This is a genomic window from Ferruginibacter sp. (assembly GCF_049840995.1).
Classification (GTDB): domain Bacteria; phylum Bacteroidota; class Bacteroidia; order Chitinophagales; family Chitinophagaceae; genus Ferruginibacter.
The window spans coordinates 173,015-403,700 of the sequence record NZ_JASGIP010000007.1 but is presented as its reverse complement, the minus strand read 5'-3'; the positions used below and the strand labels follow the sequence as shown (position 1 = coordinate 403,700).

The following is a 230,686-nucleotide window of genomic DNA, read 5'->3' as shown; positions in this document are numbered from 1 at the left end:
TTTTATTGCATGGCTTACCACCCGTATTAAATATAAACACGACAGCAGGAGGGCCAGCGAACAACAGCATGCAAAAGACGTTGCTGCTGCACAAGGCAATGCACCGGCACCGGCGCCGCCTGCAGCAAGGCCGCCAGAGAACACCAGGGGGCCGCATGCATAAACAGCTTTTTACTGAATCTGTTTTACCTTTGCGTAAATACAACAGATGAGCTATCAATCGCTGGAACAATGCCTGCTGGAACTGGAACAAAACAAACAACTGGTCCGCATAAAAGAAACGGTGGACCCTTACCTGGAAATGGCAGCCATTCACCTGCGGGTACATGAGGCGGGCGGGCCTGCACTGTTGTTTGAAAATGTAAAAGGCAGCAATTTCAGGGCAGCTTCCAATATTTTTGGCACACTCGAAAGAAGCAAATTCATATTCCGGCACAGCCTGCAAACCGTGCAGCAACTGATCGCTTTAAAGAACGATCCTGTAAATGCCATTAAACATCCCATTAAAAATTTTAGTACCGGTATGGCGGCCTTAAAGGCATTGCCTTTGAAGAACCCTTTGCAAAAGCCCGTATTGTTCAGCGAAATAAAACTCTCCGAAATTCCGCCAATACAACATTGGAAAATGGATGGCGGCGCTTTTGTAACACTGCCGCAAGTGTATACCGAAGATATTGACAAGCCCGGCATCATGAATGCCAACCTGGGCATGTACCGTATACAACTATCCGGCAATGATTATGAAAAAGACAGGGAAGTGGGATTGCATTACCAGCTGCACCGCGGTATTGGTGTGCACCAAAGCAAGGCCAATAAAAAAGGGCAACCCTTGAAAGTAAGTGTATTTGTGGGCGGCCCGCCATCGCACAGCGTGGCGGCAGTAATGCCCTTACCCGAAGGCATAAGCGAAATGACCTTTGCAGGAGTACTGGGCAACCGCCGTTTCCGCTATATGTACAAAGATGGTTTTTGCATCAGTACCGATGCTGATTTTGTGATCACCGGTGAAGTGTATCCCGGGCAGAACAAACCAGAAGGCCCTTTTGGCGATCACCTGGGCTATTACAGCCTTACACACGATTTTCCTTTAATGAAAGTACATAAAGTGTACGCCAGGCAAAATGCCATCTGGCCCTTTACTGTGGTGGGCCGTCCGCCGCAGGAAGATACCAGCTTCGGGCAATTGATACATGAAATTGCCGGCAGCGCTTTGCAGGAAGAGATACCGGGACTGAAAGAAGTACATGCTGTGGATGCTGCCGGGGTACATCCTTTGTTGCTGGCCATTGGCAGCGAACGCTATACACCTTATGCACCTGCCAAACAACCTGCGGAAATATTGACCATTGCCAATCATATCCTCGGAACGGGGCAATTAAGTCTTGCCAAATTTCTCTTCATCACAGCTGATGATGAGAATAAATTATCGGCACATAACGTTGACGGATACCTGCAATTTATTTTTGAACGTATCAACCTGCAAAGGGATATTCATTTTTACACCAATACTACCATCGATACATTGGATTACAGCGGCACCGGCCTCAATAGCGGCAGTAAAGTGGTACTGGCAGCTTATGGGGAAAAGATAAGAACACTGGCTACAACTGTGCCGGATTGCCTTAATAATTTACAGGGATTTGAAAATGCTCGGCTTGTAATGCCGGGAGTAGTTGTGTTGCAAGCAAAAAGGTTCAGCGATTACAGTACAGCTCAAGCAGAAATGCAAATGCTCAATACTCAATGTTCAATTTTCAATGCTCAATTGCAGAACACGCCGGTAATAATCATTGCTGACGACGCCGGCTTTGTGAGCGAAAAGCTGAACAACTTTTTATGGGTAACCTTTACCCGCTGCAATCCATCGCATGATATGTATGGCATTGACAGCTTTACAATCAATAAACATTGGGGCTGTAACGGGCCGATGGTATTTGATGCAAGGATAAAGCCACACCATGCGCCGGTGTTGGAAAAAGATCCTGCGGTGGAGAAAAATATCGACCGGTTATTTGAAAAAGGGGGCAGCCTGTACGGCCTGTTATAGTTTTTTTATCACGATCTTTTCGCTGTATTCTCCCAGCACATCATTAAAGAATTTTTTGGCTGCCAGGAATTTTGCCGCCGGTATCTTGTATTCATCCAGCTCCAGCCTGGCCGTGGTGATGATGCGTTTATTCGCCTCATCGTATTGGTAAGTGCTGCTGAAATTACCGAATTCAAAATTTATCTGTTTGGGCTTGGGCAAGGTTTCCAGACCATAGCCAGCAGGCAAATTGTAAATAGTGGTATCGGTCTTTACGAATGGATGACGAAAATAAAAATCCTGCGTACGGTTCTCGGCCCTGGGCAATGCGTAGCGCCATAAGCTGTACACACGGGGATTTAAGAATTGTTTATTGCCCGCAGTGAATTCCGGTATCTTTTCAATATTCATCTGCAGCTTTACAGGTACCGTTCTGTTTGTTTTATCATAGTCCAGCACAAATTCATCGGGTTGTAAAAAACCCAGGTCTTCTACCAGGAATTTTTTCTGGTCGTCTTTTTTCTGTTCAAAAAAATCGTGTAAAAATTCCTGCCGGTATTCGCCGGTGGCAAACAGTTTTGTTTCGGTGCTCCCGGAACCATCTTCGTTCAGCGTAATAGAAGAGCTGGCGCTGAAACAATTCTCAGATGCATGGCTTTTAGGTGTAGGCACCAGTTTGCCGCCATCTTCGGTTATGAGCAGTGCATTGCGGTTCTCGGTAAAATTACCCAGTACACCAAAATCGGTAGTAGTGCTGGTGCACTCCAGCCATACCGAATCGGTTGCGCCGGGCACACAAACTATTACGTGGTTAAAACTGTTGTTGGGAAAATCAGGGTCAACAGGCGCTTTATTATACGAAGCATTGATCAAAGCCTGGTAACTTTTTATACCTACTGCTGCAAGGCATGCCTGCACATAATTGCTCAACGCTTTGCAATCGCCATACTTTTTCTTATCTACAAAATCGGCTGCAAAGGGTTTAAAGCCGCCAATACCCAACTGTATACTTACATACCTGAAATTATTCTGCAGGTACGTATAAATGGTTTTTATCTTTTCTTTATCACCAGGAATATCCTTCACCATGTTTTTAAAGAACTGCTTTCTTTCTTCGGTAAGATTCACCGCATCTTTTGCAAGCGAGCCATACCATTTGCCGAAATTCTGCCAGCTGGTCATATCGCCTTCATAATCATCCAGGGCAAATTTATTGGGCGATATCAATACTTTCGGGTAACGGCTTTCGCGGCTTACGCTGCCTTCTTCGTATTCAAGCGCCGGTAAATTATCAGCGGTCCATTTGTACACTTTGTATTTATCCTCGCTGCTGATAACGGGTGTAATGGTACTGTTCTTTGCTTTAAAACGCAGGTCCATTTCAGGAGGGATCTTTGCAATGAACTCAGCATGCTCCACCGATTGTTCCGGCAGCTGCACTTCAAAATCAGGATAATCCAGCAGGCCATTGTATTTTAATTCATAGTCTATCTGTATTGTAACGGGGTAGGATGGGGCAGGCGTGTTGAGGTAATACACTTTACCATCGGGCACCAAACCCTCGCCGGTGGCCTGCTTGGTAAGATCGGAGGAATTGTATTTGCGGATCGATTTGCCATTGGCATCAAATAAATGTATGGCAAAAGCATTCAACGATTGAAACTGGTCGGAGAATTCGTAAAAGAAAAGTTCTTCTTTACCAGCCTCATTTAAAACGGTCACCACTTTGTGTACCCGGTAATAAGCCTTGTCAATTGCCTTTACTTCAAACTCAATATGCTCTTCTCTTTTTACAGAGTAGGCATTCTTCTTCATCGCATCGCTGATGTTTGCCGCGGTATAAACGGGTTGCTGGGCAAAGGCGCCGGTCATTATAAAAAATAACAGCAGGGTATAGAAGCTTTTTATCATTGGGCGGGTTTCTTTTTGATCACTACCTGTTCGTTCAATTTTGCAAACAGTTTTTTATAAAATTCCCTGAACTCAGGGTAATAGGCTGCGGGGTAAAATGTATGCTTAAATTCCACCGACATCCTTACATTCAGCAGGTTTTCATCGGCCTGCAGGGTGCGGGTAAAAATAATACTTGTATCCGGCATTATCATGGATATATTTTCTGGCAGCACATCATAAGTATAATCCTGCGGAATAGTGTAATTACCAAAAATGGTATAGTCCTGCAAAAAACCAAAATCAACATCACTGATGCGTTCATCGGCAACAAAGGGGTTTTTATCCAGGTCCGAAAAAAGATTGAGTGCAAAATATTTATATTCACCCGAACTGTTGAGCGCCGCACTGAATTTTACCTTTTGTTCCAGGGGCAACGAATCGGCCTCCACATTATTAACGGAAAGCTCGTCTATTTTTAAAGCCACACCGGGCTGTGTAAAATATTCTTCCTTGAATGCATCTTTGTTTTTCAGCCAGCTGTCGCAGCGTTGTTTGCGTGCATAATCATTACAGTTCACCAGGCAATCGCCTTTCATGATACCATTGGCATCTATCTCGCCATGCACCGCCGTCATCACTTTATATTTATGCTTCAGATCAAACAACTCTACCCATTCGCCCGATGCGGTATGAATGATAAGGCCCTGTGTATTCACCACCCGTTCCGGCAGCAGTTTGTAAGAGGATGTTTTATCCGTGGCATCCAGTATAAAATAACTGTTGCCCACTTTTACATGCGCCATTACTGTATTGAACTGGTTGATGAATGGATAGAATTTATTCACCAGCCCATTGTCCCTGGTGCTTAGAAGGATGGGAGAGGCCAGCACATCCGCTTTATTGAGCATACATACCAGCATCAGGTTGATATCGGCGCTGCTGCCCGTTTTTTTATTGAAGGCCGAATTGATGCCATTGTAACTATAAATATCATCATCGCCATTCCAGCTCATGTTCCTGCGCACATAATTAAAGATATAATTCAACCGGCTAACAGTATCGGGTAGTCGCTTTGCCTGTTCAATTACCGCTTCTGCCGAAGTAGGCGCCCATTCCAGCTGTTTGCCAAAATCCTCGTCTTCGTTCAGCAGCTTCACCACATCGTCCCAGGTCTTGCGCAGGTCGGCTATCCTGTTGTCGCCATAGTCTATCTGCGACAGCTGAAACTCCAGCCTTTGCTGGTAATCCCTGGCGGAGCCCATAAAAGGTTCATCCCGCAGGCCAATAAGATTGCGCATGATGAAGTTCTTTTTCAACACTTTTGCCGTGAGTATGCCTTCGTTGGTGGAGATCAAACCGTCCTTTACACTTTCCTTTACTTCAATACTGTCTACCACGGTGGGCCTTACAGAAAAACGGTAAAAGGCCGGTACATTGATCTGGTATTCGCTGTAGCGGGTGGGTATCCTTTCCTGGAACTGCCAGTCCTTTAAATTATGATCGGTCTGCCTTTCCATGGTGAACTTATATTCTATCACACTGCCCACTTTTGCTTCGGGAAATGCAATGATCATCTTGCTGTAATAGCGGTTGATCCTTTTTGAATAGATAGAACTTTTATTTACTTCCGTAACTTTTACATTACCCGATTCATCCAGGTTGTAAGTAAGGGCATCGATCTTTACGATCCTTTCTTCCGCATTATTATCGTAGTAGGGAATGGCCACATTGGCATAATTCAACCCGTCGTTCTTCAATATTTTTATGCGTTCCCTTTTTTCAAAAATGGTATTTAAAAAAGTAATGCCGGGCACACCGCGGTCGTAATAAAAATTACCCCAGTCCAGCAGTATCATGGCTTCGGCGCCTTTATCAAAATCGCAGTCCTTCATTAAAAGATCCGCTTTATCGATCTTGCCAAAGCCCGGGATATCTTTTTGTGCATGTGCGTGTATGCATACCTGTAAGGTAAGCAGTACAAAGAACAGTTGTTGTTTTATATGCGTGGTATTTACAGGCATCAACTCTTTTTATATACGAATTGTTCATTTAAAAAATCGAACAGCTTTTTATAGAACTCTTTAAAATAGCCGTATTGCTGGTTCATGTAATAAGGCTGCCTGAATTCCAGCACGATCCTGGAGGAAAGCGTATCGTTGCTGATACTGGAATTGCGGGTGAAAACGATACTGGTATCCGGCATGATCATCTTTAAATTTTTGGGCAATGCATCGAAGGTATATCCCTTGGGGATAGTTACATTGGCCGTGATGGTATAGCTTTGATTGGCGCCAAAGAACACATCCGAAAATCTTTCATCCGCCACAAAAGGATTTCTTTCCAGGCCTGAAAAAAGATTGATGGAGAAATAATTGTAATCGCCGGAAGCATTCACTTTCTTTTCAAAGTTGAATTCCTGCACCAACGGTAAGCTGTTATCATTTTCATTGATGATATTCAGGCTGTCGATGGTAATGTTCTGTTTCATGGGGTTGAGCCATGCCTCGGTGAATTTCTGTTTGCCTTCTTTTAATTTATCCAGCCTTATAAAGCGGCTGTAATCAACCGAAGTTACATTGGCGATACCTTTGATAGTGCCTTTATCATCAATGGTGGCTTCCATGATGGTGGAATTATCAAAGAGCTGGTCCTCGTTCCACAACACCCGCCAGCCCCAGTCGTAGGTATCTATCTTATTTATGACCAATCCTTCGGAATTGACAACAGAAAAAGGCACCAGGTAAGAAGGGGTGTATTTATCCGTAGCATCCAGTACATAATAGCTGCTGTCGATGGTAACATAGGCCATCACTTTATTGAACTGGTCAAAGCCCGCCACACGGGTATTGATCATGCCATTATCCCGGGTGCTTACCAATACGGGGTGGGCATCCAGGTCGGCATCCCGCAGCAGGTTCACGAGTATCAGGTTGATCTCGCCTGCTGTTCCTTTTTTATTTTTCCACGCCGCTTTTACACCATCCAGGGCCCAGATGCCATTCGTTTCATCCCACTGCATGTTCTTTTTTACATACTCATGTATGATGCTCATTTTTTCAAAAGCGTCTTTTTTATTTGCCAGCAAAGCATCCAGGTCGCTGGTACGGGGAATGTTCTTTTTTATCTGCAAACCAAAATCCTCGTCTTCCATCAACTGGCGGATGATGCCCGGCCAGGTACGCAGCAGGCTTTTACGTGGCATGCCGTCAAAATCCACTGCCATCATCTGCGGGCTCAGTTGCTGCAGGTAATCATCATCGCAGGTAATAAAAGCTTCGTCCCTTAAAGCCGGCACTTTTTGCATGGTATAGGTCTTTACGCTCCTGTTGCCACGGTAGCTTTCGTTTTCCCTTACATCCAGGCCGCCCTTGGGTGTGGCAGAAACGATGAGTTCCTTCGGAAAATCCATAGTATAACTGCTGAATGCCACGGGAATGGACCTTTGAAAATACCAGTTCTTAAGACCATAAAGATCCATTGCCACATCTTTGTATTTATACTCAATGATGCTGCCCGGTTTTACGTCGGGAAATGTAAAGATCACTTCCGAGTATCTTTTGTTGATCTGCTTGTGAAAGATGGCATCCTTTTCCACCTTGGTAAAAACAATATTGCCGCCTGCATCCAGGTTAATGGTTTCGGCAGAAAGGTTCTTGATATCCTCCGCATTTTTGTAGGAAAGATAACGGATATGGATATCCGCAGCCTTGGTGCCTTTCGTATTCAATATCTTGATACGTACATGCCTTTCCAGCTGTGTGCTTACAGGGGCGTAGGCATTGTTCAGGTTAAGGTCGCAATAAACTTCGCCTACATCAAACAGCACCAGGGCTTCGGCAGCATTGTCAAAATCGCAGTCCTTCATTTCAAGGTCGGCTTTTTCAACTTTGCCAAAGGCAGGTGTTTTTTGAGCATTGGAGTTTAAAGAAAGGAAAAAACTTAGGGATAATAATACAATTGCTGATTTCATAAACGGGTTAAATTGTATCGTAAAATAAATATTTTTAAACAATTTGAGTCGATCTTATTGTAATTTTATTTTAAATACAGCGCTATGAAGATGATACAACTGTTTACGGCGATCCTTTTACTGGCATCCTGCAATGCACAAAATAATGCTGTTCAGTTAAAGACAAACAATAATGGTAATACGCTGCTGTGGCAGATCAGTGGTAAACAACTGCCTGCACCCAGCTACCTGTTCGGCACTTTTCATCTTATCTGCAAAAGCGATATTCCCTTTGGCGCACAGTTAAAAACAGCGGTAAAAACAGCCCGGGAAATGTATATGGAACTGGATATGGACGATCCCGCTACGGTAATGGGTGGCCTGCTTTTAATGAATATGAAAGGGGATACCACGCTTAAAAGCCTTTATACCAAAGAAGAATATGAAAAAGTATCGGCTTTTTTTAATGATACCCTGCACACACCGGTAAGCATGCTGGGCAGTATGAAGCCCTTTTTTTTAATGGCCATGCTGTATCCAAAAATGTTGCCCTGCAAAACCATGAGCGGGGTGGAAGAGGAGCTGGTAAAACTGGCCAAGGAAAATAAAAAAGAAATAAAGGGGCTGGAAACAATGGCCTTCCAGGCATCCGTATTCGATAGTATCCCTTATAAACAACAGGCCATGGAATTATTAAAGACCATCGATAGCCTGGAATCCTACAAAAAATACTTTGCCAATATGGTGGAGGTATATAAGAACCAGCAGATGGATAAGATGGAAGACCTGATGACCAAGAGTGAATTTGGTATGGAAGATAACCAGGACCTTTTACTGGACAACCGCAACAAAAACTGGGTGCAGCAACTGAATACCATCATGAAAAAAGAAAGCGTGTTTATAGCCGTAGGCGCCGGGCATTTGATGGGGGATATGGGGCTGATCAGTTTATTGAGGAAAGAGGGGTATACAGTGCTGCCGATTGAAAACTAATGCAAAGTACAGAGTGCGGAGTACTGACAACTTTGTACTCTGTACTCGAAACTACTTAATCACCACCTCCCTCACCGCTTTTTCCCCCAGCGCTTCGTTGATGCGTACAATGATATTTTCTTTTTGATACAGTAATTCGTTCTTGAGTGGCGCTACGGATGAAGTGATGTAGAGCGTATGATTAATGATCTGTATCTTATCAGTGTATTTGGCAATGGTTTTGCCCATCAGTTGTTCCCACACTTCTTCAATGCGCACGGCCTGGATGCCGCTTTTTAAACGGCTCTGCTGCAAAAACTGCTGAATGGCATCCTGTAAAGATATTTCGCCCATATTATTTGATATGCATGATGTATGAACCGGTGATAAGGTTGCCGGTAAATTTTTTATCCCACACCCGGAAGGAAACGGTCACAAAATTCTTTTTGTCCTTTATCTCTGTGATCACCGCTTTCAGGTTGATGTATAAAGCATCGTCGGGGCTTACACCTTCGTTATCAAAAGCCGAGAAAAGGTCTTCTGAATCCAGTATCACTTCGCCATTGCTTAATACGATCTTTTCCTTACCTCCGGGAAAAACCTTGCCATTTATTTCTTTGAAGCCTTTGCTGAGCACGATCTTTAAATTCACCTTCTGGTTCAGCATTACAGTATTGCCTTCGGGCACATTGCTGTTATCTTCATCAAATACCAGGTAGGCCTCTTTTACCACAAATCCTTTTACGGTAAGTTTAATACCATTGGCATAAGTAGGCGCAGCTACGGCAGCCGCTTTAGGCTGTATGCTTTTTGCCTTGGGCTTTTGCGCCATAAGCCCGGCCGGCAGCGAGGCAGCCAGCAACAATACCGGTACAATACGTAGTGAATGAAGGTTCATGCGGTGGTTTTTTCCGGCGGTAAAAGTAAACATTCCCGCCCGATTTATTGGGGCAATTCTATCAGCTGGTATTTTACCGCCAGGCTGTTAAATGCCTGCTGCAGCCTTTCGCGGTGGGTATCTGTAATGAATACCTGGCCGGTATTTTCGTTGCAAACCCAGGCCAGCAGGTGCTGCATGCGGTTATCATCCAGTTTTTCAAACACATCATCCAGAAACAAGAGCGGTGCAAAACCTTTGTTGCGTTTCAGCAGTTCAAACTCGGCCAGTTTCAGGGCAAATAATAAGCTTTTGCGCTGGCCCTGCGAGGCCGTATTTTTAAACAACTGCCCGTTCAGCTGCATGGCAATATCATCTTTATGTATACCGCCATTGGTGCGCTGCAGTATAAAATCCTTTTGCCGCCAGTTGTTGAGCACGGCTGCAAGGTCGCTGTTGTTCAGCTGGCTTTCGTATTGCAGCGTTACGGTTTCGTTATTGCCTGCGATCTGGTTGTAGAATTGCTGTACCAGCGGTATCAGGTCGGCTGTAAATTGTTTGCGTTGGTTGTATATAAAATTACCGGGAGCTACCAGTTGTTCATCCAGCACTTCCAGCAGCGGCCAATCTGTTTTACCCTGTTCGGCAAAGCGCTTTAACAGGCTGTTGCGCTGCTGCAGCACTTTGTTGTATTGTATCAGTTGTAAAAGATAACCCGCATCCATCTGGCTGATCACCGTATCCATATAGCGCCTGCGTTCTTCACCGCCGCCTGTTACCAGTTCTATATCATCGGGCGCCACCATTACGGCCGGGAATTTGCCGATATGCTGGCTCATTTTTTCATACGCCACATCATTCAGCAACAGTTCTTTTTTGCCCACACCGCGGTGAATGCACACCAGCTTTTCGGGCACGGCATTATTCTCCAGCATTGCTTCCAGCCTAAAACCGTCTTTACTGAACTGCACCGTCAGCGCATCCGTTTTGGTAAAATAACTTTTGGTAAAACAGCAATAGTAAATGGCATCCAGCAGGTTGGTCTTGCCCATACCATTAAGCCCGCAAATGCCGATCACCCTTTCTGTAAGATCGAAAGCGGCGAAATCGTAATTCTTATATTGGGTGATACTTATTTTATTAACGCGGAGCATTGAGGGTGCAAGATACGGCAGAAGGGGGTAAGGGGAGCAGACACAAGGGGAAAAGACACAAGGGAGAGCTTGTATTTTAAAAGTCAGCGAAAAACTGCACACATTACCAACGTCCAGCTTCTCCCTTGAAGCTTTTCCCTTCTGTCCGTATCAGGGAAAAAATCAATTTACAAACTGTAGGGAGAAAACCTAAATCCCTTATCTTTGCCGCCTAAAATTTATATACCTTGGCAACAAAGTTTTCTAAAGAAACTTATTTATACTGGTACGAACTGATGCTGCTACTCCGCAGGTTCGAAGAAAAGACCGGTCAATTGTATGGAATGCAGAAAATCAGGGGCTTTTGTCACCTGTATATTGGCCAGGAAGCAGTTGCTGCCGGCTGTATGACTGCTACAAATCCCGATGATAAATTTATTACCGCTTACCGTTGCCATGCCTTAGCTATTGCAAAAGGCGTAACGCCTAAAGCCAGCATGGCTGAGCTGTATGGTAAAGCTACCGGTTGCAGTAAAGGAAAGGGTGGCAGTATGCACCTTTTTGGTGTGGACGTAGGTTTCTTTGGCGGTCACGGTATTGTGGGTGCACAGATAGGCACCGGCGCCGGGCTGGCCTTTGCTGAAAAATATAAAGGCACCAACAATGTGGCGCTTTGCTTTTTTGGTGATGGCGCTGCACGCCAGGGTATGCTGCACGAAACTTTTAACATGGCCATGCTGTGGGACCTGCCGGTGGTTTTCATTTGCGAGAACAACCACTACGCAATGGGTACTTCGGTAGCACGTACCAGTAAAACACTGGATATTTATAAACTGGCTGATGCCTACGATATGCCTGCCGATTCAGTAGACGGTATGAGCCCCGAAGATGTACACAACGCTGTACTAAGGGCTGCCAACAGGGCCAGGGAAAAAGGCGGACCTACATTTTTGGAAATAAAGACCTACCGTTACAAAGGGCATAGTATGAGTGACCCTCAGAAATACCGCAGTAAGGAAGAGGTGGAAGAGTATAAAGAAAAAGACCCGATCGATCATGTACTGACCACACTGCAGAAACAATTTAAAGTACCTGATGCAGATATTGAAGTGATCAACGAAAGGGTGAAAAAAGAAGTGGAAGAAGCCGTTCAGTTTGCAGAAGAAAGCCCCTGGCCAAGTGATGATGAACTGCTGAAGGATGTATATGTGCAGGAAGATTATCCTTTTATTGTAGACTAAAAAATTTCATAATTCTTATCTTAATTAAATAAAAAAAATGGCAGAAACGAAAGTTCCGGTTGAAAATGTGGAAACCAATGCAGCGGTGGAAAGAGCAAAGGGTTTTTGGGCAAAATTCAGCAGGCCCATCATGTATATTGGCGGCGCAATAATTGTACTAGCCTGCGCATGGTTTGGTTACAAGTATTTATATAAATTACCGAATGAGGCCAAGGCCAATGATATTGTATTCCCTGCAGAAAAGCTGTTTGATAAAATGGCGCAGGTATCCAGCTTTCCGAAAGATACAGTGGGTATTGTGTTGAACGGCGGTATGGTAGATGGTGAAAAAGTAAATGGGTTATTGACCTTTATCAATAACTATGGCGGTACTGCTGCGGGCAACCGTGCACAGTATATTACCGGCGCCTGCTACCTGCACCTGGGCGAGTTTGACAAAGCGGTGAAATACCTGAAAGAATTTGATGGCAATGGTGCTACGCAGATATCCAGCGCTGCTTACAGGATGCTGGGCGATGCGTATGGCGAATTAAAAAAGAACAGCGAGGCTTTGGCTGCTTATAAAAAAGCAATTGACGCTGCTGCTGATAAAGATGATATCACTAAATTCCTTGCCACTTCAAGGGCTGCATTGTTCTGCGAAGCTACCGGCAATACCAAGGAAGCGATCACATTGTTTCAGCAACTGAAAGATGAGTTCGGCAGGGATTTTTACAGGAATAACAGGATCAGCTTTGACCCTGATAAATACCTTGCAAAACTGGGTGTAACGCCATAATTAACCGGTTGATTGGTTAACTGGTAAAACAGGAACCGTTACAATTTGAAGTGTTCTCACGATTTACGACTCACGATTCACGACTCACGCAATGTCTACCAACTCTTCAAACTTATATAATACTACAGGCATCCAACTACCAAAGGATGCCTGTGTTGTAATTGTACGTACCGAATGGAATGCCGAAACCATCGACAAGCTGGAGGCGGGTTGCATTAAAGTACTGCAGGAAAATAAAGTGCAGTACAGGGTCATCATGGTGCCCGGTGCCTTTGAGATCAGCTTTGCGGTAAAGAATTACTGGGAAGCGCATAAATACAAGGAAGACAAGCCGCATGCCTTTATAGCGCTGGGCTGCGTGCTGCGGGGCGATACGCCACATTTTGATTATGTATGCAAAGCCGTTACCGATGGCGTGGTACAGCTGAACCTGAGCTTACCCGTTCCCACTATTTTTGGTGTGCTTACGGTGGATACCCAGCAGCAGATAGATGAAAGGGTAGGCGGCAAACATGGCCATAAAGGAGAGGAGGCCGGTATTACCGCTTTAAAAATGATGGCGCTCAAAAACTCATTTAAATAACTGGATATGAAAAGCAGGTATACGTTAGGGTTAGCCGTATTATTGTTGATGACAGCCTGCAGCAATAACGACAAAACACCCGCTGCCACTACAGATACGCTGAAAAAAGATACACCTGTTGCGGCACAGCCTTCTATACGGGTGCCCATTGCAAAGGAGAATGACCTTATTGATACACTCAATACTTTATCTTTTGTAAAGGAAAGCAGCAAGTACATTGATTCGATCAGTAATCATAAACACAGCCTGGCCTATATTATTGATACCACCGATACGGAGTACACGGTAACGGCCGGTTACAACGGGGCAGAGCGGTTTGAGACCTACTATAATTTTTCTATTGATAAAAAAACGCGGCAGATAAAAGTGCAGGATGCTATATCCGGCGATATGGTAACGCCGAAGGAATTTGAGCGGATGCGGAAAGCTGCGAATAAACAATAAGACCATTAGCAATGAAAGTTCACATATTTATACCCTGCTTTGTTGACCAGCTTTACCCGCAAACGGCTTTTAATATGGTAAAAGTGCTGGAAAAAGCCACCTGCGAAGTGGTGTACAATGCCAACCAGACCTGTTGCGGCCAGCCGGCTTTTAATGCTGGTTTTTGGGATGAGTCCAGGGCCGTGTGCAGTAAATTCTTAAAGGATTTTGAAGGGGCCGATTATATTGTGGCACCCAGCGCCAGCTGCGTGGGTTTTGTAAGGAATTATTACGCCAAGCTGTTCGAGAACTCCTCGCAGCACAACCAGGTAAAGGACTTAAGCAAACGCATATACGAATTCACCGAATTTTTGACCGACGTACTGCATATTGAAAATTACGGCGCTGAACTAAATGCCAAAGCCACTTACCACGACAGCTGCGCCGCTTTGCGGGAATGCAAGATAAAGGAAGGGCCCCGCAGGTTACTCTCGCACGTAAAAGGCCTGCAGCTTACCGAAATGAACGACGTGGAAACCTGCTGCGGCTTTGGCGGCACGTTTGCTGTAAAATTCGATGCCATCTCCATTGGCATGGCCGACCAAAAGACCCGGAATGCAGCCGATACCGGCGCTGAAGTGATCATCTCCACCGATCTCAGCTGCCTGATGCACATTGATGGCTACATCAAAGGAAAGAACTTACCACTGAAGACCATGCATATTGCCGATGTGCTGGCAAGTGGCTGGGAGTAAAATTCATTGTAATGTTCAAACTGAAAAGTATTGCAATAATCTGTTTGGGTATTTTTTTATTTGCCTGCAATAACAATCAAAGTGCAGTTAAAAACATTCCGGTAATTCCCGATTCAGCTTATTTATCCATCAATTTTCCAAAGTTCAAAAGCATAAAGCTATTGTACCTCGATAGTGCTGTATATCCTAAGTTTGATATAAAAGAAATAGACAGCCTTGTTAAACTGAAAATTTTGGATGGTAATTTTCAATTCTTTACCTTTTTGGATTCCTTAGGCAGGCCATTAAGCAAACACTATGATGCTGTAGTATTAAAACAGGATGAACAAACAGAACTGGTTAGATCTTTAGGTAAATATTATGCTAAAGATGATCCGGGTCCGCCAAAATGCGGTGCTCAGTACCGGGATGCCATCGTATTTTATGACAGTATTGGTAAACCCGTTGCACATATTGAAATATGTTTTGGATGCGGTGTATTTAACTTCAGCAGATCACTGCCAATTGACGAAACAAAATGTAACAGGGACAGCATGATGAAAAAGATCACTTTCTTTTTTAACAGGATGGGGATTCCCCGGAGATATCCACATATATAAATAAAGAGCGCATTTTCTTTGCCTGAAAATGCACTGTATTTTTTAAAAGAACACCGCCAGCTTCAACCTCGCAAACAACGGCGTACCCGGTGTAAAATTCAACTCTGTTACCGCATTGGGTTCATTCATCAGCCTGCTTTCTGTTGCAAACTGCGCTTCATTCCATTTTACATTCAATAGGTTTTCAACAGATAAGCCGATCTCGTATTTAAGCTTCGTATAATTTACTGAAGCATCCAGTAAAAAATAGCCTTTCGCAATTACAGAATTATCTTCATTGGCAGGGCGGCTTTTTATGTACCGGTATTTGATGCCGCCGTTAAAGCCCGTGGGTTTTTTATAAAACAAACCGCCGGTGCTGGTTGCAGTAGGCGCCAATGGAATATAGTCCTGACCCTTGGCTTCATCCCTTGCCCTGGGCCTTGTAAAATTTACATTGGCATTGGCAAATAAATATTTACTGAATTGATAACGGGCAATGATATCAATACCTTCCCTTTTTGTTCTGCCGCTGGGCTCCACATTGCCATCATCACCCACGTACACAAACTCCTGCGCCAGGTATAAATTCCAGGCGGCAATATTCAGCAAAAGATCTTTGGTGGGTTTTAAAATTACGCCCAGGTCCATACCATAAGCAGCAGGTAAAATTTCTTTACCATCATTCGCAACCACTACTCTTGTATCATTGCTGTGAAAGCCCTTACCGGCCTTTACATACAATTGCACTTTTTTGCCTGCATTGTATTGTATATTCAGCTTGGGACTTACAATCGATTTGCTTTGCGACGGTTGCTGCACTGAAGTGAGCCGGTCGAAATATTTAAAATGGAAATAATCAAAACGCAGGCCTGCATCAATGGTCCAGTTACCATTAGTGATTTGCTGTTGCGAAAAAGCCCAGCCATTGGTCTCGTTAATATCACCATACTTTATATAATCCAAAAATTGTCTTTTAACAACATGCGCCAATTTGCTGCCGTCGGTTTGATTATTTCTTACACCAATACCATCCGTGGAATTCAGGATCCATTTACCGAAAAAATATTTTTGTTTCAACTTGGATGAAAAGCCCAGTATATTTCTTGCTTCTGCCTGGTTGATCTCATCACCATTAACAGGATCGTTGAGGTAAAAAGTAAAATCGGAATAAAGGTTGAATTTATACCGGTTGTAAAAAGCCTGGTTCTCCCACACAAAACCATTGTTGAACTGATGGGTGAGCAACAGGTTGGCATTATACCTTTCTGTATTACCACCTTCAGTAGGATCAATACTTCCAAAGCGGCCGATCATACCGCTTTCCACGGCACGTTCAGGAATTTGCCCGCTGGCATCCCATTTACTTTTAAATGCAGAGGCCGAAAAAGTCAAGCCCGTTGCAGCCGATAAAGCAGCATTGTATTTTGCAAACAGGTTGATGCGGTTGAAATTTTGTTTGTGCTCTGTAGGCCCATCCGTATAATTGAATTCTCCTGCAACATAAGCGCTCTGTTTATCCTTGTTCTTTTTCAGCAGGTCTATCATGGCCAGTGTTCTGAAACTGTTGAACCTGCCGCCTTCCAACTGCACCATACTTTTAGGAATATTTTTATAAGTGGAAAAAGCCACATAGCCCGCCGTATTTAAATTACCATGCTGGGTATAATAAGGGCCGGCGCCAAAATCAATATTGCTGATCGTTTCAGGAATAATAAAATGCGAATCGGCATAACCCTGGCCATGTGCATGGCTCACCATATTCACCGGCATACCGTCAACGCTTACCTGCACATCGGTACCATGGTCGCAATCAAATCCTCTTAAAAAAATCTGCTCGGCCTTACCGCCACCGGCATGTTGTGCAATGAATAAACCCGGCACCAGCCGCAATAACTCCTGTGTGTTTTTAACCGGGCTTAAAGCAAGATCGATCTTTGCAAGCGAAGTAAATTTATTCTGCCCGCCCGCCTGCAGTTTAATATCATCCAGCCGGATGGCATCGGGCTGCAGTTCCACTTTTACAACAGTACTGCCGGGGTTCACTAAAAAAGTTTTGTATCCCACATGCGATACCAGCAGCGTGGTACCCGTGCCGTTTGTTTTCAAAAGAAAAAAACCATTGTTATCAGTGATGGCCCTTTCGGTATTATTACCGTTGATCGTAACAGAAGCAGCTTCCAGCGGTTGCCTGCTGCCGGCATCAATTACAATGCCTTTTATAACGGATTGCGCATTACCGGTACAACAAAACAACAATGCTGCAATAACATATAATAGATGGAAACGGGGTTTCCTCATAAAATAAATTTTACAATGAATAAGGTACTGGCTCCCGTATGCAATAGCATAGGGACTGCCATTTTACTGGTCGCCGGTAAATGAAATAAATAAAGAAGTTTGAAAATAGCGTTAAGCTCTTGGGGGAGGATAGAATTTAAGTACACTGCCGCTCACAACAGCAGGTATGGAGGATAAGTTATAGGGAGCAACTATTTGCGGAATGAAAAAAGCATGCGAAAACAGGGAAGCACAGGTGTATTCGCTGGAAAGATCGTCTTTTTTTACAACAACACCTGTAGGTTTATCCTGCTGATCGTCCCTTGTTTCTTTGGCAACATCATAATGCACATGGTATTTACCATGCTCGTAATGCACGGTAGCCATATGATGTGCATAGAACAGCACATGGCTCACAAAATCATTTACATAAGGCAGCACAGGCTTGAACATTACTACGGTGTAGCTCAGTAAAGCGATATGTAGTAATAATTTTTTCATGCAGGTGGCTGAAAATTAAAGATACTGCGTTTTAGATAGCCCATGTTTGTTTTGTGGTAACCGCCTGTATTTTGGGGGTTAACGCACAGGCAGTTTAATACACCTACGCAAAAAAAGCCGCCCCGGTTCTTTTTTGTTTAAAATCAGGCGCTTTTACCGAACTCAAAGTATTGAGTTCTCGTACATGATAAGAAATGTACAACATGAAATGCGTTTTCTTTAACCTTTTAGTGATCACCGCACTGTTTTCCTGTAAGCAAGCTAATAAACCCATTGTATCAAAAGTATTGGTGGATAGCTTAATAACACATTACACTACACCACAAGCTGTAAAAGACAATGCGGCAGATATGCAGTTCTGGAAGAACAGGATCAATCCTAATAGTCCCGACTATTCCAACGCATTAAAATACGCGGCCACACTCATCAGCCGTTTTCATTTATCAGGCGATATACATGATATTAAAACTGCGGACAGTGTATTACTCAAAACAGCTGCCGACTTCAATGGCAAAGAAGCCGGTCCTTATCTTTCACTGGTGGGCCATTATATATTGCAGCACCGTTTTAAGGAAGCCGACTCCATATTTCACCTGGCAACAGCCATCGGTATAAAAAAATACGAAACTGCCGCTACTTCATTTGATATCAATTTTGAATTGGGCAGGATCGCACTTGCAAAGCAAGACCTGTCAACTATTAAAAGCAACAACGATTATGGCTACCAGTTCAGGAAGAGTAAGATGATGCACTTTAGCGGCGATCTTGATTCTTCCATTAGCGCCATGCGGACAGCAGCGCAAAATGCAGGACGGGATGTAACATTAAAAATGGCAGCGCTATCCAATGTAGCAGATCTGTACATACATGCAGGCCAGCTGGATAAAGCCTATGATTGTTATATGCAGTGCATACAAACAAATCCGGCCGACATGCACAGCATCATGGGTATTGGATGGATCGCATTGATGAATGATAAAAATGATTCGCTGGCAGAAAGTATATTTAAATTTGTAACTACCAAAACACAGTCGCCCGACCCGCTTTTTAAACTGGTATCAGTAGCCGAACAAAGAGGGGATAGCGCACTGGCGCTGCAATATGCACATGCATTTGAAGCCAAAGCATCCGATACGATCTACGGCAATATGTACAACAAATACCTGCTGCAGTTATACACCGGCCAGTTGCAGCAACCTGCCAAAGCCGAAGCCATTGGTAAAAAAGAACTCGACAACCGTGCCACGCCACAAACCTACGCCTGGTATGCATGGGCCTTGCTTTGCAATAATAAAAAAGACGAAGCGTATAGCATCTATCAAAAATATGTATCCGGCAAACCCCTGGAAGGATTGGAATTGTACTGGATGGGAAAACTAATGCGCTCCCTCGATAAAGGATACAACGCCAGCCAGTTCTTCAAACAAGCCAACAAAAACTACTACGATCTCGACCCCACCATCCAAAAAGACCTCACAAAAAATCTTGAATAATAAATAACACAGAAGCAAAAAAGAATATTACTTCGATAAAAAGCTGTGACAATAAAATATAAAACCAAGCATAAGTGGCATACACCGTTTGCTGAAAGCAAGACGGCGGCAAAGGGATACAAGAGTTTTTATTTTTTGTACACGTTTAAGAAGCAGCATATTTATGCGTAGTCCTGGACCACCGATCAGGGAACAAATGCACAGTTTACAGTAGTACAAAAGCTCAATCAGGGAACCCACCGGCAAGGGGGATGTAATCCCTTGCCGGGCTCCTTTTTGGTTCTTTTTTGGAGAAGCAAAAAAGAACAATACTTCGACAAGGGAAATGTAACAATCAAATATAAAACCATGATAAAGTGGCATACGCCGTTGGCTGAAAGCAAGACGGCGGCGAAAGGCCCTTAAAACCAATAGTACAAAAAAGTAAAAGTGCATCATCACTGATGCACTTTTTATTTGATTGGGTTAGTAAGTAAAAAAGAAAAAGTTTATGGCGCAGCCGTAAAAAATATCCGCTGCACTAACCAAAACGCTGCAACAACACATATTATTGTGGATAAAGGTATAACAATATACCTCCTGTAATAAGGTTTTTTACCAAACCACCTGCCCAGCAACAAATACGCCGCCAGTATCACCGTGATCTGCCCCAGCTCCACACCCAGGTTAAACATCAGTAAAGAAGTAAAGTAGGCATTCTTCGGCAATCCCAGTTGCCCTAAAGCACTTGCAAATCCCATTCCATGAATTAACCCGAATAAAAAAACAACACCGATACGGGTGGCCTTTAATTTATTGGAAAAGATATTCTCCAGCGCAACATATAAAATGGATAAAGCGATCAGCGGCTCAACAATACTGGAAGGCGGTTTGATGATCTTGTACATCGATAAACCCAGTGTAACAGTATGCGCTACCGTAAAAGCAGTGGCCTGCCATAGCACAGGTTTCAATTGCGGATTCAGTAAAAATAAACTCAGTACAAATAAAATATGATCTAAACCCAGCGGAAGGATATGCTGGTAACCCAGCTGCAGATATAAAACAGCGGCATCTGTTTTACTCATGTTCTCCAGGTCGGTCACACTATCATGCGCAAATACCCTTTGCGAAAACAGGAAGCAAAGCAAAAGACAACCCAGCATTTTCAGGTGCAATTGTTGACGCTCCGGTTTCATGATTGATTGTTTAAGTATTGTAATGTACGAAAGCAAAATTAAAAAGGATTGCGTGAATTGTTATAAAAGCAAAAACCGGAAACAAATTTCCGGTCCCTGCAATTATAACCAAGATCAGTGTATGCTTACCAAGGAGTGGCAAGATAGGGGAAGGCCCCTAAAAAAGCTTTATCATTGGCATCCACATGGTCACTTGTTAAAGTGGGATTGCTGCCACCGGTGGAACCGCCGAATATCAATGTCAATTCATTGTCAATTACATCATCCGCTAAACCCCTGCCGGTTAAATAATCAGTGGTGGAGGTAAAGAATTTAGTGGTACCTGTGGTGGATACATTCAGCACATCTGCTGAAAGAACACCGGTAAATGTTGCGGCATTCAAACCCAGTGCATTGGTGGTATAACCCGGGTTTAAAGCCAGTAATCTTGTTTGGAATTTTGCCTGGAAGGCTGCACTCATTGCCGAAGGGGCAGTAACATTGAATGCATCTTTATCAGCTGCGGCTGTAACAAAAACGGTATTAATGGCGGGCCTTCCAAACTGGTCCTGTTGGTCATAATAAACAGTGGCAGGCATATCATCGCTCTTTTTGCACGAGGTGATCAAAACGCTCCCTGCAAATATGACGGTCAATAATTTTATGATCGATTTCATTGTATGTTGATTTAGTAAGATGATTGATTAGATTTTCTTTTTGGTTTCCAGCCATACATTGATAGTACCGGTAGCACCGATCAATGTTTTAGGTACTTCCAGCACCACGCTCATTACATTGGTACCTGCAAAAGTATCCGTACCTGGGTTGGCAAAACCTGTGGCAGTACCCGCAAGAATGGCTTTGTATTTATTCAGGTCAAAATAGAAAGGATCATCACGTGGCCCTGCAAATACTTTTATACCGGTGCTGCCGGTAGCAGTAACAGCAGCAGAACTGTAAGGGGTAACAGCTACTTCGGCAGTTAGGTTGCCTTCCAGTTTACTCTTGGTGCCGGTGGCAGAAGGCATAACGGGACCGTATACCTGCATTTTATTGCTGGCGGCATCATATTTACATTGTATCACGAGGTCTTCAATATTGTCGCCTGTTTTATCAATATTGAATTCCAGTACGGTGTTCTCGTCAAATTTAGCAGTGGCAGAAGCAGCAGGAGTCAATAAGCCCTGTGTATTAGCTACAAATACCAGGTTGTTGGGGTCAGCAGCCCGGAAAACATACATATCTGTAATATCCGAAGGCTGGTTCGTTACGGCAGGAGTATCAATATGGTCGGCAGCATAGATAATTCCACCAGTAACAATCAAAGCTCCCACTAATGTTGTGAGCAAAAGTTTTTTACGTTTCATTGTTAATAGTTTTTTGATGAATTGATTAAGATAATTGCCGGCAAGGCAACAGTAACACTTACGGGAGAAGAAGCATTCCGGTTTTACTAAAGATTGTTTTTTCCAGTTTTATTTTTCTGTGTACAATTTTCCCCGCTACAACTGCATCTTGATTACACAGTGCTTTAAATATGTTTGCACACATAAAATATATCCCTATTTTTGAAAAACATTTCCACCATTAAGTATCAATTATTCATTATTAATTATTCATTGCAATGTCGTATTGGTTAGTAAAATCAGAACCTTCCGTATACAGCTGGGATCAACTGGTAAAAGAAAAAGAAACCGTTTGGAGCGGCGTACGTAATTATGCAGCACGCATTAATTTAAGGGCCATGAAAAAAGGCGACGAAGTATTATTTTACCACAGCAACGAAGGGGTGGAGATAGTAGCCATTGCAAAAGTTTCAAAAGAAGCCTACCAGGATCCCACCATTGATGACGACCGCTGGGTAGCCGTAGATATAAAACCCGTACGCAAACTAAAAAAGTCCGTACCGCTCGACGTATTGAAAAAAGACAAACGCTTTGCTGATATGGACCTCGTTCGCCTGGGCAGGCTGAGCGTACAGACCGTAAAAGACGACGAGTGGAAAATGATCATGGAACTGGCGGGAGAAAAATAAAAATCACTTTAACAATTTTAACGGGTTACTTATTCATTGTTTTTTGCATTATGCAAAGGATGCATCCTGTATTCTATTAATCAAAATCAAAAAGCAATTTTATGTCGGTCCTAAAACCCTTTTACAGGAGTGTACTCCTGTTGCTCATCCTTGCGTCCTGTCATAACGGTACCCAACAATCATCTGGTGAAGTCGATCACTTAACACGAAAAGTGGATGCCTTAGATTCCCAAAAAAATACTATAGAAGAACAACCAGCCAATACCGAAGATTATAGTACCATAGTGGAGAACGGTTTTTTAAAAGCCAAAGAAAATCCGCTCTCTACATTCTCTATCGATGTGGACCAGGCAGCCTACAGCAATGTGCGGCGCTATATACAAAACGGGGCCATACCACCCAAGGGTGCAGTACGGCTGGAAGAAATGATCAATTATTTTGATTACGGTTATGCGCCGCCGGTAAATGGCGATCCCTTTGCCGTGCATACCGAAACAGCTGTTTGTCCATGGAATGAAAAACACCGCCTGCTGCAGGTAGGATTAAAAGGCAAGGAGATCGATAACACCGAATTGCCACCGGCCAACCTGGTGTTTTTAATTGATGTATCCGGCTCTATGAGCGAACCCAATAAATTACCCCTGGTGCAATCCTCTATGAAATTACTCATCAATCAATTAAGAGAGCATGATAAAGTGGCCATTGTGGTGTATGCAGGTGCAGCAGGATTGGTGTTGCCATCCACCAGCGGCAATAACAAAATAAAGATCAAACAAGCCATCGATAACCTGGAAGCGGGAGGTTCCACCGCAGGCGCAGCAGGTATACAACTGGCTTATGAAATTGCCAAAGAAAATTTTATACCCAACGGCAATAACAGGGTCATACTGGCCACCGATGGCGATTTTAACGTAGGCACCAGCAGCGATGATGAACTGGTAACATTGATAGAAGCAGAAAGAAAAAGCAATATCTTTTTAACCGTACTCGGTTTTGGAATGGGGGATTATAAAGATAACAAAATGCGGCAGCTGGCCGATAAAGGCAACGGCAATCATGCTTATATAGATAATATCAATGAAGCAAAAAAAGTACTCGTGAATGAATTTGGCAGCACACTCTTTACCATTGCAAAAGATGTGAAGATACAGGTGGAATTCAATCCCGCAAAAGTGCAGGCTTACCGGTTGATAGGATACGAAAACCGCATGCTGCAGCAGGAAGATTTTAATGATGATAAAAAAGATGCCGGGGAACTGGGTGCAGGCCATACCGTAACTGCCCTGTACGAAATAATACCGGTGGGCATAAAAGATGAATTCACCACTGCCACCGATAGCCTGAAATACCAGCGGCCGGCAACAGTGGTAAACGATTTCGGTAACGAAATGCTCACGATCAAACTGCGTTATAAAACACCCACCGGCAACGAAAGTAAATTAATGGTAACACCGGTACCCGAAAGCAATACAGCATTTGAAGAAGCTTCAGCCGATTTCCGCTTTGCTGCATCTGTGGCATCATTTGGAATGCTGTTAAGAAACTCCACCTACAAACAAAACAGCAGTTACGAAGATGTGATAGGCTGGGCTTCTATCGCAAAAGGAAAAGACAGCAATGGCTACCGCGATGAATTCATTCAATTGGTGCAGGCAGCAGCTGCATTATCAGTAGCAAAAAAATAACAGGTAAGGCACTGCATCAGCAGGCTGCAACAAACCTGGCTTATGCATTTTATTTCGATCAGCATCTCATAATATTAAACGCATTATATGAAAACAAAACTGACCATTGCAATTTGCATCATCACATTTATTTCCTGCAACAATAAAAAGCCGGAGTCGAAAAATACAACAATGGATATGCAGGAGGCTCAAATGACCACTGTAAAGGACCAGGATGAAAAAAGCAAAAAAGAACCCCAGGTACCCATTGGTACTTTACAAACGGCTACAGATTCCGGAACGGTAGCAACAGCTGCAAAGCCTGCGGCCAATCCCGACTGGGATAAAAAAATAATAAAGACGGCAACGCTGAACCTGGAAGTAAAGGATTTTAAAACCTACAATGATAACATACATAAAACGGTGAAGCAATTCGGCGGTTATATAGCAAGCGAACAACAAAATCTTACTGACGAAAAATCGGAGACGGTTATTGCAATAAAAGTACCCGTAGAACAATTTGAAGCTATGATGAACCAATTGCCGGGCGGCGATATAAAAGTATTGGAAAGAAGGATCAACACCGAAGATGTAACAGGAGAAATGGTGGATACAAAGTCAAGACTGGAAGCAAAAAAACAGGTACGGTTAAAATACCTGGAATTTTTAAAGCAATCCAAAAACATGGAAGAAGTATTACAGGTACAATCCGAAGTGAACAGTATACAGGAAGAAATTGAATCAGCAGCAGGCCGGGTGGAATTCCTGTCGCACCAGGCAGCCTACAGTACCATCAACCTTACTTTCTCTCAACCATTGCCGGGTTATAAACCGGTTGATACAGCACCCTCATTTTTTACAAGGGTAGGCAATGCCTTTAAAGCCGGCGCCGGCTGGATAGCCGACCTCTTTATAGGTCTCATTGCAATATGGCCCTTACTCCTCATCATCATTGCACTGTATTGGGGCTGGAAAAAAATTAAACCTGCCAGGAAACCCGTGATCAATACACCGGCGGGTTAAATTTGTAAAAAATAAAACACTTGGCTCAAAATAAAAAACATATCGTGGTGCTTTCCGGCGCCGGTATCAGTGCCGAAAGCGGGCTAAAAACTTTTCGCGATGGCGATGGCCTGTGGATGGGTTATAATGTAGAAGATGTAGCCACTCCACGGGCCTTTAAAAAAGATCCACAACTGGTACTGGATTTTTATAACCAGCGCAGAAGGGATGTAGCAGCAGCAGTACCCAATGCAGCGCATAAAGGCCTGGCTGAACTGGAAAAAGATTTCAACGTAACCATTGTAACACAAAATATCGACGACCTGCACGAACGCGGCGGCAGCACCAATGTATTGCACCTGCATGGCGAAATATTCACCATGCGCAGTGTTGCAGATACCAGGACGATCTATGAAATAAGGGGCGATATCCAGCTGGGCGACCTGGCACCCGACGGATTTCAATTGCGGCCCAATATAGTATGGTTTGAGGAAGCCGTGCCCATGATGGAAGAAGCAGTGTTGCTGATGGACAGCTGCGATTATTTTGTAGTGGTGGGTACATCCTTACAGGTATATCCTGCGGCATCGCTGCTGCATTATGCACCGGCCCATCTGCCCAAATTCATCATCGATAAAAAAATACCGGCAGTAAACAATTATCCCAACCTGCATTTAATAGAAAAGCCCGCCACAGCAGGAGTGGAGGAGCTGCGGAAAATGCTGGCTGCAATATAACTGTGATTGTGGATTAATTAACAGTTAGCATTTTTTTTGCTTACCTGTAAGCCAATATCTTTGCAGGGAGCAAACCGCCATAATGAAAACTATTTATACACTTATCCTTGCAGCATTACTATTCAGCTGCAAAAAAACGATCAGCATAGATACCAATCCATATTCCAATGCCACCGTGTATGCGGCAGGTACTATTTTTAACGGCAGCAAAAAACTCGCCTGTGTATGGAAGAATGGCGTACCCACTATTATATCCGATGTAAACAATACGGCTTACGTAACCTCCATTGCAGTATCGGGCAATAATGATGTATACGTGGGCGGCAGCGAAGTAAAAGGCGGCAGCGGAGGTTTTAAAGAAGTGGCCACCATCTGGAAAAATGGAATACCGCTTTATCTTACCGATATCAGCAGCAATGCAGATAACACTGTAAGGGCATTATATCTTTCCGGCAATGATGTATACGCCTCAGGTAATTTTGAAAGCCGGGCAGCAGTATGGAAGAACGGCGCAGTGCAAAAATTAACTTCCGATTCATTGGCATCCTACGCCAATGGATTGTTTGTGCAGGGCAATGATGTATATGTAGTGGGTAGCATTATGGAAGTAGATTTTGTAAACGTAAAAATTAAACAAACCGCCGTACTGTGGAAGAATGGTGTAATGACAAAGATCTCCGATAAACAATCCAACGCAGTATCCGTATATGTTTCCGGTAATGATGTATATATCACCGGCCTAGCCATCAACGATAACAAAAAACTGGCGCCCACGCTTTGGAAAAATGGAACCCCAACTTTGCTGGAAAATAATACCACCGATGCAGAAGTAAGGGCATTGGCCGTATCGGGCACCAGCGTATACGTAGCAGGTAATATAGACAATGGAACAGGCCGTTACACCGCACGTGTATGGAAGAACAACACGCTATTCGGTTTCGACAATACAGGATACATCAACAATATTTTTGTTCTCGGGCAGGATATGTACGCCGTAGGTGCCATACCCAACGATTATGGGGGCAATAAAGCGGTACTATGGAAGAATGGGCGCTCCTACGAATATCCCGCAGCAAATGCAGCCCAGCAAAACGAGATCAACGCCTTATATGTAACACAGTAGCTATTGTAATTACTGCCGGCTGCTCTCTGTAAAACTAATGCCTGCCATCCGCAACTCCTGCAGCACCGGTTCATAAATGGCCTTGCTGGTAGGTATCTGCAAACCGGTAAGGGCAATAGTGCCGTTCAAAATTAATTTCGTGGCAATACCCAGCGGCAAACCCACCGTTTTAGCCATCGCCGTCCGCAAACTATCAGTACCGTCTACACGCAGCCAACTTTCAACCTTCAACTTTGAACCTTCAATTGTGTATTCGATCTCATGCAACATCACGATCATATCCTTATCCTGCGGCTGCATCGCCAGTTTGGCTTCGGCAGTAAATTGTAAAATATCAGCCGAGCATTGCGCCGCCTTTGGTAATTTAATATTGGCAGATAAACCCAAAAACTCAAACTGCGTTTTCAGCTCTTCTTCAAACTCTTCCGGCACATATAAAGAAATATATTCTTCCAGCTCCATTTCCCTGTTCTCAACCAGGTACAGTTTTCTTTCCAGCCAGTCGGCATAGGTTTCGCAATCCATAATATTATCATGGTCATCGGTATCGGTCAACCCAAGGTTCACAATATAATCCCAGCCACGGCAAAAAGCAGGGTAGCGCAGCGTGGTGCGTATAAAAGTTTCCGCATCCTGCAATTGGTACAAAGGGATATAGCCCAGCGAATCCCTGTTGGGGTACCAGGCCAGCTCACCCAACCCCGGGAACTGCACCGTTTCAGCATTTTCAAAAACCGTGTAATATTCTTTTTCTAAAACGGCCTCCTGTTCCTTATACACCGCACCGGCGCTGCCCGCCAAAATAATATTACGGGGGTTCCAGCTGATCTTATAATGCCAGGGATTATTATCACTATCCGGCGACACCAGGCCACCACAATGGCTTTTAAACGAAGTAATGGTACCACCCTTGGCCTTAATACCATCGATCATTTCCATAGCGCTCATATGATCGATACCGGGGTCCAGGCCCATTTCGCAGAGGAAAAGAATGTTTTTATTTTCGATTTCAGATTGTAGATTTCGGATCTGGTCATCTACGTACGAAGCAGTTAAAAGACTTTTGCCATAAGCAACGCAATCCTGCGCCACCAAAAAATGCAGGGCAGGGGGCATCATCGAAATTACAATATCAGCCTGCTGCACCAGTTCGGCCCTTTGTTCGCTCTTGGTAATATCCACCTGCACCGCAGTGGCAAAAGGCGAATTGTTGATCTTGGCCAGCACCTGGTTCTTATCCGCATCCGCTATCAGCACCTGCCAGCCCGCTACTGCAGCTTCCTGCAGCAAATAATCGATCAAAACGGTGGCAGATTTTCCCGCACCAAACAATAGTATCTTTTTCAAGCCTGATTTTTTTGCAATTTAGGCTATTTATGCTTGCAGAAAAGCGGTACTTTTTTGCGCCAAAAAAGCCCGGTTTTTCAATTAAAATAGCTTGTCCACAATTGGTTGTTAAATGTGTAAAAATAAGGGCCCTCAACACCGCATTTTACAAGGAAAAACGCCTTAAAATCGTTACTTTCGCCAACCCGTTCAACGGGGCAAAAAATATATGGAAAATAACGAAGAATTAAAAGATGGTAACCTCAACAACAGGGGCAAAATAATCCCTGTAAATATCGAGGAACAAATGAAAACTTCTTACATCGATTACAGCATGAGCGTGATCGTAGGCCGTGCCCTGCCGGATGTAAGAGATGGTTTTAAACCCGTTCACCGCCGCGTACTGTATGGCATGAACGAACTGGGCAACAACAGCAACAAACCTTATAAAAAATCGGCCCGTATCGTGGGTGAGGTAATGGGTAAATACCATCCGCACGGCGATGCGTCCATTTACGATACCATGGTGCGTATGGCGCAGGACTGGAATATGCGCTACACACTGGTGGATGGCCAGGGTAACTTTGGTAGTCCCGATGGCGACCCGCCGGCAGCTATGCGTTACACCGAGGTGCGTATGGAAAAATTTGCCGAAGCCATGCTGGATGATATAGAAAAAGAAACCGTGGATTTCCAGCTCAACTTCGATGATTCCTTACAGGAACCAACGGTGCTGCCTACACGTATACCGCAATTGCTGGTGAACGGCGCCAGCGGTATAGCCGTGGGTATGGCCACTAATATGATGCCGCACAACCTGAGCGAAGTGATCGACGCCTGTACAGCTTATATCGACGATAAAGAAATTTCTATCGAAGATCTTATCAAGCATGTAAAGGCACCCGACTTTCCAACCGGGGGCGTGATCTATGGATTTGAAGGCGTACGTGCAGCCCTGCATACCGGCCGTGGCCGTGTGGTGCTGCGTGGTAAAGTAAATGTGGAAACCGGCAAGAACGGCCGCGAAAAAGTAGTGATCTACGAAACACCTTACCAGGTAAACCGCGATCAGCTGACCGCAAAAATAGGAGAGCTGATCAACGAAAAACTGATAGAAGGCATCAGCGATGTAAACAACGAAAGTAACAAGGAGGGAACCCGTATAGTGGTGGACCTGAAGAAAGATGCAGTGGCACAGGTGGTCATCAACCAGTTGTACAAACAAACAGATCTGCAGACATCTTATGGTATCAACAACGTAGCCATTGTAAGGGGCAGGCCAAGGATACTGAACCTGAAAGACCTGATCAAAGAATTCATCGACTTCCGCCACGAAGTGGTGGTGCGCCGCACCCGCTACGAACTGCGTAAGGCAGAAGAAAGAGCGCATATACTGGAAGGTTATATCATAGCGCTGGACAACCTGGACGCCGTGATCAAACTCATCCGCGAATCATCCACACCGGCCATAGCGCAGGAAGGATTGATCAGCAACTTCGGTATGACGGAGATACAGGCCAAAGCAGTACTGGAACTGCGTTTGCAGCGCCTTACCGGTATGGAGATCGATAAGATCCGCGAAGAACATGCCGAAATAATGAAACTGATAGAAAGGTTGAAAGAGATACTGGCCAACGAAGGCTTGCGTTTCGAGATCATCAAGAACGAACTGGCCGAAGTAAAACAGAAATTCGGCGACGAACGCAAAACAGAGATCACTTACCTGGACGATGAGATCGGTATGCTGGACCTGATAGAAGAAGAAGACGTGGTGGTAACCATCTCTCACTTAGGCTATATCAAGCGCACATCGGCTACGGAGTACCGTCAGCAGCGCCGTGGCGGCCGCGGGGCCAAGGGCAGCAGCACCCGCCAGGAAGATTATATCGAACACCTGTTTGTGGCCAGCACCCACCATACCTTATTATTCTTTACCGAAAAAGGAAGGTGCTTCTGGTTGCCGGTATATCAAATTCCTGAAGGAGATAAGACCAGCAAGGGAAGAGCGATACAGAACCTGGTGCAGATACCGCCGGATGATAAAGTAAGGGCCATCATAGATGTGAAGGACTTTAAAGATGAGACCTACGTAAAAGGCCACTATATAGTATTGTGTACCAAAAAAGGTATCATTAAAAAGACCGACCTGGAAGATTTCAGCCGTCCGCGCCAGAGTGGTATCAATGCAATAACCATCCTGGAAGGCGACCAGTTACTGGCAGCTAGACTAACGGATGGCAACTGCGAAATAATGATGGCGGTAAAAAGTGGCCGGGCCATACGCTTTTCCGAAGAAAAAGTGCGCAGCACCGGCCGTGGTGGTATTGGCGTAGCGGGCATTGAAGTAGACGATGAAAATGATGAAGTGGTTGGGCTGGTATGCGTAAATAGGGAAGATAAAACCAAGACCATACTGGTGGTAAGCGAAAAAGGCTATGGCAAACGCACCCCGCTGGATGATGGCGAGGGCGAAGCCAACTACCGCGTGACCAACCGTGGTGGTAAAGGTGTAAAGACCATTAACGTGACCGATAAAACGGGCGGACTGGTAGGCCTGCTGGATGTAACCGAAAAAGAAGACCTGATGATAACCTGCGTAAGCGGTATCACCATCCGCATGAGTGTGGCCAGCGTAAGCAAGCAGGGACGTGCCACCCAGGGGGTAAAACTGATACGGGTTGACGAGGGCGACGCTATTGCAGCCATCACCCAACTGGACGAACAGGAAGAAGAAACCGGTGAAAATGGTAATGCAGAAGCAGGCACCACAGCACCGGAAGCAGACACTGATGCGCCAGGAACAGATAATACAGACAATACTGAATCAACTGATAACCAGTAAATGACAAGGAATAACTTACATAAAAAGTCAATAATAATCATTATTGGCTTTTTTTGTTTTATAGGGTATGCAAGGGCGCAAACCATTGAAGCCATCAGGGGCTTGTGGCAGCAGAACAGTCTTGCGCATGCCCGGCAGGCAGTGGATAGTTTTTTGCTGCAGCACCGTACCAGTGCCGAAGGCTGGCTGTTAAAAGCCATGATCTGCAACAGCATAGCCCGCTCACCGGAGTACCAATACCTGCTGGCCGATGCCCGTATGGAAGCCTGGCAAAGCCTGCAGCAGGCAGAAAAGCTGGGACCGGCCTATGTAGAAGCGCAGTTAAAGCCCACGGACTATGCCATGCCCAACGACCTGTACTATGGCTACACCAACGAAGCGCTGACCTATTACAACGCCGCCACCGAAAGCAACGACCGGAACCAGTACAGCGAAGCCCTGCAAAGATTTAAAAAAGCCGGCCTGGTAAGCGCCTATATATACGGCAAGGGCTGGGGGATGAATATGCCCGATACCAGCAATATTTATTACACTGCTAAAGCAGCCATATCGGCTGGAAAAGAAGAAGATGCACTGATCTACTCAAAAAAAATTGCAGATGCAGGCGTGTATAAAACCAGCGTGGCAAATGATGTGGAAACCATTTATCACTGGCTGGTATATTACTATAAACAAAAGCAGGAGGGCGCCGCATTTTTTAAATATGTGGAGCAGGGCCGCCAGCATTTTACTAACGATGTGTATTTTACCCTGGTAACCCTTGACTGGTACCGCAAGCAAAAGGATTATCCAAAATTGTTGGCCACCTACCAAACACAACCATCCAAACAATACCAATGGCAATACCTGCAAGATGTATACAATTACCTGTACACAAGCGGCCAAACCGTACCAAATCGGGCGGCCTTGCAAAAGCAATTGCTCGGCGGACTGTTAGATTACTTATTGCTACAGTCATTAGGCACCAACAACAACGCCGCCGAAGCCCGGCTGCTCATTGCCAAAGTGTATATCAACCAGGCCAGGGATAATAAAACCAGCCGGCGAAAATTGCTACAGCTATCAAATAGCCATCTGCAGAAGCTGATAAGCGATTATAGTAAAACCAACAGTAATACTTATAAAGAGGCGTTGAAACTGCTGGCACGTAATAACCGGGTATTGAAAGGATGATCGATGGCTATTTGAATTTATAAGAAGGGTTTGTATATTGGTACAAACTACACCCGTATGGCAGCAACTGTCATAAAATATAAAGACAAGGAAAAAGAAAAAGCCATCAACCTTTTAATGCACTATAATTCGATCGTTCAAAAAGGTCAGGCATTCCAATCAACATTTAATATTGCAGCAGATTACATGCGGCTATTCCTCGGGGAGCATTCAAATATATACCAATCATTTAAACAACTTGATACCAGGGATAAAAGCGAGCCGGAATTACAAAAGGAATTAAGCATGGCCAGCGAATTTCTGCAGGCAGCAGCCCAATATATAGCCGAAAATGGCGTTTACAAAGATCTGCAACTGCAGTTATTGCAACTGCAGATCAAAGATTCCAAAAGGAAATGGATCATCGGGGTCAGCAGTGCTATTGGCGGTGCACTGCTTGCAAATGCAAAAGATATACTCAACTATTTGTTATAACCGGGCCACAAAGCATCGCCCTCAATCAATCTAAAAAACGGTATCAACTTATCCTTACTTATTAAAACACCAGCTATGCCCAAAGACAAAAACGAAAGGACTCCGAGGATGCTCATCATCCTGATCGTATTCTTTGTTTTAATAATCATTTATTACAGCGGGTGTAATTTTCATAGGTTCACCAGATAGGAGTTGATTGTTATTTGTGACAGGCGAGCTGTTTTGAGCCTAATTAAATGGGCAATGAGTTGCTCAATGATTTTTGATCAGAGCTGGCATTGGAGGTAAAGCTTGGTTTCAGGTGCAGCGGCTATTTAACATAATATTAATTATAGGATAAAAGCGCCAATCGCACTAAGGCAATTAGTTGAATATCAATAATGTACATTTTTCAGTCTTTGTCCTATAATTTAATATTATGTCGGCGCTCCTGCGTCGCTTGCCCCGGGTAAATAGAAAGGATGGTTATACAACACATTTTTTCAGGAAAGCAAGCCCTGTAGTCAGATACAAAGGAATATCCAGCAAAAGGGAAAGCACCAGCAAAACAACTATTACCCCCAGCATCACCCATTGCAAATACTGATCACGAAAAGCATACCGTGCTACGTCCTTAGCCGTACCGCTAAATGTTCGTTTGCCATTTTGGTAATAGCAACGCTCTGGTTTTGTTGGCGGCGGCTTGGGAATATGTTTTTTTCGTTTTGCCATGGTAATATGGTGTATGCTTAGCAAACGGGTAAGTTATTGCTGATTGATAAACTGCTTTATAACCTGACGTGACTGTATTAATTGCTGCTCCAGCTCCTCACATGCTTCCCACAATTGCTGCGCTGTTTTTAGTTCCTCTTTTAGTTCCCTTACTTGCTTGTACTGCTCTGGTTGCAGCAGGTATTGGTTCTGCTTAATAATACTGACAGAAGTGCTCCAAATATCCTCATCCGCAGTATTGGTTTTAATCTGATCAATCCATTCGCCCAGTTTGCTTTCTGCATCAAAAAACTGCTTCCCTTTTTGATCAACAGCCGCATCCATAAAATATACTGGCTGATTGTCTTTCCTCGACTTGCTGAAAAACAATATAGCAGAGGCAATTTTAGTATTGGCAAACAAATCGCCGGGTAGTTTTACCACCATATCCAGCAAGTTCATATCCACTATTTCTTTCACCAGTGCTTCCACTACCGTATTGTGCGACGACAGGTATATTACAGGCACTATTACTGCAGCTTTTCCTTTTTTCGAAAGGCTGCTGAGTATATGACAAATAAAACCAACATCCAGCCGGTTAGAGCCTTGGGCCATCCGCAACCAGTTACCGGTTATAACACCTGGTAAAGCAGGATCTGCAGTATTCCTGGTACCAAATGGTGGATTGCTGATGATATAATCAAACTCCTGCGCCCTATCCATTTTAGTTTCGTTATTAACGCAGTCAATTAATAATTCTTCGGCTTTTCCAAGCAATAAAAAACGAAGCAGCATTATTTTCTGCGTAAGCCTCTCTGCAGGAAGCATACCTTTTATCCTTGCACTATTTATTTTTTCGGCAACGGCAGCCAGCATATTACCCGTTCGTGGATAAGGATCGTATACAGATGTGCCATCCTCTACCACGAGGTACTGCACCATAGCGTTCACTACTGCCTTAGGCGTAAGATGCCCGGCTTCACTCCTGGGGTCGGCTACCTGGGTTTCGAGGTAATCAGCCACATCTATCAACACCTGTTTATCTCCATGCCGGTTGCGAAAGTAAATCCATGTATCGGAGGTAAATCGCCATAGTTCATCTGGCAGATTATCCAGGTTTTCTTTATCAGTCAGCATCAACCCTTTTAGCAAAGCTGAATATTGTTTTTCACAGCCTCGCAAAGCTGTTGCTATTGCTTTTGGCGTTACACTGCGACGCATTACGTTCTGGTACGCCATCCCTGGATCCGTGTTTTTTAAACCATTGCCTTTGGCTTCTTCTCTAACCGAAACAAGCTCCCACATCATCAGCGAAAGCAACAGATCATAAAGACTTTCAGGCCTGCGACCATAGCGCTGGTAGTAACCGGTTAACTTATGAAGCAGGTCTTTGATATGCGCTTTCATTGTATGTGATTTTGAATATATTCCTCACAATAGCTGTTGGCAAATTCCGCCCTCGCTTTTATTAAATGCTGCATCAGCTTTTCTTCTGCCGCAATAGCTGCATCAAAGGAGCAAAGATGTTGCTGATCGGCAAGGCTCAGCACCGGCACCGGCAAGCCACCCAGCACTGCTTTGGTAACAGAGGGAATGACACTACCTTTAAGATTGGCCATAAAATAATTACGGGCTACAGGTTGTTTCAAGTACCACTGCATATACTGGGGCAGCAGATACGGTTTCAGGGTCAGCACATAAAAGGCCGAAGTGGCGACCATTGGTCCATACTCAGGCTTATATAGAAACACCGGCAAGCGGGTGCCCTTGTTCATCACTGCCAGCTCCCCATCTTTAAGCAAGTGTTTTTGCAAATGCGGTATTTCCCAATCAGCCAGGTGCAGCATATCTGCTTCCGGAGCTACATTATCGGCATCCGGCAAATCGCGGGGCTGCAACACACCTATTGTTCCTTTAGTATAGCCCTCCATTGCGCCTTTAAAGGTTTGCCCAGTTCTGATATAGCAACAGTCTGACAATAAAATGTAACCTTTATTCATGATGCAAAAATAAAAAGGAGACGCCAACAAACAAAATCTCCATGCAATAATGGAGAAAAATATTTTACCACCTCTAGCGCCACATTTCCTGCCTTGTGATGATATATAAAAACTAAGAATTAAATAAATAGCGACCGCTTAAATTAATGTACATTAGCTGATTAAAGTAATTGATAGGTAATTTGAAGATTGGCGACCATTCACTACCCTTTTACCCACTGAAAAACTTAAATTTGCCACCCTAACAAATTACTACTCTCAACAATATTTTATTATATGCTAAAGCAAAATGACAGGGTTCGTTTTAAGGATGCAGAAAAAGACAGTCAGTATGGAGTGCTCGTTATTTTTTCTATTAAAGGGCAATATGCAACTATAGGCAACGGAAGTTATGAAGCAATGAGCCAAAATATGATGACCGTGCTGTTAGCTGAACTCAAACCCGCTGAATAAATTATTATCCCTTTCACACTCCCCCAATGGCCAAACAAAAAAAATCCCCCACCGAAGAGCCCCTCGAAAAGCAGCTATGGAAAGCCGCCGACAAGCTGCGTAAAAACATAGACGCTGCCGAATACAAACACATCGTACTCGGCCTCATTTTCTTAAAATACATATCCGACGCCTTCGAAGAGCAATACGCCAAACTACAGGCCGAAGCAGCCCAGGGCGCCGACCCCGAAGACCGCGACGAATACAAGGCCGACAACATATTCTTTGTGCCCCCATCCGCCCGCTGGACCTTTCTGCGCAACAGCGCCAAGCAAAGCACCATCGGCAAAATAGTTGACGATGCCATGGACGCCATAGAGCGGGAAAACAACCAGCTAAAAGGCGTACTGCCCAAAGTATTTGCCCGCCAAAACCTCGACCCCACCAGCCTCGGCGAACTCATAGACCTGGTAGGCAACATAGCCCTCGGCGATGTAAAAAGCCGCAGTGCCGACGTGCTGGGCCATGTGTTCGAATACTTCCTCGGCGAGTTTGCCCTGGCCGAAGGCAAAAAGGGCGGACAGTTCTACACCCCACGCAGCGTAGTAGAGCTATTGGTAGAAATGCTGGAGCCCTACAAAGGCCGTGTGTTCGACCCCTGCTGCGGATCGGGCGGCATGTTTGTACAAAGCGAAAAATTTGTAGAAGACCACCGCGGCAAAATCAACGACATATCCATCTACGGGCAAGAGAGCAACCAAACCACCTGGCGCCTCGCCAAAATGAACCTCGCCATCCGCGGCATCGACAGCACACAGGTAAAGTGGAACAGCGAAGGATCCTTCCTCAACGATGCCCACCGCGACCTCAAGGCCGATTATATCATTGCCAACCCACCCTTCAACGTAAGCGACTGGGGCGGCGAGCTGCTGCGTAGCGATGGCCGCTGGCAATACGGCACCCCACCCGTGGGCAATGCCAACTTTGGCTGGCTGCAGCATTTCATCTACCACCTGGCCCCCAGCGGGCAGGCAGGCGTGGTGCTGGCCAAGGGCGCCCTTACCTCCAAAACCAGCGGCGAGGGCGACATACGCAAGGCCCTGGTAGAAGCCGGCCTTATCGACTGCATTGTAAACCTGCCCGCCAAGCTCTTCCTCAATACCCAAATACCCGCCGCCCTGTGGTTTATGGCCCGCAACCGCAAAAATGGCAAGTACCGCAACCGCAGCGGCGAAATACTTTTTATAGATGCCCGCAACCTGGGCCACCTCATCAACCGGCGCACCCGCGAGCTATCCGAAGCCGATATACTGCACATAGCCAACACCTACCACCAGTGGCGCAACCCCGATGGCCACTATGCCGATGTGCCTGGCTTTTGCGCCTCGGCCCCCATCAGCAAGGTGCAGGCGCTCGATTATGTGCTTACCCCCGGCCGCTACGTGGGCCTGCCCGACGAGGAAGACGATTTTAACTTTGCCGAACGCTTTACCGCACTAAAGGCCCAGCTCGATGCACAGCTACAAGAAGAAACACAGCTTAACAAAACCATTGCCGCCAACCTGCTAAAAATTAAGATAGATGCGTAGTGTAGTTGATATCATTATTTGGGCGTGCCCCCATGAAGCGAAAGCCCCGGCGCACATACCCACGCAGCTTTCTGCTTCAAGGGGTCGGGCTATGCAGGGCTTCGCTTCGCTACGGTGCTGCGCACTGCTTCCTTACGTCGCACCCTTACTATCCCTCACGCAGGGCGAAACACTTAAAAATGAATGGCTATGAGTGAATGGAAAGAAACTGAATTTGGGCTCGTTCCTGATAACTGGGAAACTGTAACTGTAGGGGATCTTGTTGAACAAAACATCCTTGAGAAACCTATGGACGGCAATCACGGTAATATCCATCCCAAAGGAAGCGATTTTATTACAACTGGAATTCCATTTGTAATGGCTTCTGATATTAATAATGGTAAACTTGACATAACTAATTGTTCTTTTATTAGTGAAAAGCTAGCCAGAACATTACAAAAGGGGTTTTCTATACAAGGTGATGTTTTATTGACACACAAAGCATCATTAGGAAGAACAGCAATTGTTGGCAAAATTGATACGCCTTTTATTATGCTTACCCCACAGGTAACATATTATCGGATTAAAAAAGAAAATAAGTTAGATCGATACTTTTTAAAGTATTTTTTTGATTGTCCTTCATTTCAAGCTATCCTTGAGAATCATGGAAACAGTGGGTCAACACGTGCATATGTTGGAATAACGGCACAAAGAGAACTTCCAATATTATTGCCACCCATAATAGACCAAAAAACAATAGCCTCTATCCTCAGCAGCCTCGACGATAAAATAGACCTGCTACACCACCAGAATGCTACACTTGAAAAAATGGCAGAAACCTTGTTCCGGCAATCGTTTGTAGAGGAAGCAAAGGAAGAATGGGAAGACGGTAATATTTATAATTTCATTGATGTAGTTTACGGATTTCCGTTTAAATCAAAATATTTCAATGAAGAACAAAAAGGTTTACCTCTAATTAGGATTAGGGATTTAAAAGATGGTTATTCAAACATTTATACTGACGAAGAATGTGATGACAAATTTATCATTCATAACGGTGATTTAGTTGCCGGAATGGATGGCGAATTCAGACTCTATATTTGGTCTGGCGTCAAATCAGTTTTGAATCAGAGGGCTTGTAAATTTGTTCCAAAATATGATTATGTACCTAAGTTCTATGTTTTTTCTATTATGAAACCTCATTTACATTATTATGAAAATACAAAAGTTGGAACAACTGTAATTCATTTAGGAAAATCTGATATTGACGATATTAAGATATCAATTCCACCTAAAGAACTTCTTGTGAAATATGGAAATATTACTGACAAATGGTTCGATAAAATAAAAAATAATAACAACCAAATCCGCACCCTCACCACCCTGCGAGACACACTGCTGCCCAAGCTCATGAGCGGCGAAGTACGGGTAGCGGCCGATTAATTATCGTTCGCTATTGTTGCCATACTTGCGGGTGCCATCCGTGCGGATGATCAGTTGGCGGTGGCGGCATTCAATGGTTATCACCTGCCCGCCTTCAAAGCCCATATCCTGCAGCCACTTGCCGCACAGGTTAATGGTGGGGAACACCACGTGCGAAGATCCGTTATACACCCCCTGCCGGGCAAAGTATTTGTTGCAGATGGTGAGTTGCCTGGTGGGCGTGTGGGTAGGTACGTTTTCAATAGTTGCCATGATGGTAGATTTTGCGTTTTTTTGTTAGCACAAAGCACCCAATTAGGCAAGGCATAAACCAGTTGAGCCCCGTATATTTCAGGCAGTGTAAGCCGGTAAATTATCCTTGCCGGCGGGCATAAAATATTCACAGCAAAACCGTTACATTTGTCATTATTATAATTAATAAGTCATACACTATGCAAAAAATACACGAAGGCCGCAACGTGAAGCGATTCAGGGAAATGCTGGGCATAAAGCAGGAGGCGCTGGCCTTTGAGCTGGGCGACGAGTGGAACCAGAAAAAAATATCCCTGCTCGAAGCCAAAGAAAGCATAGACACACCCCTTTTATCGCAAATATCAGCAGCCTCAAAATACCCGTAGAAGCATTTCAGAATTTTGATGAAGAACAAGCCGTGAATGTGATTGCAAATACAATTGATAATGGAGCAATCGGTTATCAGCGTAACGATTCCTGCACCTTCCACCCCATCGACAAACTGCTACAGCTACACGAAGAAAAGATAGCCCTGTACGAGCGCATGCTCAAAGAAAAGGATGACATGATGGCGAGGTTGGAGGTGCTGGTGAAGGGGAAGTAAAGTAACTTTGTGCCCGATTCGGAAATTTTAAAAAATCACAACATAACCAAAGATGATTACTGAGGCTAAAGTACAGGAATTGATTGCCGATATGGAGAGCGACTGGATAGAGCGAACTGTTTCTATCAGGGAAGATAAACTGGGGCCTGCGGTTTGTGCATACTCCAACGATTTTCCCAATCACAAGCATGCCGGCTATATTCTTTTAGGAGTAAAAGATGATGGTACATTGGCGGGCATGACATGGACAGATGAACAATTGCAGAACATTGGAAATATAAAAAGCAATGGCAACATATTACCCCAGCCTTCCATCGTGGTAAGTCCTGTTTTTAATTTTCCCCAGGGCCAGGTGGTTGTTATACAAGTTAATCCTTCTACATATCCTCCGGTAAGGTTTGATGGACGGTGCTGGATAAGAATAGGCCCGCGAAGAAGTCGTGCAACCTTGGAAGAAGAGCGCATGCTGACCGAGCGGAGAGCTTCGTTTGCCAAAACTTATGATTTGGTACCTGCCTTAGGCGCTAAATTGGATGATTTAAGTATTGAGCATTTTAAATTGAGTTATTTACCCTATGCAATAGATAAAGAAACTTTAGCAGAAAATGGTAGAAGTACTGAAGAACAATTAGCTTCTCTGCGATTTTATGATACAAGGGAAAACTGCCCTACCAATGCAGGTATTCTTGTTTTTGGTCTCAATCCTGAATTTTATCTGCCCGGTGCTTATATTCAGTACATCAAGTTTTCGGATAAAGAAATGACGAGTGATGTGGAATTTGAAAAAAAGTTTTCGGGAGCGCTGATAACAGAATTACAGTCGTTAGACGAGTTTATTAAAAGTAACATCATTAAAGATAGGCCTGTAAAAATTAAAGATTCGTTTCAGGAAGAAACCATCCGCAATTATCCTTATTGGGCTTTAAGAGAACTAGCGATGAATGCTGTAATGCATAGAAATTATGAATCGAATGCGCCCATTTACATCTATGAATTTTCAGATCGTATCGAAATCATAAACCCAGGTGGGTTGTACGGTGAGGCTACGCCGCAAAACTTTCCTAATGCCAGCGACTATAGAAATGTAGTGTTGGCAGAAGCTATGAAAACGCTGGGATACGTTAACCGCTTTAATTATGGGGTGAAAAGAGCAAAAGATGAATTGGTAAGAAGTGGAAATGGAGAACCGGATTTCGATTTATCATTAACTACCAAATTCAAGGTTACGATCCCCATAAACCAGCACTGGCAATGAGAACAATTACTTTTTTTAACAATAAAGGAGGCGTAGGAAAAACAACAACCGTTTATCATGTAGCGTGGATGCTGTCTGAAATGGGAATAAAAACCATTGCAGTTGATTTAGACCCGCAGTCGAACCTGACCTCCATGTTTTTAACTGATGAAAGGTTAGAAGAAGTGTATGAAAGCAGTTCGCCTGTTACTGTTTTAGATGCCATTATTCCTATTGTTAATGGAGATCAGGCTGTTCCCGTTCATATCGAAAACATCAACTCCAGTTTAGGTTTAATATTGGGGAACCTGGCTTTATCTACGTTTGAGGATACATTAAGCGATGCATGGTTAAAATGCCTGAATAGTGAAATCTATTCTTTTAAAGTTACCAGCATTTTTAAAACAATTATTGACGAAGCAGCCCAACGGTTTGATGCAGAGATTGTGCTGATTGATGTTGGCCCAAACCTCGGCGCTATTAACAGAGCTGTTACAATCAGTTCAGACTACATTATTATGCCGGTTGCTTCTGATCTGTTCTCCCTTCAGGGTATTAAAAACTTAGGTACTACCCTCAATCAATGGAAAAGACAATGGAATCAGCGAAAAGATCTGAAGCCACAAAATCTAACCATACAAATACCCGAAAATAATACCAGCGCTGCAGGATATATTGTGATGCAGTATTCTGCTAAAGAAAGTCGCCCTGTAAAAGCATATTTGAAATGGGCAAACAGGATACCTGGTTTCTTTAAAGAGTTTGTGTTAAATGATTCAAATATTGAAACAATATCGGTTGACAGTGATAGTAACTGTATAGCATTACTAAAGCATTTCCGAAGCCTGGCTCCTATGTCGATGGAAGTTCACAAACCCATTTTTCTGTTAAAACCGGGTGACGGAGCAATAGGTGCCCATGTGTATGCCGTGAAGGCAAGCTACGATGAGTTCGCAATTTTGACACTAAAAATGCTCAATAGGTGCCCTTAAATTCTATCGTAACTCTTTTGTTTCATGACCCACATTTCCGAAAATCATATCGAACTCCTCACCATCGAGCGCCTCGAAGCGCTGGGTTACGAATACATCTACGGCCCCGATATAGCCCCCGATAGCGAAACACCCGAGCGCAGCAGCTTTGAGCAGGTATTGTTGATTGATCGCTTACGCCAAGCTGTGCGCAAGATCAATCCGCACATAGATGCCGATGCGCAGGAAGAAGCCATTCGCGAAATACAACGCATAGCCTCGCCCGAGCTCATTGCCAACAACGAAACCTTTCACCGCCTGCTTACCGAAGGCATACCCGTTACCAAACAAAAAGACGGCGAAGAACGTGGCGACCGGGTATGGCTCATCGATTTCAGCAATTCGCACAACAACGAGTTCCTGGTAGTAAACCAGTACACCATTATAGAAAACGGGCACAACAAGCGCCCCGATGTGCTGCTGTTTGTAAACGGCATACCACTGGTGCTGATGGAGCTAAAAAATGCAGCCGATGAAAACGCCAGCATCCGCTCGGCACACAAGCAGGTAGATACTTACAAAAGCATCATCCCAACCCTGTTTACCTACAACAGTTTTGTGGTTATATCCGATGGGCTGGAAGCCCGTACCGGCTCACTATCGGCAGGGCTTAGCCGCTATATGGCCTGGAAAAGCGCCGACGGCAAAGCAGAAGCATCGCACCTCATCAGCCAGTTGGAAACGCTGATACAGGGCATGCTCAATAAAGAAACATTGATAGACCTAATAAGGCACTTTATTGTTTTTGAAAAATCGAAAAAAGAAGATCCTGTAACCGGCGTTACCAGCATAGCTACGGTAAAAAAGCTGGCGGCCTATCACCAGTATTACGCAGTAAATCGTGCCGTAGCTTCCACCATTCGTGCAGCTGGTCTTGACGCAGAAGAAGAATCACTGCCTGTTGTTGAAGAAGATCCTGCACACTATGGTATAGCCAGTGTAAAATCCCAACCCATTGGCGACCGCAAAGGCGGCGTGGTATGGCATACGCAGGGCAGCGGCAAATCGCTGTCTATGGTATTCTACACCGGCAAAATTGTGCTGGCCATGAACAATCCTACCATACTGGTCATCACCGATCGCAACGATCTCGACGATCAGCTCTTCGATACCTTCGCAGCTTCCAAGCAACTGCTGCGACAGGAACCCGTGCAGGCCGAAGACCGCAACCACCTGAAAGAATTGCTGCGTGTAGCCTCGGGCGGTGTAGTGTTTACTACCATTCAAAAGTTTCAGCCCGAAGAAGGCAACGTGTACGAATTGCTTTCGCAACGAAAAAATATAGTGGTAATAGCCGATGAAGCACACCGCACCCAATACGGGCTAAAAGCCAAAACACAGGATGTAAAAGATTATAAAGGCAATGTAACCGGGCAAAAAATTGTGTATGGTTTTGCCAAATACATGCGTGATGCCCTGCCCAATGCCACCTACCTGGGTTTTACGGGTACACCTATTGAGAACACAGATGTAAACACGCCTGCTGTATTCGGCAACTATGTAGATATTTACGACATAGCGCAGGCTGTGGAAGATGGCGCTACCGTGCGCATATTTTACGAAAGCCGCCTGGCCAAAGTAAACCTGAGCGAAGAAGGCAAGCAACTGGTAGAAGAACTGGACGATGAGCTGGACCAGGAAGACCTGACCAATACACAAAAAGCCAAAGCCAAATGGACACAGTTGGAAGCTTTGATAGGCAGCGGCAAGCGCATTGCTAATATTGCCAACGATATAGTAAACCATTTTGAGCAACGCCAGACCGTATTTGAAGGCAAGGGCATGATTGTAGCCATGAGCCGTCGAATAGCGGCTGAGTTATACGAGGCCATCATCAAACTAAGGCCCGAATGGCATTCCAACGAACTCAACAAAGGTGTAATAAAAATAGTGATGACTGCTGCATCTTCGGATGGAGCGGCTATATCAAAACATCATACCACCAAAGAGCAGCGCCGCAAACTGGCCGACCGCATGAAAGACCCAGATGATGAACTGAAGCTCGTGATTGTAAGGGACATGTGGCTGACCGGCTTTGATGCGCCCAGCATGCATACACTCTACATCGATAAACCTATGAAGGGTCACAACCTGATGCAGGCAATCGCAAGAGTAAACCGGGTGTATAAAGACAAACCCGGCGGCCTGATTGTAGACTACCTGGGCATTGCATCCGATCTTAAAAAAGCGCTTTCCTTCTATGCCGATGCAGGTGGTAAAGGTGATCCAACAGTATTGCAGGAGCAGGCTGTACAACTGATGCTGGAAAAAATAGAAGTCATATCTCAGATGTATGAAGGTTTCGCTTACGAAGATTTTTTCGAGGCTGATACATCCCGCAAACTATCACTCATACTCGCCGCCGAAGAGCATATTTTGGGATTGGACGATGGCAAGAAACGCTATATTAATGAAGTAACAGCATTAAGCCAGGCCTTCGCCATAGCCATCCCACACGATCAGGCTATGGATGCCAAAGATGAAGTGGCTTTCTTCCAGGCTGTGAAAGCCCGTCTGGCAAAATTCGACAGCACCGGATCCGGCCGTACGGATGAGGAAATAGAAACCACCATCCGGCAGGTAATTGATAAAGCATTGGTGTCTGAACAGGTGATCGATGTATTCGATGCAGCAGGAATTAAGAAACCAGATATTTCTATCTTATCTGAAGACTTCCTGATGGAACTGAAAGGTATGGAGCACAAGAATGTGGCATTGGAAGTATTGAAAAAACTGCTGAACGATGAAATAAAAGCCTGGGCAAAGAAGAACCTGGTAAAAAGCAAAACATTGATGGAGATGTTGGAACAGTCCATCAAAAAATACCACAACAAAATACTCACAGCCGCCGAAGTAATAGATGAACTCATTAAGCTGAGCAAAGACATTGTACAAATAGACAATGAAGCACAACAAATGAACCTTAGCGATTATGAGTATGCTTTCTACACCGCAGTAGCCAACAACGACAGTGCCCGCCAACTAATGCAGCACGATAAACTACGCGAACTCGCCGTAGTACTCACCGAAACCATCCGTCAAAACGCAACCATCGACTGGACCATCAAGGAAAGTGTAAAAGCTAAGCTGAAAGTTGCTGTAAAGCGCATTCTTCGCCAGTTTGGCTATCCACCTGATATGCAGATGCTGGCTACGGAAACGGTATTGAAGCAGGCGGAAATGATTGCGAATGAGTTGACAACTTTGTAAGTATATTCATTTTAGCACCTGTCTATTTAATTTATATCAGCGAAATTTTCATTAGCTGTTCAACAATTATAAATACTCTACCTCGTAGTCTTTATTCTTATACAACGAGTATTTTTTAAAATAAGACTTACCATTTGCCTCTATTATATATGTTGTAGGTACTCCGATATATTCTGCTATCTCGGAAAATTCTTTTGGTGTAAAATAACGCTTGTTTTTATACCGGTTACCTTTTGCATTAAGCCATAAAGCAAGTGTTTTATAACTAACTCCTATCAAACTTTTAAGTTCTTTCCTTGTAATATACTTCATGTCAAAATCTCCAAGACATTCCTTGATCATGCTAACCTGCTTCGGACTGAAATATACCTGAGAACTATAATGAATTTCTGCAGCAATTGGCTGTAATCTCTTTGCAAGTGTTTTATAACTGATTCCATATATTTTACACAACTTAGACTTTGTAATAGCTCCCATATGCAGATTGTTTAGGAATAATTATCCGATTTGTGCCCTTATTGTCCTTAATTATAACCTATGCTACTATTCATTATTAGCTTTGAATCATAATAAAAACAAAATAAAATGCATATCGAAATTAAAGAAATCAAAGTAACAATATCTGTATGGAAGTTGGCTATTTTAATTTGTGTAATAGCGAAGCTTATATTTAATTAGGATTTTTACCTGGTTAAATAAGTAAGAAAAATTAATTCCGGTTTAGACACAGGTGAAAAGGTAAACTAGGTATAATTTGCTATATTCAAGGCAGCCAGCAAATTATACCTCCACTACCTCCCGTCACTATTAAACAAATCCCTGTAAATCTGCCACCCCTCCTTGGTTTTCTTCCAAAGCTTTAAGTATTTGCCCTTGTCAATAAGTTTGCCATCGGCGCCAAAAACCTGCCAACTGCCTTCTTCGGTCGCATAACCGGCGCCGTTACTATAAACAGCTGAGGTAGTGAAGCTGCCGCTTTTTACAACACCGGCGGCATAAGTATCCTTAAAATCTTTGGCCAGTGCCTCGCTGCCGCAAATGGCGGGAGCATTGGGTGGTAAAAGGCAGGCATCAGCTGTATAAAGATGAAGGATGGAGCCGTCGTTCTTTGCATACAGGTCAAAATAAATGGTATTGGCTTTTGCAATAGCTTTTTTGACAGTTGTAAGGTGTTTGTTGATGTTGTTTTGGGCAATACAGTTGCTGCAAATAAATACAACCAGTAACAGGAAGATATACCGTTTCATGTTTTTAAATTGAATGAATAAAAAAGATTACGGCAACAAAATTACCCGGGTGCAGGACGGTGAAAATTGTAAAAATCGGAACATTAGTTTTGCAGCGAAGCAAGCAGGTCTGTAGAACTTTCCAGCTCAAAAGCAGATGGTTTTGCACCTGTAAAATACCGGAAGTCTTTTATAAAATGCGACTGATCAAAATAGCCGCACTGGTGTGCAACAGCAGTAAGCGATAGTTGTTTTTGAGACACCAGTTGCAGGCTTTTACGAAAGCGGTTTATTTTACTGAACAGGTTGGGTGAAAGTCCCGAATATTGTACAAATAGTTTTTGCAGGTAGCGGCTTGAAATACCGTAACGGTTGGCCACATTATCCAGGTTATCAAAAAAATCATCCTGCCGCAGCTCCTGCATAATATGGTGTACCAGTTGCGCCTTGCCTGCTTTTTTTTCAAAAAGCAAAAGTTGTTGTAGTAAAAATGTTTCCACCAATGCAATGCGCTGAGGAATAAAATTGGTTTCCATTAATTGCTCATGCAGCAGGTTGATCTTTTTACCAGCCACATCAGCCATGTCCAGCAAGCGATCGTTGAACTGATCGATGCGCTCATTCAAAAAACAGGCAGCAGCATGCGGATAAAAACGTATGCCGAACATGGCATGTTTTCCAACGGTGCTTACCTGCAAGGGTTGTACCGTTTGCCCCCACAACTGTATCAACGGTTCCTGCACCTGTTGCTGATCGATCCAGGTCTGTTTGCTGGTATGGCCCAGGTTGAACATAATCTCCACAGAGCCGCTGGCATAAATATTATCTTCCGACAATACCGTCGTTTCTGATTCGCAGGTAAAATAACATTGCACATAACTGCGCAAAATACTCCTCGGTTGGTATTCTTTATACTGCATACTTTTTATTCTCTGCAATAAAATTAATTCATACTGTAAATAAAAAATAGCCAAAATATTTTGCGCAACCAAATGATTGCATGTATATTTGCAACCGAATGGTTTCGTAAATAAAATTTACCAGTAATGAGAAGAGATGTTTTCCAGGCCATTGCCGACCCCACCCGGCGGGCCATATTAGCGTTGATCGCCCTGCAGGCAATGACACCCAATGCACTTGCTGAACATTTTGACAGCAGCAGGCAGGCGGTTTCAAAACATATTAAAGTATTAACGGAATGCCAGCTGGTAAAACAGCAATCCACCGGCAGGGAAATTTATTACCAGTTAAATCCTGTTAAGATGAAAGAGATCTCCGATTGGCTGGAACCCTTCCGCCAAACCTGGGAAGGCAGGTTTGACCGGCTGGATAATGTTTTAAAAGAAATGAAAAAGAAAAACAGCGGAAAATAAAAACTATTGTAAACAGTTTAAACAAATACAAATGAAACAAACGATCTATGAACTGGCTGCCAACAGCGATAAAACTTTACTGGTACAGCGTCAATTTGATGCAACACCCGAAATGGTTTGGAAAGCCTGGACCGACAGTGAAATATTAGCAGAATGGTGGGCCCCCACTCCTTTTAAAGCTATCACCAAATCAATGGACTTTCGCGAAGGCGGCCGCTGGCATTATTATATGCTGGGACCCGATGGCAGCAAATTCTGGTGCATGGTGGATTATCTTACCATCGACTTAATGAAGAAATTTACTGCCCGTGATTTTTTCTGCGACGAAGAAGGCAATAAGAACAATGAATTGCCCGGTATGCATTGGGAAAATGTTTTTACTGCTGTTGATAATGGCACTAAAGTTTCTGTTACGGTAACTTTCAACAGTAAGGAAGACCTTGATAAAATTGTAAGCATGGGCTTTAAAGAAGGTTTTGCCATGGCACACGAAAATCTTGATAAGGTACTAGCAGAGGATTCAAAGTAATAAATTAAAGTGCGTTAATTTTAGTCATTTTTTTGTGATATTGACATAGATTTTCAAAGCTAATCTTATTGTTTTTTTGTAAATTGTGTAGTGAAAAAGAAGATGCTTAATTACCTAGATTTTGAGATTGATAAGCTGACCCGTTCGGTTGAAAATGCTTTTTCAGGTGATAGTTTTCCTACTGAAATAAGTCATTTGACAAAAGATGATATTAAACAAGCAACTAAGAAAAATGGATGGTTGTTTAACTGGAAAAAAGAATTTGAAACAAGTAGCAGAGAGATTTATAAACTTACGATACAGGGTAATCCTACCGTTATTCAGGGATTGCTAAGTATTAGTATTGAAGAAGATCATGTATATATGCACCTCATTGAAAGTGCTCCATTCAATAAGGGAAAAACAAAGATTTACTTAGGAGTTCCAGGGAATCTTGTTGCCTATGCATGTAGATTATCATTTCAAAAAGGTTTTGCTGGCTTTGTTTCTTTTCATTCAAAGACGAAATTGATCGATCATTATATAAAAACTTTAGGAGCTTTTCATTTTGGAGGGCATTTAATGATCATTGAAACATTACCTGCAAAAATGCTGGTAGAAAAATATTTTAAATAGATACCTGATTATGGGACTTATTAAAGAACCTTTAGACGTAGACTTCTATGTAGATCCAAAGCCGTTGACAAAAAAAGAGCGGGAAGCCATCAGTAATCATATACTGCAGTATAAGCAAAAAATGGCTAACCGTAAAAAACGTAGAACAGCTTTGAAGAAAAAAGAACTTATTACCTCAAAATAAGTGGTAATATGAAGCTGACAGCTATACTGTTGCTCTTTTTTATACTTCCCTTCTGCTGCAGCGCACAGCAAAGCCTGGTGGATGTATACAAGGCAAAGGAATTTCCCTGCGATAGTGAAAGCGGTACCATTGCAATTAATTTCTGCACCAGTACAAAAGCTGAATTTGCCGACAGTCTTTTAAATGTGGTCTACCGTAAACTGTTGAGCTCAATCAACAAAGACATTGCTGCAGATAAAAAATCATTGAACCAGGAAACGGCAAAAGGCAAAAAAGCCGATTCACTGCAACTGCAGATGTACCGCAAAAATATCGATCTGAATCAACGGCTTAAAAAGAGCATTATCTACTCGCAGCAGCAATGGATAAAATTGCGGGATGCCAATGTGGATGTTGCCAGTATTGAATGCGAAGGTGGAACCGGTTGCATCGCTATGACCAACCAGGCTTATATTGACGAAACACTGGAGCGTATTCAAAAACTGGAATCATTTTTGTTTTAATGAAATGCCTGGTACAATTGGTTCCACATGTCATTGGCAGGCTGTGTAAAAATAATGCGTATATCCGCAGGCGTTACTAACCAGCTGCCTTCAGCTATTTCGGCATCCAGTTCGCCGGCATCCCAGCCGCAATAACCTATCAATAATTTCAGTTCATTTGTGCTGATGCGGTGTTGCTTCATCAATTCCACTGCTTTTGTAAAATTGCCACCATAGTACAGATCATCTTTTACCTGCACGCCGCCATCAATATCAGCCGGCCTGCTGTGTATGAAATAGAGGCTTTCATTTTCAACCGGGCCGCCATCCAGCAAGGGAAAAGCAGGCGCTTCTTTAAATTCCACCAATTCATTAAAAACCTTGGGGAATATTTTATTGATCACGAACCCTAATGCGCCCTGTTCATTGTATTCCACCAGTAATATCACCGCTTTTTCAAAATGCGGATCGGTTAGTGATGGTGCGCTGATGAGTATGGTGCCGGCTTTTAGCTGCATAATTATTTTGAATAAGAAACCTGCCACAAATGTAGCCTGCATTCAAATAATTTAAATACAAATTTTATCTTTATGTTTTACCGTTATAAAACAATATGTCAACTCCAGTAAGCGCAGCAGTTTTTTTATCGCAATACAATGAAGCAGTGGTAACAACAGCACTGCAATTACAAACACTGGTGTTAAAAGAATTGCCGGGTGTTACAGAACAGGTGGATGTTCCTGCAAAGATGGTAGCTTATTGTTATGGTCAGAAATATGTAGAAATGATCTGTACGATCATCCCCTCTAAAAATGGATTAAAGCTGGGCTTTTATAAAGGCAACGAACTGCCCGACCCGGAGCATTTACTGGAAGGCAATGGTAAGATCAGCCGCTATGTAGTGATCACTCCCGGTAAGCCGTTACCCACTGCTGCATTAAAGCAATTGCTCAAAGCCGCATTGGCTGCCTATAAAACAAGAATGAAAAAATGATCCCGTATCAGGATATTGCATTGCTGCGCTTTGTTACCAGTAATTTATTTACAAAATAAAATACCACCAGCACCCCGAAGAATATGCCCATTGCTTTTACTTCGGCCCTGGTGATGTGCGACAGGAACCACCCGATGGTGATCACCGCAAGTATCGGTACTACGGGTCCGCCCGGTATCCTGAAACCTCCTGTTAAAGCGCCTTCTTTTTTTATTTGAAACCGCAATGTTGCCAGTACAACACCCAGGTAAATAATGAGCACAGAAGAGCTGGCCAGTTCTGTAAGCCTGCTGAAATCGCTTGCAGAAGCAAATGCAAACCCCACTGCACAATACACAATGATGGACCAGTAAGGAGTAAAATATTTTGGATGGATGCGGCTTAAAAAGCCGGGCAGCAGTTTATCTGCCGATGCTGCATATAATACTCGTGGAGAAGAGAGGATATCGCCGCTCAACAAACCAAACATAGAGATGATACCTGTGATCAAAATAAGTGTACCGCCTGCAGGCCCCATTAAGCGGCTGCCTAAAAAAGCCAACGGCGCATCTTTATGTGCAGCCAGCTGATCGCCCAGCACGCCCTGTGCGGTAAGATGTATCAGCAGGTACAGCAACACGATACCTGCCACACCAGACAATATACCTCTTGGAATATTTTTTTGCGGGTCTTTTATTTCACCACTGATGCACAAGGCAGTTTCTGTTCCTAAAAAAGCAAAGAAAAGCCCGAGAGAACCGGCGCCGATGGTTGAAATATTGGGCAATGACTTTACTGCAAGGTTAGCAGGATGAATATGGAACACACCAATGATGATGAGCAAAATAAGCGGTGTCAGTTTAAGAATGGTGGCAGCCACTACAAATCTTGTACCCTGCTTTACACCCCGTATATTGATCATTGCCAGTAATGCAAATACCGCAATAAAAAAAGGGATACGCACATACGCTACAGCAAAAGCAGGAAACCATAGTGTAAGCATATCCGCCATTGCATTGATAGCTGCAGCATCAGAAAGTGAACTGAAACCTACCCAGAAAAGTGTATTGATGAGGAAACCTGCTAACGGCCCGAATGCTTTTTCTACATAGGCATACGAACCACCGGTAGTAGTGATCTTGCTGCCGATCTCTGCATAACAAAGCATGATGAGGATCACCAATACACCGCAGGCGATATAAGCAATAAAACTGGCCCTGCCCAACTGTGATGCAACAAGTGCCGGTAACACAAAAATGCCCGAGCCTACGGTAAGATTGATGGCGCTCAGCGCTAAGCTTGTTGCCCCGATTCTCACGCTTAAGAGCAGGCCCGTTTTGTTTTTGCATCACTAAATATACAATAATTATGCGTCGGGCGGGGTCGGGACGCTACAAGCGGCCTGAACCATAATGTAACTTTCTAAAATATCTATCCTATTATGAAACGCCTCTCAACCCGAACCATAATAACAATGTTTTAAACTACATTTGTTGAAACCAAAAACACATGAAACATTTTCTTGCTATCCTGTTTTGTTTTTTCTCCATCACACTCATTGCACAAACGGTAGATATGCCCAATGCAAAATTCACTACGGGTGATAATCCGCAATTCAGTTCGGCAGATTATGATGATATGCAGTGGATAAACCTGAAGGCGGGTGCCACCTGGGACAGCCAGGGTTACAATAATTATGATGGTTATGCATGGTATCGTTTTCATGTGATGATACCGGATGCATTAAAAACAGATAATCCTTTACGCCTGGTATTGGGCAAAGTGGATGATGCCAGTGAAGTATATTTAAATGGCAAGCTCATTGGTAAATCAGGTGCTTTTCCTTCGGATAAAAGCGGCTATATTTCCACCTGGGATAAAGCGCTGGAATTTCGTGTGGATGCCACCTCCGAACTCATTAAGTGGGATGCGATGAATATCATCAGTGTAAAAGTGTATGATGGTGGCGGCCTGGGTGGTATCTTCAGCGGTATACCTTACCTGCAGGCCATGCAGCTGATAGATGGTATCAGCATCATTACAGCGCCTGTTACCGGCAATAAAAAAAATACGGTTGCATTTTATAACTCTTTTACAAAACCTGTGAGTGGTAAATATATCATTGAATGTATTGATGAAGAAGAGCAGACAGTATTGAATAAAACAGAAAAAGATATCAGTCTTGCCGGTGGCGAAAAAAAGCAGTTTGACCTGCCGGTGATAAAAGATAAAACGCATATCAGCTACGCCTATACTTTTATTGAAAACACTACCCGCAGGAATATCATGGCGAAACAATACCTGCCGTATATTCTTACGCCCAAACCAGGCGATGCGCCTAAAATAAACGGCGCCAAAGTATATGGTGTGCGCCCTAACTCCGATTTTATTTTTAAGATCCCTGCCACAGGAAAAAAACCATTGCAGTATGCCGTAGAAAATTTGCCGCCGGGCTTTGCAGTAAATCCTGCCAACGGCGTTATAACAGGCAAGCTTACACGCAGTGGTAATTATACTGTTACTTTTGTGGTCAAGAATGCGCTGGGTATTGCCAAAAGAGATTTTACCATTAAATGCGGCGACCTGCTGGCGCTTACACCGCCGATGGGCTGGAACAGCTGGAACTGCTGGGGTTTGAGTGTTAGCGATGAACGTTTAAAAGCTTCTGCAAAAGCCATGATGGATAAGGGTTTGATAGATCACGGCTGGGCTTACATGAATATTGATGATGGCTGGGAAGCAGAACAGCGCAGTGCTGCCGGTGAAATAGTGACCAATAAAAAATTCCCCGACATGAAAAAACTGGGCAGCTGGTTGCACAGCAATGGCCTTAAGTTCGGTATCTACTCCTCTCCCGGCCCAAAAACCTGTGGTGGCTACCTGGGCAGTTACCAGCACGAAATGCAGGATGCCACTACATATGCCAACTGGGGCATTGATTATTTAAAATACGACTGGTGCAGTTATGGCGAGATACACGATCCGAAAGACAGCTCATTGGCATCTTATAAAAAACCTTATGAAGTAATGCAGGATGCGTTGCAAAAACAAAACCGGGATATTGTTTACAGCCTTTGCCAGTATGGTATGAAGAATGTGTGGGAATGGGGCGAAACCGTGAACGGCAATTGCTGGAGAACCACAGGTGATATTACCGATACCTGGGAAAGCCTGAGCAGTATTGGTTTTGACCAGACAAAACAATATCCGTATGCTAGGCCGGGCAGGTGGAACGATCCTGATATGATGATCGTTGGACAGGTGGGCTGGGGCGATAATTTACACAGCACCCGCCTGACACCTGATGAACAATACACGCATGTAAGTTTATGGAGTTTGCTGAGCGCCCCTTTGTTGATCGGTTGCGATTTGAGTAAGCTGGATGATTTTACCTTGAACCTGTTAACCAATGATGAAGTGATCGCCATTAACCAGGATGTTGCTGCAAGGCAGGCAAAGCAATTGATCAAAACAGATACTTACCAGGTATGGTTGAAAGAACTGGAAGACGGCAGTAAAGCCATCGGCATTTTTAATTTATCAGGAAGAAATGATGTGTTCCGTTTCTACTGGAATGAACTTGGTTTGGCAACGAAGCAAAGAGTTAGAGATCTGTGGCGACAGAAAGACCTCGGTAATTTTGACCGCATGTTTTCCACCAGGGTTGCTGCACACGGCGTAACTTTGATAAAAATAACGGCTAATTAAGATGACCAAATTATCAGTAAATATCAATAAACTGGCCACGCTGCGGAACAGCCGCGGGGGCAACAACCCGGATATTATTAAAGCTGCAAAAGATATTGAGCGCTTTGGTGCAGATGGCATCACGGTACACCCTCGCCCCGACGAAAGGCATATACGCTATACCGATGTGTATGAGCTGAAAAAGATCGTGACAACAGAATTCAATATTGAAGGCAATTGTACAGAACAAAGTTTTGTTGACCTAGTATTGGCCAACAGGCCCACGCAGGTTACACTTGTACCTGATAGCAAGAATCAACTTACAAGCAATCATGGCTGGAATACGATCGAGCATAAAGATTACCTGGCGGATATGATACAGACCTTTCAACTGGCCGGTATAAGGGTATCTATTTTTGTTGATCCGGATGTTGAAATGGTGGAAGGCGCCAAAGCCACCGGTACCAACCGCATTGAATTGTATACAGAAGGTTTTGCGAGTGAGTATGCCAAAGGCAATAAAGAAAAAGCTATTGCCCCTTACATTGCCGCAGCAAAAAAAGCCAACGAATTAGGTTTGGGCATCAATGCCGGTCATGATCTTGACCTGGACAACTTAAAATATTTTTCAGATAATATTCCCGGCCTGCTCGAAGTATCTATCGGCCACGCATTGATATGCGATGCTGTATATCTAGGATTAGAGAATACAGTGCAGTTATATAAAAGATGCCTGAAATAAGTGGTGCCTTCGGCACGTGGAGAACGGAACGCAGATTTATGTGATGATTATGATGTGTTATGATCTATCCGTGTAAATCCTTTCAATCCGATTAAATCCGTGTTCCCCTTCATCGCCGCAGGCGATTGGAAAAAGGAACGCAGATGTATACGATGATTATGATCAGTTATGATTTATCCTTATTCGTGTAAATCTGTGTAATCCTATAAAATCCGTGTTCCCTGCATCGCCGCAGGCGATGTATCAAAAAATCTATTTCAATATCTTCTCCAGTTTTCTCTCCAGCGCAGCGCCCCTTAAATTTTTGCCTACAATTTTTCCTTCCGGGTCTATCAGGTAATTCTGTGGTATGCTGAAGATCTGGTTCTGTTGCGCTACGGAATTATTCCATCCCTGCAGATCGCTTACATGCGTCCAGGTAAGGCCATCCATGGTGATCGCATCGATCCAGGCTGGCTTGGCTTTATCCAATGAAACACCCAGCACAGTAAAATTCTTATTCTTGAATTTATTATACGCAGTCACCACATTAGGATTTTCCTGGCGGCAGGGTCTGCACCAGCTGGCCCAGAAATCGATCAAAACAAATTTGCCCCGCAATGAAGAAAGGCTTACCGGATTACCTGCAGTATCCGCTTGCGTAAAATCCGCCATCATAGTACCAATGGCATTCTTTTTAGCATCTACAATAAATTGCGATACTGCCAAACCCATCGGGCTTGATTTAACCGGTGCATCTAATTGATTGTATAAGGCTTCTGTTTGAGTAATATTTTCGGATATCTGGTTGTACCGGAAAATCGCCAGTGGATTAATGAAAGAGGCTTTATGTTTTACTGCAAAATCGTAACACAGTGCAGCAGCAGTGGCATAACGGGCAGAATCGTAGGTAGCAGTTTCATTAAAGATATCACCGTAAGGCTGCATTAAATTATTGAAGTCTAAAAAATCCTGGTGAGAAGGTGAGCCGCTGATCACGATCTTATCCAGCGCTTCTTTTGAACCGGTAACTTTTACGGTACTGTTATCCAAAAAGATGGTTGTATAAGGCGGTTGTTTGTAAAAAGTAAGTAGTTTAAAATCGGGTGAGTTCAGCTTGCCTTTTAAAGTAAATTTTTCTTTGTTCACCATGGTCTCGGCTTCCACAGCACCGTTCTGGCTATTGAGCAATGCTACCGCAGCGCCATCCGGCAAACCTTTGATCTCTCCATTGATCGTAAAACCATCCGACTGTACTGCCGCTGTTGGTTTGATAGCGGTTTTTGTTTTTGCAACCGCAGGCTTGGTCTTGGAAGATGTTTTAGAGGTTTGTGCCACTGCAAAAGCCGGCAACAGGAATAAAAGGACAGCGATCCGCTTCATAGTTTCAATTTGAATCTGCAATTTACTGGGTTTTTTACAAATGGCTCAACCGAGTATCCTATTTAGGAATTCTTTTGTGGTTTGGCCAATATGGGTGCTGTTTTCCAGCGCTTTAATATAGGCCGTACCAATGATGGCCCCGTTGGTATATCGGGAAGCAGTCGTAAAACTGGCCTTGTCCTTAATACCAAAACCCACCAGCACCGGGTTCTTCAACTGCATATCCTGCAGTTTTTTAAAATAACTTTCCTGGTCGGCAATAGCCTTATTCTTACCGGTGGTGGATGAAGAAGATACGGCATAGATAAAACCGCTGCACAAACTATCTATCTTCCGGATTCTTTCTTCGCTGGTTTCTGGTGTTACCAAAAAAATAAAGTCCAGCCCGTTCTGTTCAAACAAGGATTTATACATCGTTTCAAATTCGTACATCGGCAGATCGGGTAATATCACACCATCCACGCCCACTGCTTTTGCTGCTGCACAAAATTTTTCTATACCAAATTGCAGTACCGGGTTCATATACCCCATTAATATAATGGGCAGTTGAACTGTGTTGCGGATGTCTTTTAATTGTTCAAATAATGTTGCGATGGACATACCATTTTGCAATGCCACCGTGCTGCTGGCCTGTATCACTTCACCATCCGCCAACGGGTCGCTGTAAGGCATCCCCAGTTCAATAATGTCGGCGCCGCCATCCTGCAATGCTTTTATTACCTCGGTAGTGGAATGTAATTGTGGGTAACCTGCGGTGCAGTAAACGTTCAGTACATTTTTTTGTTTGCGTTTGAATAATTGTTCTATTGCAGACATGCTTGTTTTTACTTTTAATGAATCTCTTTATAATCTTTCTGTTGATACGATCAATACAATTTGGTCACCTAGTTTTATATGATGATACGCAGGCTTGGCATCAATATCCAGTACCAGTTTATATAAAGCCGGTTTTTGCTTAACTGCGGGAAATTTTACGAGTAAACTATCACCGCTTCTTTCCACCGTATAATTTTTTCCATCATAACCATCTTCCAGGCAATACTCAAATTCGTACCGCTCGCCAATGGTGTTAGCGCCTATTTTCACCGGCACTGCTTCATTAGTACAATCACCCAGTTTTGTTACTTCCAGTTTGTGGTTAATAAAAGTATCGGGGCCGCAGGAAGAAAGGAGGAGGATGAGTGATAAGAATAGAAAGTATTTCATGATTGCGAGTTTTTGCCCCCTAAATCCCCCTGAAGGGGGACTTTGAAGGTCTTATGATTTTGTTACTTCTTTTATTGATTGCAATTGTAAATTTTTGATATCGTTGATAGTGATTTTAATATCACTAACTACTTTTGTAATATCACATCTTACTTCATAATTTGTAAACCGGATCACTTTTATACCAAAATCAACCAGGTCATTTTCTCGAATAATATCGTTTGTTTTTACATCGTCCCTGTTATGAACACTCCCGTCTATTTCAACAACTAATTTTAACTCGTGGCAATAAAAATCTGCTATATACATCCATATAGGATGCTGGCGCCGAAACTTACATTCCAATTGGTTATTTGATAAATGCGCCCACACTATTTTCTCTTCATGGGTCATATTCTTTCTTAAGAATTCCGCATTTTCAAATATTGGTTTTATTGCACCAAAATGCATATCCCTTTTCATAGTGTTTTTTCTTAGGGTGCAAAATAGAAAAGATGTTCAAAACAGCAGACTGCTCCAAGTCCCCCTTCAGGGGAATTTAGGGGGCCATATGTTTCATATACGTATCAAGATCCTTATCCCCTCTTCCACTCAAACAAACCACCACCACATCATCTTTCTTAAACTTCATCTTATTCAATGCAAATAAAGCATGAGCACTTTCCAAAGCAGGAATAATGCCTTCCAGCTTACTCAATTCAAAAGCAGCTGATAGAGCTTCTTCATCGGTAGCGCTTAAAAAGGTACCGCGGCCGCTTTCGTATAGGTGTGCATGTAAGGGACCAATGCCGGGATAATCCAAACCGGCTGAAATGCTGTGTGGTTCTATCACCTGGCCGTCTATGGTCTGCATCAACAAACTTTTGCTGCCATGCAGCACACCGGGTTTGCCGAGTTGGGTGGTGGCTGCACTCATGCCGCTGTCAATGCCGCAACCAGCAGCTTCCACTGCAATTAGTTTTACTTTTTCATTCTCTAAAAAATGATAAAAAGCACCAGCTGCATTACTGCCGCCGCCTACACAGGCAAAAACATAATCGGGATTTTCGCTGCCGGTCTTTTCAAGCAACTGTTTTTTTATTTCTTCGCTGATGATGCTCTGAAATCTCGCCACCATATCCGGGTAAGGATGCGGTCCCACCACGCTGCCGATGATATAATGCGTATCTGCAGGATTATTGATCCAGTCGCGGATGGCTTCGTTAGTGGCATCCTTTAAAGTTTTGCTGCCGCTGGTGGCAGGAATAACAGTAGCGCCCAACATTTTCATTCTTGCAACATTCGGGGCCTGGCGTGCAATATCCACTTCGCCCATGTACACAATACATTCCAACCCTTTTAAAGCGCATACAGTTGCCGTGGCAACACCATGCTGACCGGCGCCGGTTTCTGCAATGATCCTTTTCTTGCCCAGTCGTTCTGCCAGTAAAATTTGCCCGATGGTATTATTGATCTTGTGTGCGCCGGTATGACAAAGGTCTTCCCGCTTTAAAAATATTTTTGCGTCATATTTTTCACTCAAGCGTTCTGCTAAAAATAAAGGTGTTGGCCTGCCCACATAATCAGTCAACAGTGCAGTAAAATCTTTTTGAAATTTTTCATCGTAAATGATCTTCAGATAATTCTCCTGTAACTCTTTTACATTCGGGTACAACATCTCGGGAACATACGCTCCGCCGAAATTGCCGTAATAACCGTGTTCGTTTACTGTGTAATTCATTTTTATTTCATCGCCTGTTTAAACTGTAACACTTTCGCCATGTCTTTCACACCTGGTTCTTTTTCAAATTTGCTGTTAACATCCACACCATAATAATCAGGGTGTTTAAAACGCTTTAATTTATCTGCATCTTCCAAACCAATACCACCACTGATAAAAAATGGTTTTTCGATCTTTGCTTTGGATAAAATTTTCCAGTCAAATTGTTTGCCGGTGCCGCCGGTGCCGCCATCTGCCTTGGTATCGAATAAATAATAATCGCATACCGCATCATAATCAGCCACCAGTTCATCAATATCTTTCGTATCGCTGTCGATGCTGAAAACTTTTATCACTTCCACTTCACTGCTCAGGTCTTCGCACATTTCCGGGCTTTCATCACCATGCAGCTGCACCACATCCAGTCCGTAATCATCAATGGCGTCCAGCACATCGATCATTTCAGGATCTTTGAATACGCCCACTTTTTTCAGGTCAAAATCCGCATTCTTCACAGCATTTTTATCCAATGAATCTCCCACATATCTCGGAGAATCTTTTACAAAGATCAATCCCGCAAATTCAATGTTCAGCCCGTCTAACTGCTGCAGTTGTTTCAATTGTGTGATACCACAAACTTTAATATTCATATATCTGTCTTATTTTTTACTTCGTAAATATTTTTTGCCACGGATTACACAGATTTTCACGGATTTAAAAAAGCGAATTGTATTATCTGTGTTAATTCGTGTAATCCGTGGCTAGCTCAATCTTTGCGTAAATTCTTTGATCAAATTAATATCTTTTACTCCTGGCAGCAGTTCAAATTTGGTGCTGATGTCGATAGCAAACAAAGCTTTTGCTTCCGGTTTTTTTACAAAATCATTCAATGCCGGTGCGTCGCCGGGATCGATCATGCCGCTTAAAAAATAAGGCTTGCCTACGATCACATTGTGCAGTTTTTCCAAACTCAGCTTTTTGCCGGTACCGCCATAGCCCACTCCTTCCGTATCAAACATGAACATATCGCAATAATCCATGTACTCCTGAATGCGGTAACCGATATTATCCGATTCACTAAAGCGGAATGCCTTTACCACCGAAATATAATCCGCGATCTTTTCACAGAACTTGGGTGTTTCATCACCATGCAGCTGCACCATGTGCAGGCGGCATTCATCCACCATTTGTAATATCTCATCCACCGAAGCATTTACAAACACGCCCACTTTATTCAGTTTGTTCTCTTTCTTTATCTGGCTCGTGGTCATATGCCGCAACGCATAGCGCGGCGATTTAGGGTAAAAAATAAAACCTGCAAAGGATACACCGGCATCGGGCAACTGGTTCAGCTGCTCTTCCTGTGTAATTCCGCAAACTTTTACTCTCATAATACTTTTGCTTTTAGTTGTTCAACAAAGTCAGCAAAAGCAATCGTTGGTTCGGGTTGTTTCATAAAATTCTCCCCTATTAAAAAACCTTTAAAGCCGGCATTTTTGAAGGTACAAATTGTGTCAATACTATCGATACCGCTTTCAGCGATTTTTATTTTACCGGCCGGAATTTTTTTCCCCAATTCTATCGACCTGTTAATATCTACGGTAAATGTTTTAAGATCGCGATTGTTGATGCCGACAATCTCCGTGGCATCGCAAATATGTTCCAGTTCTTCTTCCGTATGTATCTCCAGTAGTACCTCCAGTTGCAGTTGTTTCGCAAATAGGGCCAGTTCCTGTACTCTTTGCGGGCTGAGGCAGACCGCTATCAGCAATATCACATCGGCGCCCATGGCCCTCGCTTCCGTAATTTGATATTCGTCAATAATAAAATCCTTGCGTAAAATGGGAATATCATTCACCCTCGCTTTTTTTAGATCTGCTGTACTTCCACCAAAAAAATCTTCATCTGTTAAAACCGATAAACAGCTAGCGCCATTAACAGTATAAGCATGGGTCACTTCCACTACATCCGCTTTATCATTAATGACACCTTTAGAAGGCGAACGTCTTTTAAATTCTGCAATGATGCCCGTTTTGTTTTCATCCAGCAAAAATTGCCGGAGTGAAAATACAGGTCTTGTAAAAAAAACACTTTGTTCCAGTTCCGCAACACTTATCTCCAGCCTGCGTTTTGCCACTTCAGTTTTTTTACTTTCTATAATGGTATCGAGTATGGTCATTATTGTAATGCGATTATTTTTTGTAATGATGCGTAGGCTTTACCGCTTTCCAGGCTTTCCACTGCTGCATGATAGCAATCCTCATAAGTTTTATATTGCCCGGTACACTGCAATGCCATCGCCGAATTGGCCAGCACCACAGCATTCTGCGCCCAGCTGCCTTCGCCTTTCAATATCTTCAAAAATATTTTAGCCGCTTCTTCGGGTGTATTACCTCCATAAATATCTTCCGGCACCACCATTCTTTTTCCCAGCACTTCTGCACTCAATATCTTTTCGCCCGCATTGGTAATTACCTTGGTATCGCCTGTCAATGATATTTCGTCGTATCCATCCAGTGAATGAATGATCGTGAATTGGCCACTACCCTGCTGTAAAAGATAATTATAGATCCTCGCCATTTCTAAATTATACACTCCTACCAATTGGTATTTAGGAAATGCAGGATTCACCATTGGTCCCAGCATGTTGAAAAAAGTACGCACCCCTAAATTCTTCCTGATGGCACCCACTGCTTTTAATGCCGGGTGAAACATCGGCGCATGTAAAAAGCAAATACCCGCGGCATCAATTTCTTTTTGCAGGGCCGTTTTATCTGCCTTGAATTTATAGCCCAGTTGTTCCATTACATTGCTGCTGCCGCTTACAGAAGTTGCACCATAGTTACCATGCTTGGCCACTTTGTTGCCGGTACCCGCTACTATAAAGCAACTGAGCGTGGAGATATTAAATGTATTTTTTCCATCGCCGCCCGTGCCTACAATATCGATCACATTGTTATCAGCAAGATCCACCCTTACACAAAGTTCCAGCAATGCATCGCGAAAACCCTGCAGTTCATCAATGGTAATGCTCCGCATCAGGTACACGGTAATAAAAGAAGCGATCTCGCTTTCGTTATACACGTTCCGCGAAATATTGATCAGCACCTCCTTCGCCTGCTCACGGGAAAGTGTTTTATGTTCGAATAGATAATTTAAAATTTTTTTCATACCCCTGTCCCCTAAAGGGGAACTTAGATTTAAAGTTTAAAATAAATTACCAGCTTGTGTGAATATTAAAAGTTGTTTAAATATTCTTAACCCAAGGTCCCCTTTAGGGGATTTAGGGGTGTTTTAGCCAGTTTCTTAGTATAGTTTCCCCATCCGGCGTCAATACACTTTCCGGGTGAAACTGTACTCCCTGTACATCATATTTTTTATGCTGCAATGCCATAATATAACCATTCTCATCCGTTGCAGTTACTTCCAGTTCAGCAGGAAAACCTTTTTCGCTCACGATCCAGCTGTGGTAACGGCCCACTTCAATCGTTGCAGGCAATCCTTTCAATACCGGTGCATTGCTGTTGATGATCTTGATCGGTGTTGCAACACCATGATATACTTTATCAAGATTAACAAGTGTACCGCCAAAAGACTCCCCGATGGCCTGGTGCCCCAAACACACGCCCAGTATGGATTTGGTGGCTGCATACTGTTGGATCAATGGCAACAGCAATCCTGCTTCCGAAGGAATACCCGGGCCGGGTGATAATATGATCTTGTCATACTCATTCACTTTTTCCAGGCTGATCTCATCATTCCTGTACACGTCCACTTTTTCATGCGTGATCTTTTCCACCAGGTGTACCAGGTTGTAAGTAAAAGAATCGTAATTATCAAAAACCAGAATACGCCCCCAACCCCTGAAGGGGCTTTCGACGGTCTCATTATTTTGTAACATCTTTTCTTCTTTCATTCGGTATTATTTTTTCTACTTATTTTCTAAAAGAATTTTAAATTGTCAGGGTGCAAAGTCCCCTTTAGGGGATTTAGGGGTAAATATTTTGCGCCAATACAATCGCCTGTTTCAATGCGTTTAATTTGTTATTCACTTCCTGCAATTCGCTCTCCGGCTTACTTGCTGCCACCACACCGGCACCGGCCTGGTATACCAATGTGTTATTGCGGCTTAAAAATGTACGGATCATAATGGCATGATTGATACTGCCATTGAACCCGATGATGCCGATAGCGCCGCCATAATAACTTCTTGCAGTGGGTTCAAAAGAGTCGATCAGCTGCATGGCCTTGAATTTGGGTGCACCGCTTAAAGTGCCCGCCGGAAAAGTAGCCGCCATCAGTTTGAAAGGGTTCACATCCGGTGTAACCGTTCCCGTTACCTCACTTACCAGGTGTATCACATGACTGTAATAATTGATCTTTTTGTATTGGGTCACTTCCACCTTGCTGCACATCCTGCTCAGGTCGTTCCTGGCAAGGTCTACCAGCATTACGTGTTCTGCATTTTCCTTTTCATCTGCCTGCAGTGCTGTGGCCAGCGATTTATCCGTTTCATCATCCCCTGTTCTTTTAAAAGTGCCGGCGATCGGGTGTACAATGGCTTTGCTGTTCTGTACTATCAGCTGGCTTTCGGGCGAAGAGCCCATCAATTTATAATCTCCGTAGTCAAAATAAAATAAATAAGGCGATGGATTGATACTGCGCAGCGCACGGTAAACATTGAATTCATCGCCGGTGAATTGTTGCTCAAATTTCCTGCTCAATACTATCTGGAACACATCGCCCCTGTGACAGCTGGCAATGCCTTTTTTTACTATTTCAATATAGGCTTCATTCGTAAGATTGGAAGTTTCCTCCGCTACCGTTTTAAAGGGGAATGTAGGCACATCTTTACTCCTGATCAAACTCTCCACCAATGCCATTTCACTTTCCGTTCCCTTGATCACATTTTCACAAAGAAATAATTCGTCTTTAAAATGATTGATGACAATGATGTACTGGTATAACCGGTAACGCATTAGTGGAATAGGTGCTGATCCTTGAGCCGTGAGTGGTGCGTCGTGCGTCGTGAGTTTGACAGAATCGAAGAATTGCACGGCATCATACGTGGTATAACCAAACAGCCCCTGCGCAATATTCACCTGTTTCATTTCCGTAGGCTGCACTTCAAAGCGGCTCATAAAATCCTGCAGGTGCGATGGCACATCTGTTGGATTTTCAATGGCTATTTTCTCGGCTTTTGTTCCCGGTAATTTATATTCTATGAATGCAGCATTGGAAATTTCAATACCCGCAATGGCATTGATACCAATAAAGGAATAACTGTTTTCCCCCGCATGAAAATCGGTGCTTTCCAGCAAAATGGTATCACGGAAACGGTCACGCAGCCGCAGGTAAATACCCACCGGCGTGTACACATCTGCCAATAACTTTTTGAATTCCGTTCTTATTTCGATCTTCTTCATAATGTATAATTAAAAAACCCGGCACTTGTGCCGGGCTTTCATTATTATTTGAATACAATAACAGCAGGTTGGCACAATCAGTTGACTATGCTCCACCACCAGTTATTTGTAATTGTTTTTTTCATTTGTATTGCAAATATGAGGGCAAAATTTTAATTGGGCAAATTTTTTTACCGCATTAACTTTAATGAAAATATGGAGCTATGAATATGATCGTTTTTGGTGCCGGTAGTATCACAGGCAAACAACTGGTGCAGCAGGCTTTGCTGAAAGGCCATACAGTAAAGGCTTTTGGCAGAAATGTTTTCAGCGAATTTGAACAGGATACCAAAAACCTGTTGCTGGTAAAAGGCGCTTTGTTTGACGAAGGCGAAGTAGCCACAGCAATAAAAGGCTGCGATGCAGTGCTCTCTGCTTTGGGCGGCTCAAATGATACCAGCGACAAGACCCGTACACTGGGCATTAAAAATATCATTGCGCAAATGAAAAAGAATGGGGTTGCAAGAATAGTAGCTGTTGCAGATAAAGCGGTTTTAAATGCAGACGAAAATACCCTTATCGTGGATACAGAAGCTTACCCCAAAGAAAATGTTGCGCTGGCCAAAGAACAGGAAAAAGTATATGATTCTTTAAAAGACAGCGGGCTGGACTGGACTTTGCTGTGCCCCCCTGCTATATTACCACAGCCTGCAACCGGCATTTTCAATACCCGTGCAGATTATCCCCCTGAACCCGATAATGATACCATCAATGCCGGTGACCTTGCTTTATGTATGCTGAATGCAGTAAGCAAAAATGAATTTGTGAAACAAAGAGTGGGCATCTCCAATTAATTATTGCCCCGCCGCAGCGGGGCAGATAACTAATTTATTGTTTTACCATGGTGAATGTGAGCTTATCGCCGGGCGTGCTGATACCTGTTGCATAATATACCAGCGTTTTGCAATCATAACTTACAATGGTACCATTTACAGTGCCATCACTATTAATGGTGTTGCCATTTACCTGCCAGGTGCCACTATCATTGCCATTAGGTGTACAGGCCGTACCAGCATCATTGTACACATATTTACCATCACTTTTCAGTGTGAGCAGGTCATCTTTTTCACAATCATCCATAAAGGCCAGGTAATCCACCGGCGCTGCATTGGCATTTAACTTATACTGTAAAGATGTGAGTTTGTACGAACCTGCAAGGCCTGTCATACTGATACTGCAATCCTGCGTTTCGTCTGCTTTTGGTTTTTTACATGATACAGCCAGGCTGCTGCATACCAGGGCTGCTAATGCCCATTTCATTGTTGTGTTCATTTTTTTTTGTTTTAATGGTTATACTGTTGTTTGACAGTAATACCTCCCCTTAAAACGAAAGGTTGGGTAAAAAAGAAAAAAATATTTTTTTTCAAAAACCCAACCTTTAGCGAAAAACAGGGGTATTGAGTACAAAACACAGTCTATACATTATTATAAACAATTAAAACAGTATTGAACATGAACATTAAAAGAACTACAGCAATTTTACTGCTGCTAACCGGGTCAGGATTGACCGGTTGCTTCAAAGATCCCCTCCCAAAAAACAACGGCGATTATTTAAAAGTGAGCAGCGTGGTATTGCCGGTTAAAAATAAACAGGGCGACAAAGGCGGTATCGCCATCCAGTCGAACGTGGCCTGGCAGTTATCTTTTGAAAATGCGGCGCCGGACTGGATGATAACCAACACGATGAGTGGTATTAATAATGATTCGCTGATCGTTACCGCCACTAAGGACAATAATACCGGCGGCTACAAATTCGCCAATATTATTGCCACTCCTGTAAATAATAACAGCCTGTTGCCGGTAAGGGTTACAGTGGTACAATACGATTCTTCATACAAAGGGAAATAAGTAATTTGCAATGATAACAAAGTATAAAATTCTGAAAATGAGATACGCGGCATTATTGATAATAGTTGTAAGCGTAATGAGTTGCCATAATTCAATCAAACTGGCCGTACCGGATGCTTTTAAACAGCAGGCCAGCATGCAGCATGTAAGCGGTGCAAGAGGCAATAAAATGTCTTTTGATAATTTCACCACTTCAAAGATCAGGCGGGGCGTACATGTTAGTTATCCCGGTTGGGGCCGTGGTTTTTTGCTGGAAAATCTTTTGCTGAATGAATTTGGCATCCAGAAGAATGAGATCGTGCAGAAAGAAAAAGCCAAGTTCCGTTATAATTTATCGGATGGTAAAACAGCCATCGAAATATATGCGGATGAAAAACAGGTAACAAAAAAACTGGAATATAAACTTACAGGCGGCAGTGGTATATTCAGCAGCTATGAGCGTACACAGCAATACCAATATGTATTTTCTGCTTCTATCAGTGGCGATACTGCCAATGGCGGCAAAAGCTGGGACCTGCTGATGACGAATATTTACGACCGTAAAAAAGAAAATGATCACAGCATCTTCACCATTTTAAAACAGGAAGACAACGGACTGGCCACTAATGGAAGAGATACGATCTACATTAAAGGCATCACCACCCGTAAAACAGAATTGTCCAATGGTAAGACCGGCCAGATGCCTTTTGCAATGCTGACAGGTTATGAACTAAGTACCAGCGGAGGTGTGATCGGCATCATTGATCTTATCGACAGGAATATCTGGTTCTATAATGAACTGGATGCTGCAGAGAAACTGAATATTGCAGGCATTGCAACGGCTATCCTTGCACGAAAAGTGCACGATGCCAAATGGTAATACTTTAACGATGACCGGGACCGTAGTTAATAAACAAAAGATCACAGTCCCGGTTTGATCATATAGCATAACTACTGGAACAAAACCTGGATGATATCATTGCTGGCTGCCGCAACGGTAACCGTAAAGCGCAGGAACAACTGTACAGGCAGTTGTATGGTTTTGCTATGGCCATTACCATGCGCTATGCAATAGATGAGCACGAAGCAGCCGATATCATGAGCCATGCTTTTGTAAAGATGTTCCGCAGCATACAAACCTTTGATCCGCAAAAAGGTAATTTCCATGGCTGGCTTAAAAAGATCATCATCAACGAAGCCCTCGATCACATTAAACAACGCAGTCGTTTTTCCACGCAGGAACTGGCCACTGCGGAAGAACCTATCATCAACAACAACGTTATTGAAAAAACAGATGCAGCCGACATACTGCAGCATGTAAAACAGTTACCACCGGCAACACATGCGGTATTTGTGCTGTATGCCATTGACGGCTATGCCCACAAGGAAATTGCAGCGCAACTGAACATTAGTGAGGGCACCAGTAAATGGCATTTAAGCGAAGCAAGAAAAATTCTACAACAAAAATTAACTTCTGTAAAAACTTAGTGAACAGTGTAACTACATACGAAACATTGATTGCAGCAAAGCTGGAGCAGTTGCCCATACCGGATATGGCCGACAGCATCTGGGCAAGCATTGAAATGCAGCTGGATGCTCCTGTTGAGGGCAGCAACCAACAAACAAGGCCAAAGCCCGGTGGTAAAACATGGATCGGCTTTACCTGTGTAGTAGTTGTAGTGGCACTGCTATGGATCTACTATCATAAAAAAACCAAAACTCCCGTTAAGAACGAACCCCCTGCTGTAACGCCACAGCCAACTCTTCCCAAACCATTGGACAGTACTTATGTATTGCCTCCGCAACAAAAAACCAATCCACCGCTACCAACACCCGGTGATATTAAAAAGGCAGATTCCATTCCTGAACTTTCGGGTAACCGTGATCGTTTTATTCCTGCTCTAAGCCAGGATAATGACAGGACCATAAAGCCAGATTCTTTACTGCTGGATAAACCCCTATCCCCTGTCCCCGATTCGCTGCCCGTAAACCCGGGCAATAAAAAGCCCAAGGGTGTAAAAGGCATTACCAATGATGATTACCGCATTTACGGCAATAAAAAAGATTCCGGTAAAAAAGGCGGTTAACAGCATTCCGCACCAGGTTAGCTATATGCTGTGCGATGAACTGCCATCTATTGCCCGAAAAGAGCAATTTTCTTTACACAAGTTTCAGTAAATTACAGCTTTACTAAAATGAACTGTTATGAAACAATATTTGCTTGTTGCACTGCTTTTTGCCAGTACACATATAATGGCACAGGAAGCCATCGAATACCAGGTACCTCCCAAAGAAATTTATGATCTTGTAATGGCCAAACCCACACCCGGCGTAAGCTTTGACAGTAAGGGACAAAATATGCTGGTACTCGAGCGCAGCAGTATGCCCACCGTGGAAGACCTGGCCCAACCGGAATTACGCATTGCCGGTTTGCGTATCAATCCCAATAATTTTTCTCCCAGCCGCAGCGCTTATTTCACTGCCATTACCATAAAAGAACTGGCAAGCGGTAAAGAATTTGCAGTGGCAGGATTGCCGGCCAACTTAAAAGCCGGTAACCTGCAATGGAGCCCCGATGAAGATAAAGTGGCGCTGACCAACACCAGCAACAGCACGGTAGATATTTACGTGATCACTATTAAAACACATAAAGCAGTTAAAATAAACAAGGCTGCTGTAAACCTGGTGCTCGGTGCCGCATTCGACTGGATAGACAATAACAGTTTGCTGTATACCGCAGTGAATAAGCCATTAAGTATGGCGCCTAAAAAACCGCTGGCTCCCAAAGGCCCCACCGTGCAGGAAAACCTGGGCAAAGTGGCTGCCAGTGTAACTTACCAGGACCTTATTAAAAATCCTTTTGACGAGAGCCAGTTTGAATTTTATGGCACCACGCAATTGATAAAGAATACCAATGGCGTGGAAACAAAGATCGGCGCACCGGCCATTTACAGTAGCGCCAGCATTTCGCCCGATAAAAAATATTTACTGGTGGAAAGAATTGACAAACCTTTTTCTTACCTGGTTACCGCTGGTGGTTTTAATTCCACCATGTTGATCACTGATATGAACGGAACAACAGTAAAACAACTGGCTAAATTGCCCAGCAGCGAACTGGCGCCTACGGGCAATGATAATGTGCTGAATGCCCCGAGAGGATTTAACTGGCTGGATAATTTTGCCGCCACCGTGCAATGGATAGAACCTTTGGACAGTGGTTTGATAAAAAAGAAAATGGATTATCACGATGCCGCCTACACGCTGGAAGCGCCTTTTACCGGTGCACCTAAAGAACTGGTAAAAACTGCGCAGCGCATGTACAATATAAGCGATGTTAACACCGGCCTATATTTTGTTACAGAAGGCTCCAGGGCAAAACACCGCCAGAAAATGAGCAAACTTACTGCAGATGGTAAAATGGAAGTATTGATCGACCGCAGTACAGATGATGCCTACAATGACCCCGGCAGCCCGCTTACAGAAAAAAATAAGTTTGGCCGCAATACCATCAAACTGGTGAATGGTGCAGAAATATTTATGCGGGGCATCGGCGCTTCATCTAAAGGAGACCTGCCTTTTCTGAATGTATTCAACATCAACACTAAAGAAACAAAACAGCTGTGGCGTTGCGAAGAACCTTATTATGAAACGGTGACCGATGTGCTGGATTTCGATAAACTCATAATTGTTACCAACAAACAAAGTCAGACTGATCCTCCGAATTATTATGTAAGAAATTTAAAGGATAATTCAGCGAAAGCCATCACAGCCTTTGCTGACCCGCAGCCGGGCTTGCGGGGTATCACCAAACAAAAGATCACGTACAAACGTAAGGATGGTGTGGACCTCGCTGCCGATCTCTACTTACCCAAAGGATATGATCCAAAAAAAGACGGGCCGCTACCGGTAATGATGTGGGCTTATCCACGGGAATTTAAAAGCGCTGCCGATGCTGCACAGCTGCGTGGCAGCAAATATACTTTTACCAGGATCGGTTATGGTTCAATAATATTCTGGGCAACACAAGGTTATGCCATCATGGATAATACAGAGTTCCCTATTGTAGGCGAAGGTGATAAACAACCCAATGATAATTTTGTGGACCAACTGGCCTGGAGCGCCGAAGCTGCTATCAATAAAGTAGCCTCCATGGGTGTGGGCGATAGTACAAGAGTGGCAGTGGGCGGTCATAGTTACGGCGCTTTTATGACAGCTAACCTGCTCGCACACACGAATTTGTTCAAAGCAGGTATTGCCCGCAGCGGCGCTTACAATCGCACACTCACTCCTTTCGGGTTTCAAAACGAAGAGCGCACTTACTGGCAGGCGCCGGAAGTATACAATGCCATGAGCCCCTTTATGTTTGCCGATAAAATAAAAACACCGCTGCTGATGATACATGGCGAAGCGGATAATAATCCCGGCACCTTCCCTATTCAGAGCGAACGTTTATACAATGCCATTAAAGGGCATGGCGGCACTGTGCGTTTTGTGCAGCTGCCTTTTGAAGCGCATGGATACGCTGCTAAAGAAAACATCCTGCACATGCTGTGGGAACAAAACCAGTGGCTGGATAAATATGTGAAGCATGCCGGCGGCAATTATGTAAAGTAATGCATAGGTATATTAATTCAACACAAAAAAATTAAATGCCGTTTCTTCTTTGCATCATTGCTGCGCTATATCTTATTGCCGGTTATTTTTATGGTAGCAGTAAGCTAAAAAATTACGATCATCTTAAGCATACCATCAGCGAATTGGGAGAAACCGGCAGCGCTTATGAAAAGCAGGTTGGGTTTGGATTGTTCCTGCCCGCAGGCCTTTTATTCGCTGTCACCGGGTTGCTGGCACTTAGTGATACTTCCGCAATGGGATTGGCATTTTCACTGGCAACAGGCTATATCGTTGCGGCATTTTTTCCCTGCGATGCAGGATCCCCTTCTGCTGGCAGCTGGAAACAGCAATTGCATAACCTCGGCGGCTTTATTGAATATGCAGGCTGTATTATTTTTATCATGAAGGCAGGAGAAAATGATGCCATGTTATGGTTTATTCCGTATAAAGTGATCGGTGGTATTGTGATCGTTTGTATCATTATCACCTCCATTCCTAAAAACCCGGTAAGAGGATTAATGCAGAAGATAGCAGAATTATTATTACTCGCCTGTCTCTTGCGCCTCTTATACTGATCAGCGAACTTATATTTTAAATGCAATTACATACCGTTCAAAAACAAAGAGTCCCGCATAGTGCGGGACTTCTTTGTAATCATGATCTAAAAAAACTACTAATTCAACTCTGCATATCCTATATCCGGGCTGGTACCCAGGAAAGGTAAGCCAATGTTAACACCTGCATTCACCAATGGAGAACCGGAAACCAAAATATAGTTGGCACCGTAAGATGGTGTTACAGTCTGGTTAGCGCTGTAAGTATAACTGGTAGGCGCTGCACCAACAAATGAAGTGATGGCAGAATAATTATAGAAATTATTGTTGGTCACTGTCAAAGTTTTTAAAGGCGAATTACCACCGTGGCGCAGGAAGTAAGCTGCATTACCACAGTTGTTGTTCTTGAATTCAAAGTTGCTGAAAGTACCGCTGCCGCTGTATGGGAAGTCTACTGCATATACCGGCCTGTTAGATGCATTACCGATCATGGTGTTGTTGTAGATCTTGATATTATCAAATACCAGTCCTGCATCACCATTGCTCATGGCAATAAAGTAACCGCCGTTCACATTGCTCATCAGGTTTTTCTGCACTTTAATATTTTTTACCACATCATTCGGGCGTGGGGTAAAGATGATACCATTCCTGTAATTGGTGATGGTATTGTTCTCAACGATCGCATCTTCAGTATGGAATTCCAAAGTGATACCGCTTTCGCCGAAAGAAGATGGCGTGGTAAGGGTGATATTATTATCATGTACCCATACGCTGTAAGCATAGGTTCCTTTGAACTGGTGGTTCAGATCGATACCGCCATCTTTGATGGTATTGTGATCGATCTCCAGTCCCTGTTCGTCAAACAATTCGATACAGAAATCCCAGTTGTAAGCGCCATTGCCATTAGCCAAAGGCTTTTTAGTAAGGGTATTGTTGTAGATCCTTCCACCCCTTATAAAACCATTCAGGTAACCTTTGATAGGCCAGCCATTGTAGCCTTCTGCCCTGCTGTTTTGAGTAATGGTGTTACCATAGATCTGGATGCCCTGCTGGCCGCCGATGTTCAAACAGCCTGCACCATAATCCCTGCTGCGGTCATACTCCGCACAGTTGATAACGGTATTGTTGTAAAAGCTGTTACCGGTAGCATACACAGCAGGCGCCTGGTTGGTATTATCTGTACGGCCGCTGAAAATAACACCACGGTTGATGTAATTGGTGATATAGCAATTATAGATCGCTACATTCTTACGGCCAATTACTTTGATACCCTGGTAGGTCTTCATCTGTCCGTCAAATTTCAGGTTGCTGATGTGCTGGCTGCCATCCGTACCTTCAGTAGCAGAGTACAAAGCAAGTACTTCTGCAAATTCTGTTGTAATAGCTGTAGAGGTGATATAAGAACTTGTACCATCACCTTCAATACTTACGCCGGGTGCTAATGAAGAACGCTGCGTTTCATTATAAGTACCGGCATTTACGTGAATGATAGAACCTTTGGTGGTTACTGCTGTAGTTGCTTTATACAGGGTTTTCCAGGGACTGCTGGCGGTACCTGTATTGGCATCATTACCGGAAGGACTGATGTAATAAGTGCCGGCGGTACCGGTTCCGGTGCCATTGGGCTTGATCCTTAATGCTTCAGCAGAAGCAGAGTCAACTGCTGCCGCAGCTTCGGGCTGAACGAATTCATTTTTTTTGCAGGCAGTAAAACTTGCAGCCGCAAGTGCAATAAGGGCAAGCGGATTTCTGAACTTTAAACATTTCATAGGTGTTTAGTTTATTTGTGTTGATTAATAAATAAAAAACTAGCGTAATCGGTTTCTCCGAAAAAACAAATTGCTACAGATGGATTTGATTGATTAGCTTATTACCGGTGGGAAGATTATTGCATGGAAAACTGGCCTACGGATTCTGAATACTTAGTGCTTATAGCCTGGAAGCAATGTTCAACTTAACGGTTTTTCATAAGTGCCAACACATTTGCACATATCACGCCACGAAACGTTAAGGAATATTTAAAACGAAATATTTGAAAATATTTTACTACTAAGTTCGTGTAGTATCAATACTACGGCAGGTTTCAGCAGGTTGCTGTTATATTATTATAATAAGAGAAGAAGATGTTCAATAGTTATCGAGGCATTCCCGGATCATCTTTTTAAAGTCGGGTGTTTTGAGTGTTTCCTCCGTAATCTTGGAAAGATCAGCAGCATCAGGATATTTCTTTTCGATCTTTACCAGCATACAGCTGCAATAGCTTTTAGCCTTATCAGCCCCCAGGTTATCCTGGGCCGTTTTTACACAATCATTATAAAAATCACTGCGGTCCTTGTTGGTCCAGTTAGAAGTAGAACTAAGGCAGTCATTGATCTCTTTTTTCCATTCCGGTGTTTGCAGGGTCTCTGCGGTAACCTGTTCCAGTTCATCCGGCGAAGGATATTTCTTTTCGATTTTGGATTGCATGCAATAGCAATAATTACGGGCCGTATCTTCTCCAAGATTTGGCTTTGCTGTTTTGATGCAATCATTAATAAAATCCGTGCGGTCCTTGGGCATCCAGCCTTTTTTAGCAGTGGAATCCTGTGCAACAGCAGCAGTATTAAATATGATCAGCGCCAGTATAAAGGCAAAAAGAGGTTTACGCATAATAAGGTTTTACATTGTAATATTACTGCATCCCGCCGAACATTACTATACCCAATGGCACTTATTTTTACCGCAGGTACGGTCATTGGATGATACTGAATGCGTAAATTGCAGTAAAACCATTTTCAATGTATAAAACAGCCGCATTACTTTTTCTTTCTGTAACCGTACTGGTTTCCTGTAACCAAAATACCGGCGCTGCCGATGATGATGGCCTGGCAGCTTTCAGTGCCGACAGCATGAAGGCGCATATCGCCATGCTGGCATCCGATTCCTTTATGGGCCGCAAGCCATTTACCATTGGCGAAACAAGGACCATCGATTACCTGCAGCATGAATTTGCAGCCGCAGGACTGGAGCCTGGCAACGGCACCAGTTTTTTGCAGGATGTACCTATGGCCAACCTGCTGGCCACCGCAGCGCCCTCCATGCAGGTACAAACGCCCAAAGGCAATTTTGATCTGAAGGCGCCGGACGATTATATCATCTGGACCAATAAGACGGATTCGAATATCGTGGTGGACAAAGCTGATCTTGTATTTGCAGGCTATGGCGTAGTGGCGCCTGAATATAACTGGAACGACTATGCGGGAATTGATGTAAAAGGAAAAATCGTGATCGTAATGGTGAACGATCCGGGTTTCTGGGCAGGCGATACTACTTTATTCAAAGGAAAAACAATGACCTATTATGGCCGCTGGACCTATAAATATGAAGAAGCTGCCAGGCAGGGTGCCAAAGGTTGCCTGATTGTGCACAACACTGTTGCAGCAAGCTATCCTTTCAGCGTGCCGCAAAATAATTTTAATACCACCAAGCTGCAGCTCGATAACCGCGGTAAGGATATCAAGAACAGTGATGCCATCGGCTGGATAACGGAACCTGCTGCCAACAGGTTATTCGCTGCTGCAGGATTTGATTCTACATTATTAGTAAAAGCAAACCAGCGTGGATTCAAGCCTGTGCCGTTGAACATCAAAGTATCCACCAGCATGAAAGTAAAAACGGAATACAATAAATCTTACAATATCATTGGCAAGATCACCGGCACCAAACATCCCGATGAAGTGATCATTTATACGGCACACTGGGATCACCTGGGTATAGGCAAACCGGATGAGACCGGCGATTCTATTTACAACGGCGCTTATGATAATGCCACCGGCACAGCAGGATTGCTGGAACTTGCCCGTGCATTTAAAAGCATGAAAACAAAACCTGAAAGAACGATCATTTTTCTTTGTGTAACTGCTGAGGAACAGGGATTGCTGGGTTCTGCTTATTATGCACAAAACCCGATCTATCCTGCAGCAAAAACATTGGCAAACATTAATATGGATGGACTTGGACGTTTTGAAAAAACAAAAGACATCATCGTGGTGGGAGAAGGACAATCGGACCTGGAAGATTATTTAAAAGAAGCAGTGGAAAAAGACAGCGGCTATATTTCTTTTGAGCCGCATCCGGAAGCCGGCAGTTATTACCGCTCCGATCATTTCAATTTTGCAAAAGCGGGTATCCCTGCCCTTTATATTGAAACCGGTATTGACGTAGTAGGTAAAGGAAAAGAATATGGCAAGCAACTGGGCGATACTTATACCTCCAAAAATTATCATCGTCCATCCGATGAATTTGATGCTGCCACCTGGACAATGGAAGGCGGTATCAAAGACCTTAAATTGCTTTTTAAAGTAGGCAAACGCCTGGCCTTCCAGGAAAAATGGCCGGAGTGGAAAAATGGTTCTGAGTTTAAAGCACTTAGAGACAAAAAATAAGGATTTAACGATCTGTATACAACGCCCGGGAAAAGCATCCCGGGCGTTTTTTTATGCCGGTAAGGAAGCTGTTGTATAGTACTTATGCTACAAATTAATAAAACCCGCAACTACACAGCAGTACTACAGGTGCTTTTAACTTTATGTTATAAACATTTAAACAGTTTTCGCATCCAATTATCAGGTTAAAAGAAAAAACCACAATCATGGAAACTTATACAAATCAAAAAGAGATCCTGCTGGTAGCCGACAGTTGCTTTTTTACAAAGAACTGGTTGAAAAAAAGCGAAACAGCAGCCGAAAGGAATTTTTCTTCGAAAGAAAAATTAATTGATGCCTGCTGGAACGGGCTGGTACCGGAAATACTGCCGGAATTTTTTGGAGCAGATACTGACAGATCATTAAGTCTGTGGGAGATCAATGACGCCGGCGCTTTTGTTGACCTGGTGTTTTGCGATTGCGTACAACCAAAAGACAAGGAATTTTCGGTAAACCCCTACCTCTTTATGCAGGTAAAAGAATATAACTAACAGTAACTGCATGGCTCCATGCAGTTACTTTCCTGTTTTATAGGCCACAGCGCCCTGCCGGCTTTTTGTCCCTTTTTTTCTTTTGCTTCCTCTCCTGTTTATTTATATTTGTTACCATAATGATCCGTTTTATGGTAAAGCAGCACACAATAATCCTCTTTCTTTTTTTTATATCACTTACAGCAACACTGCATGCCCAGAAAAAAGTTACCACTACTTATTTCGGTGGCCATGGCTGTATCGATCTTACTTTAGAATTATACAGCGACTCCACCTATCGTTTCGAAAGAAGGAGCGGATTATTTATTCCGTCTAAAGCGGTAACAAAAGGTGCTTATTTAATAGCAGACAGCAGTATTACCCTGTACCGGAAAAAGAAACTGCATTTTCTTTATTTTAAACTGGAGAATAAATACCATGAGGATACTTACAGGATTCGCAATGATAAGATCTTATTGTACTCTCCCGCACGGGAAGCCTCTGCCGACTCGGCAATGATAAAAGACTATAACACTTTATGGCGCAGTAATAACTAACTGAATTTTCTTGAAGAAAAAATATTTTATACCGGTACTTTTCTTTTTTTGCCTTACTGCCTGCAGCAGCGGAAAAATATTTCGCCCGGATATTCCCGATCGTACCGCAGCTGAAATGACAGGCACAGCGTTTTTTAAAACAGTAGCTGCATGGAACTGGCAGCAAAGAGATTCGCTGGCAGTAGAACAAATACTGAGTGGTAATATCCCTTCTTTTCTTAAACAGTTTGTACCTGTAAGTTCAGTTATAAAAGACAGTAATGGCATTGAACACAAAGCTGTATTTTATGTTGCGCCTGATTATATTGCTATCGGTAATGACGAAGACTGGGCAAGGGTTCCGCTTACACCTATGGCGGCACAAAAAATTGCCGACAGCTTCAACTGTTTTTTACCCACCCGAAAAATGGTGGATCTTATTTACCGGCAAGCCGTTGTTAAACTGGAACCGGTGCCCATGTATGCCTTCAGGGACAGCAGCGTGACCATGTGGCAACACCATTTAATAATTGAAGGGCAACGCAAAGGCAGGAAGGGATTGATCGCTGGTATCAAAAAAGACCTGGTGCTTTCTGGCAAGATCACCCGGGATGCAAAACCTAACCGGGAAGCCATCTATGGTTGGCACCAATTGAACGGGCAACCCATACAACCCTTGTACAGCGGCCACGTGAACTGGTGGGTCGATTACAGTCATGGTATACGATTGATCAGTCGCATTATAAAAGTGGACGGCCGCATGATGGATTATGTGGATGTACTAAAAGATCCCGTATTGCAGCAATTACTTTGCGATGAGGAATGGTGCGATTGCTACCGATATTCCTATTGATCTATTTTTTGCAGGTTTATTTAAATTCTATTTTTAAAGAATTATTTTAGCGTCCTGTTTTCCTTATCCAAAAATTACTTTATGAGGACATACTTAAAAAATAGCTTTCTCCCTGTCATACTGTTCGTATGTATCAGCTGTTGCTCCTGCAGTAAATCAAAAGAGGTGCCAGCAGCCGATAATTTTACGTGGACACATAAAACGATAGTGCATACCACAAGCACCGATACTGCCTTCCTCAATGCATCCGGGCTGGCGCTTCCTGCTTTCAGCATTGTGGCTGGTTATCCCCGGTCATCTTATTCCATGCTGGTAAGGGTACAGTTTGTATTGACCTCATTTAATACCGGCACCTACAATATTACAACAACAGCACCCGGCGCTCCCAATGCTGTATATTATATAGATGATGACGGTTTTAACCTGCAAGGCAATTCCGGAACAGTGACCATCACTGCCAATAGTAACAATAAAATTTCAGGGAACTTTTCTGTAACAGTTACAAATGGTTCAGCAAACACAGCGCTTACAGGAAATTTTACAGATATGCCGGTGAAATAATAAAAAATGTATGGCCATTCAAAAGCCGTAACAACTAAACTGCTCATGGATAAGCATTATTTAGAAAACGAAAAATTTGAAGGGATAGATTTTACTGCAAAAGTTTTTGAACAGGGGCATTATGAAAATTGCAGTTTTACCACCTGCAATTTTTCCGGCATCAATCTATCCGGGATCATTTTTGAGAACTGCAGCTTTAATGATTGTAACCTGGGCATGGCCTTGCTGGGCAAAACCGCTTTCAGGGATTGCCGCTTTACCGGCTGCAAATTACTCGGCCTGCATTTTGAACATTGCAACGAGATCGGCCTTGAATTTCACTTTGATCATTGCACACTTGATCTTTCTTCTTTTTACAAACTGAAAATAAAGCAAACAGTGCTTAAACATTGTATCATGCACGAAGTGGATCTTACAGAAACAGATCTTACTGCCGCCATTTTCGATCATTGCGATCTTGCAGGCGCCGTGTTTGATCGCAGCATTTTAGAAAAAGCAGATCTCCGTACTTCATACAACTACACCATCAATCCTGAAATAAATAAAATTAAAAAAGCAAAATTCTCCAAAGAAGGACTGGCCGGACTATTATCCAAATATGATATTGTAATAGAATGATGGTTTGCAGCCTGTTTTATCTTATCAGCAAAAGGCTGCCTTTCATATCGGGGAAGCTGGTGCCGTAAAAATGAATATAATAAACGTACGTGCCGCCCGATTGCGGTTGTCCACCATAATTACCATCCCAATCCACCACCCCACCTTTTACATGGTACACCAGTTGGCCGTAACGGTTGTACACACTTACTTCGGCGCCAAATGCAGGATCGAGGAAAGGTATCTGCCAATGATCATTTTTACCATCGGCATTGGGTGTAAAACTATTGGGCACAAAAATACCCGGCACCACTTTAACGATCATGGTATCCTCACTGCTGCAACCATACGCAGAACTGGCATTCAGTATATAGGTTTTATCCGCAGCAGGATTTGCAACCGGTTCCAGTAAAGAAGCATCACTTAAACTTTCCGGCGGATGCCAATAATAAGTTGGGTTCTCTCCACTCACCTGCCCGAGAATAGTAACACTCGTACCTGCTATCATCACCCTGTCGGGACCTGCACTCACTGTGGGTTTACCATGCACATTTACCGCCACCACATTGGATGCAATGCGGCAGGCAATGATGGTAAGCGAAGTTTTTTCTGTTACCGTATTCCGGTACCAGTAAGACCCGGCACCAGTTGGTTTGCGCAGGTAAGTAAGTGCAGTAGCGCCTGTAATATCCTTCCAGTTCGCTCCCGAATCGGTGCTCACCTGCCATTGGTACACCGGCGAAGTATACCCGGTGGAAATGGTGCCGTTAAAAGTATATTGGGTGGTATTGCCTTCGCAGATATTGACCGTATCAGGATTACCCTGTATGGCCGAAGTGAAGGTAACGGGACTGCATGGACGAAAAGTAATATCGTCGAGTGCAAGATCGTTGCCGCTGCCACCGGGTGCGTTATTGGTCATACGTAGTACGATCACAGGGTTATTTACCGGTGTGATAAAAAAGAAACCGTACTGTTTCCAGGTGGGCGAAGGCGTTTCGGGAATATCGCCGGTGGAATACTGGTTCAGTATAGCGCCGGAAGGTGTTTCGATACTGAAAGTAATATTGGGTTTGATACCAGCCCTGTTCAACACATTCATGATCCAGGATGCAAATTCATACGTGGTATTGGGACAAAGATCTGTTACAGTGGTCACAAAAAAATCGCCCGGGTTATAAGATGCATTCACCAGCATGAACATGCCGCCGTTACCCGTGTGATCGGAATTAACGGTATGCCAGCTGCCGCCAAAACAACCTGAAGTGGCATTGGTAATGGTATAAGATCCATCGTTTGGACAGGTGGAACCGGTATAAGTATAGGCATTTGTGGGCGCATAAGTAGTGGTATTGGTGCCACCGGGGCCAAAGGTAATGTTCACCACCGGGTCGCCCAGGCTGCCGCTGCACAATTGCGCTTTTGCCATTGTTGCCGCAACCAGCATCATAAAGCACAAAAATATCCTGGTAAAATGAGAACGGAGATGATGCAGCAAGCGGTTCATTACGGTGTAAGTATTATCAATTGCTAAATTATCCTTTTTATTTTACACAGAAGGAAAGAATATCGAATTTGCGAATGTACGAATGTCGAATGTAAGGAAGGTTTCAAATTTCCACATCCGACATTCGCAAATTCGACATTCGACATTTTCCCATTCGATATCATTTCTGGGGCATAATACTCACCGCACATCCCCCGCCCGGCGCCAATTTCAGGCTCAACATCGTTTTATTATCCACCACCTGTTTGGTTATTTTATAGGCAGCAGGATTTTTAACATAATCGGCATCATCTGCATCAGCATAAATAATAGCGGTGTATTTTTTTCCGGCATCTAAAAAGTTCAGGTCAACTGTTGCGGTCCTTGCATTTTCATTGGTAATGGCGCCCACAAACCAGTTGTTACTGCCCTTCGCTTTTCTTGCTTCAGTAATGTATTCGCCCGGTTCAGCTTCTAAATATTTACTGTCATCCCAATCCACGGCTACATCTTTAATGAACTGGAAGGCATCCATTTTCTTTTCATATACTTCCGGCAAATCGGCGGCCATTTGCAAAGGACTGCAGATGGTTACATACAAAGCCAGTTGTTTGGCCAGCGTGGTATGTATGGTCTCTGTTTTATTTTTATCCCAGTAATTCAGTTGCAGTTGAAAAATGCCCGGTGTATAATCCATTGGACCGCCCATGAATCTTGTAAATGGGAAAATGGTCTCATGCCTTGGTTTATTGCCTTCGCTCCATGCGTTGAACTCCATGCCCCTCGCTGCTTCGCAGGCTAACCAGTTGGGATAAGTGCGGCACAAACCTGTTGGCCTTACCGGTTCATGAGCATCCAGCATGATCTTATAAGAAGCTGTTTTTTGCGCCACCCGCACATAATGGTTTACCATCCACTGTCCATCGTGGTGTTCTCCCCGTGGAATGATATGGCCTACATAGCCCGTCTTTACTGCATCGTAGCCGTTGGCTTTCATAAATCGGTAAGCCGTATCCATCTGCCTTTCATAATTGGTTGCAGAACCGGATGTTTCATGATGCATGATCAGTTTCACTTTTTTAGAAGCTGCATAACGATGCAGTTCTTTCACATCAAAATCAGGATAAGGTGTTACAAAATCGAAAACATTTTCTTTATACTGACCAAACCAGTCTTCCCAGCCGGTGTTCCAGCCTTCCACCAATACGCAGTCAAAACCATTCTTTGCAGCAAAGTCAATATAACGTTTAACATTAGACGTAGTAGCGCCGTGCTTACCGGTAGGTTTTAAACCTTTCGGATCGAAAGTAGTGGCATTCTGGCTGCCGGCGTAATCCCAGGTTGATTTACCCACATGCATCTCCCACCACACACCCACATACTTGGTAGGTTTTATCCAGCTCACATCTTTTATCACAGATGGATCATTTAAATTAAGGATGGTATGCGATGCCAGTATATCAGTGGCTTTGTCCGAAACGATAATGGTTCTCCACGGCGTTTTTGCAGGTGTTTGCAAATAGGCTTTATTACCCAACGCATCGGGCACCAGCACTGAGTTGAGCGTAAAAGAATTTTTATCAATATGCAGGTTCATGGCAGGATAATTCACCAGCGCCGCCTCATGAATATTGATGTATAAGCCGTCGGCTGATTTCAGCATTAAAGGTGTTTGCACCGCATCTTTATCAAAGAATTGATGGGCAAAAATAGCCGCCGCGTATTTAGGATCATCACCATTAACCTCGCTGAGTTTGGTAACATTCGGGCTGAATTCATTGCTGTCATAATCGCCCGGTATCCAGAATGCTTTATGATCTCCGGTCAAATGAAAGCCCGTCTTTTCATCCGCCACAATAAAATGTTTCAGGTTTTTCTGTTCCGGAAATTCGTAACGGAAACCAACACCATCATCAAATACTTTAAACACAATATTGAATTCGATGGGGTCACTTCCTTTTTGTGTAAGCTTTACTGTCAACTGGCTGTAATTATCCCTGATCTCTTTTACATCGCCCCAAACAGGTTTCCAGGTGCTGTTGGAGCTGCTTTGTACACTGGATACAACAGTAAGATCCTTGGTAAGCGATGGTAAAGCCTTATCGGTCATGGTTTCCTTCAATTCAAGCCCCATCGTGGAACTGAGTACGACCGGTTTATTTTTATACGATACTTCATACATCGGGCTGCCGCTATCCGTAAGCCAGAAGTTGAGTACTATGTTTTTGTTGGGAGAAAAGACGGTGGTCTTTGTTTGTGCAAAACCTGCAAAGCATACCATTGCCGCAATGGCGGCAAACAGCAATCGTTTTAAAAGCATCGTGTATACGTTTAGGCAGTAAATGTATCAATTATTGTGTAAATCGTACACTATTCGGCCGCTTTATTGGATGGGTGGGATGCGTTTATGCCATCTACAACGTTTGCAGTTGATAAAAAAATGAACGAATTACTTCCTTATAGCTAGAAAAAACTATTTTCTGCCGGTGGCGGCCCAAAAAATACCTGCGTATAAATGATTTAAAAATGCTGCATCACTGAAAACAGTTGGCAAATGCCCCAAAGCTGTATAGAAAGAACGGCCGCCATCAAAATTGTGGTACCAGCTTAAAGGATGAAATTTTCCCATGCCCTCTCCTTTCTTTTCACCCCATTGTACCTTTGGATTATAACTGGATTCATCTGCTGCTAAAATATATTTAAGATCGGAAACTTTTTCCGGCCCGAACTCATAGAATCTCGTCGGTCCATAATTTATTGCCGCTAAAACCCTGCAGGCCCGGAAATTTATCATCCACAATATTCAGTGCAAAGGTCTGTATGGGGGGATGTATATAAAACATCCTGCCTACTAACTTCGTGTACCAGTCCCAGTCATACTCGGTATCGGAAGCACTGTGAATGCCTACATAACCCTTGCCCGACTGGATAAAACGCTCCATTACTTTTTGCTGAGCAGAATCAAAAATATCGCCGGTGGTGTTCAGGAAGATCACCACTTTAAACTGTTCCAGGAATTTATCGGTAAAACCTTTAGGGTCTTCCCACAGTACCACATCAAAATTGTTCTTTATACCCAATTGCTGAATAGCCAGCACGCCTGCGTGAAGCGATTCATGATGCCAGCCCCTGGTAGTCGTTACCAGCAGGGCTTTGAATTGTTTTTGTGCCATAGTTGAGGAAAAAATAAATAATTGCATTGACAGCAATACAATAGCAAACTTTACCGCTTTCATTAAAATCAGTTTTTAATTAAGGGTATGAAGATAAAAGAATATTCAATTGAAAATACAATTAAATACCCAGCACCGCTTTCAGTTTAGCATACCCTGCCTTGCTCACCGGCAACTGCGCCCCCGTGGTAAGTATTGCCAGCTGGCTGTCCTTTTCATAAGGTGTAATGCGGGTGATGAGTGCCGCATTTACAATATACGAACGGTGTATACGAATGAATTCCTGCTGCGGCAGGCTGTCTTCAAAATACTGCATGGTCTTCTTCTTTAAAAAGATGCCATCCGCCGTTATGATCTTTATATAATCATCCGCCGCTTCAATATACTGTACCTGCGGCAACGGGATGATCTTTATCTTACCATTATCCTTTACCACAATGCGGTTGCTTTGTGCTGGCGATTGCAACGCTGCTGCTGCCACGGCCTGCGCCATATTATTTTTATGCAACAGCATTTTCTGCATGGCCTTATCAAAACGGTCCTTACTGAAGGGTTTCAATAAATAATCCGCTGCATGGGCGTCAAAGGCTTTAATGGCATATTCTTCAAAGGCAGTGGTAAAGATCACCAGTGGCGGGTTGTCCACCAGTTCCAGCATTTCAAAACCATTGATCTTGGGCATTTGTATATCCAGGAAAATAAGGTCGGGCTGGTGGTGCTGTATGGCTTTCAATCCTTCAAACCCATCATTGCATTCGTCTGCCAATACAATATCTGTATAAGACTGCAGGTATTCTTTTATGATCGATCTTGCCAATGGCTCATCATCAATTATGATCGCTTTCATCATTTGCTGTATTTAAATCAATATCTACTTACTTTATTTAAACATTTGCCTGCGGTACATGCAGCACGGCAATAAATAATTCCCCTTCTTTTTTTATTTCCAGCAGGTCCGGCCGGCCAAACAGCAGGAACAAACGGCGCCGGATAGACGCAATTCCAAATCCCGTACCTTTTACCGGCATGGCCGTTAATTCGTCGTAGGGATTTTGTACCGATACTTCCAGCATGCTGCCATCCATCCGCGCCGAAATTAGTATTTCCACCTCACCAATAGTGTCGTACAAACCAAATTTAATGGCATTCTCCACCAGTGGCTGCAGCAGCATGGCGGGCAATTTAAAAGGCAATGCCGCATCATCACATTGTATCCTCGATTGCAGCCGGTAACCAAAGCGCACTTTTTCAATATCCAGGTATAATTGCAGGTGGTCCAGCTCTTCCTGCAAAGTTGCCCATTGCTGTCCTTCATTACGCAAAGTGCCCCTTAAAAAATCCGACAGCTGCTGTATCATGTGCCGGGCCTTTTCAGGCTGCTGACCGGTTAATGCACTGATGGAATTAAGGCTGTTGAACAAAAAATGCGGCTGCAGTTGCTGGCGCAGTTTGTTCAGTTCCGCCTCACGGGCCAGTTTTTCAGTATCCACCCTGCGCTCATTCTCTTCCTGCTGGTCTTTTTGTGTATACCACAGTAAGCTCAGCAAAGTATTGCAGGCCAGCAGCAGGAATCCCACCGCATATCTTAATACCAATGTATGTTGTAAAAAAAGCAGGTATGCGTCATCGTTACGATAAATGGCTCTTAATATCAACCGGGTTGCGGCCAGGCAGATAGCGCCCAGTGCAAAAGATATAATGAGCACATACAGGTATTTCTCTTTTTTAGGCAGGTAATACCGCATGTTGTTGATCACAAACAAACAAAAAGCGGCCAACAGTAAACAGCTGATCGCTGCGTCTGTGGCCGCCCTGTTCCAGGCTATACCAAAATAAGTGAGTATCGAAGTATGTACACAACCGCACAGCAGCCACCATGCCATAAATCCAAAGACGGTGGACCTTTTATTACCCGTGCTTTTTATCTTTTGTAACAAACCCCTTATTATTTAACTGTTCAATTCGTGTATACCCTGCTGCAACAGGTTATCAGCTTTTAATTTTGTATTGCGAATGTACAATTCAGCATCGGCATCTTCACTGGTACAGGACCATACTTCGGCGCCATCGATGGATTTGTTCACCGGGAAGAGTTCTGTTACATCAATGAATTTCCATTTTATAGGCAAGCCGTTTTCCACCAGGCTCACCGTCTCCCGCTCTCCTATCAATCTTGCTTTGTGAAAAGCATGCAGCGCATCTTCCGCTGCCACCAGGCGCAACTGTTCGTTGAATTGTGGTTGATGCAACCCGCTGCCGCAGGTGAACCTGTACACTAATTTTGCCAGATACCAGTTCATGGCGTTTTGGTTTTGCAGTTAATTAATAGCTTTTGATCTCAACTCCGCCAAACACGACCGGTCCTCTTAATACCAGTACTTTTTCTGTATTGCTGCCGCTTTCGGCGCTGTATTTTCTTTTATCATCCACACCGTGAAACACACCATCCAATTCGTTGTACACCGTCCAGTGCGGGGGCACCACCAGTTTTACGCCGCCAAACACCACTTCAAAACGGATCTCTTTTTTACCATTGATATCGGCTTGCGTAAGATCGATATCCGCACCGCCAAACACACAACTTATGCGGCCTCCCTGGAAATTCTTGCTCACAATATTTCTTTGCACACCACTGAACACAGAAGACACTTTTAAAAAATCACTGCTGTCAGTTGAATAATTGTTGCCGGCGGTACTGCTTTGCCAACTGGTTCCTGAAGTGCCCGTCATATTATTCCACTGCTTTTTTTTTTCGTCTTCCATATTATTGTTTTCCATCCTTCTTCTGCCATCGGGGCGCAGTATAAAAAGTACGCCCAGGGCAATAATGGCTACCGGCCAGAAATAAGGCGCCAGTTTCAGATCGGGAATGAACTTGTCGGCAAGAAAAAATCCACCAACACCTAACAGTATGATCCAGGTATTGTTCCTGAAATTGTTTTTAATACCACTGTAAATACCGACCACGATCAGTATCATGGGCCAGCTGAACAGCCAGTATGGTAAGGGAAAGCCTGAATTACGTAACAATAAAGCTGCGCCCACTGCCACCAGTATCAGGCCGGTCAATATCCTGGTCTCCTGTCTCCTGTTGTCTTTAAAATTGTTTTCCATTGTTGTTGCTTTTGTGATACAAATGTATACCGGCCATGCAGGGCCGCAAAGCTGTAATAGGCTGTTATAGTAAAATAGCAGGTGAACGGGGTTATTTTGTCGGTGAAAATATCCGGGAAAATTCACCGCCGCGGTTTAAAACACGGAATTGAGTTTTGCTTTGGAAATATCCGAGAAAGAAACCACCACCGCGTAAGGGCTGAACTCCCCTTCCCTTATCAGCGCCTGGCTGTTCACAGATAACCATACTGAATCGCCTGCAGGATTTTGGAGGCGCATCTCTACATTCTTTTGTGGAAAACCGGTGAGCAGGCTTACCACCACGGGCAATTCACTGTTGGGAAAAGGCCTTCCATCGGGTCGAAAAACCTTCCAGCCACCGGCGCTTACCGGCACCTGCCCCAGCAATTGCTCCTGGGAAATAGAAAGAATTTCTGTAACACGGCGGTTACTATCCATAATGGCGCCGGTGCCGTCTATCAGTAACACACCTTCATCCAGGGTGTTCATCAGCATCAGCTGTATGGCCTCATGTTCGTTAAGTTTTTGTTCGGCAATTACCTGCCCGGCAATATTGTGATTGGTGATGATGATACTGGCGGGTTTACTGCTGGCGTCCAGTACATAATGTGCCGATGAACGGAAATAAAGATACTCTCCATCGCTGCGGCGGAAACGGATATTACCATTCCAGGTACTGTTTTCGCTGAATTCTTTTTTGATCTGCTCCACCGCAACATCAGAAAGATCCACATGCTCCAGCTCAAAAACATTTTTGCCGATACTGATATCCGGGCTGCAGATCTTTTCTGCAGCAGTGTTCCAGCCAGTAATATTAAAATGGATGTCGGTTTGAATTACAATATCAGGAATGCTGGTAAGTTCACTCAGCAAATTGTTTTTCGTAGCATCGTTAATAGCAAAGGAAGATTTGTCCACAAGTGGAGCATTTTCGTCATGCTGGAGTTTCATAATGTTTTAAGGGGTTGTGCAGGTAAGATATAAAGAGTATTCAGAATTAGGAAGCAGAGCAGTTTATTTTTTTATTACCTGCTTCTAAAAATACGCAAACAGCCGGTTTGTGATGGTAATTTTACTAAGGGAAAACAAATACAGTATACAATACTGGTATTTTGCAATCTGCGCTTACAGGTAAATGATAGTAACAAAAACTGCCAGCATATTTTTCTTTTTTAAAAACAAATGGAGGGTCAAGAACAGGTTTTACCGGCACCCGATTTTTCAAAACGATCTTCCGTTCATCCGGGTTAAAACCAGTTGCTTTTTCACTGCTTTCCGAAACCGGTTTGCTGCCTACCATTTATCACCCACAGGCACCGGACAGCCCTGTCGTTTTTTTACATCACTCCTGTTATAAATTATTATTGCCCTTTATCCCATTTTAAGTTTTTTATGCCTGCTTATTATAACAGTTTCGCACTGCCATATTTACTTAAAGTATACCAAAACAAGTAGTCATGAAAAAACTCATTACCATGCTCACTGCAGTGGTTATTTCCCTAACCCTGTTTGCACAAAACAAAACGGGTGCTATATCGGGCACCGTTACCAACCCGGGTGGACAGCCCGTAAATGCAGCAACCGTACAGCTGCTGAAAGCAACCGACAAATCACTGGTAAAAACCGCCGTGACTGATAAGTCCGGTAATTATAGCTTTGAAAAGATCGCAGACGGACGTTATATTATCAGCATCAGTGCTGTGGGCTTTTCAAAAACAACTTCACAGCCTGTTGAGTTAACGGCAGCCAATGCAGCAATAACAGTGCCCGCTATTCAATTATTACCGCAGGAGAAAGCGCTCACCGGTGTGACCGTGGTTTCCAGCAGGCAGTTCATTGAACAAAAGCCCGACCGCACTGTGGTGAATGTGGAAGCATCTCCATCCAATGCAGGCGCTACCGCACTGGAAGTGCTGGAAAAATCACCAGGTGTTACGGTGGATAATGATGGTAACATCAGCCTGAAAGGCAAACAGGGTGTCATCATCATGATGGATGGAAAGCCTACTTATTTATCGGGTGCCGATCTTGCCAATATACTGCGCAACCTGCCCGCCTCTGCACTGGACCAGATCGAGATCATGACCAATCCTTCCTCTAAATATGACGCATCGGGCAATTCAGGATTGATCAATATCAAAACAAAAAAGAGTAAGATAAAAGGCTCCAACGGTAGCATTGCCATTGGTACCACCAATGCTTTGTTCAGGAAAGATGGTAATGAAGAGATGACCTGGAAACCTTCTGTTTCGGTGAATTATAATTACCGGAAGAATAATATCAACTTTTTTACCAATGCCGTATACAATTACCGCGAAGGCAGGGGCGCACTGGATATTGTAAGCCGTTATTACCGCGATAATAAACAGATCGACAGTATTAATAACGTGAACACTTATTTCCGTTTCCGTAATAATAATTATACTTTAAAAACCGGGCTGGACTTTACCCCCAATAAAAAGAATACCTATGGCATAGTGCTGAATGGTTTTTTATTTGCCGGCAGGCCGACACCGACAACTTTTACCACTTATAGCAATTTAAACGGACAGGTATTTTCAAGATTGAATTCTCATACCATCAATAAACTGAGCTGGAATAATTTTGGCGCCAACTTCAATTACAAACACAGTTTTGATACTGCAGGCACGGAGTTGACATTGGATCTTGATTATGCCCGTTACAACAACACCTCCGACCAGTTATTAAGCACAGGATTCTTCGACGGCAATTATAATAAAACAGCCGACTCGATGTACCTGAAAGGTCACCTGCCTTCCACCATTGATATCTATTCATTGAAATCGGATTTTGTACATAATTATAAAAATGGCATCAGGCTGGAAACGGGTATCAAATCCAGTTATGTAACATCTGATAACCTGGTGGATTATTTAAGGAGCATTGGCGGTGGCACCTGGTCGCCCGATTCCAGGAACAACCATTTTATTTATAAAGAAAATATCAATGCTGCTTATATCAATTTGAACAAACAATTTAAAAAATGGAATGTACAAACCGGTTTAAGGGCAGAGAATACCAACACAAAAGGTGTGCAGGTATCCGATAATTCAACAGTGATAAGAAATTATGTAAGCCTCTTCCCCACTGCTTATGTAAGCTATACCGTGAACGAAAAGAATACACTTACCGCGGCTATTGGAAGAAGATTGCAGCGCCCCAATTACCAGGACCTGAATCCATTCACCTTTTTCCTTGATTCGCTGAGTTACCGCCAGGGTAATCCTTATTTAACACCGCAGTTCTCTTATAATTATGAGTTAACACATACTTATGCCGGTAAATTGACCACTACCATTAATTATACTACTACCACAGACGTGATATCACAGATCATTAAACGCAAACGTGGTAATAATGGTGAAATCATTGGTTTCCTTACATCTGATAATATCGCCAAATACAACAATATGGGTATTGCCATCAGTGCGCCGGTAAAATTTGCCAAATGGTGGAATTCGAACCTGTATACCAATGTGTACCGCAATCATTATATCGGCAGCTATATCAGTAACGAAACAGCACAACCGCAGATGGTGGACCTGAATCTTGCCTTTACTTCATTTACTTTTAATATCAACAATAATTTCACCATTGGTAAAGGATGGAGTGCTGAGCTGAGTGGCTGGTACCGTTACAAGACCATTGAACAATTATCACTTTCTTACCCGATGGGTCAGATGAATATCGGCCTTGCAAAAAATAATTTACTGAAAGGTAAAGGCAGCCTGCGCATCAATGCCCGTGATCCTTTCAACTGGCAGCAATACAAAGGGTTGACCAAATATGGCACCGTGGATATTGATATCCGCAACCGCTGGGATAACCGCCAGTACGGTATCAATTTCACCTATCGCTTTGGTAAACAGCAGGGACAGCAAAGCCGCCGCAGATCATCTACCGAAGAAGAGCAGCAGCGTGTAGGCGCAGGTAATTAATTACGACGTTTGTTTTAGTTTTTTAATGTTGGCTCCGGCAGTCTTGCCGGAGCTTTTATTTAGCATACAGGGAGTTATAAAAGCAGCTTCTTTCATATTAGTTTTTCACATTTTGTGATGATGGCATGGTAGTTGTTTTTCACTGGCTGTACTAACAACATTCTTCACTAAAGAAAGCCATGGAGGTTGCGGGGAATTTTTTACACTAAATAATTTACTTCATTTTTAAAATTTTTACGATCATGAAAAAGATTGCAATATTGATATATACTGCACTCATCATTATCATGAGCATTGTGGTGATGAGCGGGTTTGTTAACCATCCAAAAACAGCCAGCGGTATACATGGCATCATCAGTCCTGCTGATGCAGCCAGCAAAGTATGGGCTGTGAACGGTAAAGATTCTGTCGGCGTTGCACCTTCATCGGGTAATTTCAGCGTAGATGTAAAACCGGGCAACTGGAAGCTGCATGTGGAAGCAGGTAAAGGGTATAAAGATGCTTTTGTAGAAAATGTGGTGGTGGAAGAAGGCAGTTACACCGATGCAGGTGAAATAAAACTGGTAACAAAATAAAAGCTATTATAAACTACTTGAGCTTTGGTTTAAGCCGTGTTTGTTATAATGGTCCCCATTGGTGATGAGAATCAAGGACTATTGAACAAATCACGGCTTTTTAATATCCATTTCAAAATTAGATTTCATTTAACAGCAAAAAATAAATATCCAAACAGAAGTTTTACTTAATTTGAATTTCAAAGACCTTTCAATGTATAAACTTTTAGCAGGGTTGTTATTATTAGTCCAATCCCTTTCCGCACAAAACACCATCAGCTCTACCGGCAGCAATATCAAAAGCAAGGATGCAGAAGCTATCCTGGCGCATCACAATAAAGTAAGGGCCGAAGTGGGCGCCCCGGCGCTTGCCTGGAGCAGATCCTTATCAGCCTATGCACAAAAATGGGCCGACCACCTGGCCGCCCTTGATAATGGCACTTTAGAACACCGCGATGTGAGCGGGGAAAATGGAAAGATATATGGTGAGAACCTTTTCTGGGGCAGTTCCGCTGCCGCCTACCCGCCGGTGCAGGCTTCGTATAACTGGTACGATGAAAAGAAAATGTACAAATACCGCAAACTGAATGGCAGTAACTGGCACAAGACCGGGCATTATACGCAAATGATCTGGAAGACCACGCAGGAAATGGGTGTAGGCGTTGCCGTTAGTGCAAGCGGGGCCGTGATAGTGGTGGCCAATTATTATCCTGCGGGCAATGTTATCAACCAGTATCCGTATTAAGCGCCCAGGGTCTTCAGCAAGTTTTCTTTATAAGTTGCCGAAACTTCAAATTCAGAACCATCCAGCAGCGTCACAAAACCGCCAGCGCTTTTGGAATAGGATTTTATAAAATTAAGATTGACAATGAACGAACGGTGTATGCGTATAAAAGGTTCATCCAGCAGTTCATCAAAATGTTTTAAGAACTTACAGATCATTTTACAGGAACCATCCGCCAGGTAAACATCGGTAAAATTGCCGTTGGCCTGCAGCTTCACGATCGATTCGGTCTTTATAACATCAAAGCCCTGCAGCGTGGGTAATACGATCTGCTGTTTGCCATTTTTGGAGCGCAGATTTTCCAGCAATATCTGTGTACGGTTGAATTCATCGGCTTTTAAAATGGCCATCTGCACTTTATTTACGGCAGCTACCAGCTCAGTAATATCGATCGGTTTAAGGATATAATAAGCAGCGCTGCGGTTCAGCGCTTTTAAAGAGTATTCTGCATAGGCAGTGATAAAGATCGTTTCAAATTGTTGCCCCTCGCAGGCTTCCAGTATATCAAACGCATTACCGAAAGGCATTTCCACATCCATGAACACCAGTTGCGGCTGCAGGGACTGTATCAGTGGCACGGCTTCTTTTATATGCTGCGCCTGTCCCACCACTTCCACCACCGGGCAATATTTTTTCAGGTAATTCTCCAGAACATTTCTCGCAATCAGTTCATCATCTACAATGATGCTTTTAATTTTCATGTTTGATATTTTTTAAAACTGGTACAGTGATCTTTACCCGCACACCGTGATCCGGTGCCGGTTTATCTTCCACCGTGCAGCTGATCTGCAAGTGATACAATTCATTGAGTATTTTGATGCGTTCCTGCGTATTCGTAATACCCCTGCCCTTATGCTGCTGCTGGTTGCTGGTTTTGGCTTTTTTACTTTCTGCAATGCCAATACCATTGTCTTCAATATGAATGCTGATGTTGTTATCGTTCTTTATAAAAGATAATTGCAGCAATCCCATTTCGTCGCCATAGCGCAGGCCATGCCATACGGCATTTTCAAGATAAGGCTGTATCAGCATACCCGGTATGTACAAATGTTCATCGGCATACAATGCATCATCAATCGTTACTTTAAAATTAAATTTATCCGGAAACCTACTCTTCTCCAGCTCCAGGTAATGCTGCAGCAGTTCTGTTTCTTTAGCAAATAAAACAAAATCCTCCTTTGAATTTTCCATCACCCTGCGCATCAATGTAGAGAAGCGTGTTAGGTATTGATTGGCCTCCAGTTCGTTATTATTGGCAATAAATTGATTGATGCTGTTAAGGCTGTTGAAAATAAAATGCGGGTTCATTTCCCTGCGCAGCGATTGCAATGCGATCTTTTTATTTTTTACCTGCAGTTTTTTTAAGATAAATAAAATGATCGCGGTAAAAATGATCAGTGCAATGACCGATCCTATCAGCCAGTAATTAAAAACATTCTTCCTTCGTATCAGGTCATCCTTCAATGCTTTTTCGTTCTCCAGTTTTTTTATCTTGCCTTCTGTTTCCTCAATTATTTTATTATCCACCAGCGAACTGTCTTTATCAATAATATCGGGTAACTGTTGCAGAAAATGCTTGTACAGGTCCAGGCTCATGGCTTTTTTGCCATTCTGCTGGTAAATGCTGTCCAGTCGCTCAATACATTTTTTGGCTTCCATCGTGTGCCCGTTCTGCACCGACAAGGCATAGGATTCCTGCAGCAATTGTATCGCCGTACTATCATCTTTCTTTTGAATATAGATATCCGCAAGCGAAGTGATCTCGCTGGCCTGCAACTGCGTAGAGTTCTTTACAAAGGGTTCTTTTAAAACTTCCTGCTTGGCAGCAATAGCCTTGGTAAAATTCTTATCCTTCACATACAGGTCAGTAATGTTCTGGTTAAAACGCAGCGCCTGTTCAGGATTATTTCTGGAGAATTGGTATGCAGAATAGTAAGAAGATACAGTATTGGATAAAGCATTCTTTTTTAAATTCATCTGCGCCATCCTCGAAAGACTGGCAATGATCTCACTCGTATCTTTATTCTTCCGGCCCAGGTCAAGATTGGCCTGTAAAAAACGTTCGTACATTTTTCCCGTATCGGGCATCGAAAGTCTTTTGATATCATTCCCGTTTAATGCATTGGAATTAAGATCACCACTTTTGAAATTATTTTGTTGCGCAGTATTATAATTAACAATCGCTTCTTTATCCTTGTGCAGGTCTTCCTGTACTTTTGCCAATGCCCTGCTGCTTTTGGCAACACCTTCGGCATCATTCAGTTTTTCGTACAGTTGTTTTGATTTCTGGTAACTGGTCTCACTTTTCTGTAGCTCCCCTTTTTGATAATAGCTTTCTCCCAAATCAAAATATCCCTGCGCCAGTGTATCGGGCCGGTTATCTTCCAGGCCCAGTTCAACTTTTTTAGATGCCTTACGAAATTTACTGCTAGTCTTTTTTTCCTGCGCACGAACGGTTCCTGTACCGCAGCAATACAGTACCAATAAACAGAACAATATTTTGATAACAGGCCTGTGCTTCATTGAACGGAGCAGGTTTGTACTGCAAAATAACAGCATTTTAGCGCTAATCCATTATTCCCCACCAAGTGAAAAGGCCCTTTCACCAAGTAGCCCCTTAAACAGCCTTTTTGCAGGACTACTTTTATTGCATAAACTTTCTAATTATGAAAAAAATCATCCTTTGCCTTATGGTGCTTGCTACAAGTACCGGGTTGGTATCCGCCCAGTTTAAAAAAGATAACCTGTACACGCCTTTTGGTGAGCACCAGGCCACTGCACAAACAGGATTTGTAAGTGAGCACAAAAAGATCAGGCTCTATTATATAAAAGCAAAACCCTCATTGTACAACGAATTTAAAGGCATGGGTAAATACACCACGCTGGAAGAAGCGTTGAAACAATCCAAGATAACTGTGCAGGAAATATCACAGGGCGGCAGCGTGAATTCATTGGTGTTCAGCAATATTTCCAAAGACACTATTTTGATCGGCATGGGTGATATTGTAAAAGGTGGCAAGCAGGACAGGGTGATAGAAAAAGATACATTGATCTATCCGGGCCAGGCACTAACACTGCCGGTATATTGCGTGGAACATGGGCGCTGGTCGGCAAGCAGTAATAGCTACCGTTCTTCAGGCGCCAGCTTTTCCACTTATCACAGTAATATCAATAATGCGGTAAGAAAAAGTATTGTACAGGAAAAAAGCCAGGGCAAAGTGTGGGAAAATGTTGCTAAAATTAACAGCAGCAATGGTACTTCCACCAGCACCGGAACGTACACGGCGGTAACACAATCAGAAAAATACAATACCGAGATAAAAGAATACAAAGACGCTTTCACTAAAGAGATGGCTAAAGATTCTTCCATTGTAGGCATACTGGCTGTTACCGGTGACAGGATCATTGGTTGTGATATTTATGCAACCCCGCAACTGTTCCGTAAGAATGAAGCCAACCTCCTCAACTCCTATATTTCCGAAGCAATTTATGATGGAAAGGAAGTAACCATCAGTGATGCTACGGTGCAGCAATACCTCAATAAATTATTGACGGATGAAGCAGAACAGGACAAGCTGCTGGAAAAGAATGGCCGCAGTTTAAAGGTGAATGGTAAGAAAATAAAGCTCACCGCATTTGATAAATGAGAGCCGCTTTAACTTTTTCTTTTGTGAAATATGCTGTACTGTCGCATCTCAACATCACTAAAACGTTCGCAATGAAAAATAAAAAACTGCTGCCCGCATTACTGCTGCTGGGCGTTATTGGCTTAACAGCCTGGCAAATGAACAGTGATTCATCGCTTACAAAAACCACAAAAAAATACGACGTAGATACCGCAACTGCAGCAATTGATATACTGCCGCAGGTGCTGGAACTGAATGGCGACGATAAATACAAGCCAGTTACGGATTTCAGGCCGGGCAATGTTACCACGGCAAAAATTGATCATTACTATAAAAAAACAGCGGATGGCTATTGCATACAACTGCCTTCTACAACCAATATCCCCACGCCCTCCGTCATTAACGGAACGGTGTATTTAAGCGGAGGATTTGGCAGCAAACAATATTATGCTTTTGATGCAGTGAGTGGTAAAAACAAATGGGCCATTAACCTGGATGATGATGGCCCATCCTCTCCTGCTATAGCAGATGGCATGATCGTTTTTAATACAGAATCCTGTACCATTTTTGCCTGCGATACCGCTAATGGAAGACCGGTATGGTCATACTACTTGGGCGATCCGCTGATGAGCATGCCTTCTATTCATAACGGTATCGTATTTACGTCTTACCCTGCCCGTTATACCGGCAAGGCAAGCACCGGGCAGAATAATAATGCGTTATTCCCCAGTCATGTACTGATCGCTATCGAATTAAAAACAGGAAAGATATTGTGGCAAAAATGGATCGACAGCGACATCATGAGTGCACCGGTTGCCAAAGATGACCTGTTGTATGTAACCACTTTTTCCGGGGCATTATATAAAGTAAAAGAGCAAACCGGTGAGATCATTGAAGCAAAAGCAATAAGGGCAACCTCAGCGCCGGTGTTTTCTTCGGGTAATGAAATAGTGGTGAGCCGCCGGGATGATAATACCGCCAACAATGCCGTGGGCGAGGCAGTGGTGATAGGTTACGGCAGAAAACAAAAATCAGTCTATAAAAAAGAAGCGGCTTACCTGGATATGAAAGTGCAGGACCGTTCCAAACTAAAAGGAACGGCAGCGACCGCCGATGCCGGCAATGGTTTTGCTTCGGGTGCACCCGCCAGCGCCAATTATACCATGGCATACAGTAATATCGGCCAGTCCAATGTTTCTTCACTGCAATCCTTCCAGGGATCGAGAACATTGTATAAGAACGAGCGGCTGTACAATACCATGGGTGATGAGATCATTTGTACCGACAGCAGCGGCACCGTGCAATGGAAACATTCGCTGGGCGGCGATATAAAAAGTGAAGGTGGCTTTATGGGCACGCCGCCGGTGTATGCCAATGGCTATATCATTGTTGCAACATTAAAAGGCGAAGTGCTGCTGTTTGATGAAAAGAAAGGCGAATTGATAAAAACTTACAACATACAGGATCCTGTGCGCTACCAGCCTGTTGCCGATAACGGGTGGATATTTGTGACCACGGTAAACAGTAAGATGTATGCCATTAATACCGGCAACCCTGCTATTACCGGCTGGAACATGTGGGGCGGTAATGCTGCCAGGACCAATGAAAATTAAACCCTATGATGGTGTACTTACACTATTAACGGCCCGCAGTTGCGGGCTGTTTTTATTGATTGCCGGCAGCGATATTTAAATAACTTTGTCTAAAGCAACATATCATGAAGATCATCATCGCATCCGATCACGGGGGATTTCAATACAAGCAGTTACTGGTACCTTTTATACAGGAAAAAGGATATGAAGTAATTGATGGCGGCGTATTCAACGAACAGCCCAGTGATTATCCCGATTGTGCTGCAGTTGTTGCAAAAGCCATTATTGATAAAGAAGTGGAAAGAGGTATCCTCATCTGTGGCAGCGGTGTGGGTGTTTGCGTAGCAGCCAATAAATTCAGGGGCATACGATCAGGCTTATGCCACGATACTTATTCCGCACACCAATGCGTGGAGCATGATGATGTGAATGTATTATGTATTGGTCAGCGGGTGATAGGCATTGAACTCGCCAGGGAGATCATTACCACTTTTCTCGCTGCCAGGTTCACCAATGAAGAAAGGCACCTGCGCAGGCTGAACAAAGTGCTGGCTATTGAAGATAATAATATGAAGTAAGGTTACAGTTTTACTTCCAGCGGCTTATCTTTTTTATCTTCTATCAGTTTAAAATAAGTGGCTTTAAAAATATCACCGTCAATTTCGCCCTGCACTTTTGCTTTCCGCACAGCACGGCAAAGACCAGCTTTTGCATGTGCATCACCAAAATCATCAATGCTGGCGCCTTCTACAAAATAACTTTTGCCCTTGATGCGAACAGCCAGTTTGCAGCTTTCGCTTTTTAAATTAAAATTGCATTTGCCGCAGGATACATCCACGATCTGCACTTTTTTATTGGGATCAGGCGCTGTATTTTTCTGAACATCCCCCTGGCTGAAAGCAGGCAGTACAAAAAAACTCTGCAACAGTCCGAAAATATATCGCTTCATAATTTTTTTTATAAAGTTACTGATAAACAGTTATTCTTAAAAAAGCAACCGGTTGTCAAACTGAAGCACTCATTCGGCCGTATATCTTCTAAACAAATTATTTTTTATAATAATGCCTGTTTTTTTACAAAATATTTACTTATTAACAATCAGAACATATAATACAGGAAGGATACTCGCTTAACTTTAGTATTTTTACAACTAATATTCTTAATAGACTCTTATGAAGGTGCATTCGTTTTTTTATGTGGCAGGATTTGCGGCTATTACAGTGCTGGGCGGTTGTTTTGGTAACGAATCGAAAGCGGGCGACGGAAAAACAGGCACCACAAACTTCAATAAGCCCAACACCAATTATAAACCAGCTTTTAAAGGGCAAACCCGTATCGACACCGTTAAAACCACCACTCCTTATAAAGTAGAAACGATCGCAGAACATTTGGGCAGGCCCTGGGCCATTGTTCCCATTCCCGGTACGCAGCAGTTGCTGATCACCGAGAAATCGGGCTTTATGGATATTCTCACCGCCGACGGTGCTCTAGTAAAAAAGATCACCGGCTTTCCGCAGGTGGATGATGCCGACCAGGGAGGAATGCTGGATGTGGCTTTTGACCCCGACTTTCAAAAGAATCATACGATATACTGGGCTTTTTCCGAACCGCATGGCGCCGGTAACTGCACTTCTGTTGCCAAGGGGCAATTAGCGCCGGGGGATTCTGTCATTAGAAATCCTGCCGTCATATTCCGTGCATTACCTGAATGGAACAGCAAACAGCATTTCGGCTGCAGGCTGGTATTTGATAAGGATGGTTATCTTTTTGTGACCAGTGGCGAAAGAGGCAAACCTGAATCGAGGATGAATGCGCAGGATATCAGCAACGACCTGGGCAAAATATTCAGGCTTACCAAAGATGGTAAACCGGCGCCCGGCAATCCATTTGAAAATAAACCAGGCGCTAAACCTGAAATATATTCTTACGGTCACCGTAATGTGCAAAGCCTGGATATCAATCCTGCTACCGGCGAATTATGGGAAGCAGAATTTGGCCCCATGGGTGGTGATGAACTGAACCTGATAAAACCCGGTAAGAATTATGGCTGGCCGGTGATCACATATGGTATCAATTACGATGGTAAGATATTTGGCGATGGTATCCAGCAGAAAGAAGGCATGGAACAACCGATCTATTACTGGGATCCCGTGATCTCTCCCAGCGGCATGACCTTTTATAACAGCGATTCTATCCCTGAATGGAAAAATAATCTATTCATAGCCGGCCTTACCAGCACCCGTGTGGTACGCCTGGTAATAGAAAATGATAAAGTGGTCGGCGAAGAAAGCCTGATAGCTGATAAAAAAGAACGTGTACGTGATGTTGCCGTACTCAATGGCAAATTATATGCTGTTACCGATTCCGGTATACTATACAGGATCAGCAAACAATAAACAAGGTTTATATCATCGTTCTGTTACAATAAGTAGCTTTTTCAAAATCACTTACATTGATAGATATCACCGGTACAGCAGGAAACATGGCTGTAAGCACCGTGGTGATGCGGCGTGAAAGATCGCTTTTTTGTTCTGTATTTCTCCCCTCCATGATATAGGCGAACACATGAATAAAATCGTTTTTAGTGTTGCCCACATTGTAATACTGGTAAGGATCGATCCGCACTTTAATATCGCCCTGTTTAAATAAGCCGGTGGCATTGGCCGTATCATGCACCGTTCGCATAATATCTTCCGGCGTTTGTAACTGAATTACATTGGGCGAGCAGTGAATTACAAAATGTGGCATGGCGATTATTTAAAATTTTCAAGCGCTTTTATTTTGTTGCTGATCGTTTGCTTATCTGCTGATGTTGATGCAAGTGCTAAAGCCTTTTCAAAATTTATCTTTGCTTTTTGTGCATCGGTATCTTTATACAATTCTCCCAGCAAGGTAAAATAAAAATGATCGTTGTTTAGCTGCAGTTTTTCTGCTTCGGCAATAGCTGCTGTATTGCCATACACTTTACTAAAAGCATACGTGCGGTTGAGCGATGCGGCATGGGAATATTCCATACATAATAATTGATTGTACAGCTGCAATGTTTTCTGCCATTTATCCTCTGTATCTTCTTTTACAGTAAGCCAATAAGCAATGCCTGCTTCAATATGATATTTAGAGATCGTATTACCAACAGATGCATTTTTAAGCAAGAGAATACCTTTACTGATCAATTCCTGGTTCCACAAGCTTTCATCCTGTTCGTTGTAAAGAATGATAGCACCGTTTTCATTTTTACGGGCTTCAAAACGGGAAGCATGAAAACACATCAATGCCATCAGTGCATTTACCTGCGGGAGGTTGGTGGATGGATTTTCGATCAACAAATAAGTAAGCCGCATAGCTTCCAGGCAAAGTTCTTCCCGCAACACTGCTTCACTGCTTTCGGAGTAATAACCTTCGTTGAAGAGCAAGTATAAGGTAGTGAGTACGGTTTGCAACCTTTCGTTAATAGCATCATTGCCGCGAAATTCAATGGCAATATTTGCAGTACGCAGTTTTTCTCTTGCACGTACCAGCCTTTTATTGATGGTTTCTTTATTACTGAGCAATGCATTGGCAATTTCTTCAATGCCAAAACCGCACAGTATACGCAATGCCAAACCAATTTGTGATTCAACAGGTATAGCAGGATGACAAATCGCAAACAGCATCTGCAACTGGCTGTCGCTGATATTTTTTTCTGAAAGATCAATGAATGTTTCTTCTTCCTTTTTTAATTGCGGGGCAATATGCTGTTTAAAATTAGTATGGCGCTGCAGGTAATTCTTTGCTTTGTTCTTTGCAACAAAATATAACCATGCAGTAGGGTTTTGCGGAACACCTTTATACGGCCATGTTTCCAGTGCCGTTAAAAAAGCTTCGCCGGCAATGTCTTCTGCCATTTCAATATGCTCCATACCAAACAGTCGGCACAGCACGGCTGTTATCTTCCTGTATTCGGTGCGAAATAAATGCGGTATCAGTTCCTGCTGTTCCATAATAAAGGCCGTTCCCTATTTACCGGGAACGGCCGAATGTTTTTAATGAACACCATCTCCTTTGGCGATCGTTCTTACCTCTACGGTATTGCCGTCGCCCTGCAACACGGGGCAACCTTTTGCAAATTCCACTGCTTCTTCTACTGAGTCCGCCTTTACAATAATATACCCGCCAATGGTTTCTTTTACCTGGCCAAAAGGTCCGTTGGTAACCACGCCCTTATGCCCTACTACTTTTGCATTATCGAATGGCAGGCCATTGCCCAGTACAAATTTGTTTTGTGCGGCAATACCGCCGATCCAGTCCATGGTTTGCTGCATCCATATCTGCATCTGTTCCGGCGAAGCGATCTTGCTCCCGTCTTCGTGCCTGAAGATCAACATAAATTCTTTCATTGTAAAATGTTTAATTGTTATTGAATGTATACCCCAATAACAAACCAAGCGGGGCAAAAGGGACAATCGTGTAAAATATTTTTAAAGATAAACTGCTTATCGGTCTTATTGAAATGTTATGTGAAAGTTGTTGCTATTTTCTTCTCCATTCCTCTTAAAATTTTATAAACAAAAACGTTTTCAACTTTAACTTTTAAAAAAATTAAACCGGATCTTCTGATTCAATAAATACGTAACTTTAGTATTCATCAAATAAAAAGGAGGTATTCATGCAATCTACAGATCAGTCATGGGCCTCCCGGGTAATTTAAAATTACCGGGGCTCAAAAAATAATCTGGCCGGCGTATGCAGCCGGGATGGCCACCAATGATCATTGGTGGCTTTTTTATTGGACAAAGCAAAATTATCAATGCTCAATAGTCAACGGACAATACTCAAGTAAGACCAGTTTTAGTATATATAACGTTGAAGAGTACACTAAATTTTCAGGCAGGATATGCTTTAAATCACAGATTCACATATAACAAATTTAACATTCGTAAATATCTGTAAAATTTGCAACAATGTTTCTTTATCTAGCTATTTTGCCGCTGATACCACATATTTACCGCCTACCAAACCAATATTTACCACTCATCAGGCGTACTTTACCATTGGTATGAATGCAAGTCCCGTTTGTACCGGATTCCTTTTCACAATCCCTTAACAGGTCATAGCTTTACGTCCACAAATCAAAACAGGAGTACTACTCCATCGAACATGAACAATACATTTCTGGTTAAAAAATTGACCCTTGTAAGATTAAGGGAAAATCCACCCGGGAATATCTCCAGCCTGTAAGCTTCTCCAAACAGTAAAGATCATCGAGTTGAATTGCACCTTAACCTGCAACAGGTAAGCTGTAATCTTTTACAAAATTTCATCGCAAAAAATGAAACTATTTAAACTGGTCGTAACCGGTACTGCTATCACTATGTGCGCAATACTGGTGATCATTAAAAAAACAAAAGGTTTAGTGCAGCAAACAATCACTGCTGTACCGGCAACTGCTGCGGAGCAAGGCGCAGGCAATGATAGCATAACAGACTATCCTTTCAACCTGTTGGTTAACCTGGAATACTAGCGTTTTCGGCAAACAAGACTGTCCTGAAAAAAATGGTTCAAAACCATCCAGGCGGAGCTATGCCCCAACAATAACAAACCCAAGTATTAACAATTAAAAACAACAACACTATGGCAAGTTTTGGTAAAAAGATCCTTTCGGCCTTTGTGGAAGTAACAGAAGAAAAGAAACCTGTTACAACGCCGGAAGCAACGCAACAACATTCCACACCTGTTGCAGCAGCAAAGCCTGCAGCCGTTAACAGCGAAAAATTCAGGCAGTATTTCGACAAACTGTTCAATGATGCTAACCTGCCCGGCCCCGACTACTTTGAATTTGCAAGAATGACACAGGCCATGACGGCCATTGCAGATGAAAAAGCCAGGTACAGTGCAGCTTTTGCAGGCTTGAGTGTACAGGGATTGGATAAAGATAAGTTGCTGCAAACAGCCAATACTTATCTCGGCATACTGGAAACGGATGCAGCCAATTTCAACTCGAGTGTGGATGCAGCGCTGATGGAAAAAGTGCAGGGCAAGCAACAGGAGATCGCTGCCAAACAGCAACGCATGGAACAATTGTCGAGAGAGATCGATGACCTGCAAAAACAAATTCAGTTGCTGCAGCTAGAAGTAAAGGAAAATGAGGAAAAGATAGCAAGTAATACCGGTGGCTACAAAGCAGCGCTGGAAAACATGCGGCAACAGATAGCAAATGATATTATAAAAATAAAACAGCACATAGCGTAAGGTTAACACCCCGCTGATTAATAACCATAAAAACAAAAACAATGATCAACACAATGATTAAACAAACAAAAAAGCCCGGTTGGTTCAGCGAACCAAAGAATGTGGCAACCACCATTATCGGCCTGTCTCTTTTTGCAGGTTTGACCTATGCGTTCCTCACTTTCGTGTTACCATGGCTGGTAACCGTAACCTGGAACCTCGTGAATCTTATCATTGGCGGTACTGTTCTCGGCTTTTTGCTGATGATAGTTACCAACAAAAAATTCTGGCGTGCACTGCGGTATTTCTCTGAGTTCATTGCCAATTATACCGTAGGCCTGGCCATTGAACTGAATCCTTTCAATATCCTGCAACTGAAGATAGAGCAGGGTTATAAGGACAGGAACACATTGTTCCAGCAGTCGGCCAAACTGAAAGGCAAACAAAGTGAACTGATGGACAAGCTGAAGGATAAGGAAAAAGAATTGCAGCTGAATGTGCAGAAAGTAAAGATCCTGCAACAGGAAAATGATAAGTCAAGACAGGTGGACCTGTATGCCAATAATGTATTGCGCTGCAGGGAATACATCGACAATGTAACACCTATTGTTGGCGACCTTAACAAGCTGATCAAGTTCTCGGATACGGCTTATGAAGAGAGCGGTATCATGCTGGAAGATGCGAAGCTGGACCTGGAAGCCAAGAAGGATCTGTACTATTCTGTAACAACAGGTTTATCGGCCGTAACCAGCGCTATGAAGGCGTTCAAGGGCGATGATGAACTGAACCAGGATGCTGAAAAAGCTTTGGCGATACTGAAAGAACAAATCGGTGAAAAGAATCGGGCATATCAAATCTGCCATCGATGTCACTTCGAGGTTCATGGATGACAAGGTACTGGAAGATAAAGCAAAATCTGCACAGGCCATTGAGCTCATCAACAACTTCGACCTGAACAAAGATTTCAATTATACCAATAATGCGCTGGATAGCAACAGCAACAATGGTAAGTTGAAAGATGTGAACATCACGGATAAGTACAGAGGCTTGCTGGATTAAAAACCCTCGTAAAGAGGCATGAAAGCCAGCCCAAAACAATTCGTGTAATTAGTATAATTCGTGTAATAAAATTTAAAAAACAAAAATAAAACATACAACTATGTCAGTTAAATTAAAACCCGCAGGTAAATTATTCATTATAGCAGCCGTGGTAGCTGCCGCAATATTCAGTGTAAGATGGTACCAGAACCGTCCTAAAGATGTAAACCAGTCAGTTGACCTTGGTAAGGTAACGTTGCCCGATGCACCCGATGCATCGTTAAGCGGTAATGCAACATTGTTACCCCTGCCCTCTTCTGATAATGCCGTGAACGGTGGTACAAAGATCACATGGGAACGTATGGCATGGAACAGCCAGTTCAGTGGCATGTACGCTAACGGTGGCGTGCAGACGACAAAAAACTCTTTGTTCGACAAAGCACACCTGGATGTTACTTATGTGCGCCAGGATGACTGTAACAAACAGATGGCCGACCTTGTAAAGTTTGCCAGTGATTATAAAAATAATCCTAACAGTCCTGCCGTGCTGATCACCTTTATGGGCGACGGTATGCCTGCCTTCATGACTTCCTTATCGAAAGAACTGGAACCATTAGGCCCGGAATATCAACCCATCATTATACCCGTTACACACGGTAAATCGTATGGTGAAGACCAGGTGATGGCGCCTGCTTCGTGGAAACAGGATCCAAAGAATGCGATCGGTAAATGTGTGGCTGGTGTGCTGCGTGACGGTGATATCAACATTTTGTTGAAATGGGCTGGTGACAACGGTTTAAAAGTAAACCCGGATGAAACCACTTACGACGGTGATGCCATCAACATCATTGCTGCCAACGACTTCCTGGATGCGCCTAACAAGTACATTACCGGTTACAGCGAAAAAAGAAAGATCGTAAGGAATGGTAAAACAACCGGTGCCGATACTACGGTGAACGTGGATGGCGTAGCCACCTGGACCCCTGGTGACGTGAACGTTGCCACAAAGAAAGGTGGATTGGTAACCATTGCCAATACAAAACAGTATGCTTCGCAGATGCCTAACCAGACCATCGTGATTAAAAAATGGGCGTATGATCACAGGACCGATGTGGAGAATATGATCATTGCTTTGGCACAGGCCGGTGACCAGGTACGTTCTTTCAATGAAGCCAAAGCCTTTGCTGCAAAAGTAAGCGCCCAGGTGTACCAGGAAAAAGATGCTGATTACTGGTTGAAATATTACAATGGTATCGTGGAGAAAGATATCCAGGGGCAGCAGGTAAACCTGGGTGGTAGTATGGTGTTCAACCTGAATGATATGGCCAATACCTATGGCCTGGGTGAAGACAAAGTAGACCGCTACAAAGCTGTGTACAACACGTTCGGTAACCTGATGGTAAAAATGTATCCATCACTGATGCCTACGTTCATGCCTTACGAAAAGGCGGTTGACAAAAGCTTTTTGTTCAGCGTTATTTCCAATCACCCGGACCTGATGCAGGGCAAGGCCATTGAAACAAAATATGCAGACCAGATCACTGCTGCTGTTTCTTCAAAAAGTTACAGCATTGAATTTGAAACTGGTTCTGCCAACATCAAACCCGGCTCTTACAAAATGCTGGATGAGATATTTGAATCTGCTGTTGTGGCGGAAGGTTTAAAGATCGGTGTGTATGGCCACACAGACAACAGTGGTAGCGATGTGACCAATATCCCACTCTCCGAAAAAAGAGCAAATGCTGTAAAGAATTATTTACAGAAGAAAGGTTTGCAGGTGAACCGTATAGAAGCAAAAGGTTTTGGTAGCGTAAAACCAATTGCAGACAACAGTACCGAAGCCGGTAAGAGTAAGAACCGTCGTGTGGAGATCGTGTTGGGTGAATAACATTAACCCGTGTGAGAACTAAAGGTTAAAAACCGGAAGCAGGGAATGCAGTGAAGTATGAGCTGTGTACCAGGTAAGCATTCCCGCTTTCATTTTAACCGATCAAACAATTTTTTAAAAAGGTTCGTGATAAAAGATCATGAACCATTAACAGGAACTAACATGAAAAATATATTTAAGCCATTTGGTATCATCAGCAGGCAAACGTTCCTTATCATGACCGTGCTGCAGCTGGCGGTTACCTTACTTGTTTGGCATACTACATCCTCAGGATTGATACCCAAACCTGCGGCTGTTGCTGCAGCATTTGGTAAACTGGTAACAACAAAACTGTTACTGAATAACCTGGTGGTAAGCCTGGTGCTTACATTAAAGGCAATGTTCTATAGCATACTTATTACTTTGTTCTTTGCGTATGCTTCGGTGATCCCTTTCTTTAAAAGTATAGCGCAGTTCATTGTAAAATGCAGGTATCTTACTTTAACCGGTCTGATCTTCATTTTTACACTACTTACGACTGATGGCAGCCAGTTAAAATTATCATTGCTGGTATTTGGTATCGTGCCTTTTTTTACCACTTCCTTCCTGTCAGTCATCATCAATATTGACAAACAGGAGTATGAATTGTGTAAGACATTGGGCTATAATAACTGGCAAACATTGTATGAAGTGATCATCGTGGGCAAGGCCGACCAGGTGTTCGAGATATTGCGCCAGAACTTTGCCATATCATGGTTAATGATCACGATGGTGGAAGGTTTGAGTATGAGTGAAGGTGGTGTTGGTTCTTTACTGATCAAGTACAATAAGTACAACGATCTTACCAATGTGATCGCATTGCAGTTGCTGATATTCATTATCGGCCTCTGCTTCGACAGTTTATTGGGCGCCACCAGGCATTGGTTATTTCCTCACAGCAAATTAAAACAGGCAACATCATGACAGACTGTATCAAAACAAAAACATTACTGAAGGCTAATAATATACAGCTTTCCTATGCAGGTAAAACGATCCTGCGGGATATCAATTTCTGCATCAAAGATATTGTGCGGCCGGGGATGCAGCAGGGACAGGTGGTTTCGCTAATCGGTAGAAGCGGTATCGGTAAAACGCAGTTATTTAAAATACTATCAGGTTTACAAAAACCTACTGCGGGTGCGGTTACCATCAATGAAGATGAGCCGGTAAAAGCAGGTGATATGGGCGTTATCTTCCAGAACTATTACCTGTTTGAATGGAGAACAGTAGGGCAATCTTTACAGCTGGCAGCTAAACAAAATGCTTCGCTGAAAGGCAAAGAAAAAGAAATGATCGCCCAATATGCGGCTGACTTCCAGTTGACGGATGAACTGCAAAAATACCCGCAGCAATTATCGGGTGGCCAGCGGCAAAGGGCCAGCATCATTCAGCAATTGCTGAAAGGCTCTAATTTTTTGTTGCTCGATGAACCCTTCTCCGGCCTGGATGTATGTGTGCTGGATAAAGTGACCGACCTGTTGCTGCAGGTATCTGTTTCGGATGAATTAAAAACACTGATCATCGTATCACACGATATCAGCACATCCGTGGCAATTTCCGATACAGTATTGATCATGGGCAATGAGAACGGCAAACTAGGCGCCACCATTAAAAAAGAAATTGACCTGGTAGAACGGGACCTGGCATGGCAGAAAGATATTAAAAAAGAAAAAGCCTTTATTGAAACCGTGGAAGAAATAAAAGCCTGTTTGTGATTTGTACATAACATCTCTCCTTTATTTCTATAGAGGGAGATGTTTTTATTTTACATACTCATAAATATTCTTCAACTGCCTTGTATGCCTTTTTGAATGACAAACTAAAAATGTAGCCCATTCAAGCCCCGTCAGTTCTCCTATTTGCGGAAACGGGATATCAGGAAATAAAGTATTGAGGTCAATTGAACCTGCCAATGAAGCAATGGAATCCCTGTTAATTTTTATGGTATCGTATAAAACCGCCTGTTCCTTTGGTTCATCAGTAGGCAGAATAAAACCGGGTGATTGCATTTTAATAGTAAAATCTAAGAATATCGACCTGATAGTGGCTGCTTTTTCATCTGCAGGCCGCCCTGCCGGCACTCCCCTGCTTTGCCAAACCATAGGTATACCGTATTCGGATTTGTAGATATGTTCTGCAACCTGTCCCGCCGTCCAGCTGCCTTCAAAAGGTATCCGGTTAAATTGTTCATCATTGAACAGGGCGATCGTCTGTAACAATTCATTGGTGGTCTCGTCAATTGCAACCAGTATAGCTTTTTCCATGTATGTTCCCGTTTAAACTGTATTTGAATACAAGTAAAGATAAACAGATGCCGGGATTAAGCGGGGTGCTATTGCGACAAGATTGCGGTCAAATCACGACAGTAATATACAATTGTACTTAGTTTTTATTTTTAACTCTTCCAATCAACTTTTGTCCGTGTATCAATATTTTGAATCCCTGTTTTTTTAAAGAAATATGCGCCTGCTTTTTTTGGTGTTCGTCTGCGGTATGTTTATAAGCTGCAAGGATATCTTTATAAGACAGTACACCTGTAATATTGTTGTCTGCAGACACAACCGGCAATACGTCGATGTCTGCTACAGCCATTTTTTGTACCGCAAGTTTAAGGCTGCTGCCTGCATAAATGGAAATATTTTTTTTATTGACCAACGTATCGATCGTTGCAGCGGGATCATGTTGTCCGCTTAAAATAGCGGAGGCAATGACGATACCTTTAAATTGACCCTCACTATCGATAATGATAAAATGATTGCCGTAAAATGACTCGCCGGTTTTCATCCATGCGCTTATTTCTCCAATAGTATTTTCATCGCTTAAAACCATAGCGTTATCATCCAGTACATCTGCCACAGTTTTTCTTTCCAGTATATCTGGCTCATATGAGTCGGGTGTTTTTACCCCTCTTCTTTCTATCTTCTCCGTCATAATTGTATTTTTCATCAGAAAGAATGAAACAAAATAAGATGCCGTGCAAGCTGCCAGTAATGGTAATAATGCATTGAACTGGCCCGTAGTTTCTAATGCAAAAATGATAGAGGTAAGTAAGGCCCTTGATGCACCTGCAAACATTGCAGACATTCCGATAAGGGCGGCAAGGGGAAGTGTTACGCCAGCACCCGGAAAAAAATCCGTTATCACATAACCTGCCAGCATGCCGGTGGCAGCGCCAATGGTAAGCAACGGAGCCAATGTTCCACCTGATGTACCACTACCCAGGGCGATAGCCCAGGAAATGAATTTAAAAATACACTGGGTTAATACCAATTGAACGGGAATGTTGCCGGAAATGATATCGGTGATGTTTTCATAACCAACCCCCAGGGTGCGTGGATAAAAATATCCTGTAACACCTACTGCAATCCCTCCTATCGCAGGCCACCACATCCAGTGGATGGGTATTTTTTCAAACACATCTTCAATAAAGTATACCGTTTTTGTTACCATAATGGCAATCAATCCAATCACGATCCCAATTACACTATATGCAAACAATGCGGTATTGGATGCAGCTGCAATACTTGTTGAAACTGCAAATACCGGTCCCTGCTCAAATAAAAAATAATGCCCGGCAGCACCTGTTATACAGGCCAGTGCCACAGGTATGATGGATCGCGGCGAGAATTCGAATAATAGCAATTCGATCGCCAAAAAAATAGCCGCTACAGGACTGCCGAAAATTGCTGACATACCAGCTGTAGCGCCTGCTGCCAATAAAATCTTTCTTTCATAGTGGGTGATTTTTAATAACTGACCGATAGTAGAACCCAATGCGCCGCCGGTAGCAATGATCGGCCCTTCTGCACCGAATGGCCCGCCTGTTCCAATAGCAATAGCCGAAGAAAGTGGTTTTAGATAGGTGATGGTGGGCTTTATTTTACTTTGGTTGGTAAGCACCTGCTCCATTGCTTCGGGGATACCATGGCCCCGTATTGCTTTTGAGCCGTACAATGCCATGACCCCTACTATGATACCGCCAATGACCGGCAGTACTATTACCCAAAGGCCCAGCGTATGATTCCATGGGCTGGTGTGCGCTACAGAAAAACTGCTATAAAAAGCAATGTTGGTAACCAGGCTGATAAGTGATACCAGTAGCTTTGCAATACAACTTGTAATTACTGCAATGGACACTGCGATCAGCGCAATTGTAATGATGCGTTTTTTATTTCGTGTTGGCCCGGGATAAATATTTTCTGCTGCCAGAGTATCGTTCAGGGAAACAGAGATGGGTATAGTGCGCCCTGCAATATTATTTTTTGTCATCAGTACATCAATAATTTGTGCGCAAAGGTCGGGCTTGTATACTGCTGAAAAGTTACCATATGGCAACTTCTGGCTAGCTACTTATAGTTTTTGGAAAATTCTTTTCTTATCCTGCTTAAAGAAGTATTGGTAATGCCAAGATAGGAAGCAATGGTTTTCAAAGAGGCATACTGAAATATATCAGGGTTTTCAGTGATCAACAGGCTATATCTTTCTTCAGCAGTGTGATGGAGCATAGAAAGCATTCGCTGTTTAGAATCAGCATAGGCGCTTACAAGCATTGATCGACCAAACTCCCTGAATTCGGGCATCGAATGAAATGCCAGTTGCAATTCATCAAAAGTGATGCACCATAATTGACAACCCGTTAACGCCTGGTAATTCTCTTTGCCGGGAATTTGTTTAAAGAACGAATAGAACTCACCCACAACCTGTTTATCCGAATAAAAGTTAGTGGTAATATTGTTGCCGTTAATGTCACGGGTATAAGACCATATAAAACCTTCTTCCAGGAAATAAAATTCTTTGCATATCCTGCCTTCAGTTAATACCAGTTCATTCTTCCGGGCGGTCTTTTCAGAAAAACGATCAGCGATCTCTTCTGCTTTATCAACACCTAATGGAAAAGTCTTTTGAATATACTGTACCAGGCTGGCATTATTGCCTTTCATTGCTGTCGTTTAAGACATCAAAATTACTATAAAAAAACCAGCAATATTTTACTAAATATTGCTGGTAAAAGGAGGTAGAAATTACTTATAACGCACTATAAGTAAATCTCTGACCTCCTATAGCCGCTTCTACCATTAAACCATTTTTTCCTTCCGTAAAAACTTTTACACCATCACGGTACTGGGTATTCGCAGATGCATCGTTTTTGGCAGCAATGGCCGAAACCTGTCCTGCAAATTCGATCTTGTCATTCTTAAAATGATCCAGCGCTTCTTTATTTTCAAAGAATATCACTTCGCGGTATGCCTGCCCGCCAAACTGGAAGCCCACACTCACCTGCAACATCTTTGCTGTTCCGATTATCTTACCTTTTTCGTATACAACCCCATTGCCTGCTGCACCACCTACTCCTACTGCTCCTTTACCTACGTTGGGCAATATGGCATAACCATATGAACTGGTAAAAAGTGATTTCATCGATGGATCAGTTTTTATAAATGCTGCTTTTGCATCTTTACTGTCGTTGATTATTTTTTTATGGTCATCACTACCGGTACTATTTAACGGGATGATAAGCGCTGCCGATATCAATAATGATAAGGACAGGCCAATTATACTATTCTTTTTCATGATCAGATTTTTTGTTAAAAGGTTAAGTTTCTTTTAACCGGACAAAAAATCTGCCAACTGTTTTTTAAAGCTGGTAGCGATATTTATTGCGGAGCAGGTACACCATTATGGGGAATTTGTGTTACATTTTAAGTACAGGTTGCAGAGTATCATTGTATTTTCCAGGCCAATTTTTCCCAGGCCGTTTCTATTTCATGCTTATGCACTTTCCCGGTCTGTTCCCAGTAAGCACTGATCGTGTCCACAATATCCTTAATGCTCTCATCTGCTTCTATTAATGCCTGCAGCCGGGCCAATTCAGCGGGCTGCGCTTCTCCTGCAAGGGAAGCTGCTAATAAATGCCATAACTGATCTTGTTGCTGCATACAGGAATTTTTTGATTCACTACATCCTACTTTGCCGGTTTTGCATTTTTAAAGGGACAGCAGGGCGTGAATTATGTTGCATTATTAAATGTTATTTTATTCTTTTACCCGGTTCTGTTCGCTTTCCGCGCCACCGGTCTTCCTGCTATCCTTCGCCTTTGCTCCTTTACTGAAACGATAAGTAAAAGCGATCACCACTGCACGGCTGTCGTTGGGATTGTGATAATAACCGCTGCCACCCTTCAGGCTGTTGATATAACCTTGGTTGATACGGGTGCGGAAAATATCCTGGCAGTTGAGCTTTACCGTGCCTTTATCTTTTAATATTTTCTTTTGCACGCCCACATTCAGTTGTTTGGTGGACACAAGCTTAAACTGTCCGTCTAACAGGTTCGACCGGTACCTGCCCAACACTTCCAGGCTCCATCCCTTTGATAAATTGAACTGGTTGGTAAGTGAGGCAACCCAAAAGCCCGACTTCGTGTCAACAACTTCTGTATATATTTTACTTTGGGTGTGTATGTATATATAGTTCACAAAAGCGATACCGGTCCACCATTTATAAGGTTTTACAGTTGCATCCATCGAAACACCCGCCACATCTTTTTTCCCGATATTACCGGTACGACTGATAAAAGTATTGCCCGCCAGTTCTATCGTTTCGTCCATCTCGTCTTTAATATGATCGTAAGAAACCGTGGTATTCAACATTCCTTTGTACACATGCGACAGTTCAAAATGTTTGGTGAACTGCGGGTTCAAAAAAGGATTACCGGCATAATAAGTGAATTTGTCCAGCGGGGAAATAAATGGATTGAGGTCGGCATAATATGGCCGGTCAATTCTTTTACTGTAAGAAAAATTCAACACATTGTTGCTGTTACTGTCTAATTTATACGAAACAAAAACAGTTGGAAAGAGATTGCTGTAATTTCTTTTAAAAGAAGAATCGGGTTTTACAATATTGCCCAGTTGATGCCCTTTTGAAACCGTGTTTTCGGCACGCAGCCCCAGTTGCAGGGAAACCCTTTTCATTTCCCTGCTGAAATTTATATAGGCAGCATTGATATTTTCCTTGTAAATAAAGTGGTTGGTCTTTTCATAATCAGGAGTGGTAACATCATTTACAGTAGTTGCATACGCGGCAACATTATCAGTGTTGATATAACTTATTTTAAAACCCGTTTCCAGTTTTGTTTTTTTATCCAGTGGTTGCGTATAATCAGTTTTAAAAGAATAAATATCCAGGTTGCCCGGTAAAGAACCGATCAGGTCATCCTTGGTCTTTAAACTATTGCTGGAAGTATAACTGGAGTTCTTAAATAATTGTTCATTGCTGGTGTTGTACCTGATATAATCGAGGTCGATGGTGAGTTCTTTACCGGTACTATCGAACTGGTAACGGAAATTGCTGTTATAACTGGTATTGCCGAAACGTTCCTTTTCATGGTTGTCTGCTAGAATAACAGAATCCGCTTTGTTCTGTGCATTGAAGAAGGTGCCGGTGTTGGTCCTTTTTTCTGTTGAAGGCCTGCCAACACTACTGAATACAAATCCCAGTGTTGCTTTGTTGCTGAGATAAATATCTGTACCCAGTTTTGTATTCAAACTATTGTACCATCTTTTGATGTAGGAGTTCTGTATAAAACTGGATTGAATGTTACCGCCTGCATCGGTATACCAGCGTTTAATGGTAAGATCATTAAAACTATTACCGCCCGAAAAAACAATATTACCAAAGCTGTTGATCTTATTGTTGCGGTAATTAAAGTTGAATGTATTGCGGCTGTCGCCATACACACCCTGGCGGTAACTGGCAGTAACATTGCCATTGAAACCCTTTACCTTGCTCTTTTTAGTTTTTATATTGATAACGCCTGCATTGCCTGCTGCATCATATTTTGCAGGAGGCGTGGTCATGATCTCGATCTTATCCAACATACTGGCCGGTAATGATTTTAAATAATTGGCCAGGTCGGCACCGGAAAGATAAGTGGGTTTATCATCAATATAAATAGCTACACCCGCTTTGCCTTTAAGGCTGATGGCATCGTTGTTATCCACCTGTACACCGGGAGATTGTTCCAGTACTTCCAGCGCATTGCTGCCGGTATTGGAAATAAAAGCATCCACATTCACGATGATTTTATCTGCCTTTCTTTCAATCAATGGTTTTTTAGAGCTGACAGATACCGCATCCAGCGTTAACGGTGCCGCAGTTTCCATTTCTATTGCAGGCACTGCAACAGTTGTATGCTGTGCATCTATTACAAAATACCTGCTGTAATATTTTTTAAAACCGGTGTGCTGTATCAACAGCAAATAATTGCCTGCGGCAATATTGCTGATCTCAAATTTGCCCGTGGTATCGCTGAGGATCGTTTTTACGATGGCAGAATCTGTTGTTCTTAATAAAGAAATACTGGCGGCTGATAATGCTTTGTTCTTACCACCTGTAACCTTACCGGTTACCTGGGCAAAAATGGCGCAGGTAAAACCGGTAAGTACAAGCAGGATCAAAAGCATGGCTATACTTTTTTTCATGGCTTACTTGGGGCAATAAAATGCCTGTTCACATTGAAGTGATCTTTAAAAATATTAAAAGGAATGTATTAATGCTGGGTATTTAAGAAGCGAATTGAAAATCCGCCGGACTAGATTACTTGGTCCTGAAATTGTATAACAATATCCAGTCAGGACTTTTTATGTATTTGGCTTTCAATTCCTGGTGCAGGTCTTCTGGTTGTACTTTTCCATTCACGACCAATCTTTCATTGCTTACTTCGTAGGACAGGTTAGCGGGACTTTCGATCACTTTTGCTTTAATAAGATCGGCAATAACATTATTAGTGAGTTCTTTTACATCTACATCGGCTGCATTGCTGTTGCCATTGCTTTGTATGCCGGTTAGTTTATACGCATCTTTACTGTAAGCCGGGTCATACTGTTTATTGTAAACATCTCCTTTATATGCCTTGTATGCATTCTTATCTTCAGAATAACTTAATTTAGTGTATGCCACATCGTTATCATTCTCCACCCTTCTTTCTATCTCTCTTTTACTTACAGAAGTGGCATCTGATTTCTGCTGCTGTACATCTTTTTCATGTTGTATCTTTTCAAGCAATATTTGCTTCTCTTCCGCTTCTTTCTGCAGTTTTTCCTGTTGCAGTTTTAACTGCTGCAATTCCAGCTGCAATTTTTCCATCGCAGGTTTTTTATTGCTGTTCTTTTCGGCTTCCAGTTTCAGCTGCAGCGCCCTTTTAGCGTCCTGTTCTGCTGCCAGTTTTGCTTTTTGCAATAACAATTGTTGTTGTTCATTTTTTAAACCATCCTGTAATTTTAACATTGCAGCCTGTTCTGCCTGCATTTTTTCTGCCCTTTGTTTTTCCATATCCGCTTCAGCTTCCAGCTTGTTGGTCAATGCATTTTCTGCATCAACCCTTTTGTCTTCAGCGTCTTTGTCGGTAATGGCGTCTTCTCTTGCAATATGCGCTTTTTCATAATCCTGTCTCAATTGAATGATCAGATCTTTGTACTTACCCCATTGCTCCTGAGGTATTTTTTGACCGTTGATCTTGAAGCTGGTAATGTCCCCGAATATCTCGTACAGTTTGTCGCCTCTTTTATAAAGATATAAGGTATGTTTTACGCCATTTCTCGTTTCCGAATAACTGATGTTGGCGCCGTCTTCAAAATCAGCAGGGTTGTAATACCTGTCGGCAAGGGATGTAAAAGTGTCCTGCGCCGTAGACTTGATCACGGTGGTTTTTGTTTTGCCCGTTTGGGCCTGTGTAAAGAATACCGTCAGCGAAGTGGCAACGATAAAACTTACGGTTAAAAATGTTTTTTCCATGGCATTAAGTGTTTTGTTGTTATTGTATAGCATCCGTTTTACTCTTTCCAGCAAATGTTTTTTATTGCCGGCAAGTGCGGTTGCATATTGCGGTGCGTTCAGCTGGTATTCCTGGAATGATACCAGCGCATTGATATAATCCCGTTTGCTGCCTGTTTGCGATAAGGCAATATCATCACAGCAATTCTCCCTTTCAATTTTTATCAGGGCAGATATCCATAGTACAGCGGGATTAAAAAAGAAAAGCACTTCTGCAAAATTCTGCAGCATATTCACCAGGTAATCTTTGCGCAGTATATGTGCCAGTTCGTGCAGCAGTATGGCTTCCACTTCTTCTGCAGGCAAAGAATTAATAAGGCCGATGGGAAAAAGTATCATTGGTTTAAAATGCCCTGCCACCATGGGTATGGCTGCAATGCCCGACTGCATGAACTGTATACGGGTGCGGATATTCAATGCTGCGGCAAGACTGTTCAGTTTTTCATTCCAATGATCTGTTACCGGTGTAAGCTGCGTGGTCTTCATCTGTTTGATACGATGCAGGCCGGTAGCGAGTTTTATACAACGGAAGCAAAGTACCAGCAGCCAGCACAAAACGATCACATTTGCATGATCGTTGAGAAAGGCGGTGATGGAAACAGTAAGACTGTCTTTGTTCTCCACAATATTAAAAGCCTGCAAATTGTCGTTCACATTGATCACCGTGGATGCTGCCGATGTGGCTACCTGGTTGTTGAGTGCATTGCTGTCATTCACTAACTGCAGGATAAATACCGCCAGTACTGTACCTGTAAATACAAACAATGCAGCAGTAAGCAGTTTATAACGCAAAGCCGCAGTTTGCCTTTTGGTGGCCAGCATAATGATACCGGTAACTACGGCCAGTATCAAACCGATCCACAGGGAATGCACCAGCATCCAGCACAAAGCCTGTCCCATTTTGCCGGGCAGCAAATTATCAATGGAGATCAATGTCATAACATTTATTTATTGTCTTTATCAAATTTTGCCAGCATATCTTTTATGGCCTGCAATTCTTTTTTTGAGGTTTTTTTATTGCCCAGCAACTGCATCATCAGGCTGCTGGCCGAACCATTGTACAGTGTATCCACAAATTTCTCCAGCAGGGCGCCCTTGGTGGTCTGTTCTTCCACCGCCGCATGATATACATGCTTCATACTGCTTTCATCCCGGGTAAGCATTTTTTTCTCCGCCATTATCTGCATCAGTTTTAAAGTGGAAGTATACTGAACAGATCTTTTCATTTCATTCAGTACATCATTCACAAAACGCACTGTAGAAGGCCCATGCTTCCATAATACCTGTAATATCTCCAGCTCTGACCTTGTAGGTTCGCCGGACTTATTATTGATTTCTTCTTTCATGAGTTAAAGGTAGGAAATATTTCGTACGAACAAATATTTAGGTTGTTTTTTTTCAAAAAATTTTGTGAAAATGGTTTTAGCCGGTCAAACAAATTACCGATGGTTAAGTAAAAGCCTTCGCTGGCTGGTTTTGAACGGCTTGGGGGTTTTGGCCTTTTATTTTTGAGCCTGTATAAATAAACGACCTATGGTACGATCAAAAAGATACAGCATGGATAGAGAAACATTAGCCCGTAAACTGGAGGAAATAAAAACACAGCTGGGCAAGTCCTACCCTGCCGTGATCTCTTCTCCCGCAGAGATCACCTGCAACGATCACCTCTCTAATTTTTTAAGAAATGGACCAGCACGTAAAATATTTTTATTCAATTGCAGTGGTGGTGATCATGATTATGATGAATTAATGACAACAGAAATGGAAACCGCACTGGAAGTGAATAACGATGCCATGTATGCTGCAGTAGCAGAAATGATAGTAAAATACTTTGGCACACCAATACAGGCTTACGGGCAATTACCTGCAGATATGGCTGCAACTGATTATGATGATATCACCGGCGAAGGAGGGATATCGTATGGCATCGACTGGACACCTGAATACGAAGGCGGTGCTGTTTTTAATAATGCAGACAGTTCAACAATACTGTACTGGAGTACCAGTAATGAATACATAGTATTGCAAAAAGGCAAATGGAGCGGAGATGGTAATTTTCTTTTGTTCACCCTGGTCACCATTACACCCAGTATCGCCTGATCGCTGCGAAGCTATATTTTTGCCTGCTGCGGTAAAGAGATACTCCTGCTGTTCTCCTTTGTACCGGAAATAACGTTCAGTTAAAAAAGATAGAGAAGAACATCGTTACCAAAGAAAACGCCAGGATAAAAAAGATAAGACAAACGACAATTAAAAAAGATATAGCTCTCATAGAATTGGTTTTGTATAAAATTAGCCAAAAACCAAGCCATTACAAAGCTATTGTACCTACTAAATCTACTTAGTAAAACAACGGGTGTATTATTTTGCAGCAGCAGCAATGCCTTAACAGCAAAAATTTTTTATTCACTTACGCAGGAACGCTGCGTTAAAAAATACAGGAAACGGAAACTCCCCCGTAAAAATTAATTTTCCCGGCAGGGCAATTGGTACAGCTACGTACAGGTGATGCGCTATGTACGAACGATGTACTGGTGGCTTTACGTTTTTTTACGCTTATGCTTTTTTATTTTCATAAGATGTGCTCCACATTGAAACGATTATAGTACTATCTTTACCACCTACTAAAGGGGTGCCTTTAAAGAAAATAAACCATTTTATTTTCTTTATTAAAAACAGGCTGAGATCATACCCATTGAAAAAATGCTGCGGCATTTTTTCATACACCTGATCCGGGTAATGCCGGCGTAGGGACAAGGAAAAGTTTATACTGCTCCCTGCGGCACTTTTAGTACATTTTATTATTTCAATTGTATAGTATGAGCCTGCAGGAATGGACCAGTTTATTCTGGAAACAAATAAAAGAAACAGATGTATTGCAATGGCTGGCCGTTATTACCGGCGTGGCAGAAGTGTTGCTTGCAAAAGCCAATAAGATACTGCTATACCCCGCCGGGATCATTAGCACACTGCTTTCTATATATATACTTTTCGATGTTGAGTTATATGCAGAGTGCCTGCTGAATGCCTATTATCTTGTAATGAGTATATATGGCTGGTGGTACTGGGCAAAGAAAAAAGATAAACCGCCTGTGCCCATCAGCCAATGCAACCGCAATGAGTGGTTAACAGTAATTCTCATCGTTGCAGGTGGGTTTGCAGTGCTTGCTTTTGCATTGAAATATTATACTACTTCTACTGTTCCTTTTTGGGATGCATGGGTAAGCGCCACCGCATGGGCGGGCATGTGGCTGCTCTCCCGCCGCAAGATCGAGAACTGGGTATTACTGAATATTTCCAATTTATTTGCGATACCCTTATTATTCTATAAGCAATTGCCCATGTTTGCCATGCTTACCATCTTTTTATTCATTGTTGCTGTATTTGGTTTCTTCGACTGGAAGCGCATCATCAGCAAACAAAAATTATTTTCAGCATGATGTTTCATCCTTCTGCACAAATTGATGTACAATTGGTAACTGCCATACGCAATGTTGCCGGCGAAGCGGAAACACTTCAAACACTGCACCCGGTGCAACTGGCCATATTGTATGAACAGCAATGGTTGCAATTATTCGTACCACAAGTTTACAACGGGTTACAACTGGATCTTGTCAAAGCATTACAACTGGAAGAAGCCCTGGCGTGGACGGACGGATCTGTAGGTTGGACCGTAACGCTTTGTGCAGGTGCCGCCTGGTTTGCAGGATTTTTACAGCCTGGTATTGCAACAATGATATTCGGCGAGAAGAATGTGTGCATTGCCGGCAGCGGCAAGGCTTCCGGTATTGCAAAAAAAGAGGGAGAAAATTATATCATTACCGGCGGTTGGGATTATGCTTCGGGAGCAGACCATGCCACCGCTTTTACCGCCAACTGCATCATTGAAGAAAATGGCAGTGTTGTAAAGAATAGTGACGGACAACCGTTGATACGGCCTTTTATTTTTTTACGCAACGAAGTTACAGTGCACCAAAACTGGCAGCGCATCGGCATGATCGCAACGGGCAGTCATAGTTTTTCTGTAAAAGAGCTTACTGTAAATAGTAACAGGGCTTTTATTATCGATCCGGCGCACGCAGTTTCGGTTCTGCCCATCTATCAATATCCATTCTTACAATTTGCCGAAGCCACACTTGCAGTAAACAGCAGCGGCATGGCACTCCGTTTTTTAGAATTATGTAGCGGGATATTGCAACCTGGCGGTAATACGCAACAATTATACCTGCTTGAAACCTGCAGCAATAAATTGAATGAGCTGAGAACAGTTTTTTATAAGGCTGTTGATATTTCCTGGGGTGCATGTATTGCAAACGGAAATATCAGTAAGGAGCTGCTGCAACAGGTAAGCGATACTAGTAAGCAACTCGCTATATACTCACGTAGATCAGTAGACGAATTATATCCCTATTGCGGCATGCAGGCAGCCGATCCTGCAACAGAGATCAGCAGGGTTTGGCGCAACCTCCATACGGCCAGCCAGCACAGCCTTTTCAACCGATAAGGATGGTATTTTACCGGCAAATAATTATATTTGGATAGTTTAAACCATTAACAGCCTGCATATGAAATTTTTTTTCCTCTTCATTTTACTCGCAGTGGGCAACACTGCTTTAGCTCAATTGCAACCGGTGCTTTCAGGCGCTTACCACTGGAATGATTTTCCCGTGAAGAAAGACAGCGGAAGGGAAAGCCGCAAAATTGCCCTGGGCACCACACCCGAATTAGAGTATTTTGAAGTGCATGCCACCACCCAATTCAAAGGGGCTGCTCCCAAACCAGCTCATGCGCAAAAAGATATTGAAGAACTGATCATTATTAAAGAAGGCACCATGAAAGCCACCATCGGCAATAAAACTGCCATACTGGGCAAGGGCAGCGTATTACTGATACCACCGCTCGAAATGCAGCAGTTGCAGAACGTGGGCAACGGTCCCCTCACCTATTATGTGTTCCAGTTACGCAGTCGCAAAATGAATATGGAAAGAAGCAACCAGGCTGGTGGTGCACTGTTGCTGAACTACGATTCATTAAAATACACAGAAGCTAATAATAAAGGCGCCCGAAAATATTTTGACAGGCCCACTGCCATGTGCGACAATTTTGAAATGCACATCACATACCTAAAACAAAAAGGGCCCAGCCATGCACCACACCAGCACGTGGACACCGAAGTTATTTTGATCATTGAAGGAGAAAGTGAAATTACCATCGATGGCAAACAATATACCGCAGGACCCGGCGATTTTTACATTGCAGAAAGTAACAAAATGCACGGTGTTGGTAATGCCACTGATAAACCCTGCAGCTATTTTGCATTTAAATGGAGATAAAAAATTGTACAATAAGAAAGGGCCCCGCAAAGGGCCCTTTTGTTTTCATGCTATTACTTACCAGTGTTTTTTAGGATCATGATCGAAACGGTTGAAACGGTCATTGAACTTATCATACACTTTATTTATTTCAAACCTGCGCTGATCTTCCAGCTGGCGGATCATCACATCTTTCCTGAAACGGGAAACAAACATCTTTCTTTTTACGTCCTGTATTTTCCAGTCGTAATCCCGGTTGATCTGTGCGATCTGCATATCCCTTTCCCGGGTGCTGAAGGAATAATACCTACTGTCGCGGTCGTTGTCTTTCCTGAATCCATCATTAAAGGCAACATCATTCTTTTTATCGTAGCCGCCTGCTTTATATTGTGCAAATGTTGAAGCTGCGATAGTGATACCAACTAATAGAGTAAAAATCTTTTTCATAATTGTAAATTTTAAAAGGTTACTAATGCATATCAGATGGTAATGAAGGGCAATAGTTTACAAAAGAAATGTTAATGCTTCAGAAGGCATTAAAAGCCATGGGAATAGCAAGCATAAAAAAAGAGAGATATTTATAAACTACAGCGTACGGGATCAGGTCATTTTTGTTCTCTTACATCAAAATTTTGTTCGCCATACAACAGGTTATCTGCAGTGATACCCTGCACTACCAGCCGGAATTTGCCCGCAATATCACTGCTGTAAAAACTAAATTGCGCTTCGCCTGCATCATTAGTAACAACAGAGTAATTCCAGTATAATGTGGGAAGAAATTGTGGATCGGTTGGATCAGCTTTGCTTAGGTCTGTAACATAAAATTCTCTCCGGTTATAGATCCCTGCCATAGAAACCTGGTATTCGTTCTTAGCAGCAGCTTCCAGTGCTGTGCAACCACGGTAGATCGTCTGCACGATCGTATTTCCGCCGTAGCGTACGCCATAACTTTTACCAACAACCGGTTGAAAACCATCATTAGGATGATTGATACAATTGAGTATCCCGTTCTGACAAACATAATCGCCGCATATATTCATGCCGGGCTCACGACTGTTGTAAAAACTGTTATCCGTTTTAGTAGCGATCACCACCGTACTGAGCGTTTTGGCCGTTTCACCGGGCTTTAAGATAAATGCCTGGGTGGTTTGCGCAAAACTCTTTGGGCTGTAATCTGGAAATGCTAATGTCGCCGCCAATTTTTTGCCCGTTTCTTTATAAGGATCATTCACCGTTACGATATATTCCATTTTTTCCTCGCTGCGTACTGAAATAGTGAATTTTCGGTTAGGCTCACTCGTTATTTTTTCGGGAAGTAATTCAAAATTACCCGTGCTATCTGTAGATACAATATCCAGCTCTGCTAATTTAGGGGTAACAAAATTCTTGATATTCAATAGCAGTGGCCTTTTAATTTTTGAATCTACATGAGTCACTTTCCCGGTAAAACGCAATGAAGTAATTTTTACCAGCGTATCACTTGCTTTTACTGCCATTACATCCCGCCAGGTATACCTGCGCCAGCCTTTTACCAGCAATACCTGCTCCAGGAATTTTTTATTGGCAGTATCATTTGCCAACAGGTTTTTCTTAAAAGGAAGATCGTTCAGTACACTGTTCAAATAAGTATAGCTATCGATACTGGTCGCCTTAGCCAGTTCCAGGCGGTTGGCCTGTACACAAGCCACAGATACTAAACCTTTGAGTGGCCGGCCATCTGCAGCTGTAACTTTTAATTTTACCTCTATCTTTTGTCTGCTGCCGTAAGAACTACTGTCGGTACTGATCTGCACTTCCGGTTTTTTATTAAAATGAGCAAAGAAGATACGTTCTGCTTCCGGCCTGCCCATACTGTCCAGTAAAGTAATGGTGGCGAGCCCACGGGGCACTTCCGTCAAAGGTACTTTTACTAATGTCGGTCTCCCCTGCGATAATGAAAATGAAGTGTTGATATAAGTGTTCTGATAATCGTGTAATAATAAGAGTACCGGCCCCGCTGCCCCCTGAACGGTCACTTGTAATGTATCTGCTGCCAATGCTTCGGGTACGCTGACAGTGATACCATTTTCCGATACTACCGGCATAGCATATACGCTATCTGTGGCTGGATAGATCATTTTAACTTTATAACTACTGCCTGCTTCCGGTGTCATTGTAAAACTGCCCATCCCATATATACCGGTATTGATCGTCTGTACCAGTTGTTCATCCCGGTACAATGCAGCGCTTACCTGCAACGGATCGCCTTCGCTGTTCACCACTTCCCAACCAATGGTGTTGACTGTTCCTGCAATAAGGTTGCCGCCCTCGGGATAAAATTTAACTCGGATCTCTTTTTTATATACCGGTAGTTTAATGCTGAAGTTCCTGACCGTAGTGCCATTATCTATTTCCGTTTGTAAAACATTATTGGCAGCTGTGATCGTTTTTAAAGGGATCGTGATCCGGGCTTCACCAAAATTGTCAGTTTTTAAAGTGCCGCTCTTCAACGGTTGCTCCCTGCCACCGATAAAATATTTTACCGCGGCTTTTTTTACCAACGTATAATCCCTGGTCATTGCTTTTAGTAAAACGGTTGCGCTGTCCATACCGGGCTTAATGCTGTCTGTAAGCGAAAGCGTGGCATTAAAACCCGCTGCTGTACCGGCTTTGATGGTAACAGGCTGCACAAATAAAGCGGCAGGAAAACCATTGATCAGCATATTGGTGTAGCAAACAAAACTGTAATTGCCGGTGGGTAAACTATCAGGCAACACCATATTGCCAAAAGCCAGCCCTTTATCCATTACATATTTTGCTTCGGATAATACTGAATGATCATCATTGCGTACCAATGCTACTGAAAGTGTGTGGTGTACTGTATTGGTATTGGAGCGCACAATATACCCGGTGAACCAGGCGCTTTCGCTGTTGGCATAAACCGTTTTATCAAAATGAACGAACAGGGAGGCGTTTTGATTTTTGATACCGAACCATTCTATGCGTTGTGTAATGGAATCCAGTATTTTTTCGTATTGCTGGGCATGTAAGTTGAAGCAGGAAAATAAAAGCAGTAATGTTACACAGGCAGCCAGCTTCATACAGCTATAGAAGGTTATGGCCTGAAGATAATAAAAAAATCTTTATGCTGCTCAATCCCTTGTTGATAAAGGCACTCACGCAAACGTATAACTATTTTGATCAGCCATTACCGGCTCTTTCAATTTCCTCCCCTGCACTGCCACCACTGCGTTTGGTGGTTTTATAGGCTTTGCCAAAACGATAATTAAAAGTGAGATTGATGACACGGCTGTCGCGGCGCAGTATAAAATATTCGGTTGCTTTAGGGAATTGCGTAAGCCCCTCCATGGCGTTGGTGTAAAAAATATCACGGAGGCTCAATTTAAGTGTGCCTTTCTTTTTTAGTATTGGCCGGCTTACGCCCAATGATAACTGCCCTGTTGGATATAACTGCTCCTGCAGGTCGTTGCGGGCACGGGTGGTATAAAATCCGCTGATCTCGCCATTGTATATTTTGGCAAAGCTGAACTGGTTACTCATATTCACATTCAGTTGGTTGATATCGCTTTTAAAATTCACATCACCATTAAAGCCTTTTAATTCTTTGTGATTGAAGAATGCCTGTACTGTAAAACTCCACCATTTTAAAGGCGCCAGTGCAAGTGTGCTGCTTAAACCGAAATTGTGTGTACGCCCTACATTGCCTTGTGAATAATACAGTAACCCATGAACAGTATCATTCAAAAATATCTGTGAAAAATAATTTTTTACTATGCTGTATGATACCGTAGTGGTCAACAATTCTTTGTACTGGTGGCTCAGTTCCAGGTTCCAGCTGTATTGCGGAACGATATAAGGATTGCCATTTTGATAGGTATATTTATTGATGATGGAACTGAAAGGGTTCAGTACCTGGAAGGCAGGGCGGTCAATTCTTCGTCCAGCCGTAAACGTGATACTGTTGGAAGAATCAGTCTGCCAGGTGATATAGCCGCTGGGGAACAAGCCATCATAATTGCGGTTGAAAGCAGAATCCTTTTGTTGTATATTGCCCAGCTGGTGTGCATTGTAATGCGTGGCTTCGTAACGCAACCCCGCCTGCATGCTGATGCGTTTGTATTTTGATTCGATACTGCTGTACACCGCATTGATATTTTCGCTGTATAAAAAATGATTGCTGCGGCCATAATCTTCCTGCCAGGCGGTGCCATCAAAATTCTGGTAGGATGCAATATTATCCGTGCTGATATGCGATGATTTAACGCCTGATAATAGCGTACTGTTATTGCCGAGATGCAGTGTATGATCGGCTTTGGCAGAAATGATCTTAATGGTGGTAGGTATATTGCCCCTTGCAGCTTCATTATAACCGCCGTTTGCCTGCAAATGATTATTGAACTGCTGATCGGTCTTCATATTATAACCGAGTGCATCAAGATCCACTGCAAGATCCTGTTGTTTATTGATGATGTGGCGCAGGTTAAGATTGATGGAACCATTATTGAACCGGGTACCACTGGTACTGTTGGTAACAACAGATGAATCCACAGCGCCGGCCGCATCCAGCCAGGTGGCGGCAGCATCACCTTTTCCTTTACGCCTGATAAGAGTACCGCCCAGTACCAAACCGATCGTTGTTTTAGGTGCTATATAGTAATCAATACCCGTCTTAATAGTGTTGTTGATAAAACGGCCTGCAAAATAAGTGGGTTGATCGAGTATAGCTGTTACATTGCCATTGTCATCGTAATATTTTCGCAGGGCGTATATATCAGTAAGGTATTTGGAAACCACCGAACTGTAATTAAAAAATGTATTGAATTTACCTGTACGGTAATTAATGATCACGCTATTATTATCTTTTGGATACACACCCTGCCCTGCCGAAACAGTAGCAGAACCATTAAAACCTTTTACTTTACTCTTCTTGGTTTTGATATTGATGATTCCTGCATTGCCACTGGCATCATATTTAGCCGGTGGATTGGGCATCAGCTCTATCTGTTCCACCTGCGATGAATTCATACTGCTGAGTAAATTATTCAGGTCGGCACCCGATAAATAAGTAGGTTTATCGTCTATCATTACCAGTACACCCGCTTTACCCTGTAAACTGATGCCGCCATTCTTATCCACCATTACACCGGGTGATTTTTCCAGCACTTCCAGTACGGTGGTGCCGGTATTGGTTACTGCGGCATCAACATTTAAAATGGTCTTGCCTTCTTTATGTTGTATAAAAGGTTTTTTGGAGCTTACATTCACTGTTTGCAGCGTGGTGTTGGTGGGCTGCAGTGTAATACTGGCCTTGCTTACGGCAGGATATTGATAAGGATCGCTGGTGAGTGTTTTATAACCGCTGTGAGTAACAATAACGCTGTAAGTGCCTGCAGGCAGGTTGCTGAAATTAGCAGTACCAGTTGCATCCGTTACAGCAGATTGCACCAGTTTGCTGCTTTTCATCAGTTCTACAGTGGCGCCCTGCGCCGGTTGCGCATTTTCATTTAATACAGTGATGATAAAACCAGCGGAGCTTTGGGCACAGGCGATAACGGATATTAAAACGGAGCATAACAATAATTGCAGTCGCATCATAGTGCCGCGAAGATAGCATGCCCCTGCTTTTCTGCAGGCGGCTTTATGTTCAGTGGTCAATGGCTTTGGGTAAAGGTTGCAGGTTGGTATTAGTTTGACTGATTTTTACAAAATATCTACTTACCTATCATTGCGGTTCGTTGATCCACAAAACGGAATTGCCTGTATTTTCATCATTCTGTTCCCAGAGTTTATTGGCGGAGTCGCGTATCCATTTACCATCCACTACAAATTTATAGCGGTACTTGCCTTTGTCCACATGCACTTGTATCACCCATTCGTCGCCCTGGTGGTGCATGCGGTACGAAGCGGGGTTCCAGTTATTGATATTATCCCCCGCCAGGCATACAACTTTAGCATTGGCATATCCTTTTAAACGGAATGTAAAATTAGGATCGATCACCAGTGCAATATTGTCCTTTGTAACAGAATCTGCGATCGTTTTACCATCTATCTTTAAACGGTATTCGTAATTGCCAGGGCCGAGTGCGTAAGGCAGTTCCCAACCCGTAGCTGTTTTGTTCATGAATAGCTCATTGTCCTTCCAGTTATTGAATGAGCCCAGTAATACTACTTTTTTCGCATTGGCATATCCCTGCAGTTTAAAGATATAGGGAGCACCCATGCGTACCACCGAATTAAAATCATTGAATTCATTGGGCAGCTTATCCGTATTGGCAGGATCGGCAAACCAGTTACCATCCGCAATAAAACGATAAGTATAAGTACCCTGCGCCAGGTAAACCGGCAATGTCCAGCCGCCAGCGGTGTGCTGCATCAACAAGTCCCGTTCACTCCAGTTATTGAAACTACCGGCAAGGTATACACGCTTTGTATTATCGTACCCTTTCAGGTTAAAAGTGTAATTGGTTTTAAAATACACCGAATTATCATTGCCCATTCCGTCATTCTCCACCAGAGCATTGTCTTTATCTATCCGCCAGTTGTTGTCGTCCAATATAAATTTATACAGGTGTTTACCTGCGGGTAATTTAACTGTCACTATCCAGCCACTGTCTGTTTTGGTCATGGGCAATGCAGCATTTTGCCAGTCGGTAAAACTGCCGGCCAGTCTTACTCGTCCTGCATTTAATTGTCCCCGCATAAAGAACCGCACCTCTTCCCCATTCACTGCAAAGTTCTTTCCATTCAATAAACGGTTGGCACCAAAACGTACCGAATTGAGCACCGACTGCATATCTGTTCCTGCCTTTTGTGCAATGATTATCTTGTCAGCAGGGTTATTGATATTATCAGCACTGAACAGCGGTTTGCTGATTACCATGATCTCCTTATTGCTGATATCTATTTTCCAGCCAAGCTTCCGTAATGAGTCAGGCGAATTTGTTTTAATAAAAGTCTTCAGGTCAAGATCGGCTAATTCATATTTTATTACAAAACTATCCAGCGCATTGGTTGTAATATTCTTGCCCAGCGTAATATACATCCGGCCGTTCTTGATGGAATAAGAGCGTACGGCTTCCTGTGCATTTGACTGCTGCGCATAGCACAGCAGCAACACTGCCAGGCAGGTTTTTAACCATAAGGTCCATATCGTTCTCCGCCTCATTTCCATATATACATTTTGTTCGTCACAAAGTTAAAGCCAATTTTATGCAGCGACAGGAAATCAAATCCTAAAATACCGTCAATGCAAACATTGGATGACATACAGGCTTTTTCAAGATTGGTGATCACGACCGGCAGGCTCCCCGTATTCTGGTTGCCGATGATGAGGTTACTGAGATTGCCATACACCGCTTCCACTTTCTTGTCATTGGCACCCAGTAATTGTATACGCCGGAGGATCTCTACGTTATCAAAAATTTTGGAAGGCAACCGGCTATCCAGTACATTCGATTCAGCACCGGAATCAATAATGAGCCGCAATTTTTTTCCTGCCAAAAATGAGAAAGTGGTCAGTTTATCGTTCCATATCTCGATGGGCACAACCGTATACGCAGCTGTATCTTCCAGTTGTGTACTCCTGTATTGTTTTGCTTCTTTTTTAGCAATGCGGTGCAGGTAAATAAGGTTATTCTCATAATCAATGATCATTTCAAACTGCAGTAACATAGACAGGCCGATAAGCCCGAGTATCTTTACGCCTTTGCTGTTTTCCAGGTGACCGAGATTAGTGAGATCAGCACTGTTGGCAGTGCTTTTCATACAACCAAATGTAAATTCCTTTACCGTGGTTCTTGTAACAGTGGCTACTGCACCGGTTATACCATTGGCTTCTTCATTCACCAGGTCGGTGTTGGTGTAACTCCGGAAATACGTGAGGTTCAGCACCAGGCCCGATGCTCCGGTGTCCAGGATAAAGTTGCCATCAGTTGTATCTGCCGTTGCCCTTACAAGAATAAGATTACCCGCCCTGCTGAATGGTATCACACAGGAAACAGAATCGGCACTGATGGTGGGAATATTGATGGATATTTTTTTTAACGGCAGCGCAATGGCATGTTTGTGTGCCAGCGCATTATTGCTCACAAAAGCAAGCACCGTTATTAAAAAAGCGATCGTATATTTTTGAAAAATGCGGATAACCAGTTAATTGATACTGTAATTTAAAGCAAAGCGCTTAAACAGTATCCGCAATAGCGTTATTTGTTTGATAAAATCGTTTATTCCAAAGCCCTTTCGCTTAACTTGATCAGCGCATCGAGGTTGACGGGTATTTCTGTGTGCATCCATACCTGTATAAATGCGCCACCATTATTATATTTTTTTACAAAGGCAGATGCCTGGCCATTCTCATTTTCGCCCAAAACAATATCCACCTGCTTTTTATCAATTCCAAAATTAGATATCCAGAAATCGGGCAGGTTAAACTGCTTTCCTTTTTCGTTGGCAAAACCGGTGAATAATCCTCCAAATGCACGGGTATCAGTTGGTCCGTAATTAATACCCAGCACCGTATCAATGCGCCGGTTGGTCAAACCCATGAATTGTTTTTTTGCTTCATCAATATTAAAGAACAAAGGGTTGTTACCGGGAATAATGATACGGCCGCCATTATCTAAAAATTTCCGCAATATGGAACTAGCGCCATTCTCATAAATATTTTTCGGGAAATAGTCTGTTGCAAAAACGATCACTTTACCTGCGGCAGAATCCGTCATTAGTTTTGCCAACGTATCGGTGCCGATGGTTTTAAAGCCATTCACCTGCAGGTAATTTTTTATCCTTATATCCGCACCATTCTTAAAATAGATCTTTACCTGGTCGGCATCATAATACACAAATTGTTTTCTTTCCTTGATCTTTTCGGGTATGCGTCCGGTTAAGGCATACAGGTGTCCATCATCACTGCCGATATAGAGCAGCTGATCATTTATTACCGGTGAGGAATAAATAATGCCATTGGTGGTAAATTGGCCCAAACGCTTGCCGGTCTTCAGGTCCAGGCAGAACAACTGCCCGTCGTAACAGCCTTCATATACTTTATCATTATCAATAATGGGCGACGACCAGGTGGCCATGGGTGTATGATATTTCCAGATCTCTTTGCCTGTATTTAAATTTACGGCCTGCACAAACCTGCCATCGGATGTACCGGTGACTACGAAAGAATCTTTAACTGCCACGGTAGAAATGATCCATGAAACCTGGTGATCCACCGTCCATAACAGTTTGCCGTCATTGGCATCCAGGCAATACAAAAACCCATCCCTTGCCCCCACGATCATTTTATCATTGGCAATCACAGGAGCCGCCAGTATGGCTTTGCGGTCAAAACCCAGTGTATCCAGTTGCAATGGTTCACCAATGATCTTGTGATCCCATTTTTGTGCACCGGTTTTTATATCCAGTGCATAAATATTGCCTTCTGTATCACCGAAAAGAACTGCATCTTTATAAATACTTGCGGTACCTCTTACTAAACCCTTACTCTTGAATTTCCATATTTCTTTACCGGTACTTTGTTCCAGCATATACAGGTTGCCATCATCGCTGCCGATGATAATTTTATCATCCACCAAAGTGGGCGAAGAAAAATAATAATCAAAGCGCCATGGATACGGCAGCTTCGCTCCCATTTTGAATTTCCATTTCAGTGTGCCGGTGTTTTGATCCAGCGCAAATAAGGATTGTTCATTATTGCTGAAGAATACCACACCGCCCTGGCAGGCAGCGGAAGAATTGATAGCAGCGCCGCTATGAAAATGCCAGCGCATGCCGCCGCCTTTTTTATCCAATGCAAAAAAATCGCCCTTTGTATTGCCAAAATAAACCACATCTCCATTTACCAATGGTGTGGAACGTACCGGCGCTTCGGCATTAAAGCTCCATGCTTTTGTATCGTACAATATATCGGGGGCTGATTGGCTAATGCTGTTGTGTGCCGCATTATCGCGGAACATACCAATACCGGAATTATTGTTGGCACTGCAACCAAAAAGAAAGAAAGCGATGCTGGCTAAATAGAACAGGTTTCGCATGGCAATAGTTTTGTTGTATGAATGTAGCAATAACAACAAAACAGCAACGCGATAAATTACAAACGGCGTGATACTGGTACTGTGTGCAGCAAGGCTGTCTGTTTTTTACTTAATGGATCTAAAGAAATCCCAGGCATACAAATACACATCAATATCATTGGGGTAATCATGATGGCCGCCAACTACTTTCAATAAAGTAACCGGGGGTTTGCCTTTTGCATGGTAACTGTATTCTTCGATTGTCTTTTGATCGGATGGATCGGTATCGGGCAATGATTTTTTTTCAGGCTCACCTTTATAACCTGCTAATGCCGCCCAGTAATGAAAAGTATTTTCGGTACTGCGTACCACACCATAACTGGCATTGTTTACAAACATTTCGCCGCCCTCGTAAGGGTTGGTCTTATCATCCGTACCATTAATGATGAGTATGGGTTTTGCTTTGCCTGCAAGCCTGCAATCGCAGGAAGCGCTGTCGGGCATATTGGCAACAATGGCTGTAACGGCTTTGAACTGATCCGGCATGGTGGCCGCCAGTTTATAAGCCATGTGCCCACCGCCCGAAAAACCGGCGGCGAAAACATTGGCTGTATTTATACTGTATTTCTTTTGAAAATAACGGATCATCGCTTCAAAAAAAGCGGCTTCATTGATATCTTCTTTATTGGCTGCCGCAGTGGAATATTTCCGGCATTCGTTCCAGTAATGCTGGTATCCGTTGGGATATACGATGAGTAATTTTTCTTTTCCGGCAATGGCTTCGAGTTTACCGGTTCTTTTTATCATGTCGGTAGCACTGCCGCCCGAACCATGCATGATGAATAAAAGATTACCGCCCGTTACATTCACGGTGGGTGTGTTGTACATAAAACTCCGGTAATGCCCTTCTATCAAAACAGAATCGGTCATCAGCTGACTTTCTGCATGCAGGGAAAATAACAAGGCAATAGCGAAAAAGGATCTTTTCATAAAATGTTTTAAACCTGCTAAAGTTAGCTTTAAAACAGGCAACATTTTTTATAAAGCAGTTTTATTGTAAAACATTTTTACCCGGTGCAAATTTGGGTTGCCATACCGTGTATTGTTTTAATGCTTTTTGCGGTTCATAGGTATACCAGCTGTAGCCATCCCTTCTCTCCCTGTCCACTTCTGCCAATGAATACACCACTTTACTATCGCGGTTGCAGAACACGGGGCGATGTGTTTTTAATTCATAATAGCGTGTCCAGATGGGCGCTGCAGCAGAATCATTCACCACTCTTCTGTCAGTACGGGAAATGCGGAAAGGCGTTACCATTTCCGGCGCTGCAAAAGTTTCCACCCTTATACCGGTGATCTTCGATTCATTGAACCATGCCACTGCATTTTGTACGGCTTCTATTATTTCGGGTGAAGGTTTTTTAATGCTCATTAAAAAGAGCACCAGCTGTACGCTTTCTGCATTGCAGATGCTTGGTGGTTCAAACTTGCGGGCCCAGGCGGGTTGCAGGGTTATTTCATCGTGCTGCTGGCACCAGGCGGTAGGTTTGCCATTATCATTGATCTGTGTTTTCAAAATGCAGTCCAGCCCCTTGTCATAAGCCTGCTGCAATTGCTTTTTCAGCTTTGCATCCACAAAACTATATACGGGGTCGCCTTCGGTAATATCTTTTAACAGCAGTATGATGCCACCAAAAGCATCGTCATTATACGTGATATGCCTGCTGTAATTGCCCTTTGCTTCCAGCGGAAAATATTGCGGCCATCCACCATTGCTGTATTGCGCCTGTATTATAAAAGCCAGCCCTTTCAAAGCGGCATCCTTGTATTTATCTTCTTTAAAATAACTGTATGCCTTGGCCAGGTAAGCTATCTGCGAATAAGTGGTGCGGTTATCAAAAGTAGTGTTCAGTATGGGTTTTGCCATTACCAGGCTGTCTTTCTGATCGGGTGTAAGTATGGCCTGCATATCATAGTTCTTGGGCCAGCCCCCATTGTCTTTCTGGTACAATAAAATATTGTCGGCAATAGGCGCCACATCGGTAGTGGTATAGCGTGGGTGCCCCGGCCTGGGGAAAATGACTGTGCCCTTATCGGGTATGGCATACCAGTGATTGGACGCATCACTGAAAATACCCAGGTCAATAGCAGGTTTTTCCACCTGTGCCTGTAAAGAACCAGCTGTAACCAGTGTTACAAACGAAAAAAGGATATAGCGCTTCATACGTTAATTGTGTATTGTAAATATAAGTACACGGCCTTAACCGGCATAAATATGGGCGACGGTTAACATTTTATTTATAAACAGCAGGAGCAATCAGGCCATTATCCCTGCTTTTTATAGCATCCCGCCGTTGTAACCGATTTTTTTTGTAGTACAGTTTAAAGAAATTACCCGAGTACTACAAGAAGTTTCTATTTATGTACTTTCTTTACAGTATATAATCCATTATAATCTAATAAATACACTTGAATCTTAAACTGCTGCGATGATCAAACCAAAGTTAACCCTGCTGCTGCTGGCGTCCTGTGCCTGTGCCGCAGCTCAAACAAAACTAACCGTCGAGAAAATAATGCGCAACCCCAACTGGATCGGCACTTCGCCCGATGACCTGCACTGGGGCAACGATGGTCAAACACTGTATTTTACCTGGAACCCCGATAAAGCCCCCTCCGACTCTCTTTACTACATCACACTTAAAAATAAGGTACCCGCCAAAGCCAGCCTGCAGGAAGTGCAGAATTTCAACAGCACCGGTACTTATGTGTACAATAACCTGCGCACGGCCTATATATTTACAAAGGATGGAGATATTTTTTATACAGACAGTAAAACGGGCAAGACAAAACGCATTACGCAAACGGTGGATTTTGAAAGCAATCCCCAGTTCTCTTTCAACGAAACAAGGATCGTATACAACCGCAACCAGAATTTATATGCCTGGGATATTGTAACCGGCGAAACTTTGCAGTTGACCAATGTAAAAACTGCCGATGCAGCCACAGCACCCACCAATACTTTTACCAGGGGTGGCGGCGCCGGTGCTGCCAATGCGGGCAGAGGCGGCGGTGGTGGTAACCCCAACGGCAACCTGCAGGAAGACTGGTTGAAGAACGACCAGCTGAAATATTTTGAAGTATTGCGTTCCCGCAAGGAAGACCGGGAAAAAGGCGAAGCTTATAACAAGCAATTGCCCAAACCCAAAGAATTAAGGGCCATCAGTATTGAGGATAAGAACCTACAGGGCATCGCTATCAGTCCCGATGGGCGTTTTATCAACTACCGCTTATCCAAAGCAGCTGCTAATAACAAGACGACCATTGTACCGAATTATGTAACGGAATCCGGTTTTACCACCGATATACCCGGCCGCAGCAAAGTGGGTGCGGCACAAACTACTTTTGAATTTTTTATTTACGACCGCCTCCGGGATACAGTGATCGCCATCAAAACAGATTCCATACCCGGCATTAAAGACCTGCCGGATTACGTGAAGGACTACCCGAAACAAATGGAAGAACGCACCAGGAAGGCTTCAAACCGCCCCGTCATTGTTTCCTCCTTTGTATGGTCGCCTATGGGCAGCAACGCTGTGGCCGAGATCCGTTCCAGGGATTATAAAGACCGCTGGCTGATGTTGTGGGATACCGCTTCGGGAAAAATGAAACTGCTGGACAGGCAGCGGGATGAGGCCTGGATCTGGCGGGCCCGGCATTGATTTTGGCCGCAACATTGGCTGGATAGATGAACAGACACTCTGGTACCAGTCGGAAACAACAGGCTATTCGCATTTGTACACCATCAATGTAAATACCGGCGAAAAAAAGGCATTGACATCCGGCAAATACGAAGTGCAGCAGGTGCAGCTAAGCAGGGATAAAAAATATTTTTACATCATCACCAACGAAGTGCATCCGGGTGAGCAGCAATTTTATCGTCTATCCATTGCCGATAGAAAGCAGGAACGCATCACTACCATGACAGGTGCCAACCAGGTAACCATTTCTCCCGATGAAAAATACCTGGGCATACTCTACTCTTACAGCAATAAACCCTGGGAATTATACCTGCAGGAAAACAAGCCCGGCAGCAAGGCAGAACAGATCACCAATAAAGCACAATCGGATGAATTTAAAACCTATGCCTGGCGGGAGCCGGAAGTGATCAGCTTTACAGCAGCGGATGGTGCGCAGGTGTATGCAAGGATCTATAAACCCACTACACCGCACCCCAATAAACCGGCGGTATTGTTTGTACATGGCGCCGGTTATCTGCAGAATGCACATAAATGGTGGAGCAGTTATTACAAAGAGTACATGTTCAATAATATGCTGGCAGATAATGGCTATTATGTAATGGATATTGATTATCGCGGCAGCGCCGGCTATGGCCGCGACTGGCGTACTGCTATTTACAGGAACATGGGTGGCAAAGACCTGGATGATAATGTAGATGCAGTGAATTATTTAGTGAAGAATTATGGCGTGGATCCTAAACACGTAGGATTATACGGTGGTTCTTATGGAGGTTTCATTACCCTGATGGCGATGTTCAAAAAACCAGACGTATTCAGCGCAGGCGCGGCTTTAAGGCCGGTTACCGACTGGGCAAATTACAATCATGGTTATACGGCCGAAATTCTCAACGAACCTTATAATGATAGCCTGGCTTACCACAGAAGTTCACCTTTTTATTATGCAGAAGGATTAAAAGGCAACCTGCTGATCTGCCACGGTATGCTGGATGTGAATGTTCATTTCCAGGATGCAGTGAAACTAACACAACGCCTGATAGAACTGGGAAAAGATAACTGGGAACTGGCGCCTTACCCCATGGAAGATCATGGTTTTGTAGAGCCCAGCAGCTGGACCGATGAATACAAGCGGATATTCAAATTATTCGAAACAACACTCAAAAAATAGTGAATAATTTACTAATGAATAATGGATAATTAAGTGCAGTTTGCGACACTAAAAAATTATCCATTATTCATTTGATCATTATCAATTAATATTTGGCTGGTTCACCTTTTTTATTCAACGAATTGGCAATAAATTCTCTCAGTTGTTCATTGGCCGTAGCAAGATCTTCTTTACGCAGGTACATCATGTGGCCGCTGCGGAAACCTTTCCAGCTCATACGGTTCTTTAATTTACCACCGGGGTCCATCTGCCACATATTGTACTTGGCATTGAAATAATCGCAGGCGCCATCATAATAACCCGACTGCACCAGCAAATGCAGGTAAGGGTTCTGGGCCATTGCCTGGCGCAGGTTCTCGCCGGTATGGTCATTGTTCCTGTCCCACGGAAATACAGAACCAAACATATTATACTTCAGGTCGGTCTTATAATTCAGCTCTTCCCTTAAATAAATATTGATAGCCGGTGTAAAGGAATGCAGCCAGGAGGTTAATTCCGCATTATAATCCGGTCCTTCACCCGCATCCTGTTTATCAATACCCTTGTAGCGGGAATCGAGGCGGCCAACCGTATATCCTTTATCACGCAATAATTCTTTCCAGAAAAAATCGGTGGGGATATTGAGGTTGTGCTGCAATATAACGGTCTCGGATAGCCCGGAATAGCGGGCCATTTTTCCGGCGATCTGTTTCTTCTCTGCATCGCTCAGCATATTACCTTTTGAAATGGCAGGCACCAACTGGTTGATCGTAAAATCTTCCACTTCGGGCAGCACAGCAGTAAGGTCTTTCTGTTGCAGATCGGCGGGCAATGCTTTATGGTACCAGGCAGTAGCGGCATAATAAGGCCATATCAATGCCTCGTCCAGCGGGCCATCCCGTTTGATCCCGAGATCCGTAGGAGAAACCAGTATCACGCCGTTCAGGTACATCCATTGTGCATCCTGCAGTTCCAGCGCCAGCCCCGAAACACGGGTGGTGCCATAGCTTTCGCCGATCAGGTATTTGGGAGAAGCCCAGCGGTTCTTGCGGGTAACAAAAGTGTTCAGCCATTCGGCCAGGTACTTGATATCTGCATTCACGCCAAAAAATTTATTGGTCGGTATATCCTTGCTCACCGTTCTTGAAAAACCGGTATTCACCGGGTCGATATACACAATATCCGCCACATCCAAAATAGAATTGGCATTATCGTGTAGCCCATAGGGTTGTACAGGATAACCTTCATCATCTACATTTAAAATACGGGGACCGGTGTATCCTATTTCCATCCATACAGAAGGCGTACCGGGACCGCCGTTGAAAGATATGACCAGTGGCCTGGAATTGCGGTCTTTTACATCCGATCTTTCGTAATAAGTATAAAACACACCGGCAATGGGTTTACCATCCTCATCCCATACAGGAATGGTGCCGGCAGTGGCAGTATATGGCACCAGTTGGCCTTTAATGGTAATTTGATTTTTGCTGGTGATAGAAGAATCCACTCTCACCATGCGGTTCATCACCGGGGTCTTGGGCTCGTCTGGAGCAGGTTTTTGTGCGCTGGCTGAAATAAAAGCTGTTAAAGCAGCAATACTTAACAAAGTTCTTTTCATAACAATAAAAGTTTTGATAAACAGCTATGAAAATAGTTAAATAATGATAATGCTGCCGGAATTTTATTTCTGCGGTATAGGCACTGTTCCTGTTCCTACACTATCAAGAAAATCTCCCGCATCGGCAGATATCTCCGAATCGCCAGAATTAAGTATTGCTTGTTCCGCATCAAAACAATTAAAAATAGATGCCGCAATTTTTTCCCTGAACGCTATATCCTGTTGGAGTTTTACATTTCTTTCAACCTCTTTTTGTTCAAATAAACGGTAAGCAAATTCTGTATTAAAGTCGTTTTGTTTATTTACTGTATAATTGCTTAGTGCAGCCCGCAATGCTTCATCACTAACTGGTGATAAGTTAAGCACATATTCTTTAGGTTGAAGATCTTCCTGCTTAACAAAATATGCCTGCGTACCTTTGTAAGCCAGTACAATGCCATCATACTTAAATAAGGAATTGAGCGGTCTTTTAAAACTATCCCCATTCTGTGGTATTCTTTCAAAACTGCTCAGGCTGTCGGGTATTAAATAAACCAGCACACGATCGTATTGTTTTACATTGTCTATTTTAATATTTACCTCGTTGTAGGTTAACGTTGCAGTTTTGCCGGTACCGGGATCTTTATAAGCCATACTTTCCCGGTTTTCTGTAGCTACCGTTACATAAAAGTCAAGGTTTTTCCATCCCGTTGTACTGATGGTTACATTGTAATAATTTGCAGCAGGTATCCTGGGTGTGTCATTATAATTAATGCCCAACTGCCGGTAAGCATTTGCGAGGTTGATCTGCAGTTCTTCCGTAAAATTTTGGTTCTCCCTTATAAAATCCTTTACGGATTGCTGGTATCTTTTTACATTGGCAATATTCTGCAGGCTGTCCAGTGCATGCTGGTAATTGGCCCATGTTTTAGCTGCGGCTTCTTTATAGGCGGTATATTTTTTTTCAAAATAAGCACTTAGCTCCTGTTGCATACCCGACGCTATCATCACACCCCCATCTCTTCTCTTGTAAAACTCCATGAATTTTGTTTTCATTGCACCATTCATAGATTCCATATTCCGGAAAGCTGCTACACAAATAGAATCAGAATAATAGAGCGGTTTATTAAGATTTTCAAAATAAACACGCAGGAACTCGTCCGTACAAAGTGTATGCATATACCTTAATCTTTCCTCAAATTCTTTAGTAGCAAGAATGGTATTATTGAATTTTCTATCCCAGATGGCGCCAATCTTAGCAGGATCTATCTGGTAGGGAGACTCATGGGAAGTCATATCAGCTGAATCTGTAGCCTGCTGATCTTGCTGGTTTTGCTGATCGCCATCTTCTTTATAGTTGGCGTACATGGCACCATTTTCCTTTATGCTCCTTTCTACTGGTATATTTTCATTGTACTCATTCATTACAAATCTTCGTCCATGCGGATACCCACTAAAAGAATAATACAAACTATCCGTATACTGCTTGTTTTTATAATCTTTTCCCAATCCTTTTAAGGTAGGGATATACCTTGGCGGATAAAAATCCAGCGAGGTGATATCATAAGTACGCAAACCATTATCAATGGGTTTAGGATTTACCCAATTGATAACGCCATTACTATCTTCCACGCCATCAAATAACTGCATATTGGGATTTAACTCCCCTGCCGCCGGTACACTTACCGAAATATCTTTTGCAAGCGATACTGCTTTACCATCGGCAATGCCATTGATGTAGAACATACCGCCGGTCTGCAGCAGGTTGCCATTGCTGATGGTGGAAAGTCCATTCTGTATAATATCATAAGCATTCAATGCCGTTTTGATCTCCAGCTGCACCGTATTGCTGGCAGTATTAAAAGCATGCGCAGGAATGGCGAATACCACACCGTCCTTTGTTTCAATGATCGTATCAGCCGCAGCATTTACACTGAAGAACTCACTATTTTTTGATCTTTCAATTACTCCTTCCCCGCTTTTTGCATGTGGAAAGATGCTGTCTTTAAAAGTATACAAAGCAATCGCTGCGGCGGCAACGCCCACTATCAATCCCCATTTTATCAGTTTGCCTTTCCATATTTTCCTGCTGATGGCTTTGCCGAATTCCGTTTTTATACCGGCATTCATGGCGGCCTGGTGCAGTTGTTGCTGTATGCGCATTTCTTCCTGCAGGTTTTTATCAGTTGCCAGTTGCTGCTCAAAAGCTGTTCTTTCCACAGCAGTCATTTCGTTTTGCAGGTATCTTTCTATCAGTATGGTATTGTTATTCATGCCCGCCGTTTTTTAAAAGTGTTACATAATTGTCCTTTGCTTTTTGCAGGCAACGGTATTTCTGGTTCTTGGCCGTTCTTTCATCACTAAAAGCCAGCTGTGCTGCGATCTCCTTAAAGCTTTTCTTTTTAAAATAGAACAGCATCAGCAGGTCTTTGCATTTTTCTCCCAGCAGGTTAAAAGCTGCTGTGGCGGCAACAAAGCCGGGTTCTTCACTGTTTTCTTCCAAAGCAATGTCGGGGATGTTCTCAGTTACGGGCAACTTATTTCTGCGCCGCAGTTCCTGCAGCCAGCAGTTCTTTACTACTGCCATCAAATAAGTTTTCAAGGGTACGGAGAGAACGAGGTTGCCGTCCTGTATCTTTTTATAGAGTATCACCAGTGCATCCTGGAAGATATCCTGTGCATCATCGGCACTGCCGTTATTGGCTTTAATGTATTGCTTTACTGCCGGCAGTATATGGTACAGGCCTTTTACAGCCAGCGAATACCTGTTGTTGCGCAGGTGCAGTATAATATCGTTATCGGTCATTGTAGGGTGTTATACTCTTTAATGTCGTTTTTTGCAAAAGGTCATCAAAAAAATTTAAAAAAATAAATTTGCGTAGCTAAATGACTTCATATATATTTGTAGTCAAATAGCTACATAATGAATTTAGAAGAGATGTTTTCCAGGCCATTGCCGATCCTACCCGCAGGGCCATATTGATGCTGCTGGCATCGCAATCATTAACAGCAGGCGCCATTGCTGCCAATTTTGATACGGCGAGGCCTACGGTATCCAAGCACCTGCAGATATTGACCGAATGCGAATTATTAAAACAGGAACAGAATGGCCGTGAAATGTATTACCATTTAAACCCTCAAAAAATGAAAGCAATAGCCGATTTTATAGAACCTTTCCGCCTGATGTGGGAAGAACGCTTTAATAAACTGGAAAGCATTATGAAACAATACAAACACAAAAAATAATTATCATGGAATTGAAAACACAAATACATGCCAAAGATGGTGAACAGGAATTGCACATCACCCGTCAATTCGATCTGCCGGTGGAACTCATATTCAAAGCTTATGTAGAGGCAGACATTGTAGCGCAATGGATGGGTACCAATGTGATAAAACTGGAAGCTAAGCGGCACGGTAGTTATCAATTGGAGACCACCGATCCCAAAGGCAACAAACACAGGTTCAGCGGCACCATTCACGATTGCACACCACAACAAAAGATCATCCGCACTTTTGAAATGGAGGGCACGCCCTTTGGTGTACAGCTGGAGATCTATACGTTTGAAGCACTATCCGAAAGCACCAGCAAGCTCAGTATGCACGTAATATACGAATCAGTTGCACTGCGGGACCAGGTGCTGCAGTTGCCCTTTAAACAAGGCATTAATATGGCGCATAACCGCATTGAGGAATTACTGCGTAAACAGAAATAACTATAGGTAAACAGCTGCATTCACTTTAATATAGAATTACTAAAGTTGAGTTTACAGTAGTACAAAAGCCCCATCAGGGAACCATCCCGAAAAAGGGATGTAATCTTTTTCGGGCGGCTTTTTTGGTTACTTTTTTTCCGCAAAAAAAGTAACAAGAATCAAATCGAAAGACTTTGCAAATACAAAATAGCGCTTGCCAAAAATTTTATAAATATAACAGTTATGAATAAACGAAACAAGATCATTTACTGGATCGCCACCATCTGGCTCTCCTTGGGCATGGTATCCACCGGCGTGGTACAATTACTGAAAGTAAAAGACGAAGCAGCACTCTTCAGCCACCTGGGTTACCCCTCCTATCTTTTAACCATTATCGGCGCCTGGAAGATAGCCGGCGTTATTGCAGTGCTGCTGCCCAAAATGCCGGTGCTGAAAGAATGGGCCTATGCAGGATTTTTCTTTACCATGACGGGTGCTGTATTTTCACATGCTGCTGTTGGAGATGCAGCCAAAGAATTCTTCGGCCCGGTACTGCTGATCGTACTTACGCTGTTGTCCTGGTATTTCAGGCCTGCCAACCGAAAAACAATTTCACTAACTTCGGTAAAAGCTTGATATGAATCCAAAAGTTGATTTCTTTTTTGAAAAAGATGATAAATGGCAGGCGGCATTTAAACAGCTGCGCAAAATAGCACTCAGTTGCGGACTGGAAGAAGTACTGAAATGGGGCCAGCCCTGCTATACGTATAACAATACTAATATTGTGCTGATACATGGCTTTAAAGAATACTGTGCCTACTTATTCTTTAAAGGTGCTTTACTGCAGGATGCCAAGGGGGTATTGATACAGCAGACAGAAAATGTGCAGGCGGCAAGACAAATAAGATTTACCGACGCAAAGGAAATAACCAAACTGCAAAGCACCCTTAAAGCCTACATTTACGAAGCCATTGAAGTGGAAAAAGCGGGCCTGAAAGTCACTTTAAAAAAGACGAAGGAATTCGCCATGCCCGAAGAGTTTGCACAGCAATTGAAAAAGAATAAAGCGCTGAAAAAAGCTTTTGAAGCCCTCACCCCCGGTCGTCAAAGGGCCTACCTGCTGCATTTTGGTGCTGCCAAACAAACGGCCACCCGTCAGTCGAGAATTGAAAAATACACCCAACAGATACTGCAGGGAAAGGGGCTGAATGATTAGTATCTTGCTTTAAAATATAAAACCGGTATATGAAAAAAGCTGCACTATTGCCCTTGGTGATCACTGCATCATTCCTTTCGGGCTTTGCCTTTAAAGCCCTTATTACAAAAAATAATAACGATACAGGGTACACTAAAAAAGTGACCGGCATTGGTGGTATCTTCTTTAAATGTAAAGATCCCGGTAAAATGAGGGAATGGTATCAAACCAACCTGGGCCTGCAGACCAATAAATACGGCAGCGTGTTTGAATGGTACCAGGGCGCCGACAGTACCAAAAAAGGCTTTACACAATGGAGCCCTTTTAAAGAAACGACCACTTATTTTGCTCCTTCCACCAAAGATTTTATGATCAACTACCGGGTGCAGGACCTTACTGCACTGGTAGCCGAATTGAAAAAGAATGGCGTTACCATTACTGATACGATCGAGACCTACGACTACGGCAAGTTTGTACACATCATGGATATAGAAGGCAATAAAATAGAATTATGGCAACCCAATGATAAAGTGTATGAACAAATGGGTATACAAATGGGCGCCACCACCACTAAATAAGCTATATGAAAAATAATAAAACGCTCTCCCCTGCTGTTGCGCAGGAACTGCTAAATATTTTAAAGACCCGCTTCGAAAAAAATAAACAACGGCATAAAGGCATGGACTGGGCCAAAGTGTTGGCAAGGCTGCAGGCTAATGCCGCTAAACTCTGGTCGCTGAACGAAATGGAAATGACCGGTGGTGAACCCGATGTAGTGGATATGGATAAAAAGACCGGTGAATATATTTTTTACGACTGCGCTGCAGAGAGCCCCAAGGGCCGCAGGAGCATTTGTTATGATCATGAGGCACTGGCTTCGAGAAAGGAACATAAACCAGCAGGCAGCGCCGTAAATATGGCTGCCGAAATGGGTATTGAATTATTAAATGAAGAAGCATACCGCCAACTACAGCAATTGGGCGCTTTTGATCTTAAAACATCCAGCTGGATAATGACCACCCCTGCTGTAAGAAAACTGGGCGGCGCCCTTTTCTGCGACCGTCGGTATGATACCGTTTTCCTGTACCACAATGGTGCAGAGTCGTATTATGCCGCCCGGGGCTTCCGCGGATCATTGAAAGTATAAGGAAGGTTTTATTTGTAGCCATACAAAACCTACTTTTGCGGCAATGGAACAACAGACCTTACAAAATATACTCGCTGCGTTAAAGATAGACGAGCTGAACGAAATGCAGCAGGCTTCGCTTGAAGCCAATACAACCCACGGGGATATTATTTTACTATCCAAGACCGGTTCGGGCAAGACGCTGGCTTTTTTATTGCCCCTGCTGGAACTGCTGGACAAAGACAGCAAAACGGTGCAGGCCATGATCATTGTGCCCAGCCGCGAACTGGCCATGCAGATAGATGATGTGTTCCGTAAAATGCAGACCGGTTTTAAAGTTACCCTTTGTTATGGCGGTCATAAAAGGGAAATTGAAGAGACCAACCTGGTGCAGGCGCCTGCCCTCATCATTGGTACTCCCGGCCGTATTGCTGACCATATCCGCCGCAATAATTTTGCTGTGGAGGGCATTACCACATTGATACTGGATGAATTTGACAAATCGCTGGAACTGGGTTTCCAGGAAGAGATGGAGTTTATTATCGGTTCGCTAAAAAATATCAACAAAAGAATATTAACATCTGCTACCGAAGCAGTTATTGTACCTGATTTTATTGGGTTACAGGAGCCGCAAAGGTTGAATTATACGCATTTGGTGAATGAAGAATCAGCCGGCCTGGAGATCAAAACCGTGCTGTCGCCGGAAAAAGACAAGGCGGATACACTCTTCCAGCTCATCTGCTTTTTGGGTAACCGTTCCACCATTGTGTTCTGCAATCACCGCGATGCAGTGGAAAGAACCAGCGGCCTGCTGGCCGAGAAAGGCATTGTAAATGTGTTCTACCATGGTGGTATGGAACAACAGGAACGCGACAGTGCTTTGTGCAAATTCCGCAACGGCACTTCCAGCATTTTAGTTACCACCGACCTCGCAGCCCGTGGCCTGGATATCCCGAATATCCGTAACATCATTCATTACCACCTGCCACCGGCGGAAGACAGTTTTACGCACCGCAACGGCCGTACCGCCCGCATGGATGCCAGCGGCACCGCCTACGTAATACATAGTGCCGACGAAACCCTGCCCGATTACATTACTGCCAATGCCAGCGTGCAGGAATTGAACGGCAATTATCCCCTGCCTGAAAAACCCAAATGGAGTACTTTATTCATCGCTGCCGGTAAAAAAGATAAAGTGAATAAGGTGGATATTGTAGGTTTCCTTTCGCAAAAAGGCCAGCTTAAAAAAGAAGATATCGGCCTGATAGAAGTAAAGGATTTCTTTTCTTTTGTAGCAATTAAAAAGATCAAGGTAAGCGAAACGCTGCGTTTTATTAAAAATGAAAAGATCAAAAATAAGAAGGTGAAGATCGATATAGCGAAATGATGATCAATAAGGTGGTTGGTCGGAGGCGCAACCACGGGAGTGGCAACTATGGAACACATAATGATGAAAAGTTCAACTTCAAAATAATGATCCTGATGACCATTAAAAGAACCTTATTCATTGTCAGCATTGCGTTCAGCCTGCTCTCCTGCGGGGCTTATGTGAGTAATATAGCTTCGGGAAGTCTCTCCAAAACAACCCGGTACAAAATGTACAATTATGCCAGCAGCTGCTGTGGCTGCAAAGCTGAGTATTTCAATATCTACAATTCCACCGGCGAAATAAAAGAACAGGTGGTTTATACCTATAATTGCTATAGCCACGGCATGCCCACCAAGTTCGTTTTTAATTATGATGAATATGGCAGGCTGATCTACTGCAGCAAACTGGTGGCCACAACCGAAGATGATTTTGAAGAACCTTTGAATGAAAGCGAAAGAACGCTTTTGGATGAGATCAATAAAACCAAAGTGCTTACGATCCAGGATAAGATCGTCCGCTATTCAGCAATAAAAGGATTCAGGAAACCAAGGAGCCAGGAGATCACCCACGAATTCCCGCTTGCAAAGAAAAGCTTCGGTGTGCCTGTAAAATAACCTGGCGCCAGTCTTTCCAGCCTAAGGCTGGAGCGACTGGCGTCTATTAATTCCAACGGTTTATAACCGCGGCATAACCTGGTTATTTATTAAGCCCCACTGTTGTCATTACTACTCTTTTTTCAAAGCCGCAATATCCTTTGCCAGTTGCTCCGTTTCCAGCTGCAAAGTGCCGTTATAAATACCACGAATGCGTTTGCTTTTATCGATCAAAAGAATATGTTCCGTATGCAAAAATTCGCTGCTGTCCTTACTAAACCCCAGGTCTTCTTCTGCAAAGTAAGAAGTGCGGGCCAGTTTATAAATATCTCCCTTGCTGCCCGTCAGTAAATGCCAGTTACCGGTACTGATCTCATTGTTTTCGGCATAGGCTTTCAGTTTTTCCACCGAATCACGCCAAGGCGTAACCGAAAACGAAAGGAATACAACAGAAGGATCATTTTTATACTGGTCGTAGGTGGTTTTAAGATTGCTCATCATTTTAGGGCAAATGCTGCCACAGGCCGTAAAGAAAAAGTTCGCTATGTGTATCTTCCCTTCCACATCCTGTTGAGTAATAGTTTTATCATTTTGATCGATGCAGGAAAAGTTGGCAATGGTATGTGGCACAGAATCTTTTGCAGCAGCAACGCTGATGAAATGCGGGGTAAAATCGGGTGTGTTGTAATAAGGTAATACCGCAGCATTTTGCCTGCTACAGCCCAACAACAATAACAGGCTGCTACTTATTAAAAATACTATCCGATACATTGATGCAGTTTTTAGTACCCAGCAATCCAAAACGCCTGCCATTGATGACCACGTAATTGGAATGTATTTTACCGTTGTTATAAAATAGTTTTTGCGGACCATTCTCGTACCCTGCTTTGTAATTGCTTTCTTTCACCAGCTGTCCTGTTTCGTTCCATTCGCTGCACGTGCCTTCGTATTCATCATTGCTGAAATTATAGAGCAGCTTTTTATTGCCATTGGGCCACCATGCCGTATACTCACCCGTTTTACTACCGTTTGTAAATGTCCGTATCTCCTGCAGCTGATTGCCGGGGTACCTTTTTTGCCAGGTACCGTCTTCCCTGCCCTGATTAAAATGCATGATCGCAGCTGTATCGTTGTTTGGGAAAAGCGTGTATACGGTACCGGTATACAAACTGTCTTTTAAATACAGTATCCCATTATCGGCGTGTAAGCCGGGGGTATTTTCATTGATGCTCCTGGCGGAGCTGTACCCAGGTGCTGGTTTACCGGTATGCTTGCAACCGGTAAACAGCATTGTGAGTAATAGTATAGAGATACTACTTTGAAACCGTGCCTGGTGTGCCATAATATCCACTGCCGTTTATATAAGGGTCAGTGCTGGTAATATGATAATGATAAATACCATTGGGATAATCTGCTGTTACAGCAGTATGCCCATGGTAAGCATCTAACATTGCGTTGGTAATGGTGCTGCCATTTTCTTCAGGGCCATATACAGGGAATCCATCCAGCAAAAAGCCCAGTAAAGAAGATTTGGTGGCTTTTACGGTGGTAAGATACAGCGGCTCTACATGGTAATGATATTCGCTGGTGGGCGAAGGATGGCCCCAGTATTTATCAAAGCTCACCACTTCGTTGGTAAGTGGCTGATTGGGCCCTGCATACTGGTTAAAGAAAGGAACCCCATTGAGCGAAACTCCGATCGCACCGAGTGCTGTAGCAGAATGCGTACTGGCTACAGTGGGATTTGCCGGTATCTTGAAAGTATAATTCTGCGTGGCAATGGAATTGGGGTTCTTATTAAATGTATTGCCGCCAAAAGTGGTACCGCTGAAAGCTTCGTACAAACTGTTGCTGGTGGGATAATATACACTTTTATGATCGGGTGTACCGGTTGTTTTAATAGTGATATAGGTACCATCCGAAGTAATACTGGTGGCGCCATATATTTTTTTATATACATCGGGTACAGTTGCAGTACCGCCTGATCCTCCTGATGCATCATCACTCGATGATTTTTTGCAGGAGATGGTGGATAATGCAAGTGCAAAGCACAAAATTGTGAGCGGCATTCTTTTCATATACTTATCTTATCAGGGTGAATAATTATTTGTGATTACCATTGGGTGGCGGCATTCTTTCGCCGGGTGGTGGTCCTTCACCGTCTGGCGGCGGTGGTCTGCGGTCATCAGCCCCGGGAGGTGGTCCATCGCCATTCGGCGGAGGCATACCACCACGGATACCCGTTGGTGGGGGCCCCATTTGCCTTTTTGCTGGCGCCATCCGGCGTAGTACGTCCTGTATGATCTCGTCAAACTTTTTTTGTTGGGTGGCATTACAGATAGCCCTTAATTTCTGGAAATGTTTGAATGTGAACAGGTCCAGTTGTTGCTCGGCTGCTGCTGCTTTGTTGCTTAGATGCTGTACCAATGAATCCGGTGCGTTCTGCATTTTCAGTAATTCAAACAACGCTTCTTTCGATCTCCTGATACTGTCCTGCAATGGTTTTTGCCCTGCCTGGTGTTCGTCCCTTAATGCTTTATATTGTTGTAACTGTACCGAATCCAGTTGTAATTCCTTGGTAACAAACTCAAATACTTGTCCGCCGGGCGGTGGTGGTAAAGGAGTGCCGCCGGTATCTTTCGCCTTATGCGTCCACAAATATCCCAGCGTAACAATATTGGCTGTTAATAACACGAGTGTTATTATAGAAAGCCAGCGGTTATTGTTAAAAAAACTCATACTGAAAAATTTTATTCGTAAACCGATTCAGTGTTCATATTGTACGCATCAGCAAAGGATTCCAAAGTAGCGGGACTGCTGCTTTGCACTGTTGCTGGTTTTTGTGGTCCCTTTTTGTCAAACTGCATAATGGAAAACACATTGATGATCAAAAACACCAGCAAAGCTGCGCTTGCAAAAGCCGGGCGCAATAATACAAACGGCTTTTTGGCTGGTCCCAGTTCCTGCTGCATCCTGCCTATTAAACGGGTGTAGAAAAAATCAGGCGCTGCTGCTTTTTGCAACCCGTTCAGGCTATTCAATATTTTATCTTCTTTATTATTCATTATTAATTACTCCATTATTCATTTATCAATTAGATGCTGTTTTAAATAAAAACCTTCGCTGCTACGGCGGTAATTCATTAATTTTTTTCCGCAGGTTCTGTTTGGCCCTTTGTAATAAGGAATCCACAGCAGGTTCGGTGCTGTTCAGGATGGCCGCGATCTCCCTGTAACTCAGCTCTTCCACCTTATTTAAAATAAAAGCGGTGCGCTGGTTCTCGGGTAGTTGGTCCACCAGTTTAAACAGCAGTGCAGCGTCTTCCTTCCTGTCCAGCTGCACACCGGGATGGTTGAATTCCTCCGGCTCATGCAAGGGTGTATTATCGGCACCAAATAAATTGCTGATGAAGCCAAAACGTTTCTTTCTTTTTTTGCTGCGCAGGTGGTCGAGGCATTTGGTAGTGGTGATCCTGTAGATCCAGGTGGAAAGCAAGGCCTCTTCTTTAAATTGGTGGATGGAGCGGTAAATCTGTATAAAAACTTCCTGGGCTATATCTTCCGCATCAGTACTGTTTTGCAGTAAACCGAGCGATGTATTGAATACCCTGTCCTGGAAGAGGCGTACCAATTCCCTGAACGCAGATTCATCTCCGTTGCGGAGCCCATAGATCAGTTCCTGTTCGGTCAAAAAAGGCGGGTATTTTTAGTTAGACGTTGGTAATTACTGAAACCTTCGCTGTGAATTTAACTTTTTTTATACGAAGCGATGAATCCTTTTACCAACTGGTCGAATGCAGGGGCTTCATTGAACAAAAATGAATGTTCAATAGGAAGTATATAGATGGGATATGCTTTCAGTTGCTCTTCAAACTTTACCAGGCGTACCGCATCTTTTTCGGTAGTGAGTATGATCTTATCGCCCTGCAGTTTATCGTAGTGCTTTTTTATTTCTGCCAGGTCTTCGCTGTGAAAGATATGATGGTCGGGATACCGCAGCATATCATAACCCGAAAAATGAGTACTTAAAAAACTTTTTAAAGGTGTGGGATTGGCAATACCGCATACCAGTAAAACGCTGGTATCGGTGCCCAGGTTCACCTGCTGCTTTGTAAAAAGATGGTAGGGATTGGAGTAAACAGTTTCTGTAAAAAAGATATGTTGCTTTTCTGAAGGCGCAATTTCTTTGATGATCGCTTCTTTATCTGCACTACTCAAACCAGGTTTGCACTTCGTTACAATAATAATGTCGGCCCTTTTCATACTTGCCTTTACATCCCGCAGATCGCCGGCAGGTATCATCAGGTCACGGGTAAAAAGATTATTGTATGCCGTTAACACTATATTCAGCCCGGCTTGTACAGGACGGTGCTGAAAAGCATCATCTAAAATGATCACGTTCGTATCCGGCCGGTCGTGCAGCAATTGCGGAATGGCTACCAGCCGCTCTTCTCCCACCGATACTGTTACATTGGGGAATTTGATATGAAACTGCATTGGCTCATCGCCTATTTCCAGCGCCGTGGTGCTGGCATCTGCAATGGCAAAACCTTTTGTTTTTCTTTTATAGCCACGGCTCAGTGTTGCAGTCTTATGATCATTTTGTAATAAACGCACCAGGTATTCCACCATCGGTGTTTTACCCGTGCCGCCCACCGCAATATTGCCCACACAGATGATGGGAAAATTAAAAGCAGCAGATTTTAAAATATTCTTATCGAACAACCAGTTCCTTAACCATACCACCGCCCCGTAAATAAGCGAAACAGGAAATAATAAATATCTGAAACTCTTCAGCATGAATGGTTGATTCGTTAATTAGTTAATTCGTTTATTGGCTAATTCGTGTAATTGGTTTATAATTCGTGCAATCAATTTATAAATATTGAGAAGATCGTGGTCCCGTAATTCCTTTCTGTTTTATAATGCTCAAACTTTTTATAATCATTCCGGGGTGTATGTTCCAGTATGAACCAGCCTTTAGGTTTCAACAGTTTTTTTTCAAATATCTTTAACGGCAGGTCATCAATAGTAGCCAGTGCATAAGGTGGACCGGCAAAAATAAAATCATATTGCTCCGTAGTGCTGTCAATGAATTTAAACACATCGGCCTTCATTACTTTAAAATTTTCCAGTTCCAGTTCTGCAGATGTTTTCTTGATAAAATCATACATCTGGTTGTCTTTTTCCACAATGGTGATATCGTCTGCCCCCCTGCTGGCCAGTTCGTAACTGATGCAGCCGGTGCCACCAAAAAGGTCCAGCACTTTTAATGTTTCAATTTCGAGATTGTTCTGCAGTATATTGAACAAACCTTCTTTGGCAATATCTGTGGTAGGCCTTGTGTAAGGCATGTTATTGGGAGGAGTAATCTTTCTTCCGCCGTGTATACCGCTTATAATACGCATAATGCCGTAGTGAATAAATGACTGAAATAATGTGCAGGTTCGTCTTTAATAGCTGCGGTGTAATTAAAATTACCAGGCAGTTCGGCAAAATCTATTTCTACAAAATATTTGTACAGTTCGTTGTGTAAACCGGAACCGGCATTGATCATACCGCTTACTGTTAAACTTATCTGCGCCACATCCGTTCCAAAAGCCCGGCAGGTATTCAGTAAATGATATACCACATCATCGGGTGTATTAAAATCAAAATTCTTTATTACCTGCAGCTGCCCGTTCTTTCTTAATAAAAGCGTGAAAGACGATGGATAAAAATTACAATACAGCATATTCCTGTTGCCGCGACCGAGGTTGATCAATAAAGAGTCCTGGTGGTTTTGAATGCTGAATGGAAAGAAACTGCTGAATACATTTTTTACAGCAACCGGCACACGGTAAATAGTATGCAGGTCCTGCGTAAGTACGATCTCGTTTTGCACCACTGCCTGGCTTGCATCTCCATACACCAGTTCTATCATTTGCTTTGCGGTACCGGTACTGAAATATTCGTGCGGTACAATAATGCTTTCATTAAAGCACCAGGTAACAAAAATCTTTTTAAAATTCTGTGCCGATAAATTCTCAGCTGCAATAATATCATTGATCATTATTGCAATATCAACATCGCTTAAATTTTTGGCAAAATGATATACCTGCACGCCAATAAAAGTATTGGTTTCCGTATCCAGCTGTATAAAGGAAACGCCCTGCCTGCCCGCCTGCACCAGCAATATGGGTTTAACAGTTGCATTACCGGCAGCTTTTATATTAAATGATGGATTCACTTGTTGATTTTCGGCAGGCAAAATAAGATAATTTTGCTGACTTTATGGAAAGTATAGCAATAAACGACGATTTAAAAGTAAAAGTCACCAATAAACAGATCTTGTCTATTGCGATGCCTATTACGCTGGCTATACTGATACCGCAGGTAAATATGCTCACCAACAGCATTTTCCTGGGTAAATCCGGCGATGCGGATGCTTTGGGCAATGCCGGTATCACCGGTGTATATTACCTGATATTCGCAGTGGCCGGTAACGGGCTGAACAATGCCATGCAATCGGTATTCAGCCGCCATGCGGGCAGTGGCGATACCGGGGCCTTTAAAACCATTCTTTCGCAGGGTATCCGTATCTGTTTGCAGCTTTCGCTGATCGGTATTTTATTTACCTGGCTGATAGCACCGTTTATTTTACAACCAGTGGCGGCAGCCAATGCCTATCAACAGGAGATCAGTTTTTTACGTATCCGTGTTTTTGGCCTGCCCTTCCTGTATCTTTTTCAGATGGGCAATGCTTTTTTAGTGGCATCACTCAATAGCAGATTTCTGATGATCGGTTTTATCTGCGAGGCATTGATCAATATACTGCTGGATTATATTCTCATATACGGACACTGGGGTTTTCCAAAAATGGGCTTTAACGGTGCGGCACTGGCATCCGTAATTGCAGAAGCTGTAGGATTTTTAGTGGTGATAGTGGTATTATATAAAACAGGATTGAAAAAGAAATATAACCTGTTTAAAAGTTTTGCGTATGATAAAGTGATCAGCAAGGCCATCATCAAAGTATCCGCTCCATTGGTGGCACAGTACGTGATCAGCGTTACCACATGGCTGATATTTTTCTTTTTAATAGAAGCCCGCGGTAATACCACAGATAAAGCGGTGAGCAATGTAATGCGCAATATATTCGGGCTTACAGGGGTATTTGTATGGGCATTTGCCAGCACCAGCAATGTAGTGGTAAGTAATTTAATGGGTCAAAAAAGAGAAGACAAAGTAATGGAAGCAATTACCAAAACAATGTTATTGAGCATCAGCTTTTGTTCTGTAATGGTGGTATTGCTGAATATATTCCCGTCGGTGTTCTTCGACCTGTTTGGCCAGGGCGATGCATTTGTAAAAGCGGGTATTCCTGTAGCAAGAGTAGTATCGCTGGGCATGCTGTTCATGAGCATCGCCAATATATGGCTCAATGGTGTTACAGGCACAGGCAAAACAAAAATGAACCTGCTGATAGAAATTGTTGCTATTACCGTTTACCTGGTATACACATTTATATTTACCAAGCTGCATTTCATCTCGCTTGCAATGGCATGGAGCAATGAATTTGTATACTGGACCACGATCTTTATCATGGCATTTAGTTTTTTGAAAAGCGGGAAATGGAAAAGCGGGCAGCAATAAAAAATGCAACAACCAAAGTTGCTGCATTTTGCCCTAGTAGTCAAAAACAAATTAATTACTTGATCGCTGTTATTAAGATATAACGCCGTTCTTTAATTCTTTTTTGGAGTCTTCCAGTTTGGCTTTACCTTTTGCTACAATCGCTTCTGCTTCTTTGGTAACAGCTTCATATTTCTCCGTGATATTTTCCAAAAGGCCGTTGAATTTTTCTTTCACCTCATCGGCATAATCACCGCCTTTGCGCAATATCTTTTTCCTTGTTTTTGAACCTTTGTCCGGTGCAAATAAAATACCCAGTGCGGCTCCCGCTGCAACACCAGCCAGCACACCTAATAACACTTTTCCTGATTTCATGTTTTTCGATTTTAAAAGTTTATAAATAAATTATGGTTGTTTGTCAGATAGGTTTCTTGCCTTGTATCACTCTTAATAATATTGATATCACTGCAATGACTAAAAGTATATGAATAATGCCACCCGCATGATAACCTAAAAATCCTATGGCCCATACTATCACCAGTATCAAAGCCACCGCATAAAGTAAATTGCCCATGATCGTGAGTTTTAATAGTTAGAATGTGCTGAGCATTATTGCCGCACAACTATCATAATACTAATTACATGCCATGATGATTTCAGCAGCAATAAGATCAAAATAATGTGGTATTATAATTTTTACTACACAGGTTGGGTATTTTATTACCCAATGCTGTAAAAGCAAACCGGCGAATGATGCCATCCGCCGGTTATTACTATTCCCATAAATGATCCGATCATTTTTTTGTAGGTACCAGGTACAGGGGTATTGTAATGTGGTGCATCACTTTTTCGGTAACACTGCCCATTACAATTGTTTCCAGCCACTTGCGGCTATGCGTACCCATTACTATAACATCTGCCGCTACTTCTTTTGCCGCTGCTGCAATTTCATCAGCCGTATCACCTTCCTTTATCAATACTTCTATACTGTCATCTTTCAAATGTTCCTTCGTAGCATCCAGGAATTCCTGCGAAGCCTTCTTGATATCATCAGATATTTCCGGTTCCATAAAATTAAGATCAGCATAACCGCCAAAACCCATTACCGGCGAAAATGCCAGCGACGAATAACTGGCCATATCTGCCACTACATGCAACAACACCAGTTTTGCATCCATTGCTTTTGCCATGGCATAGCCTTCTTCTGCAACTCTTTGTGCGGTGGGGCCGTAATCAAGGGCAATCAATACTTTCTTCATTACCGTATATTTTAAATGTTGTACAATAATTTATTATTGATACGAAGCTGTATTGTGTATCAGCCAATATTCATGCCGTTTTAAGCAGGCATTTATGGAATGGTATAATGTTTCAATTAAATAATCAAAAGCCTGAAGCTGTAAGTGCTGCTTTTAGTTTAGGGTAAAATAAATTGAATACACTCCTGGTTACAAATTCTTCAGACGCAAAACCACCTGCACGCAGGTAATTGATCTTTCCTTTATCATCAATAATTATACTTACAGGAAATCCATTATTCTGGTTAAGCCGGTAGCAGTCATTATAACTGATCGATAGTATTTTATATTGCATGTTGTATTGCTTTACTATTTCATCAATTTTATCCTGCTTTTCGTAAGTAAAAGAGATAAATTCAAAATTCTTATTTCCTTTCAGGCTGTCGTATAATTGATTGAGATCGCCAAATTCTGCCAGGCATGGAGCACAGGTTGCAAACCAGAAATTTACAAACACTATTTTACCTGCAAGGTTCTTATTATTAAAATTCTGGTTTTTATAGACGGTGGAAAACAACGGAAAATTTTTCCCGATAAGCCTGTCGTTCCGTTCCTGGATGGCTTTTACAATAGAATCGACCGTGATCTTTGGCGATGTTGCCGTTGGCTGTTGTGCATAACCTGCTATGTACAGGTATATAAAAAACACAAAACAGCAGCTCTTCTTCATATTGTAATGATTTTATTTAAGTGCGGCAACAACCTGCTTTTTAATCTTCCTGTCCACAATGTAAAAAGCCAGCAGGCCTGCCACTGTGCTGCCCATATAAAACAGGTTAAACAGTTCCCCCATGCGGTAAGCATTAGCCGTTATCAACAGGTATAAAAAATTGATGCCAATAATTAAAAGCATATAAGGCATCTTATAATCGCCGGGGTCTTTTGCATTATGCATGAACACTGCATGGAATATAAGCATGATCGCCAGTGAGGGTAATGAAACCACTATACCATACAGGCATACCCACAAAAACATATCCATGTTGTTCCTGCCACTGGTACCCGACAGCTCGAACAAAATGAAAATGAATAAGCCTATAGCTAAAAACACATCGGCCAACAGCCACACCAGGAATACATGCTTATACTTCATATCATCAGTTTGATTTCCAAACGTTGTTGGCAAAATTGATATCCGGGAACACTTTTTCTTTATCGATCTCCACCGTTTTCAATTCTTCCGTTGTAGGCAGTTTCACTTTCCAGAAAGCCGTATTGTTCCATACTTCCACGGGCAATTTTATGGTGCCTTTTACACCGCTTTTTGTTTCGTAACTGATATTTACCGGCATGGCCATTTCATCTAAATTACCAATGGTTACTATGGCACCGTTGGCCGCCACATCCTTATCATACTTCACCGATACGATCGATTGATCCAAACGATAATTTTCCAGGAACCATCCTTTCCAGAACCATGCAAGGTCCTCTCCCGCCGCATTTTCCATCGTTCTGAAAAAATCCCATGGTGTAGGATGTTTAAATGCCCAGCGGTTGATATAGGTTCTGAAAGCATAATCAAAACGGTCTGGTCCCAGTATTTCGTTGCGCAGCAATTCAAGTCCGTAACCCGGTTTAAAATACAATGCAATACCAATGTTTCGTTCCTTCATTGCATCAGGCGTTAAAAAGATGGGCTCTGTATTTTCGCCAAACATATAACCGGCCATACCTTCCATTGTAGTTGGAGGATTTTTATACTCCCCCTTATTAAAATCATCATCGGCCAGCGAATTGATGAAAGTATTGAAACCCTCATCCATCCAGCCATAGCGGCGTTCGTTACTGCCCACGATCATCGGGAACCAGGTGTGACCAAATTCATGATCCGTTACACCAAACAAACCCTGCTCAGTAGATTTGCTGCCACAGAAAACAATACCGGGGTATTCCATTCCACCCACATTGCTGGCAACATTGGTGGCTACAGGATAAGGAAATTCGTACCAGCGTTTGCTGTAATTCTCAATACTGCCCTTGGTATATTCAGTAGCCCTGCCCCATGCTTTTTTGCCATTGCTTTCTGTAGGATATACACTCATGGCCAATGCCGTTTTACCACTGGGTAAATTTATTTTGGCCGCATCCCATATAAAACTTTTGGAGGAAGCCCATGCCACATCCCTCGAATTCGTGATCTTGTATTTCCAGGTTAGTGTGTTGCCCGCAGGTCTTGATGCAGGATCGGTCACTTCTTTTTCTGTACGGATCATTACGGTCTTATCACTTTTTTTCGCTTCTTCCAGTCTTGAAACCTGCGTAGGCGTGAGTACCTCAGCAGGATTTTGCAATTCGCCGCTGCAAACAACAATATGGCTGGCAGGTGCAGTCAATGTCACATCAAAATCACCATACTCCAGGTAGAATTCACTCGGACCAAGGTAAGGATCGGTATTCCATCCCCTCACATCATCAAACACGCACATTTTAGGATACCATTGCGCCACGGTAAAAATATCACCGTTCTTGGTTTTTAAGATACCACAGCGGTCAGCACCATATTCAGGTAACACGAACGAGTACTCGATCTTTAATTTGATCATATCACCACCTGGCTTAACGGGCTTGCGTAGACGCACCTGCATACGGGTGTCGGTAATGATATAATCTGCCGGAGTACCATCTTCATATTTAACGCTCACGATCTTATCACCACCATCGAAAGAGCTTTTACTGTCGCCATAGCGGCTGCGGCTGTCGATAGGCATACGGGCCTGGCCGCGGCTGCTTTTATTAAAAAGATTCTGTTCCACCAGCAGCCATAAAAAAGGCAGCGTATGCGGACTGTTATTTTTATAAGTAATGGTCACACTACCACTGATCTCGTGTGTAACATCATTCAGCGATGCATTGATCTGGTAATCGGCTTTATTCTGCCAGTAGCCAACATTGGGCTCACCGGTTGCAGCCCTGCTGATGGTGCCGCCCGAAGGATAGAATAAAGGAGAGAATAAGGCATGTGGATCGTAACGGGTATCGATACCTACAACATCATTTTGCGCTGTAACCGCAAGGCTAAAAAAACATAAAAGAAAAAAAGAAAACAATACTTTTTGCATGAGCTTGATTTTATGCCATGAAGTTAGACAAAACAAGCTACCCGATAAAGCGGTATTTGTTAACCGGTAATTATTGCCAGGCGGCCAGTAATTTTTTACCGGTCTCTTTAATGGTGGGGTCGTCCTCTGTATGATTGGGCAATTTCATCATTTCGTTCAGCAATGCAATGGCCTTGTCATCCTGGTTATTGCGGTGATAGGCCTTGGCCAGTTCAAGATAATTAAGGATAAAGCCCGGTGTCAATGCTTTTGCTTTTTCAAAAGCAGCAATACCATCTTTTAAAGAAGAAGGCGGAAAGCCGCCGTAGAAAACCTTTACTGCAGCACGTTCTATCATGTTCAGGTTACTGAATCTCGTAATGCCAGCGGCCGAGTACATGCCATGCCAGGAAGTTGGATGGATTACTTTTAAGCGCAGCATCCACGTATTTTTTAAGATCTTTTGCAGAAGCAACTTTTTCCTTGCCCGATTTGGTGAGCGTGGTACGGCCCAGCATAATGGCCATGGAAGTATTGGCTTCGGAATTGGTGGAATCCACTTTCAACGCTGTTTGTGCATATATCCTTGCAGCATTGTAATAATCATCTCTCGATTTGGCATTGGTTTGCCGCTGCCCTATCCTGCTGCACAGTTCGCTGCTTTTACTCAATGCATGTATCTGTATGGGATTGATGTGGAGCGCTTCTTTAAACTTGGCTAATGCAGCCATTTCATCAGGCACAGCTTCCAGCCGTTCTGCTTCCTTTATGACCGCAGTAATATCCTGTGCTGCAGTTTTCAAAAAGGCAAGGATCGCAATAAAAAAAACAGTAACCACCCTCATGCTAAAAATCTTTTTTATAACTAACCCCCACACTGCCCCTGAATGCTGCAATGGGAGGATATACCTTTTTAATATTAATGTATATAGAAGTAATTCTTTTGTCGGAGCTGTAAATATCATCCGTCAATTCCTGTGCCACTGTTTCTAAAAGAGCGGTAGGTGTTTGCATCCGCTGCTTTATGATATCGTAAATTTTTACGTAATTGATGGTCTGGTGCAGTTCGGTAACCGCTTCATGTGTTACTAAAGTCACTTCCGCATTTACTTCATATTCATTGCCCAGTATCTTTTCTTCCTGGTACAAACCATGAAAAGCAAAAAAGCGCAGGTTATTAAGATGGATCGTAAACATTTTTTTAATTAATAATGAATAATTAAAAATTAATAATTGGTAGTCAATAGTATCAGGATGCTTTAATTAGTTGAAAACGCAACGGGTTTAAAACATTATTAATTATTCATTTTTAATTATTAATTACTAGTGGAGTCCTTTTTCACCAAGGTATCTTTCCGCATCCAGCGCAGCCATACAACCACTGCCTGCTGCCGTTACAGCCTGGCGGTATATTTTATCCTGCACATCACCGCTGGCAAATACGCCTTCAATATTGGTTTTAGAGCTACCGGGTATGGTTTTTATATAACCCGATTCATCCATATCGATCCATCCTTTAAAAATATCGCTGTTGGGCTGGTGACCAATGGCCACAAAGAAGGCACTTACCGGTATAGTTGTTTTTTCACCCGTCTGGTTATTTTTTATACGAACCGCTTCCACTTTTTTGTCGCCTAATATTTCATCGGTCTCACTATGCCAGTTCACTTTTATATTCGGCGTGTTCAATACCCTTTCCTGCATCACTTTACTGGCCCTCATTTCGCCCTTGCGTACGATCATGTGCACCACCGAGCATATTTTAGAAAGATATAAAGCTTCTTCAGCCGCGGTATCTCCTGCACCAATGATAGCCACTTCTTTTCCTTTAAAGAAAAATCCATCGCATACCGCACAGGCGCTTACGCCATAGCCATTCAGGCGTTGTTCACTTTCCAGGCCCAGCCATTTGGCGCTGGCGCCGGTGGAAATGATCACGGAATCCGCTTCGATCCATTTTTCTTCATCAATTTCCACTTTCAAAGGCCTTACAGAAAAATCCACCTTGGTGGCCAGCCCGTAACGGATATCGGCGCCCATGCGCTTAGCCTGGTTCTCAAAATGTACCATCATATCCGGTCCCTGTATCCCGTCGGGATAACCGGGGTAATTTTCCACTTCTGTAGTGATAGTTAACTGTCCGCCAGGCTGAATACCCTGGTATAAAACGGGGCTCAAACCCGCTCTTGATGCATAAATAGCTGCTGTATAACCTGCTGGTCCCGATCCAATGATCAAACAATGTACTTTTTCTGTCTCCATGATTTTATTATAAAGGATTACAAATTTACAGGAATAATCAATACTGTAAGTAATGCCTTATTACCATAAACCAAAAGGGTTCCGGCCTTACAGACCGGAACCCTTTTTATGAATTAATGCGATGGTTATTCTTTCACCAGCTTAAAGCTTTCGCCGTTGGCCAGTTTTAAAAGATATACACCTCTTGCATAAGTATTGATGAAGATCGGTGTGGCAGTTTGCGTAATATTTACGGTCTGCAGCACTTTACCATTCACATCGCTTAATACCGCTTTGCTGTTCAGTAAACTGTTATCGGTAATATTCACGATCACTTTATCCTTTGCAGGATTTGGATAAACAGTTACCACGGTTGAACGGTTGTTCTTGATCAGTACAATATCGCTGTAAGTGAAATTACCATTGATATCAGTGATCTTTAAGCGGTAATAATACACAGGCGGAACATTGATAGCAAGATTATCTGCATATTGGTAATTCTTAACAGTGCTGCTGTTACCACTGCTGTTGATCTTGGCAATAGCAACAAAATCGGAGCCATTCTCGCTGCGCAGCAATTCAAAGTATTTAGTATTTATTTCAGAAGCAGTGGACCATTGCAATTGGTTGCTGCTACCATTCTTGGTTACATTAAAGCTCAGCAAATTAACCGGCAATGTTGCCAGGGCAGAAATAGTGTTGGAAAATGCGCCCTGTCCTGTAACAGAAGTTTTATCTGCAGATACCCTGTAATAATAGTTATCGCCCGCTACTAAACCGGTTACTGCCAAAGAATTCGTTCCAAAAGCAACTGTAAAAGGCGAACCTGCAATAGGGCTTGTAAAATCATTGGTAGTGGAAACATCCACAATATAGTTATTGATCGTTCCTGTAGCAACCGGTGTTGTCCAGCGGGCAGTAAAACCGGTAAGGCCGGTGCTTACATGGCTGGCTGAATTGGCAACAGGTACTATCATACTATAACTTTCCACCCAGTTACTGGTGGCGCCTGTCAATGCAAAATTGGTGAGTGTACCACCATTACCGGAACCACTGTTATCAGTTAAACTGGTCAGGCCGGTGTTTGTGCCACCAGCAGTACCGGTATTAAAATTATAATAGCCTTTTAAATTGCCTGTTAATACAGATGAAGTGCTGGTCATATTGGCCTGTATCTGCGCCTGTGTAAGTGCTACATTGTATACACGAACCTGGTCCAGCGAACCATACCAAGAATAGGTTTCAGCTGTCAATCCTCCGCCACCCAACCCGGTGTCATCAAATGCTCCCAAATAATTTTGTCCGCTTACAGATGCAGGAGCTGCGGTATTGGTTTCCTGCAGCACACCGTTCCTGTAAAGGTTCATGGTGGTTGTTGCTGCATCGTAGGTCAATGCAATATGTTCCCAGTGATTAAGGGTCATATCTGCATGGTCAACTATATCATAGTTATTACCATCAAAATTATTGGCAGCATGTATCTTGCCATTTTCCACCCATATACCATCACCGGAGGAAAGAATATTTTCCACTCCATATCCTGCTCCTCCCACATTATTAGGACCGGCAAGAAATACCCAGGCTTCTTTGGTGTAGCTGCCCCCGGCTGTATAGAAGCCCGAAGCAGAACCAACGATCACATAATCGCCGGTACCAGCACCTCCAATACCACCATCAAAGTTCAAACCATTTCCCGGTTGTGCGTTGCTGATAGTAACAGCACCGGTGCAGATAAAAAATAATAAAAGAATGCATTTCGCAAGTTGCGTAGATTTTTGTTTCATGGATAAAAGTTTAACTGTAAGTATTTGTGACTAAAAGTACAATTAATATTTAATTTCTTATAGCAAAATATTCCAAATAACAAAAATGATACTTTCAAAATACCGTAACCGGCCCGTTGAAGGGTTAAAAAGTCCATTAAACCAGTAGAGAAATGATAGGTAAAAAATTCCCCAGACCCTTTACTATGCAGTTTTATGCACGTTATACAGCATTTTGAATATGGCGTAATAAAAAAGTCCCGGCATTTTACTTTGCCGGGACCTTGCTGTAAATATCATAGAAAGATAACCTTATTCCTTAACGAGTTTTACACTTTCGCCATTAGCCAGCTTTAGCAGGTAAATACCCCTTGCATAAGTGCTGAGATTAATGGAAGTAACCGTTTGCTTAATGATCACCTGCTGCAATTGCTTGCCGCTGATATCAACCACGGTTGCCGTAGTATTCATCAGCGATTTGTCGGTAATATTAACGGTAACCTTATCTTTTGCAGGGTTAGGATACACCGTAATGGCTCCGCCCCCCTTGCTGTTCTTGATCAAAAGAATTTCACTGTAGCTGATACCGCCATTAATGTCCACCATTTTTAAACGGTAATAATAAACCGCTGCCTGGCCGGTGGCTGCATCAGTATACTGGTAATTTTTGGTGGTACTGCTGTTGCCACTGCCGTTAATGGTAGTGATAGTAGTAAAGTCAGTCCCGTTCTCGCTTCTCTGTACCTCAAATGTTTTATTATTCTGTTCAGAGGCTGTTGACCATTGCAATAAATTACCACTGTTAGTTTTGCTGGCGTTAAAATTAAGCATGTTAACTGCCAATACATTCAGCGTTTTAACAGTGATTGGTAATGTAAGCGCACCCTGGTTGGCAACTGCACCATCCTTATCCGCTACCAGCATATAGTAATAGTTGGTGTTGGGCGATAAACCAGATACATGCAGCGTATTGGTACCAAATGGCACATTGAAATACGAGCCCGGTATAGGGTTTTCAAAATCCGGTGTAGTGGAAACATATACATAATAGCGATCGATCATGGAAGCACCACCAAATGCAGGCGGGGTCCAGTTGGCATCAAAGCTTGTTTGTGTAACATTGGTGGCAGCGTTGGATGTAGGGATGATCATTGCATAGCTTTCCACCCAGTTGCTGTTGGTACCGGTAAGATCAAAATTCATAAGTGTACCATGATTACCGTTTCCGCTTTGATCGGTCAATTGTGTTACACCGGCATTGTTGGCTCCGCCTGTTCCGCTGTTAAAGTTATAGTAAGCTTTCAGGTTGCCCGGCAATACAGAAGTTGTATTCACCATATTTGTCCTGATCTGTGCCTGTGTAAGCGCCACATTATACACCCTTATCTGGTCCAGGTGCCCCCAGAAGAAATAATCGGGCAAACCGGTGTCGGTATTAAAAAATGCACCTACATAATTTTGACCTGATGCAGATGTAAACGGTACGGCATTATTCTGCACCACCAGGTTACCATTGCGGTAAAGCTTCATAGTAGTTGCACCGTCGTAGGTTACAGCATAATGCACCCAGCGGCCAGGCGTGATCCTGCTGGTATCAACCACATCATAATGCTCCTGTGAAGGAATGATATAATTGTTGGAGTTATTCACCAATTGGTCGTACTCAATAAAAAACGGATCCTTGCAGGAAATAAAATTTTCTGCAGTGTGGTACGGGCCTTTTAATACCCAGGCTTCTTTTGTGTAAGCGCTGCCAACTGTATATAAACCGCCTGCAGGTCCTGCAATAACATAGTCCTGGTCGGGTTTATCAAAAGCCAAAGCATTGCCCTGAGCGTAAGTTTTTTTCACGGGTGTAGTGAACAGTAAGAATAGGAAAGCAACTTTAAAGAATAGCGATGTAAGTTTTTTAATCATATTAGGTGGTTTAAAAAGTTTATCATTATTATAAAATAATAAACACATCAATGTACATGCAAGGGAAAACTGGCATTTACTTAGATGATACGGATTACTTTATAACGTGATTTGTAAAAACGCTTCGCTCGGGGAGAAACAAAAGTATAATTTATTATTTGTACACGGAAGGAACTAAACATATATAATTATTTGTAAACCGTAAACTGTTTTTAATAAATTTATTAGAAAGATTATTTAGCAATAATTGTGCCATACCATACCGCATACCCGCAAAAAGCACCCAGGGCATTATTACTGATATTCCCGATCACTTTATTGGGCTGCGCAAAGGGATTACCGATGCTTTGCTGGGCAAATTCCCAGGTGTTCCAGAATGTATAACTGGCCTTATCAATATTGCACAGCTTCACCGTTACCGTATCGCCTTTTCTAAAAAAATTACTGTCTGCCGAAATAGAATTATTCCGGTCGATACCCGGTTCCACCTGCACTTCGTAGGTAGTGCCGTCAATCACTGCATCATCGAATACAGAATTGGGGCCCGGTAAAAAAACACCTGAGTTCTTTTTGGTAAAATAGCGGATATAATTACCCAAACCGGGCGGATCGGTGGTGCGGCTCATCAACACCCGTTTATTGGTATCAGGATTGAGCGGCGCTTTTTTAAACCACAGCGAATCGGGGTATTTTGCCAGCACCGGTATATTAGTTTGCGCTGTATACTCCTGCCCTTCGGCTTTAATATTAAGTGTATATTTTTTATTGAATTCTCCAATGAAAGATGTGGAAGGGCTTGCCGGATCCACACTGTAATAATAAGCAGTATAACCACCACCTAACGGGTACGCATACTCTTTTAATTTATGGGTAAGTGTGCCGTTAGATATGGTAACATCTGCATTCCTTACAAATGAACTGGCGAGTATCTGCGGGCTGATGGTACTGAAATAATCCATGCTTTTGGATAATACCACCATGGGCGCCTGTCCATTCTCTATCTGTGCATCCACCACCAATACATCATCAGCATTCTTTAAATTGAAATTGATATTCTTTTCGCAGGACGAAAGCAAAACAATAGCGGAGAGTAAGAGTAAGGCTGTTTTCATTACGGCCCCAAAATTAACCCGTCCCGTACAGATTCCCGCATTTTAGTTGTTATGTTTTGTAAACGGTCAGCAGGCAGGTTATTGACAAAAAAAATCCTCCTGCTTTTGGCAGAAGGATCCAGGAGGATTAACCCATCAAAATATTATTAACCCAGGTAGGCTTTCAATGCGCCGCTGTAACGTGCTTTCTGCAAACGTTTGATAGCCCTTTCCTTGATCTGGCGGATACGCTCTTTGGTCAGGTCATACTTTTGACCGATCTGCTCAATGGTAACACCATTTTCTCCGTCCAGACCAAAGTAAGCATTCACGATCTCAGCTTCCCTTGGACTTAATGATTTTAATACCCTGCGGATCTCATTTTTCAATGAGTCGTGCATTACATCCTCGTCAGTTTCATCACCACCTTTCAGCAGGTCGCCCATTGCTACGTCTTCAGCCTCATGCACGGGTGCATCCAGCGAAGTGTGACGGGTGTTGCTCTGAAAAATGTTGTTGATCTCTGTTTCGCTCATCTCCAGTAACTCTGCCAACTCTTCTGTTGATGGCTCTCTCTCATGTTCCTGTTCAAAAGCCATGTAAGCTTTGTTAGCTTTGTTGTAAGTGCCAATTTTGTTTTGAGGCAGGCGGACTAATCTGCCCTGCTCTGCTAACGCCTGTAGTATCGACTGGCGAATCCACCACACAGCGTAAGAAATGAATTTGAAACCTTTGGTTTCGTCGAAGCGTTGTGCCGCTTTGATCAAGCCGAGGTTGCCCTCGTTAATTAAATCGCTAAGAGAAAGCCCCTGGTGCTGGTACTGCTTAGCAACAGATACCACAAAACGTAAGTTGGCCTGCACCAATTTGTCCAATGCCCTCTGATCGCCCATCTTGATCTTTTGTGCCAAAATGGTTTCCTCTTCGGGAGTGATCATAGAGATTTTCGAAATTTCCTGCAAATATTTCTCAACTGCTTGTGAATCACGGTTGGTAATCTGCGTTGCGATCTTAAGTTGCCTCATTGTAATGTATTAATTCAGAATATTTAACACTAAATAGACATATTTGTTGGGGAAAATGTTGCAAATGAATAGTTAATGCGTCAGAACCCTTAAAATAGTGGGCAAAGTTACGTAAAAACGGCCGTATTTCATAGTGTTTGTGTAAAAAAGGGAGGAATGGTGGATAAGAAGCCACAAGGTTGTGAGGGGAATAGCTACAAGGGGAATAGCTACAAGGGGAAGAGCCGCAAGGGAAAAGTTGCAAGGGAAAAGTTGCAAGGGTCAACTGCGAGACCTTCTTAAACTGAAAAGTTACTCAAACCCCTTGCTTCTCCATTGGAGCTTGCCACTTGAAGCTTGTTAGGGGAACAGGCACAAGACCTTCCTTATCTGAAAAGTTATTCAAACGACCTGCTGCTCCCTTTCGGCTTGTTACTTGCAGCTTCCTTTCCAAAACTTGTTGTCTTTCCCTTGCAGCTTGCCACTTGCGGCTTATATTTGGAGCATGATAACTGACTTACGTTCTGATACTTTTACCAAGCCCTCCCCGGCCATGCTGGAAGCCATGTTCAAAGCCCCCGTGGGTGATGATGTTTTTGGCGAGGACCCTTCTGTGAATGAACTGGAAGCAATGGCTGCTGAAATGTTTGGCATGCAGGCCGCCCTGTTCTGCCCTACCGGCACCATGACCAACCAGATCGGCATCAAATGCCATACGCAACCCGGCGACGAAGTGATCTGCGATAAAATGAGCCATGTGTATATTTACGAAGGCGGCGGCATTGCCTTTAATAGCGGCAGCCAGGTAAAAGCTTTGGAAGGCGACCGGGGCAGGATATCGGCGCAACAGGTGCTGGAAGCCATCAATCCTGAGGATGTGCATAAGGCCCATACCAGCCTGGTGAGCCTGGAAAATACGGCCAATCGCGGTGGTGGCAGTTGTTACGAATTTGAAGATTTTCAACTGATTAAAGAGATCTGTTTAAAAAATAGTTTAGGCCTACACCTGGATGGTGCCCGCCTGATGAATGCGATCGTGGCAAAGGGAGAATCGCCACTGGCTTATGGCGAGGTGTTTGACAGCATCTCGGTTTGTCTCAGTAAGGGATTGGGCACACCCATTGGCAGTGTGCTGCTGGGCAAGTTCGATTTTATAAAGAAGGCCCGCCGGGTGCGCAAGGTTTTTGGCGGCGGTATGCGGCAGGCCGGCTATATGGCCGCGGCGGGTATCTATGCCCTGCAGAACAATATCGACCGCCTGGCCGAAGATCACCTGCATGCCCACCAGGTGGCGGAAGCTTTGCTGAAGAAAGATTTCATCGGCCGCATCCTGCCGGTGGAAACCAATATCATCATTTTTGAAGTAAAGGATTCGTACACCGCCAAGGAATTTTGTGACAGGCTTAAACTGGATGATATACTTTGCCTGCCCATTTCTGCCACACAGGTACGGATGGTGTTTCACCTGGACGTATTGCCGCCCATGGTAAAAAAACTGGTGGAAGTGATAGAAAGTATGTAGGTCACATACTTTTTTACCACAGGACTTACGTTAGATGTTTAGCACACAATCAAACTAAACTTATTACACTTAATCCTACCATAATCGTTTTACGCGAACGCCAGTTATTGCTGCGGGTGCTTAAACTATACGTGGTAGTAAACGATACCCATCTCTATCAACTGAAAGAACAGGAGCCTTTGTTGATAGAAGAAAATACTTTGCCGGTGAAGATCGTGGTAAAGAATGGTTTTCATTTTTCCAAACCTTTGTTTATACGAAAAGCCGCTACGGATACGGTTTTTATTGATATCGGTTGTGAAGCGGACAATGGCCGGTTATGGGGTGGTTTACTCTTCAGCTTTTTTTTATTCTTCATCTTTTTTGTTACGGGATTTTATATCATTCTTTTACTGGCCAACCTGCCGTTGCTGTTTTTAGTGTATAAATTCTTTTTTAAACCCAATGAATTTATAACAGCTGAAATATTGAAAAAATAAACGCCTAACTTTATCCCGTATTAAAATCAATCATTGTGAGTTTTCCCAACATCAACCCCGCTTCCACCCCATCCTGGCAGGCATTACAGCTGCATTACAACCAGTCAAAAACAACGCATTTAAAAGACCTGTTCCGTGCAGACAGTGAAAGGTTCAGCAAATATTCGCTGCAGTTCAATGATATCCTGTTCGATTATTCCAAGAATATCATTACTACCGAAACCATGCAGTTGCTGCTGCAGCTGGCTGCTGATTGCAAACTGGGCGATGCCATTGAAGCCATGTTCACCGGGGAAAAGATCAACGGTACCGAAGGCCGTGCGGTGCTGCATACGGCGCTCCGCAATTTTTCGGGCAAACCCGTGGTTACGGATGGCAAGGATGTGATGCCCGATGTACAAAAAGTATTGGCACAGATGCAGCAGTTCTGTAAAAAAGTACATAGTGGTGAATGGAAAGGCTACACGGGTAAAAAGATCAAATACATTGTGAACATTGGTATCGGCGGCAGCGACCTGGGGCCTGTTATGGTTACCGAAGCGCTGAAGCCTTACTGGGTGGAAGGCATACAAACCTATTTTGTAAGCAATGTGGATGGTACGCATATAGCAGAAACGTTAAAGAAAGTAACACCTGATGAAACACTTTTCCTGATTGCTTCCAAAACCTTTACCACGCAGGAAACCATGACCAATGCACACAGTGCAAGGAGCTGGTTCCTTCAATCTGCAAAGGAAGAACTGCATGTGGCCAAGCATTTTGCAGCTTTATCCACCAACGAAAAAGAAGTGACCAGGTTTGGTATTGCACCTGAGAACATGTTCGTGTTCTGGGACTGGGTGGGCGGCCGCTACAGTTTATGGAGCGCTATCGGTTTATCCATTGCACTCACTATTGGCTATGATAATTTTGAACAGTTACTGCGGGGCGCACACGAAACCGACCTGCACTTTCGCAATACGGCTTTTGAAAAAAATATACCGGTCATCATGGCGCTGATAGGTCTTTGGTATGGTAATTTTTATGGTACCACTACCGAAGCCATATTGCCTTACGACCAGTATATGCACCGCTTTTCGGCCTATTTTCAACAGGGCAATATGGAAAGCAATGGAAAATATGTTGACCGGAATGCCCATAAAGCAACTTATGCTACCGGTCCGGTTATATGGGGCGAACCAGGCACCAACGGGCAGCACGCTTTTTACCAGCTGATCCACCAGGGTACGCAGATCATCCCCTGCGATTTTATTGCACCAGCCATTACGCACAATGTACTGGCCGATCATCACCAGAAATTACTCAGCAACTTTTTTGCTCAAACAGAGGCATTGATGAACGGCACTCCCAACGATAATGTGTACAGGGTATTTGAAGGCAACCGCCCCACTAATTCTTTTTTGGTGAAAGAGATCACGCCTTTCAGCCTGGGCGAATTAATTGCTTTGTATGAGCACAAGATATTTGTACAGGGCGTTATCTGGAATATTTACAGCTTCGATCAATGGGGTGTGGAACTGGGTAAGGCGCTTGCCAATAAGATATTGCCCGAATTACTCGATGACAGCGTTGTTTCATCGCACGATTCTTCCACCAATGGCTTGATCAATGCGTTCAAGAGAATGAGGTAAGCGCAAATATTGCTTAACTTTAGTAAAATACATTTTTATGAAAACTTACTGCCTAACTGCCGCTTTTGTTTTTATAGCTTCTTTAGCTATGGCTCAAAACAGCGGCGCTCCTTTCTATAAAAAATTACAGCCTTCTTTTAAAGCATTGGGGATTGGTGAACAGCCTACAATGGCACAGGTAGTACAACCAGGTTCTTACAAAGTATATGCTTTGCCTTTGGATAATATGCCCTGCGTGGCAGCACCATCGCAATCGCTGATGCCGGTATTCAAAACCCCGCTTGCTAAAAATGGTATTCCTAATGCTTTGCCTGCACAGGATCTATTTGCAGGTGAAGATGCTGCTCAATTGAACGGTAATAACAGAACAGTTGTACCGGATCTTTTACCGAAAAATAAATGAGCACAAAACTCAGGGCCTGTCGGGAGTTGACAGTTGTGTTTCTGATATCAATGTAAAGGCAAATTTATTGCTGTTGAGTTTTCCTTTTAAAACGATCTTCTTCAGTTGTTCGTGCAGCAAAGGCTTGCCTTCCAGCTGCGATACATCTATCCGCCAGATATGATTCCCCTTGCTTCTTGGCAACACAATCGCTTTGCCATTATCCTGCCTTGTTCCTATGGACAATACATTTTCTTCTTTATCAGCCACTGTTGCGGCATATAACACACCATTGTACAGCACCGAATCAATTTTGGGCCTGCCATTAAAACGACATTCAATATAGATCACCCGGTCTATAATGGGATCGGGATTAACGGGATTGCCCCTATCGTCCACCCTTTGCATACCGGGTACGGATACACTAAAAAATGCATACGCCCTCACTATACGAAATAGCTGTGCCTGGCCGCTGCCCCAGCAAAAAAACAACAGGATTATGGCGAATATTTTTTTCATTGGTTTGTTCAAATTTACTATTTAAAACCACTGCATGCTATACAAAAAAAGGGCCGCTTTAAGTAATTATAAAGCGGCCCGATTCTCATGCTTTAATTTTTAACGTTTTAATACATTACCGCTGGCTAATTTATTGCCATTGTTATCACCCAGTACCACCAGGTAGATACCTGCGGGATAATTCCGCATATCCACATCCATTGGCTGGTAAGGGCTTGCCACAGTGTACACTTTTGTAAATATCCTTGTTCCCCAGCTATCGTAAACAGTAAGGTTACGCTGCAGTGTGTTGAACCTTGCGCTGTGGTACAGCACCTGGAACCTGCCATCGTTGGGGTTAGGCGTAATGAACAACCTGTTGCTGATAGAATCTGATATCGTATATACCGCAGATGTATTGGAACATCCTTTGGCATCAATAACCTTTAAGGTATAATCGCCAATACCCGTATAATTGATATCCAGCTTAGTGCCGGTAGCCACCTGTGCATTATCCTTATACCATGTAAAGGTATTGGTAGTCAGGCTGGGTATAGCAGTTGCATTCAGCGAAGCCAGCAAACCTGGTTTTAATTTATTTACAGGATCAGCTGTGATGAATGCTGTTGGCAGCAGGTTCACTGTCAATATACCCGGGCTGCTGGTAACAGATCCGCAGGATGCTACTGTTACCACGCAACGGTAACGGTTGCCATTCACATTCTCTTTTACATTAGCCAATGTTAAAGATGAAGCGGTGGCGCCGCTGATATTGCTGTATACAAAACCGCCGTCGGTGCTTACCTGCCACTGGTAACTTACCGTTCCCGTTGCTGCCACATTAAAGAATGCAAAGTTGTTGTAGCAGGTGGCAAAATTTGCAGGCTGCGTAGTAATGGTGGTAGGACTGTTAACAGTTAATAACGCTGCTGCTGATGCAGTATTGGCAGGCGTACAGGTACCATTCAGGATACATTTGTACATATACCCGTTCATTGCAGCAGTGGTGCTTGATATGGCAAGCGTGTTGGTGGTCACCCCTGAGTAAGGCCCCGTTGCAGCTATATTGCTGTAGCTGGTTCCGCTATTGGTGCTTACCTGCCATTGGTAGGTCAACCCGGTACCGGTTGCAGCCAGTGCAATAGAAGTACCGTTGCCGATACAAACGGTAGTGTTTGGCGGCTGCGAGGTAATATTGGCCGGAGAACATAACTGTATGTTCACACTGTAATCTTCCACCTGTCCATAAGTGGATGTACCGCAAGGTGTACTGTTAGCACCGGTTACAGCATCCTGCAGGCGTATACGCATCCGCGTTAGCCCAATGCTTGCAGTTGGAGGAATTGGAAGCGGGAATGTATAAGGCCCTGCACCCTGTGCAGAGGTATACACGGTTTCGCCGGCATCAGAGAATGAACCGTTCTGGTTCAGGTCGATATACACGATCACCTGGTCGGTAGCCACAGCAGATGCATTGGGCGTAACCGTCATGGTGTAGTTAGAAGATGGTTCCACCTGTGTGATCAGGTTTGCAAAGTTTTCATAACCTGCTGTGGAGGTAGATGAGTTGTTGATGGTGTTGTATTGCACCTTCGCTATCTTTTCTCTTGTAAGATCCGTCGCACCTGCAGTACAATATGGCGTCCACCTGTATACCTGTCCGGTGGCTGGTTTGGTGGAGATGGTATTGGTTTCTGTAAGATAACTGAAGGCCGGGTTGGTGCCCTGGCTGGCCAGTGATATAAAACTGCCGCTACCCGTTCCTGTTGAGGTGATACCAATTGAAGCGCCCAGGTCGCCTGCATTGGCTACTGAGCCTGTTTCCTGGTTGTAAACGAATTCTATCACGTTGGTGGTCTCGTACAATTTTATCTGAAAAGAAATAGCGCCGCTGAGGCCGCTGTATTGCCATTTGCTATTGTACCATTGTACGGTCAGCACACGGTTGGGCGATGTACCGGATAACAGGTACGTAGTGTTACCGCTGGAATTGTCCATATCATCCCAAAGTGGTGCTAATATGGGACGTCCTGTACCGAGGCCACCGGAAAGGTCGTTGGTCCAGGTATCGGTGGAGCCAGTGAGTACTGCTCCAAATGTGGCAAACCCGTTGGCGCAGGGCCTTATAACAGTATAGGTTACCCCGTTGTATACAAAGTTAAAACCGATGTTCACTGCGGCATAGCCATCATCCGAATTGGCTGCTGTACCATACAGGTACGATACGGTGGTTCCCCCGGTTATGGGTGTGTAAGTACCGCTGGATGCGGCAAAAGTATAGGCCGGAACCTGTGCCTTGGCTGTTACTGTACACAACAGCACTAAAGCACAAAGGCTGAATATATATTTTTTAAGCATGGTCTGAATTTGAAGTTTAAAGATTTTGATTCATTGTTTACGGTTTGCAAAAACATTGACCACTGCACTATACAGTGGCCAATGCAATTTTATTCCGTTAATTCTTCAACACTTTTGCTGAGTATTTCTGTCCATCCACATTTACTTTCAGTATATACACAGCACTGCTTAAAATATCCGTGGTGCTCATGGTATAATTCATCGAAGGCGTATTTTCCACTACCCTCTTCACCAGCTTACCCGCATTGTCGTACAATGATAGTGTAACCGGTCCCGTTACCAGTCGTTTAAACCGCACACCGAGTGTATTGCTGAACGGATTCGGCAATACGATGATGCCCTGTGCGATATCGTTTTTCTGTAACAATACCACGTTACTGTAGATCACTGAACCATCGGTATGGATCATCTTGATGCGGAAGTAATTGGTCTGTACCACTTCATGGTCTACAAAAGCATAGCTGCTTGGCGTGAGTTTATAACCAGCACCGCTTACGGTACCTCTCTTAGTGAAGTTGACACCGTCATACGATTTCTCTACTTCAAACTTCAGGCTGTTTATTTCTACGGATGTTGTCCAGTCAAGATCGATATCTTTTCCGTTGGCATCAAAGTGACCGTTCAGGTTCAGCAGGGTATTCATTTTACCCGGTACGCCGAAGCCGAAGCCGGAGAAGCCGTTTTCGAAAATGAAGGAAAGTGTATAATAATTAGCCCCGAATGTCCTTCTTACAGGATTCACCACTTCCACGGTACCAGGTCCGTCCGGTTGTGTGATCAATGGTGTTACGTTGCTGATCCTTGATGGCAGCTTGATCATTTTGATACTATCCCATACCTGGCCTGTTGCAGCTTCCCAGCCTTGTTTTTCTGCAGCGGTAAAGTAGAAAGTGATCTCGTACTTACCGGTAGTACTGTTGGTGGTTGGCAGTACCTGGTAGGTCTTGTTCATCAGGTAATTGGCCGGGTTGGTATTCCAGAACTGTGAAGTGCCGTTACCAGCCCTGTCGATCAGTACCTGTGTACAGCCATAGTTCTGGCCAGACAGGTTAAGGATACGTGCCAGTATCTCGCCTGTTGGTGTATAATAGAACAGGTCGTTGAATCCACCCAGGAATTCAGTTTTGGTGCTGTTGAGCGCTGTTGCAACCGGGCTGCCGAAGGTAGCCAGCAATGTTGCATTTACCCTGTTATCATCAATGAAGGCGGCCGCCAGCGTACAACCGGAACCGGTAGCTGTTGTCCAGTTACTGTAAGTGGATGCTCTTACACCTGTACCTAATGGTGCGCCTATACCTTCTACCACATCGGTCACACCTTCTGCGGTGCCCGGTGAATTATCAAAACAGAATTGTACCACCAGGTTGGATGTTCCGTTCCAAACAAATGGTGTGGTAAAGTTGAACACGTTATTACCCACCACGGTTGAGTAATCGCTGGTATACACCGGTGTAAGTGTTTCCGGTGCAAAACCTGCGCCCAGGTTGGTATTGGCTGTATTGGCCATTGATACAGTAAAGCCTTTGAATGGCTGCGTGGTATTTTTTGTTTTAACTCTTAATGTCAATGAGCTGATCACCGCATTGCGGATGATACCGGCGGCCTGCAGTTCTGCAGCAGTGTACAATACCTGCACACGGTGTTTCAGCTTGGTACCATCAAATGGTGTATTCAGGCTCGTCATATCGGTATTATAGGTACCGATGGTATAATTAGCTGATCCCAATGCTACCGGTAACACATCGTTATCGGCTATATTGAAGGTATGCAGCGGCGTTATACCTGCCACGGCATTGGTGGTGCCGGAAATGGTGAAGCCCAGTGTAAAGAACTCAGATGGTTCTACCTGCACATCATCATATACCCTTATCGTTATTGGTTTTATTGCCACCAGTCCGTTGGTGAATACGATCTGTTTGGATGGCGCAGTAAAGCTTCCGTTGGTGGTAAAATCAAAGTCCACTCCTTCCAGTGCGGTACTGCTGGCCTGTACGCTAAAGTTTACAGTGGCATCGCCGGTTGGAGGGTTGATGATACCCACATTCACGGTATAATCTTTATAACCACGGCAGCCGCTTGTTACAGAAGTTTGTTCTGTTACGTTTGTTACCGGTGTTACAAACGATACTTCAGGAGCAGTGCTGTTATTGATCTGTGCAGTGAATAATCCCCTGCCATAACTTGCTGCCACAATTGTTTTATCGCTGGCGCGTAAACGCAGCATACTTACCCTGGTGGTCGGGAAGCCCGGGCTAACGGTCCATTGCGTGCTGGCACCGTTTACCAGGTTAGTGGTATATACACCGGTTTCTGTACCGATGATCAATGAATTATTATCTGTAGGATCGAACAAAGCGCTCCATACCGGCATATCGGGCAGGTTACCGTCAATGGCTGTCCAGGAGGTGCCGCCGTTGGAGCTGTACCAAACATTGTTCACACCATAGTTGGTGAAGGTGGCCACCAGGAAGTTGTCAGATGATCCAACAGCGATGGTGTTGATATAGCCTGCAGGCATAGATGTACCGGTAATATCGGTCATTGTAGGCGCTGCGCCATTGGCGTCATCCACCCTTACAATTTTACCCGTGGTTCCACCCAGGTACAGCCTGTTGGCTGTATAAGGCGACATTTTTAAGGCCCCTGCCTGTCCGCCGTTCAACTGGTTAACCGTAACGGTGGTTGAAGTGGTGGCAGCCGCTGTATTCGCATTTAACCAGCGCCTGTACTGGTTGGCATTGTTACAGGCATACATAATATTTTGTCCGTCGTCATAATCAAAAGGATTGGCAAATAAACCCTGTGTGGTGTTCAGGTTCACACTTGTCCAGGTTTGTCCGCCATTCGTACTGCGTCGGTATTGGTTATATACGTAGCTACCGAATTGTATGTTGGGATCCTGCTGGTTGATATATACATACATACCATCACCACCCGTTACTTCGGTTGAATAACTTAAGCCGGGATTTTTTAATTGATGGCAACCATTATCCTGTGCGCCTGCCAGCAAATAAGAGGAACCTGCTGCAGGGTGAATAGCACATGCATAGAATTGTTTCAGGGATAAATTCCTGTTCTTATCCACCCAGCTTACGCCGCCGTCGTTGGAATAAAAGATACCACCATCGCAACCGATATACACCCTGCCTTCATTGCCTTTTTTGATCCATTGCATAAAGTGGTGATCGGCGTGTACATAAGGTATAGTGGTTACCCAATAGGTTTGTCTTGTCCAAGTAGCTCCTGCATTGGTAGAGCGGTAAGCATCCAGTCCACCGCAGATCAGTTCTGCAGAATTGGCCGGGTTAATAGCCAGTGTTTCGTTGTACCATCCCTGGCCACTCAATACACCGGTAGGCATTACCGTGGTGTTCTGTTTGGTCCAGGTAGCGCCACCATCTATCGAACGGTAACAGCTATCGGAGTTATAGGCCGTGGTTACAGTTACACCATATAATGTATCTGCAAGGCAGGCCAGTTCCAGCCTGATTGCTGCAGTTCCTGAAGTTCTTAAACCGGTACTTACGTTCCAGCCGGTGGTAGTGGTAACAGTTGCCGGTGTGGTGGTATAGCGGTGGTTCACCACGGTACCCAGGTAGCCAAAGCTGGCGTGCAGCCTGCCGGTGCTGCTGATCTCGATATCAGTACAGTGGGCATTGGTACTGGTAAGGCCTGTGGGTGTAATATTGGTCCATGTTACACCTTTATCATTTGATCTTAATAAACCGTAAGGTTGTGCCAAAGGCGTAGTGGTGATACGTGCCGCTACATATACATTTCCTGCTGCATCGCACAATATTTTAAAATTGCGCATGAAGTTGGAGGTAGAGGGCAATTGTGTCCAGGTCTCTCCTTTATCGGTAGATTTCCAGATACCGGCTCCAAAGTGGGCATCTGCATTACTGGTGGCTTCCCCAGTTGAAAAATACATGATGGAGGGATTGCTGGGGTCCTGGCAGATGGAGGAGATCGCCATGTTGGCGAAGTAGTCGTTTACATTGTACCAGTTGGCAATGGGAGATAAAAAGTTGGTGCATTTCCATACACCGCCGGAAACACCGCCGACTATCACGGTATTACCTGTCGGGTCGTTCAAAGTGTCTACCAGTATGGCGGCCATCCTTCCGGAGGTGTAGCCATTACCGCCACGGGTATTACCGTTGCTGGGGCCTACTGAATCGTAGATGGGACCACGTTCCACCCACAAAAGCGTACCCAGGATATTGTTGCCTGCATTCTGCTTCATTGAGTTGGTGTAATCAATGGCGCTTTTCAGGCGGTCGTAAGGTACATAACCCAATGCAGGATCCTTCATCTTCTGGAAGTCCAGCATCATCAGCTGATCCGGGTTATCATATTTTTCGTCCTCTTCTCCTTCTTCCTCATCTTCGTCCCTTGCATCGATCACAAGGGGTGCCCTGTGGCTGGGCTTTTGATTACACGATACAAGGGATGCTGCGGCTAAAAAAGCGCATACCATGCACTGTAACAACAGTAGTTGTGTAGATTTTCTCATGTTTATGATTGTTTAGTATAAAATTTAAATCCGGAGGGGGGGATATCACTTCTATATGGTGGTAATACAAGGATGATTTATACGTATAGTATTCCCTGTTCTGTGTGATAAGGCCGACCTGGAAGGATATAACGGGTTGAAGCTCCATTATCCAGTCGGGTATAGTTATTTTAGCAGCTGAGGGATGCTTGCTGTTATCGGGATTGTTGGTAAGGTTCGATTTGATTACGTTTTCCAGGGCCGCATTTACCTGGTCTTCTTTTTCGTCGCTGATGCAATAAGCGTATTTTTTCCCGTTCTCGTACTTTATTTTGGCCACATCGTACATGGCGCCGTCGAGACTGAATTCTTCATCTTCTTCTTCCCATTGAATGGATCGGTTTCCATCAACAGCAATTTTAACCAGTAAATTTTCGGGAATTTCTTTCAGCAGTTCTTTGCGTGCTGCTTCTTTGGCGAGGTATAATTGTATACCGCAATAGCAATAGTAGCCACACTGACTTAAAAAGACAATTGCTAACAGCGATATGACGGTAATCTTTCTCAATGCTTTTTGGCAAAGTAAAGCGTTACAAAACGTCGAATACGTTCCGGGTGTTTTGCATGGCTTTAGTTTTGGCTAATCAAATTTACAGATTAAGTTGTAATTAAAAAGCGCTGTGTAGATGAAAATGAGATTAAAATATTGAGCACCAATAAAAAACCCTCTCAAAAGAGAGGGCTTCAGCAATTAGTTTTGGCGTTGGTTTACCACTTATCCACTTCCTCGGTACTGCCGTTATCAACCGGTGTGGTTGATGCAGCAGGTGTTTCAGCTTTTTCTTCAGCAGCAGGTTTGGTCGTTTCAAATGAATCTGTGGCCTGACTTTGTACTGGCGCCTGTCCATCTCCTTCGTAAGGAGTATCATGGTTAAAGGCATCAAAATCAAAATTAGGCATCAGTTCAGTTTTTACGTAATCTACCGCTTCTCCCAATCCTTTCAGGAATTTATTAAAATCCTCTTTGTATAAAAATATTTTATGCCGCTCATACCCGTCACTGTCAAATTTTTTACGGCTTTCTGTAATTGTTAAGTAAAAATCATTACCACGGGTTTCCCTTACATCAAAAAAGTAAGTTCTGCGTTTTCCGGCACGGATGCGTTGGCTGTAAACGCTTTCCATTTTTTTGTCGTTGTTTTCGTACGCCACTGTTTTTGTTTTTTGGTTTTTTAACGATTCCCATTTTTGGGGCTTCGCAAAGATAAAATTGTTTTTGAAACCACAAAATATAAGTGAAAGTATTTCCGGTTGATGGTTGAAGGTTCAAAGTTGAAAGTTCACAGTTGGAGGAGCAGTATCGTTGCAATTAATGGCCAAACCTTGAACCATCAACTTTGAACTTCGAACTTTCAACGTTGAACTAATTCCTCTCGGCCTGCTGGCGGTTATACATCTCGGTATAGATACCGTTCTTCTGCAGCAGCTCTTCGTGCGTGCCTTCTTCGGCTATGGCGCCTTCTTCCAGCACCACTATCTTATCAAATTTAAAGAGGGAGAATATGCGGTGTGTTATGATGACCGCGGTTTTATTTTCCAGGTAATGGTACAGGTTCTCAATGATCTCTTTTTCTGTTCGGGCATCCACGGCACTGAGGCAATCATCAAAGATCACGATCTCCGGATCTTTTATCAATGCCCTTGCTATGGAGATGCGCTGCTTTTGCCCGCCACTGAGCGTTACGCCCCGCTCTCCTATCATGGTATCATAACGGTGCTGAAATTTTTCTATCTCGCTGTGCACACTCGCCTGCTTTGCTGCTTTTACCACCTGCTCCTGCGATGCACCCAGTACACCAAAGCCGATATTGTTGGTGACCGTTTCGCTGAATAAAAAAACATCCTGCGGCACATAACTGATCTGCTCCCGCAATGTTTTGATATCGATTTTTGTAATCGGTATGCCATCATAAGTGATGATGCCGCGTTGCGGATTGTACATGTGCAGCAGCAATTGTGCAAGGGTGGATTTGCCCGAACCGGTGCGGCCGATGACAGCGATCTTCTGCCCCTTTGCTATCTGCAATGAAAAATCCTTGATGGCATTGATGCCGGTATGCGGGTAAGTAAAATCTACATTATTGAAAACGATGTTGCCCTGCAATACAGGGTTGATCTCTCCGCCGGTATTTTTTATTTCCGGCTCGGTCAATAAAAATTCGTTGATCCTTTTTTGTGATGCGGCCGCCCTTTGTGTCATGCTGGCCGTCCACCCGATGGCACTTACAGGAAAAGTGAGCATCTGTATATATAATACGAACTCGGCAATAGTTCCGGCAGTAATTATGTGGCCCGAAGTGGCATCTACCCTGCTGTTCACAATATCCAGGCACCCTACCGTAATGGTGATGATGGTGCTTAAACCGATCAGCAAGGCCATGCTGGGAAAATAGATCGCTTCTGTCTTGGCCAGGCTTAAGGCATTGTTGCGGTAGGCTTCACTGTTATTCCGGAAAAAAAGCATCATGGCTTTTTCCTGTACATAAGATTTAATGACCCGGATGCCGGAATAAGATTCCTGTGCATTGGTGGTAAGATCGCTGAGCAGGGCCTGTATCTTTTCGCTTTTTTTATTGATGATGGTGTTTACAAAATAAATGGTGATGGCCAGTAAGGGCAATGGTGCCAGCGCCACCAGTGTAAGCTTAGCGCTTGCCTTTAGCATAAAGAAAACGCTGAAACCGATTACCGCCGCAAGGTTGATGAAATACATGATGGCGGGACCAGTGTACATTCGTACCCGGCTTACATCTTCGGCAATTCGGTTCATCAGGTCGCCGGTGCTGTGTGTTTTGTAAAAATTGGTATCCAGTTTTTGGTAATGCGCAAATATCTCGTTCTTCTGATCGTATTCAATATGGCGGCTCATTACAATAATGGTTTGCCGCATCAGGAACATGAATATGCCGCTGATGATGGCGAGCACGAGCAGACTGATGCCGGCGAGCAAGATCCTGTGATCGGGATTGTTCTCAAAAATGGTGATCACTTTTTTTACTAAAGGATCGTAATTTTTTTCTGCGGCAGAAAGACCGTCAGCAGCTTTTTCTGCAGTGCTGTCTTTTTTGATAGCATGCACCACGGTATTGACAACATAGCCCGTTACCTGTGGCGCCAGTATGCGGAAATAATTGGTGAGCACAACAAATGCAATGCCCAGTAAAAAAAGCCAGCGGTACTTCCAGAAATATTTACGGAGCGATCGGAGATGTTTCATTGCAGGGCAAAGTTAAATCAATTGAAATGATAACCAACACTCACACCCAACCACTGGTGTAATTTACCATCCAAAAAATAAGGGTTGTAACAAAGTCTTAGCACAATGCCATTATATTCATCTTTTTGCCTGCGGTAACCAATATTAATGGAAGGGATAAAACGGTCTGTTTGTTTGAATGTGCCCCATTTATCGGCAATGCTGTTTTTGGGTGCATACAAAAGATTGGCGCCAAATTCAATATCATCGCCGGCGCATTTGCAATAAGAAAGATCCTGGAAAGTGTTAACGCCTAATAAAACTAAAGGTTTGGTGCCGCCGGTTGCAACCGGGTGCATCGCCACGGAAACATCGTATATATATTTAGGTGATAAGCCAACGCCAAATCTCAGCCCCAATGCGTCTTTAAAATTTCCGGTGATGATATCATCTTTAAACCGAAAATCGTAATTGATCGTTCCGGTAAGCCCTGTACCCAACCCTTCGGCATACAGCGCATTGTGTTTTTGTGCAAATGCTGAAGTAACGTTCAACCAACATAACAGTAACACCAGCTTTTTATTTAAAAGCATTGTTATTGCAGGGATGTTTTGTTGGGTATTGCTCAGGAGTGAATATAGTTTTGCAGGTGTTCGATGGTTTCTTTTTGTGTAAGGATGGTTTCCTTGATCACATCGTTGATGGAAATGATGCCGCACAACTGGTCGTTTTCGAATACGGGCAGGTAGCGGATATTATTCTCACTCATGATCTGCATGCAGGTATCCACCGAATTATCGGGTGTTATCCTGGGCAGGCCGGTGCTCATGATCTCTTTTACAAAAGTATTGGTGGAAGATTTTCCTTTCAGAATCACTTTACGGGCATAATCCCTTTCGGTTAAAACGCCGATATACTGGCCGTTCTCGATCACCACTATGGAGCCGATATTTTTTTCGGCCATCTGTTTTAAGGCATCCAGTACTGTGATGTCGGGGGAAATGGTGACTACATTGCTGCCCTTTCTTTTAAGTATGTTGGAAACTTTTTTCATATAAGCTGTTTTAAGTTGAGCAATCGCAAAGGCTATCGTAAGTTATTATTTTTTTACCGGCTTTAAAAATATTTGCAGCACATTTTATACCATGCTTTTTTAAAATTGGGTAAAAAATTAATTGCCGTTATAATTTTCCAATCAATTTTAGCATTAACTTCAACCGTTATAAAAACGATTGAGATTATGGGCGCCTCCTCCATGATTATCCTTATTCTTGCTGCACTGGCATTTTCGGGCATTGCTATTTTAGTATCCCGGATATTGATCAAAGGATCTACCAATCCCGCTAAAAGCGAACCTTACGAATGCGGCATTCCCACTACCGGCAAAACCTGGGTACAGTTGAATGTGGGTTACTATTTATTTGCACTGATATTTTTGATATTTGATGTAGAGCTGGTATTTATTTATCCCTGGGCAGTGGTTGCAAAAAAAGTAGGCTGGATGGCCCTGGTAGAGATCATCATTTTCTTTTTTATTTTATTCATGGGTTTTTTATATGCGCATAAGAAGGGGGCGTTGAAATGGCTGTGACCCCCTCCGCCCCCTGAAGGGGGAACTTATTGCAGCGAAGATCTGCATTGAATAAAAAACACGGCATCATTCATTATACATAAATGAGCGAAGAAAATAATAAAGCAACATCCTTAGTTCCCCCTTCAAGGGGACAGGGGGTATTTCCTGGCCAGGTTCACGATCTGCCCGGCGGCGGCATTGTGCTGAGCAAGCTGGATGATGTGATCAATTGGGCAAGGTCGAATTCGTTGTGGCCGCTCACTTTTGCTACCAGTTGCTGCGGTATTGAAATGATGGCAACCGCTTCGGCCAAATACGATTTTTCGAGATTTGGATTTGAAGTGGCAAGGGCCTCTCCGCGGCAGGCCGATGTTATTATTATTGCAGGAACGATCGTAAATAAAATGGCGCCGGTTTTAAAAAGATTGTACGACCAGATGGCAGAACCCAAATACGTGATCGCTATGGGCTCCTGTGCCATCAGTGGCGGGCCTTTTTTTTATAACACCTATTCGGTTGTAAAAGGCGCCGATCATATCATTCCGGTGGATGTATACGTGGCCGGTTGTCCGCCCAGGCCCGAGGCTTTATTACACGCTTTGATAACCTTACAACAAAAAATAAAAGCAGGATTGACAAGAGAACAATTACCACCCACAAATGAAGGGCAGTAATGATGCGCCTGTAAAACATGCATGAGTAATATGAATGCTGAAGAACTGAGATCAAAACTAACGGAACTGCTGCCCACGGTCTCTTTTGAAGAGAACACCGAATGGGTAACTGCAAATATCGATGCTGCAGCATGGTTATCTTTTGCACAACAATTAAAAAATGATACTGCGCTGGGTTGCGATTTTCTTTTCTGCATTACCTGCATCGACTGGAAAACACATTTAACGATGGTCTACCATCTTACTTCCACAACGTTCCGGCACAATATAGTAGTAAAGGCAAAACTGGATTTTAATAAACCCGAGATTGAATCTGTGAGCGGCATATGGAAGACCGCCGAATTTCATGAAAGAGAAGTGTTTGAAATGTTTGGTGTAAATTTTTTACATCATCCCGACCTCCGGTTATTGATATTACCCGATGGATGGGAAGGCAGGAAGCCGATGCTGAAGGATTTTGAGGACCCCATAAATATGATCAAATTGTAACCCCCATCCCCTAAAGGGGGGTATAGGGCAATAGTTAAATCAAATTGAAGCATTTAGTATATTAATTGGATTAAATTTTTAATAAAACATAATAGTTCCCCTTTAGGGGCTAGGGGTAAAACATGTTTGAAGAAATAGGCACCACCACCGAAGGCGATCTGATCGTGAATGTAGGACCACAGCATCCTGCAACGCATGGCGTATTGCACCTGGTGATCACATTGAACGGGGAAACCATTAAAAAAGTGGAACCGCACCTGGGGTATATTCACCGTTCTATTGAAAAAATGTGTGAAAGCCTGAGTTATCGCCAGTTCATTTATGTTACCAGCCGCATGGATTATCTTTCTTCTCACATCAACAACAATGCCTGTGCGCTGTGCGTGGAAAAAGGCTTGCAGGTGGAGATACCGGAACGAGCCAAAGTAATTCGTGTACTCGTTGACGAATTGACCAGGATCGCTTCGCATGAATTATGGTGGGGAGCCATGGCGATGGACCTGGGCGCCTTCACTCCTTTCTTTCATGCCTTTAGAGAAAGAGAGAACATCAATGATATTATGGAAGAGACCTGTGGCGCCCGGTTGACAATGAATTACATTGTACCCGGTGGTGTGATGATGGACATTCATCCGAATTTTCAAAAAAGAGTAAAGAATTTTATTGCATTGTATAAATCAAAAGTGGATGAATACAATGAAATGCTTACGGGCAATATCATTTTTCAAAACCGTATGAAAGGTGTGGGTATTTTATCAAAAGAAGATGCTATTTCTTTCGGGTGTACGGGACCGGTAGCAAGGGGCAGCGGTGTGAGTTGTGATATCAGGAAATTATATCCTTACGAGGTATACGATAAAGTGCAGTTTGATGAAATTACAGAAACTGGCTGCGATTCACTGGCAAGATACCTGGTACGTTTAAGAGAGATCAATGAATCGGTAAAGATCATTGAGCAGTTGATCGACAATATACCGGAAGGCGATTTCCAGGCAAAGACGAAAGCCGTATTGAAATTACCCAAGGGGGAATTTTATCAACGGGTGGAAACAGCAAGAGGTGAATTCGGGGTGTATATCGTGAGTGAAGGCGGTACCACACCGTACCGGATCAAGTTCCGTTCGCCGGGATTTTCTAATTTATCGGCGCTCGATCACATGGCAAGGGGCAGCAAGCTGGGAGACCTGGTTGCGATGATGGGGACATTGGATTTAGTGATACCGGATATAGACAGATGAGCCCCCTCCGCCCCCTGAAGGGGGAACCAGGAGTACGGTTCTCTGAAGTTCTTTTATAAATAGAATTAACAAATTATAATAAACAATAAAAATCAATCTTCTCCATAATCAGTTCCCCCTTTAGGGGGCGGAGGGGGCAAATATGTGGAGCTTAAGTAACATAACAAACAACATCCATCAATGGCTGAATGCGCATTGCAGCGCCACCTGGGCATTGGTGATAGAAATGGTATTGGCAGGTGTATGCGTTATCAGCCTGTTTGCTATTTTGGGTTTGGTATTGGTGATCATGGAAAGAAAAGTAAGCGCCTGGATGCAGATACGCCTGGGACCGAATCGTGTGGGACCTAAAGGTTTGTTACAATCGTTTGCGGATACACTAAAACTGTTGACCAAAGAAGGATTAACACCCGGTGGCGCTGATAAATTTTTGTTCAACCTCGCTCCTTTTATTGCCATGATTGTTGCGATGTTGTTGATGGCGCCGATCGCTTTTGCAAAGGATTTTCATTTGTGGGATCTGAATATCGGTGTGCTGTATGTTTCTGCGGTGTCTTCTATTTCGGTGATCAGTATTTTAATGGCGGGCTGGGCCAGCAATAATAAATATTCTTTAATGGGTGCCATGCGCAGCGGCGCACAAATTGTAAGTTATGAATTGTCTGCCGGCTTGTCCATTCTTTCAGTGGTGGTGATGACGGGCAGTTTGAATTTAAATACCATCATTGCCTCGCAGGAAAATGGCTGGTGGTTATTCAAAGGGCATATACCCATTATCATTGCTTTCGTAATTTTTTTAGTGGCTGTTACGGCCGAGACCAACCGGGCTCCTTTTGACCTGGCCGAAGCCGAAAGCGAATTGACCGCTGGCTTTCATACTGAATACAGCGGGATGAAATTTGCGTTGTTCTTTTTAGCAGAATACGTGAACGTTTTTATTGTATGTGCTATTGGTGCCACTTTATTTTTAGGCGGCTGGATGCCTTTTCATATTGGCAGCTGGCAGGGTTTTAATCATGTAATGGATTATATCCCTTCCAGTATCTGGTTCTTTGGAAAAACGTTCTTTTTAATTTTTGTGATCATGTGGTTCCGCTGGACCTTTCCGCGGTTGCGCATTGACCAGTTATTGAATTTAGAATGGAAATATTTGTTGCCGATAAGTATGTTTAATATTTTGTTGGTAACGGCGATGGCGATATTGAAATGGCATTTTTAACCCCCTCCGCCCCCTGAAGGGGGAACCAGCGGAGATTAAGGCGAAGATGAAATTTGGAGATTTTAGATTTACGATTGCAGATTTAATTACTCAACTCGTAAATCGTTTTGTAAAAAGAAAGGTTGGTTGAATTTATAAAAATCTAAAATCGCCAATCTGAAATCTAAAATTAGCTTCTATGTTTATAACGAATTATATAAAAGAAGTTTACGGCGCAGTAAAATCATTACTGGTGGGCATGAAGCGTACCGGTTATTATTTTTCGCATCATAAAGAGATCATTACGCAGCAGTATCCTGATAACCGGGAAACACTGGAATTGCCGGAAAGGTTTAAAGGTGAAGTAGTGATGCCGCATAATGAGAACAATGAACACCGCTGCACCGGTTGCCAGGCCTGTGAACTGGCTTGCCCGAACGGAACGATCAAAGTAATTTTTAAAAATGAAGTAACCCCCGAAGGAAAAAAGAAAAAAGCGATCGACAAACTGGTGTACCACCTGGAATTGTGTACGATGTGTAATTTATGCGTGGTGGCCTGTCCTTCGGATGCTATTGTGATGGCACAGACTTTTGAGCACAGTGTATTTGACAGGGCGCAGCTGACGAAAATTTTGAATCAACCGAACAGTAAGATCATGGAGGGAGTGGAATAAAAGAAATAGTAGCAAGAGGAATAGCTGCAAGGGATAAGCATAATGCTTTAACTCTTTTGCTTCTCCCTTGTGGCTCACAGCTTGTAGCTTGTTATTTAAAAACTGGCGTTTATATGGAAGGTTCTGTTATTATATTTTACCTGCTTGCAGCACTTACTTTAGTGAGTGGCTTACTGGCCGTTACCACGCGGCAGATCTTCCGTGCTGCTATTTATTTATTATTTTCTTTGATCGGCGTTGCTGGTTTGTATTTCTGGCTGCAATACGAATTTATTGCAGCGGTACAAATTGTAGTGTACGTGGGTGGTATCGTGGTACTGATCATCTTCTCCATTTTTTTAACACAGCAGGCGGGCGAAAAAATGCCGCAGCAAAAACTGTCCAGGCAATTATTTGCAGCACTGGCTGCTTTTTGCGGTATGGCTTTGATACTGGTGCAGGTATATCAACACTCATTTAATAGTGTACCCGGTACTGTTATAGAACCCAGTGTTACCAATATCGGGAACCAGATGCTCGATACCGATAGCACCGGTTATGCCCTGCCCTTTGAAGTAGTAAGTATTTTATTACTTGCAGCTCTGATCGGTTGTATTGTAATTGCATTAAGAACCAAACAACAACCAACGAATTGATGCACCCGGGACTGAACGAAATATTATTTATCAGCACAGCGCTTTTCTTTATTGGCGTATACGGATTTTTTACGCGGAGAAACCTGGTGACCATGCTGATGAGCATTGAACTGATACTGAACAGCGTGAACCTGAATTTTATTGCGTTCAATAAATATTTGTGGCCGGGCAGACTGGATGGTTTGTTCTTTACCATTTTTATCATTGCCATTGCTGCTGCAGAAGCTGCAGTGGCCATTGCGATCATTATTAATTTATACAGGAGCCATCATTCAGTGGATGTGGAAAATGCAGAAGAATTAAAATACTAAAAACCCCCTCCGCCTTAGGCGGAATAAATTCGGGGGAAACGGAGAAGATCATATTGGAAATTATGCCGAGTTCGTTTTACATACTGCTAATTCTTTTACTGCCATTGGCGGCATTTGTGATGCTGGGCCTGTTTGGCCGTAAGTATTTTAAAAATACTTCGGGCACTATTGCAACGGTACTGATGTTTGTGGCGTGCTGCCTGGCAATATTGGTGGCATACAGGTATTTTTCCGCAGGTGATTTTGATTATTATTTAAGAACAGATTTCAATTTTACCTGGTTGCAGTTCTCAGATGATCTTGCCATTAATTTAGGGATAATGGCGGGCCCCATATCCATGATGATGCTTGTTGTGGTGACTTTCATTTCGTTCATGGTGCATTTGTACAGCCTTGCCTATATGAAAGGTGATGAACGTTTTCCAACTTATTACGCCTTTCTTGGTTTGTTCACGTTCTCTATGTTAGGGCTGGTGATCGCCTCCAATATTTTCCAGATGTATATATTCTGGGAACTGGTGGGTGTTTCCTCTTTTTTATTGATCGGTTATTACTACGAAAAACCAACTGCAGTGGCGGCTTCTAAAAAGGCATTCATAGTCACCAGGTTTGCGGATGTGGGCTTTTTAATTGGCATACTCATTTTATCTTACTATTCGCATACCATGGATTTTGCAGCATTGATCGCGGAATTCACCTCTCCCGGTTCAGCATCATTGCATGCAGCCACTACGGCTTCATTCCTGGGCGTATCTGCGCTCAACTGGGGCTTGATACTGGTGTTCATTGGCGGCGCAGGTAAAAGTGCCATGTTTCCCTTACATATATGGCTACCCGACGCTATGGAAGGTCCTACACCTGTTTCAGCATTGATACATGCAGCAACCATGGTGGTGGCCGGTGTTTTTTTAGTAGCAAGATTGTTTCCCGTGTTTTCTCTTTCCGCTCCTGAAGCATTGCATATTGTGGGTTATGTGGGCGCCTTCTCTGCTTTATTTGCAGCCGTTATTGCCTGTACGCAAACAGATATAAAAAGAGTGCTGGCCTATTCCACCATGTCGCAGATCGGTTTTATGATGTTTGCACTCGGTGTTTCTGGCTATGGTGGCGAAGCAGGCGCCGGCTATACAGCTTCTATGTTCCATTTATTCACGCATGCGCTGTTCAAAGCATTATTGTTCCTCGGCGCAGGCGCCGTGATACATTATGTACACAGCAACGAAATGAAAGATATGGGTGGCTTAAGAAAATTTTTACCCATCACGCATATTACTTTTTTAATTGGTTGCCTCGCTATTGCAGGTGTACCACCTTTCGCAGGTTTTTTCAGCAAAGAAGAGATCTTACTGGCTGCTTACCAGCACAATCCTGTTATTTATTATGTAGCGTTGATCACTTCTGGTCTCACTGCATTTTATATGTTCCGTTTATATTTTTCCATCTTCTGGAACAAATCCTATCATGCCCATGGTGAGCACAAAGGAGAAGGTGGTTTTGCCATGATGCTGCCCTTGCTGTTATTGGCAGCGGGCGCAGCAACTGCAGGTTTTATTCCTTTTGGTCATTATGTAAGTTCTGATGGTAAGCCTTTGGAAACAACTGTTCATTTATCTTTTTCCATCGCACCGGTGGCACTGGGATTGGTGGGCATTTTTGCTGCCTTATGGTTATATGGAAAAGAGAACAGCAAACCAGCTAAAATAGCCACAGCGCTGAATGGATTGTACCATGCCGCTTACCGTAAATTCTATATTGATGAGATCTATTTTTTCATCACTAAAAAAATATTATTCAACCTTATCGGCAGACCGGCAGCATGGTTCGATAAAAATGTGGTGGATGGATTGGTGAATGCAACCGGTAATACCACGCAATTCATTTCAGAAAAGATCAAAGGCATACAATCAGGTAAAGTACAGCAATACGCCCTTTATTTTTTAACGGGTGTAATTGGTTTGGCAGTGCTGTTCATTTACTGGTGGCAATCAAAATAAAAACAACAACCGGCATACCTAATAAACAGAACGAATGAATTTATTATTATTGATACTTGTTCCATTGCTTACCAGCCTTGTTGTATTGCTGATGCCCGGCAAACAATGGGTACGCATTACGGCATTGGCGGGATCAGTGGCACAATTGGTATTGTCATTCGTTTTGTTTGCTGCATATAATAAGGCCAGGGCAGGCGATCAAAATAATTCTTTTCTTTTTGAACAGCAATACAACTGGTTCCCCAACTGGAATATCAGCCTGCATTTTGGCGTGGATGGTATTGCAGTAGCCATGATATTGCTCACTGCATTTGTTGTGGTGGCCGGCGTGCTCATTTCGTGGAACGTGGAAAAGATGACGAAGGAATTTTATTTCCTGCTGCTGTTATTGAGCTTTGGCGCTTATGGCTTCTTTATCTCGCTCGACCTTTTTATTTTATTCTTCTTTTTAGAAATTGCTGTGATACCAAAATATCTTCTTATAGGCATTTGGGGCAGCGGCAAAAAAGAATACAGCGCCAATAAGCTGGCCCTGTTGCTGATGTTTGGTTCTGCATTGGTACTGGTGGGTTTACTGGGTACTTATTTTGCAGCCGGTATCAGAACCTTCGACCTGCAGCAGTTGACCGCATTTAAAATTCCGGCGACTGTGCAAAAGATCTGCTTCCCATTACTATTTGCAGGCTTTGGGGTGTTTACAGCACTCTTTCCATTTCATACCTGGGTGCCGGATGGGCATTCCTCCGCGCCCACTGCCGGATCAATGTTCCTGGCGGGTATTTCGATGAAACTGGGCGGTTATGGCTGTCTGCGTGTTGCCGTGTACGTTATGCCGGAAGGTGCTAAACAATATGCAGATATCATTATTGTACTTGCTTCCATTGCGATATTGTACGGCGCCTTCGCCACCATGATGCAGCAGGACCTGAAATACATCAATGCCTATTCTTCCATCAGTCACTGTGGTTTTGTGTTACTGGGCATTGGCATGCTTACACAAACGGCTATTAAAGGCGCCGTGATGCAGATGGTGAGCCATGGTTTAATGACGGCCCTGTTCTTTGCAGTGATCGGCATGATATACGAACGTACGCATACCAGGAAAGTGGATGAGATGGGTGGATTGTTGCGGCCGCTTCCTTTTATTTCAACAGTGTTATTTCTTGCAGGATTGTGTTCGTTGGGCTTACCGGCGCTGAGTGGTTTTGTGGCGGAGATGACCGTGTTCACAGGCTCGTGGGAACACCCGGATATTTTTCACCGCGTTGCCACTATTGCCGCCTGCCTGAGCATTGTTGTTACAGCTGTATATATTTTAAGAGCGATCGGTAAAACGGCGATGGGACCTTTGAAGGAAAGTTTCACCGGCCTTAGTGACGCCAAATGGAATGAACGATTAGCGGCTATTATTCTTATTGCGGGTATTTTGGCAATTGGTCTGGCGCCTTCGTGGCTGAATGACCTGGTGAGGCCGGGTGCGGAAATTATTATGCAGCGGATGAAATAGTTAAGTATACCGAAATTTTATTTCGGTTGGAAAAGCCCGAAAAGAATTTTCGGGGAACAAAAACAAATGAGTGAAATTTTTACCATACTGAAAAGCGAACTGGTGGTCACCGGCATCATCTTTATCTTATTATTGATAAAGCTGGGCAAGGGTATCAAAAATGATGTGCTGTTGCCCATCATCCAGCTTTTATTATTACTGAATTTTATTGCCAGCTGCTTTTGGAATTTTGAGACCAGCTGTTTTGCAGATATGTATCAAACCGATATGGTAATAGCCTGCGAAAAAAGTATCTTAAGCCTGGGTGTTTATCTTATATCATTGCTCTTTACCGGCTGGTTACGGCAAACAGAACATTTAGCAGAATTCTTTATTCTTTTATTATCGGCATTGCTGGGTATGTTCCTGTTGTTATCGAGCGGTAACTTCTTAATGTTCTACCTGTCGCTGGAGCTGGCTACTATCCCCGTTGCAGCAATGGCCAATTTCGACCTGCAGAAAAAAACAGCTTCCGAAGCAGCGATGAAGATGATCCTCTCTTCTGCATTTTCATCCGGTATTTTATTGTTTGGCATTTCACTGGTGTATGGCGTTACCGGCACCATCAGCTTTGCAGAATTGCCCACGATGCTCAATGGCAGTACCATACAAATAATGGCGCTGGTATTTTTATTCAGTGCGTTTGCATTCAAATTATCCATTGTGCCTTTTCATTTATGGACGGCCGATGTGTACGAGGGCTCCCCTTTTGCAGTTACTGCTTTTCTTTCTGTAATATCCAAGGGCGTTATCGCATTTGCATTCATTGCTTTTTTATACAAAGTATTTCAGCCGATGCATGCAGTATGGTACAATATGCTGATGCTGTTGTCGGTCGTTACGATGGTATTGGGTAACCTGTTTGCTTTGCGCCAGCAAAATATCAAACGGTTCCTCGCCTTTTCTTCTATAGCGCAGGTGGGTTTTATACTGGTGGGTATCAGCGGCAGTTCTGCGCAGGGCGCTGCAGCGGTAATTTATTTTGTGCTCATCTATGTATTCAGCAATCTTGCAGCTTTTGGTGTGGCTGAAACCATCGCATTATTTACCGGCAAAGAAAGAATAGAAGATTACAAAGGGCTTTATCAAAACAATAAATTCTTAAGCTGGGTATTGGCGTTGGCGTTGTTCTCATTAGCGGGCATTCCACCCACAGCAGGTTTTTTTGGTAAATTGTTTTTGCTTACTGCCGGTGCAGCAAAAGCCAATTATGCGTTTATCACTATTGCAGCATTGAACATGATCGTTTCGCTGTATTATTATTTAAAAGTGGTACGGGCTGTTTTTATGGATAAGAGTGATACGCCTCCCCCCGCAATACCCGTCAACCCATTCACAAAATTTGGACTGATCATTTGCGCAGCAGGTATTGTACTAACGGGCTTACTGGGATGGATATACGATCATATAGCAGCCTTGTTTTAAATAAAATTATTTTCTATAAATCACAACACAGATGGCGCTCAATAAAAATCATGAGTTTGAAGATCTGGACGGTGTTAAATGCGGCATCGTGGAAAGAAATGTTACGCCGCAAAGGCTGGCATTTATAAAAGAATTGCTGGAGTATAATGGCTTTACCGTAGTGGCAATTCCCACACCGCCACCCAAGGCCGCACCTGCTGCAAAAACTGAAGAAGGTGCTGCACCTGTGCCAGAACCCGCTATACCGACCACTTTTACGGTAGGCGTAACAGATTATACTTTTAATCCTGTCAATGCAATTTTCGGCAGGTTATTGAAAGCTCCCCATGGACATATTGTTACACTGGCTTACTGGCAACAGCAGGACGCTGCACCCAATGATGCAGTTCCATATTTTGAAAAGAAATAGTTTCCGCAGTAAAGTAAGGACAAAAAAATGGGGGTGCTGCTAACACCCCCTCCGCTGTTTAAAACCAAAGAATGAAAAACCGCCCCTTTTGTAGTTATCTAATAATCGTTATTTATTCGTTGTACACTTATCATCTAAAAATTCGTAAACCTGTATGCAGTTGTGGCAGCAGTTTTATCAATATTTTTTAGTAAGATAATTTTTGTTGCTTCCCGTCAATACGCTGTCAAGGTAGCTTTGTGTATTCATCAATTCCTTCTTCGTCTCTATCTGAAGCATGTGTAAAGAGTCATTTTTCAATATCAGCAACTCTTTTGCATGTATCAGGTTCCTGTTGAATTGTTTTGTAAAAAACAATGATACCGATAAAAATAAAACTGTAGCTGAGAGTACAGTAAATATCATAAACCTCGTCATCCTTGCATTTTATACAATTTAGAATGCAGGTATTAAAAACGCATTAAAACAGCGTTAAAAATCATTAATGAAGCGATAAAATGTTGGGAATGTTGATAATAAAAACAGTTCCTGTCTGTTTGGTGGAGTCGACAGTAATGGTTCCTTTGTGTAAAGAAAGTATATTCTTTGCGAGTGTTAATCCAAGGCCAAAACCCGGTTTGCCCTGCGCAGAATCTGCCCGGAAAAAAGGTTGGAAAATATTCTGGATATCATTTTCCGGTATCACTTCTCCCTGGTTGTGTACTTTTATCAAAACCTCTGCTGGCTTGAATTCGGCAGAGATGGTTGACCGGTTGCTGTCGGAATATTTACAACCATTTTCAATGATATTTTTCAGTGCGCTGTATAAAAGATTCGTGTTACCAAATACAGTCAGCATTTTTTCATCTTCGGGAAATACATCAAAGTCCAGTGCGGCACGGTAATCTTTATTTTGTTTCTGAATATCCGATACCACTTTAAACAACACTTCATCCAGTCTCACTTCTTCCAGGTTAATAGCGCCCTGCGATCCTGCTTTCGCAATATCCAGCAGGCTTTGTGTCAATAACTGCAGTTCCTTGATGTCTTCATACACACTTACGATCACTTCCTTGTATTCTTCCTGTGTGCGGTTCTTTTGCATGGCCACTTCCAACTGGCTGGAAACTGATGTGAGTGGTGTTGACAATTCGTGCGAGGCGTTGGAAATAAATCTTCTTTGTATAGCGAAAGAATCCTGCAAACGGTTCAGCAGGTTATTAAAAGTTTCTGCCAGCTTGGTAAGCTCATTCTTTTCACTATCTATTTTTACTCTTTTGGAAAGATCCACGGAAGTGATCAGGTTCACTTCTCCCGTGATGCGTTCTATCGGGTACACCAGTTTTCTTGCAAAGATGATCCCGGCAAAAAAGGAAAGCAATACCGCCAGCAATAAAGACACGAGTAATATTTTATTTAACTCCACCAGGTATTCCTGCCCGTCTTTATCAATGGCCGAAACTGCCACAATAAAATTGCTGTTCTTATCCACATGATGAATGGCTACTGCTTTTTTATTACCATGGGTGAAAAAAGTGGCGCCGTCAATTTTCGCTTTTTCTATGATCTCTTTGGTGAGATAAAGCGAATCGCCGGTACTATCGGAGTACATGTATACATAGGCATCTTTATAGCCTGTTATCGTAATACTTTTTTTGAAAAAAGCGCTGGAAGAAACATCCAGCCTGCGCAGCACAGAAAAATTAGAATCTTTTACATCTGCATATACTTTTGCACTGTAGAGCGCTCTTTTCTCTATCCTTCCGCGAAAACTCTCTTCTCTTTCTTTTACACTGAAATAATAAATGGATAAACTAACCAATGCCAGTATAAGCATTACCAAAAGGGAAAATAAAAAAGCGATTCTTGTATTTTATGCTCATGCAGCTTATTTCTCTTTCATAATGTAACCCATGCCCACCTGCGTATGAATGAGTTTGGGTTCATAGTCCTTGTCGATCTTTTTACGCAGGAAGTTCACATACACATCTATCACATTGGTCTTGGTATCAAAATCAAGGTCCCATACTTTTTCAGCAATATCCGCCCTGGATACTAAACGGCTCCTGTTGCGCATAAAGTATTCCAGCAACTGGAATTCTTTGGCTGTAAGATAAATGATATGACCATCCCTGGTTACTTCCTTGCTGTCAACATTCAGTTCAAGATTGGCTACTTTTAAAACATTGCCGGCGGGAAATTGCTGGTTGAGTGTTCGCTTCAGCAATGCTCTTATACGAACCAATAATTCTTTGAATTCAAAAGGTTTTACCAGGTAATCATCTGCTCCGGCATCAAAGCCTTCTATCTTATCGTCGGTGGCATTCAGCGCCGTTAGCATAATGATGGGTATATGCTGGTTGCGGCTGCGGATGCTTTTGGTCAGTTCATAACCATTGATCCCCGGCAGGTTGATATCCGTAATGATGAGATTAAAACTACCGGATTCGTACAGCCTCAACCCGATCTTTCCATCGTATGCTTTTTCCACATGATAATCCAGCTCCGTTAAACCCTTTGAAAGTGTATCGGCAATCTTCTTTTCATCCTCAATCAATAAGATCTTTATCTCTTCCATGGCATAAAGTTATTTTATTCTTAGTTAATGCCATGTAAATAAAATCCAAAGCCAGCCAATCGGATTAAAAAGGAATTAAAATATCGTTAAAACAGGGCTATACTCACTTATTCCAGGTAATACTGAGCTTTTGAACATCAGCAGAATTGGGTCCAGCCATGATATCAAAATCACCCGGTTCCCAATCATATACCAATGCATCGTTATAAAATTTCAGGTCATTGGTGGTAAGGGTAAATTTTACTTCCCTGCTCTCTCCTTTCTTTAAAAATATCTTTTTAAATCCTTTCAATTCTTTTACAGGCCTTACTACAGAACCAAAGCGGTCCCGTACATACAACTGCACCACTTCTTCTCCATCATAATTACCGGAGTTGGTTACCGTTACAGATACTTCCAATTTATCATTCGCTTTTAAGGCAGTTTTATTTACAGTAAAAGCGCCATAAGTGAATTTGGTAAAACTCAATCCATAACCGAATGCGTACCGTGGACTGTTCAGCAGATCGGTATAGGCCGATACATAATTCACATCATTATCTCTTTTTGCCGGTCGGCCGGTGTTATAATGATTGTAATACACAGGAATCTGCCCTTCTGTTCTTGGGAAGCTGATGGGCAATTTACCGGCGGGGTTATGATCGCCAAACAATACATCGGCAATGGCATTACCGGCTTCGGTGCCCAGCCACCAGGTATATACAATGGCGGGAACATTATCTGCCGTCCAGTTAAACACCAATGGTCTTCCTGCACTTATTAAAACTATCACCGGCTTGCCGGTAGCCATCACTGCTTTGATCAGATCTTCCTGCACACCGGGCAAATGCAGGTTGCTCCTGCTTTTGGCCTCACCGGTCATATTGCTTGCTTCGCCAACACTCAGCACCACTACATCCGATTGCCTGGCAACAGCCATTGCTTCATCAAAACCTGCTTTGCTGCTGTCGTTGATATTACAGCCCTTGGCATATAAAATATTCGCATTGGCGGCCAGCTTGTTCTTTACACCGTCAAACAATGTTACGATCCTGGCGGTATCATCGGGCCAGCTATAACTCCAGAAACCCAGGTTATCCCTCACTGCTTTTACAAAGGGGCCTATCAATGCAATGTTGTTGCTTTGTTTGGATAAAGGCAATAACTGGTTATCATTCTTCAGCAGCACGATACTTTTTTTAGCCATCTCTCTCGCAACAGCAAGATTATTTTTATTATCCCATTGTTCTTTTTCTCTTGCTTCGTTGCAGAATTTAAAAGGGTCATCGAACAATCCCATTTCAAATTTCTTTTTTAATATTCTTTTTACTGCTTCATCTATCACAGCAATTTTTACTTTGCCTTCTTTAACCAATGTAGCCAAATTTTTTATGTAGCTGCGGCTTTCCATATCCATATCGCTGCCGGCATTGGCGGCCAGCATGGCTGCTTCATATTTATCTTTTGCATAACCATGGTTCACCATCTCTCCCACACTGCCCCAGTCGCTTACTACAAAGCCTTTAAACTTCCATTGGCCTTTTAAAATATCCCGTTGCAAATATTTGTTGCCCGTGGCAGGAATGCCGTTAAGATCATTGAAAGAATTCATGAATGTTGCTGCGCCTGCTTCGGCTGCTGCTTTAAATGGCGGCAGATATACTTCGTACAACTGGCGCAGGCTCATATCAACAGAATTATAATCGCGGCCGCCAATTGCAGCGCCATAGGCTGCAAAATGTTTGGCACAAGCCATTACTGCATCGGTATTGCCCAGGCCTTTTCCCTGGAAGCCTTTTACTCTTGCTGCTGCGATCAAACTGCCGAGGTAAGTATCTTCACCGGCGCCTTCCATAACACGGCCCCAGCGGGGATCACGGGCTATATCCACCATTGGCGCAAAGGTCCAGTGAATACCGGCAGCCGCTGCTTCGGTCGCTGCAATGCGGGCGGTTTGTTCAATTGCTTCCATATCCCAGCTGGCTGCTTCGGCAAGGGGTAAGGGAAAGATGGTGCGGTAACCATGTATCACATCCTGCCCGAAGAGCAATGGGATTTTTAATCTTGACTGCAGGGCGATCTGCTGCAATGTTCTTGTATGATCCACGCCCGTTACATTCAGTATCGAGCCCAGTTTTCCTTCGCGAATTTGATTTTGCTTATCACCATCCTGTGTAATAGGACCTGTTGCATTAAAATCACCATTGTACTGGTTCATCTGCCCGATCTTTTCATCCAGCGTCATCAGTTTTAAAACAGAATCCACTTTCTGGTCAATGGTTTTCTTTTGTGCCGTACAAAAAACAACCTGCGCCATTGCAATACACAACAGGCACAGGTTTTTAAAAAGATTTGTTGTCATTATTTTTATTTAACCCAGTTTACAGTTGCTGTTTTTACATCTCTTGAATTACCGCCGATCATTACCTGGAACTCTCCCGGCTCCCAGTCGTATTTAAGATCGGGATTATAAAATTTCAAATCATTGGTGGTAATGGAAAAATTAACGGTCTTTGATTCTCCTGCCTTCAGTTCAATTTTCTGAAATCCTTTTAATTCCTTCACAGGCCTTGTCATGCTGATGCCCACCACATCACGCAGGTACAACTGTACAGTTTCCTTACCATCATATTTTCCGGTATTCGTTACCGTTATACTGGCTGTTAAGGTTTGATTACCTTTTAAAGAAGTATTGCTGAGTTTTACATCACTGTAGCTGAAGCCACTGTAACCTAAGCCATAGCCAAAAGGATAAACAGGATCATTGCTTACATCCAAATAGTTGCTCCTGAATTTGGAGAACCATTTACCATCCTGCAAAGGGCGGCCGGTGTTCTTATGGTTGTAATAAATGGGCACCTGTCCTACATTCTGCGGAAAGGTGGTGGTGAGTTTGCCTGAAGGATTTACATCACCAAACAATACATCTGCAATGGCATAACCTGCTTCGCTGCCGCCAAACCATACATTCAATATCGCAGGCACATTATCATTTTCCCACTTTAAAGCCAGCGGTCTGCCGGTAAATAAAACCAATACTACGGGCTTGCCTGTTTTTAATAATGCTTTGATAAGATCTTTCTGCGCTTCGGGAATTTGTATATCGCTGCGGCTGCTGCATTCCCCACTCATTTCAGCAGATTCTCCCACTGCTGCCACTACCACATCTGCCTGGTTGGCGATGTTCACGGCTTCCTGTATGATCTCAGCTGCAGGGCGGTTGTCCCATTTAAGGTCTTTACCAAACATACCGGCACGTTCCACAAATGCTTTATCATAATCCAGGTTAGCACCTTTGGCGTATAATATTTTTGCTTTATCCCCCACCACTTCTTTCAGGCCTGTTAACACAGAGGTTGCTTTTGAAAAATTGGCCGCCACACTCCAGGTGCCGGGCATATTCTCCTTGTTATCAGCCAATGGTCCTACTAATGCAATAGTGCCGTTTTTTTGTAATGGCAGAATACTGCCTGCATTCTTTAACAATACAAAACTCTGCGCTGCAATAGCCCTTGCTTCTTTGCGGTTGGCATCGGTGAACACTTCTGTTTTTGCACGGTTGGCATCACAGTATTTATAAGGATCATCAAATAAACCCAGTTTATATTTTGCTTCCAGTATGGTTCTGCAAGCCGCATCGATCTGCTGCAGTGTAACTTTTCCTTCGGCCAGCGATTTTTTTAAGGTGGTTAAAAATCCTTCTCCCACCATGTCCATATCTATTCCTGCATTCAATGCTTTGGCAGAAACTGTTTGCAGATCGCCCAAACCATGATCGATCATTTCATTAATGCCTGTATAATCTGTTACCACAAAGCCTTTGAAACCCCACATCTTTCTTAATACATCTGTCATCAAAAATTTATTGGCGGTAGCTGGTATACCATCCACTTCGTTGAAGGAAGCCATGATACTGCCGGCACCTGCATCGATCGCTGCTTTGTAAGGTGGCAAGTACTCATTGAACATGCGCACCCGGCTCATATCAGTTGTATTATAATCACGGCCGGCTTCGGCAGCGCCATACATGGCATAGTGTTTTACACAACTTAATATGGTATTGTTCTTTGTAAGATCATTGCCCTGGTATCCTTTTACCATGGCTTTGGCGATCTCTCCCCCCAGGTACGCATCTTCACCGTTGCCTTCTGCAATGCGCCCCCAGCGTGGATCACGGGCCACATCCACCATCGGCGAAAAGGTCCAGTTGATCCCGTCTGCACTGGCTTCGGTAGCTGCCACCCTTGCACTGCGTTCTATCGCATTCATATCCCAGGTGCAGGACAAACCTAACGGTATCGGGAACACGGTTTCGTAACCATGTATCACATCCATGCCGAATATCATCGGTATTTTAAGGCGGCTTTCTTCCACTGCTACTTTTTGTACGGCACGTATCTTTTCCACGGATTTGATATTGAATAGTCCGCCTACTTTTCCTTCTTTTATTTTTTTACCGATATCAGAATTGGACGCCTGGCCGGTAACAATATCGCCGGAACCGGGCAGGTTCAGCTGACCGATCTTTTCATCCAGTGTCATTTTCTTCATCAGCGCATCAATGAAGGTTTTCATCTTCGCGTCGGTGCTGGTTTGTGCGGCAGCATGTAGCGTAAATACCAGCATCAAACCGGTCAATACCCTTTGTACTTTTTTCATGTAAGCATCGTTTTTATTTCACTAAATATGGTTCTATTATTTTTTGCCAGATGGCATAGCCTTTGGCATTCATGTGCAGGCGGTCTTCAATAAAAATATCTGCCATGGGTTTACCTTCTGCATCCAGCATGGCATCCCATACATTGATGAAGGCAGTATGTTTCTTCTTCTTCAAATATTTTTTGATGAGTGCATTGCTGGCCATCATCCGGTCTTTTTTTGCCCAGCGGCTCGGGGCCGGTTTTAAAGAGATAAAAGCAATCGGAACTTTGGGAAATTGTTTTCTTATATCCGTAATGAGTTGTTTTACCCTGCCCAGTACAATTTCGGGTGTGATCGTATCAGATGAAGCTACATCGTTCTCACCGCAATAAATAACAACCTGTTTAGGTTGGTAAGGAAAGATCACATCCTTTTCGTAGCGGATCACATCCGGCAAGGTAGAACCACCAAAACCGCGATTGATGATGGTATAACCGGGAAAATAGTTTTGTACATCCTTCCATTTGGTAAAAGAAGAACTGCCTACAAAGAGTATGGCATTTTTAGGTGGAGCGCTGATGGAATCCTGTTTTTTAAAGGCAGCGATATCGTTGACGAAGGGCTGCGCAACAGCATGCAATGCTGAAAACAATATTATTAACAGCGATAGAATTTTTAAATGCAGGTATCTTTTCATTATAAAATTTATTCTGTGTTAAAGCCAGCCCCGAAGGGGCGTAATCTTCTAACATGCGGGCAGCGCCCCATGTTTTAATGCCTAATCCCACACATACCGTTCATCATACTCTACATTATACTTCTTTAAAAATCCCCGGAATTCATCCTGGAATGTCTTCTTCTCATGATGTGTATGCTGGTTCTCTATATACCGTACCACTACATCCAGTTGAGAAGAATTTACAGAGAATGCCCCATAACCTTTCTGCCAGTAAAAATCTTTATAAGCCTCTCCTTTTGTTTTGATCCATTTTGACGACCGTTTCTTTATCTCTTCCAAAAGATCCATTAACGCTACTCTTTTTGATAGAAAGCAAAGCACATGAATGTGATCGGTATAGCCGCCTACTTTTATCGGTATACATTCCATGATGTTACATACACCGCCGATATAAGCATGCAGCTCTGATTCTATTGCTGCATCTATCAATGGTTGCCTGTATTTAGTACTGAAAGTAATGTGCGTACTTAATCTTACTAATGACTGGCTCATGTTTGCTTTTTTAGGGTTTAGGATACAGTGCTTACGCACTGCATGTACTTAGAGCTTTGCTCTAAGTTATGGTATTGCGCCCTTTCAGGGCTTGTCCTATTCTACTTTCATTACTTTATATTTTTCACTCACCCCATTTTCATTGATCGCTTCAATGGTAAAGTAATAAGTTTTCTGGCTGTCCATGGCCCTGAACCAGTATTCATTAAAATCGTGGATCATGATGCAGCTGTATAATTTATCAGGCGCTGTTCCATAATACAGGTTGTAGGCAAAAGCATTATCCACCGGGCTCCATTTAATGTAAGCGCTGCGCTTATCTTTTTCTGTACGCAGCACGATCAGGTTTTTAACAGCCGCTGGTTTTTCACCATTGCCATTGCCAAATACACGCAGTCCACTGATGGCGAATTTACCGGTGGGCATATGTATATTTTCCAGCCTGATGTAACGTGCCTGCACCGGTGTTGCCAGCTCAACATAATCATGCGGCACATCCGTATTATTAGCACTCTTGTCTACCAATATATTCCATTTTTTCCCATCTGCAGAATAATACAGTTTGTACTGGTGATAAATATTGGTCTGCTTGCCTAAAAATTCCACATCCTGGTCGGCATAATTGATCTGCACCGCATTCACCGTGGAAAGATTGCCCAGGTCCGATTGTATCCATTCTCCTTTGTCGGCAGTTTTGGCGCTCCAGTAGGTTTTGATGCTTTCGTCCACTGCATTATTGGCATAGTAACTACCAAGTGTAGACGAAACTGCTACAGGCTTTTTATAATTCAGCAAATACCATTCGGGCCGGTAATGCTGCGGATCCGCATTTGCTGAAGGTAAATACAGCGGGTAATCCCCAAACGCCGTATTACACCATATCATATCATCCTTATCAAAACCGGCAGGCCAGATGCCCATCCTTCGCTCCCACGTATTTTTAACACAGATGATGCTGGTGGAAATATGCCAGTAGTTATTGAAATTATCTGTAAACGTGGCTCCATGCCCCGCTCCTCTTGAAAATCCACCGGGTTTAAAACTCATGGGATCCGATTGAGGAAATGTTTGTATGCCATCAAACAATGGTTTACTGCCCACTACCACACCGTCAGCATAACCACTCATTTCTGTTCCCGGTGCGCCGTATTGAAAATAGTATTTGCCATTGTGTTTGGTCATCCAGGAGCCTTCAATGAAGGGATCTAAAAAAGTATTGTCCATGTATTCACCAAATCTTTGCCAGCCATAACGCCAGTCTTGTAACAAGTACATAGGCGTGCGGGTGCCAATAGGTTTGAATGTTTTCCGGTTCAGTTCCACACCATACACAGGATAATTGTTACTACTGCCGTTGTACATGTACAGCCTTCCATCATCATCCGTAAAAAAAGCAGGGTCCCAGCCACCAATCTCGAATGAATCCACCAGTGGTTTCCATTCGTTGGCCTTGGGATTGGTGCTCATCCACAAAGTGAATTTACTGGTATAGGTTGAGCCAAACACGATCATCGTATCGCCAATGACACCAACAGCCGGCGCACACAATTCATCTTTAGTATCATTGTTCCAGGGGCGCAGGAATTTTCTTTCATTGAATTTCCAGTGCAGCATATCATTGCTGTACCAGTATCCCCATTGATTGGTGCTGAACAAATAATAATCGCCTTTATAATTCACGATCACCGGGTCGGCCGTGGCACGGTGCTTACCCCATTCGGTAAAACTGGGGAACGGCGTGTACCCGTAATCGATATTAACAGGATTACAATAGGTTTTTTGCTGCGCCTGCATCGATACAACAGTAACGAACAGGAAAATAATTATGGCAATTATTTTTTTACGCATAGATCATTGTATTAATAATGTTGCCAAAATAGGAAAATGATCCGAAGGATATTTTTTATCGTATGAATCCGTGATCGTTGCAAACTTTTTTACCTTGATCTTTCCTTTATCATCTACAAAAATATGATCGATCCTTCCATCAGGTTTTTTATCAAACTGGAAAGCATTCCAGGTATCCGCAGGACCGTAAGCAGGTTGCTGAGAGGCTTCCCTTGTATTCTTTAAAACTGAACTGATATACTGGTAAGGCGGCTCTTCTGGTTTTGAATTCAGGTCGCCGGAAAAAATAACGGGATAGTTCTTTGTATTCAACTGTTTCATTTTTTCCACGATCAGCTTGGCCGATTCCAGGCGGGCCGTTTTCCCGATATGATCGAAATGCGTATTAAATACCCAGAAAACAGTATTGCTTTGTTTGGATTGAAACAGGCCATAAGTGCAAACCCGGTGGCACACTGCATCCCAGCCCATCGATACAGAATCCGGTGTTTGCGAAAGCCAGAAAGTGGATTGCTGCAGCAGTTTGAATTTTTCCTTATTGTAAAAGATGCAGGAATATTCACCCGCCTCTTTTCCATCATCCCTTCCCACGCCGATATAACTGTAGTTTTTTAACTGGCTTTGAAGGAACTGCAACTGGTGATGCTGTACTTCCTGGCACCCGATAAAATCCGCTTCATAATAATTCATCAGGCCGGCCACTTTTTCTTTTCTTGCATCCCAGCGGTTCTCTCCATCCGATGCAACATCCAGTCGTATATTGTACGACATCACTTTCACTTCCTGCTGCGCAAGCAATTGCCCGCCTGCCAGCAGTAATAAAAAGAACAATATTCCTTGTGCCAGTTTTTTCATGTGATCATTTTTTTAGCCAGGGGCTTTCAAAACCCAGTTTGGTGAGCCCGTGCTGAATTTCAGGACAACTCATAAATAGTTTCCATACCAAGCCGCTGCGGTAATTCTCTATCATGGCAATAATAGGCCCCTGGTCAATGGCCAGGTGCGATGTGGCATACCAGTTCTTTGTTTCATTAAAAGCGTCGGTAAAACCGTATTCGCTCCATATCTTATCACCCAGGTCATAATAAAAATGTTTTAAAGCCTTCATGGAGTATTCCGGTGTATACGGAAAAGCCGACAAGGCGGCTGTAGGTGTAATGGTACCTTCATCGTTGGTAGGTGAAAAAGCATTGTATCCATCATAAGTATCGCTGGCAGTAAGCCCCCAGCAATTTTCACCATAACCTTTAAAGGCTTTGGGATTATCCACACAATAAGCATGATTGATAAGTGTATGATTTTTATTCTGCTCCCAATAGTCAGCGTAGCGGTCTTTTAATCCATGCGGATCTAACCCCAAAAATGAATACTGCGAAAAGAACAAGGGCCCGCCGTAATCAAAACCTAACGGCAACTTGTACCCGTAAAACTCTTTACCATTCTTAAAGAAACTGCTTTCGGCCCATCCCCTGTGGTAAACGGATGCTGGCACGGGATAATGTTCATCACTTTCGGCCAGTATATACATGATCATACATTCGTTGAAGCCATGTACGGGAAAATTCATGGCCCAGCCATTATTGGGGCTCCAGTGCCAGTATAAAACATCCTGCCCTTCTTTGGTGAACCAGTTCCATTCCACTGTCGTCCACATCCAGTTGATGCGGTTGCGTAATTCCCTTTCCACACGATTGTCTCCATTAAAATATTGTCTTGCACATAAAAGGCCTTCAAATAAATAAGAGCTTTCCACCAGGTCGGCGCCATCATCTTTACGGCTGAAGGGAATCGTCTTCCCCGTAGTGCCATCCATCCAGTGTGGAAAGGCACCATGGTAGGAATTTGCTTTCAGTAAAAAGTTCACCATCTTCAGCAGGAATTTTGCGGCAGTATCTCTTGTGATCCATTTTCTTTCGGTTGCAACCACCACGCTCATCACACCAAAGCCTGTACCGCCAGTGGTAACAGTTTCGCCACCATAACCAAAGTTCTCATTGCTTCTTTCCCTTGCCATACCGCTTACAGGATGTGCGAAATCCCAGAAATACCGGAAGGTTTGTTTCTGTACCAAATCGAGCAAGGCAGAATCAGAAAGATCCTTTGGCCTCGCTTTGGCATCAAATGCAGCAGCGGGTTTGGCGATCGTTTTTTGTGCGGTGATCTTTACCGCAACAATGCAGAGCAATGCAAGCAATATTGTTTTCATCCACTATATTTTACAGGTATGGAGCAGTAAAGCCCAATACGTTTTTCATTCCATTCTTTATTTCTGTACAGCTGGTCAGCAAATTCCATATCAACCCGCTGCGGTAATTCTCTATCATCACGATCTCCGGCCCCTGGTCGATGGCCAAAAATGAACCGGCATACCAGAGATCCTTCAGCGAAAATGCATCGGTAAAACCATATTCTTTAAAAATTTTATCCCCCAATTTATAATAAAAGAATTTGAGCGCATTCATGCTTTCCGTTGGCGTGTAGGCAATGGAGGAAATAGCGGCTGTCGGTGATATCACACCTATATCACTTGTTGGTGAATTGGCATTGTACCCATTGGGCACATCACTTGCCGTAAGTCCCCAGCACAAGTTACTGTAACCAAAATAAGCATTGGGGTTCGCCTTGCAATATTCGTAATTGATCTTTGTATGATTGGTGACCTGTGTTTGATAATTGGCATAAGTATCACTCAGTCCATTGGGATTGATACCTAAAAAGGAATAATGCGCAAAGAACAAAGGTCCACCATTAGCTACCCCTAACGGCAGTGGATACCCGTAATACGCATTATTATTGGCCATAGCGCCATTACGTGCAAAACCTTCTTTGTACACCACCTGCGGTATAGCCGATGTGGTGGATGATGCCGCAAGTATATACGTGATCAGGCATTCATTCCAGCCCTGTATCTTCACGTTCATATCCCAATTGTAATTGGGGCTCCAGTGCCAGTACAATACATTTTCGCCGCTCTTGCGGAACCAGCTCCATTCCACCCCGTTCCATAAAGTATTGATATCTGCCCGCAATGTTGTTTCAGCCGCATCCACACCATTAAAGTATTGCCTTGCGGTAAGCAAACCTGCCATCAGGTAAGATGTTTCCACCAGGTCGGCCCCGTCATCTTTAGTACTGAATGGTATCACCACCCCGCTGGTACCATTGAGCCAGTGCGGAAAAGCACCATGAAATTTTTGCGCTGTATTCTTTAAAAATCCTACTATCTTCTGCATCCTGGCCAATCCATCGGCACGGGTGATAAAGTTTCGGCTAACCGCCACCGGTATACTCATAATACCAAAACCGGTACCACCCGAAGTGGTTGTTTCCGGTGTACTGTTACTGCGCTCCCTTGCCAGGCCGCTTACAGGATGCCCGTAATCCCAGAAATACCGGAAAGTCCTTTTCTGAATCGTATCCAGCAGTGCATTATCGCTGATCACAGCAAATTTATCCGTAGAATCTATCTGCGTAATGAACTGGAAGGAAAGATCTGCATTGAGTTTACCTTTTTTTACCGACTGCAATGCAGTAGTGGCGCTTAAATTATATCGTGTCAAATTCTTTAACGCAGCTGTAGCGGTGAGTACGATGGTGCTATCGCTGTTCTCATAACTATAATTAACCGGTATAGTTGTAATGCCGTTTTCTGATAAAGAAACAGATGCGGCAACCGAAGCCCTGTCCACCGCATTATTAAAAGAAAGTTTGATCGCAACCCCTGTTTTAATATTATAAGTAACAGCACCTGTGTTGATCACTGCATTATCCAGTTTTGCAGCAGTATTATTCAATGCAGCAGGTACAGGGTCAACCGGAGTGGTGGTTGTGCCGCCATCTTTTTTACTGCAACTGCTTACTATAACCAGCAGTGAAAAGAACAGGTATCTATATCTTATAATATTCATCGCTGAATGAATTAAAATACCAGTGTTGAAATAGAATGCGGCAATGCCGTGGCTTCCGCAGCCTTACCATTGATCCACAAATAAAATTTGGTTTTGGCATTGCTTTGATTCATTACCACCACAGCTACAGTGCCATCAGGATTTTTAAATGCAGTGGTCTGCAGCATACTCCTGCTGGCAGAACAAGCAATTCTTTTGGCGCCCGGTTGAATGAATTTGGAGAAATGACCGATATAATAATATTCGTTGGTGTAAATCAACTCTCCTGTTTTTGTATTACCAATAATGGGTGCAAAACAAAAATTGCCTACGTGGTTCGGTCCTCCGGTCTCATCCAGTAACACATTCCAGTCTGTAAAACCAACAGAGCCATTATTGAAATCATGGATCATATTGGCGCCGTATTTTTCGCCCAGTTTCCAGTCCTTCACTTTTGCAAGATCAAATAATTCCTTACATCCTTCTGTGAACAACAGGTTCTTACCAGGATAAGCTTCGTTCACCAGTTTTAAATTATCATACATCGGTTCTCCCCCGCTCCAGGGTTCGTACCAATGAAAACCAATACCCCATAAATATTTTGCAGCTGCAGGATCGTTCAGCAAAGTGCTGGCACGCTGGTAGAGCAGGTCGCGGTTATGGTCCCAACCAATGATCTTTCTGCTGCCCAGTCCTGCTTTTTGCATGGTGGGGCCTAAATAATTCTTTAAAAAATCCCGTTCTTCCTCACCGCTATAAATACACGATTCCCAGCGCTGTGTTGCCATCGGTTCGTTCTGTATGGAAATGCCCCATACCGGGATACCTTCCGCTTCATAAGCCTTGATGAACTTGGTATAATAATTTGCCCAGGGCTGGTAAAATTCTTTTTTCAGTTTACCGCCATGCAGAATATCATTGTTGGTCTTCATGAATGCCGGCGGGCTCCAGGGACTGGCAAATAAAGTAAGCTTGCCGCCTGCCGCTGCAATGGCCTGTTTAATGAACGGGATACGGTATTTCCTGTCGTGATCGATATTAAAAGAACTCAATGCCGCATCGCCTTCTGTAACATAGGTGTAGGTATCACTGCTGAAATCGCAGCTGTGTATATTGGTACGGGCAAAATTGTAGCCAATGCCTTTTGTTTTGCTGAAATAAGCCTGCAAAAATTCCTCCTGCTTGTCTTTGGGCATTTTGGCAAAAGTTTCGGCAGCTGCATCGGTCAGCGCCCCGCCGATACCCAAAAAGCTCTGGAAGGTTTTATCCGGGTCGGCAAAAATGCACACCTGTGTTTCCAGCGGCTGCGGCATGTCTTTAAATTCCGCCGTTTCTGTTTGGGATAAACGCAGCGTGGTACTGTCGGCCGTAGTGTATACGGTTACCTTTTTTCCCTGGGTTGAAAACGCACCTGTTTTTGTTTTACCGGTTTGTGCGGTAGCCAGGTTGGCAGTTGCCAACAAAACTGTACCTGTAAATGCAGCAATCAATATTCTTTTCATTCGTAATAATTTTAATTAAAAGTAGTTACTTAAGTTTCTCAGCTGATTGTGCCGGTTGTACCCGTAATACTTTATAAAGCAATTGCGTAGTTTTGAAGTACCCGTTTACCAGATATACGTACCTGCAGACCCACCCGGTAGTACTGATGTGATACTCCTTGTTGCGGTCTTTATGGTCAATGTTTGGGTGGCTCCTTCATTCAGAACCAGCACCACCGTTTTGCCCGCAGGCGTTTTAAATGCCACATTGCTCAGGGCCGATGTTACCGTGCTGCCAATACGTACCGAACCCGGTGGAATGAATTTGGAAGCCTGCGCAATGATATAATAGGCTACATTACGGGTAATGGTGCCATCCAGCGTGATAGCGCCTTTACACTGCGTACAACCACCGGGAGTATGCGGATTGTAACCGCCATCGTTGGCAAGGTTCCATTCCAGCGCATTCTTGCTCCAGTTCAGCATAGAACCGATCACCACATTCTTAATATGCCATTTAAAATCACCATCAAATGCACCGGTTGAGCTGGTCCATTGTTCGGTGAAATATAAATTTTTATCAGGATGTGCATTGTGCACCACCGTTAAGGCACTGATATCGCCGCCATATAAATGAAAAGCGCTGCCGTTGATATAAGGTTTTGCTGCGGCATCGTTCAACACAGTGATGGGATAATTGGCATTATCACAGTTATGATCCCATACAATGATCTTAGTGCTGATACCCGATGACTGGAATGTTGGGCCGAGGCTGTTCTTTACAAATGCAGCTTCTTCAGCAGCAGATAATACCATGCTGGGGTTATTGCCGCCGTGCTGCGGTTCGTTCTGGATGGTAACCGCATCAATGGTGATACCCTTTGCCTGCATAGCCTGTATATATTTTACAAAATATTTCGCATACACGTTATAGTACTGTGTTTGCAATCCGCCACCAATGGTGCTGCCGTTATCTTTCATCCATACCGGTGCACTCCAGGGGCTTGCGAGGATCTTTATATTAGGATTGATGGCAAGTATCTGTTTAAGAATGGGAATAAGATCCACCGTATCTTTTGAAAGCGTAAAATTAGTGAGGTTCACATCGGTCTGCCCTGTCGGCATATCATCATAACTGAATACCGATGCACTGAGATCGGAAGCGCCAAGACTGATCCTTAAATAACTTACACCAATACTGTTGGCGCCACTGCCAAATAATTCGTTCAGTAAATTGGCTTTATCTGTTGTTGATAAGGCATTAATGAGTGAAGCGCTGCCGCCTGTAAGGGTATAACCAAAGCCATCCACGGTTTGAAAAGTTTGTGTACTGTCCAGCGTGATGATCTCACCTGTACCCGATGCAGTACCCAGCGACAATACATTGGCCTGTTGCTTTAATAAGATGGATTGATCAGCTTTTGTTACCCAAAAGGCAACGTCGGTATTGGTGGCCGGTGTGGTGGGAGGCAATGTTGTACCGCCGCCGCTGCCGCCCGAAGTTGATTTTTTTGAACAGTTCCATTGTACAAATACTGCAGCAGTAAATAATAACGCTGCGCCCAGGTACTTTTTAAAATCTTTCATTTTACAGGATCTTTTGTTTTATTGATAATTAATTTTTATTGTAAAAAAATGACCGGTTGATTATTTCTCGCTATTAACAGCATTTTTTTTCCGCCCGCAGCATTCAGCCATTTGATATCTCTTATTTCGCCATTGATGGCCGGTAATTTTGATTGGGAAATAAAATTGTTCGGACCTTTATCATACGCAAACAGAGAAGGGAATAATGCATCATACCTGCCTTCGTAAGGGATAACACCGTAAAAATTACCACCAGCTATATACCCTGTTTCCCGTTCGTTTTTAACAGCTGCAAAACTCATCAATGGCGCCAGCTGCAATGCTTCAGGCAATACCATTGGTTTAAAATTGCCTTTGCCATCATTGATAAAACAGGTGGAGGAAAGCGTTTCTGCCTTTAACTCTGTATAATCTTTAAAAAGATCGTAGAACATATATTGTACGGTTTTACCTGCCACTTCGCCGTAAGTAAGATAGGCCTTTTTTAAAACGGGCAGGGGCCGTTCCAGTTCATCTTTTGCCAAAAACGGGTATTCCTTACCGTTAACTGTATACGCCATTACCTGTTCTACCAATCCATTCTTATCAAAATCCTTTACATATAATTTCAGCGGACCGTCATTACCGGAGTACAATTTTGAATTCTGCCCCCAGTTACCTGCCAGTATATCTGTAAAGCCATCGCCATTTACATCTGTGCAGCAAACAGTTTGCCATAAGCCGGTGGAGTTAGTTATTGTTGCAGCGGTAAAAGTGCCTTTGTTGTTGATATACAGTTTTACCGGCATCCACTCCCCTGCAACCACCAGGTCCTGCCAGCCATCATTATTGATATCAGCAAAAGAAGCGCTTGTAACCATTCCTGCACTATCCAGCTGAATTGTTGAAGAAGGGGCTTGTGTAAAATTGCCCTTGCCATCATTTATTAACAGGTAAGAATTTTGTGCGATACCATAAGCCTTTGGATTTACAAATCCGCCCACAAAAATGTCATTATCGCCATCTTTGTCTATATCCGCAAAAGAAACACAGGATTTGTCCTTAAATATCTTAGGCAGTGCATTACTGCATAATGAAAAATGTCCCTTGCCATCATTCAGGTATAAGCGGTCTGCCAGCGCAGGATTGCCTTCAAAATACTGGTTGCCGCCACTTACCACGTACAGGTCGGGATAACCATCATTATTAGCGTCAAAGAATACAGCATCCACATCTTCCGCAGCCGCATCTTTATTGAACACAGCAGTATCTGAAGCAATAAAATTACCGGCAGCAGTTTGCAGTAATAAAGTGCCCGGCTGATCCTTGGCGCCACAGGCATACAGGTCATCCAGTCCATCTTTGTTCACATCCCCCACGGCTATCTTCGGCCCTCTTGTCGATTCCGCATGCGGAATAAGGTACTGCACATTAAAATCAACAAATTCATTTTCTTTATGGCGCCAGTTGAGTGCAATTTTTTCTGTAACATCCTGCAATACAGGTTGAGCCTGTTTAAAGAAATCCTGGTATACAAAATTGGCTGTTGCATCTTTTTTGTTGATCACAAGTGGTTTATTGGCAGCTGGGTTTTTGATCACTTCATATTGCTGGTTGGGCCATACTATCAGCATACTGTCAATCGTTGCATTATTCCCCAATCCAAAATGCAGGCGGGTATCGGATGACGACTGGAAACCCCTGGTAAACATCAGTTGCTGGTACTGCATTTTATCTTTCTGAAAAATCCATGCCTTGCAACCAACACCGAAAGTATTGCTGCTGTCGCCTTTAAAAGAAAGCGAAATATAATTTGCAGCAGCGGCATTATTTTTTAATACCACTGCCGGTGCGTTTAAAGTATTGATCACCAGGTCCAGGTCGCCATCACTATCCAGGTCCGCATAGGCGGCACCGTTATAATAGCCTTTCATATCCCCGGTCCCCCAGGTATCGCTGCTGTCCTTAAAACCATATTTTCCATCGCCTTTAAATAAGAATGGATGCGAACTGCCGTCGGGCATTTTATCCAAAGCGATCTGGTCATATTCATCCGTCTGGTTCATGCCTTTTTTCGCTTCCAGGTCGCTTACAAAGCGAACATAATCCATGTCCACGGGCCTTTTTACAATACCGCTCGATATAAAAAGATCTTTATTGCCATCATTATCAAAATCAGCAAACAAAGGGCACCAGCTCCAGTCCGTAGCAGATACACCGGCCATTAAAGCCGTTTCACTAAAGCTTACACCGTTGCCATTATTCTGCTGTAAACAATTTCTTGATAGCTGATTTTGATACCCATTTTTTTCAAGTTTCAATTTATAGATATCCGGGTTTTCATCGCTGCCATAAGTTTTCAATGTTTTTTCATCGGGCGGCAGCATATCCACCGTTACAATATCCAGTTGTCCGTCATTATTGTAATCCGCCACATCGTTACCCATACTAAAGCGGCTGTAATGACCAAAATGTTTGGCGCCTTCTTCTTTAAAACTGCCATTGTGCTGGTTTACATAGTAATAATCATTTTCATGAAAATCATTGCCCACATAAATATCATCCCAGCCATCATTGTTGATGTCTGCAATAGCAAGTCCTAAACCATACCCTAAATTACTCTGGTAAATTCCGGCTTCTTTGGAAACATCGGTGAATTTACCCGTGGTCTTCAGGTCATTCCGGTACAGGCGATCACCGGATAACGAATCATAACGGTTACGCTTACTCGTATCGTAAATATTGGCATGCGGGTGGTGCGACTGGTTGAGGATATAACAATCCAGGTCGCCATCATTATCGTAATCAAAAAAGGCGGTTTGCGTGGTAAAACAGGAAGTATTCAATCCATATTCGGCGCTTTTTTCGCTAAAAGTATTGTTGTGGCTATTGATATACAGTTCATTGTGGCCCGTCAGTCCATAGCGGCTGCTCACACTGGAAACATACATATCCAAATAACCATCTCCGTTCACATCGGCCATGGTAACACCGGTGCACCAATCAGATATGCCTTGAACGCCTGCTTTATCCGTAATATCCTCAAACTGCATATTGCCTTTATTAAGGTAGAGTTTGTTATGGCCTTTACTATTGGCAGTAAAATAAATATCGGGCAGACCATCGTTATTGATATCGCCGGTAGCAACACCGCCGCCATTGTAATAATAGAGGTAATAGAGTATGCTGAATTGCTTTTTATTTTCCAGGTTATTGGCAAAATCAATATGTGTTTCAGCAGCACTTAAAGCCGTGAACAGCGTGTGCTTTTTACTGCCGCACGAGGATGCCATGACCAGCAGCAATAACACTGCAGGTAATAACAAACTATTTTTTTTAGATAAGGTCATATTCATTTTTTTGCTGCGGAGGGGTTTGGTTGGGTGGCCTTTACAAGCGCCAGTATTTGTTTTGTTTCATCGGGGTAAACTTTTACCAGGTGCGTATGCATCAGCGCCGGTGTGGGCGCCTGCTGTCCCTGTAAAATAACTGCAATAGCCATTGATGGTTGTTTTGGCATGTGGCAGTTCACACAATTACTGATGAGAACACTGCTGTCCACTGTTGCGGTCATTTTGCAAACAGGTGCATTATCATGTGCTCCTGTATGGCAGCTCATGCAGCGGTGTGCAAATGTTGCGGCGGCATCCTTCTCCTGCTTGTGTGCATCGTGGCAACTGTTGCAGGTAAGCGTAGTGCTCATTTTAAAACATTTGCTGGCTGCCATCAATCCATATTGATTGCCGTGTACATCAATGCTGGCCACATCTCTTCCAACCGTATCCATAGTAAAATGATCGGCCAGCTTATCCCCTGCTTTAAAACTGAAGGAAGCTGTTTTTTTCTGCAATCTCCCTCCATGGCATACGGCACAAAGATCCAGTTGCTGTTGCCGGGTAAACGAAGCGGGGTTTACAATGAATTTGGCCGTTGTTTCATCCGGATGCTGCTGCTGGTAAGCTATATGGTCCGCAGCAGGGCCATGGCATTTTTCACAATCCACGCCCAGCACCATCCTTGTTCTGTCAAATTCTTCCGGGTCTTTTTCCGGCGGAGATGTTCTTTCTGCATACGTGGCATGGCATTCCAGGCAACGCGAAGTAATGGGCCGGTTAAAGGCCATCCTGTTCGGGTACCCGGGACTGTTACTCCATTCCCCTGTACTGGTAAAAAAAGTGATCGGCAACTGTACCAGTTTATTGCCCACCCACGATGCGTAGGATTGTCCTTCTGCTGCAGCACCAATGGTAATATCAAAACGCTCGCTCTTTTTTTCTTCGCCGTTGATATAGCCTACCTGGTAAAAACCTCCTGCCCTTTTTTCCATATTGATATTGCCGCCCATCGGGTAGCTGTAAGAATTTTTGCCGGGCTCAAAACTTCCTTTGATATTTTCTGCTGCCGCAATTTCGGAGGTATGAAAATGAGCCGTACCCTTATGATCTTCGTAAATATTTTTATGACAGGATGCACAGGCTGCACTACCTGCAAATTTTTGATATGCTGATGATGTAGCCGCTTTTTCGTTGTTCATACATTGCGTAAATACAATGCAGCAGCATATTATTGCCAGCAGGGTAATTACAGAATAGCGATATCGTTGAAAGTTCTTCATATTAAAGCGGTGCACCATTGACCATACAGCAACGGTAAAAGGTAAAAAAGGGCTGAACAAAAATTTGTCAGCCCTTTGTGGATTTGCTGCCTGCTATATGAAAAAAACTTATTTCTTTCCTGTATACAAAGCATTTACTTCTGCCGCGGTCAACACGGTTCCGTATAACCTGAACTGGTCGATGCTGCCATCCCAGTTATTCATCCAGGTATTTTTGCTGTGTGTATAATCGCTCAATCCACCGATCACAAAATCATCATAGTCACCAAAGCCATCTTTCAATGGTGATGGAGAACTCAGTGTATTGGTCCTGAACATAGCGCCATCGATATAAGCGATCAAAGTAGAGTTGGTACCATTATAAGTAAAGGCCAGGTGGTGCCAGTTGCCATTCAGCACATTGGGCATACCATTGCCATTGATATATTCGGTCCACTGGTCCATGATATACAATTTACAGTTACCCACTGCGGTGGTGCTCCAGTCTTCAAATTCCAAAAAGAATTTACAGTTGGTCCAGCTGTAATCTTTTTTATCCATGCAAAAAGCAAAGTTGGTGCCTTTACCGGAAGCCTGTGGTGTTTTCTTGATCCAGAAAGCAATGGTAAAACTGGTGGACTGTCCAAAATCATTTGCACTGGCGTATTTGGAAATAGCTGTTTCGCTTCCTTTATAACATTTGCCGGATATACCATCAGCGAAAGCGCCGGTATTGCTTGCAGGGAAGTTGGCACGTATACTGTCCACACCATTACGTAAAGGATCAGTACCCGAGCCATCAAATGCCGCAAAAAATTTCAACGGACCACCGGGATACAATGGAAAATGCGGATCCTGGTCTTTTGGATAATCGCCCAGGTCTGGTTGCGTTGTTTTTTTACAACCCGAAGCAGCAATAAAGAATGCTCCTACAAATAAGGCAGTTTTAAATATTTTGTTAACCGTATTCATAATGATTATTTTAATAAATGATTGTTGTAAAACCCTGCCTGCAGTGCAGGCAGGGAATATTATTTTACCATTCAGGATTTTGTTTTAATACACCGCCCGACAGGTCGATTGCTTTTTGCGGAAGTGGATAGAACCTGCAACGGTTGGTATAACCTAAGCTGCCCAGTTCTGTTATCGCATCGCCCCATCTTACCAGGTCATAAAAACGGCAACCTTCCATTGCAAATTCCCAGCGCCTTTCATCTTTGATGGCCTGCCTCATCTGCGTTTGGTTTACATATGCTACATAAGGAACAATGGTTCTGCCCACACCCTTGTTACCACTTGCACGGTTCCTGATCTTTTCAAGATTGGCCGCAGCAGTAACACCATCGCCACTTTCGTTGGCTGCTTCTGCCAGCATCAGCACCACATCTGCAAAGCGGATGATCCTGTGGTTGATCCAGCCTGCACCACCACTACCGAATATCTGGCCGGTAAACTGGCGCATCTGCGGATCGGAATATACTTTCTTGTTCCAGAAAGGCTGATCCAGTCCCGGGCCGGGATTATAAGCAGGTAACGTTGCCCCGTACCCGCCGGCGGCTGCACCGCCATCAAACTGGCCCGAGTAAAGAATGGTTTGTGTTTTACGTGGATCTGTAGCCGGCCATGCTGCTTCCAGTTTTGCAGTAGGCGTATTCCAGCCCCATCCCAGGTTCCATACGTTGGTGGCGCCGCCCTGGCGTACGTTCTGGCTGGTACCCCAGGCTACATCATTATTGGCGGTTCCGTTGGCGCCCACATTACAGTTCATTTCAAAAATAGATTCCACACTGTTCTTACCGGTACCATTCAATCCATCCTTCCATATATCGGGGAAATTATCCAGCAGTTTATATTGGTTGGAAGCAATGATGTCGTTACACAGCGATATCACTTTTGCCCAGTTCTGCCTGTACAGGTAGCTTTGTGCCCACAGCGCTTTTGCTGCACCGCTTGTTAAACGGCCGGGATAGATATTGGCACCACCCACAACCCAGTTCACCGGTAAGTATTGTGCAGCAAGATTCAGATCTTCATCTATCTGTGCATAAATAGCAGTAGCCGGAGATTTTGGCTTGATACCATCAGTGGCATTGGTAAAATAGAAATTGATCAGCGGCACATCACCATAGGTTTTTACCAGTTCAAAAAAAGAATAGGCCCTGAAGAAACGTGCTTCACCCACATTGCGTAAGGAAGCAGGATCTGTTGCCTTCAATGAATCAGCAAAATAAATTTCCTTATTACAAAGGTTGATCATCGTGTAGTGATCATTCCAGTAAGTATTGGGCGCCCAGTCATCTTTACTGTATTGAAAAGTTTCAAATTCAGTATTGATCTCTGCACCATCGGTGGTGCTGCTGCCCTTCTGCGCATCATCGTCACGGATACTGTGAAAATCGATCCATGGCAAAGTGGAAAAACCGGCATAACGTAAAGTGCTGTACAAACCAAAACTTTGCGCTTCCAGTGTTCCCTGGTTCAGGTCATCCAGTGTTGCCGTCAATGGTTTTCTGTCCAGGAATTTTTTACAGCCTGCAACCGTAGCCAGCACTACCGGCAAGGTTATAAGCAAACTCCAGTATAAAATTTTGTTTCTTTTCATATAAATCAATTTAATCGTTTAGAAAGTAATGTTTAGTCCAAGAGTAGTTACTACAGGTATTGCACCGCCGGCATTATCGTAGCCAAATGCTGTTGCATCGCCACCATATTCTGCAGTGTAGCCATAGTTGTTCTTCCATGTTTTCATATTCTGCACATTGAAGTAAACCCTGGCGCTCTTCATTTTTGCCCTTGATATCAAACGCTGGGTAAAGGTGTAGGCCAGCTGAATATTCCTCAGGCGGAAATAGCTACCATCCTCAATGTTATAGGTAGAACCATTGTAATTGTAACGGTGTCCCTGGCTGATGATGGGCACCCAGTTAGAAGTACCTTCACCATGCCACCTGTTCAATTTATCAGCAGAATAATTCACACGTTGGAAAGGTGATTCCAGTGAACCCCATGTTCTGAATATCTGGTTACCATATACACCACCCATGTCTATACCCAGGCTTAAATTCTTATAATTAACATTGATGTTGGCACCATAAGCAAATTTTGGTGTAGGGTTACCGATCACAGTCCTGTCATCCGAAGTAATTTTTCCATCACCATTCACATCTTTAAATTTAAAATCGCCGGGGCCATAAGCGCCCACTGCAGATGCAACAGGTGATTTCAATATATCAGCATAGCTCTGGTACAAACCTTCCACTACATAACCGTAGAACGATCCGATAGGATAACCCGGCATGGTGCGGCTTTCAGCACTTCCGTTATTCTGGAATCCCCTGCTGAGGAAACCACCCGGAATATCAGGAGAAAGGCTCAGCACTTTATTTTTCAGGAAAGTGATATTACCACCTACGTTAACAGAAAGATCTTTCTGAATATTCTGGTTCCAGTTCGCTGTAAATTCTTCACCCCAGTTGCGGATGCTGCCACCGTTTTCCAGTAATGTAGGTAAACCCTGTACATCCCTGTTCACCAGCGTCATCAGGTCTTTAGTGGTCTTATTAAAATAGTTGCCTTCAAAATGCAGGCGGTTGTTGAATGCGTTCAATTCTACACCAACTTCCTGTGCATGCACGGTTTCCCATTTCAGATCCGGGTTAGGCTGCCATGCGTTTCTTGCCGCACCATAAGTATTGGTACCGAATACAGCAGAAACACCGGTGTTCAGGTTGGGATAGAATGGATAGTTGATCGGTGTACCATCCAGGTAAGAAGCACTCTGGTTACCCAGTACACCTATTGAACCTTTTAATTTAAGGAAGTTGATCTGCGAAATGTTTTCCATAAAAGATTCTTTGGTCAGTTCCCATGCAGCGCCCACTGCCCAGAACTGCTGGTGGCGGTTCTGTGTAGGTATCTGCGAAGTGGCATCATCACGCAAAGAAGCATTCAGGAAATATTTGCCTTTGTAATTGTATAATACCCTGCCCAGCAAAGAAGCGATTGAATACTCTGCCTGGCTGGAGCTGGCAATAGTAGTGGTAGGATCGTTGAACTGTGTGGTCATATACCAGAAACGTTTATCATCTGGTATCGGTAAAGCATTACCCGTAGTATAGGGTTTTGCAATACCGGTACGGCCAAAGTGGCCAAAATAATACGTGGTACCACCGGCGTTAACGGTTACACTATGTTCGCCAAAACTTTTCTTAAAAGTCAGGATATAATCCTGCTGGAATTTTCTGTAATTATCATCATATTCCGATACCTGTGTTTTATCGCTGTACAGGTAAGGCGTATTGTTCATTGGGTTGTAGGCATAATACAAAGGCTGGTAGATCCTGGTATTGATCTGGCTCATATCAGCATACAATGTTGCCCTGAAGTTGAAATATTTTAAAAAGTTCACTTCGCCATAAACACTTCCTACATTCCTGTATTCGATACTTGACCTTTTGTTCCAGGTATTTTCAAGATACAGCAATGGGTTCACCACGCCGGAGTTCTGTAAAGCAGTAGACAAACCGGAGTAGATATTGGCATTAATGCTGTCGCCGCCATAAGGATTGGCCACTTTAAAAGTTTTAGGCTGAGCAGAAACCTGTGGCATTACTTTTCTTGCATCATCCAGTACACCACCTGCATCAAAAGGATTGTTCTGCCTGGACGAATTCAGGTTGATACCTATTTTGATCGCTTTATTGATCTTGAACTCATCGCTGAAAGACAATTGCATTTTTTCCAGTTTCTGGTGTTTCACAATGCCTTCATCATAAATGTATCCAAAACCAATATTGAATTTATTTTTTTCGGTGCTTCCTGCAATGCTCAGGTTGCTGTTGCTGAATTTACCGGTACGTGTTACGGCATCTATCCAGTCGGTATTGGCTGTTAAAGCGGAATAATCGGGTGTGGCAACGCCATTGTTGGCATTCTCTTCGTCAAAAAGCATTTTAAAACCGGCAGCATCTACCAGTTTAATTTTATCCACCAGTTTTTTAGTACCATAATTGGTGTTGAAGTTGATGATGGTCTGTCCTGCTTTTGCTTTTTTAGTGGTAATGGCAATTACACCGGTAGCGCCTTTCACACCAAAGATCGCCAGTGAAGAAGGGTCTTTCAGCACTTCCACAGATTCGATGTCATTAGGGTTCAGGTAATCGATATTATCGTTGAAGATACCATCCACGACAAACAATGGATGCACCTGGCCGATACTAACAGTACCCCTTATACGAATATCGGGTGCAGCACCCGGTGTACCATTATTTACCACAGATAAACCAGCTACTTTTCCCTGCAATGAAGCAATAGGATTGGTATTGGGTTTATCGGCAATATCCTTGCCCGCAACTTTTGCAATAGAACCGGTAAGGTCTCTTTTATTGGCCACGCCATAACCGATCACCACCACCGCGTCAATTGCCTTGGTGGAAGTAACCAGTGTTACATTGATCTCCGTACGCTTGTTCACAGGCACTTCCATTTCTTCGTAACCGATAGAACTGAACACCAGCCTGGCGCCATCCGGTACTGAAATAGTATAATAACCGCCTGCATCGGTGGAAGTACCTACAGCAGAGCCTTTGATCTTGATACTTACACCGGGCACGGGTTCACCGCCACTGTTGGTAACCCTTCCCGACACTTTCACATCCTGGTCCGGCACCACATTCTTGGGGGTTATCACCACCAGGTTATTGGCCAGCACACGGTATGTTAGCGGCGTATTATTAAAAAGATTATCCAGTACCTCGGTAACTGGTTTATTAGTAGCATCCAGGGTTATTTTCTGATCAGCGGATAAAACATCATTATTGTATAAGAACCGATATATACTTTTCTTCTCTATTTGTTTTAAAGCACTTTTTAATTCTGTTGATTGAAGTTTTATTGTGATTCTTTGCTGAGAATATGTTTTGGCTGATAGCTGTAACCCTGTTATCAGGATGAAAACAATTGTTAGTTTCATATGCAGTAAAAATTTAATACAGCTTTGATCCTTCAAAGCAACCAATCGTTTGATTTTTTCCATATATTTATATTTTGGTAAATTAAAAAGAGGAATAGCTTAAGTCCCTTGCACAGTGATTCAAGTTTTCCTTATTTGCCTTCCCGGGAAATGCGCCAACATTTCCCGTTTTTTATTTTTTTACGAGGTGTTAGTGGAGGTTATCTTTTTCATTAGCAGCGTTATTTGGTTTTATTTTGAAATAGTAATTACATCCTTCTCGACTTTGTAATTGAACGGCGTGGTAAATTGCAGTGCCTTTAATGCTTCGTTGATCGTTTCTTTTTCAAAGATGCCCGTCAGCAGTTCCTTCTTTAATTTTTCATTGGTGATGTTGATGGTCACTCCATACCATCTTTCCATTTTGTGGGCAATCTCCACAAATGTTTCTTCGCTGAACACCAGCCTGTTCTCTACCCAACCGGTCTCAACAATCGAACTGTCTTTTGGAAAAAAAGTAAGATGGCTCAACTCGATGATAGGAACAGCTTTTGTCTCTCCCTGCTTATTTTGCGCCATGGCCGATTTAATGAATGGCTTCACCTCTTCATTGCTGAGGATCAGTTTTTCATTCGGCTTCATGATGATCTTTTCCTGCCTGTCTTTTAAAGTAACTTCAATGCTGCCGTGTATCAAACTGGTCTCCATATTCTTTTCGCCGGGATAACATTTTACATTGAAAGCAGTACCCAGTACTTTGATATCCATCTTTGCAGTGTGAATGATAAAAGGCTTGGCGGGATTCTTCACCACATCAAAATAAGCCTCACCGGTCAGTGAAACTTCTCTCATATCTGCACCAAAATGGGTATTGTCGTATACCAATTTACTGCTGCTGTTCAGCCATACCGAAGTACCATCGGGCAATTGTATCTTGGTACGGGAACCGTTCTTGGTACTTACTTCGCTCTGGGCGATCTTTTCTTTAAATGCCGGTGTATCGGTATTGCTATGCGTGAATGTAAAGAAGGCAATTACAGCAACACAAACCAGCCCTGCTGCCAGCCACAATACTTTTTTCCTTTTTTTAGGAGCAGGTTCTGCGGGAAAATCAAAGTTGAGGGAACCGGTCTCATGCCTGTCGATATCAAGGTCAAAACCTTTGTCCTTCAATCTTTCATGATGTAAGTGGAAAGTGGCTTCTAAAAACTCTTCATCCTTTTCGGAAGGGATATGCCAGAACTCCTGGATATAAGATACAGGTATGCCAGCCTCGGGAGATACTTTAAGCAGTTCGTTCAGTTCAAAAAGTTCCGCCTGGGTGGCTTCACCGGACAATTTCCGGGATAGCAAGGTCCAGATTCTGTCTTTAGTCATAATGTCTGTATAAGTAAGGAGACAAAAAAAGACAAATCCCCTATAGCCTTTCTAAAAAAGTAGGAATTAATCTGCAGAAGGTTTTTTAACCGAGGTATTTAATACGGAAGCGATTTTTTTAAGCGCTGTGGAAAGTTGATTGTCAATGGTTTTTACACTGATGTTGAGCAGTTGTGCAATCTCTTATATTTAAGACCATCCTGCTTGGCCAGCTTAAAAATTATTTTGCATTGTTGCGGTAAAGATTCAATGGCCTGTTCTATCTTTTGTGCCAGTTCATGTGTGATAAAATCGGTGGCGGCATCAGGGTCGGCGCTTGCAAACTCTACGCCCAGGTCGTCCAGCGAAAGCACCGAGGTTTTTTGCGTTTGCTGTAAACGGCGCAGGGAAACATTGCGCACACTTACATACAGGTACATTTTAAGATTATCAATTTCTAATAACTGTTTTCTTTTGGCCCATATCTCAATAAAAACGTCTGAAACCACTTCTTCAGCAATTTCTTTTGATTTAAGAATGGAATAAGAGAAACTTTTTAAAGGAAGAAAAGAAAAAGAAGAATAATTTTTTATATGCTGCTGCGTCCTCATAATCAGCAATGCGCTGTTGAAGCTCATGAATATCATGAAAGGTAAAATTTGGTTTTTTTTCCATCAGCAATAGCAATCAATATCAAATGTAGAAACTTTTTGAATAAAAACTACAATACTTTTTTCAACAATAAAATTATACATGATCATCACAACAATTAAAACAGGTCATTTGTTCGCTGTGTAAAACCAATGGATAATAATACTGCAATACTTCTTTCAAGATCATTTTCCATTACCAGCACCAGGTCGTTCGAAAAACTGGAAGCGAGTACGATATCAATGCCGTTTTGTGCAAGCGAGTTAGTGATAGAGGCTATAAAACCCACACAATAAAACGGATTCCCGCAACGGATGTTCACCAGTTTCCACTTATCCTTATTGGCTTCGTAAGCGCCCAGCAAGGGCAGGTTCTCTTCGGCAGTAACCACCGTTACTTCAATATGGTCCCGCATCACCAGCAGGTGTTTTTCTGGATGCAGCACTTCTTTAACCCTGGTATAAATATATGTTTCGCTGTAAACGGAAAACCAGCTTTGCTGAATTACCTGTTGTAAAGTCATTGCGGGGGCAATTTGATCGGTCATGGTAAATAAGAAAACACAAAGTTACGTATCTTTTACAACATAAAAATAGTATATGCGCTACCGTAAGGTTTAAACAGCAGTAATTCTTTTCTGTTCTTTTATTTTGGTTGGAGGAAAACCGAACTGCTTTTTAAAAGCGAAGGAGAAATGAGAAAGATCTTCAAACCCCACTTCAATATATACATCCGAAGCGCTCCTGCCCTTTTTATCCATTAAAAAATAAGCTTCGCGAAGCCGTTTCTGCAGCAGCCATTTGCTGGGTGTATCATGAAATACCTTTTCAAAATCTCTTTTAAAACTGCTGAGGCTGCGGCCGGTGAGGTAAGCAAAACGCTGCAGCGATACGTTGAAACGGAAATTCCGTTGCATAAATGCTTCCAGGTCGATCTTTTCAGGGATACCGAAATCAAAAAGGATATGGGGTAAAACGGGGTTATCACGTAATAGTATCAGCAGCAGTTCTTCTCTCTTAAGATTTGCAAAGGCAGGCTCTATCTCTCCGCTGCCATTATAATATGGCGTAAGTGATTGCAAATAAGGCTGCAGTAATTTTGATGGTCGTAAACTGAAAAAAGCTTCGTTACCTACAGCGCCTTTTAATGATACGGCATGCTTTTGCCGGAACTGTTTTAGAAAAGCCGCATCAAAGATCACCACGATCTTTTCAAATGCACCATTATCTAATAATTTATTATAGCGTGCCAGGTGGTTCTTTCTTACGATACAGCTCTCCCCTGCTTTAAGTGTGTAATGCTTATGCCCGTCATAACCATGTATGGTGCCTTTTACCAGGTATAAAAAGAAATGCTCCTCGATAAATTGTTCCGGCGATATCTGCGGGCCAATATAACAGGACTTTATTTTATCCGCTTTCATTAACATGATGCTAATTTAATTATTACCAGTTGATCGCATGGGTGCGTTTTACCATTGTAAAATTGCCGTATACTACCAACAACTGCTTTGTTAAAAAGTTCAATTTTGGCTGGCTGAAAAGCTCCTGTCATTTTGGATACAACCTAACTCAATATGGCTACGCCGGTGTTTTGGAACTGTTTCATTTTTGTACTGTAAAATTTAAAACATAAAAAAATGAAAACAATTTTTATTACAGGCGCTTCAACAGGCCTTGGAAAAGCAACCGCAAAATTATTTCACGAAAAAGGATGGCATGTAATTGCCACCATGCGTGATACTTCGAAAGAAACCGAGTTGACACAATTAAAAAACGTAACTGTATTGCCGCTGGATGTAACCAACAAAGAACAGATCATCGCCACTGTGCAACAGGCTATAGCACAGCACGATATTGATGTGGTGCTGAACAATGCCGGCTACGGATTGATCGGTCCGCTGGAAGCCCTGAGCGACGACCAGTTGGTAAAACAGGTGAACACCAACCTGCTGGGTGTAATGCGTGTTACCCGTGCATTTATTCCTTATTTCAGACAAAAGAAAAATGGTTTGTTCATTACCACCACTTCCATCGGCGGGCTCATTGCCTTCCCGCTCGGTTCTGCCTATCATGCCACCAAATGGGCGCTGGAAGGCTGGAGCGAAAGCATGGCATTTGAACTGAACAGTTTTGGTGTGAACATCAAGACCGTTTCTCCCGGTGGTATCAAAACAGAATTCATGGGCCGCTCGCTGGATCTTGCTTCTGTACCCGAATACGAAGCCATGACACAGACCATGATGCAGAGCGCAGGGGCAATGATGGAAACAGCTTCTGCACCGGAACAGATCGCTGCCGTTATCTATGAAGCCGCCACCGATGGCAAAACCAAATTACGCTACGTAGCAGGCGAAGACGCCAAAGCATTGTATGCACAAAGACTGGCATTGGGTGATGAAGCCTTCCGCGAACAGTTTGGAAAACAATTTTTAGGAAACTAAAAAAAGAACCACGCAGTTGATATGAGCTGCGTGGTTTTATTTTGTATAATTTTATTGTATGGAAAAGAAGAACAGCACTCCTATCAGGATCAGCTCCATATCGGCACTGCACGAAATATTGCAGTTGCCCAAACCATTACATCCATTGATCAGCCTGGTGGATAATAATAAAATGGCAGTGGATACGGCCTACCTGGACCGTTCCTTTACGCTGGATTTTTACAAGATCTCCTATAAAACATCCACCAGTGGAAAGATCGGTTATGGCCAGGGTTATTATGATTTTACCGAAGGCGGCATGATGTTCACTGCGCCTGCACAGATACTGGTTACCGATGCTGATGCAGAATATTTTGGCTACACGCTTTTCATTCACACCGATTTTATCAGGAATTACCCATTAGGAAAGAACATAAAAAAGTATGGTTACTTTTCTTATGATACCAATGAAGCATTGCATTTATCAGACAAAGAAAAAAAACTGATCGTGGGTATTTTTGAAAATATCGAAAATGAACTGAATACTTCCATTGATGATATGAGCCAGGATGTATTGATCTCTTATATTGAAGTACTGCTGAATTACAGCAACCGTTTTTACAAACGGCAGTTCACCACCCGCAAGGTCATCAACAACGACCTGCTGGCGCAGATGGAGCAATTGCTGGATACATATTTTGAAAAAGAACAATCACTCGACACTGGCATTCCAACAGTGGAATATATTGCGGAGCAATTGCACCTGTCTCCCCGTTACCTCAGCGATATGCTGCGTTCACTCACCGGTCAAAATGCACAACAGCACATTCATGAAAAACTGATCGCCAAAGCAAAGGAATATTTATCTGCAACAGCATTATCGGTAGCGGAGATCGCTTATCACCTGGGTTTTGAACATCCACAGTCGTTCAGCAAATTATTCAGGAACAAAGTGAACGTAACGCCGCTGGAATACAGGCATTCTTTTAATTAGTAATTATAGTGTATTCATCACTATTAATATAACTATTACCAATACACTATATTAATTACCTGCTTATTACGTTTATCTTTGAACAGTTTTTACAGTCCCGTATTTTATTATACTTTTGGCAGCCGCCAGTACCGCTTCTTCCTTACTGCGTGGTTGCCAGCCCAGCATGGTTTTAGCTTTTTCATTACTGGCATTGCGGTTAATGCCCAGCATGGGCGCCAGCGCTCTTGCTTTTGCATTGAATAAAGCCGCAATACGCACCATAATATCCGGAATGGTTTTGGAAGAGATCGTAGCTGCCAGTTCGGGCATGTTGTTTTTGATGAGTTGTGCTATCTGCGGCAATGATAGGGTGCCCTGCGACAATGCCAGGAAGCGCTGCCCTGCAGCCGCCGGGTTTTCCATTGCCCGTATGTGCAGGTCGGCAAGGTCCCTTACATCCACAATGGCCAGTTCCAGTTTGGGAATAGCTTTCATGGTACCATCCATGATGTTCTTCAGCAACTCGAAACCACTCGATAATTTAGCAGAGAATGATGGACCAAAAATCCCCACGGGGTTGATCACGGAAAGTTCCATGTTCCCTCCTTCCCTTTTCATAAAATCCCATGCGGCAAGTTCGGCCAGTACTTTCGATTTATTGTAAGCAGATAAACCTTTTTGATCGGGATCGGTCCAGCTTGCTTCTGTAATTAATTGGCCAGGATCTTTATGACTGTAACCTACTGCGCCAAAGTTAGACGTCATCACCACCCTCTGCACACCCGCATCCCTGGCGGCTTTCAGCACCCTTAGTGTCCCATCCACTGCAGGGCGTATCATTTCATCTTCATGCTTAGGTAATTGAAGATGAATAGGCGAAGCAACATGCAATACATAGCGGCAATCCTTTACAGCCGCTGCCCAGTTTGTATCGTTGGTAAGATCAGCCTCCACCAATTGCAATTTTTCCAGGCTGCTGATACCAGCTGTCTGTATCATGTTTATTACTTCTTCGCTCCGCTTCAGCGAACGCACTGTTGCTTTTACAGTATAACCTTTCTGCAGCAGCTGTGCAATGCAATGGCTGGCTACAAAACCGGTGCCGCCGGTTACCAGCACGGGTATACTTTCATTTGAATTTGTCATACAATTATTTTTATACCGCAAAATTCTAGCAGAAAGTTACCGGCTGGTTTGTTGTACGGTTCTGTTTTTGTTTGTTGAAAAGTTCAGAAAAGAACAGGACAATGGCGTGTATTTTAAGATTTAGTTACTAATTTCATACTAACAATTCCGTGCATGAACATCACAATTAAATTACTCATTCTTTTATTTCTTTCTCAGCAGTGCTTTGCACAGGCGCCCAACACCAATGATGATCCTCCTTATATTGTTGATTTCAGTGGAGACAACTGTATCAATAAAAATTTTACGCAGGGTGTTATAGTCACTAATTTGTTACAAAAAAGGATCCGTTTTATTAATACTTCCGGCAGCAGATTAAAAATACAATCTGGTGGACGATATATGAAAAAAGGCGATACACTTGTATTGGAAGCATTAGAAGATAAGCAACTGTACCTGGAAACCGGCGCTAATCCTCTATCCCCCGATTCCCTTTTGCTGAGTTTCAGGACAGATTCTGGATCAAAAACCATTCGACAGTATCAGTTTCCGCATCAATCAATTTCAATTTACAGCCTGTGATTTTTTGAAGCGGCAAAACAAAACGATCGATATGGCTAACTGGGGAAAGGATAGCATTAAACTTGATTTTCCAACAGGAGGCACAGTAACATCCATTTATATTTTCAAAGCAGGTGATCTGAAAAAACCCGTTAAGCAAACAGGTTTTGCAGGTGAAGCAACTGATGAACAATCCATTTATTTTACAAAACAGGAAAAAGGGAAATACCTGGTTGAACTGCGTTCCTGCCATTGGAGCGGCCGCTGCTGGCTTACGATAAAATAGTTTTTGTAATTTCATACAACACAGTTGTTCCTAAAACTAATTGCATGCAAAAACCTTCTCCCTCTCCCGCTTTATTATTTGCCCGCTCACTGGCCATCGGTGTATTGATAAGCATGCTGTTCTTTTACAGCATTCATGTATTCGGCTCCTGGGGTGTTCAGAACGATCGCCCCGACCCCGAAACCACTGCCAGTGTATTGTTACTGAACAAATGTGCCATTTTCGGCAAGCTGCATACCTTACGCCCCAATACTGAAATTGGTGACCTCACCGAAAAATTCAGTGGTACCAAACTCGCCGGTAGTTTTATGAATTTCTTTGATGGACATATTCCGGCAATGATCGGTCTTGCACTGATGCTAGGTGGAGTGATATTTTTTATCCGCAGGATGCTGGCAGGAAACAGGTAATTCCGTTGTTGGTCGGTGGGGACACCGACCAAGGAAATACACCTACCAAGAAGAGAGACAACGACAAAGGAGAAACAACGACCAACAAAAGAAATACCCACCAAGCAAAGAATCCCCGGTCGGTGGAGACACCGACCGGAACCTGCCTACTCCTTCACATCCAGCTCATTAATCTGCTCCTTATAATCCGCAGGCAGCAAAATATTTTTCAGCATCCAGTCCATTTTCATCAGCCGGCTTACTTTGTATACGGGTACCACCGGCGTAAGCAATGATACATCGCTGAACTGCAGCAATTCTTTTACCCTTGCCGGTACCACCAGCTTCTGTCCTTCTATCAATACTTTAAAACGCATGGCGCCGAGGTGCTTTTTATATTGCTTAAAAAGATCGGCGGTATAATCACTCTTTTGCAGGTCGGCCATTAAATGCGCTTCCCGTACCGGCAGCCATTCATGATAAGTAAGCGGCAGTTCTTGCAAACCCATACGGGTACCGAGCCGGTAAAAAACATCGTACACTTCTTCCTTCTCTGCATCGGTCAGTTTCTTTTCCAGCAATTCATACGCTGCAATGGAATAATGTATCAGCATGAACAATACATCCCGGTAAGCCCAGTCGGGTATTGATGCGCCGCGGTTCTTTTCTACAGCGCCGTGTATCTGCCGCATGGTATCAATGGCTTTATGAGTGCCTTCTTCCGGCGAAAAAACGATCTTACGGGCATAACTAACGGTGGAGAATAAACGCCCTAAAGGGTCAGCAGGCAACCTGCCGGTAAAGTACAACCAGTCTACCGCTTTATTCAGGGCAAATTCAGCAGCAGCACCGGCAAAAATAAACAATATGGTATCGCTCTTGCCCCAGATCTTTCTTACAATGGAACCAGGTTGTACAAAGTATTGCATAAGGTAAATTTGATCCCGGCTAAGATACGCATCCCCGCAGGGTTTTCGCAATTTAAAACTGTTAATTCCATAAACAGCAAGCTCCTGCCCATGGGCAGGAGCTGCATGAAATCGTTGTGATAGCTTTTATTTAAAACGGGGTTCAGCCTTCCCCCATTCCAAAGTAAAGTTGTGCATATGGTTGGGCGCTTCGGCGGCATCCCAGGTAAAATCGTATTGTGTACTGTGCGGACCGGTTACATAAGTACCGGCCTTAATGGCCTTATTATTATCCAGCTCCAGTTTGAACATTTTATTCAGCGGTATCACTTCCACCGCAAAAGTATAATCCACTACATAAGGGCCGGTGCTGCCATCGGCAAGATAGCTGTACAGCGTAGCTTTTTTCTTGTGCATGCGCAGGCCGCTCACTTCAAAAGCACCGTCTTTGAACAATACTTCGCTTTGAAAATTATTATCCTGTGCCGTGTTATCGCGGTAAGGTTTATTCCAGATCACAGTACCGGTGCGTTCTGCCAACGATATCGTCATACCGCCACCGGTATAGCTTGCATGGCCCTGCCCGCCAATGGCCCAATATGCTTCGGACCTTGCAGAAAAACTACTGGGAATCGCAAAATTATATACACTGCGGTGTGCATCCGCATCGGCACGCAGCATGGCATTAAAACGCACTTCCTTTAGTATCGTGCCTTCATCCGGCTCTTTATACAGCAGGCTGATCTCCCACACATTCAGCATGCGTTTATTGGTTTGATTACCCTTGTTGAAAACAGAAACATAACCGGCGCCTGCATCATCATCCGGATCGCCGATACTTACTTTAATGTAAAACGGCGTCCAGGTTACGATCACACCATCGGCAGTAGGTTTACCATCAATAAAAGTATTGCCGATCTTTACTTTGCTGGAAGCGGTACTATCGCCG

At 43.3% G+C, this 230,686-nt stretch carries 219 protein-coding genes and 2 pseudogenes (2 of these 221 cut by a window edge); 97 read left to right on the top strand and 124 right to left on the bottom strand.

What is annotated here, in order from left to right:
- Positions 1 to 163, top strand: the 3' portion of a protein-coding gene (locus QM738_RS20265; protein ID WP_462278571.1) for a hypothetical protein. It extends 782 nt beyond the left edge of the window; the window shows 163 of its 945 coding nt (coding positions 783-945); the start codon falls outside the window, past its left edge; the stop codon is at positions 161 to 163.
- 45 nt (positions 164 to 208) lie between these two features.
- Positions 209 to 2,047: a UbiD family decarboxylase gene (locus QM738_RS20260; RefSeq protein ID WP_462278570.1), complete on the top strand. Its 1,839-nt coding sequence runs from the start codon at positions 209 to 211 to the stop codon at positions 2,045 to 2,047.
- Here the strand turns inward: QM738_RS20260 and QM738_RS20255 are convergent.
- Genes QM738_RS20255 through QM738_RS20245 form a run of 3 tightly spaced genes read right to left on the bottom strand, consistent with a single transcriptional unit; the run spans position 2,042 to position 7,889 of the window.
- Entirely contained in the window at positions 2,042 to 3,937 is a 1,896-nt protein-coding gene (locus tag QM738_RS20255; RefSeq protein ID WP_462278569.1) for a DUF3857 domain-containing protein, read from the bottom strand. The two genes, QM738_RS20260 and QM738_RS20255, sit on opposite strands and share 6 nt — an antisense overlap.
- Positions 3,934 to 5,940, bottom strand: a complete 2,007-nt coding sequence (locus QM738_RS20250; protein ID WP_462278568.1) for a DUF3857 domain-containing protein — start codon at positions 5,938 to 5,940, stop codon at positions 3,934 to 3,936. The genes QM738_RS20255 and QM738_RS20250 overlap by 4 nt, the downstream gene beginning before the upstream one ends.
- Positions 5,940 to 7,889, bottom strand: coding sequence for a DUF3857 domain-containing protein (locus tag QM738_RS20245; RefSeq protein ID WP_462278567.1), 1,950 nt, complete (start codon positions 7,887 to 7,889; stop codon positions 5,940 to 5,942). Before QM738_RS20245 ends, QM738_RS20250 begins: the two co-directional genes overlap by 1 nt.
- A gap of 84 nt (positions 7,890 to 7,973) precedes the next feature.
- On the opposite strand from QM738_RS20245, the gene QM738_RS20240 reads away from it, so the two are divergent.
- Complete coding sequence (locus tag QM738_RS20240) at positions 7,974 to 8,861, top strand: TraB/GumN family protein (protein WP_462278566.1); 888 nt, start codon at positions 7,974 to 7,976, stop codon at positions 8,859 to 8,861.
- 51 nt (positions 8,862 to 8,912) lie between these two features.
- Here the strand turns inward: QM738_RS20240 and QM738_RS20235 are convergent, their stop codons facing one another.
- From QM738_RS20235 to recF, 3 genes are read right to left on the bottom strand one after another with little or no spacing between them, the layout of a single operon-like run.
- Positions 8,913 to 9,194: a DciA family protein gene (locus tag QM738_RS20235; protein WP_462278565.1), complete on the bottom strand. Its 282-nt coding sequence runs from the start codon at positions 9,192 to 9,194 to the stop codon at positions 8,913 to 8,915.
- Between the two features lies 1 nt (position 9,195).
- A complete protein-coding gene (locus tag QM738_RS20230) occupies positions 9,196 to 9,738 on the bottom strand; it encodes a hypothetical protein (RefSeq protein ID WP_462278564.1) in 543 nt (180 codons plus the stop codon).
- 44 nt (positions 9,739 to 9,782) lie between these two features.
- The gene (gene recF, locus QM738_RS20225; RefSeq protein WP_462278563.1) at positions 9,783 to 10,871 is read right to left on the bottom strand and encodes a DNA replication/repair protein RecF; all 1,089 of its coding nucleotides are present in this window, start codon (positions 10,869 to 10,871) and stop codon (positions 9,783 to 9,785) included.
- A gap of 227 nt (positions 10,872 to 11,098) precedes the next feature.
- Here recF and pdhA point away from each other — a divergent pair, with 227 nt between their 5' ends.
- From pdhA to QM738_RS20195, 6 genes are all read left to right on the top strand, one after another.
- The gene (gene pdhA, locus QM738_RS20220) at positions 11,099 to 12,091 is read left to right on the top strand and encodes a pyruvate dehydrogenase (acetyl-transferring) E1 component subunit alpha (RefSeq protein ID WP_462278562.1); all 993 of its coding nucleotides are present in this window, start codon (positions 11,099 to 11,101) and stop codon (positions 12,089 to 12,091) included.
- 37 nt (positions 12,092 to 12,128) lie between these two features.
- Positions 12,129 to 12,869: a tetratricopeptide repeat protein gene (locus tag QM738_RS20215; protein WP_462278561.1), complete on the top strand. Its 741-nt coding sequence runs from the start codon at positions 12,129 to 12,131 to the stop codon at positions 12,867 to 12,869.
- A gap of 91 nt (positions 12,870 to 12,960) precedes the next feature.
- Positions 12,961 to 13,452 (top strand): 6,7-dimethyl-8-ribityllumazine synthase, encoded by a 492-nt coding sequence (gene ribH / locus QM738_RS20210; RefSeq protein ID WP_462278560.1) that lies wholly within the window; start codon positions 12,961 to 12,963, stop codon positions 13,450 to 13,452.
- Positions 13,453 to 13,458: 6 nt separating this feature from the next.
- Positions 13,459 to 13,896, top strand: coding sequence for a hypothetical protein (locus QM738_RS20205; RefSeq protein ID WP_462278559.1), 438 nt, complete (start codon positions 13,459 to 13,461; stop codon positions 13,894 to 13,896).
- Between the two features lie 11 nt (positions 13,897 to 13,907).
- On the top strand, positions 13,908 to 14,630 hold the full coding sequence (locus QM738_RS20200) for a (Fe-S)-binding protein (RefSeq protein ID WP_462278558.1): 723 nt from the start codon (positions 13,908 to 13,910) through the stop codon (positions 14,628 to 14,630).
- Positions 14,631 to 14,641: 11 nt separating this feature from the next.
- Positions 14,642 to 15,229 (top strand): hypothetical protein, encoded by a 588-nt coding sequence (locus tag QM738_RS20195; protein WP_462278557.1) that lies wholly within the window; start codon positions 14,642 to 14,644, stop codon positions 15,227 to 15,229.
- 42 nt (positions 15,230 to 15,271) lie between these two features.
- On the opposite strand, the gene QM738_RS20190 is transcribed toward QM738_RS20195, so the two are convergent.
- Together QM738_RS20190 and QM738_RS20185 are read right to left on the bottom strand one after the other, a co-directional pair.
- Entirely contained in the window at positions 15,272 to 17,509 is a 2,238-nt protein-coding gene (locus QM738_RS20190; protein ID WP_462278556.1) for a TonB-dependent receptor, read from the bottom strand.
- Positions 17,510 to 17,620: 111 nt separating this feature from the next.
- Positions 17,621 to 17,989 (bottom strand): hypothetical protein, encoded by a 369-nt coding sequence (locus QM738_RS20185; protein ID WP_462278555.1) that lies wholly within the window; start codon positions 17,987 to 17,989, stop codon positions 17,621 to 17,623.
- A 203-nt stretch (positions 17,990 to 18,192) separates the two neighbouring features.
- Between QM738_RS20185 and QM738_RS20180 the strand changes: the two genes are divergently transcribed.
- Positions 18,193 to 19,482 (top strand): tetratricopeptide repeat protein, encoded by a 1,290-nt coding sequence (locus QM738_RS20180; protein ID WP_462278554.1) that lies wholly within the window; start codon positions 18,193 to 18,195, stop codon positions 19,480 to 19,482.
- A gap of 488 nt (positions 19,483 to 19,970) precedes the next feature.
- On the opposite strand, the gene QM738_RS20175 is transcribed toward QM738_RS20180, so the two are convergent.
- Positions 19,971 to 20,660: a HupE/UreJ family protein gene (locus QM738_RS20175; RefSeq protein WP_462278553.1), complete on the bottom strand. Its 690-nt coding sequence runs from the start codon at positions 20,658 to 20,660 to the stop codon at positions 19,971 to 19,973.
- Between the two features lie 125 nt (positions 20,661 to 20,785).
- Positions 20,786 to 22,006, bottom strand: a pseudogene (locus tag QM738_RS20170) (DUF4331 family protein).
- Positions 22,007 to 22,263: 257 nt separating this feature from the next.
- On the opposite strand from QM738_RS20170, the gene QM738_RS20165 reads away from it, so the two are divergent.
- The 5 genes from QM738_RS20165 (at position 22,264) to QM738_RS20145 (ending at position 27,200) form a co-directional block, all read left to right on the top strand.
- On the top strand, positions 22,264 to 22,674 hold the full coding sequence (locus QM738_RS20165) for an EVE domain-containing protein (RefSeq protein ID WP_462278552.1): 411 nt from the start codon (positions 22,264 to 22,266) through the stop codon (positions 22,672 to 22,674).
- A 101-nt stretch (positions 22,675 to 22,775) separates the two neighbouring features.
- Complete coding sequence (locus QM738_RS20160; RefSeq protein WP_462278551.1) at positions 22,776 to 24,359, top strand: vWA domain-containing protein; 1,584 nt, start codon at positions 22,776 to 22,778, stop codon at positions 24,357 to 24,359.
- 87 nt (positions 24,360 to 24,446) lie between these two features.
- Entirely contained in the window at positions 24,447 to 25,361 is a 915-nt protein-coding gene (locus QM738_RS20155) for a DUF4349 domain-containing protein (RefSeq protein ID WP_462278550.1), read from the top strand.
- 20 nt (positions 25,362 to 25,381) lie between these two features.
- Positions 25,382 to 26,077, top strand: a complete 696-nt coding sequence (locus tag QM738_RS20150; RefSeq protein WP_462278549.1) for an SIR2 family NAD-dependent protein deacylase — start codon at positions 25,382 to 25,384, stop codon at positions 26,075 to 26,077.
- A gap of 82 nt (positions 26,078 to 26,159) precedes the next feature.
- Complete coding sequence (locus QM738_RS20145) at positions 26,160 to 27,200, top strand: hypothetical protein (protein ID WP_462278548.1); 1,041 nt, start codon at positions 26,160 to 26,162, stop codon at positions 27,198 to 27,200.
- A gap of 9 nt (positions 27,201 to 27,209) precedes the next feature.
- Here QM738_RS20145 and QM738_RS20140 read toward each other — a convergent pair whose 3' ends face one another.
- Complete coding sequence (locus QM738_RS20140; protein ID WP_462278547.1) at positions 27,210 to 28,547, bottom strand: saccharopine dehydrogenase C-terminal domain-containing protein; 1,338 nt, start codon at positions 28,545 to 28,547, stop codon at positions 27,210 to 27,212.
- A 208-nt stretch (positions 28,548 to 28,755) separates the two neighbouring features.
- Between QM738_RS20140 and gyrA the strand changes: the two genes are divergently transcribed.
- The 3 genes from gyrA to QM738_RS20125 are packed head-to-tail and all read left to right on the top strand — an operon-like array spanning position 28,756 to position 33,015.
- A complete protein-coding gene (gene gyrA / locus QM738_RS20135) occupies positions 28,756 to 31,368 on the top strand; it encodes a DNA gyrase subunit A (RefSeq protein WP_462278546.1) in 2,613 nt (870 codons plus the stop codon).
- Positions 31,369 to 32,541 carry a hypothetical protein gene (locus tag QM738_RS20130; protein WP_462278545.1) on the top strand — a complete coding sequence of 391 codons (1,173 nt, stop codon included), beginning with the start codon at positions 31,369 to 31,371 and terminating at the stop codon, positions 32,539 to 32,541.
- A gap of 57 nt (positions 32,542 to 32,598) precedes the next feature.
- Entirely contained in the window at positions 32,599 to 33,015 is a 417-nt protein-coding gene (locus QM738_RS20125; protein ID WP_462278544.1) for a hypothetical protein, read from the top strand.
- Positions 33,016 to 33,480: 465 nt separating this feature from the next.
- On the opposite strand, the gene QM738_RS20120 is transcribed toward QM738_RS20125, so the two are convergent.
- Genes QM738_RS20120 through QM738_RS20110 form a run of 3 tightly spaced genes read right to left on the bottom strand, consistent with a single transcriptional unit; the run spans position 33,481 to position 35,636 of the window.
- The gene (locus QM738_RS20120; RefSeq protein WP_462278543.1) at positions 33,481 to 33,726 is read right to left on the bottom strand and encodes a hypothetical protein; all 246 of its coding nucleotides are present in this window, start codon (positions 33,724 to 33,726) and stop codon (positions 33,481 to 33,483) included.
- A 33-nt stretch (positions 33,727 to 33,759) separates the two neighbouring features.
- Entirely contained in the window at positions 33,760 to 35,112 is a 1,353-nt protein-coding gene (locus QM738_RS20115; RefSeq protein WP_462278542.1) for an N-6 DNA methylase, read from the bottom strand.
- Positions 35,109 to 35,636, bottom strand: coding sequence for a restriction endonuclease subunit S (locus QM738_RS20110; protein ID WP_462278541.1), 528 nt, complete (start codon positions 35,634 to 35,636; stop codon positions 35,109 to 35,111). The genes QM738_RS20115 and QM738_RS20110 overlap by 4 nt, the downstream gene beginning before the upstream one ends.
- Positions 35,637 to 35,981: 345 nt before the next feature.
- Between QM738_RS20110 and QM738_RS20105 the strand changes: the two genes are divergently transcribed.
- The 3 genes from QM738_RS20105 to QM738_RS20095 all read left to right on the top strand — a co-directional run bounded on the left by QM738_RS20105 (position 35,982) and on the right by QM738_RS20095 (position 39,148).
- Positions 35,982 to 36,158 carry a hypothetical protein gene (locus QM738_RS20105; protein WP_462278540.1) on the top strand — a complete coding sequence of 59 codons (177 nt, stop codon included), beginning with the start codon at positions 35,982 to 35,984 and terminating at the stop codon, positions 36,156 to 36,158.
- A 26-nt stretch (positions 36,159 to 36,184) separates the two neighbouring features.
- A complete protein-coding gene (locus QM738_RS20100; RefSeq protein ID WP_462278539.1) occupies positions 36,185 to 37,726 on the top strand; it encodes a type I restriction-modification system subunit M in 1,542 nt (513 codons plus the stop codon).
- Between the two features lie 189 nt (positions 37,727 to 37,915).
- Positions 37,916 to 39,148 (top strand): restriction endonuclease subunit S, encoded by a 1,233-nt coding sequence (locus QM738_RS20095; protein ID WP_462278538.1) that lies wholly within the window; start codon positions 37,916 to 37,918, stop codon positions 39,146 to 39,148.
- On the opposite strand, the gene QM738_RS20090 is transcribed toward QM738_RS20095, so the two are convergent.
- Positions 39,149 to 39,400 (bottom strand): SymE family type I addiction module toxin, encoded by a 252-nt coding sequence (locus QM738_RS20090; protein ID WP_462278537.1) that lies wholly within the window; start codon positions 39,398 to 39,400, stop codon positions 39,149 to 39,151.
- Between the two features lie 179 nt (positions 39,401 to 39,579).
- Between QM738_RS20090 and QM738_RS20085 the strand changes: the two genes are divergently transcribed.
- Genes QM738_RS20085 through QM738_RS20065 form a run of 5 tightly spaced genes read left to right on the top strand, consistent with a single transcriptional unit; the run spans position 39,580 to position 45,458 of the window.
- Positions 39,580 to 39,765, top strand: a complete 186-nt coding sequence (locus QM738_RS20085; protein WP_462278536.1) for a hypothetical protein — start codon at positions 39,580 to 39,582, stop codon at positions 39,763 to 39,765.
- A gap of 32 nt (positions 39,766 to 39,797) precedes the next feature.
- A complete protein-coding gene (locus QM738_RS20080; protein ID WP_462278535.1) occupies positions 39,798 to 39,983 on the top strand; it encodes a hypothetical protein in 186 nt (61 codons plus the stop codon).
- Positions 39,984 to 40,035: 52 nt separating this feature from the next.
- A complete protein-coding gene (locus QM738_RS20075) occupies positions 40,036 to 41,238 on the top strand; it encodes an ATP-binding protein (protein ID WP_462278534.1) in 1,203 nt (400 codons plus the stop codon).
- The gene (locus QM738_RS20070; RefSeq protein WP_462278533.1) at positions 41,235 to 42,209 is read left to right on the top strand and encodes a ParA family protein; all 975 of its coding nucleotides are present in this window, start codon (positions 41,235 to 41,237) and stop codon (positions 42,207 to 42,209) included. The genes QM738_RS20075 and QM738_RS20070 overlap by 4 nt, the downstream gene beginning before the upstream one ends.
- A gap of 24 nt (positions 42,210 to 42,233) precedes the next feature.
- On the top strand, positions 42,234 to 45,458 hold the full coding sequence (locus QM738_RS20065) for a type I restriction endonuclease subunit R (protein WP_462278532.1): 3,225 nt from the start codon (positions 42,234 to 42,236) through the stop codon (positions 45,456 to 45,458).
- A 66-nt stretch (positions 45,459 to 45,524) separates the two neighbouring features.
- Here QM738_RS20065 and QM738_RS20060 read toward each other — a convergent pair whose 3' ends face one another.
- The 3 genes from QM738_RS20060 to QM738_RS20050 form a co-directional block, all read right to left on the bottom strand.
- Positions 45,525 to 45,935: a hypothetical protein gene (locus QM738_RS20060; protein ID WP_462278531.1), complete on the bottom strand. Its 411-nt coding sequence runs from the start codon at positions 45,933 to 45,935 to the stop codon at positions 45,525 to 45,527.
- Positions 45,936 to 46,249: 314 nt separating this feature from the next.
- Positions 46,250 to 46,705, bottom strand: a complete 456-nt coding sequence (locus QM738_RS20055; RefSeq protein ID WP_462278530.1) for a YybH family protein — start codon at positions 46,703 to 46,705, stop codon at positions 46,250 to 46,252.
- An 83-nt stretch (positions 46,706 to 46,788) separates the two neighbouring features.
- Entirely contained in the window at positions 46,789 to 47,604 is an 816-nt protein-coding gene (locus QM738_RS20050) for a DUF6597 domain-containing transcriptional factor (protein WP_462278529.1), read from the bottom strand.
- 126 nt (positions 47,605 to 47,730) lie between these two features.
- On the opposite strand from QM738_RS20050, the gene QM738_RS20045 reads away from it, so the two are divergent.
- From QM738_RS20045 to QM738_RS20025, 5 genes are all read left to right on the top strand, one after another.
- Positions 47,731 to 48,057: an ArsR/SmtB family transcription factor gene (locus QM738_RS20045; RefSeq protein WP_462278528.1), complete on the top strand. Its 327-nt coding sequence runs from the start codon at positions 47,731 to 47,733 to the stop codon at positions 48,055 to 48,057.
- Positions 48,058 to 48,088: 31 nt separating this feature from the next.
- On the top strand, positions 48,089 to 48,586 hold the full coding sequence (locus QM738_RS20040) for an SRPBCC family protein (protein ID WP_462278527.1): 498 nt from the start codon (positions 48,089 to 48,091) through the stop codon (positions 48,584 to 48,586).
- 90 nt (positions 48,587 to 48,676) lie between these two features.
- A complete protein-coding gene (locus tag QM738_RS20035) occupies positions 48,677 to 49,201 on the top strand; it encodes a hypothetical protein (protein ID WP_462278526.1) in 525 nt (174 codons plus the stop codon).
- Positions 49,202 to 49,211: 10 nt separating this feature from the next.
- Positions 49,212 to 49,385: a hypothetical protein gene (locus QM738_RS20030; protein ID WP_462278525.1), complete on the top strand. Its 174-nt coding sequence runs from the start codon at positions 49,212 to 49,214 to the stop codon at positions 49,383 to 49,385.
- Between the two features lie 8 nt (positions 49,386 to 49,393).
- A complete protein-coding gene (locus QM738_RS20025) occupies positions 49,394 to 49,888 on the top strand; it encodes a lysozyme inhibitor LprI family protein (protein WP_462278524.1) in 495 nt (164 codons plus the stop codon).
- On the opposite strand, the gene QM738_RS20020 is transcribed toward QM738_RS20025, so the two are convergent.
- Positions 49,885 to 50,427: a YqgE/AlgH family protein gene (locus QM738_RS20020; protein WP_462278523.1), complete on the bottom strand. Its 543-nt coding sequence runs from the start codon at positions 50,425 to 50,427 to the stop codon at positions 49,885 to 49,887. The two genes, QM738_RS20025 and QM738_RS20020, sit on opposite strands and share 4 nt — an antisense overlap.
- A gap of 53 nt (positions 50,428 to 50,480) precedes the next feature.
- Here QM738_RS20020 and QM738_RS20015 point away from each other — a divergent pair, with 53 nt between their 5' ends.
- Positions 50,481 to 50,861 carry a DUF1801 domain-containing protein gene (locus tag QM738_RS20015; RefSeq protein ID WP_462278522.1) on the top strand — a complete coding sequence of 127 codons (381 nt, stop codon included), beginning with the start codon at positions 50,481 to 50,483 and terminating at the stop codon, positions 50,859 to 50,861.
- 7 nt (positions 50,862 to 50,868) lie between these two features.
- On the opposite strand, the gene QM738_RS20010 is transcribed toward QM738_RS20015, so the two are convergent.
- A complete protein-coding gene (locus QM738_RS20010; RefSeq protein ID WP_462278521.1) occupies positions 50,869 to 52,158 on the bottom strand; it encodes an APC family permease in 1,290 nt (429 codons plus the stop codon).
- Positions 52,159 to 52,349: 191 nt separating this feature from the next.
- Here QM738_RS20010 and QM738_RS20005 point away from each other — a divergent pair, with 191 nt between their 5' ends.
- Positions 52,350 to 54,548, top strand: a complete 2,199-nt coding sequence (locus QM738_RS20005; RefSeq protein ID WP_462278520.1) for a putative Ig domain-containing protein — start codon at positions 52,350 to 52,352, stop codon at positions 54,546 to 54,548.
- 1 nt (position 54,549) lies between these two features.
- A complete protein-coding gene (locus tag QM738_RS20000; protein ID WP_462278519.1) occupies positions 54,550 to 55,269 on the top strand; it encodes a pyridoxine 5'-phosphate synthase in 720 nt (239 codons plus the stop codon).
- Positions 55,270 to 55,521: 252 nt separating this feature from the next.
- Here the strand turns inward: QM738_RS20000 and QM738_RS19995 are convergent, their stop codons facing one another.
- The 11 genes from QM738_RS19995 to QM738_RS19945 form a co-directional block, all read right to left on the bottom strand.
- Positions 55,522 to 56,631: a redoxin domain-containing protein gene (locus tag QM738_RS19995; protein ID WP_462278518.1), complete on the bottom strand. Its 1,110-nt coding sequence runs from the start codon at positions 56,629 to 56,631 to the stop codon at positions 55,522 to 55,524.
- Positions 56,632 to 56,676: 45 nt separating this feature from the next.
- Positions 56,677 to 57,447: a tryptophan synthase subunit alpha gene (gene trpA, locus QM738_RS19990; RefSeq protein WP_462278517.1), complete on the bottom strand. Its 771-nt coding sequence runs from the start codon at positions 57,445 to 57,447 to the stop codon at positions 56,677 to 56,679.
- 27 nt (positions 57,448 to 57,474) lie between these two features.
- The gene (locus QM738_RS19985) at positions 57,475 to 57,837 is read right to left on the bottom strand and encodes a hypothetical protein (protein WP_462278516.1); all 363 of its coding nucleotides are present in this window, start codon (positions 57,835 to 57,837) and stop codon (positions 57,475 to 57,477) included.
- Positions 57,838 to 57,888: 51 nt separating this feature from the next.
- Positions 57,889 to 58,299, bottom strand: coding sequence for an endonuclease domain-containing protein (locus tag QM738_RS19980; RefSeq protein ID WP_462278515.1), 411 nt, complete (start codon positions 58,297 to 58,299; stop codon positions 57,889 to 57,891).
- Positions 58,300 to 58,375: 76 nt separating this feature from the next.
- The gene (gene trpB / locus QM738_RS19975; protein ID WP_462278514.1) at positions 58,376 to 59,557 is read right to left on the bottom strand and encodes a tryptophan synthase subunit beta; all 1,182 of its coding nucleotides are present in this window, start codon (positions 59,555 to 59,557) and stop codon (positions 58,376 to 58,378) included.
- Positions 59,558 to 59,559: 2 nt separating this feature from the next.
- On the bottom strand, positions 59,560 to 60,186 hold the full coding sequence (locus QM738_RS19970) for a phosphoribosylanthranilate isomerase (protein WP_462278513.1): 627 nt from the start codon (positions 60,184 to 60,186) through the stop codon (positions 59,560 to 59,562).
- Between the two features lie 111 nt (positions 60,187 to 60,297).
- On the bottom strand, positions 60,298 to 60,927 hold the full coding sequence (locus QM738_RS19965) for a phosphoribosylanthranilate isomerase (RefSeq protein WP_462278512.1): 630 nt from the start codon (positions 60,925 to 60,927) through the stop codon (positions 60,298 to 60,300).
- Entirely contained in the window at positions 60,924 to 61,715 is a 792-nt protein-coding gene (trpC, locus tag QM738_RS19960; RefSeq protein WP_462278511.1) for an indole-3-glycerol phosphate synthase TrpC, read from the bottom strand. The genes QM738_RS19965 and trpC overlap by 4 nt, the downstream gene beginning before the upstream one ends.
- On the bottom strand, positions 61,715 to 62,707 hold the full coding sequence (trpD, locus tag QM738_RS19955; protein WP_462278510.1) for an anthranilate phosphoribosyltransferase: 993 nt from the start codon (positions 62,705 to 62,707) through the stop codon (positions 61,715 to 61,717). The genes trpC and trpD overlap by 1 nt, the downstream gene beginning before the upstream one ends.
- A gap of 112 nt (positions 62,708 to 62,819) precedes the next feature.
- Positions 62,820 to 63,452, bottom strand: coding sequence for an anthranilate synthase component II (locus QM738_RS19950; protein ID WP_462278509.1), 633 nt, complete (start codon positions 63,450 to 63,452; stop codon positions 62,820 to 62,822).
- A gap of 73 nt (positions 63,453 to 63,525) precedes the next feature.
- Entirely contained in the window at positions 63,526 to 64,962 is a 1,437-nt protein-coding gene (locus QM738_RS19945; RefSeq protein ID WP_462278508.1) for an anthranilate synthase component I family protein, read from the bottom strand.
- A 203-nt stretch (positions 64,963 to 65,165) separates the two neighbouring features.
- Between QM738_RS19945 and QM738_RS19940 the strand changes: the two genes are divergently transcribed.
- Complete coding sequence (locus QM738_RS19940; RefSeq protein ID WP_462278507.1) at positions 65,166 to 65,795, top strand: NAD(P)-dependent oxidoreductase; 630 nt, start codon at positions 65,166 to 65,168, stop codon at positions 65,793 to 65,795.
- Between the two features lie 34 nt (positions 65,796 to 65,829).
- Here the strand turns inward: QM738_RS19940 and QM738_RS19935 are convergent, their stop codons facing one another.
- On the bottom strand, positions 65,830 to 66,273 hold the full coding sequence (locus QM738_RS19935; RefSeq protein WP_462278506.1) for a lipocalin-like domain-containing protein: 444 nt from the start codon (positions 66,271 to 66,273) through the stop codon (positions 65,830 to 65,832).
- 180 nt (positions 66,274 to 66,453) lie between these two features.
- Between QM738_RS19935 and QM738_RS19930 the strand changes: the two genes are divergently transcribed.
- The 6 genes from QM738_RS19930 to QM738_RS19905 all read left to right on the top strand — a co-directional run bounded on the left by QM738_RS19930 (position 66,454) and on the right by QM738_RS19905 (position 72,017).
- Entirely contained in the window at positions 66,454 to 66,849 is a 396-nt protein-coding gene (locus tag QM738_RS19930; protein ID WP_462278505.1) for a hypothetical protein, read from the top strand.
- A gap of 37 nt (positions 66,850 to 66,886) precedes the next feature.
- A complete protein-coding gene (locus QM738_RS19925) occupies positions 66,887 to 67,708 on the top strand; it encodes a hypothetical protein (RefSeq protein WP_462278504.1) in 822 nt (273 codons plus the stop codon).
- A gap of 74 nt (positions 67,709 to 67,782) precedes the next feature.
- A complete protein-coding gene (locus tag QM738_RS19920; protein WP_462278671.1) occupies positions 67,783 to 68,316 on the top strand; it encodes an RNA polymerase sigma factor in 534 nt (177 codons plus the stop codon).
- Entirely contained in the window at positions 68,316 to 68,915 is a 600-nt protein-coding gene (locus tag QM738_RS19915; RefSeq protein ID WP_462278503.1) for a hypothetical protein, read from the top strand. The genes QM738_RS19920 and QM738_RS19915 overlap by 1 nt, the downstream gene beginning before the upstream one ends.
- 118 nt (positions 68,916 to 69,033) lie before the next feature.
- Positions 69,034 to 71,442: an alpha/beta hydrolase family protein gene (locus tag QM738_RS19910; protein ID WP_462278502.1), complete on the top strand. Its 2,409-nt coding sequence runs from the start codon at positions 69,034 to 69,036 to the stop codon at positions 71,440 to 71,442.
- A 35-nt stretch (positions 71,443 to 71,477) separates the two neighbouring features.
- Entirely contained in the window at positions 71,478 to 72,017 is a 540-nt protein-coding gene (locus tag QM738_RS19905; protein WP_462278501.1) for a DUF998 domain-containing protein, read from the top strand.
- A gap of 98 nt (positions 72,018 to 72,115) precedes the next feature.
- On the opposite strand, the gene QM738_RS19900 is transcribed toward QM738_RS19905, so the two are convergent.
- Together QM738_RS19900 and QM738_RS19895 are read right to left on the bottom strand one after the other, a co-directional pair.
- Positions 72,116 to 73,765 (bottom strand): hypothetical protein, encoded by a 1,650-nt coding sequence (locus QM738_RS19900; protein WP_462278500.1) that lies wholly within the window; start codon positions 73,763 to 73,765, stop codon positions 72,116 to 72,118.
- Positions 73,766 to 74,123: 358 nt separating this feature from the next.
- Positions 74,124 to 74,645, bottom strand: coding sequence for a hypothetical protein (locus tag QM738_RS19895; protein ID WP_462278499.1), 522 nt, complete (start codon positions 74,643 to 74,645; stop codon positions 74,124 to 74,126).
- Between the two features lie 128 nt (positions 74,646 to 74,773).
- Between QM738_RS19895 and QM738_RS19890 the strand changes: the two genes are divergently transcribed.
- The 6 genes from QM738_RS19890 (at position 74,774) to QM738_RS19865 (ending at position 79,497) form a co-directional block, all read left to right on the top strand.
- A complete protein-coding gene (locus tag QM738_RS19890) occupies positions 74,774 to 76,420 on the top strand; it encodes a M28 family metallopeptidase (protein WP_462278498.1) in 1,647 nt (548 codons plus the stop codon).
- Positions 76,421 to 76,626: 206 nt separating this feature from the next.
- A complete protein-coding gene (locus QM738_RS19885) occupies positions 76,627 to 76,950 on the top strand; it encodes a hypothetical protein (protein WP_462278497.1) in 324 nt (107 codons plus the stop codon).
- A 131-nt stretch (positions 76,951 to 77,081) separates the two neighbouring features.
- The gene (locus QM738_RS19880) at positions 77,082 to 77,486 is read left to right on the top strand and encodes a hypothetical protein (protein WP_462278496.1); all 405 of its coding nucleotides are present in this window, start codon (positions 77,082 to 77,084) and stop codon (positions 77,484 to 77,486) included.
- A 10-nt stretch (positions 77,487 to 77,496) separates the two neighbouring features.
- Positions 77,497 to 78,318: a hypothetical protein gene (locus tag QM738_RS19875; protein WP_462278495.1), complete on the top strand. Its 822-nt coding sequence runs from the start codon at positions 77,497 to 77,499 to the stop codon at positions 78,316 to 78,318.
- Between the two features lie 165 nt (positions 78,319 to 78,483).
- Positions 78,484 to 78,879, top strand: a complete 396-nt coding sequence (locus QM738_RS19870; protein WP_462278494.1) for a DUF6252 domain-containing protein — start codon at positions 78,484 to 78,486, stop codon at positions 78,877 to 78,879.
- A 45-nt stretch (positions 78,880 to 78,924) separates the two neighbouring features.
- Positions 78,925 to 79,497 carry a pentapeptide repeat-containing protein gene (locus QM738_RS19865; RefSeq protein ID WP_462278493.1) on the top strand — a complete coding sequence of 191 codons (573 nt, stop codon included), beginning with the start codon at positions 78,925 to 78,927 and terminating at the stop codon, positions 79,495 to 79,497.
- Between the two features lie 16 nt (positions 79,498 to 79,513).
- Here the strand turns inward: QM738_RS19865 and QM738_RS19860 are convergent, their stop codons facing one another.
- From QM738_RS19860 to QM738_RS19820, 9 genes are all read right to left on the bottom strand, one after another.
- On the bottom strand, positions 79,514 to 80,983 hold the full coding sequence (locus QM738_RS19860; protein ID WP_462278492.1) for a gliding motility-associated C-terminal domain-containing protein: 1,470 nt from the start codon (positions 80,981 to 80,983) through the stop codon (positions 79,514 to 79,516).
- 160 nt (positions 80,984 to 81,143) lie between these two features.
- On the bottom strand, positions 81,144 to 83,282 hold the full coding sequence (locus QM738_RS19855) for a glycoside hydrolase family 97 protein (RefSeq protein WP_462278491.1): 2,139 nt from the start codon (positions 83,280 to 83,282) through the stop codon (positions 81,144 to 81,146).
- A gap of 153 nt (positions 83,283 to 83,435) precedes the next feature.
- Entirely contained in the window at positions 83,436 to 83,756 is a 321-nt protein-coding gene (locus tag QM738_RS19850) for a ThuA domain-containing protein (RefSeq protein WP_462278490.1), read from the bottom strand.
- Positions 83,692 to 84,198 carry a ThuA domain-containing protein gene (locus tag QM738_RS19845; protein ID WP_462278489.1) on the bottom strand — a complete coding sequence of 169 codons (507 nt, stop codon included), beginning with the start codon at positions 84,196 to 84,198 and terminating at the stop codon, positions 83,692 to 83,694. The genes QM738_RS19850 and QM738_RS19845 overlap by 65 nt, the downstream gene beginning before the upstream one ends.
- Before the next feature lie 58 nt (positions 84,199 to 84,256).
- Positions 84,257 to 84,985, bottom strand: a complete 729-nt coding sequence (locus tag QM738_RS19840; protein WP_462278488.1) for a LytR/AlgR family response regulator transcription factor — start codon at positions 84,983 to 84,985, stop codon at positions 84,257 to 84,259.
- Between the two features lie 34 nt (positions 84,986 to 85,019).
- A complete protein-coding gene (locus QM738_RS19835; protein WP_462278487.1) occupies positions 85,020 to 86,072 on the bottom strand; it encodes a sensor histidine kinase in 1,053 nt (350 codons plus the stop codon).
- A 12-nt stretch (positions 86,073 to 86,084) separates the two neighbouring features.
- Positions 86,085 to 86,435 (bottom strand): DUF4288 domain-containing protein, encoded by a 351-nt coding sequence (locus tag QM738_RS19830; RefSeq protein WP_462278486.1) that lies wholly within the window; start codon positions 86,433 to 86,435, stop codon positions 86,085 to 86,087.
- Between the two features lie 22 nt (positions 86,436 to 86,457).
- Positions 86,458 to 87,249, bottom strand: coding sequence for a LiaF transmembrane domain-containing protein (locus QM738_RS19825; protein ID WP_462278485.1), 792 nt, complete (start codon positions 87,247 to 87,249; stop codon positions 86,458 to 86,460).
- Positions 87,250 to 87,384: 135 nt separating this feature from the next.
- Positions 87,385 to 88,221, bottom strand: a complete 837-nt coding sequence (locus QM738_RS19820; RefSeq protein WP_462278484.1) for a PAS domain-containing protein — start codon at positions 88,219 to 88,221, stop codon at positions 87,385 to 87,387.
- Between the two features lie 506 nt (positions 88,222 to 88,727).
- Between QM738_RS19820 and QM738_RS19815 the strand changes: the two genes are divergently transcribed.
- From QM738_RS19815 to QM738_RS19805, 3 genes are all read left to right on the top strand, one after another.
- Positions 88,728 to 91,229: a TonB-dependent receptor domain-containing protein gene (locus tag QM738_RS19815; RefSeq protein ID WP_462278483.1), complete on the top strand. Its 2,502-nt coding sequence runs from the start codon at positions 88,728 to 88,730 to the stop codon at positions 91,227 to 91,229.
- A 242-nt stretch (positions 91,230 to 91,471) separates the two neighbouring features.
- The gene (locus tag QM738_RS19810) at positions 91,472 to 91,804 is read left to right on the top strand and encodes a hypothetical protein (protein ID WP_462278482.1); all 333 of its coding nucleotides are present in this window, start codon (positions 91,472 to 91,474) and stop codon (positions 91,802 to 91,804) included.
- 193 nt (positions 91,805 to 91,997) lie between these two features.
- Positions 91,998 to 92,528 carry a CAP family protein gene (locus QM738_RS19805; RefSeq protein WP_462278481.1) on the top strand — a complete coding sequence of 177 codons (531 nt, stop codon included), beginning with the start codon at positions 91,998 to 92,000 and terminating at the stop codon, positions 92,526 to 92,528.
- Here the strand turns inward: QM738_RS19805 and QM738_RS19800 are convergent.
- Together QM738_RS19800 and QM738_RS19795 are read right to left on the bottom strand one after the other, a co-directional pair.
- Positions 92,525 to 93,268 (bottom strand): LytR/AlgR family response regulator transcription factor, encoded by a 744-nt coding sequence (locus tag QM738_RS19800; RefSeq protein ID WP_462278480.1) that lies wholly within the window; start codon positions 93,266 to 93,268, stop codon positions 92,525 to 92,527. The genes QM738_RS19805 and QM738_RS19800 overlap by 4 nt on opposite strands.
- Complete coding sequence (locus tag QM738_RS19795) at positions 93,258 to 95,090, bottom strand: histidine kinase (protein WP_462278479.1); 1,833 nt, start codon at positions 95,088 to 95,090, stop codon at positions 93,258 to 93,260. The genes QM738_RS19800 and QM738_RS19795 overlap by 11 nt, the downstream gene beginning before the upstream one ends.
- 143 nt (positions 95,091 to 95,233) lie before the next feature.
- Here QM738_RS19795 and QM738_RS19790 point away from each other — a divergent pair, with 143 nt between their 5' ends.
- The 3 genes from QM738_RS19790 to rpiB all read left to right on the top strand — a co-directional run bounded on the left by QM738_RS19790 (position 95,234) and on the right by rpiB (position 98,363).
- On the top strand, positions 95,234 to 96,214 hold the full coding sequence (locus tag QM738_RS19790; protein WP_462278478.1) for an ARPP-1 family domain-containing protein: 981 nt from the start codon (positions 95,234 to 95,236) through the stop codon (positions 96,212 to 96,214).
- Positions 96,215 to 96,285: 71 nt separating this feature from the next.
- Entirely contained in the window at positions 96,286 to 97,806 is a 1,521-nt protein-coding gene (locus QM738_RS19785; protein WP_462278477.1) for an outer membrane protein assembly factor BamB family protein, read from the top strand.
- Between the two features lie 104 nt (positions 97,807 to 97,910).
- Positions 97,911 to 98,363, top strand: a complete 453-nt coding sequence (gene rpiB, locus QM738_RS19780; RefSeq protein WP_462278476.1) for a ribose 5-phosphate isomerase B — start codon at positions 97,911 to 97,913, stop codon at positions 98,361 to 98,363.
- 2 nt (positions 98,364 to 98,365) lie between these two features.
- Here rpiB and QM738_RS19775 read toward each other — a convergent pair whose 3' ends face one another.
- Complete coding sequence (locus tag QM738_RS19775; protein WP_462278475.1) at positions 98,366 to 98,734, bottom strand: DUF6370 family protein; 369 nt, start codon at positions 98,732 to 98,734, stop codon at positions 98,366 to 98,368.
- A 223-nt stretch (positions 98,735 to 98,957) separates the two neighbouring features.
- Here QM738_RS19775 and QM738_RS19770 point away from each other — a divergent pair, with 223 nt between their 5' ends.
- Positions 98,958 to 100,181, top strand: a complete 1,224-nt coding sequence (locus tag QM738_RS19770; protein ID WP_462278474.1) for a PQQ-dependent sugar dehydrogenase — start codon at positions 98,958 to 98,960, stop codon at positions 100,179 to 100,181.
- 7 nt (positions 100,182 to 100,188) lie between these two features.
- On the opposite strand, the gene QM738_RS19765 is transcribed toward QM738_RS19770, so the two are convergent.
- The 3 genes from QM738_RS19765 to QM738_RS19755 are packed head-to-tail and all read right to left on the bottom strand — an operon-like array spanning position 100,189 to position 102,161.
- Complete coding sequence (locus QM738_RS19765; RefSeq protein ID WP_462278473.1) at positions 100,189 to 100,533, bottom strand: 5-carboxymethyl-2-hydroxymuconate Delta-isomerase; 345 nt, start codon at positions 100,531 to 100,533, stop codon at positions 100,189 to 100,191.
- 5 nt (positions 100,534 to 100,538) lie between these two features.
- Positions 100,539 to 101,765: an RNA polymerase sigma factor gene (locus QM738_RS19760; protein ID WP_462278472.1), complete on the bottom strand. Its 1,227-nt coding sequence runs from the start codon at positions 101,763 to 101,765 to the stop codon at positions 100,539 to 100,541.
- 42 nt (positions 101,766 to 101,807) lie between these two features.
- On the bottom strand, positions 101,808 to 102,161 hold the full coding sequence (locus QM738_RS19755) for a YciI family protein (RefSeq protein ID WP_462278471.1): 354 nt from the start codon (positions 102,159 to 102,161) through the stop codon (positions 101,808 to 101,810).
- 932 nt (positions 102,162 to 103,093) lie between these two features.
- On the opposite strand from QM738_RS19755, the gene QM738_RS19750 reads away from it, so the two are divergent.
- From QM738_RS19750 to QM738_RS19720, 7 genes are all read left to right on the top strand, one after another.
- A complete protein-coding gene (locus QM738_RS19750) occupies positions 103,094 to 103,285 on the top strand; it encodes a hypothetical protein (protein ID WP_462278470.1) in 192 nt (63 codons plus the stop codon).
- A 110-nt stretch (positions 103,286 to 103,395) separates the two neighbouring features.
- The gene (locus tag QM738_RS19745) at positions 103,396 to 104,013 is read left to right on the top strand and encodes a hypothetical protein (RefSeq protein WP_462278469.1); all 618 of its coding nucleotides are present in this window, start codon (positions 103,396 to 103,398) and stop codon (positions 104,011 to 104,013) included.
- A 41-nt stretch (positions 104,014 to 104,054) separates the two neighbouring features.
- Positions 104,055 to 104,882, top strand: coding sequence for a hypothetical protein (locus tag QM738_RS19740; RefSeq protein ID WP_462278468.1), 828 nt, complete (start codon positions 104,055 to 104,057; stop codon positions 104,880 to 104,882).
- Positions 104,875 to 105,051: a hypothetical protein gene (locus tag QM738_RS19735; protein ID WP_462278467.1), complete on the top strand. Its 177-nt coding sequence runs from the start codon at positions 104,875 to 104,877 to the stop codon at positions 105,049 to 105,051. Before QM738_RS19740 ends, QM738_RS19735 begins: the two co-directional genes overlap by 8 nt.
- Before the next feature lie 100 nt (positions 105,052 to 105,151).
- Positions 105,152 to 106,918 (top strand): OmpA family protein, encoded by a 1,767-nt coding sequence (locus QM738_RS19730; protein ID WP_462278466.1) that lies wholly within the window; start codon positions 105,152 to 105,154, stop codon positions 106,916 to 106,918.
- A gap of 162 nt (positions 106,919 to 107,080) precedes the next feature.
- The gene (locus tag QM738_RS19725) at positions 107,081 to 107,860 is read left to right on the top strand and encodes an ABC transporter permease (protein WP_462278465.1); all 780 of its coding nucleotides are present in this window, start codon (positions 107,081 to 107,083) and stop codon (positions 107,858 to 107,860) included.
- Positions 107,857 to 108,651: an ATP-binding cassette domain-containing protein gene (locus tag QM738_RS19720; protein WP_462278464.1), complete on the top strand. Its 795-nt coding sequence runs from the start codon at positions 107,857 to 107,859 to the stop codon at positions 108,649 to 108,651. The genes QM738_RS19725 and QM738_RS19720 overlap by 4 nt, the downstream gene beginning before the upstream one ends.
- Before the next feature lie 45 nt (positions 108,652 to 108,696).
- On the opposite strand, the gene QM738_RS19715 is transcribed toward QM738_RS19720, so the two are convergent.
- From QM738_RS19715 to QM738_RS19680, 8 genes are all read right to left on the bottom strand, one after another.
- Positions 108,697 to 109,200 carry a DinB family protein gene (locus tag QM738_RS19715; RefSeq protein ID WP_462278463.1) on the bottom strand — a complete coding sequence of 168 codons (504 nt, stop codon included), beginning with the start codon at positions 109,198 to 109,200 and terminating at the stop codon, positions 108,697 to 108,699.
- A 118-nt stretch (positions 109,201 to 109,318) separates the two neighbouring features.
- Entirely contained in the window at positions 109,319 to 111,205 is a 1,887-nt protein-coding gene (locus QM738_RS19710; RefSeq protein WP_462278462.1) for a chloride channel protein, read from the bottom strand.
- A 77-nt stretch (positions 111,206 to 111,282) separates the two neighbouring features.
- A complete protein-coding gene (locus QM738_RS19705) occupies positions 111,283 to 111,876 on the bottom strand; it encodes a Crp/Fnr family transcriptional regulator (protein ID WP_462278461.1) in 594 nt (197 codons plus the stop codon).
- 85 nt (positions 111,877 to 111,961) lie between these two features.
- On the bottom strand, positions 111,962 to 112,507 hold the full coding sequence (locus QM738_RS19700; RefSeq protein WP_462278460.1) for a lipid-binding SYLF domain-containing protein: 546 nt from the start codon (positions 112,505 to 112,507) through the stop codon (positions 111,962 to 111,964).
- Between the two features lie 149 nt (positions 112,508 to 112,656).
- Positions 112,657 to 112,872: a hypothetical protein gene (locus tag QM738_RS19695; protein ID WP_462278459.1), complete on the bottom strand. Its 216-nt coding sequence runs from the start codon at positions 112,870 to 112,872 to the stop codon at positions 112,657 to 112,659.
- A gap of 96 nt (positions 112,873 to 112,968) precedes the next feature.
- The gene (locus QM738_RS19690) at positions 112,969 to 115,416 is read right to left on the bottom strand and encodes an outer membrane beta-barrel protein (RefSeq protein WP_462278458.1); all 2,448 of its coding nucleotides are present in this window, start codon (positions 115,414 to 115,416) and stop codon (positions 112,969 to 112,971) included.
- 115 nt (positions 115,417 to 115,531) lie between these two features.
- Positions 115,532 to 117,706, bottom strand: coding sequence for a M56 family metallopeptidase (locus QM738_RS19685; RefSeq protein WP_462278457.1), 2,175 nt, complete (start codon positions 117,704 to 117,706; stop codon positions 115,532 to 115,534).
- A 5-nt stretch (positions 117,707 to 117,711) separates the two neighbouring features.
- Positions 117,712 to 118,113 (bottom strand): BlaI/MecI/CopY family transcriptional regulator, encoded by a 402-nt coding sequence (locus tag QM738_RS19680; protein WP_462278456.1) that lies wholly within the window; start codon positions 118,111 to 118,113, stop codon positions 117,712 to 117,714.
- A 211-nt stretch (positions 118,114 to 118,324) separates the two neighbouring features.
- Between QM738_RS19680 and QM738_RS19675 the strand changes: the two genes are divergently transcribed.
- From QM738_RS19675 to QM738_RS19660, 4 genes are all read left to right on the top strand, one after another.
- Positions 118,325 to 118,867 carry a hypothetical protein gene (locus QM738_RS19675; RefSeq protein ID WP_462278455.1) on the top strand — a complete coding sequence of 181 codons (543 nt, stop codon included), beginning with the start codon at positions 118,325 to 118,327 and terminating at the stop codon, positions 118,865 to 118,867.
- A gap of 719 nt (positions 118,868 to 119,586) precedes the next feature.
- Positions 119,587 to 120,207: a nicotinamide riboside transporter PnuC gene (gene pnuC / locus QM738_RS19670; RefSeq protein WP_462278454.1), complete on the top strand. Its 621-nt coding sequence runs from the start codon at positions 119,587 to 119,589 to the stop codon at positions 120,205 to 120,207.
- Complete coding sequence (locus QM738_RS19665) at positions 120,204 to 121,271, top strand: acyl-CoA dehydrogenase family protein (RefSeq protein ID WP_462278453.1); 1,068 nt, start codon at positions 120,204 to 120,206, stop codon at positions 121,269 to 121,271. The genes pnuC and QM738_RS19665 overlap by 4 nt, the downstream gene beginning before the upstream one ends.
- A 61-nt stretch (positions 121,272 to 121,332) precedes the next feature.
- On the top strand, positions 121,333 to 122,100 hold the full coding sequence (locus tag QM738_RS19660; protein ID WP_462278452.1) for a cupin domain-containing protein: 768 nt from the start codon (positions 121,333 to 121,335) through the stop codon (positions 122,098 to 122,100).
- A gap of 57 nt (positions 122,101 to 122,157) precedes the next feature.
- On the opposite strand, the gene QM738_RS19655 is transcribed toward QM738_RS19660, so the two are convergent.
- The 8 genes from QM738_RS19655 to pelA form a co-directional block, all read right to left on the bottom strand.
- The gene (locus QM738_RS19655) at positions 122,158 to 122,526 is read right to left on the bottom strand and encodes a hypothetical protein (RefSeq protein WP_462278451.1); all 369 of its coding nucleotides are present in this window, start codon (positions 122,524 to 122,526) and stop codon (positions 122,158 to 122,160) included.
- A 158-nt stretch (positions 122,527 to 122,684) separates the two neighbouring features.
- Entirely contained in the window at positions 122,685 to 125,159 is a 2,475-nt protein-coding gene (locus QM738_RS19650) for a hypothetical protein (protein WP_462278450.1), read from the bottom strand.
- Between the two features lie 100 nt (positions 125,160 to 125,259).
- Entirely contained in the window at positions 125,260 to 127,734 is a 2,475-nt protein-coding gene (locus QM738_RS19645) for an outer membrane beta-barrel protein (protein ID WP_462278449.1), read from the bottom strand.
- A gap of 67 nt (positions 127,735 to 127,801) precedes the next feature.
- Positions 127,802 to 129,250, bottom strand: a complete 1,449-nt coding sequence (locus QM738_RS19640) for a hypothetical protein (protein ID WP_462278448.1) — start codon at positions 129,248 to 129,250, stop codon at positions 127,802 to 127,804.
- Positions 129,241 to 130,167 (bottom strand): aspartyl protease family protein, encoded by a 927-nt coding sequence (locus tag QM738_RS19635; RefSeq protein WP_462278447.1) that lies wholly within the window; start codon positions 130,165 to 130,167, stop codon positions 129,241 to 129,243. Before QM738_RS19635 ends, QM738_RS19640 begins: the two co-directional genes overlap by 10 nt.
- 134 nt (positions 130,168 to 130,301) lie before the next feature.
- Positions 130,302 to 132,119, bottom strand: a complete 1,818-nt coding sequence (locus tag QM738_RS19630) for a beta-alanine-activating enzyme beta-propeller domain-containing protein (protein WP_462278446.1) — start codon at positions 132,117 to 132,119, stop codon at positions 130,302 to 130,304.
- 105 nt (positions 132,120 to 132,224) lie between these two features.
- Complete coding sequence (locus QM738_RS19625; RefSeq protein ID WP_462278445.1) at positions 132,225 to 133,088, bottom strand: CE1 family esterase; 864 nt, start codon at positions 133,086 to 133,088, stop codon at positions 132,225 to 132,227.
- Between the two features lie 61 nt (positions 133,089 to 133,149).
- Positions 133,150 to 134,322 (bottom strand): pectate lyase, encoded by a 1,173-nt coding sequence (gene pelA, locus QM738_RS19620; protein WP_462278444.1) that lies wholly within the window; start codon positions 134,320 to 134,322, stop codon positions 133,150 to 133,152.
- A 265-nt stretch (positions 134,323 to 134,587) separates the two neighbouring features.
- On the opposite strand from pelA, the gene QM738_RS19615 reads away from it, so the two are divergent.
- Together QM738_RS19615 and QM738_RS19610 are read left to right on the top strand one after the other, a co-directional pair.
- Entirely contained in the window at positions 134,588 to 135,817 is a 1,230-nt protein-coding gene (locus QM738_RS19615) for a TolB family protein (RefSeq protein WP_462278443.1), read from the top strand.
- The gene (locus QM738_RS19610) at positions 135,786 to 137,021 is read left to right on the top strand and encodes a S9 family peptidase (protein ID WP_462278442.1); all 1,236 of its coding nucleotides are present in this window, start codon (positions 135,786 to 135,788) and stop codon (positions 137,019 to 137,021) included. Before QM738_RS19615 ends, QM738_RS19610 begins: the two co-directional genes overlap by 32 nt.
- 85 nt (positions 137,022 to 137,106) lie before the next feature.
- On the opposite strand, the gene QM738_RS19605 is transcribed toward QM738_RS19610, so the two are convergent.
- The 3 genes from QM738_RS19605 to QM738_RS19595 all read right to left on the bottom strand — a co-directional run bounded on the left by QM738_RS19605 (position 137,107) and on the right by QM738_RS19595 (position 141,403).
- Entirely contained in the window at positions 137,107 to 138,618 is a 1,512-nt protein-coding gene (locus QM738_RS19605; protein ID WP_462278441.1) for a S10 family peptidase, read from the bottom strand.
- Positions 138,619 to 138,681: 63 nt separating this feature from the next.
- Positions 138,682 to 140,871, bottom strand: a complete 2,190-nt coding sequence (locus QM738_RS19600) for a hypothetical protein (protein WP_462278440.1) — start codon at positions 140,869 to 140,871, stop codon at positions 138,682 to 138,684.
- Positions 140,864 to 141,403 carry an RNA polymerase sigma factor gene (locus QM738_RS19595; protein WP_462278439.1) on the bottom strand — a complete coding sequence of 180 codons (540 nt, stop codon included), beginning with the start codon at positions 141,401 to 141,403 and terminating at the stop codon, positions 140,864 to 140,866. The genes QM738_RS19600 and QM738_RS19595 overlap by 8 nt, the downstream gene beginning before the upstream one ends.
- Before the next feature lie 125 nt (positions 141,404 to 141,528).
- Between QM738_RS19595 and QM738_RS19590 the strand changes: the two are divergent.
- The 8 genes and pseudogenes from QM738_RS19590 to QM738_RS19555 form a co-directional block, all read left to right on the top strand.
- Positions 141,529 to 141,843 (top strand): annotated as a pseudogene (locus tag QM738_RS19590) (ArsR/SmtB family transcription factor); the annotation flags it as partial.
- A gap of 5 nt (positions 141,844 to 141,848) precedes the next feature.
- On the top strand, positions 141,849 to 142,313 hold the full coding sequence (locus QM738_RS19585; protein ID WP_462278438.1) for an SRPBCC domain-containing protein: 465 nt from the start codon (positions 141,849 to 141,851) through the stop codon (positions 142,311 to 142,313).
- A 222-nt stretch (positions 142,314 to 142,535) separates the two neighbouring features.
- Entirely contained in the window at positions 142,536 to 142,928 is a 393-nt protein-coding gene (locus QM738_RS19580) for a DoxX family protein (RefSeq protein WP_462278437.1), read from the top strand.
- Position 142,929: 1 nt separating this feature from the next.
- Positions 142,930 to 143,508 (top strand): YdeI/OmpD-associated family protein, encoded by a 579-nt coding sequence (locus tag QM738_RS19575; protein WP_462278436.1) that lies wholly within the window; start codon positions 142,930 to 142,932, stop codon positions 143,506 to 143,508.
- Positions 143,509 to 143,537: 29 nt separating this feature from the next.
- Complete coding sequence (locus QM738_RS19570; protein ID WP_462278435.1) at positions 143,538 to 144,065, top strand: VOC family protein; 528 nt, start codon at positions 143,538 to 143,540, stop codon at positions 144,063 to 144,065.
- A 5-nt stretch (positions 144,066 to 144,070) separates the two neighbouring features.
- The gene (locus tag QM738_RS19565; protein ID WP_462278434.1) at positions 144,071 to 144,634 is read left to right on the top strand and encodes a DUF4256 domain-containing protein; all 564 of its coding nucleotides are present in this window, start codon (positions 144,071 to 144,073) and stop codon (positions 144,632 to 144,634) included.
- Positions 144,635 to 144,677: 43 nt separating this feature from the next.
- Entirely contained in the window at positions 144,678 to 146,000 is a 1,323-nt protein-coding gene (locus QM738_RS19560) for a DEAD/DEAH box helicase (protein ID WP_462278433.1), read from the top strand.
- Positions 145,997 to 146,596 carry a hypothetical protein gene (locus tag QM738_RS19555; RefSeq protein WP_462278432.1) on the top strand — a complete coding sequence of 200 codons (600 nt, stop codon included), beginning with the start codon at positions 145,997 to 145,999 and terminating at the stop codon, positions 146,594 to 146,596. The genes QM738_RS19560 and QM738_RS19555 overlap by 4 nt, the downstream gene beginning before the upstream one ends.
- Before the next feature lie 111 nt (positions 146,597 to 146,707).
- On the opposite strand, the gene QM738_RS19550 is transcribed toward QM738_RS19555, so the two are convergent.
- The 9 genes from QM738_RS19550 to QM738_RS19510 form a co-directional block, all read right to left on the bottom strand.
- Entirely contained in the window at positions 146,708 to 147,346 is a 639-nt protein-coding gene (locus tag QM738_RS19550; RefSeq protein ID WP_462278431.1) for an SCO family protein, read from the bottom strand.
- On the bottom strand, positions 147,318 to 147,917 hold the full coding sequence (locus QM738_RS19545) for a toxin-antitoxin system YwqK family antitoxin (RefSeq protein ID WP_462278430.1): 600 nt from the start codon (positions 147,915 to 147,917) through the stop codon (positions 147,318 to 147,320). Before QM738_RS19545 ends, QM738_RS19550 begins: the two co-directional genes overlap by 29 nt.
- Entirely contained in the window at positions 147,889 to 148,653 is a 765-nt protein-coding gene (locus QM738_RS19540; protein ID WP_462278429.1) for a YHYH protein, read from the bottom strand. The genes QM738_RS19545 and QM738_RS19540 overlap by 29 nt, the downstream gene beginning before the upstream one ends.
- A 25-nt stretch (positions 148,654 to 148,678) precedes the next feature.
- A complete protein-coding gene (locus QM738_RS19535) occupies positions 148,679 to 149,314 on the bottom strand; it encodes a Spy/CpxP family protein refolding chaperone (protein WP_462278428.1) in 636 nt (211 codons plus the stop codon).
- An 11-nt stretch (positions 149,315 to 149,325) separates the two neighbouring features.
- Complete coding sequence (locus QM738_RS19530) at positions 149,326 to 149,640, bottom strand: hypothetical protein (protein WP_462278427.1); 315 nt, start codon at positions 149,638 to 149,640, stop codon at positions 149,326 to 149,328.
- Between the two features lie 61 nt (positions 149,641 to 149,701).
- Positions 149,702 to 150,265, bottom strand: coding sequence for an RNA polymerase sigma factor (locus QM738_RS19525; RefSeq protein WP_462278426.1), 564 nt, complete (start codon positions 150,263 to 150,265; stop codon positions 149,702 to 149,704).
- 56 nt (positions 150,266 to 150,321) lie between these two features.
- Positions 150,322 to 151,374, bottom strand: a complete 1,053-nt coding sequence (gene lpxK / locus QM738_RS19520) for a tetraacyldisaccharide 4'-kinase (RefSeq protein WP_462278425.1) — start codon at positions 151,372 to 151,374, stop codon at positions 150,322 to 150,324.
- A gap of 71 nt (positions 151,375 to 151,445) precedes the next feature.
- Positions 151,446 to 151,982 carry an RsmD family RNA methyltransferase gene (locus QM738_RS19515; RefSeq protein WP_462278424.1) on the bottom strand — a complete coding sequence of 179 codons (537 nt, stop codon included), beginning with the start codon at positions 151,980 to 151,982 and terminating at the stop codon, positions 151,446 to 151,448.
- Positions 151,970 to 152,824 carry a DUF3822 family protein gene (locus tag QM738_RS19510; protein ID WP_462278423.1) on the bottom strand — a complete coding sequence of 285 codons (855 nt, stop codon included), beginning with the start codon at positions 152,822 to 152,824 and terminating at the stop codon, positions 151,970 to 151,972. The genes QM738_RS19515 and QM738_RS19510 overlap by 13 nt, the downstream gene beginning before the upstream one ends.
- Before the next feature lie 23 nt (positions 152,825 to 152,847).
- Here QM738_RS19510 and QM738_RS19505 point away from each other — a divergent pair, with 23 nt between their 5' ends.
- Positions 152,848 to 154,209 (top strand): MATE family efflux transporter, encoded by a 1,362-nt coding sequence (locus tag QM738_RS19505; RefSeq protein WP_462278422.1) that lies wholly within the window; start codon positions 152,848 to 152,850, stop codon positions 154,207 to 154,209.
- 72 nt (positions 154,210 to 154,281) lie between these two features.
- On the opposite strand, the gene QM738_RS19500 is transcribed toward QM738_RS19505, so the two are convergent.
- The 14 genes from QM738_RS19500 to QM738_RS19435 form a co-directional block, all read right to left on the bottom strand.
- Positions 154,282 to 154,563, bottom strand: a complete 282-nt coding sequence (locus tag QM738_RS19500) for a YtxH domain-containing protein (RefSeq protein WP_462278421.1) — start codon at positions 154,561 to 154,563, stop codon at positions 154,282 to 154,284.
- Positions 154,564 to 154,606: 43 nt separating this feature from the next.
- Positions 154,607 to 154,762: a lmo0937 family membrane protein gene (locus QM738_RS19495; protein ID WP_462278420.1), complete on the bottom strand. Its 156-nt coding sequence runs from the start codon at positions 154,760 to 154,762 to the stop codon at positions 154,607 to 154,609.
- Positions 154,763 to 154,982: 220 nt separating this feature from the next.
- Positions 154,983 to 155,447, bottom strand: a complete 465-nt coding sequence (locus tag QM738_RS19490) for a universal stress protein (RefSeq protein WP_462278419.1) — start codon at positions 155,445 to 155,447, stop codon at positions 154,983 to 154,985.
- A 124-nt stretch (positions 155,448 to 155,571) separates the two neighbouring features.
- Positions 155,572 to 156,156 (bottom strand): TlpA family protein disulfide reductase, encoded by a 585-nt coding sequence (locus tag QM738_RS19485; RefSeq protein WP_462278418.1) that lies wholly within the window; start codon positions 156,154 to 156,156, stop codon positions 155,572 to 155,574.
- A gap of 12 nt (positions 156,157 to 156,168) precedes the next feature.
- On the bottom strand, positions 156,169 to 156,579 hold the full coding sequence (locus QM738_RS19480; RefSeq protein ID WP_462278417.1) for a hypothetical protein: 411 nt from the start codon (positions 156,577 to 156,579) through the stop codon (positions 156,169 to 156,171).
- A 4-nt stretch (positions 156,580 to 156,583) separates the two neighbouring features.
- Complete coding sequence (locus QM738_RS19475) at positions 156,584 to 158,545, bottom strand: M1 family metallopeptidase (protein ID WP_462278416.1); 1,962 nt, start codon at positions 158,543 to 158,545, stop codon at positions 156,584 to 156,586.
- 70 nt (positions 158,546 to 158,615) lie between these two features.
- Entirely contained in the window at positions 158,616 to 158,882 is a 267-nt protein-coding gene (locus tag QM738_RS19470; protein WP_462278415.1) for a hypothetical protein, read from the bottom strand.
- A 7-nt stretch (positions 158,883 to 158,889) separates the two neighbouring features.
- The gene (locus tag QM738_RS19465) at positions 158,890 to 159,369 is read right to left on the bottom strand and encodes a hypothetical protein (protein WP_462278414.1); all 480 of its coding nucleotides are present in this window, start codon (positions 159,367 to 159,369) and stop codon (positions 158,890 to 158,892) included.
- Position 159,370: 1 nt separating this feature from the next.
- Complete coding sequence (gene folB, locus QM738_RS19460) at positions 159,371 to 159,721, bottom strand: dihydroneopterin aldolase (protein ID WP_462278413.1); 351 nt, start codon at positions 159,719 to 159,721, stop codon at positions 159,371 to 159,373.
- Positions 159,722 to 159,847: 126 nt separating this feature from the next.
- On the bottom strand, positions 159,848 to 160,786 hold the full coding sequence (trxB, locus tag QM738_RS19455; protein ID WP_462278412.1) for a thioredoxin-disulfide reductase: 939 nt from the start codon (positions 160,784 to 160,786) through the stop codon (positions 159,848 to 159,850).
- Between the two features lie 125 nt (positions 160,787 to 160,911).
- Positions 160,912 to 162,549 (bottom strand): LamG-like jellyroll fold domain-containing protein, encoded by a 1,638-nt coding sequence (locus QM738_RS19450; RefSeq protein ID WP_462278411.1) that lies wholly within the window; start codon positions 162,547 to 162,549, stop codon positions 160,912 to 160,914.
- A gap of 291 nt (positions 162,550 to 162,840) precedes the next feature.
- The gene (locus QM738_RS19445; protein WP_462278410.1) at positions 162,841 to 164,445 is read right to left on the bottom strand and encodes a LamG-like jellyroll fold domain-containing protein; all 1,605 of its coding nucleotides are present in this window, start codon (positions 164,443 to 164,445) and stop codon (positions 162,841 to 162,843) included.
- 233 nt (positions 164,446 to 164,678) lie between these two features.
- A complete protein-coding gene (locus QM738_RS19440; RefSeq protein WP_462278409.1) occupies positions 164,679 to 165,557 on the bottom strand; it encodes a DUF4249 domain-containing protein in 879 nt (292 codons plus the stop codon).
- A 146-nt stretch (positions 165,558 to 165,703) separates the two neighbouring features.
- A complete protein-coding gene (locus tag QM738_RS19435) occupies positions 165,704 to 166,561 on the bottom strand; it encodes a sigma-70 family RNA polymerase sigma factor (RefSeq protein ID WP_255155881.1) in 858 nt (285 codons plus the stop codon).
- A gap of 484 nt (positions 166,562 to 167,045) precedes the next feature.
- On the opposite strand from QM738_RS19435, the gene QM738_RS19430 reads away from it, so the two are divergent.
- The 4 genes from QM738_RS19430 to QM738_RS19415 all read left to right on the top strand — a co-directional run bounded on the left by QM738_RS19430 (position 167,046) and on the right by QM738_RS19415 (position 170,575).
- Positions 167,046 to 168,062 carry a threonine aldolase family protein gene (locus QM738_RS19430; protein ID WP_462278408.1) on the top strand — a complete coding sequence of 339 codons (1,017 nt, stop codon included), beginning with the start codon at positions 167,046 to 167,048 and terminating at the stop codon, positions 168,060 to 168,062.
- Positions 168,063 to 168,178: 116 nt separating this feature from the next.
- Positions 168,179 to 168,541, top strand: a complete 363-nt coding sequence (locus QM738_RS19425) for a hypothetical protein (RefSeq protein ID WP_462278407.1) — start codon at positions 168,179 to 168,181, stop codon at positions 168,539 to 168,541.
- 35 nt (positions 168,542 to 168,576) lie between these two features.
- Entirely contained in the window at positions 168,577 to 170,172 is a 1,596-nt protein-coding gene (gene pgi, locus QM738_RS19420) for a glucose-6-phosphate isomerase (RefSeq protein ID WP_462278406.1), read from the top strand.
- A gap of 37 nt (positions 170,173 to 170,209) precedes the next feature.
- Positions 170,210 to 170,575 (top strand): hypothetical protein, encoded by a 366-nt coding sequence (locus QM738_RS19415; protein WP_462278405.1) that lies wholly within the window; start codon positions 170,210 to 170,212, stop codon positions 170,573 to 170,575.
- A 9-nt stretch (positions 170,576 to 170,584) separates the two neighbouring features.
- Here QM738_RS19415 and QM738_RS19410 read toward each other — a convergent pair whose 3' ends face one another.
- From QM738_RS19410 to QM738_RS19375, 8 genes are all read right to left on the bottom strand, one after another.
- A complete protein-coding gene (locus QM738_RS19410) occupies positions 170,585 to 171,073 on the bottom strand; it encodes a hypothetical protein (protein WP_462278404.1) in 489 nt (162 codons plus the stop codon).
- Positions 171,074 to 171,172: 99 nt separating this feature from the next.
- Positions 171,173 to 173,410, bottom strand: a complete 2,238-nt coding sequence (locus tag QM738_RS19405) for a GEVED domain-containing protein (RefSeq protein ID WP_462278403.1) — start codon at positions 173,408 to 173,410, stop codon at positions 171,173 to 171,175.
- A gap of 97 nt (positions 173,411 to 173,507) precedes the next feature.
- On the bottom strand, positions 173,508 to 177,926 hold the full coding sequence (locus QM738_RS19400) for a T9SS type A sorting domain-containing protein (RefSeq protein WP_462278402.1): 4,419 nt from the start codon (positions 177,924 to 177,926) through the stop codon (positions 173,508 to 173,510).
- Positions 177,847 to 178,473: a hypothetical protein gene (locus QM738_RS19395; protein WP_462278401.1), complete on the bottom strand. Its 627-nt coding sequence runs from the start codon at positions 178,471 to 178,473 to the stop codon at positions 177,847 to 177,849. The genes QM738_RS19400 and QM738_RS19395 overlap by 80 nt, the downstream gene beginning before the upstream one ends.
- A 200-nt stretch (positions 178,474 to 178,673) precedes the next feature.
- Positions 178,674 to 179,117, bottom strand: coding sequence for a DUF3276 family protein (locus QM738_RS19390; RefSeq protein ID WP_462278400.1), 444 nt, complete (start codon positions 179,115 to 179,117; stop codon positions 178,674 to 178,676).
- A gap of 211 nt (positions 179,118 to 179,328) precedes the next feature.
- Entirely contained in the window at positions 179,329 to 181,182 is a 1,854-nt protein-coding gene (locus QM738_RS19385) for an ABC transporter ATP-binding protein (protein WP_462278399.1), read from the bottom strand.
- Positions 181,183 to 181,199: 17 nt separating this feature from the next.
- The gene (locus QM738_RS19380; protein WP_462278398.1) at positions 181,200 to 181,754 is read right to left on the bottom strand and encodes a hypothetical protein; all 555 of its coding nucleotides are present in this window, start codon (positions 181,752 to 181,754) and stop codon (positions 181,200 to 181,202) included.
- 32 nt (positions 181,755 to 181,786) lie between these two features.
- Positions 181,787 to 182,215 carry a CBS domain-containing protein gene (locus QM738_RS19375; RefSeq protein ID WP_462278397.1) on the bottom strand — a complete coding sequence of 143 codons (429 nt, stop codon included), beginning with the start codon at positions 182,213 to 182,215 and terminating at the stop codon, positions 181,787 to 181,789.
- Between the two features lie 186 nt (positions 182,216 to 182,401).
- On the opposite strand from QM738_RS19375, the gene QM738_RS19370 reads away from it, so the two are divergent.
- The 12 genes from QM738_RS19370 (at position 182,402) to QM738_RS19315 (ending at position 193,329) form a co-directional block, all read left to right on the top strand.
- Positions 182,402 to 182,752: an NADH-quinone oxidoreductase subunit A gene (locus tag QM738_RS19370; RefSeq protein WP_462278396.1), complete on the top strand. Its 351-nt coding sequence runs from the start codon at positions 182,402 to 182,404 to the stop codon at positions 182,750 to 182,752.
- 83 nt (positions 182,753 to 182,835) lie between these two features.
- On the top strand, positions 182,836 to 183,408 hold the full coding sequence (locus tag QM738_RS19365) for an NADH-quinone oxidoreductase subunit B (RefSeq protein ID WP_462278395.1): 573 nt from the start codon (positions 182,836 to 182,838) through the stop codon (positions 183,406 to 183,408).
- A gap of 21 nt (positions 183,409 to 183,429) precedes the next feature.
- The gene (locus QM738_RS19360) at positions 183,430 to 183,897 is read left to right on the top strand and encodes an NADH-quinone oxidoreductase subunit C (RefSeq protein ID WP_462278394.1); all 468 of its coding nucleotides are present in this window, start codon (positions 183,430 to 183,432) and stop codon (positions 183,895 to 183,897) included.
- A gap of 122 nt (positions 183,898 to 184,019) precedes the next feature.
- Positions 184,020 to 185,135 (top strand): NADH-quinone oxidoreductase subunit D, encoded by a 1,116-nt coding sequence (locus QM738_RS19355; protein ID WP_462278393.1) that lies wholly within the window; start codon positions 184,020 to 184,022, stop codon positions 185,133 to 185,135.
- Positions 185,136 to 185,277: 142 nt separating this feature from the next.
- On the top strand, positions 185,278 to 186,354 hold the full coding sequence (nuoH, locus tag QM738_RS19350; protein WP_462278392.1) for an NADH-quinone oxidoreductase subunit NuoH: 1,077 nt from the start codon (positions 185,278 to 185,280) through the stop codon (positions 186,352 to 186,354).
- Between the two features lie 178 nt (positions 186,355 to 186,532).
- Entirely contained in the window at positions 186,533 to 187,009 is a 477-nt protein-coding gene (locus QM738_RS19345) for a 4Fe-4S binding protein (protein ID WP_462278391.1), read from the top strand.
- 113 nt (positions 187,010 to 187,122) lie between these two features.
- Positions 187,123 to 187,644 carry an NADH-quinone oxidoreductase subunit J family protein gene (locus QM738_RS19340; protein WP_462278390.1) on the top strand — a complete coding sequence of 174 codons (522 nt, stop codon included), beginning with the start codon at positions 187,123 to 187,125 and terminating at the stop codon, positions 187,642 to 187,644.
- Positions 187,644 to 187,955: an NADH-quinone oxidoreductase subunit NuoK gene (gene nuoK, locus QM738_RS19335; RefSeq protein ID WP_462278670.1), complete on the top strand. Its 312-nt coding sequence runs from the start codon at positions 187,644 to 187,646 to the stop codon at positions 187,953 to 187,955. The genes QM738_RS19340 and nuoK overlap by 1 nt, the downstream gene beginning before the upstream one ends.
- 62 nt (positions 187,956 to 188,017) lie before the next feature.
- The gene (gene nuoL, locus QM738_RS19330) at positions 188,018 to 189,949 is read left to right on the top strand and encodes an NADH-quinone oxidoreductase subunit L (RefSeq protein ID WP_462278389.1); all 1,932 of its coding nucleotides are present in this window, start codon (positions 188,018 to 188,020) and stop codon (positions 189,947 to 189,949) included.
- 34 nt (positions 189,950 to 189,983) lie between these two features.
- Positions 189,984 to 191,456 carry a complex I subunit 4 family protein gene (locus QM738_RS19325; protein WP_462278388.1) on the top strand — a complete coding sequence of 491 codons (1,473 nt, stop codon included), beginning with the start codon at positions 189,984 to 189,986 and terminating at the stop codon, positions 191,454 to 191,456.
- 66 nt (positions 191,457 to 191,522) lie between these two features.
- Positions 191,523 to 192,920: an NADH-quinone oxidoreductase subunit N gene (locus QM738_RS19320; RefSeq protein ID WP_462278387.1), complete on the top strand. Its 1,398-nt coding sequence runs from the start codon at positions 191,523 to 191,525 to the stop codon at positions 192,918 to 192,920.
- Between the two features lie 31 nt (positions 192,921 to 192,951).
- Positions 192,952 to 193,329 carry a hypothetical protein gene (locus QM738_RS19315; RefSeq protein ID WP_462278386.1) on the top strand — a complete coding sequence of 126 codons (378 nt, stop codon included), beginning with the start codon at positions 192,952 to 192,954 and terminating at the stop codon, positions 193,327 to 193,329.
- A 177-nt stretch (positions 193,330 to 193,506) separates the two neighbouring features.
- Here the strand turns inward: QM738_RS19315 and QM738_RS19310 are convergent, their stop codons facing one another.
- The 22 genes from QM738_RS19310 to QM738_RS19205 form a co-directional block, all read right to left on the bottom strand.
- Positions 193,507 to 193,746, bottom strand: coding sequence for a hypothetical protein (locus QM738_RS19310; RefSeq protein ID WP_462278385.1), 240 nt, complete (start codon positions 193,744 to 193,746; stop codon positions 193,507 to 193,509).
- A 64-nt stretch (positions 193,747 to 193,810) separates the two neighbouring features.
- Positions 193,811 to 195,145, bottom strand: coding sequence for a HAMP domain-containing sensor histidine kinase (locus QM738_RS19305; protein WP_462278384.1), 1,335 nt, complete (start codon positions 195,143 to 195,145; stop codon positions 193,811 to 193,813).
- Between the two features lie 51 nt (positions 195,146 to 195,196).
- The gene (locus tag QM738_RS19300) at positions 195,197 to 195,886 is read right to left on the bottom strand and encodes a response regulator transcription factor (RefSeq protein WP_462278383.1); all 690 of its coding nucleotides are present in this window, start codon (positions 195,884 to 195,886) and stop codon (positions 195,197 to 195,199) included.
- 103 nt (positions 195,887 to 195,989) lie between these two features.
- Entirely contained in the window at positions 195,990 to 198,227 is a 2,238-nt protein-coding gene (gene bglX / locus QM738_RS19295; protein WP_462278382.1) for a beta-glucosidase BglX, read from the bottom strand.
- Between the two features lie 5 nt (positions 198,228 to 198,232).
- Entirely contained in the window at positions 198,233 to 200,524 is a 2,292-nt protein-coding gene (gene bglX / locus QM738_RS19290) for a beta-glucosidase BglX (RefSeq protein WP_462278381.1), read from the bottom strand.
- A gap of 13 nt (positions 200,525 to 200,537) precedes the next feature.
- Positions 200,538 to 201,203, bottom strand: a complete 666-nt coding sequence (locus tag QM738_RS19285) for a GDSL-type esterase/lipase family protein (RefSeq protein ID WP_462278380.1) — start codon at positions 201,201 to 201,203, stop codon at positions 200,538 to 200,540.
- Between the two features lie 81 nt (positions 201,204 to 201,284).
- Positions 201,285 to 201,737, bottom strand: a complete 453-nt coding sequence (gene tnpA / locus QM738_RS19280; protein WP_462278379.1) for an IS200/IS605 family transposase — start codon at positions 201,735 to 201,737, stop codon at positions 201,285 to 201,287.
- A gap of 96 nt (positions 201,738 to 201,833) precedes the next feature.
- Complete coding sequence (locus QM738_RS19275; RefSeq protein WP_462278378.1) at positions 201,834 to 203,585, bottom strand: discoidin domain-containing protein; 1,752 nt, start codon at positions 203,583 to 203,585, stop codon at positions 201,834 to 201,836.
- A gap of 3 nt (positions 203,586 to 203,588) precedes the next feature.
- Positions 203,589 to 204,440: an endonuclease/exonuclease/phosphatase family protein gene (locus QM738_RS19270; protein ID WP_462278377.1), complete on the bottom strand. Its 852-nt coding sequence runs from the start codon at positions 204,438 to 204,440 to the stop codon at positions 203,589 to 203,591.
- A 4-nt stretch (positions 204,441 to 204,444) separates the two neighbouring features.
- On the bottom strand, positions 204,445 to 205,791 hold the full coding sequence (locus tag QM738_RS19265) for a glucoamylase family protein (RefSeq protein ID WP_462278376.1): 1,347 nt from the start codon (positions 205,789 to 205,791) through the stop codon (positions 204,445 to 204,447).
- A 10-nt stretch (positions 205,792 to 205,801) separates the two neighbouring features.
- Positions 205,802 to 207,493 carry a glucoamylase family protein gene (locus QM738_RS19260; RefSeq protein ID WP_462278375.1) on the bottom strand — a complete coding sequence of 564 codons (1,692 nt, stop codon included), beginning with the start codon at positions 207,491 to 207,493 and terminating at the stop codon, positions 205,802 to 205,804.
- An 11-nt stretch (positions 207,494 to 207,504) separates the two neighbouring features.
- Positions 207,505 to 208,974: a glycoside hydrolase family 30 protein gene (locus QM738_RS19255; protein ID WP_462278374.1), complete on the bottom strand. Its 1,470-nt coding sequence runs from the start codon at positions 208,972 to 208,974 to the stop codon at positions 207,505 to 207,507.
- Between the two features lie 105 nt (positions 208,975 to 209,079).
- Entirely contained in the window at positions 209,080 to 210,540 is a 1,461-nt protein-coding gene (locus QM738_RS19250; protein ID WP_462278373.1) for a glycoside hydrolase family 30 protein, read from the bottom strand.
- Positions 210,541 to 210,575: 35 nt separating this feature from the next.
- Positions 210,576 to 213,869, bottom strand: a complete 3,294-nt coding sequence (locus tag QM738_RS19245; protein ID WP_462278372.1) for a VCBS repeat-containing protein — start codon at positions 213,867 to 213,869, stop codon at positions 210,576 to 210,578.
- A gap of 2 nt (positions 213,870 to 213,871) precedes the next feature.
- Positions 213,872 to 215,194 carry a multiheme c-type cytochrome gene (locus tag QM738_RS19240; protein WP_462278371.1) on the bottom strand — a complete coding sequence of 441 codons (1,323 nt, stop codon included), beginning with the start codon at positions 215,192 to 215,194 and terminating at the stop codon, positions 213,872 to 213,874.
- Between the two features lie 48 nt (positions 215,195 to 215,242).
- Positions 215,243 to 216,085, bottom strand: coding sequence for a LamG domain-containing protein (locus QM738_RS19235; RefSeq protein WP_462278370.1), 843 nt, complete (start codon positions 216,083 to 216,085; stop codon positions 215,243 to 215,245).
- A 64-nt stretch (positions 216,086 to 216,149) separates the two neighbouring features.
- Complete coding sequence (locus QM738_RS19230) at positions 216,150 to 217,715, bottom strand: RagB/SusD family nutrient uptake outer membrane protein (protein ID WP_462278369.1); 1,566 nt, start codon at positions 217,713 to 217,715, stop codon at positions 216,150 to 216,152.
- Positions 217,716 to 217,733: 18 nt separating this feature from the next.
- Positions 217,734 to 221,084: a TonB-dependent receptor gene (locus QM738_RS19225; RefSeq protein ID WP_462278368.1), complete on the bottom strand. Its 3,351-nt coding sequence runs from the start codon at positions 221,082 to 221,084 to the stop codon at positions 217,734 to 217,736.
- Between the two features lie 231 nt (positions 221,085 to 221,315).
- Entirely contained in the window at positions 221,316 to 222,440 is a 1,125-nt protein-coding gene (locus QM738_RS19220) for a FecR family protein (RefSeq protein WP_462278367.1), read from the bottom strand.
- Positions 222,441 to 222,592: 152 nt separating this feature from the next.
- Positions 222,593 to 223,066, bottom strand: coding sequence for a sigma-70 family RNA polymerase sigma factor (locus QM738_RS19215; RefSeq protein ID WP_462278366.1), 474 nt, complete (start codon positions 223,064 to 223,066; stop codon positions 222,593 to 222,595).
- 122 nt (positions 223,067 to 223,188) lie between these two features.
- The gene (locus tag QM738_RS19210) at positions 223,189 to 223,593 is read right to left on the bottom strand and encodes an ACT domain-containing protein (RefSeq protein ID WP_462278365.1); all 405 of its coding nucleotides are present in this window, start codon (positions 223,591 to 223,593) and stop codon (positions 223,189 to 223,191) included.
- 93 nt (positions 223,594 to 223,686) lie between these two features.
- Complete coding sequence (locus tag QM738_RS19205; protein ID WP_462278364.1) at positions 223,687 to 224,499, bottom strand: helix-turn-helix domain-containing protein; 813 nt, start codon at positions 224,497 to 224,499, stop codon at positions 223,687 to 223,689.
- Between the two features lie 210 nt (positions 224,500 to 224,709).
- On the opposite strand from QM738_RS19205, the gene QM738_RS19200 reads away from it, so the two are divergent.
- Positions 224,710 to 225,513 (top strand): SDR family oxidoreductase, encoded by an 804-nt coding sequence (locus tag QM738_RS19200; RefSeq protein ID WP_462278363.1) that lies wholly within the window; start codon positions 224,710 to 224,712, stop codon positions 225,511 to 225,513.
- 58 nt (positions 225,514 to 225,571) lie between these two features.
- On the top strand, positions 225,572 to 226,486 hold the full coding sequence (locus QM738_RS19195) for a helix-turn-helix domain-containing protein (RefSeq protein WP_462278362.1): 915 nt from the start codon (positions 225,572 to 225,574) through the stop codon (positions 226,484 to 226,486).
- Between the two features lie 72 nt (positions 226,487 to 226,558).
- Here QM738_RS19195 and QM738_RS19190 read toward each other — a convergent pair whose 3' ends face one another.
- Entirely contained in the window at positions 226,559 to 227,614 is a 1,056-nt protein-coding gene (locus QM738_RS19190; RefSeq protein ID WP_462278361.1) for an SDR family oxidoreductase, read from the bottom strand.
- Positions 227,615 to 227,767: 153 nt separating this feature from the next.
- Here QM738_RS19190 and QM738_RS19185 point away from each other — a divergent pair, with 153 nt between their 5' ends.
- The 3 genes from QM738_RS19185 to QM738_RS19175 are packed head-to-tail and all read left to right on the top strand — an operon-like array spanning position 227,768 to position 228,850.
- Positions 227,768 to 228,175, top strand: a complete 408-nt coding sequence (locus QM738_RS19185) for a hypothetical protein (protein WP_462278360.1) — start codon at positions 227,768 to 227,770, stop codon at positions 228,173 to 228,175.
- Between the two features lie 31 nt (positions 228,176 to 228,206).
- Positions 228,207 to 228,440: a hypothetical protein gene (locus QM738_RS19180; RefSeq protein ID WP_462278359.1), complete on the top strand. Its 234-nt coding sequence runs from the start codon at positions 228,207 to 228,209 to the stop codon at positions 228,438 to 228,440.
- A 44-nt stretch (positions 228,441 to 228,484) separates the two neighbouring features.
- A complete protein-coding gene (locus tag QM738_RS19175; protein ID WP_462278358.1) occupies positions 228,485 to 228,850 on the top strand; it encodes a hypothetical protein in 366 nt (121 codons plus the stop codon).
- A 146-nt stretch (positions 228,851 to 228,996) separates the two neighbouring features.
- Here QM738_RS19175 and QM738_RS19170 read toward each other — a convergent pair whose 3' ends face one another.
- Both QM738_RS19170 and QM738_RS19165 read right to left on the bottom strand, forming a co-directional pair.
- The gene (locus QM738_RS19170) at positions 228,997 to 229,758 is read right to left on the bottom strand and encodes an oxygenase MpaB family protein (protein ID WP_462278357.1); all 762 of its coding nucleotides are present in this window, start codon (positions 229,756 to 229,758) and stop codon (positions 228,997 to 228,999) included.
- A 126-nt stretch (positions 229,759 to 229,884) separates the two neighbouring features.
- Positions 229,885 to 230,686, bottom strand: partial view of a hypothetical protein gene (locus tag QM738_RS19165; protein WP_462278356.1) — the 3' portion only. 170 nt of this gene lie beyond the right edge of the window; 802 of the gene's 972 nt are visible here — the last part of the coding sequence; its start codon lies beyond the right edge, outside the window — the gene reads right to left on this strand; it ends in the stop codon at positions 229,885 to 229,887.

Excerpts from the sequence above, each read along its gene's own strand:
- nuoH (WP_462278392.1), top strand. The coding sequence starts at position 185,278 with ATGTGGAGCTTAAGTAACATAACAAACAACATCCATCAATGGCTGAAT.
- QM738_RS19470 (WP_462278415.1), bottom strand. The coding sequence starts at position 158,882 with ATGATAGAACGTGCTGCAGTAAAGGTTTTCTACGGCGGCTTTCCGCCT.
- QM738_RS19940 (WP_462278507.1), top strand. The coding sequence starts at position 65,166 with ATGAATATGATCGTTTTTGGTGCCGGTAGTATCACAGGCAAACAACTG.
- QM738_RS19945 (WP_462278508.1), bottom strand. The coding sequence starts at position 64,962 with ATGAAGAAGATCGAAATAAGAACGGAATTCAAAAAGTTATTGGCAGAT.
- QM738_RS19440 (WP_462278409.1), bottom strand. The coding sequence starts at position 165,557 with ATGAAAACAGCCTTACTCTTACTCTCCGCTATTGTTTTGCTTTCGTCC.
- QM738_RS20105 (WP_462278540.1), top strand. The coding sequence starts at position 35,982 with ATGCTAAAGCAAAATGACAGGGTTCGTTTTAAGGATGCAGAAAAAGAC.
- QM738_RS19310 (WP_462278385.1), bottom strand. The coding sequence starts at position 193,746 with ATGACGAGGTTTATGATATTTACTGTACTCTCAGCTACAGTTTTATTT.
- QM738_RS19905 (WP_462278501.1), top strand. The coding sequence starts at position 71,478 with ATGCCGTTTCTTCTTTGCATCATTGCTGCGCTATATCTTATTGCCGGT.
- QM738_RS19355 (WP_462278393.1), top strand. The coding sequence starts at position 184,020 with ATGTTTGAAGAAATAGGCACCACCACCGAAGGCGATCTGATCGTGAAT.
- QM738_RS19720 (WP_462278464.1), top strand. The coding sequence starts at position 107,857 with ATGACAGACTGTATCAAAACAAAAACATTACTGAAGGCTAATAATATA.
- QM738_RS20015 (WP_462278522.1), top strand. The coding sequence starts at position 50,481 with ATGTCAACTCCAGTAAGCGCAGCAGTTTTTTTATCGCAATACAATGAA.
- QM738_RS19370 (WP_462278396.1), top strand. The coding sequence starts at position 182,402 with ATGGGCGCCTCCTCCATGATTATCCTTATTCTTGCTGCACTGGCATTT.
- QM738_RS19700 (WP_462278460.1), bottom strand. The coding sequence starts at position 112,507 with ATGAAAAAGAATAGTATAATTGGCCTGTCCTTATCATTATTGATATCG.
- QM738_RS19540 (WP_462278429.1), bottom strand. The coding sequence starts at position 148,653 with ATGAAAAGAATGCCGCTCACAATTTTGTGCTTTGCACTTGCATTATCC.
- QM738_RS19325 (WP_462278388.1), top strand. The coding sequence starts at position 189,984 with ATGAATTTATTATTATTGATACTTGTTCCATTGCTTACCAGCCTTGTT.
- QM738_RS19400 (WP_462278402.1), bottom strand. The coding sequence starts at position 177,926 with ATGAGAAAATCTACACAACTACTGTTGTTACAGTGCATGGTATGCGCT.
- QM738_RS19610 (WP_462278442.1), top strand. The coding sequence starts at position 135,786 with ATGAGGCCTGGATCTGGCGGGCCCGGCATTGATTTTGGCCGCAACATT.
- bglX (WP_462278382.1), bottom strand. The coding sequence starts at position 198,227 with ATGACAACAAATCTTTTTAAAAACCTGTGCCTGTTGTGTATTGCAATG.
- QM738_RS19170 (WP_462278357.1), bottom strand. The coding sequence starts at position 229,758 with ATGCAATACTTTGTACAACCTGGTTCCATTGTAAGAAAGATCTGGGGC.
- QM738_RS19675 (WP_462278455.1), top strand. The coding sequence starts at position 118,325 with ATGGATAGAGAAACATTAGCCCGTAAACTGGAGGAAATAAAAACACAG.
- QM738_RS19880 (WP_462278496.1), top strand. The coding sequence starts at position 77,082 with ATGGTAAAGCAGCACACAATAATCCTCTTTCTTTTTTTTATATCACTT.
- QM738_RS20130 (WP_462278545.1), top strand. The coding sequence starts at position 31,369 with ATGACAAGGAATAACTTACATAAAAAGTCAATAATAATCATTATTGGC.
- QM738_RS19725 (WP_462278465.1), top strand. The coding sequence starts at position 107,081 with ATGAAAAATATATTTAAGCCATTTGGTATCATCAGCAGGCAAACGTTC.
- QM738_RS20160 (WP_462278551.1), top strand. The coding sequence starts at position 22,776 with ATGTCGGTCCTAAAACCCTTTTACAGGAGTGTACTCCTGTTGCTCATC.
- rpiB (WP_462278476.1), top strand. The coding sequence starts at position 97,911 with ATGAAGATCATCATCGCATCCGATCACGGGGGATTTCAATACAAGCAG.
- QM738_RS19775 (WP_462278475.1), bottom strand. The coding sequence starts at position 98,734 with ATGAAGCGATATATTTTCGGACTGTTGCAGAGTTTTTTTGTACTGCCT.
- QM738_RS19770 (WP_462278474.1), top strand. The coding sequence starts at position 98,958 with ATGAAGGTGCATTCGTTTTTTTATGTGGCAGGATTTGCGGCTATTACA.
- QM738_RS19785 (WP_462278477.1), top strand. The coding sequence starts at position 96,286 with ATGAAAAATAAAAAACTGCTGCCCGCATTACTGCTGCTGGGCGTTATT.
- QM738_RS20005 (WP_462278520.1), top strand. The coding sequence starts at position 52,350 with ATGAAACATTTTCTTGCTATCCTGTTTTGTTTTTTCTCCATCACACTC.
- recF (WP_462278563.1), bottom strand. The coding sequence starts at position 10,871 with ATGCTCCGCGTTAATAAAATAAGTATCACCCAATATAAGAATTACGAT.
- QM738_RS19900 (WP_462278500.1), bottom strand. The coding sequence starts at position 73,765 with ATGAAATGTTTAAAGTTCAGAAATCCGCTTGCCCTTATTGCACTTGCG.
- QM738_RS19475 (WP_462278416.1), bottom strand. The coding sequence starts at position 158,545 with ATGCAAAAAGTATTGTTTTCTTTTTTTCTTTTATGTTTTTTTAGCCTT.
- QM738_RS19685 (WP_462278457.1), bottom strand. The coding sequence starts at position 117,706 with ATGACATTGATCTCCATTGATAATTTGCTGCCCGGCAAAATGGGACAG.
- QM738_RS19465 (WP_462278414.1), bottom strand. The coding sequence starts at position 159,369 with ATGAGGGTGGTTACTGTTTTTTTTATTGCGATCCTTGCCTTTTTGAAA.
- QM738_RS19260 (WP_462278375.1), bottom strand. The coding sequence starts at position 207,493 with ATGAATATTATAAGATATAGATACCTGTTCTTTTCACTGCTGGTTATA.
- QM738_RS19650 (WP_462278450.1), bottom strand. The coding sequence starts at position 125,159 with ATGAAGCTGGCTGCCTGTGTAACATTACTGCTTTTATTTTCCTGCTTC.
- QM738_RS19795 (WP_462278479.1), bottom strand. The coding sequence starts at position 95,090 with ATGAAGCACAGGCCTGTTATCAAAATATTGTTCTGTTTATTGGTACTG.
- QM738_RS19190 (WP_462278361.1), bottom strand. The coding sequence starts at position 227,614 with ATGACAAATTCAAATGAAAGTATACCCGTGCTGGTAACCGGCGGCACC.
- QM738_RS20000 (WP_462278519.1), top strand. The coding sequence starts at position 54,550 with ATGACCAAATTATCAGTAAATATCAATAAACTGGCCACGCTGCGGAAC.
- QM738_RS19550 (WP_462278431.1), bottom strand. The coding sequence starts at position 147,346 with ATGTATCGGATAGTATTTTTAATAAGTAGCAGCCTGTTATTGTTGTTG.
- QM738_RS19985 (WP_462278516.1), bottom strand. The coding sequence starts at position 57,837 with ATGAAATACTTTCTATTCTTATCACTCATCCTCCTCCTTTCTTCCTGC.
- QM738_RS20185 (WP_462278555.1), bottom strand. The coding sequence starts at position 17,989 with ATGAAAAAATTATTACTACATATCGCTTTACTGAGCTACACCGTAGTA.
- QM738_RS19180 (WP_462278359.1), top strand. The coding sequence starts at position 228,207 with ATGGCTAACTGGGGAAAGGATAGCATTAAACTTGATTTTCCAACAGGA.
- QM738_RS20115 (WP_462278542.1), bottom strand. The coding sequence starts at position 35,112 with ATGAAAGCGCATATCAAAGACCTGCTTCATAAGTTAACCGGTTACTAC.
- nuoK (WP_462278670.1), top strand. The coding sequence starts at position 187,644 with ATGCACCCGGGACTGAACGAAATATTATTTATCAGCACAGCGCTTTTC.
- QM738_RS20075 (WP_462278534.1), top strand. The coding sequence starts at position 40,036 with ATGATTACTGAGGCTAAAGTACAGGAATTGATTGCCGATATGGAGAGC.
- QM738_RS20090 (WP_462278537.1), bottom strand. The coding sequence starts at position 39,400 with ATGGCAACTATTGAAAACGTACCTACCCACACGCCCACCAGGCAACTC.
- QM738_RS19445 (WP_462278410.1), bottom strand. The coding sequence starts at position 164,445 with ATGATTAAAAAACTTACATCGCTATTCTTTAAAGTTGCTTTCCTATTC.
- bglX (WP_462278381.1), bottom strand. The coding sequence starts at position 200,524 with ATGAAAAAAGTACAAAGGGTATTGACCGGTTTGATGCTGGTATTTACG.
- QM738_RS19430 (WP_462278408.1), top strand. The coding sequence starts at position 167,046 with ATGATAACTGACTTACGTTCTGATACTTTTACCAAGCCCTCCCCGGCC.
- QM738_RS19490 (WP_462278419.1), bottom strand. The coding sequence starts at position 155,447 with ATGAAGAAAGTATTGATTGCCCTTGATTACGGCCCCACCGCACAAAGA.
- QM738_RS19300 (WP_462278383.1), bottom strand. The coding sequence starts at position 195,886 with ATGGAAGAGATAAAGATCTTATTGATTGAGGATGAAAAGAAGATTGCC.
- QM738_RS19830 (WP_462278486.1), bottom strand. The coding sequence starts at position 86,435 with ATGAACTGGTATCTGGCAAAATTAGTGTACAGGTTCACCTGCGGCAGC.
- QM738_RS19480 (WP_462278417.1), bottom strand. The coding sequence starts at position 156,579 with ATGAAGTATAAGCATGTATTCCTGGTGTGGCTGTTGGCCGATGTGTTT.
- QM738_RS20165 (WP_462278552.1), top strand. The coding sequence starts at position 22,264 with ATGTCGTATTGGTTAGTAAAATCAGAACCTTCCGTATACAGCTGGGAT.
- QM738_RS19435 (WP_255155881.1), bottom strand. The coding sequence starts at position 166,561 with ATGAGGCAACTTAAGATCGCAACGCAGATTACCAACCGTGATTCACAA.
- QM738_RS19585 (WP_462278438.1), top strand. The coding sequence starts at position 141,849 with ATGGAATTGAAAACACAAATACATGCCAAAGATGGTGAACAGGAATTG.
- QM738_RS20050 (WP_462278529.1), bottom strand. The coding sequence starts at position 47,604 with ATGCAGTATAAAGAATACCAACCGAGGAGTATTTTGCGCAGTTATGTG.
- trxB (WP_462278412.1), bottom strand. The coding sequence starts at position 160,786 with ATGGAGACAGAAAAAGTACATTGTTTGATCATTGGATCGGGACCAGCA.
- QM738_RS19730 (WP_462278466.1), top strand. The coding sequence starts at position 105,152 with ATGTCAGTTAAATTAAAACCCGCAGGTAAATTATTCATTATAGCAGCC.
- pnuC (WP_462278454.1), top strand. The coding sequence starts at position 119,587 with ATGAGCCTGCAGGAATGGACCAGTTTATTCTGGAAACAAATAAAAGAA.
- QM738_RS19500 (WP_462278421.1), bottom strand. The coding sequence starts at position 154,563 with ATGAAATCAGGAAAAGTGTTATTAGGTGTGCTGGCTGGTGTTGCAGCG.
- QM738_RS19755 (WP_462278471.1), bottom strand. The coding sequence starts at position 102,161 with ATGAAAGAATTTATGTTGATCTTCAGGCACGAAGACGGGAGCAAGATC.
- QM738_RS19215 (WP_462278366.1), bottom strand. The coding sequence starts at position 223,066 with ATGATATTCATGAGCTTCAACAGCGCATTGCTGATTATGAGGACGCAG.
- QM738_RS19405 (WP_462278403.1), bottom strand. The coding sequence starts at position 173,410 with ATGCTTAAAAAATATATATTCAGCCTTTGTGCTTTAGTGCTGTTGTGT.
- QM738_RS19415 (WP_462278405.1), top strand. The coding sequence starts at position 170,210 with ATGAAAACTTACTGCCTAACTGCCGCTTTTGTTTTTATAGCTTCTTTA.
- folB (WP_462278413.1), bottom strand. The coding sequence starts at position 159,721 with ATGTTTACGATCCATCTTAATAACCTGCGCTTTTTTGCTTTTCATGGT.
- QM738_RS19535 (WP_462278428.1), bottom strand. The coding sequence starts at position 149,314 with ATGAGTTTTTTTAACAATAACCGCTGGCTTTCTATAATAACACTCGTG.
- QM738_RS19745 (WP_462278469.1), top strand. The coding sequence starts at position 103,396 with ATGGCAAGTTTTGGTAAAAAGATCCTTTCGGCCTTTGTGGAAGTAACA.
- QM738_RS19275 (WP_462278378.1), bottom strand. The coding sequence starts at position 203,585 with ATGCGTAAAAAAATAATTGCCATAATTATTTTCCTGTTCGTTACTGTT.
- QM738_RS20260 (WP_462278570.1), top strand. The coding sequence starts at position 209 with ATGAGCTATCAATCGCTGGAACAATGCCTGCTGGAACTGGAACAAAAC.
- QM738_RS19845 (WP_462278489.1), bottom strand. The coding sequence starts at position 84,198 with ATGAAAGCGGTAAAGTTTGCTATTGTATTGCTGTCAATGCAATTATTT.
- QM738_RS19205 (WP_462278364.1), bottom strand. The coding sequence starts at position 224,499 with ATGTTAATGAAAGCGGATAAAATAAAGTCCTGTTATATTGGCCCGCAG.
- QM738_RS20230 (WP_462278564.1), bottom strand. The coding sequence starts at position 9,738 with ATGAACCTTCATTCACTACGTATTGTACCGGTATTGTTGCTGGCTGCC.
- QM738_RS19225 (WP_462278368.1), bottom strand. The coding sequence starts at position 221,084 with ATGAAACTAACAATTGTTTTCATCCTGATAACAGGGTTACAGCTATCA.
- QM738_RS20180 (WP_462278554.1), top strand. The coding sequence starts at position 18,193 with ATGAAATGCGTTTTCTTTAACCTTTTAGTGATCACCGCACTGTTTTCC.
- QM738_RS19315 (WP_462278386.1), top strand. The coding sequence starts at position 192,952 with ATGGCGCTCAATAAAAATCATGAGTTTGAAGATCTGGACGGTGTTAAA.
- QM738_RS19715 (WP_462278463.1), bottom strand. The coding sequence starts at position 109,200 with ATGGAAAAAGCTATACTGGTTGCAATTGACGAGACCACCAATGAATTG.
- QM738_RS20125 (WP_462278544.1), top strand. The coding sequence starts at position 32,599 with ATGGCAGCAACTGTCATAAAATATAAAGACAAGGAAAAAGAAAAAGCC.
- QM738_RS19360 (WP_462278394.1), top strand. The coding sequence starts at position 183,430 with ATGAGTAATATGAATGCTGAAGAACTGAGATCAAAACTAACGGAACTG.
- QM738_RS19970 (WP_462278513.1), bottom strand. The coding sequence starts at position 60,186 with ATGAATATTAAAGTTTGTGGTATCACACAATTGAAACAACTGCAGCAG.
- QM738_RS19705 (WP_462278461.1), bottom strand. The coding sequence starts at position 111,876 with ATGAAAGGCAATAATGCCAGCCTGGTACAGTATATTCAAAAGACTTTT.
- nuoL (WP_462278389.1), top strand. The coding sequence starts at position 188,018 with ATGCCGAGTTCGTTTTACATACTGCTAATTCTTTTACTGCCATTGGCG.
- QM738_RS20040 (WP_462278527.1), top strand. The coding sequence starts at position 48,089 with ATGAAACAAACGATCTATGAACTGGCTGCCAACAGCGATAAAACTTTA.
- QM738_RS19250 (WP_462278373.1), bottom strand. The coding sequence starts at position 210,540 with ATGAAAGATTTTAAAAAGTACCTGGGCGCAGCGTTATTATTTACTGCT.
- QM738_RS19305 (WP_462278384.1), bottom strand. The coding sequence starts at position 195,145 with ATGCTTATACTGGCATTGGTTAGTTTATCCATTTATTATTTCAGTGTA.
- QM738_RS20045 (WP_462278528.1), top strand. The coding sequence starts at position 47,731 with ATGAGAAGAGATGTTTTCCAGGCCATTGCCGACCCCACCCGGCGGGCC.
- QM738_RS19600 (WP_462278440.1), bottom strand. The coding sequence starts at position 140,871 with ATGAATAACAATACCATACTGATAGAAAGATACCTGCAAAACGAAATG.
- QM738_RS19530 (WP_462278427.1), bottom strand. The coding sequence starts at position 149,640 with ATGAATAATAAAGAAGATAAAATATTGAATAGCCTGAACGGGTTGCAA.
- QM738_RS19950 (WP_462278509.1), bottom strand. The coding sequence starts at position 63,452 with ATGAAAGAAGAAAAGATGTTACAAAATAATGAGACCGTCGAAAGCCCC.
- QM738_RS19995 (WP_462278518.1), bottom strand. The coding sequence starts at position 56,631 with ATGAAGCGGATCGCTGTCCTTTTATTCCTGTTGCCGGCTTTTGCAGTG.
- QM738_RS19710 (WP_462278462.1), bottom strand. The coding sequence starts at position 111,205 with ATGACAAAAAATAATATTGCAGGGCGCACTATACCCATCTCTGTTTCC.
- QM738_RS19805 (WP_462278481.1), top strand. The coding sequence starts at position 91,998 with ATGTATAAACTTTTAGCAGGGTTGTTATTATTAGTCCAATCCCTTTCC.
- QM738_RS19265 (WP_462278376.1), bottom strand. The coding sequence starts at position 205,791 with ATGAAAACAATATTGCTTGCATTGCTCTGCATTGTTGCGGTAAAGATC.
- trpD (WP_462278510.1), bottom strand. The coding sequence starts at position 62,707 with ATGAAAAAAATTTTAAATTATCTATTCGAACATAAAACACTTTCCCGT.
- QM738_RS19230 (WP_462278369.1), bottom strand. The coding sequence starts at position 217,715 with ATGAAAAGAAACAAAATTTTATACTGGAGTTTGCTTATAACCTTGCCG.
- QM738_RS19200 (WP_462278363.1), top strand. The coding sequence starts at position 224,710 with ATGAAAACAATTTTTATTACAGGCGCTTCAACAGGCCTTGGAAAAGCA.
- QM738_RS20020 (WP_462278523.1), bottom strand. The coding sequence starts at position 50,427 with ATGCAGGCTACATTTGTGGCAGGTTTCTTATTCAAAATAATTATGCAG.
- QM738_RS19375 (WP_462278397.1), bottom strand. The coding sequence starts at position 182,215 with ATGAAAAAAGTTTCCAACATACTTAAAAGAAAGGGCAGCAATGTAGTC.
- QM738_RS19345 (WP_462278391.1), top strand. The coding sequence starts at position 186,533 with ATGTTTATAACGAATTATATAAAAGAAGTTTACGGCGCAGTAAAATCA.
- QM738_RS19925 (WP_462278504.1), top strand. The coding sequence starts at position 66,887 with ATGAGATACGCGGCATTATTGATAATAGTTGTAAGCGTAATGAGTTGC.
- lpxK (WP_462278425.1), bottom strand. The coding sequence starts at position 151,374 with ATGCTGAAGAGTTTCAGATATTTATTATTTCCTGTTTCGCTTATTTAC.
- QM738_RS20240 (WP_462278566.1), top strand. The coding sequence starts at position 7,974 with ATGAAGATGATACAACTGTTTACGGCGATCCTTTTACTGGCATCCTGC.
- QM738_RS19665 (WP_462278453.1), top strand. The coding sequence starts at position 120,204 with ATGATGTTTCATCCTTCTGCACAAATTGATGTACAATTGGTAACTGCC.
- QM738_RS20070 (WP_462278533.1), top strand. The coding sequence starts at position 41,235 with ATGAGAACAATTACTTTTTTTAACAATAAAGGAGGCGTAGGAAAAACA.
- QM738_RS19895 (WP_462278499.1), bottom strand. The coding sequence starts at position 74,645 with ATGCGTAAACCTCTTTTTGCCTTTATACTGGCGCTGATCATATTTAAT.
- QM738_RS19410 (WP_462278404.1), bottom strand. The coding sequence starts at position 171,073 with ATGAAAAAAATATTCGCCATAATCCTGTTGTTTTTTTGCTGGGGCAGC.
- QM738_RS19515 (WP_462278424.1), bottom strand. The coding sequence starts at position 151,982 with ATGCGTATTATAAGCGGTATACACGGCGGAAGAAAGATTACTCCTCCC.
- QM738_RS19545 (WP_462278430.1), bottom strand. The coding sequence starts at position 147,917 with ATGGCACACCAGGCACGGTTTCAAAGTAGTATCTCTATACTATTACTC.
- QM738_RS20100 (WP_462278539.1), top strand. The coding sequence starts at position 36,185 with ATGGCCAAACAAAAAAAATCCCCCACCGAAGAGCCCCTCGAAAAGCAG.
- QM738_RS19320 (WP_462278387.1), top strand. The coding sequence starts at position 191,523 with ATGAGTGAAATTTTTACCATACTGAAAAGCGAACTGGTGGTCACCGGC.
- QM738_RS19365 (WP_462278395.1), top strand. The coding sequence starts at position 182,836 with ATGAGCGAAGAAAATAATAAAGCAACATCCTTAGTTCCCCCTTCAAGG.
- QM738_RS20205 (WP_462278559.1), top strand. The coding sequence starts at position 13,459 with ATGAAAAGCAGGTATACGTTAGGGTTAGCCGTATTATTGTTGATGACA.
- QM738_RS19505 (WP_462278422.1), top strand. The coding sequence starts at position 152,848 with ATGGAAAGTATAGCAATAAACGACGATTTAAAAGTAAAAGTCACCAAT.
- QM738_RS19890 (WP_462278498.1), top strand. The coding sequence starts at position 74,774 with ATGTATAAAACAGCCGCATTACTTTTTCTTTCTGTAACCGTACTGGTT.
- QM738_RS19380 (WP_462278398.1), bottom strand. The coding sequence starts at position 181,754 with ATGCTTTTAAATAAAAAGCTGGTGTTACTGTTATGTTGGTTGAACGTT.
- trpC (WP_462278511.1), bottom strand. The coding sequence starts at position 61,715 with ATGACCATACTCGATACCATTATAGAAAGTAAAAAAACTGAAGTGGCA.
- QM738_RS19495 (WP_462278420.1), bottom strand. The coding sequence starts at position 154,762 with ATGGGCAATTTACTTTATGCGGTGGCTTTGATACTGGTGATAGTATGG.
- QM738_RS19560 (WP_462278433.1), top strand. The coding sequence starts at position 144,678 with ATGGAACAACAGACCTTACAAAATATACTCGCTGCGTTAAAGATAGAC.
- QM738_RS20250 (WP_462278568.1), bottom strand. The coding sequence starts at position 5,940 with ATGCCTGTAAATACCACGCATATAAAACAACAACTGTTCTTTGTACTG.
- QM738_RS20120 (WP_462278543.1), bottom strand. The coding sequence starts at position 33,726 with ATGGCAAAACGAAAAAAACATATTCCCAAGCCGCCGCCAACAAAACCA.
- QM738_RS20235 (WP_462278565.1), bottom strand. The coding sequence starts at position 9,194 with ATGGGCGAAATATCTTTACAGGATGCCATTCAGCAGTTTTTGCAGCAG.
- QM738_RS19270 (WP_462278377.1), bottom strand. The coding sequence starts at position 204,440 with ATGAAAAAACTGGCACAAGGAATATTGTTCTTTTTATTACTGCTGGCA.
- QM738_RS19555 (WP_462278432.1), top strand. The coding sequence starts at position 145,997 with ATGATGATCAATAAGGTGGTTGGTCGGAGGCGCAACCACGGGAGTGGC.
- QM738_RS20110 (WP_462278541.1), bottom strand. The coding sequence starts at position 35,636 with ATGGAGGGCTATACTAAAGGAACAATAGGTGTGTTGCAGCCCCGCGAT.
- QM738_RS19855 (WP_462278491.1), bottom strand. The coding sequence starts at position 83,282 with ATGCTTTTAAAACGATTGCTGTTTGCCGCCATTGCGGCAATGGTATGC.
- QM738_RS20065 (WP_462278532.1), top strand. The coding sequence starts at position 42,234 with ATGACCCACATTTCCGAAAATCATATCGAACTCCTCACCATCGAGCGC.
- QM738_RS20030 (WP_462278525.1), top strand. The coding sequence starts at position 49,212 with ATGGGACTTATTAAAGAACCTTTAGACGTAGACTTCTATGTAGATCCA.
- QM738_RS20025 (WP_462278524.1), top strand. The coding sequence starts at position 49,394 with ATGAAGCTGACAGCTATACTGTTGCTCTTTTTTATACTTCCCTTCTGC.
- QM738_RS19625 (WP_462278445.1), bottom strand. The coding sequence starts at position 133,088 with ATGAAAAGATCCTTTTTCGCTATTGCCTTGTTATTTTCCCTGCATGCA.
- QM738_RS19580 (WP_462278437.1), top strand. The coding sequence starts at position 142,536 with ATGAATAAACGAAACAAGATCATTTACTGGATCGCCACCATCTGGCTC.
- QM738_RS20145 (WP_462278548.1), top strand. The coding sequence starts at position 26,160 with ATGAAAACTATTTATACACTTATCCTTGCAGCATTACTATTCAGCTGC.
- QM738_RS19680 (WP_462278456.1), bottom strand. The coding sequence starts at position 118,113 with ATGAAAGAAGAAATCAATAATAAGTCCGGCGAACCTACAAGGTCAGAG.
- QM738_RS19185 (WP_462278360.1), top strand. The coding sequence starts at position 227,768 with ATGAACATCACAATTAAATTACTCATTCTTTTATTTCTTTCTCAGCAG.
- QM738_RS19740 (WP_462278468.1), top strand. The coding sequence starts at position 104,055 with ATGATCAACACAATGATTAAACAAACAAAAAAGCCCGGTTGGTTCAGC.
- trpA (WP_462278517.1), bottom strand. The coding sequence starts at position 57,447 with ATGTCTGCAATAGAACAATTATTCAAACGCAAACAAAAAAATGTACTG.
- QM738_RS20175 (WP_462278553.1), bottom strand. The coding sequence starts at position 20,660 with ATGAAACCGGAGCGTCAACAATTGCACCTGAAAATGCTGGGTTGTCTT.
- QM738_RS19930 (WP_462278505.1), top strand. The coding sequence starts at position 66,454 with ATGAACATTAAAAGAACTACAGCAATTTTACTGCTGCTAACCGGGTCA.
- QM738_RS19605 (WP_462278441.1), bottom strand. The coding sequence starts at position 138,618 with ATGAAAAGAACTTTGTTAAGTATTGCTGCTTTAACAGCTTTTATTTCA.
- QM738_RS20085 (WP_462278536.1), top strand. The coding sequence starts at position 39,580 with ATGCAAAAAATACACGAAGGCCGCAACGTGAAGCGATTCAGGGAAATG.
- QM738_RS19825 (WP_462278485.1), bottom strand. The coding sequence starts at position 87,249 with ATGGAAAACAATTTTAAAGACAACAGGAGACAGGAGACCAGGATATTG.
- QM738_RS20245 (WP_462278567.1), bottom strand. The coding sequence starts at position 7,889 with ATGAAATCAGCAATTGTATTATTATCCCTAAGTTTTTTCCTTTCTTTA.
- QM738_RS19760 (WP_462278472.1), bottom strand. The coding sequence starts at position 101,765 with ATGGAACAGCAGGAACTGATACCGCATTTATTTCGCACCGAATACAGG.
- QM738_RS19800 (WP_462278480.1), bottom strand. The coding sequence starts at position 93,268 with ATGAAAATTAAAAGCATCATTGTAGATGATGAACTGATTGCGAGAAAT.
- QM738_RS20190 (WP_462278556.1), bottom strand. The coding sequence starts at position 17,509 with ATGAGGAAACCCCGTTTCCATCTATTATATGTTATTGCAGCATTGTTG.
- QM738_RS19255 (WP_462278374.1), bottom strand. The coding sequence starts at position 208,974 with ATGAAAAGAATATTGATTGCTGCATTTACAGGTACAGTTTTGTTGGCA.
- QM738_RS19860 (WP_462278492.1), bottom strand. The coding sequence starts at position 80,983 with ATGAACCGCTTGCTGCATCATCTCCGTTCTCATTTTACCAGGATATTT.
- QM738_RS19235 (WP_462278370.1), bottom strand. The coding sequence starts at position 216,085 with ATGAATACGGTTAACAAAATATTTAAAACTGCCTTATTTGTAGGAGCA.
- QM738_RS19570 (WP_462278435.1), top strand. The coding sequence starts at position 143,538 with ATGAAAAAAGCTGCACTATTGCCCTTGGTGATCACTGCATCATTCCTT.
- QM738_RS19640 (WP_462278448.1), bottom strand. The coding sequence starts at position 129,250 with ATGGAAATGAGGCGGAGAACGATATGGACCTTATGGTTAAAAACCTGC.
- QM738_RS19910 (WP_462278502.1), top strand. The coding sequence starts at position 69,034 with ATGAAACAATATTTGCTTGTTGCACTGCTTTTTGCCAGTACACATATA.
- QM738_RS19820 (WP_462278484.1), bottom strand. The coding sequence starts at position 88,221 with ATGAAACTCCAGCATGACGAAAATGCTCCACTTGTGGACAAATCTTCC.
- QM738_RS19210 (WP_462278365.1), bottom strand. The coding sequence starts at position 223,593 with ATGACTTTACAACAGGTAATTCAGCAAAGCTGGTTTTCCGTTTACAGC.
- QM738_RS19630 (WP_462278446.1), bottom strand. The coding sequence starts at position 132,119 with ATGCGAAACCTGTTCTATTTAGCCAGCATCGCTTTCTTTCTTTTTGGT.
- gyrA (WP_462278546.1), top strand. The coding sequence starts at position 28,756 with ATGGAAAATAACGAAGAATTAAAAGATGGTAACCTCAACAACAGGGGC.
- QM738_RS19810 (WP_462278482.1), top strand. The coding sequence starts at position 91,472 with ATGAAAAAGATTGCAATATTGATATATACTGCACTCATCATTATCATG.
- QM738_RS19735 (WP_462278467.1), top strand. The coding sequence starts at position 104,875 with ATGGATGACAAGGTACTGGAAGATAAAGCAAAATCTGCACAGGCCATT.
- QM738_RS19815 (WP_462278483.1), top strand. The coding sequence starts at position 88,728 with ATGAAAAAACTCATTACCATGCTCACTGCAGTGGTTATTTCCCTAACC.
- QM738_RS19765 (WP_462278473.1), bottom strand. The coding sequence starts at position 100,533 with ATGCCACATTTTGTAATTCACTGCTCGCCCAATGTAATTCAGTTACAA.
- QM738_RS19615 (WP_462278443.1), top strand. The coding sequence starts at position 134,588 with ATGATCAAACCAAAGTTAACCCTGCTGCTGCTGGCGTCCTGTGCCTGT.
- QM738_RS19790 (WP_462278478.1), top strand. The coding sequence starts at position 95,234 with ATGAAAAAAATCATCCTTTGCCTTATGGTGCTTGCTACAAGTACCGGG.
- QM738_RS19980 (WP_462278515.1), bottom strand. The coding sequence starts at position 58,299 with ATGAAAAGGGATATGCATTTTGGTGCAATAAAACCAATATTTGAAAAT.
- QM738_RS20060 (WP_462278531.1), bottom strand. The coding sequence starts at position 45,935 with ATGGGAGCTATTACAAAGTCTAAGTTGTGTAAAATATATGGAATCAGT.
- QM738_RS19690 (WP_462278458.1), bottom strand. The coding sequence starts at position 115,416 with ATGAAAAAAAGTATAGCCATGCTTTTGATCCTGCTTGTACTTACCGGT.
- QM738_RS19595 (WP_462278439.1), bottom strand. The coding sequence starts at position 141,403 with ATGACCGATAACGATATTATACTGCACCTGCGCAACAACAGGTATTCG.
- QM738_RS19285 (WP_462278380.1), bottom strand. The coding sequence starts at position 201,203 with ATGAAAAGATACCTGCATTTAAAAATTCTATCGCTGTTAATAATATTG.
- QM738_RS19840 (WP_462278488.1), bottom strand. The coding sequence starts at position 84,985 with ATGATGAAAGCGATCATAATTGATGATGAGCCATTGGCAAGATCGATC.
- QM738_RS20095 (WP_462278538.1), top strand. The coding sequence starts at position 37,916 with ATGAGTGAATGGAAAGAAACTGAATTTGGGCTCGTTCCTGATAACTGG.
- QM738_RS20195 (WP_462278557.1), top strand. The coding sequence starts at position 14,642 with ATGTTCAAACTGAAAAGTATTGCAATAATCTGTTTGGGTATTTTTTTA.
- QM738_RS19340 (WP_462278390.1), top strand. The coding sequence starts at position 187,123 with ATGGAAGGTTCTGTTATTATATTTTACCTGCTTGCAGCACTTACTTTA.
- QM738_RS19935 (WP_462278506.1), bottom strand. The coding sequence starts at position 66,273 with ATGAACACAACAATGAAATGGGCATTAGCAGCCCTGGTATGCAGCAGC.
- QM738_RS20055 (WP_462278530.1), bottom strand. The coding sequence starts at position 46,705 with ATGAAACGGTATATCTTCCTGTTACTGGTTGTATTTATTTGCAGCAAC.
- QM738_RS20155 (WP_462278550.1), top strand. The coding sequence starts at position 24,447 with ATGAAAACAAAACTGACCATTGCAATTTGCATCATCACATTTATTTCC.
- QM738_RS19485 (WP_462278418.1), bottom strand. The coding sequence starts at position 156,156 with ATGAAGAAGAGCTGCTGTTTTGTGTTTTTTATATACCTGTACATAGCA.
- QM738_RS20215 (WP_462278561.1), top strand. The coding sequence starts at position 12,129 with ATGGCAGAAACGAAAGTTCCGGTTGAAAATGTGGAAACCAATGCAGCG.
- QM738_RS19575 (WP_462278436.1), top strand. The coding sequence starts at position 142,930 with ATGAATCCAAAAGTTGATTTCTTTTTTGAAAAAGATGATAAATGGCAG.
- QM738_RS19865 (WP_462278493.1), top strand. The coding sequence starts at position 78,925 with ATGGATAAGCATTATTTAGAAAACGAAAAATTTGAAGGGATAGATTTT.
- pelA (WP_462278444.1), bottom strand. The coding sequence starts at position 134,322 with ATGAAGCGCTATATCCTTTTTTCGTTTGTAACACTGGTTACAGCTGGT.
- QM738_RS19195 (WP_462278362.1), top strand. The coding sequence starts at position 225,572 with ATGGAAAAGAAGAACAGCACTCCTATCAGGATCAGCTCCATATCGGCA.
- ribH (WP_462278560.1), top strand. The coding sequence starts at position 12,961 with ATGTCTACCAACTCTTCAAACTTATATAATACTACAGGCATCCAACTA.
- QM738_RS19965 (WP_462278512.1), bottom strand. The coding sequence starts at position 60,927 with ATGAGAGTAAAAGTTTGCGGAATTACACAGGAAGAGCAGCTGAACCAG.
- QM738_RS19695 (WP_462278459.1), bottom strand. The coding sequence starts at position 112,872 with ATGCAGCAACAAGATCAGTTATGGCATTTATTAGCAGCTTCCCTTGCA.
- QM738_RS19450 (WP_462278411.1), bottom strand. The coding sequence starts at position 162,549 with ATGAAACAAAAATCTACGCAACTTGCGAAATGCATTCTTTTATTATTT.
- QM738_RS19660 (WP_462278452.1), top strand. The coding sequence starts at position 121,333 with ATGAAATTTTTTTTCCTCTTCATTTTACTCGCAGTGGGCAACACTGCT.
- QM738_RS19750 (WP_462278470.1), top strand. The coding sequence starts at position 103,094 with ATGAAACTATTTAAACTGGTCGTAACCGGTACTGCTATCACTATGTGC.
- QM738_RS19655 (WP_462278451.1), bottom strand. The coding sequence starts at position 122,526 with ATGAAAAAGATTTTTACTCTATTAGTTGGTATCACTATCGCAGCTTCA.
- tnpA (WP_462278379.1), bottom strand. The coding sequence starts at position 201,737 with ATGAGCCAGTCATTAGTAAGATTAAGTACGCACATTACTTTCAGTACT.
- QM738_RS20255 (WP_462278569.1), bottom strand. The coding sequence starts at position 3,937 with ATGATAAAAAGCTTCTATACCCTGCTGTTATTTTTTATAATGACCGGC.
- QM738_RS19885 (WP_462278497.1), top strand. The coding sequence starts at position 76,627 with ATGGAAACTTATACAAATCAAAAAGAGATCCTGCTGGTAGCCGACAGT.
- QM738_RS19245 (WP_462278372.1), bottom strand. The coding sequence starts at position 213,869 with ATGACCTTATCTAAAAAAAATAGTTTGTTATTACCTGCAGTGTTATTG.
- trpB (WP_462278514.1), bottom strand. The coding sequence starts at position 59,557 with ATGAATTACACAGTAAACGAACACGGTTATTACGGCAATTTCGGCGGA.
- QM738_RS19385 (WP_462278399.1), bottom strand. The coding sequence starts at position 181,182 with ATGAAACATCTCCGATCGCTCCGTAAATATTTCTGGAAGTACCGCTGG.
- QM738_RS19565 (WP_462278434.1), top strand. The coding sequence starts at position 144,071 with ATGAAAAATAATAAAACGCTCTCCCCTGCTGTTGCGCAGGAACTGCTA.
- QM738_RS19220 (WP_462278367.1), bottom strand. The coding sequence starts at position 222,440 with ATGACTAAAGACAGAATCTGGACCTTGCTATCCCGGAAATTGTCCGGT.
- QM738_RS19175 (WP_462278358.1), top strand. The coding sequence starts at position 228,485 with ATGCAAAAACCTTCTCCCTCTCCCGCTTTATTATTTGCCCGCTCACTG.
- QM738_RS20200 (WP_462278558.1), top strand. The coding sequence starts at position 13,908 with ATGAAAGTTCACATATTTATACCCTGCTTTGTTGACCAGCTTTACCCG.
- QM738_RS19850 (WP_462278490.1), bottom strand. The coding sequence starts at position 83,756 with ATGATAAATTTCCGGGCCTGCAGGGTTTTAGCGGCAATAAATTATGGA.